Annotated in this window: 200 protein-coding genes, 4 tRNA genes, 3 rRNA genes, 2 pseudogenes and 3 riboswitches (1 of these 212 cut by a window edge); of the genes and pseudogenes, 115 read left to right on the forward strand and 94 right to left on the reverse strand. The window is 45.0% G+C overall.

Going from position 1 to position 230,686, the window contains the following annotated elements:
* Window positions 1-371: 371 nt before the first annotated feature.
* Entirely contained in the window at window positions 372-812 is a 441-nt protein-coding gene (gene mioC / locus OCV29_RS00005) for an FMN-binding protein MioC (RefSeq protein WP_073604384.1), read from the reverse strand.
* Between the two features lie 501 nt (window positions 813-1,313).
* Between mioC and kduI the strand changes: the two genes are divergently transcribed.
* The gene (gene kduI / locus OCV29_RS00010; RefSeq protein WP_073604385.1) at window positions 1,314-2,159 is read left to right on the forward strand and encodes a 5-dehydro-4-deoxy-D-glucuronate isomerase; all 846 of its coding nucleotides are present in this window, start codon (window positions 1,314-1,316) and stop codon (window positions 2,157-2,159) included.
* An 18-nt stretch (window positions 2,160-2,177) separates the two neighbouring features.
* On the forward strand, window positions 2,178-2,951 hold the full coding sequence (locus OCV29_RS00015) for an IclR family transcriptional regulator (protein ID WP_073604386.1): 774 nt from the start codon (window positions 2,178-2,180) through the stop codon (window positions 2,949-2,951).
* Window positions 2,952-2,997: 46 nt separating this feature from the next.
* On the opposite strand, the gene OCV29_RS00020 is transcribed toward OCV29_RS00015, so the two are convergent.
* The 5 genes from OCV29_RS00020 to OCV29_RS00040 all read right to left on the reverse strand — a co-directional run bounded on the left by OCV29_RS00020 (window position 2,998) and on the right by OCV29_RS00040 (window position 8,701).
* Complete coding sequence (locus OCV29_RS00020; protein WP_073604387.1) at window positions 2,998-4,002, reverse strand: YeiH family protein; 1,005 nt, start codon at window positions 4,000-4,002, stop codon at window positions 2,998-3,000.
* Window positions 4,003-4,167: 165 nt separating this feature from the next.
* Window positions 4,168-4,908 (reverse strand): phosphate ABC transporter ATP-binding protein PstB, encoded by a 741-nt coding sequence (gene pstB / locus OCV29_RS00025; protein ID WP_217653303.1) that lies wholly within the window; start codon window positions 4,906-4,908, stop codon window positions 4,168-4,170.
* Window positions 4,909-5,024: 116 nt separating this feature from the next.
* Entirely contained in the window at window positions 5,025-6,281 is a 1,257-nt protein-coding gene (pstA, locus tag OCV29_RS00030) for a phosphate ABC transporter permease PstA (protein ID WP_073604389.1), read from the reverse strand.
* Complete coding sequence (pstC, locus tag OCV29_RS00035; protein ID WP_073604390.1) at window positions 6,274-7,659, reverse strand: phosphate ABC transporter permease subunit PstC; 1,386 nt, start codon at window positions 7,657-7,659, stop codon at window positions 6,274-6,276. The genes pstA and pstC overlap by 8 nt, the downstream gene beginning before the upstream one ends.
* Before the next feature lie 10 nt (window positions 7,660-7,669).
* Complete coding sequence (locus OCV29_RS00040) at window positions 7,670-8,701, reverse strand: PstS family phosphate ABC transporter substrate-binding protein (RefSeq protein WP_084193371.1); 1,032 nt, start codon at window positions 8,699-8,701, stop codon at window positions 7,670-7,672.
* 231 nt (window positions 8,702-8,932) lie between these two features.
* Between OCV29_RS00040 and OCV29_RS00045 the strand changes: the two genes are divergently transcribed.
* Window positions 8,933-10,333 (forward strand): metallophosphoesterase family protein, encoded by a 1,401-nt coding sequence (locus OCV29_RS00045; protein ID WP_073604391.1) that lies wholly within the window; start codon window positions 8,933-8,935, stop codon window positions 10,331-10,333.
* Between the two features lie 70 nt (window positions 10,334-10,403).
* On the opposite strand, the gene OCV29_RS00050 is transcribed toward OCV29_RS00045, so the two are convergent.
* Window positions 10,404-11,195 (reverse strand): NAD(P)H-dependent oxidoreductase, encoded by a 792-nt coding sequence (locus OCV29_RS00050; protein ID WP_073604392.1) that lies wholly within the window; start codon window positions 11,193-11,195, stop codon window positions 10,404-10,406.
* Between the two features lie 90 nt (window positions 11,196-11,285).
* Here OCV29_RS00050 and OCV29_RS00055 point away from each other — a divergent pair, with 90 nt between their 5' ends.
* Window positions 11,286-12,182 carry a LysR family transcriptional regulator gene (locus OCV29_RS00055; protein ID WP_073604393.1) on the forward strand — a complete coding sequence of 299 codons (897 nt, stop codon included), beginning with the start codon at window positions 11,286-11,288 and terminating at the stop codon, window positions 12,180-12,182.
* Between the two features lie 28 nt (window positions 12,183-12,210).
* On the opposite strand, the gene mnmE is transcribed toward OCV29_RS00055, so the two are convergent.
* The 8 genes from mnmE to OCV29_RS00095 form a co-directional block, all read right to left on the reverse strand.
* A complete protein-coding gene (gene mnmE, locus OCV29_RS00060) occupies window positions 12,211-13,572 on the reverse strand; it encodes a tRNA uridine-5-carboxymethylaminomethyl(34) synthesis GTPase MnmE (protein WP_073604451.1) in 1,362 nt (453 codons plus the stop codon).
* A 106-nt stretch (window positions 13,573-13,678) separates the two neighbouring features.
* A complete protein-coding gene (gene yidC, locus OCV29_RS00065) occupies window positions 13,679-15,313 on the reverse strand; it encodes a membrane protein insertase YidC (RefSeq protein WP_073604394.1) in 1,635 nt (544 codons plus the stop codon).
* 2 nt (window positions 15,314-15,315) lie between these two features.
* Window positions 15,316-15,573, reverse strand: a complete 258-nt coding sequence (gene yidD / locus OCV29_RS00070; protein WP_073604395.1) for a membrane protein insertion efficiency factor YidD — start codon at window positions 15,571-15,573, stop codon at window positions 15,316-15,318.
* Window positions 15,540-15,863 (reverse strand): ribonuclease P protein component, encoded by a 324-nt coding sequence (gene rnpA / locus OCV29_RS00075; RefSeq protein WP_245796894.1) that lies wholly within the window; start codon window positions 15,861-15,863, stop codon window positions 15,540-15,542. Before rnpA ends, yidD begins: the two co-directional genes overlap by 34 nt.
* Before the next feature lie 46 nt (window positions 15,864-15,909).
* A complete protein-coding gene (gene rpmH / locus OCV29_RS00080; RefSeq protein WP_005378825.1) occupies window positions 15,910-16,044 on the reverse strand; it encodes a 50S ribosomal protein L34 in 135 nt (44 codons plus the stop codon).
* A 253-nt stretch (window positions 16,045-16,297) separates the two neighbouring features.
* Complete coding sequence (locus OCV29_RS00085) at window positions 16,298-17,035, reverse strand: amino acid ABC transporter ATP-binding protein (protein WP_073604396.1); 738 nt, start codon at window positions 17,033-17,035, stop codon at window positions 16,298-16,300.
* Window positions 17,032-17,703, reverse strand: coding sequence for an amino acid ABC transporter permease (locus OCV29_RS00090; RefSeq protein WP_073604397.1), 672 nt, complete (start codon window positions 17,701-17,703; stop codon window positions 17,032-17,034). The genes OCV29_RS00085 and OCV29_RS00090 overlap by 4 nt, the downstream gene beginning before the upstream one ends.
* A gap of 156 nt (window positions 17,704-17,859) precedes the next feature.
* Window positions 17,860-18,609: an amino acid ABC transporter substrate-binding protein gene (locus OCV29_RS00095; protein WP_073604398.1), complete on the reverse strand. Its 750-nt coding sequence runs from the start codon at window positions 18,607-18,609 to the stop codon at window positions 17,860-17,862.
* Window positions 18,610-18,913: 304 nt separating this feature from the next.
* Between OCV29_RS00095 and dnaA the strand changes: the two genes are divergently transcribed.
* The 5 genes from dnaA (at window position 18,914) to OCV29_RS00120 (ending at window position 25,757) form a co-directional block, all read left to right on the forward strand.
* Complete coding sequence (gene dnaA / locus OCV29_RS00100; RefSeq protein WP_073604453.1) at window positions 18,914-20,317, forward strand: chromosomal replication initiator protein DnaA; 1,404 nt, start codon at window positions 18,914-18,916, stop codon at window positions 20,315-20,317.
* A gap of 66 nt (window positions 20,318-20,383) precedes the next feature.
* Complete coding sequence (gene dnaN, locus OCV29_RS00105; protein ID WP_073604399.1) at window positions 20,384-21,484, forward strand: DNA polymerase III subunit beta; 1,101 nt, start codon at window positions 20,384-20,386, stop codon at window positions 21,482-21,484.
* A gap of 11 nt (window positions 21,485-21,495) precedes the next feature.
* On the forward strand, window positions 21,496-22,575 hold the full coding sequence (gene recF, locus OCV29_RS00110; RefSeq protein WP_073604400.1) for a DNA replication/repair protein RecF: 1,080 nt from the start codon (window positions 21,496-21,498) through the stop codon (window positions 22,573-22,575).
* Window positions 22,576-22,593: 18 nt separating this feature from the next.
* A complete protein-coding gene (gyrB, locus tag OCV29_RS00115) occupies window positions 22,594-25,008 on the forward strand; it encodes a DNA topoisomerase (ATP-hydrolyzing) subunit B (RefSeq protein ID WP_073604401.1) in 2,415 nt (804 codons plus the stop codon).
* A gap of 308 nt (window positions 25,009-25,316) precedes the next feature.
* Window positions 25,317-25,757 (forward strand): Hsp20 family protein, encoded by a 441-nt coding sequence (locus OCV29_RS00120; protein WP_073604402.1) that lies wholly within the window; start codon window positions 25,317-25,319, stop codon window positions 25,755-25,757.
* A 166-nt stretch (window positions 25,758-25,923) separates the two neighbouring features.
* On the opposite strand, the gene OCV29_RS00125 is transcribed toward OCV29_RS00120, so the two are convergent.
* The gene (locus OCV29_RS00125) at window positions 25,924-27,882 is read right to left on the reverse strand and encodes a methyl-accepting chemotaxis protein (RefSeq protein WP_073604403.1); all 1,959 of its coding nucleotides are present in this window, start codon (window positions 27,880-27,882) and stop codon (window positions 25,924-25,926) included.
* 206 nt (window positions 27,883-28,088) lie between these two features.
* On the opposite strand from OCV29_RS00125, the gene msrP reads away from it, so the two are divergent.
* Both msrP and OCV29_RS00135 read left to right on the forward strand, forming a co-directional pair.
* Window positions 28,089-29,090 carry a protein-methionine-sulfoxide reductase catalytic subunit MsrP gene (msrP, locus tag OCV29_RS00130; protein ID WP_073604404.1) on the forward strand — a complete coding sequence of 334 codons (1,002 nt, stop codon included), beginning with the start codon at window positions 28,089-28,091 and terminating at the stop codon, window positions 29,088-29,090.
* Between the two features lie 78 nt (window positions 29,091-29,168).
* Window positions 29,169-29,783, forward strand: coding sequence for a protein-methionine-sulfoxide reductase heme-binding subunit MsrQ (locus OCV29_RS00135; protein ID WP_073604405.1), 615 nt, complete (start codon window positions 29,169-29,171; stop codon window positions 29,781-29,783).
* Window positions 29,784-29,787: 4 nt separating this feature from the next.
* On the opposite strand, the gene nikE is transcribed toward OCV29_RS00135, so the two are convergent.
* The 5 genes from nikE to nikA are packed head-to-tail and all read right to left on the reverse strand — an operon-like array spanning window position 29,788 to window position 34,735.
* Window positions 29,788-30,603: a nickel import ATP-binding protein NikE gene (gene nikE / locus OCV29_RS00140; protein ID WP_073604406.1), complete on the reverse strand. Its 816-nt coding sequence runs from the start codon at window positions 30,601-30,603 to the stop codon at window positions 29,788-29,790.
* On the reverse strand, window positions 30,597-31,388 hold the full coding sequence (locus OCV29_RS00145) for an ATP-binding cassette domain-containing protein (RefSeq protein WP_073604407.1): 792 nt from the start codon (window positions 31,386-31,388) through the stop codon (window positions 30,597-30,599). Before OCV29_RS00145 ends, nikE begins: the two co-directional genes overlap by 7 nt.
* Entirely contained in the window at window positions 31,385-32,212 is an 828-nt protein-coding gene (gene nikC, locus OCV29_RS00150) for a nickel ABC transporter permease subunit NikC (protein ID WP_073604408.1), read from the reverse strand. The genes OCV29_RS00145 and nikC overlap by 4 nt, the downstream gene beginning before the upstream one ends.
* Complete coding sequence (nikB, locus tag OCV29_RS00155) at window positions 32,209-33,156, reverse strand: nickel ABC transporter permease subunit NikB (RefSeq protein ID WP_073604409.1); 948 nt, start codon at window positions 33,154-33,156, stop codon at window positions 32,209-32,211. Before nikB ends, nikC begins: the two co-directional genes overlap by 4 nt.
* 1 nt (window position 33,157) lies before the next feature.
* The gene (nikA, locus tag OCV29_RS00160; RefSeq protein WP_073604410.1) at window positions 33,158-34,735 is read right to left on the reverse strand and encodes a nickel ABC transporter substrate-binding protein; all 1,578 of its coding nucleotides are present in this window, start codon (window positions 34,733-34,735) and stop codon (window positions 33,158-33,160) included.
* A gap of 290 nt (window positions 34,736-35,025) precedes the next feature.
* On the opposite strand from nikA, the gene OCV29_RS00165 reads away from it, so the two are divergent.
* The 3 genes from OCV29_RS00165 (at window position 35,026) to OCV29_RS00175 (ending at window position 38,448) form a co-directional block, all read left to right on the forward strand.
* The gene (locus OCV29_RS00165; protein WP_073604411.1) at window positions 35,026-37,692 is read left to right on the forward strand and encodes a DEAD/DEAH box helicase; all 2,667 of its coding nucleotides are present in this window, start codon (window positions 35,026-35,028) and stop codon (window positions 37,690-37,692) included.
* Between the two features lie 184 nt (window positions 37,693-37,876).
* Window positions 37,877-38,155 carry a type II toxin-antitoxin system RelE/ParE family toxin gene (locus OCV29_RS00170; protein ID WP_073604412.1) on the forward strand — a complete coding sequence of 93 codons (279 nt, stop codon included), beginning with the start codon at window positions 37,877-37,879 and terminating at the stop codon, window positions 38,153-38,155.
* On the forward strand, window positions 38,155-38,448 hold the full coding sequence (locus OCV29_RS00175; protein WP_073604413.1) for a HigA family addiction module antitoxin: 294 nt from the start codon (window positions 38,155-38,157) through the stop codon (window positions 38,446-38,448). The genes OCV29_RS00170 and OCV29_RS00175 overlap by 1 nt, the downstream gene beginning before the upstream one ends.
* A 108-nt stretch (window positions 38,449-38,556) precedes the next feature.
* Here the strand turns inward: OCV29_RS00175 and atzF are convergent, their stop codons facing one another.
* From atzF to OCV29_RS00215, 8 genes are all read right to left on the reverse strand, one after another.
* Window positions 38,557-40,371 carry an allophanate hydrolase gene (gene atzF, locus OCV29_RS00180; RefSeq protein WP_175561554.1) on the reverse strand — a complete coding sequence of 605 codons (1,815 nt, stop codon included), beginning with the start codon at window positions 40,369-40,371 and terminating at the stop codon, window positions 38,557-38,559.
* A gap of 1 nt (window position 40,372) precedes the next feature.
* Window positions 40,373-43,978 carry an urea carboxylase gene (uca, locus tag OCV29_RS00185; protein ID WP_073604455.1) on the reverse strand — a complete coding sequence of 1,202 codons (3,606 nt, stop codon included), beginning with the start codon at window positions 43,976-43,978 and terminating at the stop codon, window positions 40,373-40,375.
* Between the two features lie 122 nt (window positions 43,979-44,100).
* Complete coding sequence (locus tag OCV29_RS00190; RefSeq protein ID WP_073604414.1) at window positions 44,101-44,742, reverse strand: urea amidolyase associated protein UAAP2; 642 nt, start codon at window positions 44,740-44,742, stop codon at window positions 44,101-44,103.
* Window positions 44,739-45,512 carry an urea amidolyase associated protein UAAP1 gene (locus OCV29_RS00195; RefSeq protein WP_073604415.1) on the reverse strand — a complete coding sequence of 258 codons (774 nt, stop codon included), beginning with the start codon at window positions 45,510-45,512 and terminating at the stop codon, window positions 44,739-44,741. The genes OCV29_RS00190 and OCV29_RS00195 overlap by 4 nt, the downstream gene beginning before the upstream one ends.
* A 10-nt stretch (window positions 45,513-45,522) precedes the next feature.
* Complete coding sequence (locus OCV29_RS00200; RefSeq protein ID WP_073604416.1) at window positions 45,523-46,344, reverse strand: ABC transporter ATP-binding protein; 822 nt, start codon at window positions 46,342-46,344, stop codon at window positions 45,523-45,525.
* Window position 46,345: 1 nt separating this feature from the next.
* The gene (locus OCV29_RS00205) at window positions 46,346-47,167 is read right to left on the reverse strand and encodes an ABC transporter permease (RefSeq protein WP_073604417.1); all 822 of its coding nucleotides are present in this window, start codon (window positions 47,165-47,167) and stop codon (window positions 46,346-46,348) included.
* 53 nt (window positions 47,168-47,220) lie between these two features.
* A complete protein-coding gene (locus OCV29_RS00210) occupies window positions 47,221-48,300 on the reverse strand; it encodes a putative urea ABC transporter substrate-binding protein (RefSeq protein ID WP_073604418.1) in 1,080 nt (359 codons plus the stop codon).
* Between the two features lie 68 nt (window positions 48,301-48,368).
* A riboswitch (guanidine-I (ykkC/yxkD leader) is annotated at window positions 48,369-48,490 on the reverse strand.
* Window positions 48,491-48,765: 275 nt separating this feature from the next.
* Window positions 48,766-50,013 (reverse strand): valine--pyruvate transaminase, encoded by a 1,248-nt coding sequence (locus tag OCV29_RS00215; protein WP_073604419.1) that lies wholly within the window; start codon window positions 50,011-50,013, stop codon window positions 48,766-48,768.
* 155 nt (window positions 50,014-50,168) lie between these two features.
* Between OCV29_RS00215 and OCV29_RS00220 the strand changes: the two genes are divergently transcribed.
* Window positions 50,169-50,420, forward strand: coding sequence for a RidA family protein (locus OCV29_RS00220; RefSeq protein WP_073604420.1), 252 nt, complete (start codon window positions 50,169-50,171; stop codon window positions 50,418-50,420).
* Between the two features lie 89 nt (window positions 50,421-50,509).
* On the opposite strand, the gene OCV29_RS00225 is transcribed toward OCV29_RS00220, so the two are convergent.
* From OCV29_RS00225 to glyQ, 3 genes are all read right to left on the reverse strand, one after another.
* Entirely contained in the window at window positions 50,510-51,433 is a 924-nt protein-coding gene (locus tag OCV29_RS00225; RefSeq protein ID WP_073604456.1) for a DMT family transporter, read from the reverse strand.
* 116 nt (window positions 51,434-51,549) lie between these two features.
* Complete coding sequence (glyS, locus tag OCV29_RS00230; RefSeq protein WP_073604421.1) at window positions 51,550-53,616, reverse strand: glycine--tRNA ligase subunit beta; 2,067 nt, start codon at window positions 53,614-53,616, stop codon at window positions 51,550-51,552.
* An 11-nt stretch (window positions 53,617-53,627) separates the two neighbouring features.
* Window positions 53,628-54,548, reverse strand: a complete 921-nt coding sequence (gene glyQ, locus OCV29_RS00235) for a glycine--tRNA ligase subunit alpha (protein ID WP_073604422.1) — start codon at window positions 54,546-54,548, stop codon at window positions 53,628-53,630.
* A gap of 441 nt (window positions 54,549-54,989) precedes the next feature.
* Between glyQ and OCV29_RS00240 the strand changes: the two genes are divergently transcribed.
* From OCV29_RS00240 to thiH, 9 genes are all read left to right on the forward strand, one after another.
* Window positions 54,990-55,547 carry a TMEM165/GDT1 family protein gene (locus OCV29_RS00240; protein WP_073604423.1) on the forward strand — a complete coding sequence of 186 codons (558 nt, stop codon included), beginning with the start codon at window positions 54,990-54,992 and terminating at the stop codon, window positions 55,545-55,547.
* A 148-nt stretch (window positions 55,548-55,695) separates the two neighbouring features.
* Window positions 55,696-55,959, forward strand: coding sequence for a hypothetical protein (locus OCV29_RS00245; RefSeq protein ID WP_073604424.1), 264 nt, complete (start codon window positions 55,696-55,698; stop codon window positions 55,957-55,959).
* Window positions 55,960-56,249: 290 nt separating this feature from the next.
* Window positions 56,250-56,633: a fluoride efflux transporter CrcB gene (gene crcB / locus OCV29_RS00250; protein WP_073604425.1), complete on the forward strand. Its 384-nt coding sequence runs from the start codon at window positions 56,250-56,252 to the stop codon at window positions 56,631-56,633.
* Window positions 56,634-56,671: 38 nt separating this feature from the next.
* Window positions 56,672-56,770, forward strand: a riboswitch (TPP riboswitch).
* Window positions 56,771-56,894: 124 nt separating this feature from the next.
* Window positions 56,895-58,874: a phosphomethylpyrimidine synthase ThiC gene (gene thiC / locus OCV29_RS00255; RefSeq protein WP_073604426.1), complete on the forward strand. Its 1,980-nt coding sequence runs from the start codon at window positions 56,895-56,897 to the stop codon at window positions 58,872-58,874.
* A gap of 321 nt (window positions 58,875-59,195) precedes the next feature.
* Window positions 59,196-60,191, forward strand: a complete 996-nt coding sequence (gene thiE / locus OCV29_RS00260) for a thiamine phosphate synthase (protein WP_139281612.1) — start codon at window positions 59,196-59,198, stop codon at window positions 60,189-60,191.
* Window positions 60,166-60,990 carry a HesA/MoeB/ThiF family protein gene (locus OCV29_RS00265; protein WP_245796898.1) on the forward strand — a complete coding sequence of 275 codons (825 nt, stop codon included), beginning with the start codon at window positions 60,166-60,168 and terminating at the stop codon, window positions 60,988-60,990. Before thiE ends, OCV29_RS00265 begins: the two co-directional genes overlap by 26 nt.
* Window positions 60,974-61,174 (forward strand): sulfur carrier protein ThiS, encoded by a 201-nt coding sequence (thiS, locus tag OCV29_RS00270; protein WP_073604429.1) that lies wholly within the window; start codon window positions 60,974-60,976, stop codon window positions 61,172-61,174. The genes OCV29_RS00265 and thiS overlap by 17 nt, the downstream gene beginning before the upstream one ends.
* Window positions 61,175-61,176: 2 nt before the next feature.
* The gene (locus OCV29_RS00275; protein WP_073604430.1) at window positions 61,177-61,941 is read left to right on the forward strand and encodes a thiazole synthase; all 765 of its coding nucleotides are present in this window, start codon (window positions 61,177-61,179) and stop codon (window positions 61,939-61,941) included.
* Between the two features lie 2 nt (window positions 61,942-61,943).
* Entirely contained in the window at window positions 61,944-63,077 is a 1,134-nt protein-coding gene (thiH, locus tag OCV29_RS00280; RefSeq protein WP_073604457.1) for a 2-iminoacetate synthase ThiH, read from the forward strand.
* 192 nt (window positions 63,078-63,269) lie between these two features.
* On the opposite strand, the gene OCV29_RS00285 is transcribed toward thiH, so the two are convergent.
* Window positions 63,270-65,063 carry an aminopeptidase P family protein gene (locus tag OCV29_RS00285; protein WP_073604431.1) on the reverse strand — a complete coding sequence of 598 codons (1,794 nt, stop codon included), beginning with the start codon at window positions 65,061-65,063 and terminating at the stop codon, window positions 63,270-63,272.
* Between the two features lie 302 nt (window positions 65,064-65,365).
* Between OCV29_RS00285 and tsrA the strand changes: the two genes are divergently transcribed.
* Window positions 65,366-65,650, forward strand: a complete 285-nt coding sequence (gene tsrA, locus OCV29_RS00290) for an H-NS-like global regulator TsrA (RefSeq protein WP_073604432.1) — start codon at window positions 65,366-65,368, stop codon at window positions 65,648-65,650.
* A 56-nt stretch (window positions 65,651-65,706) separates the two neighbouring features.
* Here tsrA and asnC read toward each other — a convergent pair whose 3' ends face one another.
* A complete protein-coding gene (asnC, locus tag OCV29_RS00295; RefSeq protein WP_073604433.1) occupies window positions 65,707-66,171 on the reverse strand; it encodes a transcriptional regulator AsnC in 465 nt (154 codons plus the stop codon).
* Between the two features lie 142 nt (window positions 66,172-66,313).
* On the opposite strand from asnC, the gene OCV29_RS00300 reads away from it, so the two are divergent.
* Together OCV29_RS00300 and OCV29_RS00305 are read left to right on the forward strand one after the other, a co-directional pair.
* Window positions 66,314-67,105 (forward strand): class I SAM-dependent methyltransferase, encoded by a 792-nt coding sequence (locus tag OCV29_RS00300; protein WP_073604434.1) that lies wholly within the window; start codon window positions 66,314-66,316, stop codon window positions 67,103-67,105.
* Window positions 67,106-67,263: 158 nt separating this feature from the next.
* Entirely contained in the window at window positions 67,264-67,623 is a 360-nt protein-coding gene (locus OCV29_RS00305) for a hypothetical protein (RefSeq protein ID WP_139281613.1), read from the forward strand.
* A 55-nt stretch (window positions 67,624-67,678) separates the two neighbouring features.
* Here OCV29_RS00305 and OCV29_RS00310 read toward each other — a convergent pair whose 3' ends face one another.
* Both OCV29_RS00310 and OCV29_RS00315 read right to left on the reverse strand, forming a co-directional pair.
* The gene (locus tag OCV29_RS00310) at window positions 67,679-68,554 is read right to left on the reverse strand and encodes a carboxylate/amino acid/amine transporter (protein WP_073604436.1); all 876 of its coding nucleotides are present in this window, start codon (window positions 68,552-68,554) and stop codon (window positions 67,679-67,681) included.
* Window positions 68,555-68,614: 60 nt separating this feature from the next.
* On the reverse strand, window positions 68,615-69,040 hold the full coding sequence (locus tag OCV29_RS00315; protein WP_073604437.1) for a universal stress protein: 426 nt from the start codon (window positions 69,038-69,040) through the stop codon (window positions 68,615-68,617).
* Window positions 69,041-69,198: 158 nt separating this feature from the next.
* Between OCV29_RS00315 and ftnA the strand changes: the two genes are divergently transcribed.
* From ftnA to OCV29_RS00330, 3 genes are all read left to right on the forward strand, one after another.
* Complete coding sequence (gene ftnA, locus OCV29_RS00320; RefSeq protein ID WP_073604438.1) at window positions 69,199-69,729, forward strand: non-heme ferritin; 531 nt, start codon at window positions 69,199-69,201, stop codon at window positions 69,727-69,729.
* 71 nt (window positions 69,730-69,800) lie between these two features.
* Window positions 69,801-70,124, forward strand: a complete 324-nt coding sequence (gene uspB / locus OCV29_RS00325; RefSeq protein ID WP_073604439.1) for a universal stress protein UspB — start codon at window positions 69,801-69,803, stop codon at window positions 70,122-70,124.
* Window positions 70,125-70,270: 146 nt separating this feature from the next.
* Window positions 70,271-71,458, forward strand: coding sequence for a BaiN/RdsA family NAD(P)/FAD-dependent oxidoreductase (locus OCV29_RS00330; RefSeq protein ID WP_073604440.1), 1,188 nt, complete (start codon window positions 70,271-70,273; stop codon window positions 71,456-71,458).
* A 47-nt stretch (window positions 71,459-71,505) separates the two neighbouring features.
* On the opposite strand, the gene OCV29_RS00335 is transcribed toward OCV29_RS00330, so the two are convergent.
* On the reverse strand, window positions 71,506-72,300 hold the full coding sequence (locus tag OCV29_RS00335) for a HEAT repeat domain-containing protein (protein WP_175561555.1): 795 nt from the start codon (window positions 72,298-72,300) through the stop codon (window positions 71,506-71,508).
* Window positions 72,301-72,741: 441 nt separating this feature from the next.
* Here OCV29_RS00335 and OCV29_RS00340 point away from each other — a divergent pair, with 441 nt between their 5' ends.
* Together OCV29_RS00340 and OCV29_RS00345 are read left to right on the forward strand one after the other, a co-directional pair.
* Window positions 72,742-73,578, forward strand: coding sequence for a right-handed parallel beta-helix repeat-containing protein (locus OCV29_RS00340; protein ID WP_073604442.1), 837 nt, complete (start codon window positions 72,742-72,744; stop codon window positions 73,576-73,578).
* 325 nt (window positions 73,579-73,903) lie between these two features.
* On the forward strand, window positions 73,904-75,886 hold the full coding sequence (locus tag OCV29_RS00345) for a HAMP domain-containing methyl-accepting chemotaxis protein (protein ID WP_073604443.1): 1,983 nt from the start codon (window positions 73,904-73,906) through the stop codon (window positions 75,884-75,886).
* 160 nt (window positions 75,887-76,046) lie between these two features.
* Here OCV29_RS00345 and OCV29_RS00350 read toward each other — a convergent pair whose 3' ends face one another.
* Window positions 76,047-76,304, reverse strand: coding sequence for a hypothetical protein (locus tag OCV29_RS00350; protein ID WP_073604444.1), 258 nt, complete (start codon window positions 76,302-76,304; stop codon window positions 76,047-76,049).
* 119 nt (window positions 76,305-76,423) lie between these two features.
* Between OCV29_RS00350 and OCV29_RS00355 the strand changes: the two genes are divergently transcribed.
* The 3 genes from OCV29_RS00355 to OCV29_RS00365 all read left to right on the forward strand — a co-directional run bounded on the left by OCV29_RS00355 (window position 76,424) and on the right by OCV29_RS00365 (window position 78,782).
* The gene (locus tag OCV29_RS00355) at window positions 76,424-76,975 is read left to right on the forward strand and encodes a helix-turn-helix domain-containing protein (protein ID WP_084193370.1); all 552 of its coding nucleotides are present in this window, start codon (window positions 76,424-76,426) and stop codon (window positions 76,973-76,975) included.
* Window positions 76,965-77,777, forward strand: a complete 813-nt coding sequence (locus OCV29_RS00360) for a VUT family protein (RefSeq protein ID WP_073604446.1) — start codon at window positions 76,965-76,967, stop codon at window positions 77,775-77,777. Before OCV29_RS00355 ends, OCV29_RS00360 begins: the two co-directional genes overlap by 11 nt.
* Window positions 77,778-77,939: 162 nt before the next feature.
* Window positions 77,940-78,782, forward strand: a complete 843-nt coding sequence (locus OCV29_RS00365; RefSeq protein WP_073604447.1) for a class I SAM-dependent methyltransferase — start codon at window positions 77,940-77,942, stop codon at window positions 78,780-78,782.
* Here OCV29_RS00365 and OCV29_RS00370 read toward each other — a convergent pair.
* The 5 genes from OCV29_RS00370 to OCV29_RS00390 form a co-directional block, all read right to left on the reverse strand.
* Window positions 78,779-82,516: a leucine-rich repeat domain-containing protein gene (locus tag OCV29_RS00370; protein WP_261887346.1), complete on the reverse strand. Its 3,738-nt coding sequence runs from the start codon at window positions 82,514-82,516 to the stop codon at window positions 78,779-78,781. The genes OCV29_RS00365 and OCV29_RS00370 overlap by 4 nt on opposite strands.
* Before the next feature lie 352 nt (window positions 82,517-82,868).
* Window positions 82,869-84,599: an ABC-F family ATP-binding cassette domain-containing protein gene (locus OCV29_RS00375; protein WP_073605253.1), complete on the reverse strand. Its 1,731-nt coding sequence runs from the start codon at window positions 84,597-84,599 to the stop codon at window positions 82,869-82,871.
* Window positions 84,600-85,333: 734 nt separating this feature from the next.
* Window positions 85,334-86,218, reverse strand: a complete 885-nt coding sequence (locus tag OCV29_RS00380) for a DUF2076 domain-containing protein (RefSeq protein WP_073605252.1) — start codon at window positions 86,216-86,218, stop codon at window positions 85,334-85,336.
* A 155-nt stretch (window positions 86,219-86,373) separates the two neighbouring features.
* On the reverse strand, window positions 86,374-86,610 hold the full coding sequence (locus tag OCV29_RS00385; protein ID WP_073605251.1) for a non-oxidative hydroxyarylic acid decarboxylases subunit D: 237 nt from the start codon (window positions 86,608-86,610) through the stop codon (window positions 86,374-86,376).
* Window positions 86,610-88,046 carry a non-oxidative hydroxyarylic acid decarboxylases subunit C gene (locus OCV29_RS00390; RefSeq protein WP_073605250.1) on the reverse strand — a complete coding sequence of 479 codons (1,437 nt, stop codon included), beginning with the start codon at window positions 88,044-88,046 and terminating at the stop codon, window positions 86,610-86,612. Before OCV29_RS00390 ends, OCV29_RS00385 begins: the two co-directional genes overlap by 1 nt.
* A gap of 229 nt (window positions 88,047-88,275) precedes the next feature.
* Between OCV29_RS00390 and OCV29_RS00395 the strand changes: the two genes are divergently transcribed.
* Window positions 88,276-88,695, forward strand: a complete 420-nt coding sequence (locus OCV29_RS00395) for a MarR family winged helix-turn-helix transcriptional regulator (RefSeq protein ID WP_073605249.1) — start codon at window positions 88,276-88,278, stop codon at window positions 88,693-88,695.
* Here the strand turns inward: OCV29_RS00395 and lpdD are convergent.
* The 11 genes and pseudogenes from lpdD to OCV29_RS00450 all read right to left on the reverse strand — a co-directional run bounded on the left by lpdD (window position 88,676) and on the right by OCV29_RS00450 (window position 104,008).
* Window positions 88,676-89,050, reverse strand: a complete 375-nt coding sequence (lpdD, locus tag OCV29_RS00400; RefSeq protein WP_073605248.1) for a prenylated flavin chaperone LpdD — start codon at window positions 89,048-89,050, stop codon at window positions 88,676-88,678. The genes OCV29_RS00395 and lpdD overlap by 20 nt on opposite strands.
* 154 nt (window positions 89,051-89,204) lie before the next feature.
* A complete protein-coding gene (locus tag OCV29_RS00405) occupies window positions 89,205-90,482 on the reverse strand; it encodes an O-acetylhomoserine aminocarboxypropyltransferase/cysteine synthase family protein (RefSeq protein WP_073605247.1) in 1,278 nt (425 codons plus the stop codon).
* 163 nt (window positions 90,483-90,645) lie between these two features.
* Window positions 90,646-94,485, reverse strand: coding sequence for a hypothetical protein (locus OCV29_RS00410; protein ID WP_073605246.1), 3,840 nt, complete (start codon window positions 94,483-94,485; stop codon window positions 90,646-90,648).
* Entirely contained in the window at window positions 94,475-95,290 is an 816-nt protein-coding gene (locus OCV29_RS00415; RefSeq protein WP_073605245.1) for a DUF4123 domain-containing protein, read from the reverse strand. The genes OCV29_RS00410 and OCV29_RS00415 overlap by 11 nt, the downstream gene beginning before the upstream one ends.
* A 74-nt stretch (window positions 95,291-95,364) precedes the next feature.
* The gene (locus OCV29_RS00420; RefSeq protein WP_084193452.1) at window positions 95,365-95,784 is read right to left on the reverse strand and encodes a DUF943 family protein; all 420 of its coding nucleotides are present in this window, start codon (window positions 95,782-95,784) and stop codon (window positions 95,365-95,367) included.
* A gap of 18 nt (window positions 95,785-95,802) precedes the next feature.
* Window positions 95,803-96,204 (reverse strand): DUF943 family protein, encoded by a 402-nt coding sequence (locus OCV29_RS00425; protein WP_073605244.1) that lies wholly within the window; start codon window positions 96,202-96,204, stop codon window positions 95,803-95,805.
* A 3-nt stretch (window positions 96,205-96,207) separates the two neighbouring features.
* Entirely contained in the window at window positions 96,208-97,188 is a 981-nt protein-coding gene (locus OCV29_RS00430) for a DUF3289 family protein (protein ID WP_370737227.1), read from the reverse strand.
* Window positions 97,180-99,284: pseudogene (locus tag OCV29_RS00435) on the reverse strand (type VI secretion system Vgr family protein); the annotation flags it as partial. The pseudogene OCV29_RS00435 and the gene OCV29_RS00430, both read right to left, overlap by 9 nt.
* Before the next feature lie 193 nt (window positions 99,285-99,477).
* Window positions 99,478-99,996: an Hcp family type VI secretion system effector gene (locus OCV29_RS00440; protein ID WP_073605242.1), complete on the reverse strand. Its 519-nt coding sequence runs from the start codon at window positions 99,994-99,996 to the stop codon at window positions 99,478-99,480.
* A gap of 377 nt (window positions 99,997-100,373) precedes the next feature.
* Window positions 100,374-102,050, reverse strand: a complete 1,677-nt coding sequence (locus tag OCV29_RS00445) for a pyridoxal phosphate-dependent decarboxylase family protein (RefSeq protein WP_073605241.1) — start codon at window positions 102,048-102,050, stop codon at window positions 100,374-100,376.
* A gap of 62 nt (window positions 102,051-102,112) precedes the next feature.
* The gene (locus tag OCV29_RS00450) at window positions 102,113-104,008 is read right to left on the reverse strand and encodes a methyl-accepting chemotaxis protein (RefSeq protein ID WP_073605240.1); all 1,896 of its coding nucleotides are present in this window, start codon (window positions 104,006-104,008) and stop codon (window positions 102,113-102,115) included.
* A 679-nt stretch (window positions 104,009-104,687) separates the two neighbouring features.
* On the opposite strand from OCV29_RS00450, the gene OCV29_RS00455 reads away from it, so the two are divergent.
* The 14 genes from OCV29_RS00455 (at window position 104,688) to OCV29_RS00520 (ending at window position 118,838) form a co-directional block, all read left to right on the forward strand.
* A complete protein-coding gene (locus OCV29_RS00455) occupies window positions 104,688-105,095 on the forward strand; it encodes a GPW/gp25 family protein (RefSeq protein WP_073605239.1) in 408 nt (135 codons plus the stop codon).
* 266 nt (window positions 105,096-105,361) lie between these two features.
* On the forward strand, window positions 105,362-106,345 hold the full coding sequence (locus tag OCV29_RS00460) for a substrate-binding domain-containing protein (RefSeq protein WP_073605238.1): 984 nt from the start codon (window positions 105,362-105,364) through the stop codon (window positions 106,343-106,345).
* A gap of 349 nt (window positions 106,346-106,694) precedes the next feature.
* Window positions 106,695-106,850: a hypothetical protein gene (locus OCV29_RS00465; RefSeq protein ID WP_175561592.1), complete on the forward strand. Its 156-nt coding sequence runs from the start codon at window positions 106,695-106,697 to the stop codon at window positions 106,848-106,850.
* Between the two features lie 217 nt (window positions 106,851-107,067).
* Complete coding sequence (locus OCV29_RS00470; RefSeq protein WP_073605237.1) at window positions 107,068-108,006, forward strand: hypothetical protein; 939 nt, start codon at window positions 107,068-107,070, stop codon at window positions 108,004-108,006.
* A gap of 9 nt (window positions 108,007-108,015) precedes the next feature.
* Window positions 108,016-108,843, forward strand: coding sequence for a multinuclear nonheme iron-dependent oxidase (locus OCV29_RS00475; RefSeq protein WP_073605236.1), 828 nt, complete (start codon window positions 108,016-108,018; stop codon window positions 108,841-108,843).
* 35 nt (window positions 108,844-108,878) lie between these two features.
* Window positions 108,879-109,685 carry a hypothetical protein gene (locus OCV29_RS00480; protein WP_073605235.1) on the forward strand — a complete coding sequence of 269 codons (807 nt, stop codon included), beginning with the start codon at window positions 108,879-108,881 and terminating at the stop codon, window positions 109,683-109,685.
* Complete coding sequence (locus OCV29_RS00485; RefSeq protein WP_073605234.1) at window positions 109,682-110,905, forward strand: MFS transporter; 1,224 nt, start codon at window positions 109,682-109,684, stop codon at window positions 110,903-110,905. The genes OCV29_RS00480 and OCV29_RS00485 overlap by 4 nt, the downstream gene beginning before the upstream one ends.
* A 1-nt stretch (window position 110,906) precedes the next feature.
* Window positions 110,907-112,028 (forward strand): acyl-CoA dehydrogenase family protein, encoded by a 1,122-nt coding sequence (locus tag OCV29_RS00490; protein WP_073605233.1) that lies wholly within the window; start codon window positions 110,907-110,909, stop codon window positions 112,026-112,028.
* 14 nt (window positions 112,029-112,042) lie between these two features.
* Window positions 112,043-113,755, forward strand: coding sequence for an asparagine synthase (glutamine-hydrolyzing) (gene asnB, locus OCV29_RS00495; protein ID WP_073605232.1), 1,713 nt, complete (start codon window positions 112,043-112,045; stop codon window positions 113,753-113,755).
* A complete protein-coding gene (locus OCV29_RS00500) occupies window positions 113,752-114,594 on the forward strand; it encodes a polysaccharide deacetylase family protein (RefSeq protein ID WP_073605231.1) in 843 nt (280 codons plus the stop codon). The genes asnB and OCV29_RS00500 overlap by 4 nt, the downstream gene beginning before the upstream one ends.
* A 322-nt stretch (window positions 114,595-114,916) precedes the next feature.
* Window positions 114,917-116,080, forward strand: a complete 1,164-nt coding sequence (locus tag OCV29_RS00505) for an RNA ligase RtcB family protein (protein ID WP_245796956.1) — start codon at window positions 114,917-114,919, stop codon at window positions 116,078-116,080.
* The gene (prfH, locus tag OCV29_RS00510) at window positions 116,077-116,697 is read left to right on the forward strand and encodes a peptide chain release factor H (protein WP_073605229.1); all 621 of its coding nucleotides are present in this window, start codon (window positions 116,077-116,079) and stop codon (window positions 116,695-116,697) included. Before OCV29_RS00505 ends, prfH begins: the two co-directional genes overlap by 4 nt.
* A gap of 199 nt (window positions 116,698-116,896) precedes the next feature.
* Window positions 116,897-117,541 (forward strand): RNA ligase family protein, encoded by a 645-nt coding sequence (locus tag OCV29_RS00515; protein WP_245796955.1) that lies wholly within the window; start codon window positions 116,897-116,899, stop codon window positions 117,539-117,541.
* Window positions 117,534-118,838, forward strand: a complete 1,305-nt coding sequence (locus tag OCV29_RS00520) for an AAA family ATPase (RefSeq protein WP_073605227.1) — start codon at window positions 117,534-117,536, stop codon at window positions 118,836-118,838. The genes OCV29_RS00515 and OCV29_RS00520 overlap by 8 nt, the downstream gene beginning before the upstream one ends.
* Window positions 118,839-119,019: 181 nt before the next feature.
* Here the strand turns inward: OCV29_RS00520 and OCV29_RS00525 are convergent, their stop codons facing one another.
* The gene (locus tag OCV29_RS00525) at window positions 119,020-119,628 is read right to left on the reverse strand and encodes a cysteine hydrolase family protein (RefSeq protein WP_073605226.1); all 609 of its coding nucleotides are present in this window, start codon (window positions 119,626-119,628) and stop codon (window positions 119,020-119,022) included.
* A gap of 196 nt (window positions 119,629-119,824) precedes the next feature.
* Between OCV29_RS00525 and OCV29_RS00530 the strand changes: the two genes are divergently transcribed.
* Window positions 119,825-120,697, forward strand: coding sequence for a LysR family transcriptional regulator (locus tag OCV29_RS00530; protein ID WP_073605225.1), 873 nt, complete (start codon window positions 119,825-119,827; stop codon window positions 120,695-120,697).
* A 44-nt stretch (window positions 120,698-120,741) separates the two neighbouring features.
* Here OCV29_RS00530 and rtcR read toward each other — a convergent pair whose 3' ends face one another.
* A complete protein-coding gene (gene rtcR, locus OCV29_RS00535; protein ID WP_073605284.1) occupies window positions 120,742-122,358 on the reverse strand; it encodes an RNA repair transcriptional activator RtcR in 1,617 nt (538 codons plus the stop codon).
* A 256-nt stretch (window positions 122,359-122,614) separates the two neighbouring features.
* Here rtcR and OCV29_RS00540 point away from each other — a divergent pair.
* The 4 genes from OCV29_RS00540 to OCV29_RS00555 all read left to right on the forward strand — a co-directional run bounded on the left by OCV29_RS00540 (window position 122,615) and on the right by OCV29_RS00555 (window position 126,073).
* Window positions 122,615-122,690 (forward strand) — tRNA-Met (locus tag OCV29_RS00540).
* A 263-nt stretch (window positions 122,691-122,953) separates the two neighbouring features.
* Complete coding sequence (locus tag OCV29_RS00545) at window positions 122,954-124,126, forward strand: slipin family protein (RefSeq protein WP_245796954.1); 1,173 nt, start codon at window positions 122,954-122,956, stop codon at window positions 124,124-124,126.
* Window positions 124,127-124,274: 148 nt separating this feature from the next.
* A complete protein-coding gene (locus tag OCV29_RS00550; protein ID WP_073605223.1) occupies window positions 124,275-124,769 on the forward strand; it encodes a hypothetical protein in 495 nt (164 codons plus the stop codon).
* Between the two features lie 77 nt (window positions 124,770-124,846).
* Complete coding sequence (locus OCV29_RS00555) at window positions 124,847-126,073, forward strand: RtcB family protein (RefSeq protein WP_073605222.1); 1,227 nt, start codon at window positions 124,847-124,849, stop codon at window positions 126,071-126,073.
* Window positions 126,074-126,207: 134 nt separating this feature from the next.
* Here OCV29_RS00555 and OCV29_RS00560 read toward each other — a convergent pair whose 3' ends face one another.
* Both OCV29_RS00560 and OCV29_RS00565 read right to left on the reverse strand, forming a co-directional pair.
* A complete protein-coding gene (locus OCV29_RS00560; RefSeq protein ID WP_073605221.1) occupies window positions 126,208-128,190 on the reverse strand; it encodes a HAMP domain-containing methyl-accepting chemotaxis protein in 1,983 nt (660 codons plus the stop codon).
* A gap of 11 nt (window positions 128,191-128,201) precedes the next feature.
* Window positions 128,202-129,152, reverse strand: coding sequence for a substrate-binding domain-containing protein (locus OCV29_RS00565; protein ID WP_261887347.1), 951 nt, complete (start codon window positions 129,150-129,152; stop codon window positions 128,202-128,204).
* Window positions 129,153-129,442: 290 nt separating this feature from the next.
* Here OCV29_RS00565 and OCV29_RS00570 point away from each other — a divergent pair, with 290 nt between their 5' ends.
* The 4 genes from OCV29_RS00570 to OCV29_RS00585 all read left to right on the forward strand — a co-directional run bounded on the left by OCV29_RS00570 (window position 129,443) and on the right by OCV29_RS00585 (window position 132,079).
* Window positions 129,443-130,273, forward strand: coding sequence for a CHAD domain-containing protein (locus OCV29_RS00570; RefSeq protein WP_073605220.1), 831 nt, complete (start codon window positions 129,443-129,445; stop codon window positions 130,271-130,273).
* Window positions 130,274-130,376: 103 nt separating this feature from the next.
* The gene (locus OCV29_RS00575) at window positions 130,377-131,078 is read left to right on the forward strand and encodes a helix-turn-helix transcriptional regulator (RefSeq protein WP_073605282.1); all 702 of its coding nucleotides are present in this window, start codon (window positions 130,377-130,379) and stop codon (window positions 131,076-131,078) included.
* Window positions 131,079-131,144: 66 nt separating this feature from the next.
* Window positions 131,145-131,507, forward strand: a complete 363-nt coding sequence (locus OCV29_RS00580) for a VOC family protein (RefSeq protein ID WP_073605219.1) — start codon at window positions 131,145-131,147, stop codon at window positions 131,505-131,507.
* Window positions 131,508-131,692: 185 nt separating this feature from the next.
* Window positions 131,693-132,079, forward strand: a complete 387-nt coding sequence (locus OCV29_RS00585) for an NUDIX hydrolase (RefSeq protein WP_073605281.1) — start codon at window positions 131,693-131,695, stop codon at window positions 132,077-132,079.
* Between the two features lie 22 nt (window positions 132,080-132,101).
* Here OCV29_RS00585 and OCV29_RS00590 read toward each other — a convergent pair whose 3' ends face one another.
* The 3 genes from OCV29_RS00590 to OCV29_RS00600 all read right to left on the reverse strand — a co-directional run bounded on the left by OCV29_RS00590 (window position 132,102) and on the right by OCV29_RS00600 (window position 133,832).
* Window positions 132,102-132,632, reverse strand: a complete 531-nt coding sequence (locus OCV29_RS00590; RefSeq protein WP_073605218.1) for a chorismate mutase — start codon at window positions 132,630-132,632, stop codon at window positions 132,102-132,104.
* Between the two features lie 102 nt (window positions 132,633-132,734).
* Window positions 132,735-133,484, reverse strand: coding sequence for a hypothetical protein (locus OCV29_RS00595; RefSeq protein ID WP_073605217.1), 750 nt, complete (start codon window positions 133,482-133,484; stop codon window positions 132,735-132,737).
* Between the two features lie 42 nt (window positions 133,485-133,526).
* Window positions 133,527-133,832: a DUF6694 family lipoprotein gene (locus OCV29_RS00600; RefSeq protein WP_139281663.1), complete on the reverse strand. Its 306-nt coding sequence runs from the start codon at window positions 133,830-133,832 to the stop codon at window positions 133,527-133,529.
* Between the two features lie 531 nt (window positions 133,833-134,363).
* On the opposite strand from OCV29_RS00600, the gene OCV29_RS00605 reads away from it, so the two are divergent.
* Window positions 134,364-135,761, forward strand: a complete 1,398-nt coding sequence (locus OCV29_RS00605) for a cellulase family glycosylhydrolase (protein ID WP_175561591.1) — start codon at window positions 134,364-134,366, stop codon at window positions 135,759-135,761.
* A 639-nt stretch (window positions 135,762-136,400) separates the two neighbouring features.
* On the opposite strand, the gene OCV29_RS00610 is transcribed toward OCV29_RS00605, so the two are convergent.
* From OCV29_RS00610 to OCV29_RS00630, 5 genes are all read right to left on the reverse strand, one after another.
* Window positions 136,401-137,141 carry a LysE family translocator gene (locus tag OCV29_RS00610; RefSeq protein ID WP_073605213.1) on the reverse strand — a complete coding sequence of 247 codons (741 nt, stop codon included), beginning with the start codon at window positions 137,139-137,141 and terminating at the stop codon, window positions 136,401-136,403.
* A 167-nt stretch (window positions 137,142-137,308) separates the two neighbouring features.
* Entirely contained in the window at window positions 137,309-138,106 is a 798-nt protein-coding gene (locus OCV29_RS00615) for an AraC family transcriptional regulator (RefSeq protein WP_073605212.1), read from the reverse strand.
* 130 nt (window positions 138,107-138,236) lie between these two features.
* Window positions 138,237-139,136, reverse strand: coding sequence for an EamA family transporter RarD (gene rarD, locus OCV29_RS00620; protein WP_073605211.1), 900 nt, complete (start codon window positions 139,134-139,136; stop codon window positions 138,237-138,239).
* 162 nt (window positions 139,137-139,298) lie between these two features.
* Complete coding sequence (locus OCV29_RS00625; protein ID WP_073605210.1) at window positions 139,299-140,576, reverse strand: HD-GYP domain-containing protein; 1,278 nt, start codon at window positions 140,574-140,576, stop codon at window positions 139,299-139,301.
* Window positions 140,577-140,813: 237 nt separating this feature from the next.
* Complete coding sequence (locus tag OCV29_RS00630) at window positions 140,814-142,079, reverse strand: HD-GYP domain-containing protein (RefSeq protein WP_073605208.1); 1,266 nt, start codon at window positions 142,077-142,079, stop codon at window positions 140,814-140,816.
* 326 nt (window positions 142,080-142,405) lie between these two features.
* Here OCV29_RS00630 and OCV29_RS00635 point away from each other — a divergent pair, with 326 nt between their 5' ends.
* The 3 genes from OCV29_RS00635 to OCV29_RS00645 all read left to right on the forward strand — a co-directional run bounded on the left by OCV29_RS00635 (window position 142,406) and on the right by OCV29_RS00645 (window position 146,564).
* On the forward strand, window positions 142,406-142,897 hold the full coding sequence (locus OCV29_RS00635; RefSeq protein ID WP_073605207.1) for a hypothetical protein: 492 nt from the start codon (window positions 142,406-142,408) through the stop codon (window positions 142,895-142,897).
* A 202-nt stretch (window positions 142,898-143,099) separates the two neighbouring features.
* A complete protein-coding gene (gene recQ, locus OCV29_RS00640) occupies window positions 143,100-144,938 on the forward strand; it encodes an ATP-dependent DNA helicase RecQ (RefSeq protein ID WP_073605206.1) in 1,839 nt (612 codons plus the stop codon).
* 228 nt (window positions 144,939-145,166) lie between these two features.
* Window positions 145,167-146,564 carry a GGDEF domain-containing protein gene (locus OCV29_RS00645; RefSeq protein ID WP_073605205.1) on the forward strand — a complete coding sequence of 466 codons (1,398 nt, stop codon included), beginning with the start codon at window positions 145,167-145,169 and terminating at the stop codon, window positions 146,562-146,564.
* 504 nt (window positions 146,565-147,068) lie between these two features.
* Here the strand turns inward: OCV29_RS00645 and OCV29_RS00650 are convergent.
* Complete coding sequence (locus tag OCV29_RS00650) at window positions 147,069-148,166, reverse strand: hypothetical protein (RefSeq protein ID WP_073605204.1); 1,098 nt, start codon at window positions 148,164-148,166, stop codon at window positions 147,069-147,071.
* 173 nt (window positions 148,167-148,339) lie between these two features.
* Between OCV29_RS00650 and OCV29_RS00655 the strand changes: the two genes are divergently transcribed.
* A complete protein-coding gene (locus OCV29_RS00655) occupies window positions 148,340-148,474 on the forward strand; it encodes a hypothetical protein (protein WP_261887348.1) in 135 nt (44 codons plus the stop codon).
* 92 nt (window positions 148,475-148,566) lie between these two features.
* Here the strand turns inward: OCV29_RS00655 and OCV29_RS00660 are convergent, their stop codons facing one another.
* Window positions 148,567-149,652 (reverse strand): alpha/beta hydrolase family protein, encoded by a 1,086-nt coding sequence (locus tag OCV29_RS00660; RefSeq protein ID WP_073605203.1) that lies wholly within the window; start codon window positions 149,650-149,652, stop codon window positions 148,567-148,569.
* 481 nt (window positions 149,653-150,133) lie between these two features.
* Between OCV29_RS00660 and OCV29_RS00665 the strand changes: the two genes are divergently transcribed.
* Together OCV29_RS00665 and OCV29_RS00670 are read left to right on the forward strand one after the other, a co-directional pair.
* Window positions 150,134-150,652, forward strand: a complete 519-nt coding sequence (locus OCV29_RS00665; RefSeq protein WP_073605202.1) for an Hcp family type VI secretion system effector — start codon at window positions 150,134-150,136, stop codon at window positions 150,650-150,652.
* Between the two features lie 195 nt (window positions 150,653-150,847).
* The gene (locus tag OCV29_RS00670) at window positions 150,848-151,306 is read left to right on the forward strand and encodes an EVE domain-containing protein (RefSeq protein WP_073605201.1); all 459 of its coding nucleotides are present in this window, start codon (window positions 150,848-150,850) and stop codon (window positions 151,304-151,306) included.
* Between the two features lie 48 nt (window positions 151,307-151,354).
* On the opposite strand, the gene OCV29_RS00675 is transcribed toward OCV29_RS00670, so the two are convergent.
* Together OCV29_RS00675 and OCV29_RS00680 are read right to left on the reverse strand one after the other, a co-directional pair.
* On the reverse strand, window positions 151,355-152,959 hold the full coding sequence (locus OCV29_RS00675; protein WP_073605200.1) for an alpha/beta hydrolase-fold protein: 1,605 nt from the start codon (window positions 152,957-152,959) through the stop codon (window positions 151,355-151,357).
* Window positions 152,960-153,017: 58 nt separating this feature from the next.
* Entirely contained in the window at window positions 153,018-153,803 is a 786-nt protein-coding gene (locus OCV29_RS00680; protein WP_073605199.1) for a 2,3-dihydro-2,3-dihydroxybenzoate dehydrogenase, read from the reverse strand.
* A 208-nt stretch (window positions 153,804-154,011) separates the two neighbouring features.
* On the opposite strand from OCV29_RS00680, the gene OCV29_RS00685 reads away from it, so the two are divergent.
* Both OCV29_RS00685 and OCV29_RS00690 read left to right on the forward strand, forming a co-directional pair.
* Entirely contained in the window at window positions 154,012-155,193 is a 1,182-nt protein-coding gene (locus OCV29_RS00685; RefSeq protein WP_073605280.1) for an isochorismate synthase, read from the forward strand.
* A 7-nt stretch (window positions 155,194-155,200) separates the two neighbouring features.
* Complete coding sequence (locus OCV29_RS00690; protein WP_281250464.1) at window positions 155,201-156,826, forward strand: (2,3-dihydroxybenzoyl)adenylate synthase; 1,626 nt, start codon at window positions 155,201-155,203, stop codon at window positions 156,824-156,826.
* A gap of 137 nt (window positions 156,827-156,963) precedes the next feature.
* Here OCV29_RS00690 and OCV29_RS00695 read toward each other — a convergent pair whose 3' ends face one another.
* The gene (locus tag OCV29_RS00695; protein WP_073605197.1) at window positions 156,964-157,809 is read right to left on the reverse strand and encodes a Cof-type HAD-IIB family hydrolase; all 846 of its coding nucleotides are present in this window, start codon (window positions 157,807-157,809) and stop codon (window positions 156,964-156,966) included.
* 126 nt (window positions 157,810-157,935) lie between these two features.
* Window positions 157,936-158,991 (reverse strand): alpha/beta fold hydrolase, encoded by a 1,056-nt coding sequence (locus OCV29_RS00700; protein ID WP_073605196.1) that lies wholly within the window; start codon window positions 158,989-158,991, stop codon window positions 157,936-157,938.
* 74 nt (window positions 158,992-159,065) lie between these two features.
* Here OCV29_RS00700 and rhtB point away from each other — a divergent pair, with 74 nt between their 5' ends.
* The gene (gene rhtB / locus OCV29_RS00705; RefSeq protein WP_073605195.1) at window positions 159,066-159,683 is read left to right on the forward strand and encodes a homoserine/homoserine lactone efflux protein; all 618 of its coding nucleotides are present in this window, start codon (window positions 159,066-159,068) and stop codon (window positions 159,681-159,683) included.
* 10 nt (window positions 159,684-159,693) lie between these two features.
* Entirely contained in the window at window positions 159,694-160,923 is a 1,230-nt protein-coding gene (locus OCV29_RS00710; RefSeq protein ID WP_073605194.1) for an EAL and HDOD domain-containing protein, read from the forward strand.
* Between the two features lie 124 nt (window positions 160,924-161,047).
* Here OCV29_RS00710 and OCV29_RS00715 read toward each other — a convergent pair whose 3' ends face one another.
* Complete coding sequence (locus OCV29_RS00715) at window positions 161,048-161,518, reverse strand: Dps family protein (protein ID WP_073605193.1); 471 nt, start codon at window positions 161,516-161,518, stop codon at window positions 161,048-161,050.
* Between the two features lie 212 nt (window positions 161,519-161,730).
* Here OCV29_RS00715 and OCV29_RS00720 point away from each other — a divergent pair, with 212 nt between their 5' ends.
* The 3 genes from OCV29_RS00720 (at window position 161,731) to OCV29_RS00730 (ending at window position 164,381) form a co-directional block, all read left to right on the forward strand.
* Window positions 161,731-162,102: a DUF4145 domain-containing protein gene (locus OCV29_RS00720; RefSeq protein ID WP_073605192.1), complete on the forward strand. Its 372-nt coding sequence runs from the start codon at window positions 161,731-161,733 to the stop codon at window positions 162,100-162,102.
* Window positions 162,103-162,964: 862 nt separating this feature from the next.
* Window positions 162,965-163,576 carry a hypothetical protein gene (locus OCV29_RS00725; protein WP_073605191.1) on the forward strand — a complete coding sequence of 204 codons (612 nt, stop codon included), beginning with the start codon at window positions 162,965-162,967 and terminating at the stop codon, window positions 163,574-163,576.
* 217 nt (window positions 163,577-163,793) lie between these two features.
* Window positions 163,794-164,381, forward strand: a complete 588-nt coding sequence (locus OCV29_RS00730; RefSeq protein WP_073605190.1) for a YhgN family NAAT transporter — start codon at window positions 163,794-163,796, stop codon at window positions 164,379-164,381.
* A 26-nt stretch (window positions 164,382-164,407) separates the two neighbouring features.
* Here OCV29_RS00730 and rsmD read toward each other — a convergent pair whose 3' ends face one another.
* The gene (rsmD, locus tag OCV29_RS00735; RefSeq protein WP_073605189.1) at window positions 164,408-165,007 is read right to left on the reverse strand and encodes a 16S rRNA (guanine(966)-N(2))-methyltransferase RsmD; all 600 of its coding nucleotides are present in this window, start codon (window positions 165,005-165,007) and stop codon (window positions 164,408-164,410) included.
* 324 nt (window positions 165,008-165,331) lie between these two features.
* Here rsmD and ftsY point away from each other — a divergent pair, with 324 nt between their 5' ends.
* The 7 genes and pseudogenes from ftsY (at window position 165,332) to glpG (ending at window position 171,411) form a co-directional block, all read left to right on the forward strand.
* Window positions 165,332-166,561 carry a signal recognition particle-docking protein FtsY gene (ftsY, locus tag OCV29_RS00740; protein WP_073605188.1) on the forward strand — a complete coding sequence of 410 codons (1,230 nt, stop codon included), beginning with the start codon at window positions 165,332-165,334 and terminating at the stop codon, window positions 166,559-166,561.
* Between the two features lie 68 nt (window positions 166,562-166,629).
* The gene (ftsE, locus tag OCV29_RS00745; RefSeq protein ID WP_073605187.1) at window positions 166,630-167,310 is read left to right on the forward strand and encodes a cell division ATP-binding protein FtsE; all 681 of its coding nucleotides are present in this window, start codon (window positions 166,630-166,632) and stop codon (window positions 167,308-167,310) included.
* Window positions 167,294-168,262 (forward strand): permease-like cell division protein FtsX, encoded by a 969-nt coding sequence (gene ftsX, locus OCV29_RS00750; protein WP_139281662.1) that lies wholly within the window; start codon window positions 167,294-167,296, stop codon window positions 168,260-168,262. The genes ftsE and ftsX overlap by 17 nt, the downstream gene beginning before the upstream one ends.
* 194 nt (window positions 168,263-168,456) lie before the next feature.
* Entirely contained in the window at window positions 168,457-169,311 is an 855-nt protein-coding gene (gene rpoH, locus OCV29_RS00755; protein WP_073605185.1) for an RNA polymerase sigma factor RpoH, read from the forward strand.
* A gap of 197 nt (window positions 169,312-169,508) precedes the next feature.
* A pseudogene (tnpA, locus tag OCV29_RS00760) lies at window positions 169,509-169,820 on the forward strand (IS200/IS605 family transposase); the annotation flags it as partial.
* A 424-nt stretch (window positions 169,821-170,244) separates the two neighbouring features.
* Window positions 170,245-170,559 carry a thiosulfate sulfurtransferase GlpE gene (gene glpE / locus OCV29_RS00765; RefSeq protein WP_073605441.1) on the forward strand — a complete coding sequence of 105 codons (315 nt, stop codon included), beginning with the start codon at window positions 170,245-170,247 and terminating at the stop codon, window positions 170,557-170,559.
* A gap of 18 nt (window positions 170,560-170,577) precedes the next feature.
* Complete coding sequence (glpG, locus tag OCV29_RS00770) at window positions 170,578-171,411, forward strand: rhomboid family intramembrane serine protease GlpG (RefSeq protein ID WP_073605442.1); 834 nt, start codon at window positions 170,578-170,580, stop codon at window positions 171,409-171,411.
* Window positions 171,412-171,437: 26 nt separating this feature from the next.
* On the opposite strand, the gene OCV29_RS00775 is transcribed toward glpG, so the two are convergent.
* Window positions 171,438-171,845 carry a flagellar basal body-associated protein FliL gene (locus OCV29_RS00775; RefSeq protein ID WP_073605443.1) on the reverse strand — a complete coding sequence of 136 codons (408 nt, stop codon included), beginning with the start codon at window positions 171,843-171,845 and terminating at the stop codon, window positions 171,438-171,440.
* Window positions 171,846-172,017: 172 nt separating this feature from the next.
* Between OCV29_RS00775 and OCV29_RS00780 the strand changes: the two genes are divergently transcribed.
* Together OCV29_RS00780 and ubiA are read left to right on the forward strand one after the other, a co-directional pair.
* Window positions 172,018-172,548, forward strand: a complete 531-nt coding sequence (locus OCV29_RS00780; RefSeq protein ID WP_073605444.1) for a chorismate--pyruvate lyase family protein — start codon at window positions 172,018-172,020, stop codon at window positions 172,546-172,548.
* Between the two features lie 10 nt (window positions 172,549-172,558).
* Window positions 172,559-173,413, forward strand: a complete 855-nt coding sequence (gene ubiA, locus OCV29_RS00785; RefSeq protein ID WP_073605445.1) for a 4-hydroxybenzoate octaprenyltransferase — start codon at window positions 172,559-172,561, stop codon at window positions 173,411-173,413.
* Between the two features lie 62 nt (window positions 173,414-173,475).
* Here the strand turns inward: ubiA and plsB are convergent, their stop codons facing one another.
* The gene (plsB, locus tag OCV29_RS00790; protein ID WP_073606137.1) at window positions 173,476-175,884 is read right to left on the reverse strand and encodes a glycerol-3-phosphate 1-O-acyltransferase PlsB; all 2,409 of its coding nucleotides are present in this window, start codon (window positions 175,882-175,884) and stop codon (window positions 173,476-173,478) included.
* Between the two features lie 229 nt (window positions 175,885-176,113).
* On the opposite strand from plsB, the gene lexA reads away from it, so the two are divergent.
* Window positions 176,114-176,731 carry a transcriptional repressor LexA gene (lexA, locus tag OCV29_RS00795; protein WP_073606138.1) on the forward strand — a complete coding sequence of 206 codons (618 nt, stop codon included), beginning with the start codon at window positions 176,114-176,116 and terminating at the stop codon, window positions 176,729-176,731.
* 83 nt (window positions 176,732-176,814) lie between these two features.
* Here lexA and sthA read toward each other — a convergent pair whose 3' ends face one another.
* Window positions 176,815-178,215 carry a Si-specific NAD(P)(+) transhydrogenase gene (gene sthA, locus OCV29_RS00800; protein ID WP_073606139.1) on the reverse strand — a complete coding sequence of 467 codons (1,401 nt, stop codon included), beginning with the start codon at window positions 178,213-178,215 and terminating at the stop codon, window positions 176,815-176,817.
* Between the two features lie 215 nt (window positions 178,216-178,430).
* On the opposite strand from sthA, the gene fabR reads away from it, so the two are divergent.
* Both fabR and OCV29_RS00810 read left to right on the forward strand, forming a co-directional pair.
* Window positions 178,431-179,045 carry an HTH-type transcriptional repressor FabR gene (fabR, locus tag OCV29_RS00805; protein ID WP_370737235.1) on the forward strand — a complete coding sequence of 205 codons (615 nt, stop codon included), beginning with the start codon at window positions 178,431-178,433 and terminating at the stop codon, window positions 179,043-179,045.
* Window positions 179,046-179,059: 14 nt separating this feature from the next.
* Window positions 179,060-179,431, forward strand: coding sequence for a YijD family membrane protein (locus tag OCV29_RS00810; RefSeq protein ID WP_073606141.1), 372 nt, complete (start codon window positions 179,060-179,062; stop codon window positions 179,429-179,431).
* 58 nt (window positions 179,432-179,489) lie between these two features.
* Here the strand turns inward: OCV29_RS00810 and trmA are convergent, their stop codons facing one another.
* Window positions 179,490-180,599 (reverse strand): tRNA (uridine(54)-C5)-methyltransferase TrmA, encoded by a 1,110-nt coding sequence (gene trmA, locus OCV29_RS00815; protein ID WP_073606142.1) that lies wholly within the window; start codon window positions 180,597-180,599, stop codon window positions 179,490-179,492.
* Window positions 180,600-180,751: 152 nt separating this feature from the next.
* Window positions 180,752-180,972: riboswitch (cobalamin riboswitch) on the forward strand.
* A gap of 37 nt (window positions 180,973-181,009) precedes the next feature.
* Between trmA and btuB the strand changes: the two genes are divergently transcribed.
* Both btuB and murI read left to right on the forward strand, forming a co-directional pair.
* Entirely contained in the window at window positions 181,010-182,833 is a 1,824-nt protein-coding gene (btuB, locus tag OCV29_RS00820) for a TonB-dependent vitamin B12 receptor (protein WP_073606143.1), read from the forward strand.
* Window positions 182,834-183,007: 174 nt separating this feature from the next.
* Complete coding sequence (gene murI / locus OCV29_RS00825) at window positions 183,008-183,802, forward strand: glutamate racemase (protein ID WP_139281722.1); 795 nt, start codon at window positions 183,008-183,010, stop codon at window positions 183,800-183,802.
* Here the strand turns inward: murI and OCV29_RS00830 are convergent.
* Complete coding sequence (locus OCV29_RS00830) at window positions 183,771-184,223, reverse strand: RNA recognition motif domain-containing protein (protein WP_073606145.1); 453 nt, start codon at window positions 184,221-184,223, stop codon at window positions 183,771-183,773. The two genes, murI and OCV29_RS00830, sit on opposite strands and share 32 nt — an antisense overlap.
* A 549-nt stretch (window positions 184,224-184,772) precedes the next feature.
* Here OCV29_RS00830 and OCV29_RS00835 point away from each other — a divergent pair.
* From OCV29_RS00835 to OCV29_RS00860, 6 genes are all read left to right on the forward strand, one after another.
* Window positions 184,773-186,314: ribosomal RNA gene (locus tag OCV29_RS00835) — 16S ribosomal RNA — on the forward strand.
* Window positions 186,315-186,373: 59 nt separating this feature from the next.
* Window positions 186,374-186,450, forward strand: a tRNA-Ile gene (locus tag OCV29_RS00840).
* A gap of 9 nt (window positions 186,451-186,459) precedes the next feature.
* A tRNA-Ala gene (locus OCV29_RS00845) sits at window positions 186,460-186,535 on the forward strand.
* A gap of 289 nt (window positions 186,536-186,824) precedes the next feature.
* Window positions 186,825-189,714: ribosomal RNA gene (locus OCV29_RS00850) — 23S ribosomal RNA — on the forward strand.
* A gap of 122 nt (window positions 189,715-189,836) precedes the next feature.
* A 5S ribosomal RNA gene (rrf, locus tag OCV29_RS00855) occupies window positions 189,837-189,952 on the forward strand.
* Together the 16S, 23S and 5S rRNA genes with 3 tRNA genes alongside form the textbook arrangement of a ribosomal RNA operon.
* A 62-nt stretch (window positions 189,953-190,014) precedes the next feature.
* Window positions 190,015-190,091: transfer RNA gene (locus tag OCV29_RS00860), tRNA-Asp, on the forward strand.
* 731 nt (window positions 190,092-190,822) lie between these two features.
* On the opposite strand, the gene glnG is transcribed toward OCV29_RS00860, so the two are convergent.
* The 3 genes from glnG to glnA all read right to left on the reverse strand — a co-directional run bounded on the left by glnG (window position 190,823) and on the right by glnA (window position 195,027).
* Entirely contained in the window at window positions 190,823-192,226 is a 1,404-nt protein-coding gene (glnG, locus tag OCV29_RS00865) for a nitrogen regulation protein NR(I) (protein ID WP_073603688.1), read from the reverse strand.
* A 21-nt stretch (window positions 192,227-192,247) separates the two neighbouring features.
* Window positions 192,248-193,297 carry a nitrogen regulation protein NR(II) gene (gene glnL / locus OCV29_RS00870; RefSeq protein ID WP_073603689.1) on the reverse strand — a complete coding sequence of 350 codons (1,050 nt, stop codon included), beginning with the start codon at window positions 193,295-193,297 and terminating at the stop codon, window positions 192,248-192,250.
* Between the two features lie 320 nt (window positions 193,298-193,617).
* A complete protein-coding gene (gene glnA, locus OCV29_RS00875) occupies window positions 193,618-195,027 on the reverse strand; it encodes a glutamate--ammonia ligase (RefSeq protein ID WP_073603690.1) in 1,410 nt (469 codons plus the stop codon).
* Between the two features lie 578 nt (window positions 195,028-195,605).
* Between glnA and typA the strand changes: the two genes are divergently transcribed.
* The 4 genes from typA (at window position 195,606) to OCV29_RS00895 (ending at window position 199,874) form a co-directional block, all read left to right on the forward strand.
* The gene (gene typA / locus OCV29_RS00880; RefSeq protein ID WP_073603691.1) at window positions 195,606-197,435 is read left to right on the forward strand and encodes a translational GTPase TypA; all 1,830 of its coding nucleotides are present in this window, start codon (window positions 195,606-195,608) and stop codon (window positions 197,433-197,435) included.
* Between the two features lie 154 nt (window positions 197,436-197,589).
* Window positions 197,590-198,513 (forward strand): virulence factor BrkB family protein, encoded by a 924-nt coding sequence (locus tag OCV29_RS00885; protein ID WP_073603692.1) that lies wholly within the window; start codon window positions 197,590-197,592, stop codon window positions 198,511-198,513.
* Window positions 198,485-198,919, forward strand: coding sequence for a D-aminoacyl-tRNA deacylase (dtd, locus tag OCV29_RS00890; RefSeq protein WP_073603693.1), 435 nt, complete (start codon window positions 198,485-198,487; stop codon window positions 198,917-198,919). The genes OCV29_RS00885 and dtd overlap by 29 nt, the downstream gene beginning before the upstream one ends.
* A gap of 34 nt (window positions 198,920-198,953) precedes the next feature.
* Window positions 198,954-199,874, forward strand: a complete 921-nt coding sequence (locus tag OCV29_RS00895) for a bifunctional GNAT family N-acetyltransferase/hotdog fold thioesterase (RefSeq protein WP_073603694.1) — start codon at window positions 198,954-198,956, stop codon at window positions 199,872-199,874.
* 17 nt (window positions 199,875-199,891) lie between these two features.
* On the opposite strand, the gene OCV29_RS00900 is transcribed toward OCV29_RS00895, so the two are convergent.
* The 4 genes from OCV29_RS00900 to hslR form a co-directional block, all read right to left on the reverse strand.
* A complete protein-coding gene (locus OCV29_RS00900; protein ID WP_073603695.1) occupies window positions 199,892-201,787 on the reverse strand; it encodes an AsmA family protein in 1,896 nt (631 codons plus the stop codon).
* A 198-nt stretch (window positions 201,788-201,985) separates the two neighbouring features.
* Complete coding sequence (pckA, locus tag OCV29_RS00905; protein ID WP_073603696.1) at window positions 201,986-203,614, reverse strand: phosphoenolpyruvate carboxykinase (ATP); 1,629 nt, start codon at window positions 203,612-203,614, stop codon at window positions 201,986-201,988.
* 331 nt (window positions 203,615-203,945) lie between these two features.
* The gene (gene hslO / locus OCV29_RS00910) at window positions 203,946-204,809 is read right to left on the reverse strand and encodes an Hsp33 family molecular chaperone HslO (protein ID WP_073603697.1); all 864 of its coding nucleotides are present in this window, start codon (window positions 204,807-204,809) and stop codon (window positions 203,946-203,948) included.
* Between the two features lie 18 nt (window positions 204,810-204,827).
* Complete coding sequence (gene hslR, locus OCV29_RS00915) at window positions 204,828-205,214, reverse strand: ribosome-associated heat shock protein Hsp15 (protein WP_073603698.1); 387 nt, start codon at window positions 205,212-205,214, stop codon at window positions 204,828-204,830.
* A gap of 278 nt (window positions 205,215-205,492) precedes the next feature.
* On the opposite strand from hslR, the gene gspC reads away from it, so the two are divergent.
* Genes gspC through OCV29_RS00975 form a run of 12 tightly spaced genes read left to right on the forward strand, consistent with a single transcriptional unit; the run spans window position 205,493 to window position 216,698 of the window.
* Window positions 205,493-206,353 carry a type II secretion system protein GspC gene (gspC, locus tag OCV29_RS00920; protein ID WP_261887389.1) on the forward strand — a complete coding sequence of 287 codons (861 nt, stop codon included), beginning with the start codon at window positions 205,493-205,495 and terminating at the stop codon, window positions 206,351-206,353.
* A gap of 33 nt (window positions 206,354-206,386) precedes the next feature.
* Window positions 206,387-208,417 (forward strand): type II secretion system secretin GspD, encoded by a 2,031-nt coding sequence (gspD, locus tag OCV29_RS00925; RefSeq protein WP_073603699.1) that lies wholly within the window; start codon window positions 206,387-206,389, stop codon window positions 208,415-208,417.
* Window positions 208,417-209,892, forward strand: a complete 1,476-nt coding sequence (gene gspE, locus OCV29_RS00930) for a type II secretion system ATPase GspE (RefSeq protein ID WP_073603700.1) — start codon at window positions 208,417-208,419, stop codon at window positions 209,890-209,892. The genes gspD and gspE overlap by 1 nt, the downstream gene beginning before the upstream one ends.
* Window positions 209,892-211,115, forward strand: a complete 1,224-nt coding sequence (gene gspF, locus OCV29_RS00935; protein ID WP_073603701.1) for a type II secretion system inner membrane protein GspF — start codon at window positions 209,892-209,894, stop codon at window positions 211,113-211,115. The genes gspE and gspF overlap by 1 nt, the downstream gene beginning before the upstream one ends.
* Before the next feature lie 54 nt (window positions 211,116-211,169).
* Window positions 211,170-211,610: a type II secretion system major pseudopilin GspG gene (gene gspG / locus OCV29_RS00940; RefSeq protein ID WP_073603702.1), complete on the forward strand. Its 441-nt coding sequence runs from the start codon at window positions 211,170-211,172 to the stop codon at window positions 211,608-211,610.
* Window positions 211,611-211,637: 27 nt separating this feature from the next.
* Complete coding sequence (gene gspH / locus OCV29_RS00945; RefSeq protein WP_073603703.1) at window positions 211,638-212,219, forward strand: type II secretion system minor pseudopilin GspH; 582 nt, start codon at window positions 211,638-211,640, stop codon at window positions 212,217-212,219.
* Window positions 212,206-212,571 (forward strand): type II secretion system minor pseudopilin GspI, encoded by a 366-nt coding sequence (gene gspI, locus OCV29_RS00950; protein WP_073603704.1) that lies wholly within the window; start codon window positions 212,206-212,208, stop codon window positions 212,569-212,571. The genes gspH and gspI overlap by 14 nt, the downstream gene beginning before the upstream one ends.
* Window positions 212,555-213,190: a type II secretion system minor pseudopilin GspJ gene (gene gspJ, locus OCV29_RS00955; RefSeq protein ID WP_073603705.1), complete on the forward strand. Its 636-nt coding sequence runs from the start codon at window positions 212,555-212,557 to the stop codon at window positions 213,188-213,190. The genes gspI and gspJ overlap by 17 nt, the downstream gene beginning before the upstream one ends.
* Window positions 213,183-214,226, forward strand: coding sequence for a type II secretion system minor pseudopilin GspK (gspK, locus tag OCV29_RS00960; RefSeq protein WP_073603706.1), 1,044 nt, complete (start codon window positions 213,183-213,185; stop codon window positions 214,224-214,226). Before gspJ ends, gspK begins: the two co-directional genes overlap by 8 nt.
* Entirely contained in the window at window positions 214,180-215,424 is a 1,245-nt protein-coding gene (gene gspL, locus OCV29_RS00965) for a type II secretion system protein GspL (RefSeq protein WP_073603707.1), read from the forward strand. The genes gspK and gspL overlap by 47 nt, the downstream gene beginning before the upstream one ends.
* Before the next feature lie 10 nt (window positions 215,425-215,434).
* Entirely contained in the window at window positions 215,435-215,926 is a 492-nt protein-coding gene (locus tag OCV29_RS00970; RefSeq protein ID WP_073603708.1) for a type II secretion system protein M, read from the forward strand.
* Window positions 215,927-215,930: 4 nt separating this feature from the next.
* Window positions 215,931-216,698 (forward strand): type II secretion system protein N, encoded by a 768-nt coding sequence (locus OCV29_RS00975; RefSeq protein WP_139281576.1) that lies wholly within the window; start codon window positions 215,931-215,933, stop codon window positions 216,696-216,698.
* An 83-nt stretch (window positions 216,699-216,781) separates the two neighbouring features.
* On the opposite strand, the gene cysQ is transcribed toward OCV29_RS00975, so the two are convergent.
* The 4 genes from cysQ to OCV29_RS00995 all read right to left on the reverse strand — a co-directional run bounded on the left by cysQ (window position 216,782) and on the right by OCV29_RS00995 (window position 219,688).
* Window positions 216,782-217,612, reverse strand: coding sequence for a 3'(2'),5'-bisphosphate nucleotidase CysQ (gene cysQ / locus OCV29_RS00980; protein WP_073603710.1), 831 nt, complete (start codon window positions 217,610-217,612; stop codon window positions 216,782-216,784).
* A gap of 2 nt (window positions 217,613-217,614) precedes the next feature.
* Window positions 217,615-218,175, reverse strand: a complete 561-nt coding sequence (gene nudE / locus OCV29_RS00985; protein ID WP_073603711.1) for an ADP compounds hydrolase NudE — start codon at window positions 218,173-218,175, stop codon at window positions 217,615-217,617.
* A gap of 99 nt (window positions 218,176-218,274) precedes the next feature.
* Window positions 218,275-218,859 (reverse strand): Fe-S biogenesis protein NfuA, encoded by a 585-nt coding sequence (gene nfuA / locus OCV29_RS00990; RefSeq protein ID WP_073603712.1) that lies wholly within the window; start codon window positions 218,857-218,859, stop codon window positions 218,275-218,277.
* Window positions 218,860-218,983: 124 nt separating this feature from the next.
* Entirely contained in the window at window positions 218,984-219,688 is a 705-nt protein-coding gene (locus OCV29_RS00995) for a ComF family protein (RefSeq protein ID WP_084193310.1), read from the reverse strand.
* A 92-nt stretch (window positions 219,689-219,780) separates the two neighbouring features.
* Here OCV29_RS00995 and bioH point away from each other — a divergent pair, with 92 nt between their 5' ends.
* Both bioH and OCV29_RS01005 read left to right on the forward strand, forming a co-directional pair.
* Entirely contained in the window at window positions 219,781-220,548 is a 768-nt protein-coding gene (gene bioH / locus OCV29_RS01000; protein WP_073603713.1) for a pimeloyl-ACP methyl ester esterase BioH, read from the forward strand.
* Between the two features lie 147 nt (window positions 220,549-220,695).
* Entirely contained in the window at window positions 220,696-221,172 is a 477-nt protein-coding gene (locus OCV29_RS01005) for an ATP-dependent Lon protease (protein ID WP_073603714.1), read from the forward strand.
* A gap of 72 nt (window positions 221,173-221,244) precedes the next feature.
* Here the strand turns inward: OCV29_RS01005 and OCV29_RS01010 are convergent, their stop codons facing one another.
* Window positions 221,245-223,563 (reverse strand): Tex family protein, encoded by a 2,319-nt coding sequence (locus OCV29_RS01010; RefSeq protein ID WP_073603715.1) that lies wholly within the window; start codon window positions 223,561-223,563, stop codon window positions 221,245-221,247.
* A gap of 240 nt (window positions 223,564-223,803) precedes the next feature.
* On the opposite strand from OCV29_RS01010, the gene greB reads away from it, so the two are divergent.
* Together greB and OCV29_RS01020 are read left to right on the forward strand one after the other, a co-directional pair.
* Window positions 223,804-224,283, forward strand: coding sequence for a transcription elongation factor GreB (gene greB / locus OCV29_RS01015; RefSeq protein WP_073603738.1), 480 nt, complete (start codon window positions 223,804-223,806; stop codon window positions 224,281-224,283).
* Between the two features lie 153 nt (window positions 224,284-224,436).
* Window positions 224,437-224,790, forward strand: coding sequence for a DUF805 domain-containing protein (locus OCV29_RS01020; protein WP_073603716.1), 354 nt, complete (start codon window positions 224,437-224,439; stop codon window positions 224,788-224,790).
* 158 nt (window positions 224,791-224,948) lie between these two features.
* Here the strand turns inward: OCV29_RS01020 and OCV29_RS01025 are convergent, their stop codons facing one another.
* Window positions 224,949-226,301, reverse strand: coding sequence for an aminotransferase-like domain-containing protein (locus tag OCV29_RS01025; RefSeq protein ID WP_073603739.1), 1,353 nt, complete (start codon window positions 226,299-226,301; stop codon window positions 224,949-224,951).
* A 241-nt stretch (window positions 226,302-226,542) separates the two neighbouring features.
* Here OCV29_RS01025 and ompR point away from each other — a divergent pair, with 241 nt between their 5' ends.
* Both ompR and envZ read left to right on the forward strand, forming a co-directional pair.
* Window positions 226,543-227,262, forward strand: coding sequence for an osmolarity response regulator transcription factor OmpR (gene ompR / locus OCV29_RS01030; RefSeq protein WP_073603717.1), 720 nt, complete (start codon window positions 226,543-226,545; stop codon window positions 227,260-227,262).
* Window positions 227,263-227,349: 87 nt separating this feature from the next.
* Window positions 227,350-228,657, forward strand: coding sequence for a two-component system sensor histidine kinase EnvZ (gene envZ / locus OCV29_RS01035; protein ID WP_073603718.1), 1,308 nt, complete (start codon window positions 227,350-227,352; stop codon window positions 228,655-228,657).
* 64 nt (window positions 228,658-228,721) lie between these two features.
* Here the strand turns inward: envZ and OCV29_RS01040 are convergent, their stop codons facing one another.
* Window positions 228,722-230,167 (reverse strand): uracil-xanthine permease family protein, encoded by a 1,446-nt coding sequence (locus tag OCV29_RS01040; protein ID WP_073603719.1) that lies wholly within the window; start codon window positions 230,165-230,167, stop codon window positions 228,722-228,724.
* A gap of 169 nt (window positions 230,168-230,336) precedes the next feature.
* Window positions 230,337-230,686, reverse strand: the 3' portion of a protein-coding gene (gene recG / locus OCV29_RS01045) for an ATP-dependent DNA helicase RecG (RefSeq protein ID WP_073603720.1). Its footprint extends 1,729 nt past the window's final position; 350 of the gene's 2,079 nt are visible here — the last part of the coding sequence; its start codon lies off the right edge, out of view; the stop codon is at window positions 230,337-230,339.

The following is a 230,686-nucleotide window of genomic DNA, read 5'->3' on the forward strand; positions in this document are numbered from 1 at the left end:
GAACCGACCTCAGGTATTCAATCTATAGGAACTCATAAAAGGTGAAGCATTTTACCTTCTTTCTTTGCGTTAGAAAATGCTTTCCTCTGATCATGAAAATAATATAAATATATATGATCTATATAAGGATCTTTTTATTGGATCTATTATTATGGGCGCTGATCTCTGTGGATAAACCATAAATGATCATAAAGATCATAAGGTTTGCGATGATCATTTGTTGTGATCACAGATTGATCTATCGTTGGATTTTCTGGGATCAAAATGTATAGTTATTCACAAAATGATCTTCTTATAGGACTTATCCAGTGAATAAGTCTGAGTTTTTCACTGGATCTTTTGATATTTATACACAAACCTGCCAGAACGACTTAACCATTAAAATGGTGGATATTTTCTTTTAACCATTCAGCAGCAGAGTCCTCCGGAATGGTATGTTCAAGAATATCAATTAAAAAGCATTCTACTAACGGTGTTGCTCCAATATCTTCAAGCAATTGATAAGCATTTTTTCCGGCAGCACAAAATGTGTCATAGCTCGAGTCACCAATTGCAATCACGGCATAGGACAACTTATCCGTTCTTGGCGGGGCCTGTTCAAGGGACAGAAGAAAAGGCTTAATATTTTCCGGATAGTCCCCGGCGCCATGGGTTGAGGTGATGATTAGCCAGATATCTTCCGCTGGTATCTCATCAAAATCGGGCTGGTTATGGATTGTTGTATCAAATCCCTGTTCCTGAAATATATCGCTCAGATGATCCCCGACATATTCTGCACATCCCAGTGTACTACCTGTAATTATGTGGATCATTCCTACCCTTTATCCGGTGACTTTATCGTTCAGACTGATGTTTAGATTAATCAAACATGAATCATAATGAAAGAGCTGGCAAGAATATTCTGTGGACAGCGCTTGATCTTTTGGGTGATAGATGAAGTGCAGAGACTAAAAAGTCATTATGTTTTAACGGCTTATAGTGTGTATATATTTATTCAGTAATGACATGACGTCTCTATGATATACATCAATATAGACCGGTTATCCTGAGCTTATTCAACTTCAAATTCCCGGTATATCCGGATCCTGTATGTAAGTTGTTGATATGTTTCTATCTTGATCTTGTCTCTTTTTTATCTGCCATTTTTATTTTTTTGATCAAGCTGAGAGATAATGTCCAGGATCATATTTTTGTGTTTTATATATAAAATTTATTGATCATATATCAATAATACATAGACTATGGATGAGATAGTGCGGGAAATTTGTCCTGCATGAAAAGAGTGAAAAGCGCTTGAAGTAAAGGAATCATCTATGCGTATCCATCATAATTCTCATCCTGAAGATGCTAAAAACTATGATACTTCCCGGTTAAGAGAAGAATTTTTAACAGAGGCTTTGTTCTTGCCTGGGGAAATAAATATCGTGTACAGCCATATTGACCGAATGGTCGCAATGGGTGTATGTCCTGAGCCTGAACAAACATTAGCTTTAGATCATTTCGTTGATAGCCAGTCGTTTGGAACGACATTTTTTCTTGAGCGGCGGGAATTAGGTATTGTTAATTTGGGCACTACCGCTGAAATTCGTTGCCACAATGGACTGTCATATCGCCTGGAGTATCTGGATGCTTTGTATTTAGGTCAGGGAGAGCAGGCAATTGAGTTTACATCGCTCGATCAGGAGCAAAGTGCGAAATTGTATTGCCTGAGTGCACCAGCACATCATAGTTATCCATCGCGGATCATTCAGCGCGACCAGGCAAATCAGATTGAATTAGGTACAAAAGAAAATGCGAATGAGCGACTGATTACCCAGTATCTGCATCCTGAGATATTACCAACCTGCCAGCTTTGCATGGGAATCACACATCTGAAAACAGGAAGTGTCTGGAATACGATGCCTGCACATACGCATGAAAGACGGATGGAAGCCTACTTTTATTTTAATCTCGATCCTTCTCAGGTAGTTTTCCATCTGATGGGAGAGCCGGATGAAACCCGTCATATTGTGGTCAGAAATCATCAGCTGATTTTGTCACCAAGCTGGTCAATTCATTCTGGTTGTGGCACTCAGAACTATAGTTTTGTGTGGGGAATGGCGGGAGAAAATCAAACGTTTGATGACATGGATTTTGTAAGTATGGATGATATTCGTTAAGAATAAATTAAAGCAATCATGACTAAAAAACCTGAATACAGAGCACCAGCACTTGAGAAAGGCCTTGAAATACTTGAGCTGCTGGCCAAAGCAGAAGTACCGCTGACAAAAAAGCAGATTGCTGAGAAACTGAATCGCAGTGTCAGTGAAATTTTCCGGATGTTGTCGGTTTTGAAAGAAAAACGGTACATCGAATGCCATAAAGAAACTGCGGGTTATGTATTAACCCTGAAAATGTTTGCTTTATCTAATCAGCATCCTCCGGTAATGCTGTTGTTAAGGCGATGCGCATTGCTGACAGAGAAACTGTGTAAAAAAGTAAATCAGTCATGTCATATCAGTCGCTACAGTAATGGTGAATTGTTGGTTATCGCCAGAGAAGAAAACCCTTATAAAATGGGTTTTAGTCTGAAAGTCGGAGCCCGGATCGACGTTTTTGCATCAGGATCTGGTGCTGTGTTACTTGGGTTTTGTGCACCTGAGATCAGAGAAGCGATTTTGACAAATGAATATGCAACAGCTTCGCTCATAGAGACAACATTGCAACAGGCTGAAGAAACGCGTCAGCGAGGTTATTTTTTGGGTAAAAGTCCGCAAATATCAGGGGTAACGAATATCAGTGCGCCGATCTTTGGTCCTCAGGGAGATCTTCTGGCTGTGATTACTATTCCTTATATGACCTTAAACTCTGAAACTGTATGTCATTCTGTTAAAGGGATAGAACAGGCGAAAGATGAATTGATTCGTGTGGCGGGTGAGTTAAGCCAGAATCCGATATCACCTTCCCTGTAACAGGGAAGGTTTAAAATCTTTTTCATCAAATTAAGGCGCTGTTCATCTAATTAAGCAGTTGTTGTGCTGCCATTGTCATTCCGTAGCCGCCAATAAGCAGCCATATCCACAGTACGCCGGCCAGGATGATTGGTTTGAGTCCGACTCCCCGGATTTTTCCGATGTTTGTTTCAATCCCCAGTGCGCCCATTGCCATACTTAAAAACAGTACAGATGCCTGTGATAGTGAATTGACCAAAGCTTGTGGCAGTAGTTGGGCTGAATTAATGCCAGCGGCAGCGACAAACAGAATGGCAAACCATGGAATGACAATTTTTGCCTGGTGGCCCGTACTCTCTTTTGTTGAGCGGTTAAGATAAAAGCTGAGTATGATCAGAAATGGAGCCAGCATCATTACCCGGGTTAATTTGACGATCACTGAGGTTGCACCAATCTCAGATCCCATTGCGTTTCCGGCTGCGACTACCTGAGCAACTTCATGGATCGTGGCACCTGTATAAATTCCCATTGTATCTGCTGTAATGTTAAAAATATGGAAGATAAATGGGTACAGGAACATTCCCAGAGTTCCGAAAATTACCACAGTTGCAACAGCAATCGCTGTCTGATGAGATTTTGATTTTACGACGGGCTCAGTTCCTAATATGGCTGCGGCTCCGCAAATAGAAGATCCGACAGCGGTGAGCATCGCTGTTTCTTTATCCAGCCCGAGCAGCCTGATACCAATAAAAGTCCCGCCAACAAATGTTGTGGAAATGATGAGCACATCAGTGAGCAATCCAGTCATTCCAACTGCTGCTATTTGCTGAAAAGTAATGAAAAAACCGTACAGAATCACACCCAGTCTCAGCAATTTTTGCTGACTGAACCGAATACCATGCATACAACTTTCGGGAATATACTGGTGTAAAAGGTTGCCGATCAACATTCCCAGTACAATACAAATGACCAAAGGACTTAACTGGTAAGTTTTACAGAAGGGTAGGGAAGAAATCTGAAAAGATATCAATGCCATAAAAAGAGTAACCAGAATACCACTTATATACTTCATGAGATTTATCCGTGAAAAACGGGGAATGCTGGTATGTTAGATCTGGCTATTTATTAAATATATCTAATTAAATTTGTTATAGCGTTCAGCTAAACTGAACATGCTGATTTACTTACTCTCAGTTCAACAAGACAGTCCGGTCAACAAGAACAGTCCGGAGATTCATTATCCGAAGCGTCCCCGTAAGTAGCCTTGTGTCAGCGGATGAACCGGTTGCTCGAATATCTGCCGGGTTGGGTTTACCTCAATCAGCTTCCCGAGATGAAAATAAGCAGTCCGGTCGGAGATACGTTTGGCTTGCTGCATGGAGTGCGTCACCATACAAATCGTGTAGTTTTGTTTTAACTCAGACATCAGCTCTTCAATCACGGAAGTTGCTATAGGATCCAAAGCTGAACAGGGCTCGTCCATTAAGATGACTTCCGGACTGATCGAAATGGCCCGGGCAATACATAACCGCTGTTGTTGTCCACCGGATAACCCGGTGGCCGGAACATCCAGTCTTGAAGAAACTTCACGCCATAAGCCAGCTTTACGTAAAGCAGCCTCGACAATATCATCCAGATCCGATTTGTTTTCAGCGAGTCCGTGAATTTTCGGGCCATAGGCAATATTTTCGTAGATCGATTTTGGAAAAGGATTCGGTTTTTGAAATACCATGCCGACCCGTGCCCGGAGTTCCTCAGCTTCGATTTCAGAAATTTTAGTGCCATGTAAACTAATCTCACCACTGACTTTACAGTGAGCTACGGTATCATTCATCCGGTTGAGACAGCGGAGAAAAGTCGATTTTCCGCATCCGGACGGACCAATCAAAGCCAGAACTTCCTGCTCTCCCAAGTCAAGGTTAACATCAAAAATAGCCTGGACGTCACCGTAACTGACATCAATATGCCGGGTCGTCATTCCTGGTTTGTCACTGGTGAACTCACCGATTGTCTGGTGGCTGTCCAGTGGTTGCTCACCGAAATGAGTTTGCTCTGATGATAGCTGAGCATAAAATTGTTGTTGTCCGCCACTATTCATGACCATCTCCTTTCCAGCTTTCTGCGCAGATATAAGGCCATGCCATTCATCAGAAACAGAAAGAACAATAAGACAATGATGGCAGCTGAAGTCAGTTCTGCAAATCCACGTTCAGGATTTTCTGACCACAGAAAAATCTGAACCGGGAGCGCGGTGGCTGCATCAACGAAGCTGCCCGGAATATCAACAATAAAGGCAACCATGCCAATCATCAGTAGCGGGGCTGTTTCTCCCAGTGCCTGAGCCATGCCAATAATAGAGCCAGTGAACATTCCGGGCAGTGCCAGCGGTAAGACATGATGAAAAACAACCTGAGTTCTGGAGGCGCCCAGTGCCAGTGCACCATCTCTGATTGACGGTGGCACAGACTTGAGAGACGCCCGGCTGGAGATAATGATGGTTGGTAATGTCATCAATGTCAGCACCAGGCCACCGACCAGCGGGGTTGAGCGGGGGAGTTCCAGTACATTCAGAAAAATCGCCAGCCCGAGTAGTCCGAATACAATCGAAGGCACTGCGGCCAGATTATTGATATTAATTTCGATGATATCGGTCAACCGGTTTTTGGGCGCAAATTCTTCCAGATAAATTGCGGCGCCGACTCCGATGGGAAAACTCAGTAATAAAGCAGTCAATATTGTGAAAGCTGAGCCCATAAAAGCGCCGCCAATTCCGGCAACTTCTGCATTTCGGCTGTCACCATGGGTAAAGAAACGCCAGTTAAAAACTGAACGGACTTTTCCCTGCTGGTCTAATTGTCGGAACCAGTTTTGCTCCTTGCTGCTCAGGGCCGAACTTTTTCCGGCGATCAGGTTACCTTTATTGTACTGATTGAATTGATCGCCGGCCGGTAGCCACAGGGTAAGGGTTTTGGTTTCTGTTGAGGCTGACTCAAGTGCCTGCTGTAAGATATATTCGGATTCTGCTGACAGCAGTTTGTACAGTTTTCGTTTATCTGCTCTGCTGGTGACCGTACTGAACTCATTCCGGAGCTGAGTTTTAATCATAGTGTAAGGAGAGCTGCCGGCACGGTAATCTGCTGTTGAGAAAGACATGCTGATTTCTGTGGCAGTAAAAGCACTCATACCGGTGACGACTATGGTAATGAGCAAAAAGACCAGAAACATCAGTGCACTCAGAACCGAGGCGATACCATAGCCCCGGAATCGTTTCTCTGCCCGTTTACGGTGATGTAATGACCGGCGGACGATTTCAGTCTTACGCTCTGCAAGCTTTAATAGTGGATCACTCATATTGCTCCCGGTATTTTTTCACGATTCTGAGGGCGAAGATATTCAGTATCAGAGTCACGATAAACAGGGTTAATCCCAGAGCAAAAGCTGCCAGAGTTTTCGGGCTGTCGAATTCCTGATCTCCCACCAGCAGTGTGACAATCTGAACGGTAATTGTGGTCACTGATTCCAGCGGATTTCCGGTCAGGTTAGCGGTCAGGCCCGCGGCCATGACTACAATCATGGTTTCTCCGATTGCTCTGGATATTGCCAACAGCAGCCCGCCGACAATGCCCGGTAAAGCTGCAGGAAGAATCACTTTTTTCACGGTTTCTGAGCGGGTTGCGCCCATAGCAAGTGAGGCATCCCGGAGACTTTGCGGAACCGCTCTGATCACATCATCAGACAGAGAAGAGACGAATGGAATAATCATCACTCCCATGACCAGCCCGGCAGCAAGGGCACTTTCAGACGACACACTCTCGCTCCCCATTGACTCCGCGATGGAACGAATGGCGGGTGCAATCGTCAGGGCGGCAATAAACCCATATACGACGGTTGGAATACCTGCAAGGATTTCCATGGCTGGTTTCACATAAGTCCGTACTTTTTCCGGTGCATATTCAGCCAGCCAGATGGCACTGAAGATGCCGACAGGAGCCGCAACCAGCATGGCAATGATGGTGATGAGCAGCGTGCCGGCAAATAATGGAATCACACCAAAAGCACCACTGGCACCTTGTTGATCTTCCCTGATGGCTATTTGCGGTGACCAGTGCGTACCGAATAAAAAGTCGCTGACAGGAATGTGGGTAAAGAATCGAACGGATTCAAATAAAACGGAAAGTACAATCCCCAGTGTGGTTAAAATTGCGATTGTTGAACTGAGTGCCAACAGAAACCGCACCAGTTTTTCAACCTGATTTCTCGCTTTAAAACCGGGAGCGATCTGATAAAGACCAAAAGAAATACAACCGGTTAACAGCAGCAGCGCGGCCGTATAAAAGATGGTATTTCTGCCGGAAATGAGCTGATGATAATAAAGACTCGATTGTTTCAGGGCATCAGAATAGACTGTTGAGGATACATTCTGAGCCGGAGCGGAAGTGATTTGTGTGTAGATCAGATCTCTTGTGATACCCGTTTGTGCGATTGGTAACAGACGTTCAAAGTGGCTGAGTGTCAGGTACTTGAGTAACCAGGGTTCAGTCATCGTCCAGAAGAGTCCGAAAACAATCACTGGAAGCAGGGTTATCCACACGACATACCAGCCATAGTAGTGCGGCAGTGAATGCAGATAACGGATGCCACCGAGTCCTGAAGCTGCTCTGAGCGATTTCATCCGTCCGGAAAAAAACGCCAGAACAGCAAACGTGAGTATGATAATGACAAGGGTCATAATCGTATCACTACAGATTTGGAGTCATACTTCCGGCATATTTCCTGACCATTTTCCAGTCAGAAGGTGGTAACGGAATCAGCCCCCGATCTGTTAAATAGCCCTCTTCACCAATCGCATCTTCACTGGTAAAAGATGAGACATATTCTTTAATCCCCGGAATAATGCCGACATGTGCTTTTTTCACGTAGAAATACAGTGAACGGGAAACCGGATAAGCGCCATCGCCAATGGCTTCAAACGTTGGTGAGACATTATTGATTTTCGCTCCCTGAACTTTATCCCGGTTTTGATCGAGGAAACTGAAACCAAAGATACCGAAAGCGCCCGGATTGGAAACCAGCTTCTGGACAATCAGGTTATCGTTTTCACCAGCTTCGATAAAGGCACCATCCTCGCGAATACCGTGGCAGACTGCTTTAAATTTGTTTTTATCACTTTTGCTCAGGGCTTTCATTGACGGATGAGTTTTACATCCGGCTTCCATCACCAGTTCAACAAAAGCATCACGGGTACCGGATGTTGGTGGCGGCCCCAGCACTTCAATTTTTGTATCAGGCAGGGCGCGGTTAATTTGATTCCAGCGTCTGTACGGGTTTTTCATCAGCTGACCATTTTTATCCGGTAATACTTTCGCCAGTGCCATATAAAGCTCTTTCACCGAGACATTCATGACGGGGGATTTGACTGAATTCGCCAAAGTGATTCCGTCATAGCCAATTTTGACTTCAATGATTTCGGTGACACCATTTTTTTTGCATTTGGCAACTTCCGAAGCTTTGATTTTCCGGGAAGCATTGGTGATGTCCGGGGTATTTTGACCCACACCAGAACAAAACAGTTTGAGTCCGCCACCTGATCCCGTTGATTCTATTTTCGGTACTTTAAACTGAGTTGATTTTCCGAACCTTTCCGCAACAACCGTTGCAAAAGGATAAACGGTTGAAGAGCCGACAATACTGATTTGTTCCCGGGCCAGTGCCGGTGTGGTCAGTATCATCAGCCCCAAAGTCCATACCAGCTTCTTCGTTGTGAGCCGCATATTTTCTATATGCATCGTGTTCTCCCCCGGATTTACTTTCATCAGTGTTGCCTTGAGTATATGCATTAAAAGCGTAGGCGGTTGTTTCTTTATTAACCACGTCAGTCATGAATATTTCATCAGTTGTTCATATAGGAATTGACATAACTATCTGTAATTAAAAAATAACATGAACGTCATATTAGATGATTAGCATATGAAATCATTCTGTTATGATTCAGGGACGAAAAAATGGTCTGTCAAACCCGGCGCCACTTTCTTAAAACTACCGCGTTATTAGGGGCTTCTGCCTCTGTTGGATTCAGCCTGACCGGATGTCAGGAAAATGATGACAACGAATCAGCAAACCTACGGTTTGCTGTGCTTTCTGACTTGCATGTTTATGATATTTCTCTGGGAGAAGAAGGCGCTGCATTTGAATCTTATGTCGCTTCTGATCGGAAAATGCTGGTGCAGAGTACGGAAATTTTGTCAGCAATGGTTGAGAAGTTGCTTGAGGTGAATGGCCTTCAGGCGGTATTAATTCCCGGTGATTTAACAAAAGATGGGGAACTGGTGTGTCACAATAAAGCGACTTCACTGTTACAACCATTGCGGGATGCTGGTATCGCTGTTTTTGTTGTGCCCGGAAATCATGACATTAACAATCCGGATGCGGTGTCATTTTCCGGAGAAACAACAACCCCGGTTGAAAGTGTGACCGCAGATAAGTTCGCCAACATTTATCAGGATTTTGGCTATGATGCGGCAATTGCCCGTCACGATGCCTCCTTAAGTTATGTTGCCGAGCCGGTAGAAGGCGTATGGTTAATTGGGCTTGATTCCTGTAAATACAGTGAGGAAGATAATGCGGAGTCACCGGAAACCTCCGGACAACTGACACCGGATTTACTGGATTGGGTTAGTGACCAGCTGAGTGCTGCACAGGCGCAGAATAAAACGGTTTTCGGTATGCTGCATCATGGCGTTGTGCCTCATTTTGGCAGTCAGCCCGATTTTTTCAGTGAATATTTAATTGATGACTATGAGACGGTTGGCAAACAACTGGCAGCGGGTGGGCTCAATCTGGTCTTTACCGGTCATTTTCATGCACAGGATATTGCCAGTGCTGATTACAACAAGGATGGTTCGCTGGTTATGTATGATGTGGAAACCGGTTCGGTTGTCACTTCTCCCTGTCCGTTCCGGTTGATTGATTTGGATACGGCGACCGGCTCGATGAATATTGTCAGCACAGATATAGACAGTATTGATTCAATGGATGACTTTGCGACCTATAAAGAGACATTTATTTATACCGGGATGGAGAATCTGTATAAAAGTATGCTGCCGGCCACCCTTGAACAGATGGGCGTGACGCTCAGTGATGATGAACTGGAAACACTTGAGATGCTTGCTGCTGCATTACATGTGGCACATTACAAAGGTGATGAGTCACCAGAGCAAACCACGCTGGCCACTTTGACACAAATGATCAACAGCGGCGATACAACCACGGCGTATATGGGATCAAAACTCTATCAGCTGGCAGTCGATGACGGGTTAGCTGACAATAGCGTCAGTTTGTCGCCGTGGTCTGAAAATACTGCATTGATTCAGCGTTGGCTGAACCATCCCCGTCAGACCGCCTGAATTTTGAGAGAGCCCGTGAAGAACAGCCGGAGATTATATCTGGCTGTGAATTAACTGGTGTATTGGTGGTTTATTTGGATGTTGATGCTTGTAAATGAACCGAAAAACCGCTGTCACCCGGCCGAATATCTTCCCGCAGGGTTAAATCCGGGATCAGGTAGTCACCACCATTTTGTTTGCGGAATGGTATGGGTGTGGTCAGATGTAAAGAATCCAGCCGTTGAGAAAGTGCATCGCAGATAGCCTGCATGCGCTGCGTATCCGTTTTTCCTGCCCGGTAAACCACAAAAGGGGGCAGCACTTCAAAGCCGGGGTAAAACAGCATGCCGTGATGAATCGGGAAGAGCAGATCATCCATCGGGCCGTTGACGCCACGTGCACTATAGTGAGATTCCCATCCTCCCGCAGTGACGAGTAACATGGCTTTTTTACCGGACAAATTCCCTTCACCGTAGCGATCTCCCCAGTGATGATCCGAATGTTCACCGTATCCATAGGCAAATCCGTAGGCATAAACCCGCTCAAACCAGCCTTTCATGATGGCCGGCATGGAAAACCACCAGAGCGGGAACTGAAAGATCACCGTATCAGCCCAACGGAGTTTTTCCTGTTCAGTGGCTATATCCGGGCTCTGTGTGCCGTTCTCATAGGCTGCTTTAGAATCCAGAGATGGATGAAATGGCGTGCTGTTATCCCGCACCAGGTTATCTTGATCATCCAGTGTTGGCTTCCAGCTCATTTGATACAAATCAGAAATACGAACCTGATGACCCGATGATTCGAGGTGGTTGATCATAAAAGATTTGATGGCGCCATTGAGCGATTCTGGTTGTGGGTGTGCATAAACAATCAGGATATTCATTTTTATTCTCCGGTTTATTTTGTTCGGGGATTTATCATAAAAAGATCCTTGATATACTGGAAATTAATTACTGATATATCAGGTATTAGAATGATTAATTTGGCGAATCTGGATCTGAATTTATTGCGCACGCTGGATGTGCTGTTAACTGAACACCATGTCACCCGTGCAGCGGAGCGGCTCCATCTTTCACAACCTTCCGTGAGTGTTCATTTATCGAAGCTGAGAGCGCTGTTTAATGATCCGCTGCTCATTCCGGATTCCAGAGGTATGAAACCAACAGCGCTCGCTGATGAATTACGTCAGCCTTTACGTCAAGCCCTTGAGTCACTGGAAAAAGCGGTGTTAACCAGTGTGCCTTTTGAACCGGCTCTGTCACAGCAGACATGGCGGTTGTCAGCATCTGATTACAGTGAGTTCACCATAATTCAGCCGTTGATGAATGTGCTGTTTCAGGAAGCGCCACAAAGCCGCATTGCTGTGACTCAAATGATACCGGGCAGACTGGCGCGGCAAATGGAGCGGGGGGAGATAGATCTCGCCTTTCATATCCGGGAAAACGCGCCGCAGGAGTTGCGCAGTAAGGCATTATTCAGCGAACGTTATGTGCTGGTGGGCAGAGCGGGTCACCCCGTATTGCGTCAGCCAGTGAGTCTCGGCTCTTTTTGTCAGTTAAAGCAAGTGGTGGTTTCCCCTGATGGCGGCGGTTTTGTCGGCATGACGGATGAAGTACTGAAGGAAAAAGGTTTAGCCCGTGATGTCGTGCTTTCAGTGCCTCATTTCCACTTTGTGGTTTCTGTCCTGAAGACGTCAGATTTGGTTGCTATGCTACCGCAGCGGCTGGTTCAGGATCAAACCGGACTGGTATTGGCCGAACCACCCCTTGAATTACCCCCGTTTGAACTGGTGATGTTATGGCACGAGCGGTCTCACCGGGATCCTGCCCATCAATGGTTGAGGGCAAAGATCGCTGGTGTTTGTGGGTGAATTGTTCCGGATGGTCGAATGGTGATATTTACTTCCCGATACAAAACGAAGAAAAAATCCGTCCCAGTAAATCATCTGAGCTGAATTCACCGGTGATCTCACTTAAATGCTGCTGTGCGATACGTAGCTCTTCTGCCAGTATTTCTCCTGCCATATAACCTTCCAGCTGCTGCTGACCCGTATCGAGATGATGTGCGGCTTTTTCCAGTGAATCTAAGTGGCGGCGACGGGCCATGAAGCTGCCTTCCTGACTGCCGGTAAAGCCCATACATTCTTTCAAATGAGTTCTGAGAGCATCGACACCTTCACCGGTTTTCGCTGACAGGCGAATCAGGGTTGGTGTGTTGACATGACAGATTCCTAAAGTCTCACCGGTTTGATCAACCTTGTTTCGAATCACGGTAATACCAATATCTGATGGGAGACGATCGGCAAAATCCGGCCAGATTTCTTCCGGGGTTGTCGACTCTGTCGTGGTTCCGTCAACCATAAACAACACGCGGTCAGCCTGATTAATTTCATCCCATGCCCGTTCGATACCGATACGTTCCACTTCATCTGAAGCATCTCTCAATCCGGCAGTATCAATAATGTGGAGTGGCATGCCATCGATATGAATGTGCTCTCGCAGCACATCCCGTGTTGTCCCTGCAATATCAGTAACAATCGCGGATTCTTTCCCGGAGAGTGCGTTTAACAAACTGGATTTTCCTGCATTGGGTCGTCCGGCAATCACGACTTTCATTCCTTCGCGCATGATCGCACCTTGATTGGCTTCCCGGCGCACGGCATCCAGATTATCAATGATTCCCTGTAAATCGCCGGCAACTTTGCCATCTGCGAGGAAATCAATCTCTTCTTCGGGAAAATCAATTGCAGCTTCGACGTAGATTCTTAAATGGGTCAATGATTCAACCAGCGTGTTGATCCGGTTTGAGAAGCTACCCTGAAGTGATTTCAGTGCGGATTTTGCCGCTTGTTCTGAGCTGGCATCAATCAGGTCTGCGATCGCTTCAGCCTGGGTCAGATCCATTTTATCGTTGAGGAATGCCCGTTCAGAGAATTCACCGGGTCTGGCTGCCCGGACGCCTGGTATGGACAGAATGCACCGAATCAGCATATCCATCACAACCGGACCGCCATGGCCCTGTAATTCAAGGACATCTTCGCCGGTAAATGAGTGAGGATTAGGAAAAAACAGCGCGATGCCCTGATCAAGCTGTGTGCCATCACTGTCTTTAAAAGGCAGGTATTCAGCATAGCGGGGACGAAGTGTTTTTCCGGTAATATATTGTGCGACTTCGGCTGATTTGGGTCCGGAAACCCGGATAATACCGACGCCACCTCTTCCGGTGGGTGTTGCCTGTGCAACAATCGTGTCTGCTGTCATCATCTGGTTCATCAAAGTGGAGGTTTGCGTATTATAGACGCATTTTCATTATATTCAGTTGTAAAAAAGGCGACCTTCCGGCCGCCTTTTCCTGATTGATTCCGGATTACGATTTCGAATGTAAGCCTTTCTTCTCAAGCGACTTATAAATCAAAGTCTGCTGAATCAGAGTAACGATGTTCGATACGAAATAGTAAAGAACCAACCCTGATGGGAAGAAGAAGAAGAATGCACTGAAGATAACCGGCATAAACATCATGACTTTTTGCTGCATTGGGTCAGTGACGGTTGTCGGGCTCATCTTCTGGATCAGGAACATACTCGCGCCCATCAAGATCGGCAGAATAAAGTATGGGTCCTGTGCGGATAAGTCATGAATCCAGGCAAAGAACGGTTGATGACGCAGCTCAACAGATTCCATCAGAGACCAGTACAGTGCGATGAATATCGGCATCTGGAATACGATGGGCAGACAGCCACCCAGTGGGTTGACTTTCTCTTTCTTGTACAGCTCCATCATTTCCTGACTCATGCGCTGGCGGTCATCACCGATACGTTCACGCATTGCCTGAAGTTTTGGCTGCAGCATCCGCATTTTCGCCATTGAAGTGTACTGAGCTTTTGTCAGTGGATACATTGCACCACGGACAATAAATGTCAGACAGATAATCGCCAGACCCCAGTTTGAAACAACGTGGCTCTGAATGAACGAAAGCAACATATGAAGTGGCTTCGCAAGGAACCATAACCAACCATAATCAACCACCAAATCCAGGTTTGGTGCAACAGCTTCCATTTGGTCCTGTAATTTAGGTCCAACCCAAAGTGTTGCTTTAAATGTTGTGCTTTCACCGTTGGCAATGGTTCGGGTTGGTTCTTTAATACCAATATCACCGACGTTACGGCTGCTGATGACCCGTGAGAATAGTTTGGTGCCCGGCGCATCGCGTGGAATCCAGGCCGTTGCAAAGTAGTGCTGAATCATTGCAGCCCAACCCTGACCATCTTCCAGCGTTTGATTCAGGTTATGTTCTTCCATATCGTCAAAGCTGAACTTTTTATAGCGGGTTTCCTGAGTCGAGTACGCGCCGCCACGGTAAGTCGGCATCGCCAGACTACCACCAGAATCCAGCAGGTTTTGGCGCAGGTGAGCATACATTGCAACAGCTGCATTCTGACCTGAGTTGTTGTCGACATTAAAATCAACATCAACAGCATAGCTGCCACGCTTCAGGATAAATGTTTTGGAATAGGTGATTCCGTTTTCCTGATAAGTCAGCGGAATACGCAGTTCATCCTGTCCTTCAGCAAGCTGATAAGTCTCTTGTGAAGTTTGATAGGTTGCACGGCCGGAACTTTTATCAATCCCTTGCGGACCAATCAGCCCACTTTGAGCGATGAACTGATGATCGTTGGTATCTTTCAGTAACTGGAACGGTGTATCGGAGTCCAGTGTCTGAGCATAATTGTTCAGTTTGGCTGAAACAACATCGCCCCCGACCGTACTAATGGACAGAGTCAATACATCCGTTTTCGCGATAACGGTTTTTCCTGTGGCGTTCTGATCGGCGAGCGGTTCAAACTCATCAGAAACAGATGACGGAGCAGCAGGAATAGCACTACTTGATTGTGTCTGCTCAACCGCTTGTGGTGCCGGGTTCTTTGCTGCCTGCCAGTTTTGGTAAAGCAGGAAAGAAACCAAAGCAAAAGCGATTAACAAGATATTACGTTGAGAATCCATTGTTATTTATCTCTGTCTTGTTTTCGGTTGGGTGGTACGGGATCAAAACCACCCTCGTTTAAAGGGTGGCATTTTAATAGACGTTTGCCTGTTAACCAACATCCTTTTACAAAACCGTGAGCTTTCAATGCTTCTATCGCATACTGAGAGCAGGTTGGTGTAAAACGGCAACGTGGACCTAACAGCGGGCTAATGAACCATCTGTAAAGATAAACGAGTCCGATGATTATCCACGAGAGGGGCGAGACAGGCGCAGCCATAATTTATCAAACAATTTCATTATTTCTTCATTGCTGAGTTCCTGAGCGCTTTTTTTCGCGATGACAACAAAATCTTTATGAGGCAGCTCATGTTGTTTCAGACGAAAGCTCTCACGCGAAAGACGTTTAAAACGATTTCGTGCGACGGCAGTTTTAATTTGCTTTTTAGGAACGGCAAGACCCAGTCTGGGATGAGAAAGGGAATTATTTCTGGCAATGATAGTGAAATGAGGCGAGCGAGCACTTTGTGCTTGCTGGAATACGTGTTGATAATGTTCGGGAGTTAACAATCGTAACTCCCGACGAAAAGCGTACTTTTTCAAAATTAATCTGAGATTATTTTGACAGGCGAGCACGGCCTTTCGCACGACGTGCGTTAATAACTTTACGACCGTTCTTTGTTGCCATACGAGCACGGAAACCGTGAGTACGTTTGCGCTTCAGAACTGTAGGTTGAAAAGTGCGTTTCATTGTATTTACCTTACTGATCAGTAGTTTCTAGGTTTTCGTTAAACCCGGCGTGGGTTTTACAATCCCTCTTAATATAAGAGGAACATTTCCGACGCCTCTCAACAAAGAGGCGGAATTGTAATCACTGGCAACTGAGGTGTCAATGATTAGAAAACGAGTCATATACTCTTTTATACGTTTACAGGCGAATTTTTTACGTCCTGCAAACGTAATTGGCCGATTATACGTGGCAGCCATAAAATCTCAAGGATCCTTATTCGATCCCAACCTGATTTAAGAATTTACGCAGCCGGATATCTTGTGGATGGTTGAATATATCCTGTGGAGATCCTTGTTCAACGATGTGGCCGTCGGCCATAAAGATCACCCGATCAGCCACTTCTTTGGCAAACTGCATTTCATGGGTAACAACCAGCATCGTTTGATGATCTTTTGCCAGTTTTTTCATGAGTGACAATACCTCGCCAACCCACTCCGGATCTAAGGCGGAGGTCGGTTCGTCAAACAGAAGCAGCTCGGGTGACATCGCCATCGCACGGCCAATTCCTACCCGCTGTTGCTGGCCTCCGGATAAGGAAGCCGGGTATTGTTCACACTTATCCCCAAGCCCGATGTCATTGAGAATTTCCTGCGCTTTGGCAAAAGCCTGATCTTTTTTCCATTTCCGGACAGTGATCAACCCCTCTGCAATATTTTCTTGTGCTGTCAGATGGGCAAATAAAGCATAGTTCTGGAAAACAAACCCGGTTTTACGGCGTAGCTGTAATATTTCTGCCGGCGTTGCCCGGCGGCTGTCGACGCTGATGTCATCAATGGTAATTGTGCCCTGATCGGCTTGTTCAAGAAAATTAATACAGCGCAATAGCGTTGATTTACCGGTTCCGCTGGAACCAATAATGACAATGATTTCACCTTGATTGATCTCCAGATCAATGCCTTTCAGTATCTCACTATGGCCGAATTGTTTATGAATGTTTGCCAGTTTGATCATCGTGCATATGCCTTATTCAGTTTAATCTCAGCCCAGCTTTGAAAACGGGTTAATATGATGGTGACCACCCAGTAAATCAACGACACAGCCAGAAACGATTCAAAGAACTTGTATGAAGTGGACGCTTCGTTTTGTGCAGCGCCCATCATTTCCACAACGCCGAATGTAAAGGCCAGTGAGGTTGATTTGATCATATCGATGAAATAGTTCATTAATGAAGGCAGTGCAATCCGGGATGCCTGAGGCAGAATAATCCGGCGCATGGCTTGCTGGTGCGTCATTCCGATGGACAAACTGGCTTCCATCTGGCTTCTGTCAATGCCCAGGATGGCGGCCCTGATTGTTTCTGCCATATAAGCTGCGAAATGGAGTGTTAGTGCTATCACGGCAGCACTAAAAGCATCTAATCCGACCATCCACGGGAAAATTTGCGGAAGTCCGTAGTAGAACAGGAACATCTGAACCAGTAACGGGGTTCCTCTGAAATAGCTGATATAAAGCTGGCAGATCTGGTCAAGCACGATAATTTTAAAAATCCGGATATTCGCGACAATGACAGAGAGAATGAGCGCCAGAATCATCCCCATGACGGCCAGTTCAATCGTTGTACCGAGGTTCTTTAGCAGATACGGTATCAGGTCGAACATATACTGAAAATCAAATTGCATTATTATATCTTCACTGTTGTTTCCGGAAACGATTGACCGAATTAAAAGTCTCCGGGCTAAAAGTCACCGAAATAAAAATAAACCCACTGTGACAAAGCCATGGGCTCATAAATTCAGTGGGTTTCTGTTTTCGTTACCGGACTTAAATTTGGCGGATTAGCGTTGGGTTATATCTGAGCCAAACCACTTCTCTGAAATTTTCTTCAGTGTACCATCTGCCCGTATGGCTTTCAGCGCCTGATTGACTTCATCCCGAAGTTTTTCACCTTTGGGATTTTTCAGAAAAGGCCACGCATTTTCAATGGTTTCAAAAGGCTGGCCGGCAAGTTGTAGCGGTAGTCCGGATTTACGAATCACTTCCAGGATGGATAAACGATCCATCACGAAAGCATCAACACGGCCCAAAGCGACATCCTGCTCAAAACTTGAATCGTATGTCCGGATGTCTATCTGGCCATCCTTATCATGAGCTCTCAATAACTGCTCAAAATTAGATCCCAGATTGACTGCGACAGATTTGCCTTTCAGGTCAGCAAGGCCATGAATCGTGTCATTTCCTTTTTTTACAGCCAGCTGAGCACCGTCAATCACATAAGGATCAGAAAAGAGGTATTTTTCTTTACGTTTCTCTGTGACTGTAATCTGGTTAGAAATTGTATCGATTCTTCCTGTTTCCAGCTGACCGAATAAGCCGGAAAAATTAGCGGTGACAAATTTAACATCGTAATCATTCCGTTGACCAATCGCTTTCCATACATCCACTTCAAATCCCTGAAGCTTGCCTTGTTTTACAAAAGTGAAAGGGAAGTAACGTCCGGACATACCGATCTTTACTTCAGTTGATGCCTGTGCTGTCAATGTTGTGAATGAGATTGCAGCGAGTGCGATGGTTAACCATTTTTTCATGATGTACTCCGAATAATTCTGGAGGTGCTATTCTAGTCTCGTCAGTCACAAAATAAATAGCGATATGTTATGGCTCATAACCAGATCTGTTGATCTGGGGATAACTCATAGTTTTTTCCAATGAATGTGGAATGATATGTGGGTAACCGGGTAAAATCAGCAAAGATCCGATAATAAAATGGTAAAAATATGTGAATAACTTGGATCTTCTTCACCGGAATTGAGATCATTTACTGGCGATCTGCATGATCAAAAGGTAGAATTGCCAATCTTTATCAACTTATCTACTTTGAGTGAGGGAACCGTGTCATCTTCTCTTTGGTTGCAATGTATGCAACAGCTACAGGAAGAACTGCCTGCGACAGAGTTCAGTATGTGGGTTCGGCCTTTACAAGCCGAGTTGGATGACAATACTCTCACTTTATACGCCCCGAACCGTTTCGTGCTTGACTGGGTACGGGATCGTTATTTACACAGTATCAATCGTTTATTAAATGAGCACTGTGGCAATGACATGCCAAGTCTTCGGTTTGAAGTCGGAAGTAAGCCGGTTTCTGAACCGGTAAAACGGGCTGTCCGTACGCCCGCAGATGTGGCTGCTGAGTCTTCTGCGCCTGCTCAGCTTCAGGCCCGAAAGCCTGTTCATAAAACCTGGGATGATGATTCAGCGCCGGTTGAAATGAACTACCGTTCTAATGTAAACCCCAAGCATAAATTTAATAATTTTGTTGAAGGTAAATCGAACCAGCTGGGTCTTGCGGCTGCAAAGCAGGTGGCCGATAACCCCGGTGCGGCTTATAACCCATTGTTCCTTTATGGTGGTACGGGTTTAGGTAAAACGCATTTATTGCATGCTGTAGGTAATGCAATCATTGATCATAACCGCAATGCAAAAGTGGTTTATATGCATTCTGAGCGCTTTGTTCAGGACATGGTAAAAGCATTGCAAAACAATGCGATCGAAGAATTCAAGCGTTATTATCGAAGTGTTGATGCGTTGCTGATCGATGATATTCAGTTTTTCGCCAATAAAGAGCGCTCTCAGGAAGAATTCTTTCACACTTTTAATGCCCTGCTGGAAGGTAATCAGCAAATTATTCTGACATCTGACCGCTATCCTAAAGAGATTAGTGGTGTAGAAGATCGGTTGAAATCACGCTTTGGCTGGGGGTTGACGGTTGCTATTGAGCCTCCGGAACTCGAAACCCGGGTGGCGATTTTGATGAAGAAGGCTGAAGACCACCAAATTCATCTGGCGGACGAAGTGGCATTTTTTATCGCCAAAAGATTACGTTCTAATGTGCGCGAGCTTGAAGGTGCTTTAAACCGGGTAATTGCAAATGCAAACTTTACCGGTCGTCCGATTACGATCGATTTTGTCCGTGAGGCACTGCGTGACTTGCTGGCATTGCAGGAGAAGCTGGTGACCATTGATAATATTCAGAAAACAGTCGCTGAATATTATAAAATCAAAGTGGCAGATCTCTTGTCGAAACGTCGTTCCCGTTCTGTTGCCCGCCCAAGACAGCTGGCTATGGCGCTGGCGAAAGAACTGACGAACCACAGCTTACCTGAGATAGGTGATGCGTTTGGCGGGCGTGATCATACCACGGTACTCCATGCCTGCCGAAAAATTGAACAGCTCAGAGAAGAAAGTCATGACATCAAGGAAGATTATTCAAATCTGATCCGGACTTTATCCTCTTAATGCTGATCGTTCTGGATTTTTGCAATTGACAGAGAACATTCGATTTTCATCACTGAAGAGCAAATTATGAAATTTACTATTGAGCGCAGTCAGTTAATCAAACCCCTTCAGCAAGTCTCCGGTACCGTTGGCGGACGGACGACACTCCCTATTCTCAATAATATTTTGCTGACAGTTGAAGAGAATACGTTAATGCTCACAGCAACCGATCTGGAAGTAGAGCTGATCGGTAAAGTGAACCTTGAAGGCGAGGTTGAAGGCGGCAGCGTGACGGTGCCGGGGCGTAAGTTTCTGGATATTTGCCGTGGATTACCTGACTCAGCTTCTTTATCTGTCACGCTGGATGATACCCGGCTGTTAATCCGCTCCGGGCGCAGCCGTTTCTCTCTGGCAACCTTACCAGCAGCTGAATTTCCCAATATTGAGGACTGGCAGAGTGAGCTTTCTGTGTCTTTGCCTCAGGCAAAGCTACGTGGTCTGATCGAGAAAACCCAGTTTTCTATGGCGAACCAGGATGTTCGCTATTATATGAATGGCATGTTGTTTGATATTGAAGATACAACACTCAGGACGGTTGCGACGGATGGGCACCGGATGGCTGTCGCCCAGATGACTCTGGACGAGCCGTTAAACCCTTTACAGATTATTGTACCGCGTAAAGGGATTCTGGAACTGGTGAAGTTACTGGATGCGCCCGAAGAACCTGTGATGCTGCAAATCGGTAACGCGAATATCCGGATCACAGTGAATGAGTTTATCTTTACATCCAAGTTGATTGATGGCCGTTTTCCTGATTATCGCCGGGTGATGCCACAGCAAACGAATAAGACGCTGACGGCGCCTTGCGATGTACTTCGCCATTCATTTTCCCGTGTTGCGATTCTGTCGAATGAAAAGTTTCGGGGAGTGCGTTTGAGTATCCATAACAATGAAATGCGCATGACAGCGAATAACCCGGAGCAGGAAGAAGCAGAAGAAATGCTGGATGTTGAATATGAAGGTACTGAGATTGAAATCGGTTTTAATGTCAGCTACTTACTTGATGTTCTGAATACCCTGAAAAGTGAGCAGGTTCGTTTCTCAATGTCAGACTCAGTGGCCAGTACCCTGATTGAAAACCCTGACGATGAAAGTGCGATGTACGTTGTGATGCCGATTCGTTTGTAATTGGTTTATCTATGCCACTGACTCGTCTCATGATTCAACAGTTTAGGAATATTAAAGCCTGTGATATTGAATTGTCATCAGGCTTTAACTTTCTTATCGGGCCGAACGGTAGCGGCAAAACCAGCCTTCTGGAAGCTTTGTATATGCTCGGGTACGGGCGTTCATTCCGTAGTTCTTTAACCGGCAGGGTGATTCAGAATGCATGTCAGGAGCTGTTTGTTCATGGCCGGTTGCTCAATTCAGAACAAATTGAGACACCTATCGGAATTAATAAGCAGCGTGATGGTGCGGTTGAGGTTAAAATAGGCGGATTGTCCGGCCAGAAGTTATCTCAGCTGACTCAGGTATTACCGCTACAGCTGATTCATCCTGAAGGTTTTGAGTTATTGACTGATGGTCCGAAACAGCGCCGGGCTTTTATTGACTGGGGTGTTTTTTATTCCGTCCCTGCTTTTTTTGAGTCCTGGGGGCGTTTTCGTCGCTTAAACAAACAGCGAAATGCCTTATTAAAAACGGCAACCTCTTATCGGGAAATGCAATACTGGGATGCTGAGCTCTCAAGTCTTGCGGAACAAATCGATACGTGGCGGGCCGGTTATGTTGAACAGATAAAAACAGGTACGGAAAGTCTGTGTCAGGACTTTTTACCTGAATTTGATATCCGGCTGCAATACTACCGTGGCTGGGACAAAGAAACATCTTATCGGGAGCTGCTCGAAAGAAACTTTGAGCGCGATAAAATGTTAGGATATACGTTTAGTGGTCCGAATAAAGCCGATTTGCGGATTCGGGTCAATGGCACACCGGTTGAAGATATTTTATCCAGAGGGCAGCTGAAACTAATGGTTTGTGCGCTCAGGGTTGCTCAGGGACAGCATCTCACTTCTTTGACCGGAAAACAGTGTATCTATCTTATTGATGATTTTGCTTCGGAGCTGGACAGCGAGCGCCGTAAATTACTGGCGGATTGTTTTAAAGCGACCGGAGCTCAGGTTTTTGTAAGTTCTATTACGCAAAGCCAGGTGGATGACATGGTGATGTCAGACAGTAAAATGTTCCATATGGAACAAGGCCGGATAGAGCAGGGATAAACATAAAGAGAGTAACTCATGTCAGATAATTACGATTCATCAAGTATTAAAGTACTGAAGGGTCTGGATGCGGTCAGAAAGCGTCCGGGGATGTACATCGGTGATACAGATGACGGAACAGGTTTGCACCACATGGTTTTTGAGGTGGTGGATAACTCGATTGATGAAGCGTTAGCAGGTTACTGTCAGGATATCGTCGTCACTATCCATGAAGATAATTCTGTTTCTGTCACCGATGATGGCCGTGGTATTCCGACTGAAATGCATCCTGAAGAGAATGTTTCTGCGGCAGAAGTCATTATGACTGTTCTTCATGCTGGTGGTAAATTTGACGACAATTCCTATAAAGTCTCCGGCGGTTTGCACGGTGTTGGTGTTTCCGTTGTTAATGCTCTGTCTGAAAAAGTCGTTCTGACAATTCACCGCAGTGGTTCTGTTCATACCCAAACTTATCATCACGGTGTGCCACAGGCTCCGTTAGCCGTGATTGGAGAGACGGATAAAACAGGAACTCAGATTCGTTTCTGGCCAAGTGAAGAGACGTTTACCAATATTGAATTCCATTATGAGATTCTGGCTAAGCGTCTGCGGGAGCTGTCATTCCTTAACTCTGGCGTGTCGATTAACCTCGTTGATGAACGGGATGGCAAAGAAGACCACTATATGTATGAAGGTGGTATTCAGGCATTTGTGACACACCTGAACCGTAATAAAACGCCAATCCACCCGAAAGTTTTTCACTTTAATCATGAACGTGAAGACGGTATTTCGGTTGAAGTTGCGATGCAATGGAACGATGGTTTCCAGGAAAGTATTTTCTGCTTTACCAATAACATCCCTCAGCGGGATGGCGGAACTCACCTGGCAGGTTTCCGGGCGGCTTTAACCCGAACGCTCAATACTTACATGGATAAAGAAGGCTATTCGAAGAAGGCGAAAACAGCGACTTCCGGTGATGATGCGCGGGAAGGTTTAACGGCGGTTATCTCTGTCAAAGTTCCAGATCCAAAATTCTCCAGCCAGACCAAAGACAAACTGGTGTCTTCAGAAGTGAAATCGGCTGTGGAATCTGCCATGGGTGAAAAGCTGTCTGAATTTTTGGTTGAACATCCGAATGAAGCGAAAACGGTTTGCTCAAAGATTATTGATGCCGCCCGTGCCCGTGAAGCAGCGCGTAAAGCCCGTGAGATGACCCGTCGTAAAGGGGCGCTTGATTTAGCCGGCTTACCCGGAAAACTGGCAGACTGTCAGGAAAAAGATCCGGCGCTGTCTGAACTCTATATTGTGGAGGGTGATTCTGCTGGTGGTTCTGCAAAACAAGGCCGTAACCGGAAGAATCAGGCGATTCTGCCGCTGAAAGGTAAGATTCTGAACGTCGAGAAAGCACGCTTTGATAAAATGCTGTCTTCTCAGGAAGTGGCGACACTGATTACAGCATTAGGTTGTGGTATTGGCCGTGACGAGTATGACCCGGAAAAACTGCGTTATCACAACATCATTATTATGACTGATGCCGATGTCGATGGTTCTCATATCCGGACACTATTGCTGACCTTCTTCTATCGTCAAATGCCTGAGCTGATTGAACGTGGTTATATCTATATTGCTCAGCCTCCGCTATATAAAGTGAAGAAAGGTAAGCAGGAACAGTACATTAAAGATGAAGATGCGATGAGTCAGTATCAGATTGCTCTGGCGATGGATAATGCATCACTGCATGTGAATCCTGACGCGCCTGCCCTGGCTGGTGCACAACTGGAAGTCCTGGTCCAGCAGTATAATGCTGCGATCAAGCTGGTAGAGCGCATGAGCCGTCGCTATCCAAGGGCGCTGATTCACGAGTTTATCTACGTGTCTCGTCTGACAGAAGCGGATTGCCGGAATGCAGAGCTTGTTGAGCGCTGGTCGAAGACGCTCGTTGAGCAGTTGAATACGAAAGAAGTCGGTGCCAGCCAGTATACTTATGAGATCGAATTCCACGAAGCAATCGGTGTGTATTGTCCTAAGATTTGCGTCCGGACCCACGGTGTCAGCCACGAGTATCCGCTGAGTATCGATCTGTTGAATTCGAAAGAATATGGTTCTCTGGCATCTCTGTCAGAAGCCCTGAATGATTTGATTGAAGATGGTGCTTATATTCAGCGTGGTGAGCGTAAACAGCCCGTAAGCAGTTTTGCCGATGCATTGCAGTGGCTGGTGAAAGAATCCCGCCGTGGTTTGGCGATTCAGCGTTACAAAGGATTAGGTGAAATGAACCCTGATCAGCTTTGGGAAACAACGATGGATCCTGAAACCCGCCGCATGATGCAGGTGACGATCGATGATGCTTTAAATGCTGATGAACTGTTTACCACATTGATGGGGGATCAGGTTGAACCTCGTCGGGCATTTATTGAAGATAATGCGCTGAAGGTGGCTAATCTGGACGTATAACACGTTTGGAACCTGATCTTAAAAAAACAACCGCTCTTGATCAGGGCGGTTGTTTTTTATTGGTGGAAAATTTTTTTTAATTTTTTTCTTACGATCCCTTGAATCCGGAAAAAACGATCTTATATATGAAAGTGAAGAGGATGCCGCAAGGGCCTCGGAAACAGTGACCACAACTTGCTCAGAAGAGAAGATTGCTGGTGACATGATTAAATACGAATAATTGACACCTATGTCGAATGAATAGGTTGTTCAATGTCTGGCTAAACCTGAAAAGCCGGACCTATTGCTTCATTAAAGAGGATAGGACTATGAGAACCATCGATTTCACTCCTTTATACCGTAATGCTATTGGTTTCGACCGTTTGTTCAACATGATGGAAACAGCAAATGCAAAAAATGCTTCTGCTGGTTATCCGCCATACAATATTGAACAAAAATCAGAAAATCAGTACCGAATCACCATGGCAGTCGCCGGATTTGCAGACGCTGAGCTGGAAATTACCCAACAGGAAAATACCTTACTTGTCCGGGGCGAACGTCAGCCTGAAGACGAAAAAACATATGTCTATCAAGGTATTGCTGAACGAAACTTCGAGCGTAAATTCCAGTTAGCGGATTATGTCAAAGTGACCGGTGCGACCATGGAAAATGGTTTGCTTCATGTGGATCTGGAACGTGAAATTCCTGAAGCCATGCAGCCCCGGAAAATTGCCATTAACGGTAAAACACTCATCGAAAATAAAGAATGATGAGACAGCTTTGATAGCCGATTCGTTTAAACAACCATGAATTCGTTTCAAACTATCAAGTGTTTTTAAAATAAAGTAGTGAAAGAGCGCCGTTAGGCGCTCTTTTTGATCGTCTCCCATGAACGAACTCAAAACGAGTATTCAGTCCGTGAGAACTCCGTTTGTTTCAGAACTTAAACTGTTCCACCTGCTGACTGACCGACTGTGCCGCGCCAACAAATTCCTGACTCGACTCTGAAGTTTCCTGCGCGCTGAGCTGGTGAGCATCGCAAAGTTCCGAAACCTGGCTGATGACCACATCGATTTCCTGAATCGCGCTGTTTTGTCGATCAGTTAACCCGGCAATCATTTCCAGTTGTTGAGAAATAGAATGAACTTCCTTAACGGAGTTGTTCAGTTCCCTGCTGGATTCTTCTATTCCGTTCACACAGGTTGCAGTGATATCCAGACACGCCTGCATCGACTGAGTTGCCTGATGACTCTGGGCCTGAAGGCGATCAATTTTTTCGCGTATTTCGCTGGTTGACTCATTAGTTCGCAGTGACAAAGCCCTGACTTCATCAGCAACAACCGCAAATCCCCGGCCGGCATCACCCGCTCTGGCGGCTTCAATTGCTGCATTCAGGGCCAGCAGATTCGTTTGGTCAGAAATGGATGAAATGACATCAACAATCGAGTTAATACTTTCTACATCTCTGGCAACTTCTTCAATAATTTCTGATGATTGACCAATTTCATGACTGAGTTGCGTCATTTCCTGAGTCGAATGGGTGATTGAATGCTGGACGTGATTCATGCTCTCAACGATGTGCTTTGAAAAGTCTGCCGCTTTTTCTGCGGATTGATCAATTGCATCAGATTCTTCGGTAATCGCCTTAAACTCCTGATTGAGCGTTTGCATGGATTGTTGCTGCGCAATAATTTGCTCACTGATGTTCTTTGAAGCTTCGGCATTGTGATAAGCGGAGTGCTCAACTTGTAAAGCGCTGGTACGGACGATGGAAAAAGAGTCACTCAAGGCATTGATAAACTGGTTAAAACATTGCGCCAGCTGCCCGATTTCAGCCTGATCATTGACGTTGATTCTGGCTGATAAATTTTTATTCTGCGCGATTTTTGTAATTTGTGAACTGACCTGACGAATCGGATCCACAATTGAGCCGGAAAACCATATGGTTAGTCCCAGAGAGAGCAGAATAATCAGTCCGCTGATTAACATAGTGTTTCTCCGGTTCGCATCATATGCAGCGAACACTTCCTGAGCTGGCATGCAGGCGAAAATAATCCGGTTAATCTCCGGAATATAGTAAGCGGCTGCAAGCCATTCATCCTCGTGAACCCTGAAATCTGTCCGGGCTGTCTGACCTTTCATCGCCTGAGTTATGACCTGAGTAAAGTCAGTGCCGTTATCTATTTGACTGATCGATTTTCCTATCAGGCTGACATTGCCGTGAATAGATATTTTTCCTTGTGGATCCGTAATAAAAACATAGCCATTATTACCGAAATGGTATTGCCCGATTGTTTTGCTGAGATTGGTAATATCCAGTGATAATCCACTGACACCGACGAGCTGCCCCCGTCGCTCGGAACGAACATTAATATAGAGAAATGTTTTGCCGTTAAACCCGGAAGTATCCAGATTGATGGCATAAGGTTTTCCTGAGTCAATAAACTGATAAAACCATTGATCGTCTGAGTCATTGCGGCTTAAAGTTTTTTTGTTGATCCCATCACCAGCGGCATAAATAACCTGATTATTTTTCGCTGAAGATAAAAAAATACTGGCGCTCCCGGTTCGCTGGCGTAAATCAGACATATATCTGATCATGGTTTGCTCAGAAACATGGGAAGTGTCGCCGGTAAGGTAGTCTGTCACATACGTGGCATTGGCAAATGCAATCCCTTCAGTAATCGGAGCTTTCAGATCGGCTAAAATCTTATTACCGGCTTTCTGTACCTGAGCGGGTAATTCAACATTAAGTACCCTTTCCTGTGCCAGTGACTTATTCAGGTACTGATTGACGAAGATAATGATACCCAGAGAGATGAGCAATAAACCACACATTGAAAAAATAAAGCGCGTTTTAATAGAAATATGATTAAGGTACTGAGAACCTGGCATGACGTTGTGCTCCTTAAAATAGTCTTCTTCCTGAAGAAAGTCGGTCTGGAGAGTGACTTGTTATGCGTATTTATGAGTATGTTTTTTTTGATATTAGCTTATATCCGGTGCTTTTTTTATACAGTGTGTAATTTTTCTGCTACGGGGACGTCTAATTAAGACCAGAGTCAGATTTTTCATGTATTCATCCATCATGGGGAGTAATCATGTTAATTAAGAGAAAGCCACAACTCACAGAAGCAGATGTGACACCCGAAGCGATTTATCAGGCAAGACGCCAGTTTATGAAAGGTGCGTTTATGCTTGGGGCTGGTGCGATGCTTCCTTCCGGAATGGTTACTGCAGCGCCAGACAATCAGGATGGTTCTTTTCATCCGCAAACACCTGCGTGGCTGAAGCAACAAATTCAGAATTCACAGAGTCATGAACAGCTTATCAAGGATAAACTCACACCTTATTCAACAGTGACTGAATACAATAATTTTTATGAATTTGGTTTTAGTAAACGTGAACCCGCCAGATTGTCTGGTGAGTTTGCGCCGTTTCCGTGGCAGGTTGAAATTGCCGGAGAGGTCGCCAAGCCCGGTCATTATCATCTGGAAGATTTACTGAAAGGTATTCAGCTCGAAGAACGAATTTACCGCCTTCGTTGTGTTGAAGCCTGGTCGATGGTGATTCCGTGGATTGGATTTCCGCTGGCTTCATTACTGAAGCGCTTTGAGCCGACCAGCCGGGCAAAGTATGTTGCATTTACCACGGTTGTGCGTCCGGAGCAGATGCCGGCACAGAAGAGTCGTTTCAGTACGATTAAGTGGCCTTATGTTGAAGGTCTGAGAATCGATGAAGCCATGCATCCGCTGACTCTGATGGCTGTCGGGCTGTATGGAAAAACATTACCTAATCAGAATGGTGCGCCTTTCCGGTTGGTGGTGCCATGGAAATATGGGTTTAAAAGTATTAAGTCAATCGTCAAAATTGAGCTGACAGAGAAACAACCGCCAACGACATGGAGCCAGATCGCGCCGCAGGAATATGGTTTTTACGCCAATGTGAATCCAAATGTTGATCATCCCCGCTGGACTCAGAAAGAGGAAAGGCGATTACCCTCCGGTCTTTTCAAGCCCAATATTATCCCGACTCAGCTATTTAATGGTTATGATGAAGTGGCTTCATTGTATGAAGGGATGGATTTATCCCGGAATTACTGATTCAGCGTCCCGGACTGACTTTCGGGTGTCAGGCCGGTCGCGGTCAGCCGATCTTAATATGGAGTACAGGATATCAATATGTCAGTGACGATTCGCCGTTGGGTTATTTTCTTCGCAGCATGTTTGCCGGCTATTGCATTGGTTGTCGGTGCGGTTCATCAGACACTGGGCGCTGATCCCGCCAAGACCATTGTCTGGGAAACCGGTCAGTGGGCATTACGTTTTCTGCTGATTACTCTGGCGGTTTCTCCGCTGGTCCGTTACCTGAAATGGCGTTGGCTGATGATACACCGCAGAATGTTGGGTTTGTTTTCGTTGTTTTATGCGGTGTTGCATCTGTTGGCTTACTACCAGTTTATTCTGGGGGGCAACTTGCTGATGCTGGGGAGTGAAATCGTCCACCGTCCCTATATTCTGGCGGGTGCACCAGCGATTTTGATGTTGATTATTTTGGGGGTGACCTCGACGCAAGGCTGGATGAAGCGGCTGGGTAAGCGATGGCAGCAACTTCACCGTCTGATTTATCCGGCTCTGGTCTTGGCCTGGATTCACCTGTTCTGGCAAGTCCGGGCCAGTTATCAGGATGCCTTTATCTATGGTGTGCTTGGCGGCATTTTGCTGGCCATACGCTTTCCACGCTGGCAGGCACAATGGAAAGGATTCATCCGTAAGCGTCATCATCCGGAAAGATGATGCATCACTCCCGGAGTTGACTGTTTTTGTGTTCTGCCGGGCGCACCGGAAATGGCGGTAAAATTGCGTCCTGTAATGCTTTGGCGGCCGGGTGGTTGAATTGCAGTGGTCCGGATACCGCCTGACACTCAACAATCGATCCCTGATGCATCACCACGACATGTTGACAAAACAGGTGAACCAAGCGCAGGTCATGGGTAATAAACAGATAAGCAACGCCGGTTTGCTGCTGGATTTGCTGTAGATACTTCATCAGTTGTGACTGGAGTAAGCGGTCCAGACCCGAAAGTGATTCATCGAGAATAATCAAAGACGGGGAGGGGGCAAGTGCCCGGGCCAGACAGACCCGCTGCAGCTGTCCGCCGCTCATTTGATGTGGTTTCCTGATGCGATCAGCATGGCTCAATCCGACAAGCGCCAGTAACGCCAGAACCCGCTGTTCTTTTTCCCGGATGTTCATCTGGGTCAGATAATCCAGCGGCTCCTGAATGATTTCCCCGACGGTAAAGTTTGGATCAACGGCACTGAACGAGTCCTGAAAGACCATCTGCACATCGCGCTGAAATGCTTTTTTGTCCGATGGTGTCAAATGAGCGATATCCTGTTTCTGGTACAGTACTTTACCCTGTGACGGTTTTTCAAGACCGCACAGCAAGCGGGCCAGTGTACTTTTTCCACTACCGCTGCCACCCACTAAGGCCAGTGTTTCTCCCGGTCTGATTTGCAGATTAACATCCTGCAGAACACGCCGGGTGATGGGATGCTGAAACAAGGGATGACGCTGATAAGTATGATGAAGATGACATGTCTCAATTAACATACAGCCTCCATCATTATTTCAGGATAGAGAGCCAGATGCGCTTTTATCAGTTCACGCGTTGTTTCATGCTCCGGATGCCAGAAAATTTTCTCAACCCGCCCTGTTTCAATAATTTTTCCCTGCTGAATGACGGCAACTTCATCAGCCAGACGTGCGACAACCCCCATATCATGGGTAACCAGCATTAATCCAAGCTGATGTTCCTGAACCTGACGTTCCAGAATATTTAATACTTTGGCCTGTGTCAGCATATCTAAATCAGTCGTCGGCTCATCAGCAAACAGAAAGGGTGAGCCGCTCAGCAAAGCAAATGCAATCATGACGCGTTGCAGCATACCGCCACTCATTTCAAACGGGTACAAACGCAACAATTGTGTTGCATTCTCAAGCCCGACTTCTGTAAAGGCGGTTTCGATTCTCAGATTCATCTGCTGTTTATTGATGATATGGCCTGCTGCCTGCATCGTTTCTTTTGCATGTTGTCCGATAGTCCGGACCGGATTAAAACCGCTACGGGGATTTTGCAGCACTGAAGTAACCGTTTTTCCCCGCAGTTGATGACCGCTGACTGCCTGCTGGCCCAGCCGGATGGTGCCGCTGGTCTTTGTTACACCTGCAGGCAGTAACTCTAATGCCGCAGCCAGAGTCAGTGATTTCCCGCTGCCGCTACTGCCAATCAGAGCGAGTGTCTGTCCCTGACGGAGTGTCAGGGAAAGTTCATTCACAAGTGTCTGATCCTGAGAGCGGACAGACAGACGATCGATCGTTAAAGTTTGTGATTTCAATGTGAATGTTCCCTCTGGATATGTGGATCGAGATAATCGCGGAACCGATCACCCAACAAATTAAAACTCAGGACACTCAATAATAGTGACAGTCCCGGCCAGAAAATTAACTGAGGCTGAGTCTGCATATACTGACGCGCATCATTGATCATCACGCCCCATTCAGGTGTAGGTGCCTGAACACCCAATCCGAGAAATGACATACCGGCGACATGCAGCATCATATGACCGACATCGAGTGTCGCCAGCACGCACAGTTGTGCACTGACGGGCCGCAGTAAATGCCGGTAGAAAATCGCCGGGCGACTGGCGCCGGATAACCGGGCTGACAGCATATATTCCCGGTGTCGGATGCCCAGCACGATACTCCGGACAATCCGTGCATACCAGGGCCAGTGTGATAAAGCGATAGCGATAATGACATTGGTCAGCCCGGTTCCCAGCACGCCAATCATGAATAATGACAAAATCAGCGTGGGAAAGGTCATGAAAACATCAGTAAAACGCATCAGTAGCTGATCGAATCGTCCGCCGAGCAGTCCGGCGCTGCCGCCCATGAGGAGCCCAAGAAGAATAATCAGCCCGATAGCCGCCATGACAGAGCCTAATGATGTGGAGGCGCCACATATCAGCCGGGATAAGATATCCCGGCCCAGATGATCGGTGCCCAGCCAGTGCTGTGGTGATGGCGGCAGAAAGCGATGCATTAAATCAATCGCTGTCGGATCGTAAGGATGCAGCCACGGTGAGAACAGGGCACAACATATCAGAAGTAATGCGATGGCAGGGGCACCGTACAACATAACCGGGTTCGTCTGTTTCATCCGTTTTCCTCCGCAGCCATCAGGCGAATTCGTGGATCAAGCCAGGCGTAACCGACATCCGTCAGCAAATTAAAGACAACAAAGACGAAAACCATCATTAAGGTGACACACTGAATCACCGGATAATCCCGGTTAAATACAGCAGAAACCGCATATCTGCCCACACCCGGCCAGCTGAAGATGGATTCAATCACCAGTGTACCGCCAAGTAGTTCTCCGAAGTGCATACCAAGTAGTGTAATGACCGGCAGCAATGCATTACGCAGGATATGATTGCGCTGAATCACTGATTCACTCAGCCCGCGCAATCTTGCCCAATAAACATGTCGCTGGCCCGAGACCTCCAGAATACTGGCCCGCAACATCCGGGCATTAATTGAGAAAGACATCAATGCAATACTGATGGCTGGCAGAATCAGATGACGCCAGTTGCCATAACCCATTGAGGGCAACCAACCCAGCTTTACAGAGAACAGCATGACAAATAAAAAGGCCAGCCAGAAATTCGGCACAGAAACACCCAGTAGTGCGATTAGCCGAATCAGATGATCGGGCAGACGGTTACGATAGCGGGCAGCGATTAACCCCAGAAACAGGGAAGGGATCACGATCAAAACCATCGCAACACCTGCCAGTTGCAGCGTTGCCGGAAGATAGTCAGACAATTCTTCCAGCACCGGACGACCCGTCGCATAGGACCGGCCAAAATCCAGATGAATTGCATCTTGTATCCAGCGGCCATACTGAATTATCAGCGGTTGATCTAATCCGAGCTGATGCCGGATTTCTGTCACCAGTTCCGGCGTTGGTGGCAGATTTGACAGACGCAGGTAGTCGATTGCCGGATCGCCCGGCCCAAGCCGGAGTAACAGGAAGATCACAACAGAAGCCGCAAAGAGCATCGGGATCAGCATCCCAAATCGTTTGAGTACAAAGTTCAGCATGTTATTTATTTTCCGGTGTGAACTGATGTAGTGGAATATCTGATGTCATCGGTGCAAAGTGCAGATTGCCAACGGAAGGCGATGCAATGGCCCAGCTGCTGATCCAGACCAGCGGCAGATAAACGGCATCATGGTGTAAACGGGTCATGATTTCGTGGTAGAGCTCCCGCCGTTTGGTTTCATCCGTGGTTAAAAGAACCTGCTTAATTTGCGCGTCGATGATCTGTTTATCCGGTAAGCCTTTTTGTGCCTGATAATCTGCATGGGCGGGCACCCGCATTGAACCAATAAATGCGTGAGGATCATAGGGAGCGCCCCATGTGGTATTAAAAATCATACCAAATCGTCCATCCCGTTGCCGGGCAAAGACACTGCTCTCTTCTTCTGCAACCAGATTAACCTGAATTCCTGCCTGTTGTAAGTCTCCCTGAATGACTTCAGCCATAGATTTTTGTACCGCATTGGTGCCGGTAAAGACCAGATCGATTTGCAGCGTTTGTCCGTTTTTCATCCGGGTTGAACCCTGTTCAGGCTGGTGCCATCCATCTTGCTCAAGCAGTTGTCTGGCCTTATCTAAATCAAAGATATAGGGTTGAATTTTAGTCTCAGCATAAGGAATGTTGGGGGCAAATAATGTTTTGGCGGGTTGTTGGGTGTTATACAGCACTGTTTGGACCAGCATCTTTTTATTCACCGCGTGATTGATGGCTTGACGGACACTCAGATCGTTAGTGGGAAATCTCTGACTGTTGAGCGCCAGCATTGATGTTTCTGCTGGTTCAGAGACCTTTGTGACCCATCGTCTTGAATGACTGAGTTGATCAAACATGTCCGGAGAAATAATCCCGTTAGCGCCATAAAGCAGATCAACTTCTCCGGTTTGAAGTGCCATTGCCCGGCTGGTGGGATCGGCGATCACTTTCACCGTGATTTGCTCGTAAGCCGGTGCTGTTCCCCAATAATCCGGGTTACGTTCAAACCGGTCATACTGGGCATGGCGGGTTTCTTTCAGAACCCACGGCCCGGTTCCTATCGGCTTTTTTATGCCGTTTTTGGTTGTGCCGTTAACAAACTGAGAGGGCGCGATAAACCGGAATGGACGGGGCAGAGCCAGCTCCTGTAACAACGGATAATAAGCATGTTTCAGCGTTAGCACGACTTTGTCCGGGGCTGTCGCCTGAATACTTTGAATTTCATTCACCAGCTCCAGCCAGCTATGCCGGGCTTTATTATCGAGAACGGCATGAAAGTTGGCAATAACAGCCTGAGCGTTGAATGGTTCACCATTGGAAAACTGCACACCATGACGCAGTGTAAAAGTATACACCCGGCCATCTTTGGAAATATCCCAGTGCGTTGCCAGCCATGGCTTCACCTGACCATCCGCCTGATACTGTACTAATGGTTCATAAACCATACTCTGGGCGAACATTTGGTTCGGTGTGTATAAATGGGGATTCAGCTCACCGACATTCACCGGCCATGCCATATTCAGGTTGGCAGGAGATTGCGCGAAGCTGGCGAGAGGGAGTGTGAAGATCACAGTGGCCCACACCATGAAAAGTCGTCTGATAGACATGAAAAAAAGAACCATTGGGTCAAAAAAAGAGTCGGTATTTTACGACAAAAGGTGTGTGAAAACAGAGCGATCCAGATCAAGGGAATGGTGATTTTAATTGCATATTCCATAAATTAGTATTGTCAATAGTGAGTCAGCCTGCAATTGTGATGAAGAAGACCGATCATTTTTGTTCGCTGCGGTGCAATGATATGATGAACCAACTATGCTCAGTAAGTTTCTGTTTGTCATGGTAATACCGGTTGGCATGATTTCAGGAACTGATGTTGTCTGAACGGAAGTAACGACTCATGCCATTTAATTCAATGAAATTTTGTCACCCATGGCATCCATGTCAGCAGCGCGTGCTTTATGCGGTGAAGCAGCATTTATGTGATCGACGGCTTCATCTCGTTGCTGCTCCTGGTGCAGGTAAAACTGTGCTGGGGCTGGAAGTGTTCCGGATGTTGGGAAAACCAGCCATGGTGTTGTCGCCGACCCGGATGATTCGTAACCAGTGGATTGACCGGCTTGAAGATTTTTGTGAAACAGACACTCCCCGTGAGTTACCCTGGGTTAGCCGTTCTTTTCACCAGCCCGGTATTCTGACAGCAACGACCTATCAGGCATTACTGACCCGTTTTCCCGGTGAATGTCGTGATGAAGAACCTGAAATTCAGCAAATTCGTAAAAATCCGGCAGAGGATGATATTCATCACTTCATTGCGGTGCTGGAGCAACATCATATCCGTGTATTAATCCTTGATGGTGTAAACCAGTTGAGGGCGGAATGGTGGCGCGCGCTGAAGACCGTGTGTGATAATTTTCCGGACATGACGTTGGTCACTCTGACGGCAACACCGCTGTATGACGTGCGTGAACCTGACCGGATTGAGTATGAACAGCTGTGTGGGCCGGTTGATGAAGAAATTTCAGTCCCGGAGCTGGTGAAAGCCGGAATACTTTGTCCACATCAGGATTTTATCCGTGCCTGTGATGCGACTGTCACTGAGCAAAAACAGATTGAAGACTATGATCGACAGGTCTTAACCGTTTGTCAGTCATTATTGAACAGCCGGGAATTTGAGCAAATTGTCTGTGCCCATCCCTGGCTACATCAGACAGACATTGAGTCAGATGTCGTCAAATCCCCGGACATAGCCATTGCGTTGATGAGCTTTTTAAAAGCCAGACATTGTCCGGATGGACAGGCTTTGATGCAGGTCTTCGCTCTGACGTCTCAGGATATTCCGCAACTGGACCGTCAGTTGTGGCAGGTGCTCATTGACAGTGTGCTGTTCTCAGACACGTTTCAGCACCCACAGCATCTTCAGCCCTTTGTCTTGCAACTGCAAGCGCTGTTGCAAGACAAAGGATTGCTGGAAAAGCGTGTGTTATCTCTTGAGTCTTCTTCTCCGGCGACACATTTCCTGTCTTCCAGTGTTGCTAAAATCGATGCGTGTATCGACATTCATCAGCTTGAATACCAACAACGGGGACAAGACCTGCGTCAGGCCATTTTAACGGATTATATCCGGGATGAAATGTTGGGCTCAGGGCAAAACAACGGGGAGATAAAACTGGGGGCCTGGCCTGTATTTGAGGCGCTGGCTTCCTGTTCTCCGGTGCCGGATCAACTCGCTTTACTGACGGAGCGTTTAACATTATTGCCATCCGGTTTACTACCATCCTTGTTGATGTTTATCGATCCACAACAGGTCCGGACAGAGTTACTGGCGGATGAACAGGGTTATCAGGGCTCGCGGTACGTTGAATCCTGCTATGTTAAAGTTTCGGCACCGCCGGACCAGCTATCGGAGGCAATGACGGCGTTATTCACTTCAGGAAAAATCAAAGTATTAGTCAGTACCAGCGCTCTTCTGGGCCAGGGCTGGCAGGTGCCGGTACTCAACTCTTTGATTCTTGCCAGTTCCGCCGGTTCTCCGGTGTTGACTAACCTGATGCGGGGACGTGCGATGCGGTTTGATCCCCAAAATCCGCATCAAGTCAGCGCCATTTGGCATCTGGTTGCGCTGAACACCCGTTCTGTCAGTGGTTTTAGTGATTTGCTGAATCTGATCCGCCGCTTTGACTCTTTTACCGGACTTTCGGAAAAAGATAATTCGGTTGAAAGTGGCTTTAGCCGGATGGATCTGAATCACCTGATGCTCCCATCGATTGCCGGTCAAAAAATATCTGTTTCAGCGCACAATCGTCAGACCGAAGCTCGTTTCCGGCAACTGGTACAAATTGAAAGCCGCTGGCATCATGCATTGGCTGCTGATAGCTCTGATGGCCGGGTTATGCCTGCTGTGACAATGGTTCGTAAGCCTGAAATCAGAGCGCATGTTCTGCGTCATGCATTCTCCTGGCTGACTTCTCAGGTGTTTGGGCCAGTGTTGCTGGCGCTGAGTTATGCTTATGTCTTCCCGCCGGTCTGGACTTATACGATGACTTTTGTCGTGCTGATCGTTGCCGGTGTTCTGCTGTATAAGCTTCCTGAAACTGTGAAAACACTTCGGATGTTATGCCGTTATTTACCCGCTGATAGTGCTTTATACCAGATAGGGAATGCTTTGAGAGATTCACTGTGTCAGTCCGGGTTGATCAAGACACCTATGATGCAGCTCAAAGTCAGGCGCGCCAGAATGCCCGACGGGCGGTTTCACCTTTGTCTGACTGGTGGCACCTATTATGACGCTTCTCTGTTTGCTGATTGTCTGGCAGAGATATTTGCACCTGTAGAAACCCCCAAATTTCTGTTGGTATGCTCTGGGGCGCTGAGTAAGTGCCGGGATTATTACGCTGTTCCCCGGAGGTTTGCATCTGGTAAAGAAACCACTCAGATATTCTCCCGGAACTGGAACAAATCTGTGTGGCCGTCTGAACTCATTGACACTGAATCAGTTGAAGGCAGAAAAGTGCTTTTAAAGGCCAGAGGCCAAGATGTTGCTTCTGTTTGCCGGGAAGAGGTCTGAAAGCCCGTTTGCCGGAGATCATTCAGAGTGAAAATCATGTATCGATAGTATGATTTTTTGCCAGGCCATATCCAGAGGTCGTCCAGAGATAAGATTTATATTTTCAGGCCGGTTATTTTTCCTTAACTCTTCAGATAGCACATCTGGGATGTTGCGTCATACGCATCACACGATATAATCAAAGATGATCAAAACATTTAAACATAAAGGACTCAGAAAGTTTTTTGAGACTGGCAGTTCAGCAGGTATTCAGTCCAGACATCAGCATAAGCTGAGAATGTTGTTGGCAGCAATAGATACCGCCGTCACTATTGATGACATTGATTTGCCTGGTTTTAATCTACATTCTCTGCATGGGAACCGGGAGGGGACATGGTCAGTTATGGTGAGTGGTAACTGGCGTATTACTTTCGAATTTACCAATGGTCATGCATATATACTTAACTATGAGGACTATCATTGATGAAAATGCATAATCCACCGCACCCGGGCGAGTTTATTCTCAGTATTTATATGGAGCCTTTCGGTTACAGTTGCCGTTACGTCGCGCAGCAACTGGATGTTGCATCTTCGACACTAAGCCGGATTCTTAAAGGGCAAAGTGCTGTTTCTCCGGAAATGGCATTGCGTTTATCTAAAGCATTAGGACGCAGTCCTGAGAGTTGGCTGGCAATGCAGGATAATTATGATTTGTGGCAGGCAAGGAAAAAAGTGAATCTCTCCCGTGTCCGGACCATTCAGTTTGTTGCGTTGTAAAGATGGAAAACAAGAGAAAAGCCAGCGCTCACCGAAGGTTAACAGACCCGGGTGATCGCTGGCTTTTCTGCGGGGACAGGCAATTTGAGCGTGATATTCCCGGCAGGCTTACTTCAAACTCTCCAGATAACCCCGCCAGCCGCCAAAGTGGCTGATATTTTCTGCTTCTTCCAGCCCGGCGGGCTCGCAGATAAATCCTTTCACCCATTCTCCGGAAGCCAGTTCAACACTGCCCAGTCCAAGCGGGTGGGGGATCTGGCTGAGAAAAGCACCGACGGCGCTGAGCGGGAGTGACCAGACTTCCACATCCAGTGATACACCATCGGCCTTATTACGAACCAGTCCCGGCCGGGCTGGCGGGCTACCTGCCAGTGCGTAAAGCTGATAACAGGCTGCGGTTTGAGTGGCCTGTTTCAGGGCGCCGCCCAACTCTGTCAGTTGGTGGTTCAGTGGCAATCCCTGCATGTGTGCGCCACACACCAGCAGGTCAAGACGGCTTTGCGGGTCCGGATAAAGTCCGGTTGCACCCACCGGCAGATGAGCCGTTTTTTGCCATGCATCAGCCAGTGAAATCAAAGCGCGATCGGCAAATGCGGGTGCAAACAGGGTAAAGCCGAATGGCAGTCCTTCCGGGGTAAAGCCTCCGGGGATTGCGATCGCGCTGTAATCCAGTAAATTCATAAAATTCGTGTAGTAGCCCAGATGACTGTTCAGGGTCACCGGGTTCTGATTGACTTCTTCAATGGTATAAATCGTGCCTGCTGTGGGCGTGATCACCACGTCTACGGTTGCCAGTTGCTGATCACAAATAACTTTATAATCCTGCAACTGATACATGGCTTTGAAAGTCTGAGCTGCTGAGAGGTTCTCTGCCTGACCAATAATGGTTTGAATCACCGGCAAACAGCGGGACGGATCGGCTTTGTAGAATGCTTCAATGGCTGCATAACGTTCTGCGACCCACGGGCCATCGTAAAGCAGCCGGGCGGCTTCCAGATACGGATTCAGATCAAACGGGACCAGCTCTGCGCCCATCTTTTTCAGTTGTGTCAGCACCTGCTCATATTGTGCCTGATATGCGTGATTACCGAAAAAGTTCAGCTGTGACTGGTCCGGAACACCAACTTTCAGTCCCTGCCACTTTGTTGGTATTGGTTTTGTCAGCTCCGGCTTTGTTGTCGTTGATGGCAGGACTGTTTGCTGCTCTGGCGTAAATGGCCGGGAATAGCTGTCTTGCGGATCAGTGACAGCGGCTAATTGATGCAGCAGTGATAAATCATCTGCGTTTCCGGTGAAAAAGGTTACGCAGTCGAGCGTACGGCAGGCGGGAACGACACCCTGACAGCTCAGAACGCCTTTGGTTGGCTTGAGGCCGAACAGATTATTGAATGCCGCCGGAACCCGGCCGGAGCCAGCAGTATCAGTGCCTAAAGCGAACATCACCTGTCCCGTTGCCACGGCAACTGCACTGCCGGCACTGGAACCTCCGGAAATATACGCCGGGTCAAAACTATTCTGTGTCGCTCCCCAGGGGCTGCGGGTACCCACCAGTCCGGTGGCAAACTGATCAAGGCTGGTCTTGCCAATTGGAATAGCTCCGGCAGCAATCAACAGTTCAACGACAAAGGCTGATGATTCCGGATGATAACGGTAAGCATCACATCCGGCAGTGGTCGGCAGACCGGCCAGATCGATATTATCCTTGATGGCGAATGGCACGCCATAGAGCGGCAGATCATCGATATCGTGTGTTGATAAAGCTTCCAGATACTGGTCGAGTTGTGTTTCACTGATACAGCTGAGCCAGACATGCCGTGTATCTGCCTGCGCCTGAACCAGTTTTTCATGCAAGTACTGACGGACTGAAAGCTCCCCGCTACGGTAGGCTTCCAGCAATTGAGTGATTGTCGAGGGTTGTATCATTTTATTCGCCTCCCTGCGCTTCAGACGCTGTACGTATGGTCATGATGGCTTGCCCGGCGTGAACGGATGCTCCCGCAGGCTGACAGATGGTTTCGATAGCACCGCTCACCGGCGCTACGACTTCCAGTTCCATTTTCATTGCTTCGAGGATGGCAACAACTTCTCCGGCCTGAACGAAGTGCCCCGGCTTGACGGCGATCTGCCAGATATTACCTGTGACATGACTTTCAATGGCTTCACAACCGTCTTCCGGGACAAAGTGCTCCGTTTCATGTGTTTCTGCTTCCGGGACAACAAAGTTGGCCTGACCGCTTTCAATCCAGCGCTGGCGTTCTGCTTCAAAAGCCGTTTGCTGGCGGATTTTACATTGTTCAATTTCACCGGCATGGGCCTGAGTGAGTGCCTGATAGTCAGCCAGCGAGAAAGTGGTTTGCTCAATGTTCAGCGGATAGTGCCCCCGCGGGTGTTGCTTACGGATTTCTAACAGCTCTTCGGCAGAGACCGGGTAGAAGCGGATTTGGTCAAAAAAGCGCAGCAGCCATGGTTTTTCAAAGCAGCTGGTCTGCCTGTAGCGGTTCCACATTTGCAGCGTCCGGCCGACAAACTGGTAACCGCCCGGACCTTCCATACCGTAAACACACAGATAAGCACCGCCGATACCGACAGCATTTTCCGGTGTCCATGTACGGGCCGGGTTATATTTGGTGGTCACGAGGCGGTGGCGCGGGTCAAGAGGTGTTGCCACGGGCGCACCGAGATAAACATCGCCCAGCCCCATGACCAGATAACTGGCATCAAAAACGATTTTTTTCACCTCTTCAATGGAATCCAGTCCATTAATCCGTCGAATGAATTCAATATTATCCGGACACCAGGGCGCATCTTTTCTGACGACTTCCTGGTATTTACGGATCGCCAGCCGGGTCGCTTCATCATCCCATGAAAGGGGCAGATGAACGATCCGGGCTGGCACCGTGAGTGCATCGATATCATGCAACGTGGCTTCCAGGTTCCGCAGGATCTGCATCAACTCATCACGCGGCAGAATCAGATTGTTGTAATGGACCTGCAACGAGCGGATGCCCGGTGTCAGCTCTTCAATGCCGGGAAGCCTGAGTGCTTCAAGCTTCAGCATCAGGGCATGAACCCGGAAGCGCAGCCGGATATCCAGCATTTGCGGGCCATACTCGACCAGCAGAAAATCTTCACCGCACTGACGATAAACCACATGTTCCCGGGTTTCTTCTGCCGGAATCACATCGATAATGGGAGAGCCAAGCTGCGGACTTTCACAGCGATAAGCCTGAACCCGTTTTTGCTGAATCTGCGTGTTCTGTGCCTGCTCTGCTGCTTCTGCATCGGCCAGCGACACCGGAATGAAGCGGATTTTATCACCGGCCTTAAGCTGTCCGACTTTCCATAAATCGGCTTTAATGACGGTTGCCGGGCAGACAAAACCACCGAGACTGGGGCCATCGGGCCCGAGAATCACCGGCATATCACCGGTGAAATCGATCGTGCCGATGGCGTAGGCATTGTCATGAATATTTGAGGGGTGCAGTCCGGCCTCCCCGCCGTCCTGTCTGGCCCAGTCTGGTTTCGGGCCGATCAGGCGCACGCCGGTCCGGCTGGAATTAAAGTGAACTTCCCACTCGGCTCCGAAGAACGTTTCAATGTCTTTGTCGGTGAAGAAATCAGGCGCCCCATGGGGGCCGTACATGACATGAATGTCCCACTGCCCGGTAAGTTCAGGTAAACACATACGCGCTTCGCTAAGCTGACGGGGTGGTGCAGAGCTCAGATGTAATACATCACCGGCCCGCAGGGCCCGCCCGGCGTGGCCGCCAAACTGCCCCAGCGTAAAGGTGGATTGACTGCCCAGATAGTCCGGGCATTGCAGGCCGCCTTCTACGGCGAGATAAGTCCGGGCACCGGGACCGGTGATTTTTCCCAGCTTCAGGGTTTGACCCTGCTTTACAGTGATGATGGTTCCCATCGGGACGGGGATATCATCGAGACTGGCCTGAATCGATGCGCCGGTAAGGACAAGCTGTTTTGTCGTATTAAATTTGAGTGTCGGACCACTGACAATGATTTCCAGCCCGGCACAGTTTTTCTCGTTGTCCAGTAACTGGTTTGCCAGCCGGAAACTGAGTGGATCCATCGGGCCGGATGGCGGCACGCCAATATGCCAGTAACCTTTCCGGCCGGGATAATCCTGAATCGTGGTTTGAGTGCCGCCACTGAGAATATCGATCGTGGCAGGCTGATAACTGAACTGATTCAGGCTTTGAGTCAGCACCCGGCCTTCCTGAACCTGTGGGGTTTGAATCAGTTGTTGCAGATATTGGCGGTTGTGTTCAATGCCATAGACAGAAATACCTGCCAGCGCTTGTTCCATCCGGGTTAGCGCCTGTTCGCGGCTATCGGCATGAATGATGATTTTTGCCAGCATCGGGTCAAAAAAAGCGGAAACTTCGGTGCCAGCTTCAATCCAGTGCTCAATCCGCAGCCCGGATATTTGTGGCCATTCCACATGGCTGAGTAATCCGGCACAAGGCTGGAAATTTTTGTTCGGATCTTCGGCATAAAGCCGGACCTGAATCGCATGTCCCTGTGGTTGTCTGTCTTCCCAGCCGGATAAATCCAGTACACCTGCACCTTGCCTGACCATCCATTCAACCAGATCGACACCGAACACTTCTTCGGTTACACCGTGTTCAACCTGTAAGCGGGTATTCACTTCAAGAAAATAGAATGCCTGTGTTTTCTGGTCGAGTACGAATTCGACGGTGCCGGCATTGCGGTAATTCACGGCCTGAGCCAGACGAATGGCCGTATCGCGCAGCGCCTGACGGGTTTCGTCGCTCAAATGTGGCGCTGGTGTTTCTTCGATGACTTTCTGGTTACGCCGCTGGGCAGAACAGTCCCGTTCTCCCAGAGCAATGACGTTGCCCTGACCATCGCCGAAAATCTGAACTTCTATATGGCGCGCCTGTTCGATAAATTTCTCTATAAAGATGCCGCTGTGGTTGAAGTTATTTGCGCTCAGGCGTCTGACGGAGTCTAAAGCACTGTCAAGTGTTGCGGCGTCGTCACAACGTTGCATGCCAATGCCGCCTCCACCGGCGGTGCTTTTGAGCATGACTGGATAGCCGATAATCTCGGCCTGTGTTAATGCGGCGGCATTGTCGGTTAACAATCCGGTGCCCGGCAGCAGGGGCACACCAGCTTTCGCTGCAATTTCCCGGGCTGAGTGCTTCAGCCCGAATGTATTCATTTGTTCGGGTGTCGGACCAAGAAAAGTCAGGCCTGCGTTTTCACATAAAGTAACGAAATCCGGATTCTCACTTAAGAAACCGTAGCCGGGATGAATGGCTTGCGCACCGCTGTTACGGGCAATGGCGATGATTTTTTCCTGATCAAGATAAGTCGCGGCGGCTGCACCTTCACCCAGAGAGAAAGCCTCGTCGGCCTGAATCACATGCAGGCTGTCTGCATCGGCTTCGCTGTAAATAGCAACACTGGCAATATTCATCTGTTTCAGAGTCCGGATGACCCGACAGGCAATGGCGCCGCGGTTGGCAATCAATACCTTGCTAAACATAACATTTTCCATCTTTTCCGGGTCGTCCCGGCTGAATCCTTGAAGCATGTTCGGGGTCGTCCCCGGCTTTCTTTTCAGGTGTTTTCTTTTCTGATGCTTTCTGCGCTGATCTTTTGGCGTGGTTACGCATCCCAGACCAGTACCTCGACCGGTGTCGGGTTGTACGCATTACACGGGTTATTCAGTTGCGGGCAGTTAGAGATCAGAACAATCACATCCATGGCGGCTTTCAGTTCGACGTATTTTCCCGGTGCACTGATGCCATCTTCAAACGTCAGGCCACCGCTTTCGGTAATCGGGACATTCATAAAGAAATTGATATTGTGAGTGATATCCCGTTTGGTCAGGCCGAACTCTTCATGCTCTGTGACGGCCAGCAGCCAGCTGTCACGGCAGGCGTGCATGGTTTTTTTCTCCAGTGCATAGCGAACCGTGTTACTTTCTGTGGCGCAGGCTCCGCCTAATGTGTCATGGCGGCCGCAGGTATCGGCAACGATTTCCAGCATCACATTGCCCTGATCAGAGAGAATTTTGGTGCCGGTCGTCAGATAAACATTACCTTGTTCGCGGATGGTGTCGATGGCGCTGTAGCGCTCAGCCGGATGGTTGGCGTTATAAAACAGGGTATCTGCCGCCTGATTGCCTTCCAGATCCAAAATGCGGAAGGTTTGCCCTTTTTTGACAATCTGCATGTAGTAATCACCGGCCGGAACGGTATCGCGGCGAACAGCGTTTTCGGGTTGCAGTTGACTTTCAGTGATCATGCTTGTGCCTCCGGGTGAGCGTGGTCTGGGTGAGAATGAGCCGGGTGGGAATGTGTACAGTGATAACGACGGTTATTTTCCAGTCCGCGTTGGTTTTCATCCTGCCCGTGCGGTGGCACCGGTAATGTCATCTCTGTGGCTTCCGTCAGCGTGAGTTCGACGGGTCTGAACGGATATTCGGTCGCCGGATTCAGTGGATGCGGGCAGGTTGTCAGAACAACCAGTGTGTCCATTTCAAACCGCAACGCAATTTCATCACCGGGCTGACTGTGATTGTCTGCAAAGATCAGGTTACCTTCGGTATCTGAGCTGACCTTACTGAACAGATTCAGGTTTGCCGCCAGATCCCGTTTGCCGAGTCCGTATTTCGCAACTTCGACCAACAGGGAATCATAGCCATTCTGTTTCCACTGATTCCGGTCAGCCTGATAACTTCTTTCTCCCCATTTTTTTGCGACTTTCTCTTTATTGGCAACGCCACAAACGGTATCAATCCAGTTGGTTTCATCTTTCACGATGGTACAGAATACCCGGCCCATGTCGGAGTAAAGGCAATGGCCAGTGGTCAGTTTGAATGTATGCTGACATTTCAGAGTGTCGGGCGCGTTATAGCGTTCCAGCAGGTTTTCCGGGTTGTAAAACAGCAAACTGAGGTTTGCGCCACCTTCCAGATCTTTGGCGGTCAGCACAAAACCTTTCGGGATTTTCATTGACCAGTGCGCGGCTCCGGGCAGTAATTCTGTAAAAATGGGTTGCGGTGATGTTGGCATAATGAATTCCTCAGACGGAACCAGCAGTGGCTGATTCTGTCGGTTGTAATGTTTGATTCAGTGAGCTGAGCAAATCAGGCTGATTGAGGGTTTGCTTATCCAGCGGAATATCAAAAGTGATTTGCGCGCCGTAGCGCTCAGGTGCCTGAGGATCAACCCTTGGCTGGTCAAAGACCCAGATCCGGCTGCCGAGATGAAAGCCTTCGCTCAGATCGTGGGTAATCATAAATACGGTGAGCTGTTGTTCCTGCCACAAACGACGGATTAAGGTATGCATGTCTTTACGAATCCCCGGATCCAGTGCACCGAAAGGCTCATCCAGCAGCAGTATCCGGGGCTGTTTGACCAGTGACTGTGCAATTGAGAGCCGCTGGCGCATACCGCCGGATAGCTGATGCGGATACTGATCTTCTGCATGACTCAGACCGACCTGTGCCAGCATATCCCGGGCTTTCTGACGGGCTTGTTGTTTCTTTTGCCCGGCGTTTCGGCCAAACAGTTTACTGGTCAGGCTGCCACTTTCGAACTCCAGCCCAATCATGACGTTCTCCAGCGCGGACAAATGAGGAAAGACGGAGTATTTTTGAAAGACGATGCCGCGTTCTGTGCCGGGTTCCCGGCGCAGTGGCTGACCGTCGAGCAGAATGTCTCCGCGGCTGTGTTGCTCAGTGCCCAGTAACAGATTGAGAAACGTGGTTTTTCCGCAGCCGGATGCGCCGACGATGCTGATAAATTCGCCCTGATGGACGGTTTTATTCAGCCGTTCAAGGACGATATTATTGCCGTATTCTTTCCAGACATTGCGGATTTCAATCATGGGTTGTTGTGTCATGTTAAGCTCCCTGTGACTGGTGATACCACGGGCTGACTTTGCGTGAGAGTAGCTTCAGCAGCCAGTCCATCAGGTAAGCCAGCAAAGTGATCCACAGGACATAAGGTAAAATCACATCCATTGATAAATAGCGGCGCACAAGGAAGATGCGATATCCGAGCCCTTCTGTGGCGACAATGGCTTCTGCTGCAATCAGGAACAGCCATGCACTGCCCAGCGTTAACCGGACCGCATCAATCAGATGCGGGAAGACCTGCGGTGTAATCACCCGGACGATAATTTGCCAGCTGTTACCGCCCAGTGTTTGTGCTTTGATCAATTGTTCTTCCGGCAGAGACTGGGTTTTCAGCTGCATATCGCGGATGATCATCGGGCAGATGCCGACAAAAATCAGGGCGACTTTGGAAACTTCGCCCAGCCCCAGAGAAATGAACAGAATCGGCAGAACGGCCATGGGCGGAATCAGGGAGATTGCGGTGACAAACGGAGACAACGAAGCTCGCACCAGCGGCACCATGCCATTGGCAATACCAAGACATAGTCCAAACAGAGCGCTGAGCCCGACACCAATCCCGAGACGTTGCAGGCTGGCGAAGGTATCTGCCCACAGCAAATATTCACCGGTTCGCCTGCTTGGGGTGAATGCCATCCGTTCAATTGCACTGGCAAAACTATGGAATGCCGGCAGCAGTTTATCTGCTGGATTCACTGCCAGACGGGCATCAGATGCAATCAGGTAGATGACCAGCAGGATGGCAAACGGCAGTATGCCCAGCATCAGACGGGTCGGACGTGATGGCTTTCGGTTGATCAGTCGGGTCATGTTTTCTCCGTTTAAGGGTTAGTTCGCTTTCGTTGTTGATTCCCTCTGGGTGCTTACAGTTGCCCTTTCGCTGCCATGTCCATATACGCCGGATCAAAACGCAACTTGATATTTGACGGGTTACCGTAAACACCTGCCGGAGTTTCAATGCCGATAAACGAGGCATCTGGCGCGCCTTCACCTAACAGACCATGGTCAAAGGAGAACTCAGCTACCTTTTGCATCGTGTCTTTCAGGGCGGTACTTTGCGTGAATTTGACGGCTTCTGCCGGGTTGTAGAACATCCGGGTGGCTTTCAATTGTGCGTTGTAACCGGCCAGATCTGTTCCGGAAGCTTTTGCCATAAAGGTTTTGGCTTTATCTGCTTTGGTCTTGTCTGTCATTTCAGACATGACTTCATACCAGGCGCCGGTGAGTGCTTTGGCAAATTTCGGGTTGTCCTTCAGAATCCGGGTATTTACGACCAGAGAGTCAATGATTTCACCGGGAATTTTTGAGGAGTCGAAGACCAGAGAATTATCCGGCTGGGCTGTGATTTCGCTGAGCAGCGGATTCCAGGTCACAACTGAAGTGACATCAGATGTCTGATAAGCGGCGACGATATCTGCATCGGATGTGTTGACGACACGCACATCTTTTTCAGCCAGTCCGACACTTTCCAGGCCCCGTGCCATCAGGTAGTGAGAGACGCTCAGCTCAACCAGATTGACGTTCTGACCTTTGATATCACGAATCGATTTATTTTTACCTTTCAGAACAATACCGTCATTGCCGTCTGAAAAGTCCCCGACAATCAGTGCGGTTGAGTCGACACCGCTGGCCGCCGGAATCGTCAGAGCATCCATATTGGTCATGACCGTGGCATCAAACTGACCGGCGGTATATTGGTTAATCGATTCCACATAATCATTCACCTGAATGACTTTAATGTTGATGCCGTATTTATCGGCCCATTTTTTCAGGATGCCGGCATGATCAGCATAATCCCACGGCATCCATCCGACATAGATTGACCATGCCAGGGTAAAGTCTTTTTTCTCTTTGGCAAATGCGGACGCTGACACCGAAAATACAGCGATTAAACTTGCTGAAAGCATCAGCGTCGTGAGTAATTGTTTCAGAAAAGATTTCATGGGATCACCTCCACTGTGAGTCACGGTTGAATCATTGCACAAGAGACATAACCAATAATGATTGGCTGGCCTCCCGGGCTTTTATCCCGCCGTGTGACCTCAGTTGAGGTTGACAACTCTCGGTCCAGTCACTGTTTTTGAATCGATATAAGTTGAATCAATCACAGCCGGAACCCTAGATGTCCATTTGACAAATTGTTGTTAGCAATACTTTGCCGTTAGCAATACTATCGCGTTATGCTCTTCGCAACTAACAGACTCAAACAGCAAACTGCATGCCAGTTTTATAAAATTCATTTATTTCATGTGGTTATATTGATTGAATTGTTTTTAGTTTGTGAGTGAAAGTTTTATTCTGGTGCAGGAGAAGAACAATGATGGTGCAAAATTCAGCCAGACTGACCGGTGTGGCTGACGATGCACATGCTGCGCTCAGACATCATGTGCACCGGTTTTTTTCAGGGGTTATTCTGCGTAAGCTTTGGCGATTTCTTCAGCAATGATGGTGATGCCTTTCTGCATCTGTTCATCATCCTGAACGTAGTTCATCCGCAGGCATTGATGACCATGTTCCCATGCTTCTTCCTGCCCGATAAAGAAGTACTCTCCGGGTACAATCAGCACGCCCCGGTCTTTCAGGCGCTGATAAAGTTCCATCGTCGTGATTGGCAGTTCATCGAACCAGAGCCAGAGGAAAATCGCACCTTCCGGTTTATGAATCCGGAAACGAGGATCGGGGATGGCCTGTTGAAGCAGTTCAATCGCCCGCTGTGATTTTTGCTGATAAAACGGACGAATGACTTCACTGCTCAGGCGCAGAATGTCGTTGTTTTCTATCATGTGATTGGCCAGTACCGGCCCGACACTACCGGGGGAAAGGCTGATAATACCGTTCAGGTTACTCAGTGCGGTTGTTACCGCTTCATTTGCAATCACGATACCGCAGCGGAGTCCGGGCAGGCCCAGCTTTGACAGGCTCATACACAGAATGGTGTTTTCATTCCAGAACGGTTTTACATCTTCAAAGATGATATTCGGAAAGGGCAATCCATAAGCGTTATCGATAATCAGCGGAATATTGTGCTGCCGGGCCAATTGGTCCAGCTTGTGGATTTCTTCATCGGTCAGCACGTTACCGGTCGGGTTGGTTGGCCGTGAAGCACAGATAGCCGCAATTGACTCATCAATGTTCAGGTTTTCAAAATCGACGTGGTATTTGAACAGCCGGTTGTCCAGATACTCTATTTCCGGGCGGCCGGAAACAAAAATATCATCGTGAATGCCGGCATCACCATAGCCGATATATTCCGGCGCCAGTGGCAGCAAGACCTTTTTATGTGTGCCGTCCGGTTGAGCGCCGGTCAGCAGGTTGAACAGATAAAAGAATCCGCTCTGGCTGCCATTGGTCAGGCTGATATTTTTTTCGCTGATGTCCCAGCCAAATGTTTCGCGTAGTAAACCTGCAAGTGAGCGGATAAATGCATCATTCCCCTGTGGGCCATCGTAATTTGCCATCGCGGCAACAAGCTTGCCGTTGTCCAGTAGTGATTGATTAGCCTGATGAAAATAATCGAGCATGGCTGGAATGGCTGCCGGGTTACCTCCGCCCAGCATGATGGCGCCCGGTGTACGAAGACCATCGTTTAAATCATCCATGAGCTGTGTGATACCTGTGTATCGGTTGAATTTCTCACCAAACGAAGAGAACTGCATGACTGGTTTACCTGATTTATATTGTTTTAAGAAAGATGTGATTTACATAATTATTCACCCTACCGTAATATTTTCTGGCTAAAAAGCAAGAGGGCTGATGGAGGTTTTTTTGCGCATTGGGCTGAGCGTATGAGACGCCAGCTCAGTCATTATCATTGCCGGAGCAGTGTAAAGAGATTCTCAGTCAGATTTCGCAGATTCTTATGAAAGAATCTTGTTCTAAAAGTGATTTGGTAAAACTGACGATTTATGTCAAAGAGATGGGCCAGCTTGGGCAGATTCGTGAGATCTTATTTGAATTTTACGAAGGACATTTGCCAGCATGTTCGCTGGTGGAGGTTTCACAGTTAATTCATCCGGATTTACACATTGAAATTGAAGCTATCGTCGCGTTAAACCTTTACTAAACCGGGGTGTGTTAACTTTTCAAAAGGGGCTCTTTTACACCAGGGGCTCCCGTGCACCGGATTGAACCGGTGCACGGAATCATGCCGGATTATTCAGAAGACCGGACACATTGAGCTGTTTCCTTTCTTTTTTTTCTTCCTGAGCATAACCCAATACCGGCTGCGATCAGAATTGCGCTGATCAGATGAAATGATTCGAGACGGGTACCAAGAAATATCACACTGAACAGCCCGCCGGACAGCGGAATAATATGGGTATAGATCTCCCCACGGGTAGCGCCAATCTCAAGAATGCCACGGTTCCAGAAAACATAAGACAGCCAGGAAGGAAAAATCACCAGATATAACAGCCCGGTCAGGAATCCTGCCTGTGAATAGGAACTGATATCAACAGATGACACCGAAGAGAGATAAAGTGCAATCACCGGGATCAGGATGATGGCACCAATGACGGCACTGACTGCGACGAATACATTGCCCGGAATTTGTTTGTTCTTTTTACGCAAAAAAGAACAGTACAGTGCCCAGCTCAGCGCTGAGCCCATGGCCCAGAGATCACCAACGCTGAGGTTGCTTAATGTACTCAGGTTGTGAGGATTCCCCTGAAAAATTAAATAGCAGACCCCAGCAGTGCTGAGGAAGACGCCCAAATAGTTGTTTGCTGAAATGTGGTCATGAAAGATAATCCGGTTGATTAATAACACCAGACAGGGCGTCGCTGACATGTAGATGGCTGCATTGAGTGAGGTGGTTGTTTGCAGGCCGATATACAGCGTGAGCGGAAACAGTACCTGCCCGAAGATCGACAGAAACACAATAGTTGCCAGAGACTGTATGATTAATTTGTGATGAGTGAAGATATGTTTGTAGTACAGAGAAGTGAGTAGCAGAGCGGTTAATATCCAGCGGGCTGCTGTCATCAGAATTGGATCCGCACCGGTGACGAGAATATGTCCGACAACGTAGTTTCCTCCCCAAAACATTGCTGCCAGTGTTAAAAGCAAATAGGGCATGGTGATTCCTTCAACCGTGATAAAGGTGATTAATGTATAACATTCGGCGTTGGTTTGAAGATGATTATTATCAATAAACAGAAAGCCCGGCATACTGCCGGGCTTTGAAGTGGGTGTTATTTCTGCAAAACAGAAATATCTGCAATCTCAAGGAACAGATTCCGCAGGTTGTTTAACAGCGTTAAACGGTTTTTCTTCAATGCTTCGTCATCAGCCATGACCATAACATTGTCAAAGAAGGCATCGACCGGTTCTTTCAGCGCAGCAAGCTTGCTGAGTGCTTCCTGATAGTTACCGGTCGCAAACGCAGGTTCGAGGGCTTCAGTCAGCACTTCAACATTTTCAGCGAGTGCTTTTTCAGCATCTTCCTGCAACAATGCCAGATCAACTTCTGCATTCAGTTCGCCATCGAATTTCGCCAGAATATTCCCAACACGTTTATTGGCAGCGGCCAGAGATTCCGCTGCTTCCAGAGAACGGAAGTGAGAGACCGCTTTGACGCGTTGGTCGAAGTCCGCTGGTTTGGTTGGATGACGGGCCAGAACGGCCTGAATGACATCGACACTGAAGCCTTCATCCTGATACCAGGCTCTGAAGCGGCCCAGCATAAACTCGATGACATCCGATTCAACACTGGTATTCGTCAGCTTTTCACCAAACAGAGACTTAGCTTTGGCAACCAGCTCAGTCAGATCCAGCTGATAGCCGTACTCGACGATGATTCTCAGGACCCCAAGTGATGCACGACGAAGTGCAAACGGGTCGGAACCTTTCGGTGCCTGACCGATGCCAAAGATACCAACGATGGTATCCAGCTTATCTGCCATTGCGACTGCAGAAGAGATGCCATCAGATGGCAGATCATCACCCGCAAAACGCGGCATATACTGTTCGTTCAGTGCAATGGCAACGGCTTCATCTTCGCCTTCATGACGGGCATAGTGCATGCCCATGATGCCCTGAGTTTCGGTAAACTCAAACACCATGTTCGTCATCAGATCGCATTTAGCCAGTAAACCTGCCCGTTTGGATTTCTCAACGTCTGCACCGATTTTATCTGCAATATAACCGGCCAGTTCTGTAATGCGATCGGTTTTATCTTTGATTGTGCCCAGCTGCTTCTGGAAGACAGCGTTTTCCAGCATTGGCAGGCGATCGATTAAAGGCTGCTTGCGGTCTGTATTGAAGAAGAACTCAGCATCTGCCAGACGAGGGCGGACAACTTTTTCATTTCCTTCAATCACATGACGGGGTTCTTTTGACTCAATGTTTGAGACAAAGATAAAGTTTGGCAGCAGCTTTTTATCGTCACTGTAAACCGGGAAGTATTTTTGGTCACCCTTCATGGTGTAAACCAGAGCTTCAGACGGAACAGCAAGGAATTTTTCTTCAAATTTTGCTGTCAGCACAACCGGCCATTCAACCAGTGAAGTCACTTCTTCAACCAAGTCATCTTCCAGGTCGGCGGTACCACCGACCGCTTTTGCTGCTTTTTGGGCATCAGCGATGATCGTTGCTTTACGTGCATCATAATCGGCGATGACTTTACCACGTTCTTCAAGAATAGCCGGATATTGCTGTGCGCTTTCAATGGTAAATTCCTGCTCGCCCATAAACCGGTGGCCACGTATTGTCCGGCCAGACTGAACACCCAGAATTTCGCCTGCGATGAGTTCATCATCCAGCAGAATCGTCAGCGTTTTAACCGGACGGATGAACTGAGTGTCTTTATCAGCCCAGCGCATTGGTTTGGCAATTGGCAGATGGTGTAAAGCTTTCGCTGCAAGGTCAACAACAATCTCTTTAGTTGCCTGTCCTTTGACTTCTTGTTTGAATAGCAGCCATTCCCCTTTGTCAGTGACCAGACGTTCAGCCTGATCAACGGTGATGCCATTCCCACGGGCCCAGCCTTGTGCAGCTTTCGTTGGGTTGCCATCTGCATCAAAAGCAACGGAGATTGCTGGTCCGCGCTTTTCTGCCACCTTATCCTGTTGGCTTTCAGCCAGTGCGCTGACTTTTAACGCAAGACGACGGGGTGTTGCAAACCATTTAATGCTGTCAAAAGCCAGCTCCGCACCTTTCAGTTCTGCTTCAAAATTGCTGGCGAATGCTTCAGCTAAAGTCCGCAGTTGTGTTGGTGGCAGCTCTTCGGTTCCCAGTTCAATTAAAAATTCTTTGCTCATCTTTTCTCCCCTTATGCTTGTTGGTCTTGCTTATTACACATAGGGAAGCCAAGTGCTTCACGTGACGCATAATATGCTTCTGCCACACCTTTGGTCAGTTCCCGGATTCGCAGGATATAACGCTGACGTTCCGTGACAGAAATGGCTTTACGCGCATCCAGCAGGTTAAATGCATGCCCGGCTTTCAAGATCCGCTCATAGGCGGGGAGAGGAAGAGGTTTTTCCAGCTCAAGTAAGTGCTTACATTCTTTTTCACACTGATCAAAGAAAGTGAACAGGAAGTCGACATCGGCATGTTCAAAGTTATATGTAGATTGTTCAACTTCATTCTGGTGGAAAATATCACCATAAGTCACTTTACCGAGTGGTCCGTCAGTCCAGATCAGGTCGTAAACAGAATCAACGCCCTGAATATACATAGCCAGACGTTCGATACCGTAGGTGATTTCGCCGGTGACCGGCTTACATTCGAGGCCACCAACTTGCTGGAAGTAAGTAAACTGAGTGACCTCCATGCCGTTTAGCCAGACTTCCCAGCCGAGACCCCAGGCACCCAGCGTTGGGTTTTCCCAGTTATCTTCAACGAAGCGAATGTCATGGACCTGCGGGTCAATTCCCAGTGCCTGCAGCGAGCCCAGATAGAGTTCCTGAATATTCTCCGGAGAAGGTTTAATGATCACCTGGAACTGATAATAGTGTTGCAGACGGTTCGGGTTTTCACCGTAACGGCCATCCGTTGGACGACGGGATGGCTGGACATAAGCGGTGGCAATTGGTTCCGGACCAAGTGCTCTCAGGCAGGTCATCGGATGCGATGTGCCAGCACCAACTTCCATATCGAGCGGTTGAACAATTGTACAGCCTTGCCGGGCCCAATAATCCTGCAGCGCGAGGATCATCCCTTGAAAGGTTTTAATGTCATATTTGTGCATAATGGGTTCGCGCGAATTTTGTGAATGAATAAAAATAACGTTGAATTATACCGGGATATTACACGATCGAGTAGTGAGAATCTTGTTTAATTGGTAGACAGTTTGTTCATATTGTCTTATTGATGGATTCGTTGTTTTTAATGTGGATTTTTGCGATTGGTTTGAACAGATCTTGTGTTTATTTCAGATAATTGATTTAATACGCACGTCTTTGGGGAGTAGCTTACCATCGCAGATGTGGCCTGAGATGGTTCGTTCGTCAACATAATCGGTTCTTCATGACCGTGGCGGGCGAGACCAGCGGATATACCATACTTTCAATTATTCTTACGTGTATATCCTTTGTCGTTTAGCAAGACCTTAGATGAATTATCGTGTAACCGGGGTAGGGCGCGATGGTTTGTCTTTGGTTTTGGAAGCACCTGCCCCTTTGAGCATGTCATGAGTATTTTCATTATTTCTGCTGTGACCGTCGCCCTTGCTGAGATTGGCGATAAGACCCAGCTTTTATCTCTTTTACTTGCCTGTCGTTACCGCAGAGCTGCACCCGTTATCTGGGCAATCTTTTTTGCCACAATTGTCAATCATACGCTCGCTGCATGGCTGGGAGTGATTGTTGCTGATTATCTTTCCCCGTCAATATTAAAGTGGGTGATTGTCGTCAGTTTTGTACTGATGGCTGGATGGGTGCTTATTCCGGATAAGCTGGATGAGGATGAGAAGTTTTCTGGTTACGGGCCATTTGTTTCTGGCTTCATTGCGTTCTTTATTGCTGAAATTGGTGATAAAACCCAGATCGCAACATCCGTCTTGTCGGCGCAATATACAGAGGGCATGGTGTTGGTGATTGCCGGGACAACGGCTGGCATGCTGATTGCGAATGTGCCTGTTGTTTTAGCCGGTAAATGTTCGGCTGAGTCGTTGCCATTATCACTGATTCGTAAGGTGACTTGCGTGGTGTTTGTTGCGCTGGCCTGTGGCGCAATTTTCTATCCTTAGCCTATTCTCATGTAGCGTTGTTGTGAATGATGGGGTGTTGTGAATATTGATTAAAGGAATGACCAGACAACGTGATATCCGACATATATCGATTGGCATTCGCATGCTACCTTGAAAGTATACAAACCTTCAGAAAGAGGATATGACTATGTTAGTTCGTTATACCGGAATGACAATCAGGAGTCAGAGTTATCTCTTTACCATTGGATTTATATTGACTCTGTTAGGCATGGCTCTGACAGATATGTGGATTCCTATGGTGATTGGTTCGATAATCATGATGGGATTAATGGTTGAGTCATGGATTCGTCTGGAGCATATCATTCCGATGCATCAGGAAATCAGAGCATTACGGAAACAGGTTGAACAGCTCAGAAAAAATGAGAAACAACATCAGGAAGAAGTGATGTAGTTTTTTAGCCGATAGTTGTTTGATCTTCGAATGAATTTTTAGAGCCTCTGAAAAGAGGCTTTTTTTATGCATTTCTTGCCGGTTCCTGTGTAAAATTGTTTCTGTTTGTTACAGAGGCTTTGTTATCTGTTTAAGCGTAATTTTAATCATCTGGTTTTATATATCTTTTGTTTTGATGGTTATTTATACAACAAAGTGACTCCTGTAACTTTTTATTTCTTTAGATAAATCAACGTCGTTATACGTAGATTTTTTCTCTTTTTTTGCCGTTTCAGGCTAAAGGATTTTATATGGGGCAGTTTGCAATTCTTGTTTATGTTGCTGTGGGTGGCGCATTTGGTGCATGTAGCAGATATTTAATTTCTGAGTTGTGTGTTTTCCTGTTCGGTAAAGGATTTCCTTATGGCACCTTAACCGTGAATGTTCTTGGTTCATTTATGATGGGATTATTAATTGCTGCACTTCAGGGTGAGTTCATTCCGGCAGAGCCATGGCGACAAATTTTTGGTCTTGGTTTTCTTGGTGCACTAACGACTTTCTCCACTTTTTCTATGGATAATGTGTTGTTAATGCAGCAGGGTGAGTTTTTTAAATTTGGTATAAATATCTGTTTGAATGTGGTTTTGAGTATTTCTGCGGCGTGGATTGGCTTTCAGTTGATGGCCCGGACTTGATTTTACTTGGTTAAGTGACATTCATTCTTTATAATGTTTTCTACTTGTCGGAGTGCCTATTGGCTGAGACCGTTTATTCGGGATCCGTTGAACCTGATCAGATTAGTATCTGCGAAGGGAACAAGAGAACATTGACTGAGAATTCATTTCTGTTGATCTCTTTCTTCGTTGTGTCACATGTTGAGTGACCTCCTTTCCTCTTGTATAGCTATTTCCGTCAAGCATTTATCTCTTTTATAACCATAATTTGAGGAAAAATGCATGTCGAGTCGCAAACAGTCCAGACTGGAAGCAAAACAGTTTTTAGAAAATATCCATTCACAACCTTATCCTAATTCATCCAAAGTCTATCTTCAGAGTACACGGACTGATGTCCGGGTCCCTGTACGTGAAATTAAACTGGCGGATTCACTGATTGGTGGCACAAAAGATCAACCTGTATACCAACCAAATGAGCCTGTTTATGTCTACGATACGTCGGGCGCTTATACAGATCCTGAGCATGAGATTGATGTATACCGGGGTTTACCACGTCTCAGAGCACCATGGATTCAGGCGCGTGGCGATACAACATTGCTCCCGGAGATGAGCTCTGATTTTGCCAAAGCGCGTCTGTCTGATCGCACACTGGATGAACTCCGCTATGAACATCTTCCTGAGATTCGTTCGGCACAGGCGGGGCGCTGTGTGACTCAGCTCCACTACGCCCGGCAGGGCATCATCACACCCGAGATGGAGTTTATCGCCCTGCGTGAGAATATGCAGCGCCAGCAAGCTTTGGAGTCTTCTGATGAACATTTGAATCATCAGCATGCCGGACAGGGCTTTGGCGCTCATTTACCAGCGCAGATTACCGCTGAATTTGTCCGCAAGGAAGTGGCAGAAGGCCGGGCGATTATTCCCTCAAATATCAACCATCCTGAATCTGAACCGATGATTATTGGCCGTAATTTTCTGGTTAAAGTGAACGCGAATATCGGTAATTCATCTGTCACCTCATCCATTGAGGAGGAGGTTGAGAAGCTGGTTTGGGCAACCCGATGGGGGGCTGATACTGTGATGGATCTGTCCACGGGCCGTAACATTCATGAAACCCGCGAATGGATTCTCAGAAACAGCCCGGTGCCGATTGGCACAGTTCCAATGTATCAGGCGCTGGAAAAGGTCAATGGCGTCGCTGAAAATCTGACGTGGGAAGTCATGCGCGATACCTTGATTGAACAGGCAGAGCAGGGTGTTGACTACTTTACGATTCATGCTGGCTTGCTACTTCGTTACGTGCCGTTAACGGCTAAACGCGTGACAGGGATTGTTTCCCGCGGTGGTTCCATTATCGCGAAATGGTGTTTGGCACATCATCAGGAAAACTTCTTGTATAGTCATTTCCGGGAGATTTGTGAGATTTGTGCGCGCTATGATGTTGCGTTGTCTTTGGGCGATGGATTACGTCCGGGATCGGTTGCTGATGCCAATGATGAAGCGCAGTTCTCAGAATTAAGAACTCTGGGGGAACTGACAAAAATTGCCTGGGAATATGATGTTCAGGTGATGATTGAAGGGCCAGGACATGTACCTATGCACATGATTCAGGAAAATATGACGGAGCAGTTAAAGCACTGCGATGAGGCACCTTTTTATACGTTGGGCCCACTGACAACGGATATTGCACCCGGATACGATCATATTACTTCTGGTATTGGTGCTGCGATGATTGGCTGGTATGGCTGTGCGATGCTTTGTTATGTCACACCGAAAGAGCATTTAGGCCTGCCAAACAAAGATGATGTGAAAACAGGCTTAATTACATATAAGCTTGCTGCTCATGCCGCGGACCTGGCTAAAGGTCACCCCGGTGCTCAGTACCGTGATAATGCGCTTTCTAAAGCGAGGTTCGAATTCCGGTGGGAAGACCAGTTTAACCTGTCTCTTGACCCGGTGACGGCCCGCGCATTTCATGATGAAACCTTGCCGCAGGAGTCAGGTAAAGTCGCGCATTTTTGCTCCATGTGTGGTCCTAAATTTTGCTCGATGAAAATTTCTCAGGAAGTTCGTGACTATGCCCGTTCTCTTCCTCAGGAACAGGTGATCGCGGTTCAGCAACCAGACAATCCCATCATTGGGATGCAGCAAAAAGCTGAGGAGTTCAGAGCGCAAGGCTCGGAGCTTTATCATGCAGCGACCTCTTTCTCTGTTCATGACCCTCTATCTGTTCACGACCCTCTATCTGTCAACGAAGAGTGAGGAGGCGTTGTGATATATCTTGAATTACCGGTGCAATATAAGCACATCGCAGAGTCTATTCCAAAAGTGTTTCAGGTCGCATTAGGTGAAGGCCTAAATGTTCCTGAATATCAATTCAGGGAAAGTGGGGAAGATTGTATCGCTTTGTTTCTGCCAGATAGACACATTGCTATATTCGTTGACGAGTTATCTGATTGTCACCATCAAGCGGCTGAGCGGTTTTCACAGAGGATTGGTCTTCGCTATCTGGATGTCCCTGTTGATGAGCGAATCTGTTATGCGCATCACAGGCGTACCTGTGAAGATTCAGCTCAATTGAATATGCGTTATTCTGTTCTGGTCGATATTTTTTCTCAGGCATTGCCTGAGAAAATTTCGGAGCAATGGTATCTCTCTGAGCAGGATGAAACCCGCTCTCTGATTTCCAGAGTTCAGATGTCTCAGCCTCATGATGTTTTCAAAGCCAATCATCTGTCTTGGTTTCTCGCGCTTTTGATATTGGATTTCCCTCTGGAAGATGTTTTTATTTTGGCGCGTGCAGCGCTGAATGTTTCACGTGGAACATGGCCAAAAGAGATTCAATTCTTTCCAAAAATGAATTCAACAGATTTACCTACATCTGTTTATATTCCGCAAACACCATTCCCAGCTGTTGATGCATCTCTCTTTGATCTATATCCGGTGGTTAATGAATTCAAATGGGTTAAAAATCTCCTGGCGCAGAGTGTTAAAACGGTCCAGCTCAGAGTCAAAGAGGCGATTGGTGGGGATTTAATCACGCAAATTCGAAAGTCTATTGAGTTGGGGAGAACGTATGACGCACAGGTTTTTATCAATGACTATTGGCAAATCGCAATCGATGAAAATGCTTACGGTATCCATTTGGGGCAAGAAGATTTGTTGGATGCTGACCTTGAATGGATTCATGCTGCAGGTATTCGCCTTGGCATCTCAACCCATAGTTATTTTGAAATCTTAATCGCTGAGATGATCAAGCCTAGTTATATAGCATTGGGTCATATTTTTCCGACATCAACAAAACAGATGCCTTCTAAGCCGCAAGGATTGGTTCGCTTGAATTTGTATCAACAACTCATTCATTCACTGTGTGACCATGAAAAGCGATCAATTCCCACGGTAGCAATTGGTGGGATTGATCTATCGAATTTACCTCTTGTAATGGCGCAGGGGGTAGATTGCGTTGCGGTTGTCCGGGCAATTACGCAAGCGAATGATGTGATTGATGCCGTTAGTCAGTTTAAAACTGGTATTCATCAAGCGAAGGAGACATATGATGCAGTCAATGACCGATGCTGATTTTATCCGTTATCAAAGACAAATTGCATTACCGGAAATTGGCGAGTCTGGTCAGCGAAAAATAAATCACTCAACTGTACTCATTATTGGATGTGGCGGTTTAGGAACGACAGCTTCTCTTTTGTTGGCTGGTGCCGGTGTTGGCAGTTTGGTGATTGTTGATGATGATAAAGTAGAAATCAGTAACCTTCATCGTCAGTTTATTTATACCGAGTCTGATATTGGCCGGCAAAAAGCTGAAGCTTTGAAGGAAAAAATCCGGATGAGGAATCAGCATTGCAGAGTCAGAGCGATTGAGAAAAGATTGGGTGATGAGCAACTAAGCCTTGAAGTCATGATTGCAGATATGGTGATAGATTGCAGCGACAATATGGTCACCCGCCATCAAATCAATCGTATCTGTTATCAGCAAAAGACGGTTTTAATTTCTGGATCAGCCAGCCAGTGGGAAGGTCAGATTTCTACCTATAATTTCGCAGCTAACCAACCCTGTTTTGCTTGTTTGACGCCTGATAAATCAGGTTCAACAGATGAATTATCGGATGAATCACCCGCTTTGTCGTGTCGTGATCTGGGGGTTATCGGACCGGTTGTCAGCATCATTGCTTCATTGCAGGCAATGGCTGCCTTGAAACAGATGGTTGACATTGGCATCGCTGATGAGAGTCAAACGAACACGCTTCATATTTTGAATGGACAAACGATGTCGTTCAGGTCATTCAGCTTTCACAAAAATCCGGAATGTCGCGTTTGTCATCAGTCTCAGGAAAAGGAAACAGTCCATGCAAATCAAGATTAATGATCAAACATATTCCTTTGAAGATGGCCTGACACTATCGGCCGTGATTGACAGACAGACATTACCACAATCAGGTTCAGTCTACGCTCTTAATGAACAGATCATCCCAAAGGTGAACTGGGAAAAAACACCATTGAAAGATGGGGATGAGATTGCATTATTTCAGGTGATTGCAGGAGGGTAATCATGTTAACGATAGCAGATAAACAGTTTCAGTCCCGGTTATTTACGGGGACAGGTAAGTTCTCTGGCCGGCAAAATATGATCGATGCGATAAATGCTTCAGGCTCTGAACTGGTAACGATGGCATTGAAGCGGGTAGACCTCAACAATCAAAATGACGACATTCTCGGGCCTTTGATTCACTCCGGGATCAACTTATTACCTAATACTTCAGGTGCGAAGTCGGCCCGCGATGCGATTTATGCAGCACATTTGACGAGAGAAGCACTGGGGACAAACTGGGTTAAAGTTGAAATTCATCCCGATCCAAAATATTTATTGCCGGATCCGGTTGAAACATTGAAGGCCGCTGAACAGCTAGTTCTGGATGGTTTTGTCGTATTGCCTTATTGCCATGCAGATCCGGTTTTATGTAAACGTCTTGAAGAGGCAGGATGTGCAGCGGTCATGCCTCTTGGTGCTCCGATCGGCTCAAATCAGGGACTGGTTTCAGCAAACTTTCTTAAAATTATTATTGAGCAGGCGCAGGTGCCCGTGGTGATTGATGCAGGAATCGGCTCACCTTCTGATGCAGCCCTGGCAATGGAAATGGGGGCTGATGCCGTACTGGTGAATACAGCAATTGCCTGTGCTGACAACCCGGTGACAATGGCAAAAGCATTTCAGATGGCCGTTCAGGCTGGCAGAATGGCTTACGAATCTGGCCTGGCTTCATCTGGTTTTGTTGCAGATGCTTCAAGTCCTTTAACGCAGTTTCTGGAGGATTAATGATGTCATTTATGGATATTTTTAATCAGTTGAACTGGGATGATATCAGGCTTTCAGTTCATGGAAAAACAGAGCGTGATGTACAGAAAGCACTTCAATCATCGCGAAAAACTCTTGAGGATTTTAAGGCTCTGATTTCCCCGGCTGCGGAACCTTATCTTGAAGTCATGGCACAGCAGTCGAGAAAACTCACCCGGCAGAGATTCGGTAACACGGTTAGTTTTTATATTCCGCTTTATTTATCAAACCTGTGTTCGAATGACTGCACTTATTGTGGTTTTTCTATGTCGAATCATATCAAACGTAAAACATTATCGCCGGATGATATTGATCGGGAAATTGTCGCGATTAAGCAGATGGGATTTGATCATGTACTACTGGTAACGGGTGAACATACAAATAAAGTGGGAATGGATTATTTCCTGCAAGTATTGCCACAAATCAAGAAACACTTCAGCTATTTGAGCATGGAAGTTCAACCCTTAGAAACCGCATCTTATCAATCGCTGAAAAAAGCAGGTTTAGATGCAGTGATGGTGTATCAGGAAACTTATAATCCATCGACTTATGGTATTCATCATTTACGTGGTAATAAAACAGATTTTGAGTACCGGCTGTTAACTCCTGACCGATTAGGCAAAGCAGGGGTTGATAAAATTGGCTTGGGGGCATTGATTGGGCTTGATGATTGGCGAACAGATATTTTTTATGTCGCAGCACATCTTGATTATCTTGAAAAGAAATATTGGCAATCACGTTACTCCGTTTCTTTTCCAAGACTGCGCCCTTGTGCCGGAGGAATTCAGCCAAAATCGATCATGTCAGATAAACAATTAGTTCAAACCATATGTGCATTCAGACTGTTTAAGCCAGAAGTTGATTTATCACTGTCGACGAGAGAATCTGCATCATTCAGAGATAATGTTGTTCCACTCGGTATTACAGCGGTGTCTGCCAATTCAAGTACTCAGCCAGGCGGATATGCTGACCATAATAGAGAGTTAGAACAGTTTAGTGTAGGTGATAACCGCTCTGTGTATGAAGTTGCTGAGGCAATGAAGCGTCGTGGATTAGAAACAGTTTGGCATGATTGGCACGAAGTGTATTCCGAACATGTTTCACGTGAAACAGTTTGAGTTGAGAAATGTTGTGTTGAGAAATACAGAAGAGGGAAGTATTGGTTTCTTTTGATAATCATCATTTGCCAAAAATCAGACAGATAAAATAGAGCGATTTACGCTCTATTTTTATACGCTATCTTTATGCATTATGTGATCAAATTTATTAAATGCAGTGAAATGCATAAATTCAATGGCCCAAGCCGTGAATTATGAATCTCTCCCGATCGGTTGGGTTGCTTTTTCAAGCCAGGTAAAGACTTCACCATCAACCAGCGGAGAAATATCATCCCAGACTTTCTGATGATATTGGTTGAGCCAGGTGATTTCTGCATCAGTCAGTAGCTGTTGATCAATCACACGGAGATCGATTGGACACCGTGTTAGTGGCTCAAACCCAAACATATCTTGATCGCCATCGGTATGTACCCTGACAACGCGTTCAAGATTTTCAATCCGGATACCGAAATGACCCTCACGATAATATCCAGGCTCATTAGAAATAACCATCCCAGGCTGAAGCGCGGTATGATTGACTGCTTTACTGATTCGCTGTGGGCCTTCATGTACATTCAGGCAATGACCCACGCCATGTCCGGTTCCATGGTCAAAATCAAACCCGTACTGCCATAAATATTGTCTGGCCAGTGCATCGAGTTGGTGACCGGTTGTTCCATCAGGAAAACGTGCTGAAGCTAAAGCAATATGGCCTTTTAGTACAAGTGTGAATTGTTGTTTCATGAATGGGGTCACCTGACCAATAGCCACAGTGCGGGTGATATCGGTGGTTCCATCAGTATATTGACCGCCGGAATCTACCAGATAAAGAGAATCAGCAGATAGCTGACCAGGTGCGGGTTGATTATTATGATTATAGTGGCACATTGCGGCGTTACTTCCGGCTGCCGAGATTGTATCGAAACTTAAATCAATCAACGTGGGATCTTCAAAGCGGAAGTCTTGCAATGTATCGGATAAAGTTGCTTCATCATGCAAATGACCAGCATTCACTTCACTATCAAGCCATGAGAGAAACTTTGCCATTGCAATACCATCTCTGATATGACAAGCCTGCATGCCATTAATCTCACTCTGATTTTTCATGGCCTTCGTTAACAGACAAGGATCGGGTTTTTGTATCAGATGAACACCTAATTCGTTGAGTGTTATCTCAAACCATGCATTACTGTTATTATTATCGAGTAAAACCTGTTTACCCTTTAACTGATTTAATCCATCGAGCAGCGAGTCTGGTGAGTGTAGCCGGACACCGTCACCCACATGTTCAGCAAAACCATCAATGACTTGCTGCTGATGAATAAATAAATCAATGCTCGCATCTGCATGTAAAATCGCGTAGCAAAGAACAACCGGCAAACGGGAAATGTCAGAACCTCTGATGTTTAACAGCCAGCAGATAGACTCCGGAGAGGTGAGAATGGCCGAATCGATACCTGACGCGGCAAAGTCGCCTGAAATTTGTTGTCTCTTACTCAGGCTATCAATGCCAGTTGTTTCGGCTGGCATAAGCCATAAAGGTGAATACTCGGGTTGTGGCCGATCATGCCAGAGTTGATCAATTGGGTTATTTTCAAGCGCACAGAACTGAAAATAAACGCTATAGTTAAAGTTAGCGTGGCTCAGCCATGCCGCGCTATGAAGTTTGGGGTCGTATGCCACATTTCCAGACGCTGGTACATTTTCTTTAATCCAGTCCAGATAGGGTTCCTCTGTCAGGTGGTGGTATTCAAACAGGGTATCGGGAACTTGTTTCGTGACCTGAACCGTGTAGCGTCCATCGACAAAAATGGATGCATTCGTCTGGGTAATGATGGCGACACCTGCTGAACCGGTAAATCCGGTAGCCCATTGTAAACGTTCATCATGCGCGGGAAGATATTCACCCAAATATTCGTTTTCATGGGGGATAATTAAGGCATCGAGTTGGTTTTCTTTCAGCCAATGTCTTAAATTTAAAATACGAGCTGATATTTGTTCTTGCATCTGTTGCTATCCTTAAATATTGCAGATGATGACGGAATAGTAGAATAAGCTACGCTTTTTGAACACAACCTGCAATTTATTAGCGGTCACAATATTATTGTGTGGATTGTGCATTACATATATACCCAATCAACTCTCGCATGAATATGCATCTTGGGGTCGTTTGGGTATATATATCTGATAATTAGTAAAATAGTCATTTCAGACTATTTGCGTACTGTTTATTTCTGTGTATATTGGTCGCCCTGATCATGCACTTAGATAAATAAAATTATTGTCGTTTATTTTTGGAAATCATACACATGTCAATGACAACTTATGAGATGGCCCGCGTTCTGGAACAACTCGATGAATCACCAGAGAAAATTATGTTTGGAAAATTACTCAATGAATTGGGTAATCAAAGTAGTGAGCGCATTAAAAGTGCGGCAAAGCAAGTCCCTGTTCACGTCCTTCGGGATTTAGTCTATCAATTTGAACAGGTTATTGAATCCCGGAAGAGTGAACAAGTTGAATCAATGGCAAAAGATTTAGCGGCACAGGGAATATCTGCTGAAGAATTATTAAATTATCTGAATAATAAATAATTTATATATTATCAGGATAGGCCTGATATTTGTTTATCTGTATATAAACTAAATGCCTACGGTATCACGTTTCTATGTATTGGATTTTGCAACGAAATTAAAGTTTCGGTTGATTGAACTTCCTCAATCGATTGTAGTTTATCAATTAAAACATGTTGTAATTCTTCAATAGAATGGCACATGAGCTTTGCAAAAATATTGTATGCACCTGTGGTGTAGTAGGCTTCGACCACTTCATCCAGCGCATCGAGCTTTTCCAGTGCAGAATGATAATCTTTTGCTGCATTCAGATTGATACCAATAAAACAGCAAACGTCATAACCAAGTTTTTTCGTATTGACGACGACCTCTGTTTTTTGAATGATATCAGCGGATTTCATTTTTTCGATCCGAACATGAATTGTGGCCGGACTTACGTTGAACTGCTTTGCCATTTCAGCATAAGGGGTGCGGGCATCATCCATTAAAATCTTAAGTATGGCGCGATCTAAATCGTCCATTTTTGCCGCAGTAGGATGCATAATTATTCTCTTTTCAGGCTATTTTAGCTTTGTTATCGGAGTGACATTCTATCATTGCTGATGAGAAAAATAAGCACATACATTCAACTGAAGATAATTTTTGCTTATTCATAACCATGTTTAACGCTGGAGTCACTTTATTTTGCAATTACAGCTGATCAGTGAAATTGATGACAGACAACCTGAATTAATTGAAATTGCAAAACGCTGGCATCTTACTTTTGCAGAACAAAGCCTGTTTGCCCTGGTCTTAACCGCTGAACGGCTGGAATTAAGGAAACTGGATGAACCAAAACTTGGGCCGGTTTATGTTGATTTTGTCGGTGGGGCTGTGGGTCACCGGAGGAAATTTGGTGGTGGTAAAGGACAGGCGATAGCAAAAGCTGTTGGCCTGAATAAAGGGGCTGTCCCTGTGGTTTTAGACGCAACAGCTGGGTTAGGGCGGGATGCATTCGTGCTTGCTTCACTTGGCTGCAGGGTTCAGATGATCGAGCGGCACCCTGTTGTGGCTGCTTTACTTGAAGATGGCTTGCGTAGGGCCGGTAGTGATGAAGAAATTCAGGCATGGGTGAATGAACGTATGTCTTTGATTCATTGTTCCAGCCATACCGCTTTATATGATCACTATGCTGACGGGAATATCCCACGTCCGGATGTTGTTTATCTTGATCCTATGTATCCACATCCTCCTCAAAAAAAGAAAAGCGCGCTGGTAAAAAAAGAGATGCGTGTCTTCCAGAGCCTGGTTGGCGGCGATCAAGATGCCGACGCATTACTGGAGCCCGCTCTGATGCTTGCGAAAAAGCGTGTTGTTGTTAAAAGACCAGATTATGCGCCATGGCTGGATAACCAGAAGCCGACAATGACGATTGAAACCAAAAAGAATCGCTTTGATGTCTATGTTAATGCTGCAATGAGTGCGGAACACGAATAACAATCTGATGATATGGCGGTAAAATAAGCCGGACGTGTATCTGGCAGGGCGATGATTTTTGTATATAATCAAAAATAAGAATTATTATTATTAGAGTTTACAAAATGACGCAAAGACTCTGTAAGCTGAATCGCCGTGATATCCGGCTCTCTCCTGAAATGGTTTATCAGTATGTAAAAGAGCCAAAGTTCTTCTGTACAAGCTGTGCACGTTCTGCAAATCATCAGTCTAAGCTGTGCAAACCTGCAGCTTTACCTGCCGGAACTGTTAGTAAAGATGCTGGCAAGCAAAAGCCGGATGTTTCTGTTTCTCAATTCAAACCAATGAAAGCATCTGCGATCAAAAAAATTAAAAAAGCTCAGAAACGTTACAAGAAAGCGGTAAAAAAGCTCAAAAAAATCGAGAAGAAGCAGAAGAAATTATTAAAGCGTGCCCGGAAAGTAGATGCTGCGATGAAGGGTTTTGAAATCAAAAGCCAGCTTTGTAGTGAGTACTCACATATAAATCGGTTTCACTAACAGGGAAGTCATTAACTTCCCTGTATTGAGATGCCAAAACGGTATCGTTTTTCGGTTATTTTTTTAACGACTGCAGCCTTTTTTTCTTCACCCAAGTCTCATTAATCCACAATGAGAACATGATAATTGCTCCGCCAGAGACCAGACTGAAGAGATCTGCATCTCTGTTCCAAATGAAGATATTGACGATCAATCCTGCCGGGACTAATGCATTGTTCATAATTGCCAATGCGCCGGCATTGACCATGCATGCTCCCTTATTCCAGACGAAATATCCCAGCCCGGAAGCGATCAATCCCAGATAAACCAATATACCCCACTGTGTATATGTGGCCGGTAATTTATCCATATTGCCAAAGAGCAGAAAGGCAACCGAGGCAACAATCAGTGCGCCGATATAGAAATAACCAAAGATCGTGTGTTGTGGGAGGTCTGTCTGATAGTTTTCCATCAGACGTTTGTAAGCGACTTGTCCGACAGCAAAGCAGAGGTTGGCTCCCTGAACCACAAAGAATCCAAGTACGAAATGTTCATTGACTCCGGTTCGTTTGATCACAACGGCACCGATGACGGCGATTGCCGCAGTGACAAGATACCAGGGAGAAAAACGACCTTTGAGTAAGTCATAAATCAGTGTTACATAAATTGGTGTGAAAACGGTAAACAGCAACACTTCGGGAACGGAAAGTAATAAAAAGGACTTGTAGTAGAAACAGTACATCAGACCAAGCTGTACTCCGCCTGTCATCATCAACTTAATGATTAACGATGCCGGTATACGCTTAAATTTTAAAAACGGAAGAAAGACGATACATGCCAGAGCAACACGTATCAGGACCGAAAACCACGAATCAACCTGACCGGCAAGATATACACCAATCAGGCTGAAAGAAAATGCCCAGAGAATCGTAATCGCTGAGAGATAAACCATAATATTAACTTCAACATCATAAAAAGTGGTTTATCAGTTTAACCAAGAACTTTGCTGTCGTCAGTCTTTGAGTGGAATAACCAGCATGTCAACTGGCGAACAATTAATCAGCATCTTGGTTGAAGAAAGTAATTTGCTCCAGAAATCCTGATGATGACCGCAGACAACAAGGTCAATTTCAAACTCGTTGATTGTTTCACAGATTTCGTGGCCCAAATCACCACTGCCAACAAGTGTATGAGATACTGGATAGTCGGCATACTCTGATAATTCCTGAAGGTGTTTCCGGGAATTCTCCATTGAGAAATGCCGTGTTTCATTCAGGTTTACATCAATTAATCCGGTATATAACTCGGCATAGTTGACGTCAATGTGGATAAAGGAGAGTTTGGTATTTAATGCTTTGGCAAGAGCGGAGGCTTTGTCGATCAAAATACGACTTTCTTCTGATAGATCAACAGTTACCAGAATATGTTTATAGGTCATGGTGCTGTCTCCGTGTTTATCGGTTGAATTCACTGTAGCATTCACTGTTAAAAAAATGTGTCGAAGTGATCTCATATCCACTTCTTTGTTGAGAGATGGTAAGGTATTGAACAGACAATAGTTCAGTTCATTCGAAGAATAGTTCAGGAGAGTAATTTATGTTATCAGATGGAATGGTAAAGCAATTAAATGACCAAATTAACCTCGAATTTTTTTCATCCAATCTATACTTACAGATGAGTGCTTGGTGTGAAGATAAAGGCTTTGAAGGGGCAGCTTCATTTCTGCGGCAACATGCAGATGAGGAAATGGGGCATATGCAGCGATTATTTACTTATGTAAGTGAGACCGGGGCTTTGCCTGTTCTAGGGTCAATTGCTGCGCCCAGACACGATTTTGAAAGCTTAGGTGAAGTCTTTCGTGAAACATATAAACATGAGCAGATGATCACACAAAAAATTAACCAGTTGGCACACGTGGCTTTCACGTCTCAGGATTACTCAACCTTTAACTTTCTTCAGTGGTACGTTGCTGAGCAACACGAAGAAGAAAAGTTATTTAAAGGGATCTTAGATAAGTTAGAGCTGATTGGTGAAGATGGTAAAGGGTTGTTCTTCATCGATAAAGATTTAGCTGAATTGGTAACTAAAGGTTCGTCTTCTATCATGGATACTGAGGCAACAGTTTAAAAGCGCTTCGGCATAACATTGAAAACTGATTGTCTTTTTCGCCGGTATCCTGAAGATGTAGGGAGGAAAAGATGATCAGTGGAGATACCATTCTCATGGGATTAACTGTGGTAACAATATTTAATGTTGCCAGGTGTTTTACAGCGCTTCGTTCTTTAATCTATATCATGCGTGAAGCGCATCCTTTGTTGTATCAACAAGTCGATGGTCCGGGTTTTTTTACAACCCATGGCAATATGAATAAACAGGTTCGTCTCTATTCTTACCTGAAGGGTAAAGAATATCTTCATCATCACGATGAGGTGTTCACAGGCAAGTGTGACCGGGTCAGACAGCTGTTTATTCTTTGCTTCGCACTATTTGGTGTGGATATGTTGGCTGCTTTCATGCTTTAACTTGTTCCGCATTAAGATGAACTTATCTGTTGTATGCTTTGTTTGTGGTTCAATCTGTTTGTCGTTAAAATAGAATTTCTCTGACTGAAGGATGTGCTTTAAGCGCATCCTTTTTTATTACAGGTTAGGCTACAGGTAATGTGTGGATGAATGAGATATATGATGTCGTTATCATTGGTGCTGGTGCTGCGGGGTTGATGTGTGCAGCGCAGGCCGGGAAGCGTGGCAGAAAGGTATTAGTGGTTGATCACGGCAAAAAACCGGGCAGAAAAATACTGATTTCAGGCGGCGGTCGTTGCAACTTCACCAATTACGATGTTTCAGCCAGTCATTACCTGTGTCGTAATCCGCATTTTGTGAAATCTGCATTATCTCAGTATACCAACTGGGATTTTATCTCGTTAGTCAGTGAGTATGGTATTCCGTTTGAAGAGCGGGATCACGGGCAACTGTTTTGTCTGGATTCAGCAAAAGATATTGTGCACATGTTACTGAAAGAGTGCGAGAGCCCTTCAATTTCATTTCTTTATCAGGCTGACATTGAGAAAATTGAACAAAATAAGAGCAATTTCTCCTTACAAATCAATCAAAAAGATGTTTCATGTGAATCATTGGTGGTCGCAACGGGTGGGCTTTCTATGCCTAAATTAGGTGCGACACCGTTTGGCTATAAAATTGCCGAACAATTTGGTCTGGATGTACAGCCAACGAGAGCTGGATTGGTGCCATTTACTTTGCATAAGGCTGATAAAGAGCAGTTAAGTGAATTATCTGGTATTGCGGTGCCGGTGGTGTTAACCACAGCAGACGGCACATCTTTTAAAGAGTCTCTGCTTTTTACTCACCGTGGAGTTTCCGGTCCATCGGTGCTTCAGGTTTCATCATATTGGCATGCCGGAGAAGCCGTGAGCGTCAATCTGGTCCCCGATACTGAGATGGATGTTTATCTTGCTGAGGTGTCAGAGCAGCATCCGAATCAAAGCCTGAAAAATACTTTAGCCCGTTTATTACCTAAACGTTTAGTCGAAGTTCTGATTGAGCGGGGCGGGCTTCCGGATAAGACATTGAGACAACTGAATGACAGAGATAAAGCAAACATAGTTCAGGCTCTCGAAAACTGGCAGCTGCTACCAAATGGAACGGAAGGTTACCGAACTGCGGAGGTCACATTGGGGGGCGTGGATACAGATCATCTTTCATCCAAAACGATGGCATGTAAAAACATTCCCGGATTGTTCTTTATTGGTGAAGTCATGGACGTGACGGGCTGGTTAGGCGGGTATAACTTCCAGTGGGCGTGGTCTTCAGGCTGGGTTGCCGGGCAGTGGGTGTAATGAAAGCCCGAATCACCAGATGATATCCTGTATATAAAAATCAGCAATTACATCGCTTCCAGTACCGCCGCTGCCAGCCGGCGTGTGCTGTCTGTTGTGGTCGGGTCATTTTTCATTTGATTCAGTCCGGCTATTATATCTGAGTCAATTTCATCAGCACTTAGCTTAAACAAAGAGCTAATCGCAGCATTTCTTGTCATTTCGTCTGCGTCAGTCAGATAACTCCGGGCTGTTTCCTGAATTTGATACGGTGCGCTGATCTCAGCGAGCCCATCTATCGCTGCAGCCTTTATTTGCTGGTGTGTATCAGACAGCAGCGCTTGTAATCTTTCCTCTACCAGAGGTTGTATGTTGCTGTCGGCCTGGTGGCCCAGTAGTGTGATGACTTGTCCAAGGAAAGCAGGGTCAGACTGATGATAAGTGGCCTCTACGAGTGCCTGACTGAGTGTTGCAGGCAGATGATGAAGGGCCATCATATCCACGAGCTCAAGCCCGAGCTTTTGTGTCTGGCTATCGTTTTGACTGGTGAGCATGTCTGTCGCAAAGCGTATTGTTTCCTGACTATGATTATTTGCCAGAATATTCAGTAGTTTCCATTTCTCATCATAGGAATGACTGTTGCGGATGGCATTTTCCACTTGCAAGGCAAGAGCGTCATCTTTTTTGATCAGGAAGGATAAAGTTTGAAATGTATCCGAGGAAAAATCGTTGTCCGGACTGTTTTCTAATTGATTCAGTAACTGTCCCACATCAGTCGCTGCAAGCCTGGTGCTGTAATGTTCGCTCGTTGGTTGATAACAATTGTTTCCGGTGCATGTCTCTCCGGCTTCGGTCTTGTTCATGTTACTGTTGTGAATGCTATCAACGGAAGTCGTTATCGTGTTGGTGCTTATCATTGCAGAGTTATCTGTATATCTGGTGCTCAATTCAGTTGGTGAAATATCGGAATTGAACAGAAAAAGAATGTCAGAAATAAAATAACCAGATGCGATGCCAAATAAATATATCAGTATATTTTTCATGCTCAGAAACCCTTTCTTTCCATTTTTCATTTTCGCTCCGCTAACTGCTTATTTAATCAATTATATCAGTCATAAGAAGTGTTAATTCTATTTCTAACAGAAGACATTATTGATAAGCGTTTATTACTTTTATGAATGGTATGCTATCAGATGATTGAAATGTATACAGCAATCAATTAACTTGATTCTGGTGTTTTTATAACACTTGTAAATAGTAGGAATAACATTATTTAAATAATATCAATTAAAATTGGAAATAATATGAAAAATACAAAGTTAAAGTTATCACTGACAACGATGGTACTGACATGTTCGCTGTTTTCAATATCCACGATAGCTGCGGATACCAGTACTATTTCCTCGAAACCTTCAGATACAGTCAAACTACGAACAGGAACCTATGATTTTGGTGGCAGGACGATTGACGGCAGTGGGGTTGGAACAGGAAAGCCACTATTCTCCTGTAATAAACAGGCCAAGGTAACGATTAAAAATCTTACCGTAACTAATAACCCCCGTTATGCCATGTTTATTCGTTCATGTGATAACCTGAAAATCTCTAATTTTACAATGAAGAACATGTCTAAAAGTAAAGGTGGAATCAGGTTTGATAAAGGATATGCCAGTAAAAATGTCACAATCGGAACGATTAAGGCCAGTCATGTTGGTGGCCATGCACTGGAGCTTTGGGATGTCGATGGCTATTCAATCAGCAAGGTCAATGCCGACAATACCACAGGTTGTGGTGTACTTGTGAATCGCAGTAAAAATGGGACAATCGGAACAGTCACCGGTGATAAAAATGCGCAGGGTGGCGGTTATGCGACACTGAGATTTGCCAATAATAACGGTAAAGTCACCGTGAATAAGGTGAAATCACGTAATTCCGGCCGGGGGTTCTTCAGCGTGAGTGGCAGCAGTAATGCGACTGTAAAGAGTGTAGATATTTCTGGTTCTACCAAAGAAGGTATTTATATTCAGGATGCTAAAAATACAAAAGTTCTTGGCGGAAAATCCAGAGGAAATCCAAATTGCCGGATCCGCGGCGGTAGCGGAAATTCCATTAAGGCCGATTGTGGTGGGAAAATAGCAAATTAAAAAGCTTTTACTGTATATTAGTGAATGCGGAGCCGGAGAGCTCCGCTTACCTGACAGAATGATAAATTGAATTTCTCTTCCGGATCTTTATTTATAGACGCATAGTGAAGTACTTTGTTCGTCTGTCCACATTTCCTCTTCCCGGTATATTGATGATGATTCTGTTTTTCTGATGGTGATGTTGTTTATTATGCCTGAAATCCAGGTATGAATCTTTGGATTCACAGTCTCATGAATGACCGGAAATATACCGGTTCACTAATGCCTTAATATAAAGTTATGTGATTTATCAATAATATATTCTGAAGTTATAGGTTATCTTATTATGTTTGGTTTTAAAAAAATGCTCTATTCTGGTTTTGGAGCACTAACCGTCTTGATGATATTTGTCGGGATTGCCTCTTACAATGCTTTGAATCATTCGTCTGATGGTTTTACAACTTATCGTGCTTTAGCCAGAACAACGAATTTGTCAGGAAGAATTCAGGCTAATCTTTTGCTCATGAGACTGAATGTGAAAGACTACATTCTTTCTTCGGATCTCAAAGATAAAGCTGCTTACGCACAACACCTGAAAAAAACACAAGAATTTATTGAGGCAGCCAAGCAAGTGGTGAAAAATCCTCAGCGTAAAGAATCTATTCTGAAAATTTCTCAGCTGCTTGATGAATACAATCAGGGTTTTTCTGAAATTGTGAAACTGAAAGCCTTGAGAAATCATCATGTCAATGAAGTGATGAATGTAAAGGGGCCGGAGATCGAAAAAAATCTCAGCAAGGTTTTATTTACTGCAAAAGAAGACGGAGATGTGGAGGTCTCTTATATTGCTTCTCTCGGATTGCGTCATTTACTTCTGGCCAGACTTTATGCCCTGAAATTTCTTGATACGAATCAGAAGGAAGCCGTTAAACGGGTCGATCAGGAGCTGGATGAGCTCTATAAAAGTTTTGCGGATCTTGACTATCGGTTACAGGCCGGTCAGCGGCGGACATTACTGGAAAAAGTGATGTCTGAAACAAAAGTTTACCGTCAGGCATTTAATCGTGTTGTGGATGCGGTTTTCCGGCGCAATGACATTATCAGGCAGACACTGGACCGGATAGGACCTGTTGCCGCGAATCATATTGAAGATATTAAACTTTCGGTCAAGCAAGAGCAGGATACTCTGGGTCCTGAACTCCAAAAAGAAAACCGGATGGCAAATCGTGTTATTGAACTGATCGTGATGATTTCTGTTGTTGGGGGGCTTTTGATTGGCTTTGGAATTATCCGGATAACCTTCCGGCAGTTGGGAGGCGATCCGAAAGAGGTGTCAGAAATCGTCAGGCAAGTTTCAGCAGGAGATTTATCGGTCACTTTGAATGCAGGTGAAGAAGCCAAAGGAAGCCTTTATGAGTCGATTCAGGTGATGGTGACTGCACTGCAGAAAAAAGCGAAGCTTACTCAGCAAATCGCCTCCGGTGATTTGTCTCAGCAGGCTGATATTGTCTCAGAGAAAGATGCGTTGGGGCATTCACTGCAGGAGATGGTCACAAACCTGACAGCGCTTTTACGGCAGGTACAGGATTCCGGGGAGCAAATCTCAGTCGGTAGTCATCAGATTTCTCAGGCCAGCCAGTCACTGGCGGAAGGCGCAGAAGATCAGAGCCGAAGTGTTGAACGTTTGTCTGCTTCGCTGGCTGAGTTATCATCTCAGACCAGTGTGAATGCTGGTTCTGCCGAAGAGGCCAGTCATCTGGCACTGTTAGCTAAAGACTCGGTCACAAAAGGTCAGGATCAGATGCGAACTCTTGTCACCGCCATGATGGAGATTAAAACCGCCACGCACAGTATCACCGATTTTATTAATACAATTGATGAAATTGCAGAGCAAACCAATCTGTTAGCATTGAACGCAGCCATCGAAGCTGCCCGTGCTGGTGAACAGGGAAAAGGGTTTGCTGTGGTCGCTGATGAAGTGAGATTGCTGGCATCAAGAAGTACTGATGCGGCGCAGGAAACAGCAAAGCTGATTCAAATGGCTGCAGATAAGACATCCATTGGTGCGGAGATTGCAGAAAATACGTCTGAATCTTTGGGGGTTGTTTTTGATCAGATGAACAGTAGTGCCGATTTAATTGCTCAAATTGCTCAGGCAAGCAAGGAACAGTCGCTTGGCGTGGATGAAGCGCATCAGGCGGTTGCTTTAATCGAAGAAGTCACCCGGGGGAATGCTGCTGCCTCTGTTGAAGCGGCGGCCGCAGTGGATGAACTGGCTTCACAAACCAGAATGATGCGCGATATGCTGAAAAGATTCTCTTTCCATTAGAGCGTGTTTATCTTCCACAGGCTCCGGCAGGAACGGTAATGAAAGATAAACAAGCTCTAGCGTCAGGCCTGAGTGTAAAAGCCTGATGCTTCAGTAAATTATTTGGTATTGGGAAATAATACTTTTTTGAATAAAGTATTATTTCCTGATCCGTACCGACTCAACCCTGAGTAGTCAGGAATGAAGCCATATAGCCATTGAGAAACAGGTGGCAGGCCCGTCCTTTCCCCTGAAATAAAACCATTGAATCATCATTTGCTGCAATTTCCGGTGCCGCCTTGGCGATACAATAATGATTCTCGCGGGAAAGCAGGGAAAGCTTTTCCTGCCGTGAATCAGAAGCCAGCTCATTAATACACTGTATTTGTGCTGAAATAACCGGTAAATAGCTATTCTTTGCGATATCTGTACCATGCATAACGTTGTTCTTTATAATTATTTAATAATACTTTGTGTTTCATTTTAATCCCTTCTCTTTTAAATGCAATGCATTTAAGTTAATATCTTTTGGTTGTATATTGATAGATAGGTAACTTTATGAGGCATATCGGTGACAGGCTCAGGGAAACCATGAGAATGCGGGGAATCAGTGCGACACAATTGGCGCGCGAGCTGAATTTAGGGAAGGGCCACATCAGTAATATTATGACCGGCCGTATTCAGTCCCCTAAAAAGCATCTTCCTGCGATTGCTGATTATCTTCAGGTTTCTCAATCATGGTTACTGACTGGTGAAGGAAGCTATGAAGAACTCCCGGTTGCTGTCTTTCCTGTATACGAAATGAAAGCTGGTATGAAGCAGCAGGCCGGGATGTGTAAAGTTCCTGGTATGTTTAGCAGTGATGAGAATTTTGGCGTTATTTCGGATTCTCTGCCGAGACATTGTCTGGTGATCGTTTCGTCGGAAAATACCGGAGATGGCCTTTATTTGGTTGAAGATGATCAGCACCGGCTGGTGATTGCCAGCCGGAATGATTTGGTGACCCGACTTGAATGGTCTTATCTGTCAGCAACAGAACCACATCAACCGTCAGTCATTGGCAAAATCGAAATGATAATCGATAAAGAGACGTATATATATGAAACTTAAAATAGTTAAACACACGTCTGACAGTATTCTTTACGAGTCAGATAAGGGCGTCAGACTGCATGCATCAGCAGATGACTTACTGAAAAAAAACGTATTGCTGATGTTTGACAGCAAAGACAGGGCATTAATTCGTGAATTGTCGACCGGGTATATTTCACAAAAAGACGAGTATGACTTTTTCTGGATCGGTGGTCTGTTTGCATTTTATCTGGTGTTTCTGTTACTGGCGATTCCGATGTCCCCTGATACGGTGCATATCTTTCACACCGCACAGCCTGCCGGGATCCTTATTTTCCCCTTAACTTTTATCATCCTGGACTCGGTCAATGAGATTTTTCAATATCGCTATGCAAGACAACTGACCTGCATGGCCGCTGTCGTCATGGTGATGGCGTCAGCACTGGTTTATATCACGCTGAATATCTTTACCTTATCTGATGCTTACCTGAGTGTATTTGGTAAATTGCCGAAGTTATATCTGGTCAACGCGTTATGTTTGTTACTGGCAGACCAGACGAACAATCTGATTTTCCGCTCTCTGCGCTACCGGTTAGCAAGGTGCCCGCTTTGGTTGCGTTGCATTGTGTCAACCAGTTGTGGCCAGATTACTTATACGATTGTGTGGATTTCTCTATTCTTTGGTACATCGGTCAGTACCGGCCTGATTTCCCGGATTATCGATAACTACGGGTTCAAGATTGTATATGCGGCTTGTTTAATTCCGGTCACTTACGCCATTGTCGCTGTGTACCGGAGTCGTAAACCACAGCATCGGGAAGAAGCGGCATCAGCTTCGTCCTGAGTGAATGAGGTGGATTGATTCAAAACCGGAGCTTTCATGGCTTCGGTTTTTTTATGTACGATTTTTTTATGCACGATATAGAGACGAAGATGAATCTTGATCTGATGTGAGTCATGACTCAATATGTGTCTCATGTCATTGATAAAACGAAAGAAGAGACAGATGCAGGAAGAATATTTGCAATACTATGCATCATTTGATGAAGACCAGCGGCTGACCCGCCAGCATATTACCCGAATCGAGTTTGATACCACACAATATGTTCTGGCGCCTTATGTTCAGCCGGACTCATCTCAGCGGGATTCCGGCCAGCCAAAAAGTCTGACAGAATTTGGTGCAGCAACCGGGCGATATGCTTTGTTTTATGCACAACAAGGGCTGGATGTCACGGCTGTCGAACTGGTGCCTGAGCTGGTCAGTCAGCTCCGCAAGAATGCCGCTGATGCGAAAGCAGAGCTGAACATCCATCAGGCGAATGCGACTGATGTCAGCTTTATCGCCGATGCTTCACAGGATGTCGTGTTGATCTTAGGGCCGCTGTATCACATTCAGCAGGCCAGTGATCGGGAGTCCGTGATGCGGGAAGCGTATCGGATCCTTAAACCCGGAGGCGTGGTTGCGATTGCTTATATCAGCCGTTTCTTTGTCGCAGGTTTACTGGCGAAAATGTCTGCTTCTCTGGTGACGCCTGAGATTTTAAGTGAACTGAGGGAAACCGGCTTAGTCACGACACCAGAGGTCTACAGATTCTTCCGCACCGGTTATTTTGCCACACCGCAGGAAATTGAGGATTTAGCCACGCAGAGCGGGTTTCACATCAAGGACCACCTCGCAACGGATGGTTGTGTGCGTTACATCGGCCAGCAAGTCAACGAACTCTCTGAAACACAGTATCAGGCCTGGCTGAAGTATCATTTATCAACCTGTCGCGAGCCTTCGTTATTCGGGACCAGCAACCACGGGTTGGTGATCGCTGGTAAGTGTGACCAGGGTCAAAGACCCTAGCTTTTAGGTTGTGTCATTTTCCGCAGTTTATTTGCAAGCTGTGTCCAGGCGTCTTCCGGATATTCCCAGCGATTGATGGGTTTTAAGCGCTGGTTTTCATCATCCATCGGGAAGAACTGAAACCGCCCCATCGGCGTTGGCGTGGCAGCCGTCTGATTATTGCGGGCTTCTTCCGGAATTACATTCCAGTGCTGAAAATCACACTGACTGATCAATACCGGGAAAATATCTGCCTGACCTTCGGCCTTGCGGGTCAGGGCCATCGGCATCTCTACACCGTGCACATAGCTGGAGGCAATAAAACTCTGGCTGACCAGCATGATAACAATATCCGCTTCTGCAAGGGCGTCGGTAATCGTTTTATGCCAGTCATCACCGGGGTTGATCAAGCCATCCTGCCAAATCTCGATCAGCCCGTCACGTTCAAGGTTAATCAGATAGGTTTGCAGTGTTTGGCGGTGCTGAATGTCTTCATGAGAATAAGAGATAAATACTTTTTTCACCTGGGATAACCTTCTGTGAGTAAAGGGAGCAAATGGGGTAATGGCTGTGTGTTCCGGCTGGTGTTGTGCCGCAGGTTCGATACGCACCACCGGCAGTCGGGGCTGGTGATGTTCAGCATTCGTCAGCGCTGTGGCAGAAATATAGGCTTCACCATCCAGCGAGAGATATAAATCTTTCGGGGGAGTCAGATAAACCTTCTGAAGGGTGTGTATCTGTTGCTCAAATGATGCTGCCAGGGTTTTTTCTTCTGATCCCAGAAGCGCCCCTAAATCTTCCTCACTCTCTTCGAAAAATTCAAAGCGTTTGGCATACCGTTTGAGCGACTGAATCATCAGCTCGCCTGTATCCGGCTGTTGCCGTTCCGGAGGGAGCGCCTTAAATGCGTTAAAACCTTGTATAAACGTTTTTAAGCCGGTCACTGGTGCATCATGATATAAACCGAGCATGACATAATAGATGTATTGCAGGTGCTCAAGCCGGGTTGCTGGATTGGGCTGGCTGAGATACACCTGAACTTTAAGCTGCTCGCCAAAAATCAGCTGAATCAGTACCTTGCTGGCTACCCGATCCGTGCTGCCATGACCTAACGTAAACAGCAACTGATTACGCCAGAATTTTTTCATATCCGGTAAATCACCAAAGTGACAGATCAACTGGTTAATCAACCCCAGCGGCAGATAACGCCGGAACCACAGACTGAACGCCAGTGAATCGGCCAGCCCCAGTGTCAGCAGCTGATAATCCGCATTCTGCGCTCCGGCCAGAGGCAGATAATTGGGCACAATATATTCCTCACCATCCGGATTATGCCGGTGAAGAAACAGCACTTTTTCTGCTTCCAGCACTTTCAGGATGTTTGGATGAAAATCTTTAAATGTGTTGACCGGCACCCGTCCCTGATGGTGTTTGATTGCGTTTTTATTGAGCACCTTTTCATGGACGTAGCGGGCAAAACCAATAGGGTTCAGCCAAACGGTTTCAGGATCAATGTTGGGGTAATAAAGCACTAACCCTTGCAAATGTAATTGGCTGAATTCAGCTTTGAGATTATCTAAGCTCTTAATGTCCGGGTGATAGTATTTTATCCAGCTTTTGACTTCCACAGGCAGGTGTTGCCTGTGATTTGTTTTACTGTGTTGCTCCAGTACTTTCCCCAGAAATCCCTGATACCACTTGGGGCCGGGAACCGTTTTGGTATGGGCTTTCACTAACGTATCCAATTGCGCCCGGAAGTAACGCAGGCTGTGTTGATTGAGCGTGCTGTTTTTCTGTGGATTTAAGCCGACAAAGTGCTGATTTAGTGCCGGAGTCTCTTGTTGATGTTCGGGGGCAGTACATTCATCTGCATGGGTTTGTACCAGCAACAAGGGGGCTGGTGTTGGTTGTTCTTCTTCCGTGAAGGTTGGTTTCGGCTGGTTGTATTGCCAGTAGCCAAGCCAGTAATCCAGGCAAAAATGGCGGGTGGTAAGCTGGTTACTGTCTTCTGCGAGTTCGTTGCAGTTACAGCCTCGGTGCCATAACAGGCAGGTTACGGCTAACCGGCTGACAAATACCCGGTAAATGCCGTGGTAATAATCCTGTCCGCCAAAGTCATAGAATAGGGCCGATGGCAGTTGCACCTTCGCTTTATTTTTCTCCGGCTCTGCATCAGGTAACTGATAAGGCTGAATATTCAAAATATGGGTGGAATCAGATTCGTTTGGCAGTTCATGATGGGTTAAGTAATGGACTAAGCTGGATTTCCCGGCGGCATGGTTGCCGAGGAACAGGACTTTAGCGGGGAGTTTAAGTGTTATATGCTCGTCATCTAACCGGGCCAGCAGGTTTTTGATGGTGTCTAAGTTGTTTTCAAAGAGGGCTAATTGAATGCCGTAGATTTCTTCCAGTGGATTACCATGCAGGTATAATTCGTCAAGTTGGTGAATGATGGGGCGAAGTGGCTCAAGGTCTTTAATTTGGCCATCGTCTACATCCAATCGTTTTAGTTGAGTCAGGTTCTCAATGCCTTGCAGGCTGGTGAGGTTGTCACAGCGACTTAAATCCAGTTGTTGTAGCTGAGGCAGTTTTTCAAGGCCTTGCAAGCTGGTGAGGTTGTTACAGCCTGTTAAATCCAGTTGTTTTAGCTGAGTCAGCTTTTCAATGCCTTTCAAGCTGGTGAGGTTCTTACTGAATCTCAAACTCAGCTGTTGTAGCTGAGACAGGTTTTCAATACCTTTCAGGCTGGTGAGGTTGTCACAGCGACTTAAATCCAGTTGTTGTAGCTGAGACAGATTTTCAATGCCTTGCAGGCTGGTGAGGTTTTCACAGCCTGTTAAATCCAGTTGTTGTAGCTGAGTCAGCTTTTCAATGCCTTTCAAGCTGGTGAGGTTCTTACTGAATCTCAAACTCAGCTGTTGTAGCTGAGACAGGTTTTCAATACCTTTCAGGCTGGTGAGGTTGTCACAGCGACTTAAATCCAGTTGTTGTAGCTGAGTCAGTTTTTCAATGCCTTGCAGGCTGGTGAGGTTGTCACAGCGACTTAAATCCAGTTGTTGTAGCTGAGTCAGTTTTTCAATGCCTCGCAGGCTGGTGAGTTTTTCACAGCCTGTTAAATCCAGTTGTTGTAGCTGAGTCAGTTTTTCAATGCTTTGCAGGCTGGTGAGTTTTTCACAGCCTGTTAAATCCAGTTGTTGTAGCTGAGTCAGTTTTTCAATGCCTTGCAGGCTGGTGAGGCTATCACATTCACTTAAGCCCAGTTGTTGTAGCTGAGTCAGTTTTTCAATGCCTTGCAGGCTGGCGAGGTTTTCACAGCCATCTAAATCCAGTTGTTGCAACTGAGTCAGTTTTTCAATACCTTGCAGGCTGGTGAGGTTTTCATAGCAACTTAAATGCAGTTGTTGTAGCTGAGTCAGTTTTTCAATGCCTTGCAGGCTGGTAAGTCTTTCACAGACACTTAAATACAGTTGTTGTAGCTGAGACAGATTTTCAATGCCTTGCAGGCTGGTGAGGTTTTCACAGAGACTTAAATCCAGTTGTTGTAGTTGAGTCAGATTTTCAATACCTTGCAGGCTGGCGAGAATATCGCAGTCACTTAAATCCAGTCGTCGTAGCTGATCAGATAAATCCTGAATTGATTCTGGCAGTTGAGTCAAACTTAGCCCATATAAATCCAATGAGACAGAATTTTTCTTTTTTGCTATCTTTATCCGCCTGACGGCTTCCTGATAATCCTTTGAAATATCCGTTTCCATCCCGTATCCCTGACTGATTTTCTTTGGCAATACTTTACGGTTGAATATGCATCCGTGCAATCAGATATCTGATGCGTGAAGTCTATGGGCTGTGGGCCGACAGATGATTGACGAACAAAAAGGCAACCTTGCACTGCCCGACATTCGGTGTGAAGGGTAAACCTAAAAGCTATTTGATAAAAACACCAACGATGATCGATTGATAACGCCTGTTTTAGGGCCCCTTTATCGCATCCTGTGACATACCGTTGTACTCAAAGAGCGCCGCTGCCTGAAATATCCACACCAAACAAAAACAGGCCCGGTACACCACCGGGCCTGTTGCCATCATTGATATACCGGCAAGCCGGTATTATAAACGTGCACTGATTGCTTCAATTTCATCGCGCCACTGCTGCTGCAAAGCGGGTTTCTGACGCTTGGGTTTACGGTTCAGATCCGCTTCCAGCAGGCCTTCTAACTCGATGAGTCGTGTCAGTAAGCACTCTTCATCTGTTATGACCATATCAGATGACACCTCCGGAGCCGGGGCTGATGCGAGAGTTTCGCTGACAGCACCTGTCACACCAGCGTGGCCGATGCGCTCATAGATGACTGCCGGATCATGATGTTCTTCCAGCTGACCATCCTGAATCAGCCAAAAACGATTACAGGCTTGTTCGATTAAGCTGCGATCATGGCTGACTATCAGCGCGCCGCCCTCGTACTGATTGAGGGTTTCTATCAGTTCTTCTTTGCCTTCCAAATCCAGATGGTTGGTGGGCTCATCAAGAAACAGCAGATGGTAACGGGCCAGCGTCAGGCCGATAAACAGCAACCGGGCGCGCTCGCCGCCACTCAAACCGGCAACGGTTTGCTGGTGACGGTCATAACTGAACCCGGCACTGATCAAGGCCCGTTTACGGATATCGTCATCGACCGGTGCAAACGGAATGAGTGCATCCGATAAACTGTCTGCATCATTAAGCTGAGCCTGCGCTTGATCGTAATAACCGAGCCGACACTGCGGATGAAAACGAATCGTGCTGTTGATGTCATCCGTGAGTGCTGCCTGATAACAAGCAAACAGACGGGTCAGTAAGGTTGATTTACCGCTGCCATTCGCGCCGAGAATCGCGACACGTTCACCGCTTTTCACCTGCTGGTGCAAGGTCTCAAACAGGACCCGCTGAGAATCCGGCGGGCTGACACGAAGCTGACCGACTTCCAGTAAACGATTTGCTGGAAGTACATCACCACTGAGCATCAAACGCCATGGTGCGCCCTGGCTCAGCGAAGTTTGCGCTTCTTCCAGCCGGGCTTTACGCGCCTGCATGGTTTTCGCTTTGCGGGCTAAATCTTCGTTATCGTAGACTTTGCCCCATTCTGCCAGCCGTTTAGCACTGCGATCGATGCGATCGATTTCTTTCTGTTCTGCCTGATGGCGCAGCCTGTCGGTTTCATCCCGTTCAGTCAGAGCCGTCCGGGCCGCACTGCAGGGCAGGTCGAAACTATGCAGTGTTTGGTCACGCATGATCCAGGTTTTGCTGGTGACATGATCTAACAAGGTCTGATCGTGTGAGACCAGTACAAACGAGCCGCGCCATTGTCGCAGAAACTGCTCCAGCCACAGCAGTGCCGGGAGATCGAGGTGGTTACTCGGTTCATCAAGCAGCAGTAAATCCGGCTCCGAAATCACGGCCCGGGCAAGCAACAGGCGCATATGCTGGCCGCCGCTTAAAGCGGAAACCGGCAGTTGCCAGTCTTCATCACTGAACCCAAGTTCGCTGAGCATCAGCTCCGCGCGCCAGAATTCATCCGTCTCTACCCGTTCAGCAAGGGCATCCAGCAATGTCAGATGGGCAACCGCTGCGGGCAGGTGTTGCTCGACATAAGCAAGATGACAGTGGTGTGCTTTAGTGACGGTACCTGTAAAATCGTCCAGCCTGCCGCTGAGCACCTTCATTAAGGTACTTTTGCCGCAGCCATTGTGGCCGATTAAACCAATGCGATCGCCTTGATTCAGGGTAAATGTGATGTCTTGAAACAAAGAAACGGAAGCCAGAGAAACCGTCAGGGATTGTGCAGTTAAATAAGTACTCATAATTAAAAACTCAAGAATTTGTGGCGTTAAAACGCCTTGCCTTAGCAGATGCCGGCAATAATCCTGAGCCTGAATGGCTTTACTTTTGGGGTGTTGATGTAAGTCCGCTCAAGCTGAGATTATCGCAGCGCGATGTCACAGATTCCTGAGCGGTTTTCTATACCAAAGTATTGTGCGTTGATTACACGCCACAAAAACATATCCGATCTCCTTCTCTGTCAGTGGTACGGTGGATGTAGAATAATCGTGGTGTTGCTGATAAACAAGTGCTTTATTCTCAAGGGGTGGATATGCATGATCAAAAAGGAGTGTTGTCGGGTGAGTAAGATTGAGAGATGTGGGGCACTGTTATCAGAGCCGGAAGAAAGACAACGACTGATTGACTTTCTAAGGTTGCATTCACCATTTAGTCAGTCTCAAGCCGCGCTGTTTACTATTGAATGCCTGACATCCTGCTCATTTAATGGCCGTAACCTGAATCATAATTTGAATTTGGTACAAATGCTGGCAACACTGGCAGAGTCAGCAGGTTTCATTGTCGGAGGAAGAGTTGTTGGCGCTACGCCAGCATTTTGCACCGGAATACATTGCCGGGGCCCGTTATCCGGCGTCCAGACTCGCCGGGCTGAATGGGTAACCGGGGCGGAACACCGAGAGATAATCAAAGAGAAGTACCAAAGGCACTTCTCTTTGAGAACATTCATTTGCTGTTTGTTGATCAGGACAATGATTGATCAGGAAAAATCATCAAAGCCGCCACCGAAGTCGTCGAAGCCTCCGCTATCAAAACCGCCGAAATCGCTGTTATCAAAACCACTATCACCGAACCCGCTGTTATCAAAGAAACCGGAATTATCAGCGAAGCCACTATCATTTGCGAAAGTGCCGTTATCAACTCCCTGACTGGCAAAATCTGCATCATTCACATCAGAATTATCAAAGGAGGCATCCTGAAAATCATTATTGCCACCATCAGCAAATTGATCACTGGTGTTCTGCCCGAAGTCACTTTGATCGGTAAAACCGTCATTCATCGACTGAGATGGTTCCTCATTAATGATATTGACCACTTCCTGCGGGTGATGGTGGCTGAACATATCCATCATCAGGTTGCCGAGTACCACACCACCAGCGACACCAGCTGCGGTTTGCAGCGCACCACCAAGAAAGCTGTTGCCCCGGCCAAATCCACCGGCCTGACCATATTGCGCTTGTCCACCGTAGCCTTGTCTACCATGAGCTGGTCCACCATAACCTTGTCCGCCATAAGCATGCTGTTGTGCGTTGCCATAGGGCTGGCCGGTCTTTTGGTTTTGAAAACCGGAAGGTTGTGCCTGACTGCGGTTGCCACCAAACAGGCCGGAAAGGAAACCACCGCTCTGGTGCTGCTGTGCCTGCTGAAGCTGCGTTTCCAGCGCTTCAACCCGTGCATGGAGTTGCTTGATGGTGGCTTCCTGCATCACCATGGTCTGTGCCATGTAATACGGCGCTGATGGTTGCTGAATGAGATGTTTATCAATCAGGGATTGTGCTTCCTGATCCCGGCTGCCACCTTGTTTCTCTGCTTGTTGAAGCCGGGTAAAGAGATTATCAATCAGTTGTTGGGTATTTTGATCCATAAACGCACCTCAATGATGAATGAGTCATAAGATCTTGGTCCGCAAAAGCATCAACAGGTTCATTTTTTATTGATTAAGATCTCATTTTTCCGGGAGAGCAATGATGCTGCCTGCGATTCATGATGGCAAGAAACGAATCGCAGGCAAGGTCTGGACTAAACTTCAGCTTCACTCAGCAGTGGCGGAATCCGCGGGACTTCCGGGGCATTATCCATATCGGCCTGAGTGATTTTAAACGCATCCGGGTAATGTTCCCGGCTGGTTCGGCGCAGGGGTTCCGTGGAGCGCCAGGTATACAGGCAAAGCAGGCACTGGTGAACCGTCCAGACATCCGGAACCGGCGATTTTGCCAGTAAGTCTATATGTTCATGGCCACATCGGGGACAAATCATCAGTTTTTCTCCTTCTGTTGTGCAATCAGCGAAGTCAGGCGGTCAATCCATGCTTTGGTTTCCGGTAGATCTTTCACCGGCTGGCTGTAATGCCCCCGGTTATCCGGTGCAACCGGGGTGGTTGCATCAATGACCAGTTTGTCAGTAATTCCGGCAGGGGATGAACCAGGATCCAGTTCCAGCACCGACATATTCGGCAATTGCACCAGATCGCCGGCCGGGTTGACCTTGGATGACATTGCCCACATGACCTGTTGCAGATCAAACGGGTCGACATCTTCATCCACCATTATGGCCATTTTGACGTAACCCAGCCCGTGTGGTGTGGTCATCGCACGTAGACCGACGGCTCTGGCAAAACCGCCATAACGTTTTTTGGTCGAGATAATAGCCAAAAGGCCGTGGGTATACATGGCATTGACCGCCTGAACTTCAGGAAATTCGGCCTTCAGTTGCTGATACAGGGGGACACAGGTTGCCGGACCGATCAGGTAGTCGATTTCAGTCCATGGCATGCCCAGATACAAAGATTCATAGATGGGGTCGGTCCGGTAAGAGACTTTATCAATCCGAACGACAGTCATATTTCTTCCGCCGGAATAATGACCGGTGAATTCACCGAACGGGCCTTCTATCTCCCTTTTTCTGCCTTCGATCACTCCTTCAAGAATGACTTCTGAGCCCCATGGCACATCAAATCCGGTGAGTGGTGCTGTGGCAATCGGGTAGGGAGACTCGCGTAGTGCGCCTGCCATCTCATATTCTGACTGATCATATTTTAATGGCGTTGCGCCCATCAATGTAATCACAGGATCATTACCGAGTGTGATCACAATGGGTAAATCTTCTCCACGCTCCTCTGCTTTATGCAAGTGAATGGCAATGTCATGCATTGGCACGGGCTGTAAGCCAAGTTTACGTTTCCCTTTCACTTCCATCCGGTAAATGCCGACATTCTGTTTGCCGAAGTGGTCCGGATCTGTCGGGTCGCGGGAGACCACACAAGCTTTGTCGAGATAGAACCCGCCATCGCCGTCATTGAGCCGGAACAAAGGCAACAGATCGAACAGGTTGATATCTTCACCGTCGACCTGATTTTCTGCCCAGGGTGGATTGTCACGACGCTCTGGTGCGATGGGGTAGAGATCCCAGCGGCGGATAAACTCATCCACCTGAGCTTTGACCGGCGTGGCGGGTGGCATGCCGATAGAGATCGCATGGTTCTGCCACGAGCCGATGGTATTCATGGCGACTCTGGCATTGGTGAACCCTTCAATATTATCAAACCAGAGTGCGGGGGAGCCTTCACCAATCCGGCCCGCTGCATTGGCTGCCGCGGCAATATCCGGCTCGGCCTGAACCTGTTCAGTTATCCGCAACAGTTGCCCCTGAGCTTCAAGCTCAGCGAGAAAACTGCGTAAATCATCAAATGCCATTTTGTTTCTCCTGTAAACAGCAAAACGAACTGATGGAATCGGAATCTATCCCCAAGCGGTATCACACTGAATTTGGTGTCCGGTGTCGTTTGAGGATTATTGTTCGTATACGAACAATAAGATTAAATGCAAAAGATTGAAGATACAATAGGGGGTATAAAACCAGTCAGCCACAGGTCGATGAACTGTGTTAAGGTATTGGCATTCAGTCAAGTGAGTGGAAGTGAATATGTCAGCGTTAGATCAGGTGCCTTTTCATCTGATGAGAAAAGTATTTCAGGCGCATACCGCGTTATGGCAACAGTCTTTACCTGAATTGACTAAACCCCAGTATGCCGTGATTCGGGCGGTGGCTGAGTGTCCGGGAATTGAACAGGTCAGCCTGACGGAAGCGGCAATCAGCACCAAGGCGACACTGGCGGACCTGCTGAGCAGACTGGAAAAGCGTGGATTGATCGAACGCAGGCAACAGGAACATGATAAGCGGCGGCGGTTTGTCTATCTGACGCCGGACGGCGAGGCGTTACTGGCGTCTGTTGACCCGATCGCCCGGCAGGTTGATCAGCAGTTTTTATCCAGGCTGACAGACAGCGAGCAGCATACATTGTCGGGATTGCTGCATCAGATGGTTAATCCGCCTGAAGCCTGATAATCAGTGCATTGGTCAGTTCCTGAATCAATGTGTCGATCTGTTTTATCTGTTTCAGTGTGGCATCATCGAGGTGAACGCCGCAGCTGACAATGGTCACGCTACCGGTTGCCGCTGTGATTTGTCCGGCACTGCGATGGGCAATCAAATCTTCTTTATGTCCCATGACTGTGATAACAGAGGTTGTGGCGCTACGTTGGTTTTCATCCTGCAAGCTGGCTCTGGGCTGGGCGACAGCCACTGCGCCGATATGAGGCTGATCACCGCCACAGATCACGACATTGACATCGTTGCCAACCTTGGTAGCTTTTAATTCAACCTGAATATTTTCTGCTGCGCGGGTGAGATGAATCATGGGTTCTCCTGAGGTCATTGATTTGGCTTATCATCGGGGATTTCATGGAACAAACATATAAGGCATGGATGCCCTTGTCTCTGCGAACCGGGATGTCTTGAGCCGTTTGTGGCATGAAATCCCCGATGATAATTTTCAAACTCAAACTTCAAACTCAAACAGTGACGCTATCGAGTGCCTGGCTGATGTCTGCAATGATGTCGTCGATATTTTCTATGCCGACTGAAATACGAATCAGATCGCGGCTGACACCGGCTTTGGCCAGTTCTTCGTCATTCAGCTGGCGGTGCGTTGTACTGGCCGGATGGCAGGCGAGTGATTTGGCATCACCGATATTGACCAGTCGCAGCACCATTTGCAGTGCATCGATAAACTGCGCCCCGGCTTCAAGGCTACCTTTGATGCCAAAGCTTAAAATCCCGGATGCTTTGCCGCTGGTAATCCGCTGGCATACGATGTTATACGGGCTGTCGGGCAGGGCAGCATAGTTGACCCAGTTTACTTTCGGGTGGTCTTGCAGGAAGGCGGCGAGCTTTTCTGTATTCTCACAGTGACGTTCCATCCGCAGACAAAGCGTTTCCAGCCCTTGCAATAACAGGAATGAGCTGTTTGGCGACAAGGCAGCCCCGGTATTGCGCAGCGGAACCACGCGGCAACGGCCAATATAAGCCGCTTCTCCCATCGCTTCCGTATACACCACATCATGATAAGACGGATCAGGTTCATTCATCATCGGGAAGCGTTTTTTGTTCGCGACCCAGTCAAATTTACCGGAGTCGACGATCATGCCGCCGATGGTGGTGCCGTGGCCGCCGATATATTTGGTCAGAGAATGCACAACGATATGTGCGCCAAGTTCAATCGGACGACACAAAACCGGTGTCGCAACGGTGTTATCAACGATTAGTGGTACGCCATGTTTATCAGCGATCGCAGCCAGTGACTCTATATCCACGATATTACCCGCCGGGTTACCAATCGATTCACAGAAGATGGCGCGGGTATTTTCATCAATAGCGGCATCAAAGCCAGCAAAGTCATCGGCAGAAACCATGCGGGTTTCAATCCCTTGTCTGGGGAAAGTGTGGGCAAACAGGTTGTAAGTGCCGCCATAAAGCTGGCTGGTGCTGACAATATTAGAACCAACCTCACAAATACATTGAAGTGCGTAGGTAATGGCAGCCATGCCGGAGGAAACCGCCAGCGCCGCAATCCCGCCTTCCATCGCCGCAACCCGCTGTTCCAGCACGTCCGTGGTTGGGTTCATGATACGGGTGTAGATATTACCGGGCACCTTGAGGTCAAATAAGTCGGCACCGTGTTGGGTGTCGTCAAAGGTATAAGAGGTTGTCTGGTAGACAGGCACTGCGGCGGCTTTGGTGGTTTCTTCAGATTTGTAGCCGTGATGGAGTGCAAGCGATTCGAGTTTCATAACCGTTCCTGTGTTGTATGCGTTGTAAGTTTTGATTCCTTTTCAGTCACCTATGGTACAAGGAGGGAATTTTTTTGGGAATGGGGTGATGTTGTGGTTTTGAAAGTGTGAAGGAGAAAGAGCCGCGAAGCGGCTCTCTTTTAGGTTGTGGAAGATTTGGCGCTTATTTATTATCCCGGGAATCGGCCCAGAAGTAATGTAGCCTTTCATCATTGGGATTTATTATATTTATGGTTTTTAAATATTTTCTTATGTCTTGTCCTTTATATACATCATTAAATTTATCTAATGAAGGTTGAGGAAAAACAAAATTGTCATAAGTGATTTGACATTTGACCTGTATATCTACTCGATGGTGTAAATATCGACTTTTTTTAAACTTTTTTTCCTTGTCTAATGTTGATTGAAATAATAATATAATGCCATCATCAACTTTTATCTTAGTAATCGGTGTGATTGTTCTGGTTTTTTGTTTTTTCCATTTTTTATGCTTCCTATCAAATTCCTTCTGTTGGGCAAGATTATTACTTAAATCACTTTCGTCTATATGTCTGCTCTCTAATATCTCATGACATTCAATGTTGAAATTATTTTTATATAACTCATCATTCAAGAAAGATGGCAAATCAGTTTTTATATGTGCAAAATGAGATGATTGTTCAAGTGTTTTTTTGTCTATTTTACTTGCTATTATCTGATTTGATACTGCATTTTTTATGAAAGTAGTCAAATCATGTTTATTATTATTTGTGATTATTTTTTCTTTTTTTGCTTGATTTAATATATCATCAAACTTATCTGTTGACTCAATTGTTTTTATTAACTCTGATATAATAATATTAATTGTTAAGACAGTATTTATAGGTAGAGATGCTACACTGGTAAGTTCACGTATTAAATTATTTATTTTGTTTTGTTTTGTTTTGTTTTTTATGATGGATATCAAATCTTCCATTTTGTTTTTTGTTTTTAATATATCATTTTTTAAAAAATATATGTACTCTGATTCTATTCTTATTTTCATTATATTGTCTAATATTACATTGCAATACAAATCAGGTACGCTTTTAAATAACGAGTATGGTTGTTCTTCCTTTCTGTATTTACCAAATGCACCGTGTTTAATTAATTTTTCTAAATCAGTGTCTTTTTTAAATGAAGCGATTAACTGGCTTCCAATGAATATAGGTGCAAAAATAGAAATCCCAAGTGCGTTGGGCATTTTTAACATACCTAATAGAGCAAAACTTGAGATATAAGTTGTTATTGAAGCGTCATAATCATTATCTAACCATAACTTATGAGCATCGATCAAAAGTAAGGCACTTGTTAGAATACCAGCTTTTATATCTAGCTGTTCTGTAACTTCAGTTGCCACTTCACCTAATATGGAATAGCTAATTTTTGTTGTAACCAACATAATGTCTGTAATTGCACTTCCTACACAGAGGTATGTATATAAACTAGGGCTGTTAACGTAGTTTTTAATATTTTCTGTGGTGTTTTTTATTTCAACTAATAATAAAATTAAATGAAATATAATTATTTTTTTTGATGAATATTCAATTCCATTTTTTATATTATCTAAATTGATATTAGATTTATTTAAATCTTCAATTGTATCTATAGTTTCTTTATTGTTTTCAGATATAAAACCAATCATATTTTTATTGTTACGAATTAATTTATGTAATGTTGGACTATGACTGATATCTTCTATAAGGAAACAACCATTTTTGTCGATACCCTTAAATGTATTTCCGGCCTTTATTAACTTAGCATAGACATTTGATACACCAGGGATATAAATGTATTTTCCTTTGTTTATATTGGAAATAGTAACGGATTCTAATTTTGGTAATGACTTGTTAATTATTTTGTATTGTTTTACTATATTATCTATACATTCGTTACTTTTGTATTCGATTATTTTTAATTTATTAGTGTCAATATTTTTTAATTTTTTAATGATATTGTTCATTGTAATGAATGCCGCATATTGCCCACATAAATAATCACTAGGTGTGTTAATTAAAAATCTATAAATAACAAATAAAGTACTATCGTCAGGTATTTTGTTTTTGCTATCACATATGTAATCTAAATAGTCCAGGTTCATAATTCCTGATCCGTCATTTATTTCTTTAAAACTACTATCTTTTTTATCTTTATTAGTTCTTATATTTGTTGTTTTATATATTAATGAGTCTTTAAATAAATCAAATAGTAAGTTGAAATAATTATCGTTACTATCTCTAATTTTTGAAATGTATGCCCATTCGTAATCATTATATTGTTTGTAATGAAATTCTAAATAATTTGGCTGTAGAGAAATAAGCTTGATTGATTCATTTATTAATTTATAAGCTATTAATACAGATTGATTTCCTGAGCTTGTAAGATCATGTATTACACATGTATTTTTGTCTGAATTTAAAAAATGTAGAAATCTATGTTGAATTTCTCCTATATTTAATGTTATTACGTCCTGCAATGAAACTTTGAAATTTCTATAAATTTCACTATCTAAATCTAAGTCTAATAACGACATCAAATACTGATTTGAACTTAGATTTAATTTGTTTGCCATTAATTCATATATAATATAGTTAGACTGGAAGGTTAATAGCTTTTTTACGTTATTTTGATATAAAACTGCATTACTTAATAAATTATACCAATAGTTTAATTCAAATGATGAATCTTTTATAACTATATATCTATTCTTTCTTTTCTCTTTAATATGTTTGGTTAATGATTTTTTTATTTTTGGTTTTGATTTGTCTATAATTTCTATTCCTTTTTTTAATTGATCTGAAAAATATTTTTTTGTATTGTTGTTATTTTCTTCACGATTTTTAAATTCTTCGGTTGTTTTTGATGCAAAATAAAAGTCATAAATTGTTGGTGTATTATTATCTTTCCATCTATAATCATCACTATAAAATAGTTCTATTAAATTGCGTTTAGCACAAATATACACTTCAGTATATTTGTCTCCGGAAAGATCTCGATTTAAAAACAGAGGCTCTGCCATATTCAGTTCAAAATTAATCTCTCTGGGTCTCATATCTGGAAGATTTGTAACATGTTTGATATGATTGGTATCAATTAAACCAATCCTTTTTTCTTGTTCATTTATATGTTCTTCAAGATAATTTAAACGTTCATTACTCCACTGTACTTCAGAAAAAGCAAATCCAATAGACACTTTATTATCTTTATTATCTTTATTATCTTTATTATCTTTATTATCTTTATTATCTTTATTATCTTTATTATCTTTATTTTTTCTGGCTGGAAACCAAATTTCTTCCAGTTCAACACCGGTAACTTTTCTTTCTTTTTTATCTTCTATATCGGTATAAAACCTGCTATTATTCTTATAATCACGATAATTATATAAATGCACATCCCGGAAGCATGGTGTGCATTTCTCTATATGTTTTTTTTTGGTATTGTCTGTCCGCCTTTCTGAAATATCTTTTACTGAAACCTGAATTTCCCGCCAAAACCGATTGTTATAGGTGATATAAATATATCCCTCGCGAATTGGAGCAATCCTGTCTTCATCTTTCAAACTTTCATCAAGGGAAGGAAGTAACGTCATTGGAACCACTGACTGAATTACATAGTCCTGCTCACCATCAACTATATATTTATTGGAATGAACCTTATTGAATAATAATACTCTGATAGGGACCTTATGGCCGGGCTGTTGGATTTCCAGCCAAACATTTCTTGGTTTTTTCTCTTCAGACCAGTCCCAACTATAGACTGTTGTATCCTGAGTCCTGAGGCTTTGTTCCTTGTCTTCAAGGCGTTTGATTCTTTCTGCCGTTTCATCATAAATGCTTCTTTCAACGGCAAACTGCTCTGTAATATTGGTTGGTTCATAAAAAAGAATTTTCTGTTTATCTTTACTGGCTGTTTTATGATCGATACCAGTAATTTCAAGATAAAATTTATGCCCGCATGTGACGTTGCTATCATTAGACCCCATGATGAACTCTCCTTAAAACAATTTGTTCCAGATGGATTATTTTTTCTTCTGCGGACAGGTGAGAGAAAAAGAGCTGGTCCGCTGCGGCGACTTGTGGCAGTTGTCCGTTTTGTTGTGCCAGTTGGCGTAAACGTACTATGAGTATGTCGTCCTGTATGTTGTGATGTTCTGTAAATTGGTTTACCGCTTGCTGGGCTGGCCAGTTGATGGGGCCAATCTCACTTTCTTTGGCCCATTCCCTGATTTCCCGTTCTTCATTCATCAGGTAAAGTGCCTGTTCCTGATCCGGCAGCAACATCCACATACTTAAGTCTGGTGCGCTGGTGTAATCACCCACTTCACGCCATTGCTGCGCTTCACTGTGTTTTTGAGAATAAAAGCCGACTGAGTAAAATGCGCCCAGCCAGGCACTGGTGCTGCGGGCAGAAGAGTCGGTAAAAAAGTAGCTGGCAACTTCCGGCGTGTAATAATGGAATACACCTTTTCGCTCGCCATGATAGCCAATGAGCATCCGCCAACGCAGTTGTTCAGCAATAGTTTCAAAGGGCAGTGCAGCTGGTGCGGAAAAAAACAGGGTTTGTTGCAGGGGGAGTTGTTCGGTGAGTGGTTCGCTGCCACCATATTTCAGGGCGATCAGTAACGGACTTTCATCCTGTATTTTTTCCAGTGCGGTGTTGAGATAAATGGGTTCAACCTGATGGCTGTCAATGGCCTGATAAACCAGCTGATGACTATCAGGAAAATAGTTCACCAGTGCATACCAGGCAACTGCCGTTCCCTGATGTTCATGTGTCAGTGTTAACACGGTTTGTCTCCGTTATTGTTTTTATCAGTATGAGTTTGTGAGCGATTCACAGTATCCACTCAGGTGATGTTGAATCAGCGGTATTGCAGGCCGCCGTTTCTGCCTCGTAAAACTTCAAACACTTTATTTTTTTCAATACAGTTTGCGTTTGTTTTCATGTCATCGAAGCAGAGTAAGTCTGAGTCCTGATCGGTGCCGGTGTCTGCTTTGTATCCAGACCCGATGTCCCAAAATGTGACATGAAAATATCCATTTTTATCTGGGGCAGGGACTGAGTATTTACTGTGCAAAAATGTTTTATTTTTATTCCACCAGGATATCTTTTCTGACTTGGTTACCGGGAAATTATTCACGATAACATCACTCCAGTTTTCATCCTGATGGATATCAATAATCTCTACTGGCCTGAGCCACAGATAGCTGGTGTAGATTAAGCCACATATAAATACAGCTAGTAGCAGATAGTATTGTTGATTCATGGAGTTAATTTTCATTGACGTTCTCAATCTTTCCTACCGATATTGCAGGCCGCCGTTCCAGCCTCGTAAAACTTCAAACACCTTATTTTTTTCAATGCAATTTGCTTTTGTTTTCATGTCATTGAAGCAGAGTAAGTCTGAGTCCTGATCGGTGCCGGTGTCTTTTCTGTAGCCGGAACCAATATCCCAAAGTGAGATCACATAGTTTCCATAGGCGTCAGGGACAGGGATCTCATATTTTTTCTGTAAAGATGATTTATTTTCTTCCCACCATTTGATCTTGTTCCTGAATCTCAAGGGAAAATTTTTGACAACAATATTTGTCCAGATACCTTGTTGATGCACTCCCATGATTTCAACTGGTCTCAGCCACAAGTAGCTGGAATAGGCTAACCCACAAGAAAGAACGATAATTATTACCCATAATTTTTTTATTCATTAATGCTTACCGCTTATAGTAATTGTGGCATTCATTTCTGTAATAAAAGGCTTGAAATTGAAGCATTCCCAGCGTTGCAAGGTAAACCAGATGCGGAAAAGACGTTGTAGTTTTACCGTTGGGGTTAGATCCCCATCATCCAGACCGAAATGATCTTGTACCCGGTAATGAATCGTTGCTGTAAATTGATTATTATTTATTTCGAGCGACTGCAAGGTAATTTGTGCCGACCAAATATCATGCACACATATGACTAAACCATTCGTGTAATCTTTTAAATCGTCAAATCTGGGTAAAACTGAGCGACTTACTGATTTATGTATTTCTGATTTATTTGATGAGGGATAGTAATGTTTTTTCCAATCAATATAAGTTTCCAAAGTTGTTTGGATTGCTTTCAATGAGCTACTATCCGAATCATCATTCTCAATTTGTTCTTTCAAAGCCTGATCTAAAAGAGATGAACTAAATGGTTCTCCGCTGTTTTGCTGCATATGTGTGATCATCTCATCGATGACACTTTTATAGGCACCATGCCATGAGTAGACCGCGGATAAATCCCTGAATTCGTCAAACATGATGTCTGAGCGTTCTTTCAGACTGAGGAATCCCTCATCGCCGGGCGGTTGATACATTCCATACGGATTGGTTGTGAGGGGCGGGAATTTTTTCCCGGTATAGGCATTCACTTTAGCTGAGACGTCCGTCAATCCGAACTCCTCCTTCAATATCGGCTCAGATAAGTCACCATGATGCATATCTCTGGCATCATAGTCATCCATTTCTCTCCGAGTTTGATAGATCAGTGCAGGAACTTTGAGTGGTTCGGGTTTTGTTTGTTGTGATTGGGCCTGATTGCTGTCGTCTGTTGCTGACTGCGAAGATGCTGCGTTGGTGCTGGCAGATGTACCTCCACTGTTTCCATTCCCTTTATAATGTCCGCACGGGCAGTCACTCAGCGGACAGCTTTGGCTTCCCATGTCATATTGGCAAACCTGAGTAATCGGTGTGCCAACGATTTTATCATGGCGTAGTTGCAGGATGAACATGCCCCCTGTGTTGATACTCTTGGGTGTGTATGACTTGATGAGTGCTTCCATGCTGGTTTCGGTCGCTTCCAGTTGATATGGACTCTGCTCAGCTTTATTTTGATCACCCAGCTTTTTGGAAAGAATTGTCTCTACCATACATCCTCCGCTTAGTTCAGGTTAATTGCCGGTCCGACGACATGCACGCCTGCCGGGTCGAGCTTGACGAAAGTTCCGCCGACCTTGACGGTGATCTCCGTGCCCGCCTGTAAGACGACTGAATTACCGCCTTTGAGGTGGACTTCTGAGCCCGAGTCCAGCACCTGTTTGCCGGCAACTTTCTGGTGAATTGAATCCTGTGATTCGGTCAGTTTGTTTTGACCGACTTTGGTGCGTTGTTCACCTTCAATCACCTGATTTGTTTTATGCAGGACGTGGTCGTAGCGGTCGTTTTCAACCGTTTCATGGCGGTCGTGTTTGATTTCTGTGGTCGCGTCGTTTTCAATCAGCACATTGAGGTCTTTTTGTGCGTGCAGGTTGATTTTCTCTTTGCCGGACTGATCTTCAAAGCTCAGTTCGTTATAGCCTTTTCCCTGATGAGTTTGCGTGCGTAGCACCGTTTTGGTTTTGTTTTCCGGCAGTTTGTAGGGCGGGGTATTGCTGGCGTGGTAGGTCCGGCCGGTGACAATCGGCTGGTCCGGGTCGCCGTGCAGGAATGAGACAATCACTTCATGCCCGACACGCGGTATGGTTTGCATGCCATATTGACCGCCCGCCCAGCTATGAACGACCCGCACCCAACAGGAGCTGTTATCATCCGACCCATCATAACGATGCCATGGAAAATGCAGTTTCACACGGCTGTGTTCATCGGTGTAAATTTCTGAGCCTTCCGGACCGACCACTGTTGCGATACATGGCCCATCGACCAGCGGTTTCGGCTGCGGATGTGCCCGCCAGACTTTATCGCCGGGAACGAGAGTAAAGGTATTGGCGTATTCCGTTGCGCCCGTGCTGCCATCTTCCTCCAGTGCCTGTGGCTGTGTGCCGTGATGATGAACCTGTACTGCCAGCCATAAACGATTCATGCTGTTATCGTGGTGTTCGCTGATTTCAAACCGCTGCCCGGCCTGAATTTTGGTCTCATCACTTTGCCCGGTCACGGTGTGGACGGCGCGTCTTAAATATTCCAGCCGGATTTTGGCAAAGGCTTTGCCGGTGCTGTCATGATTGAAGCGGCCCGGATGGTCGAAATATGGATACATTTCCAGCTGATTATCACAATCATCGGCATCCAGCTTTTGCTGAAAGTTGTAGTCAGGTTTGAGGAAGCTGTAATCTTCCAGCTGAATGCTGCTGAATTCTGAGCGGCTATGTTCAGTCATGGAAGAGATATAACCATCGGGATTTGCCCCACCAGAAAGATTGTTATAAATCGCATGGCCGCTGAGTTTCGGAAAGCCCTGATCATGGTCTGTGATCACCAGAATATGTTTGGTGTCTTCATGGCTGAAGGTGTACATCATCCCTTCTTCTGCGGCCAGCCGGTGAAAGAAAGCCAGATCGCTTTCCCGGTATTGAACACAATATTCCCGAACTTCTGGTGTTCGCTTCAGGGAGAAACAGAAATCAGAAATGCCCATGTCGCTGAGCAAAGCCGTTAAGATTTCCTGTGCATCTTTTTGCTGGAAAATCCGGCAGTTCTGGCGCAGGGAAAGGCGTTCGAGCGAAGGGACTAAAGTGACGGAATAAAACGTATGGTTAAAGCCGGTATCGCCTTTGGTCAGTGCTCTGATAATGCCGTGAACTTTCTGCACGACTTTGCCGTTACGAATAATTTCAAGCAATGCTTTGCTGTCGATAATTTTTTCAGGAGGCAGGCTGGTGGTGCTGCGACTGGCCAGATCGATGTGATAGCGGTAGCCAAAAAATGGATTGCCGTGGCTGTCAACCGAATCTGAAACCGATTCATCGCCATGAAAAGAACGCACCACAAGTGTGTCGTCAACAATGCCATGAATGGTCAGCCGGAAATTCAGAGTTTTCATTATTATACCTGTAGGGGTTTAATTCCGGTTACAGCTGAAATACCAGATTGAAACAGGCAGACAAATTGCAGGAAGGGTGTTGAGGCGCTTTATTGTTATTTTGGGGCTGAAAAGCCGGTTGTTGATTCCCTGTTGCTTGCAGCTGTCTGGAAATTATCGCTCACCAAAGTGAGCGATATGAGTCCGAAGCGAATTAAGCTTCGATAGGCTTACGCCAGTCATCAGCACCTGAAGTACCACAGTTGTTGTGATCCCAGGTGATTTTACGGTAAGTCAGAGAAACCGTCACATTCTGAGTGTAGTCAGAATCTGCTGGATTTTGACAGTGTGGCATTGCACAGTCGATGTCGATGATAGTTGCGTTTTCAAGTACAGTTGTGAAGAAGTTTTCCTGTTTACCTTCAATGGAAGTACGATACCATTTCAGTGTAACACTGGTCATTTTTTCACCTGAAGTCAGTGCGTTATAAAGCAGAGGAACTGCTTTGTTCAGGTTCACTGTGAATTTGAATGGTTTGTGAACACGTTGACCCGCAGGCTGACCAGACTGAGGATCAGTTGGTACAGTCACAACGTGATCGAATTGCTGAACCAGCATTTCATCTTCATGACCTTCAACGTATGCGTCACCGATAGAATCTGCAGTACATGCACCTGAAGTAATTGAACCCTGAGTTTCGCCTTCAATCGCGATATAACATGGAGTTGGCATTTTATTATTCCTTATTAACTTAAATATAAAATCTAAAAGCATTGATTTGCAATTAACATAAGTGCATGGGTTGTGCCAGTTTACTGTTTCTATTGAAAACAAAAGGTTGTGTTTATTGATTTGTAAATACAGGCAAGATCTTGCTCAGCAGCGAGCAAGATCTTGCCCAGCGAGCAAAAAGTTGCCCGGTGAATATGTGACCTGTGTCTGAAAGTGAATTTGGTGCATTCTCTTAATCGGTTGATTTGAGCTGGCTTATTGTGTGTTTTGTTAATGAAATGGCATGCCAGTCTCAGTGGCGGGCAAGAAAAAACGGCACTTGAATAAGAGCCGTATATTTTGTGTTCTTCCGGGGCTGGATTATTGCCGTCTCTGGCTCAAAATTGAGCACAGAACTTATCAATATCAGCCCTGGACGTGTAAGGATTTAAAAACACCGCTTTTTCACCCGGCAGGTATAAACAGTGATCATTTTTGTCGTAAGACGTTCTGGCAATCGATTCTACCCAGTTGGTTTTCAGGTAGCATCCTTTTCTGCGATTAAAATGATTACGGTGATAGAGGGTGGTTTGAATTAAGTCATCCATACTTTGATGACCTTCAGTAATATGTTGCTCTGAACGGAACAGGTGGGTGCTGTCATCATTTTGCAGCGCCTGCTCAGGGTAGAGGCGGAATACTACCGAAGGGCCGTGATTTTCAGCACATACGACTTTGCAACGGGGATGCTCATTGAGTTTGGCCCGCATATAATTTGCGTTTTGCAGCCCATGTGCAATGATCGTCTGATAGCCTTCAATCCCCATGTGTTGCAGGGCTGAATAGGCTGCGAATACGCCGGTCGCGCCACGGGAGCACTCAATGGTTGACTGAAGATGCGTCTTTTTCTGGACCTCGTGTTCAAAGTAAGTGAAGTAACTGGCGTCTTGTTTGAGTGCCTCCATATCCTGCTTATTTTTGATCATCAACAAGCTGGCAGTGTAGGGCACATAACCCCATTTCTGAAAATCAACGGTAAATGAATCAGCATAACGAATTCCTTCTGTTAACGGTTTCAGGGCATTCAGACTGTTTAATGTGGCCTGATTAATCGACAGCGGGTTCTCATTCAAATCATAATGACGAAAAAACAGCAAACTCCAGCCGACAGCCGCATCGACATGAATGTGAGGTTTGCGGGTGATCTGATATTTCCGGCAGACATCGTCCCGGAGCTGGCAGACTTGTTTGATATCGTCAATCGCAAATGTATCTGTGGTGCCAAAGGTCAGCATAATCGTTGGCACCTGAATTCCCTGCTTGTAGCATTCCTCCAGCCTGCGGCGCAGATCATTGATACAAATTTGATTCTGTTCATTGATATGGACCCGGATAACCTGATGATTCATATCCAGCCCAAGTAAGGTCAGATTGGTCATGTTGGAATAATGACCAGACTCTGAGTTCAACATACAGAGCTGTTTATTCTGCAGACCATTGACGATTGAGTCCGGGAAGGTTTTTCTCAAACCAAGCAGATAACCGTATAAATTACAGAACGTGCCGCCCTGAGTGAATAATCCGCCAGCCTGCGATGGGTCGTAACCCGCCAGTTGTGCAATTTGCCGGACAACCAGCTGCTCCAGATCGGTTGCTAATCCCGCGTATTCTTTATAAACAAGGTTTGGGTTCGTGATTGTTGCCAGTGTCGCTCCCTGTATCGCCGGATCGCACGGGGTTGAAATAACATTCTCAACCGCTTTCGGGTCCTGCCAGTCTTTGCAGCCGTGTGCAACAAATAATGCCAGTGGATCAAAGGGACGTTGGTCCGTGCACATATTGTGCGGGATATCGGTCCGGTGTTTGAGCTGGTGATGAAAATAATGCTGCTGCGATCCGGAAAAACTCTCCTTGTGGTGAATCAGGTTGTGAATATCCTGAGACTGGTAAACTGGCCAAATCTCAGGATCCCGGTTAAAAAACCGGGAGATAACGGTCTGATAATGATTCTGAAAATCGGGTCTGAGCTGATTTTCGCTTAAATCATTTGTGGTACATAACATGACTTCATTCATATGAACACCTAACCAATTATCATCAACGAATGTCACTCAAAGAATGAATGTAACTTAAAGAATTAATGCAACTTAAAGTTAGCAACCAGCCTTTCGAGCTCATTGTTGGATTTACTTAATGATTCTGTGGCAGCTACCGTTTGTTTTCCGCTGACAACCAGTGAGTCAACGATATCCTGTATCGACAGCATATTCTGATTCAGTGTTTCAGCCACCTGGCTTTGTTCATTGGTCGCGGAAGAAATTTGTGTACTGACTTCATCAACCTGGGTGACCGACTCACTCATATGCTTCAGACTCACTGATACTTCGGAGGTTTTATCAGCGGTAGACTGACACTGCTCTTTTGTTGTGTTCATTGCTCTTACAACACTGTCTGTTCCTTCTAACAGCTTTGACAGCATGTCTGATATTTCGGTGGTACTTTGCTGGGTTCGTCCTGCCAGTGCCCTGACTTCATCTGCAACGACGGCAAAACCACGGCCTTGTTCTCCGGCTCTTGCTGCTTCTATGGCAGCATTCAGTGCCAGCAAATTCGTTTGCTCCGAAATATCACCAATCACATTCAGCACATCGCTGATCTTATTGGCGTCATGATGCATTCTGGAAATCCGGGATGACATATCTTCAACTTCAGACACCAGAGATGTGACACTGGCAACTGCATCATTAACAATCAGCAGTGAAGACTGTGCTTCCTGATTCGCTTCATCAGTGAGCTCGTTGGATTGCAAAACATTATCCGCGACAGTCCGGGCACTTTGGCTCATTTCTGTTATGGCCGTAACAACCTGCTCGGTTTCACCGGAGTGCATCACCAGCTTTGACTCATTTTCCCGTGCGGTTTCTCCCAGCTGAACCAGGTTTGTCGAGATATTTTGACTGGCATCAGAGATTTGCAGCATCATATTTTGAAGATTCTCAATAAAATTGTTAAATCCCTGGCTGATCATCGCTAAATCGTCTGTTCCGTCGACTTCAAGCCGGTTTGTCAGATCGCCGGTGCCATGAGAAAGTTCGATGACAGCTGATTTGAGTTTAATCAATGGCCTGAATGCATGATTCACGATCAGAAAAATCGCGCCAATGCTGATGAGGATAAGAATAATACTGGTGATAATCGCTTCATTCTGAGCGCTGTAAACCTCTTGCAGCGCTGTGTCTGTATCGATGAAAACCATCAGGGTCCAGTAATCCGAGTCAGTTAAATGTACCCGTTGAAAGTAGCCATCGAACTGACGCCCCAGATAAGGAAAGCTCAGATGTCCGGATTGCTTGACGCTGAATGCTCTTTCCATTTCAGCAAAATCAGGGCTGATTTGAGAAGGGGTTCTGCCGATATCGGATGGATCATCACTGGCAAAAAAAACAGCATTTTGGTCCGTTAAAGTTGCTGCACCACCGGCAAAACGCATCTCACTGACTTTGGTAATGATATCTGAAAGCTGAATCTCACCTAAAAGAACGCCAATCAGCCGTCCATTGTCCCTGACGGGCATGACTGCGCCGACGACTTTTTGATTCAGTGTTGGGTTCAGGTAGATATCAGTTAATTTCAACTGATAATCTTGCGATGCGTTCTGGAACCAGCGTTTGTTTCTGAGATCTGTAGTTTCCTTCTTTAAGGATGAAGTGAATGTCCGGCCATCGGTATAGACCATCGTCACATTGTCAATACCTGCGGTATCGGCAAGTACACTCACCAGTTCCTGACTTTCATTGTCAGGTAGCCGGGCATGAAATTGCTTCGCACCTTTGGATATTGCATTGAGCTGAAACCGGATAAAGTCTTCAAGTGATGTGACATGATAATCCAGTTTATTCTCGGTCATTTCTACCAGTGAATGTGTCATTTTCTGTTTCAATGACATGATATTCAGCGTACCGAGTACCGTAAGGGAGATGGCAACTAACAAGCCGGCGCCCAGATATATTCGAGTTTTAAAGCCCAGGTTCATATGACCTCCAACTGATTCAAAATGTACGAGTAGTCTATGGGTTTAGTTTATTGTGTTACTACTCACTATAAAATTAGGTGATATGCCCTAAATGTCAAAATGGTTTATATATAAAATTTAGGGCGGTGTACAATATTTTATCTAATAAACTCATGCATTTATTTTCATTTTTATATTTAAGGCATTCTTTTTTTTATTATTTGAATTTGGAGCCCAAATGAGAGCAGTGGTGTGTGAATAACCTATCAGTGAAGTAATATGTTATTAAAAAAGACAAGAACTTAATGAGTGATACAAATGGATAACAAACCTTCAGTCCGGATACTTTCAACGTGTCTTTGAAGCCGAATCATAATTTCTATATTCTTTTTTTGTATAAATAATAACCAAAAATAGATATTGTGAATATAAACATTATAAAATGAAAGGTTATTTGGCTTTAAACCAGCATATTATTCTGTTTCGGCTGATTGCATTTCTCTTTATTGCCGATATGAAAAATTCGTTACAAATAACAATTTAAAAAATATAAGCAATTGAAAAATAATATAAAAATAACCATGCTAAAATTAATGTTATATTGGTGTTGAAGTTTTTACTCTAAAATTTGAAAAAGCCATTTGATGTGCTAGGTTTCATAATGGATGCAAGTAAAGATGTTTTGACAGGAGTTATCATTATGGAAGATAGTCAATTTCTTGAGGGAGGATGGAAATTTCCGCCTGTACGTTCCGGAGTTGCTCACCCGTTTCCGGAGGAAGACTGTGATGAACAGGATATTAACCAGTCCGTTGATACTGTATTACATTCATATTTGACTGAACGATGTATTCCGTTTTTAAATTGTGAATCCTACTATGCTTTTGATGATATCCGGGTCCGGAATGCAGTTTTAAAAGACGAAATAGCATTCTTTGTCCGGTGTGCTTTATTAAATTCTGAACCAAGAATCCATGTCAATGAAGTGCAGGTGATTTATTTTTCAGAGGCGGGTGCTATGGCCGATATCATGATTTGTTACACCATCAGGCAGACCAACAGCCAGCACCATCATCGATTCAGTTTTTCTTTTTCAGAACTGGCCTGATATTTTCAGAACGGACCTGTTATTTTCAGCACGGACCTGATAGCTCCTGCCATCTGTGTCTTGCTCAGAAACCCATCAATTCTTGCTGAACATGCATCTTGAGGTCATTCAGGTATAGCGTCATATAAATAACTGTCTGAAGCAGGTTGATATCGCCTGGATTGTGGCGACTCACACCGGGGCACTTCAGCTGTTTGTTTTATTAATAAGAATAATATTAATAGAAGACTATAATTAATGCACAGACTCAGAAAGGAAGCAGATGAATGTCAGGTCTTCATATGCTGAACCGTTATTTGGTGATTGCATTTCTGGTTTTCCCGTTCTTGTGTGGGCGCGCTTATGCTGATACCTATGGTTTGGTTGGAAAAAGTTTGAGTGATGCGGCACTCGTCGAAATCTGGCGGGGTTGCGAAGCGATGGCATCACGGAATGATGACCATTGTACTGCACTGGGTGCAACGGGAGATGGGCATCCGCGTTACCAAAAGCGTGTTTTAAGCGAAGCATTACAAAGTGACCGATTTAAAGGATTAGGCATTTCTGTCTCTCATTCTGACCTGATTGCGGAAGTATTAAAGACCAGTCCTCTGCCACTGATTACGATTGATGTTCCTTTTAGTGACAAGGACAATCATTTAAGTATCGGGCATATTGGTGTAGATAATCTCGCTCTGGGAAAAGATCTGGCAAACGTCGTCAGGGAACTCCATCCCAAAGGCGGGAATATCTGCATTATGGCATCCTTTGGCTTGCACCGGGCACAAATGGAGGAGCGATTACTGGGGCTGAGGCGTGGATTAAGTGGAGAGAAGCTCGACAAAGGTGTTCGCCTCAATGGCCATCAGGGATGGCGTGAGGTTGCACGTTGCCCATGGAATAATGGCGAAAAAAGTGAGCGGGCGCTTACTCAGCTTGACTTCACCCTGAATCATCTGGATGTGGATGTTTTTGTTTCTATCGATAATTGGGTTATCGCTGATCCGAGAGCTTATCAAAAAGTTGTTGCACCTTACAAAGAGCGGATAGAAACGGGAAAAACTATCATGGTCTTATCCATTGGCGGGATGCGCTCAGAATACAGCAAGCTGCTCAGAACAAAGCTTGTTCACGGTTATCTGATGATCAATTACTTTCAGCTTGGGCAGGGAAGCTACACCTTAATGAAAGCCATGGCTTCCGGTGAATCCATCCCCCCCGTAACCTACATCAGAAATCATAAAACATATCTGGTGAAACCCGAAAATTAGTCTGTGATTGCTGAGCTTATCACTCATATTGAGAATTTAAATTATTTATATTTTTGTTTTTAATTTCTTTTCTCATAATGTGTGACACATCTCTTAATTATATAATTATCTCTATATGTAATTGATTATTAATAAATATAACTAATGTGGTGTGTGTTTTTCTAAATACATGATAAAGATATTGTTATCATTATAATTCTGTTAAATTGTTTTAACATTTTATTTTCTTGACATTAACAATTTCTGATTGATAAATTGATTTGTGCCTGTGATGCAATATCATGGCAAGACGGAAATGTTTTTTTATTTCTGTTAAATATAAAAAACAATATTCAAAAGGAAATTTATTATGACTAAGTCTTTATTCTCAGTAAGCCGTAGTGTTCAAAAAAATGCAGCGAATGCAACTTTTTCAGTAAGCCGCAGTGTCCAGAAAAATGCAGCGAATGCAACTTTCTCTGTTGGCCGCAGTGTGCAAAAAAATGCATCAAATGCACATTTCTGATCTTTAAATTAAACAGGTTCATATAAATGAATCTGTCCGGACAGATTGAAATTATATTGATTCTGTCCGGATGTTCTTACCCGCTTGTCGTTATTCAGATTATATAAATAAGAGTATCAACCTCTTAAATATAAGAATTACACAGATAAGGCAGTTGTTAGCCAGTAAAGAATATGCTGTGCAAAGCATCTGTCGGCGAAAAGGATAGATAAAGATCATGCCATCTCAGTCCGCTATCGCGACCAATGATCGCGAGTATGGTGATATTTACCACCAGGAAAGTTCCCGTACTGCCGGTTCGTATCCGGGTCAGCATTTTATCAGCAATCGGCGGCTCCGGATTCGTTCTGGTACTTCAGGTCTGAATGTTACCGATCATGCCGGAGACCTGAAAAAACCGGGGTATTTTCAGCAAGGCCAGCATTATCAGGACAATAAAACCGTTTTTGTCGAAGCCGTTGCACCGGATATCAACAGGATCCGCTACCGCTTCTATCAGGCGGTATCTGGTGTTCAGTGTTGTGATAAAACGAAGGAATGTTCGAATGCTGCCATTGCCGCATATCTTCACACCATTGAGTTCTGTAATGAACTAGATACCCGTTGTTACTGTGAACTCATCAATAGCCAGATAAACTCCCGGTGGTGGTTAAAAAAAGTATCAGATAATCATCAGGGTTGTCAGATTGAAATAGCGAAAAATATGACAGCAGATGTCATATATCATTATCAATACCTGACAGATGGCCTGAATTTATTATCACATAGATATTCTGCGGTAAAAATTGATAGTTTTAATCAATTGTTGATGGTTGATATTCATCTTTATATACAGAAAAAGCAGAGTATCGATTTATTGTGTGATGAAATGAAGCGTTTGTCATTGAAATATCCAGGATTTAAAGTGGTCGCTATTTCATTTAAGCAAAGTGAAATGAAATCTTTACTTTGTTTTAATGGTGAATTTCACCGTTCTTTTCCTGTCAGTAGTTTGTATTTGTTATGTTGCTACTTCAATTTTTACCATCCGGTAACGATGACGGGAGAATATCAGTGTGCGAATTTAATGACCGGAGAAAAATTAATGTTTTCGGTGACAGAAATGGTGAGCGGTGAGCTGTTAATGGCGACCCGGGTTAATACACAAATATTATAAGGTGATCAAATGCAGGGCGTTGGCTATTTTTTACATTTTCATCAGGATTACATTGATTTTGACCAGAAATTTGAAGCTTGTGGGGGACGTTCGGATGCGTATGAAGTCCTGGCACTACATTTTAATACCGAAGTTGAAAATCTGGTTCGCTTTATTGGCCCTAAAAATAAGCCGGTCTGTTTACATACAGCGGTCATGGATCTGGGACAAGACAGTACGTCTGAACGTCCGGGGTTGAAGATGCTGCAGGAACAGGTTGCAGCTGTTCAGCCTTATTCTGTTACGGAGCATCATGCGGTACTTAAATCTCCGGGGGGTGATGAATTCGGTATATTTTTCCCGCCCCCAGAGCTGCCCGCTCAGAAGCAGGTTATATCAGGACATTTAAAGGCGCTGGATCAGAATTTGAATACCAAAGTTTTGGTTGAAAACCCGATTTTTTCTTATGAGCTGAAAGGGAATCAGGCGAAACGACGGGTTGAATTTTTTAATGAAACAGTTCGTGAATCCGGCTGTAAGATGCATTTGAGTTTGTCGAATATTGCTTACAGTAATAGTTACGGTGCCAGAATCGATCCGGATGAGTATTTGGCGCACATTGACCTCAGTTTAGTCGAACAGATCCACCTGTATGTGAATAATCAGGCGCAGATGAAATCCGCCCCTAAATCTTATACAGAAAGTGAAAAGTGGTTGAAAACAAGTCTGGAACAGTTATTGAAACATCATGACGTGAAGCCGCTGATCTTTTTTGAACTGGAAGCCAGAACACCAGCACTGGCAGAGCCTGAATTCTTACGTGATTCGATGGACTGGGCGCGCAGTCTTCTTGCGTGATCAGCAATAAAACAACGATTAAAGGAGAAAGAATCATGTTAGCAGATGTACAAAATGTCATGGCTCGTCTGGTTAGGGATCATCGTTTTTGCCAGCAATTTTGTGAGCAGGGGATCGACTGTCTGGATGGTTATGCTTTAACCGAAGAAGAACTCAACTATCTGGCGGATATTGAACCAGAGAGTATGACCGTATTGGGGGACTTTGTCGGTACAGAAAGAATTCACCGGCGAGAAGGTGAGTTTGGCTTATTTGTGACGGAATTATCCCGTTATATGGATTATGAACCCCTGGCCCGGAAATTTTCTCAGCAGTATTGTCAGGGTTCTTTAGCGAAGCTGTTGGATGCCCGAAATTACTATGAATTCTTTACCGGGATCCTGTTTCAATATGAGGTTCCGTCTTATCTCAGTGACCTTCTGTATTTTTGTTACCAGAACACCCGGATTTGCTGGGTCAACTATAACCCGCCAGCTGAACATTATATTGAACAGTGGCATGTGGAAGATAAAATCAGTTTGACTGATCACTATACGACGATCCTGGTTTCGCGTGAGTTTTGCCGTTTTATGGAAATCGATGGTTTTGCTCACGATGAATCTGAGAGTGAAGTGACTGTGACGCTGCTGTTAGTGAAGCATCCCGATATTCCCAAGAGTTCATCTTATGCTGTGGTTGAGCCGGATTCTCTGCTTGAGTTTTTACTGGAGCAGAAAGAAGCGACCGCACTGACATTGGTTGAACGGTTTGGAATGAAGCGGCTGAAAAGTGGGATCGGCTATATTAATCATAAAATCGAACAAGGGTTTATCCGCTATCTGCCTGCGGAGACTCACTCATGAATATCCGGGATAAAAATCTCAAAGCATTATTACCATCGGTGATGGTTTCATCGATGGGGGACTGGATTTTTCATGTCGCTTTATTGCTGTATCTGTTCCGGGGAACGCAGTCTGGAGTGATTGTCAGCCTGTTTATCCTGTCGTCTACGCTGCCTTCATTATTGCTATCCCCTTTGATTGTTAAAAAAATCAGCCATTTTGCGAATCGTACCACACTGGTTAGTGCAGACTTATTGCGTATGGTTTTAGTCGCATCTCTGGTGTTATTTCAGGATGCAATGACAGCCGTATTTATTGTGAATGCCTTTCTTGGTGTAGTCAGTGTTGCCTTTCGTTCTGCGTATATCCGCAAGATTACCGATCTCTATGAACCAGACCAGCGTCATCAGGTGAATGCGCTGCTCAACAGTGGTTCTTACATTGCGATGGGATTGGGTTCCGTTGCCGGGGCCGCCCTGATCAGCCAGTGGTCATTAAGCGTATGTTTGTGGATTGATGCTGCCAGTTTTCTGCTCTCTGCCCTGTTTCTTTACAATTTACAAGCCGATGCTGAGGGCGGGGAAAAGGAGCAGAAGCAGTCGCCAACGCTCAAACTCATGCTTTCTGCTCTGGTAACAGAAGTGAAAGGCAGCGTTGTGCTTTCTTCTGTATTAGCTTTTGGTTTGAGCTGGGGGATTGTTGGGGGCGCTTTCAGTGTGTTATTCCCGGTGTTGTTTATGACTCAGGCTGAAAGTTCCGGATTACTCAGTACTTTCTATACGGTTCAGGCACTGGCTTTGCTGGCCGGAAGCTTTATTGTTTACAAAACAAAGTTTAAGGAAAACGAGAACTATCTCTTCAGGCTGTTTCTCTTCGCCTATTTCTGTCAGGCTTTCTGCTTTTCCCTGGCATTATTCACTGACAATATTTATCTGAGCTTTATTGCAATTTATTTTATGAGGTTATGTGGCGGCATTATTATCCCGCTTGATACCACGCTGATTCAGAATAACAGCTCTGAGGAATCACTACCGCTGATCTACAACATTCATGGTTTGACTTATAACTCTTGTTATCAGTTTACCGTACTGGCCGTCGGCATCATGATTGATTCGCTACAGCTGAGTACAACCAAAGCGATTGCCGGCTGGACAGCAATTGTGACCATATCGACGATTTGTCTGGTTTCATTGGTTTTAAACAGCCGGCGTGGTGTGGCGAATACGACGGAGTCGGGTTGATATGAATCGTGCAGAAAACATGTTAATTGAACTGGTCCGGCAAAATAGTGATACATCCTCATTGGCCCTGATTGATACTGTTCTTGGATGTACCCGGCTGGCGCATATTGATGCGATGCGTGATTATCCGGTCCAGGCTGTTGAAGATTTAAACCGTAAGGCCAGTGCTTCGCTGTTGTTAGTACCAGAGAGGCTGGGCGGCTCTGCCGCTGAACTGAAAACAGCGGCTGTATTGTTGCCCTGTCTGGCTTATCGTTCAGTGAATGTTGCCGCTTTGTATATGTTTCATTATCAGTGTACCGCCCGGATGAATACCTGTGCGAATGAGGCACTCTACCGGCAACAACTTGATGCTTTAGTTACTGATGCCGGCCTGATGTCCTCGGCATGGAGTGAAGGTGAGGCGAACCCGGCAATGGTCCATCGGGTGAACAACTCAGCCTGCCTGTATTTGTCCGGAGATAAGTATATTTCAACCGGTGTTGCTGAATCCTGTTTGACGCATGTGATCGTCCGGGATCCGGAATATGGGGGACAATCATTTGTCATTGTTCCACAGCCCGCTCAACAGCAGCAGATTCGTTTAAAACCTTTATCTTTGATTAGTTTCAGGGCAGCACAGAACAGTGCGATTCATTTTGACAATCTGGCCATTGATCACCAGATGTTTCTCGGGGAGCGTGGCTGTGCAGACATATTGCAAAAGCAAAACCATGAGAATGGTTTGAATCCTGGCTTGTTGGCTTTAGGGTTGCTGGCCAGATTCATTGACCTGCTGAAAAGTCAGTTCGATTATATTTGTAAACAGTCTGCATACACACGGATAACTGCGAAATATCGACAGTTAGTCACTTCTCTGAGTCAGGCGTTGCAGTCCGGGAACTATTTCAGTCTGGCTTTTGGTCTGACATTCAAATACCGCGCAACGGCTTTGTTACGGGATAGTATTCTGGCTCTGAGTCCTTTCTTTGGTCCATCGGTTCTGATGGAGAATCATCCCGTCAATGTCGTCATGCAACATGGTTTACTACTGCAATACATGGGGCCGGCAAATTACCAGATAGAGAGCCGGCTGGATGAGCAGTTATTTTCTGATTGCAGTTTTGATGTGACGTTTCTGTAAACTGGAGGTTGTTTATGTGCGGAATAGCAGGATACCTGCGACTGAATGCTGCCAGTCCGGCAGTCAGTCAGGCTCAGATTCAGATTTTACGGGAAAGCATTGCTGCCCGTGGTCCGGATGAAACGATGGAATGTATTGATGAACATCAGGGATTATTTTTCAGCAGACTTGCCATTACCGGCAGCCCGGGGAATGCAAGGCAACCCTTTCAGGACGGGAAAAGTTTTTTGTTATTTAACGGGGAAATTTATAACTACCGGGAACTGGCAGTCGCCGAATTGAATATGCCTCTGGCGGCGGATCGCTGCGATGGGGAGGTCATTTTACCCCTGTTTCACCGGTATGGGATGGCGGGAACGCTCTCCCGGCTAAACGGGCCTTTTGCGCTGGCCTGGTTTCGCCCGGATGGGATGATGCTGGCAAGAGATTCTGTCGGGAAAAAGCCGCTCTATTATTTGTGTCAGGACGAGACGTTGTTCTTCTCATCTGATATTACCGGATTAATGAAAATTAAGCATGAAATCGATCTTGATCCCTACGCGGTAGGTGATTATTTCATATTTAAATCAGCTGGTGTAAAAAGCAGCCTGATTAACGGCATTTCTGAAGTCCCTCCCGGATATTTCCTGTGGGTCAATCATGGACGCTACCAGCCGGAACTGTGCCGGTTTTTTGCAGAAACGGATGTGAATCCGGACAGTGAGATTACCCCGGAAGAGCTGATTACATCCCTGAACCAGTCAATTCAGCTCCGCTCTGTGAATGATAAACCCATTGCCTCTTTATTGAGTGGCGGGCTGGATTCTTCGATTATTAATTATCTGCTGCAACAGCAGGAGCAGACTTTCCGGGCGTATACGATCGGCAGTAATGATGTGGACGACCCATTGGATGAAATCCCGCTGGCCACTGAATTTGCGGAAGATAACCGGATCAACCACCAGTCTTTGCTGCTGAAAACTGAAGCGGTTCCGGAGCTGTTGGAAGCTTCAGTGATTGCCATGGAACAACCGGTCCAGGATCCGATTATTGTCAACTCTCTGGCTTTGGCCCGGCATATAGGTCGGGAGCACAGGGTGCTGTTAACAGGAGATGGTGCCGATGAGCTCTGGCTGGGGTACGATCGGTTCAGAACCTTTGCAGAATGTGGTGTTGAAGACTATCTGCAGGCACTGTCTTTATTCCGGCCCGAGTCATTACACCTGCCAGATTATCATCCGGAGCATTACTTCGGTGTCTCTCCTTACGGCCGGGATCTGGCGTCCTTAGCCGAACTGGAGCGTTCGATCCGGTTTAAAAATTACCACCTGACCCGGATGGATCGGATATTTATGAAAAACGGACTGGAAACCCGCAGCCCGTTTTTAGATACCAATCATATCCGGCTATGTGCCCGTTTGAGTGCAACCCGTAAGTTTTTTCAGGGGAAAGGGAAATGGGCACTCCGGTTAGCTTTTTCCGGAACGCTGGGACAGCGTATTTGTTTTCGTAAAAAGCAGCCGTTTACTTTTCCGCTGCATTATTTTCGTCAGCCGGAATTTTTTGATTACTTTACCTCGCCACTCAATGACCGTCAGTCGATTGTCCATGACTATGTGGATTTAAGTGAACTGACCGGCAAAGTATCGAGGGGTGTTGGACTGAATGAATCCGATTACCACAAAATCTGGTCGGTGAAGGTATTTGAACTCTGGCATCGCCGGGTTTACAGAGGATGTTTATCATGAATGGATTCCGGTATCTGGATGAGGTTGCCACAATGGCTGTGCCTCATATCTATTTTGCTCTCAATATTGAGGACAGTACGCCATCTGGCCTGGGGCATGGATTCACAGGCGTGAAGTTTGATCCGGATTATAAAAACCACAGCTGGCGGATGTATGGCTTGCAGGAAGGCATGTTTAACCTGCTTGAGATGTTCAGGCATCATCAGGTGCCTCTGGCGTTACTGATTAATTCTGATTTTGTGGAAAAGTATCCGGCGTTGGTTGTCCGGCTCAGGGAATATCAGAACGTTGAAGTGATTGGTCATGGTCAGACGAATACGGATTATTTTCACCAGCTGGATTTTGCTCAGCAGGTTGAGTACAGCCGACACGTCAAAGATGTTCTGGAATCCGGATTGAAGTTGCCGGTCAAAGGTTGGCTGTCACCCTGGATTAACGGGAATGAACAAACGATTCCGGCACTCTTTGAAGCCGGTTATACGTACACACTGGATCGATCGGTCTCTGACTTTGTTGGTGAATTTCAACAAGGAGGCGCCCGGCTGGCTGCTGTCCCCTATAATATTGAGGTGAATGACACGCCATCTTTATGTGCTAAAAGTTTGTCTAACCAAGATTATTTTCAGTCAATTATCGACTATATCGACGGTCTCAGGTTTCTTGCCCGGACCGATGCGGCGCCTGTCGCCGCATTTCCTTTGCACACGCCGGTCGCCGGTAGACCACATCGTCTGGTGTATCTTGATTCCGTGCTGTCAAAGTTAAAACAGCGGGAATCTGATGGTGAACTGGTTCTTTCGACACCGGGTGCGATTTTATCCGGCTTCCGGCAGCAATAGCCAGTGACAGAAGTCAGCCAGAGATGGGTTGACTTCTTTTTCATCATCCTTTAGCATCCGCGCCAACTTTTCATCAACTTCACTGTGGAGGACACAAATTATGCTGACAATTTCGATTTCCTTTGCAGATCTTACCGACATCAAATAGCAGAACACTGCTTTCTCTGTTCTGCCTGTCCGGCAGATCTGCCAATATCGATCCGATAACTTTTTAAATTCAGATAAGTCTTCAGGGCTGTTTTGGTTCTGATTCCGTTTGTTTATCTGTGATTGTTTGAGTTTTCCGGATCACACATCTGAACTAAATGTTTACAGGAAAAAGATGATGGGCAATATCATCCGGACAATTTCTGAACGGGCCACCCTGATCGCATCAGAAGCGACGTGGATTGAAGGGCTGGCGATTGAACAACTGAACAAAACAGCACAACTGCCGGATATGGTGGCAGTCGCCGGTATGCCGGATTTACATCCGGGCCGGGGCTATCCGGTGGGCGCTGCATTTTTTAGCCGGAAGCGAATTTATCCGGCACTGGTGGGGAACGATATTGGCTGCGGCATGGGGTTATGGCAAACCAGCCTGAAGGTTAACAAATTTAACCCGGAAAAAATTGAAAAGCGGCTGAATGGCGTGACATCTCCTTTACCGGCATCGTGGCACCCCTATATTCAGTCCAGACAGCAGGCGCTGAATATCAACCCCGGCAGCTTTGATGTTTCACTGGGAACGATTGGCGGCGGGAATCACTTTTCGGAATTTCAACAGCTTGACGAAGTGTATTGTGAGGCGACCGTTGCGGCGCTGGGGATGAACCCGAAGCAGCTCCAGTTGCTGGTGCATTCCGGCTCGCGTGGTTTGGGGCAGCAAATACTGATGGCGCATATTCGCCGTTATAACCATGATGGGATAGCCGAGTCCGGTGCAGGATTTGCGGATTATTTACAGCAACATGATGAAGCGGTGCGCTGGGCAGTTCTGAACCGGGAACTCATTGCTTTGCGGTTTCTGGATGCGGTGCGGGGCGAGGCTGAACTGGTATTGGATGTGACACATAATCTGGTGTCTCCGGCACAATTCCAGGGTGTGTCCGGTTGGATTCACCGTAAAGGTGCGACACCGGCTGATCAGGGTGTTGTGGTCATTCCAGGTTCCCGCGGGGATTACACTTATCTGGTTAAACCGACGACCAATGAGGCCGGACTTCTTTCGTTGGCACATGGTGCCGGGAGAAAATGGAAACGGGGAGATTGTCAGAGCAGGCTCAGTCACAAATATCGTCAGAGCGACTTACAGCGAACCTCACTGGGCAGCCGGGTCGTCTGTAAAGACAAAACCCTGCTGTATGATGAAGCGCCACAGGCGTATAAGAAATGTGAATCGGTGATCAGTGATTTGGAAAATGCGGGTCTGATTACCCGGCTGGCACGGCTGAAGCCGGTCCTGACATTTAAAACGGATGGTGGAGACGGAGGAAAACAGCAATGATTTTACTGCAACTCTCCGCTGGCCGGGGGCCGCTGGAATGCTGTCTGGCCGTTGGTCTTGCACTACAACAACTGGAAATACAGTGCCATGAGTCTGGTGTACGCAGCCAGATTATCGAGACGGAACCTGCCGGGAAAAATGGTTGTTTTCACTCCGTGCTGGTTGAACTGGCTGGGGATAACAGCCCGCACATTGCGAAAAACTGGCAGGGCAATATGCTGTGGATTGCTCCCAGCCCCTTCCGGCCAAAACATCCACGTAAAAACTGGTTTTTCAGTGGGCAGGTGTTTAGACCGGATGAACAACAATACCGGGAAAATGAGATACGTTTTCAGACCTGCCGGGCTTCCGGAGCGGGTGGACAACATGTCAACACCACAGAGTCTGCGGTCCGGGCAATACATATTGCATCGGGTATCAGTGTTCGGGTTGAAACCGAACGAAGCCAGCATGCCAATAAACGATTGGCAAAATTATTACTGATGCAGAAATTACAGGTTGCCGAAGCGCAGAAGATAAAACAGCAGTACAAAGCGCGCTGGCAGCAACACCATGCTCTGGAACGGGGTAACCCGGTCCGGACATTTGTAGGAAAAGATTTTCGTTTAAAGAAGTGATATCAGTTACATTCAATCATTGATTGGAAAATAAACTGAATCGGTATCAATTAAGAAACAAAACAAAAGAGGACAGCGTTATGTAATTCCATCATCACACAGCGGTTGAAGGCGTTTGGCACCTGATGAACAGGCTGTCGCGTCATGCTGTGTTGATTCATGACAGCATTTAAAGATGAATCAATGAAAAGAGGAACAGATGATGAGAATGAAATACCCGAGAACACCCCATTTACCATGGTCCCGCGGGGCAACTGATGATGATGTGTTTCAGCGTCGGTTGAGTTGCTTCAGTGGAAAAGAAGTGATCGTCACAGAAAAAATGGACGGTGAAAATACCACAATTTATCCGGATTACATTCATGCCCGCTCGATGGATAGCTTGTTCCATCCTTCCCGGACCTGGGTGAAAGCATTGCAGGGCAGAATTGGCTGGCAAATTCCGGATGGCTGGCGGGTTTGCGGTGAAAATATGTATGCGAAACACTCAATTGCCTATCATGACTTAGCGAGTTATTTTCTGGCTTTTTCCGTCTGGGATCAGAATAACCTGTGTCTGAGCTGGTCTGAGAGTGTTAAATTTTTTGAGCGGTTAGGTCTGAAAACACCACCGGTTTTGTATCAGGGCTTTTGGTGTGAAGCCACGATCCGTGAGATTCAGCAACGTCTGGATACCCAAACTCAGGAAGGTTATGTCGTCCGGCTGGCGGATGCATTTCATTATGATGATTTTAGCCAGAGTGTTGCAAAATGGGTCCGGCGCAATCATGTCTCGACCGGAGAACATTGGATGAAAGCGGAGACAGTGCCGAACCTGCTGGCAGGAGATGAACGGGATGCGTGAACTGAAATTATGGCTTGATGCGCTGGCTGCCGGTGCGACGCCGGATTTTGAAGAATGTTTGTCCCGGCTGGGCGGTTTTTTCCCGTGGCTGGAACGTTTTGCTGATACACCGCAGGAGCCGGAATGGCACGGTGAAGGCAATGTTGCGATTCATACGTCGATGGTAATGGAAGCTTTATATCAGTTACTTGAAGGACCAGCGCAACATATTTGTGGCAGCAAGCGGCAAGCACTGATTCTGGCAGCATTACTGCATGATATCGCTAAACCTGTCACGACACGGATAAAGCTGATTCGTGGTGTGGAACGGCTTGCTGCAACAGGGCATGAGGAACAGGGAGCCAGTTATCTGGCTCCCCGGTTGATGGCTTTGCCGCTGGATTATCCGGTGGTGGCGATGATTCTTGGGCTGGTCGGGTTTCATCAGGTTCCCAAGTTGCTGGTGGTGAGAAATCAGGGCTACAGTTGTTACCTGCATCTGGCCCTGAATGTGGACCTGGAACTGATGTACTGGCTGGAGCGGGCAGATATGCAGGGGCGGGTGTGTGCCGATCAGGCAGAACAACTGGATATGCTGGCGCAGTTTGCCCTGTTTGCGCAAGAATATGGACTGTGGCAGGTTGCGAATCCGCGCACGCAGATTCTGCCGGCCGTTCAGGTGAAAAATACGCCACGCGAGCAAGTCTATCTCGATAACTATGCGGTGGCTGAACTGGCTGGTGCTGACATTGTGATGGCTGAAGAAGCCATCGCCCGGACTTACCGGGCTGCATCTGTTTATGGACATCTGTATGTGATGTGCGGTATCAGCGGCAGTGGAAAATCAAGCTGGATACAAAAATATCTGGCTGATTATCATCTCATTTCACTGGATGAAATCCGGGCGGAAGTTCATGGTGATCGCAGTTGCCAGAAGGATCCGGGACGGATTGTTCATTTAGCTCGGGACCGGCTGAAAGCGGCACTGGCGAAACGGCGAAATATCGTCTGGGATGCCACCAACCTCCGGCTGGATTACCGGAAAGTTTTATGTGATTTGGGACGGGATTACGGTGCGTTGGTGACATTGGTTGTGTTTCATCTTCAGATTCCCAACCTGAAAGCCAACGACAGAAGCCGCCGGTTTACTGTGGGAGGTGATGTGATTGATGAACAGGTAAACAGCCTGCAATGGCCGGCAATCACCGAAGCTCACCGGATGATCATCGTGGGTGATAAAGGCAGAACGCTGGCCCGCTTTGGCAGCTTTCAGACGGGAGAGCCCGGAGAACAAACAGAGGAAAAAAGCAGCGTGTGAAAGCGCTGCTTTTTTATTGAATAGCTTTTTGATTGAACAAATTGCCGGTTCAATAGTTTGTTCATTAAACACCTTGTTCATTAAGCACTTTGTTCATTAAGCACTTTGTTTATTAAGCACTTTGTTCATTAAAAACTTTGCCCAAAAGAAACTGCTGACTGAACTGAATAAGTGACTGGTTTTAACCGGCGGCAATCAGCTGTTTCAGATTGAGGATGGCAGCATAGCGATCACTCAAGGCCGCCATTGAAGCATGATGCAACATATCAGCGTCGACAACCTGTCCGTTTTCATCCTTGAGTGAACGGGTTGCACAGGCATCGGCACAAACGATATTGGTGTATCCCAGCTCTGTTGCCCGGATGGTGGTTGCTGTCACACACATATGGCTCATCAACCCTGCGATGACCAATTCTTTCCGGCCGGTCGATTTCAGCAGGTTTTCCAGCCCGGTATTAAAAAATGAATTGGGCATCGACTTGATGACGATGGTTTCATTGTCTGCCGGACACAGCGGTTCGACAATTCCGGCCATTTCTGTTTGCGGATGAAATACCTTGCTGCCCGGCGCTGCATGGTGAACCACGTGAAACACCGGAACCTGTTGTTCACGGCAATAATTCAGCAGTTTTTGAGCTTGTTGAATGGCCTGCGTTCCGGCTTCACCCAGTGCCAGCATACCGCTGGTATACTCTTTCTGATAATCCACTAAGATTAAAGCGGTCTGATTCCAGTTGGCCGTTGTTTCAGCTATTCCGGCGATAGTGCGTAATGTATTGAATTGACTCATTGTTTATTCACCCTAATGATAATTAACCGATATACTTATATTCAGGTCGTTTGGATATATATAATTTATGCGGTGAATCAGCAGAAGTAATCAGGCGATTTTGCACAAGGGTTGTGCATTTTTGCGTGTGACCCGGCATTGTGTGACCCGACATTGTGTGATGCTGGAGAAGCGGACTGATTTGAATAGGTGACGTATGGATAACATCAATTGGGATGATTTACGTTTTTTTATAGCGCTGGTTGAAACTGAAACCGTCAGTGCCGCGGCGAAACGGCTTGGCGTCAATTACGCCACGGTTTCCAGAAGAGTGGAAAGGCTTGAGTCTGCAATCCGGCAGAAGTTGTTTGACCGGACGCTGAGCGGGTATCAGCCCACGGTTGAAGGTCTGGTGCTTTATCACAAAACCAGTCATCTCCGGGAGCAGATTCAGGGGCTTGAATCTGACTTTTTTCCTGAACATCAGTTCCGTAAACCTGTTGTGGTTTCGATGGTGTCATTTTTGGCCGAATATCTGGTGATTGAGGGGCTTAAACCCTTATGTAAAAAGTCACCTGAGTTACGTTTGGAAGTCGATATCACCAGTCGTAATGTCAGTCTGATGAAGAAAGAGGCCGATATCGCTCTGCGTCTGAATCTTCCCGAAAGCGGGGAGTCACTATGCCGGAAAATTGGCCAGCTGGATTATGTGTTATACAGCAACGCTTACTGGATGGAGCGACTGCTTTCCGGCCGGGAAGTTCATCTGGTGACTTATACCCGTGAGCTGGCCCATCTGCCGGAAGCCCGTTACCTTATTGAACGGTTTGGCCATCAGTCGGTCCGCTTTCAGTCTGATTCTGTGACGACCCAGAAAATTGCGGCTGAGCAGGGGTATGGCATCGCACTCCTGCCGAAAATCTGTATTCCACAGCAAGCTCATGCCTCATCAGTGCAGAAATGCATCCTCAGCCGGGATGTATGGATGCTGAGTGCAAAGCTTTCCTCCCAGTCAGCCCCTGTGCGGTTAGTGATGTCGGAACTGGCTCAGTTATTTGCTGACAGCCGGACGGATGAGGCGACGGAGTAGCTATCATCGTTTTTCATCAGGCTACAACACCATTTTTCACCGGACTATTGCGTTTCTGGTTGTTTTTGCCTGTGAATGTCGCGCCATTTGAGTCCGAACCGGGCCAGATATTTTTGCAGGCGGGTTGAATCATTAGCGGTCGTTTTTTGCTGACGACTGATATGAAATAGTTCCCGCCCGGCGGCAGCCATACTGGGTTGTTGCATACAGGTGCGAAGGACAGCATTGAGTTGATGGCGGTCAAATAAATCCATCTGCGCGATTACTTCTTCACTCAAAAACAGGGGTAAGACTTCACGATGCTGATGCGCATGGCCCGGTTGCCAGTCCGATTGCAAACGGGTAATTTCTTCTTCAACATCACCGACCGCGATCCGCGAAGAGTCTGCCAGCGTGCATAAGCGGGTGACAGATGCGCCCAGATCCCGGAAATTTCCCCGCCACAGCGCTTGTGGCGAGTGCGCAAATTTCAGATAAGTCAGGCGGGCCTCTTTATTGAAACGGATTTGATGACCATGCTGCTGGCTGAATTTATCCAGTTCAAAATCAATATTCGCTTCCAGATCTTCTTTCCGGTCTTTCAGCGCTGGCAATGTGTAGGTCCAGAGGTTAATCCGGGCGAGCAAATCGTCGCGGAACTTCCCCTGCGCTACCTGTGCTCTTAAGTCACGGTTGGTTCCGGCAATTAACTGGAAATTACTCTGGACATCCTTGTCACTACCGACCGGATGAAAGGTGTGGTTTTCAATCGCACGCAATAACATGGCTTGTTCTTCCAGCCCCAGTTCCCCGATTTCATCTAAAAACAGTAGCCCGTTGTTGGCTGCCCGGAGAAAGCCTTCCCGTGCCGATGCTGCACCGGTAAATGCGCCCTTGGTATGGCCGAACAGGGCTGCCATTGCATTTTCGCCTTTCAGGGTCGCGCAGTTGACGACAACCAGCTGGCCGGAGAGCATGCTGCGCATTTTTTTAAGCTGGTAAATCCGGGTCGCCAGCTGGCTTTTTCCGGCACCTGTTGGTCCGGTCAGTAAAATCGGTGCTTTGGAGCGGATTGCAACTTTTTCAATCTGTACGATGAGTTGGTTAAACGCCTTGTTGCGGGTCGCGATGCCGCCTTTCAGAAACTCGGTTCCCTGCTGATGCTCGTGATCAAAACGGGTCGCAAGCTGGTCATATCTGGATAAATCCAGATCTATCATCTGAACTTTCCCAATGCTGCGATCGGCTTTGTCTTGATCGGGAGACGTCTGGATTAACCGGCCGGGGAAATGACGGCTTTCTGTCAGCAGAAAGGTACAGATTTGTGCGACGTGTGTCCCTGTGGTGATGTGAAACAAATAGTCACATTCATCGATGTCGAATGTCTGACTGCGACAGAAGTCATAGAGCTTGGCGTACACTTCTTCGAAATCCCACGGGTCGTCAAAATTCATCGGTGTCAGATGAACTTTTGTTTGCGGGGAAACCAGTGCGATATCGTTTTTAACGTAATCAGCCAGCCGGTAGTTCGGGTCACCGTGTAAAAGATAGAGTTCATCAATGACCAGATCGGGTTGCTTGACCAGAGAGATATTCGGGCGCCATTTTGTCCAGCGAATTGAGCGCTTTATCGAATCCAGTGTGGTGCCAAGGAAGCTGACGGCAATCATTTTCTTTTTCATCAGAATATTCTTTTGGATATTTTTATATCTATATTTCAATATTTTTATGATTTTAGTGCAAGATGTTTTTTCGGTTTTATTGTGTGGTTTTGTTTTATTTGTTTTTAATTTCAATTAATTAGGTTTTATTTCTGATGAAAGTATCCCGTTTGGCACGTTGCTTGAAATAATAATTAGCGTGATGTGTTGATGGGTGTGTTTCTGAATAACACGCCGGTGCGTTTACGCTGTAATCACGTATACCGACATCACGATTGTTTAAGTAGCTCAGTGGGTAGAGCAGTGACCTCATCAGTCATTTGTCGCGGGTTCAACTCCCGCCTTAAAAACCAGGAATCTCAAAGGGAGAAGCGGGTTCAACTCCCGCACTTAAATAAATACGTTATTAAAACATGAGGAAAAGTTGTGATGACCGCTATGTGGTGTCGTTTGGCTGGCACCAGTTTTCAGCAAGCCGGAAGCTCCCTGAAGACTGAACCGGCAGGACTACATCAACAATAAGTTATTCACCCTGATCCAGGCTGGCGCCTGCCGGAGAGCAGTTTGACTCTGGCAGGCGACCACCAAATCAACCTAAACCAGAAGGAACGAAACAATGTCAGTAGTTCGTATGCAATTAAAAAAGAAAATTAAGGTCGCAGAAAATCAGCGGGTATTTGTTCTGAAAAATCAGCAATTGAAACAAGTACTGATACCGGGAAACTATTCGTTTTGGAATCTTGCTAACCAGCCTGAATTTATCAGTTTTGATATCAATCAGCTGTTTTACCGGGAACAGAACAGTAAGCGGTTATATGAACAATCTGAGGTGTTTCGGGCACATATTGATCATTACCAACTGAGTGAAGGTGAAGCAGGCATGCTTTATCTCGATGGCCGGTTAACTGGCATAGTCGCACCCGGAGAGTCGCTGTATGTGTGGAAAGATGCGGGAGATATCCGTCTGGATAGAATTCATATCACAAATACACTGGATGTGACATCTGAATTACAGGCGCTGTTCCGTCAGACGGGAGTGAATGCTGCCAACCGGTTAATTTGCAGCGTCAATACGGTGAAGACACAGCCAGCTGCTGAGCTGCGCGTACCACCGGCACACGTCGGTTTGTTGTATATCAACGGAGAACTGGCACGTCTGTTGTCTCCGGGAGACTACAGTTTCTGGCAATTTAACCGGACGATTGAAATGAAACTGTTCGATTGCCGGACGCAAATGCTGGAAATTTCCGGGCAGGAAATTTTGAGTAAAGATCGGGTGAGTTTGCGGCTGAATTTGAATGCCAGCTTTAAAGTGACCGATCCACAACTGGCTGCGGTGAGTCTGGCAAAGGTTGAAGATTATGCATACAAAATGTTGCAGCTGGCATTGCGTGAAGCCGTGGGTACTAAAACGCTGGATGATTTGCTGCTGGATAAATTGTACATCAATGAAACCGTGAAAGCGTTGGTGGCTGAACAGTTAAAAGCTGTGGGTGTGACGTTGGAGAGTGTGGGTGTGAAAGACATTATCCTGCCCGGAGAGATGAAAGCGATTCTGAATCAGGTTGTCGAAGCGCAAAAAGCAGCAGAAGCAAACGTGATTAAGCGACGTGAAGAAACAGCAGCGACACGAAGTTTGCACAATACGGCAAAAGTGATGGAAAACAACCCGACATTATTGCGGTTGAAAGAACTGGAAGCTTTGGAAAAAGTCGCGGACAAAATTAATAACCTGAACGTTTATGGTGGACTGGAAGGCTTGATGAATGGGGTTGTGAAAATGACCTGAACTCCGGCTGTCTGTCGTCAGGGCTGACAGCCGGTAAATTCATCCTTCTGTTCACCAGCGAAAAATAAAAGAAAACAATAAGTTTCATGTCGTCTTTTCATGCCGTTTTTTCATAGAAAGATAAGACGACAACGCTAGGTAAAACAACATGAAGACAAAAACAATAACAGTAAAGAACAATCAAATTGCGCTGGTGATGCAAGCGCGGAAATTATTCAAGGTATTCACCCCCGGTACTTATGCGCTGCGGGAAATGAATGAAACGTCAGAGATTATCACAATTGAGACTGACAAATTGTATACAGATGGCTGGCAGGCTGGGCTGCTGGCGAAACACCGGCAGGCACTATTGCCTTATATCGCGTCATACTCGCTACAGCACAATGAAATCGGATTGTTGTATGTGGATAACATGATGAGCCGGATTCTCAAACCGGGCCAACCCTGCTTTATCGGGAAAAGCATGGAGAACATTCGTCTGGAACGGGTTCCTGTCCGTGAGGAGATTGACATCGACCCGGATGTTTTATGGCTGGTATATCAGGCCGGGATGAATGGTGCCGGGAAAGAGAAACAGCAGCGGATGCATTGTCCTGATGGTGGCCTTGATCTGCTGGAAGCCCGCGTTAGTTTTTATATCTGATTTCCCTGAGCAGACGATGTGCTGCCAATGAAAATGAAAAACCAATCAGGGGAAACAGGCAGAAAAGGATAAACAATATGTGTGAAAAGAATTTTAATTTAATTGAAAACGACAACAGAACACCAATCAAAGCATGGACGAAAGGTGTCCCTTTCGAAGATAAAGCACAACAACAACTGGAACGCATTGCGTCAATGAATCTGGTGCATTCTCATATCGCGGTGATGCCGGATGTCCATATGGGGAAAGGGGCGACGATTGGTAGTGTCATTCCTTCGGTTGAAGCGGTGATTCCCGCCGCTGTCGGTGTGGATATTGGTTGTGGCATGGTGGCAACCAAAACCTCTCTGACGGCCAGCCAGCTGCCGGATAACCTTGTTGGTATCCGTCATGCTTTTGAAGCGGCGATTCCGCATGGAAGGACGGTTGGTCGCGGACGTCGTGACCGCGGGGCGTGGGGAAATATTCCCGGACTGGTGGCAGGAGAGTGGCAGAAACTGGAAGCCCGGTTTGAGCGCATTTGTGAAAAACATCCGGCCATCCGCAAAAGTAATCATGTGAACCATCTGGGAACGATGGGAACCGGGAATCATTTTCTGGAACTATGTCTGGATGAGCATGATGGTGTCTGGATTATGCTGCACTCCGGAAGCCGGGGCGTAGGGAACCGGATCGGGTCTTATTTTATCGAACTGGCAAAGAAAGAGATGGAACGACATCAGATTCATCTGCCGGATATGGACCTGGCGTATTTATCCGAAGGGAGTGAATATTTTGATGATTATGTTGAAGCCGTTGAATGGGCTCAGGATTTTGCCGCGAAGAACCGTGAAATTATGATGTTTAATGCGATTCATGCGCTGCGAAAAGAGATTCCGGTCGCGTTTGAAACCGCAGATCTGGCCGTGAATTGTCATCATAACTATATCTCCCGCGAGCATCATTTCGGAAAAGACTGTTATGTGACCCGCAAGGGTGCTGTCCGGGCTGAAAAAGGCGAGTTAGGTATTATTCCCGGAAGTATGGGAGCACGTTCTTTCATCGTTCGCGGGTTGGGGAACCCGGAAAGCTTTAACAGTTGCAGTCACGGCGCCGGTCGTGTGATGTCGAGAACGAAAGCTAAAAAAGTTTTCAACATTCAGGATCAGATTGCGGCAACCGAAGGCGTGGAATGCAGAAAGGATGAAGCGGTGATTGATGAGATTCCCCATGCGTATAAAAACATCGATCAAGTCATGGCGGCGCAGCGTGATTTGGTTGAAGTGGTTCATACCTTAAAACAGGTGGTGTGCGTGAAAGGATAAATCAAACCAGCAGCCTTTTGGCTGTTGATATGTACTAGCTCATACTAAATATTGTCAGATCAGGTTTGGTCCTGCAGAGATAAAAATCCGGGCAAAATGTTGCCCGGATTCAATGAACGAAAAATATACCCAGTTCAGACGGTGTACTTATCTATCAGCTCTTGCTGGTGTTTGGACTGTTCACGCAGCGTATGGCTGGATTCGGCATTTTCTCTTGCGCCCTGAGCGGTTTCTTCTGCGGAATCACTGATATGAACGACGCTGGCACTGATTTCTCTGGCGGTTGAACTTTGCTCTTCCGTTGCGGTTGCAATCTGCATGTTCATTTCGACAATCTGCCCCATCACATCACTCATCTGACGCAGACCGGTATCTGCTTTTTCTGCCACCTCAATATTGCTTTCATTGCGCTCAACATTGAGCTTAATGACATGAACCACGGCCTGAATCAGCTTTTGCATTATCTCAATCATATTCTGAATTTCTTCAGTCGACTTTTTAGTCCGGCTGGCCAGAGAGCGGACTTCATCTGCAACCACGGCAAACCCACGCCCTTGTTCACCAGCCCGTGCTGCTTCAATGGCGGCATTCAGAGCCAGCAGGTTCGTTTGTTCGGCAATGTCCTGAATGGTCTCGATGATGGTGTCGATTTTTTGTCCGTAATCATTGAGCTCAATGGATGTTTCTGATGCCTTTTCTATCTGTTCTGCCTGTTCCTTGATGTTATGAATGGCTTGTTTAATGCTTTGGCTGACATCATTCATTTGTTCGTTTGCCTGCTCAGCTGCCATCATCGTGTCTTGTGCCCGTTGTGCCACTTCACCGACAGAACACTCCATTTCTGTCATTGCTGAGGCGGTTGTTTCCAGCAGCTGACGCTGTTGGTTCACTGCTGTTGTTGATTTATCACTGATGTCTGCGTTACGTGCCGCAACTTCAGTGAGTCTGCCGGCGGATTCTGTCAGGGAAGAAAATGTCGTTCTCAGGTTTCCGGTCAGTCCGTTGAGGTAGCCTCCTAATTCACCGAACTCATCTTTGGTTGACTGGTTAAATTCAACCCGTAAATCTCCCCGGGTGATCTTCAGCAGCGCTTCACGGAAATCCGATAAAGCTTTCTTAATCCAGCCTGCAAGCCAGAGTGGGATCAGGATAGCGACAATGACAATGATACTGCTGATCGCCAGTGTCGTTTTTTTGATCAGGCTGATACCTGAGTTGGTCTCTTCCTGTGCCTTCATCACCATGTTTTGGGTTTCGCTGACGAATGAATTCACGGAATTGAGTAGTTGCGTGGTGTTGTTCTCGGTTTTATCCAGTAAAGCCGCTGTTTTTTTCAGAATTTCATCTTCAGCCTGATAAAGTTGATATAAACCATCAGGATGGCTCAGCTGTTTGAGAAGCGGATTAAGCATGATACTGAACAGCTTTCCTTTGTCAGTGTTATAAGTTTTTATTGCTGTAAAGCGCTGATTTATCACATTATTCATTCCCTCAATGCTATTTTTTAGCTTGTTGAGGTCACGCTTTACCAGATGGCTGTTAAACGCAGAGAAGATTCTTTTTGTTTCGCGTTGTAACCCGGTAATGGTTAATCTGAATTCCGGGTTGTTAAAAAGCGGGCTGGAATATTTTGTCAGATAGTATGACAGGCGTCTTTCGATATTACTGACGATTTGTTGCTGCGCATTAATTTTCTTGTCTGTTTCTATGAGTTGCCGCCGCAGGTCAATGATGGTGGAAGCATCTTTCACATAACTATTTCGGTAGGTCTGGACAACGTTCAGCTCTTCGGCCAGTTTTTGATTACGTTCAATCACCTTTTTCGGCAGGGCATCAATTGTTTGTGAAATTTGCTGATCAATTGACCGGAAACTGCTTTCAAGCTGGTTGACCTGCTCCGGGTCCTTGGTACTGAATACCGATAACATTTTCTGATGTTGCTGCAGCATGTTAATTTTAATATCGTTCGCATGTTGTGCGACGGGCAGGGAATCTTCTGTTATCGAGGCCAAATCTTCCTGTATTTGGTTCACTGATGTGTAACTGATAAAAACCAGAATCAACAGAGCAAGTACGAGAATAGAAAAGCCACTAATTACTCTTTGAACTAAAGACATCGTGTTCTCTCCTATTTTTTCAGATATTTTTTGTAGTTGTCTGGCGTGACCAGACGAAACGGAATCCACAGGGTTTTATCAAGCGGTATTTTGTTAATCAGTTGGTAGCCTGCTCCAACTGCTGCTTTTCCCTGCATGACTGCATCCTGAAGCACGGTCACATCAAGGGTGCCTGCCTCCATTTCTTTTAAGGCATCCTGTGTAGCATCGATGCCGCCAATCAGATAATCTTTTGGATTTTTTCCGGCATCTTTCATGGCCATGATTGCACCAATCGCCATTTCGTCATTATTGGCAACCAGAATATTGAAGTCGACATTGTCTTTCAGCCATCCGGTGACAATCTTGTAGGCTTCATTCCGCTGCCAGTTACCAGTCTCGTTTTTAACCAGTTTCATCTCAGGATATTTCGCCAGTACATTCTTCACATCCTGAGTCCGCATGATGGCTGCCTGATGTTTATCAACGCCTCTGAGCATCGCTACTTTGCCTTTATAGCCTGCAAGACGAGCCAGCTCTTCCATCTGCATGGTGCCGGACTGTTCTTCATTGGAGCCGACATAGAGTGTATTTGCCGGTAACTCATTGAGATCTTTCAGTGGTTCAGCGTTGACAAAAATGAGCGGGACCTGTTTGGCAAAGGGCATTAAGGTTTTATTTTGCTCCGGTGTACCCGCTGCAAGGATGATGATTGCATCAACGCCGGTTTCAACATATTGCTTCACTTGCTGGTATTGGGTTTTAAAATCTCCGCCAGCAGAGTCAATATAGGTGTCATCCCCATAGACATCGGCGGTTTTTTCAATGCTGTTTGTGATGAGATTCCGGAAGTTGTCTTCATTGCTGACGGCGACGGCGATCAGCTTTGCCTGACTATAACCCGCAAAAAAAAGCAGCAGAAGTGGAATAAGAGTGAATAATCTGCGGGTGGCCCCGTATATCAGCGATTTCTCTGTCATCATCAATACTCCATGTTATTGAACAAAAATGAAATATCATTAAAAAAACGGTTGTTGAGTTTTTTATCTTTAATTGTTGTTTTTAATAACTATAGCTGACTGACTGATAAATATGATGAGAATCCTTGATGAATTGAGAGCTGGATTTTGTTTGGCCGATACGGCGAATTCACGTTCTTTTCGATCCGGCTTACGCATTATCGGGCTGGTCTGCATATAATTATACTCAAATGACCTGATGATGCAGGATTCAGCGCTGTATCAACACGCTTCGGGATGGACTGTGAAGTTTAATGGCAATCAGAAAATTCAGGCAACATACACTTCAAATTATCAGCGTGATGAATCAGAGCCACCGGGAATTCACCACTTATCAGTGTGGCAAAGAGACCGTGCACGATCTCCGGGTATCGATACGCAGGTTGATGCCGCTGATCAAGGTGTTGATTCGCCTTGAAGATGAGCGCCAGGTCGTGACCCGGCTGAAGTACCATCAACAGCAATGTAAAAACGTTTTGAAAGCACTTTCGGCACCCCGGGATCTGGAAGTGCAGATTCGCCTGACATCTTCATTGCAACAATCCCGTTCATGGCCGAAACACGCCAAACAATCTTACACAGATTCACTTTATGAGGAAAAAGCACGTCTTGATAAAGAGATTGTGCCGACGGTAACAGCCATGAATTTGCCGGAATCGACCCGGTTTTTCTCTCGTAAGATGAAACATTTTTCGTGTGATAAGGCCTTGTTCAGGGAAACACTTCATACATTACATACTCAGCTTGAAGAAAAGCTACGCCAGTCAGTTTCGGAATTAAAAAAACACAATGAACGGTTTCATCAAGCCCGGATCGTGCTGAAAAAATTCCGCTATCACGTTGAACTGGAGACTGCCGCCGGAGGGCATATGACTGTCAGAGAATCAATGGCTGATCAGGCCGGCATACTGAAACAGATTCAGGATCATTTGGGTGATACCCATGATTTATCGGTTGCATTGATGATGATGAAGGCCCGGAAGGTTGATCGCTCTGTTGTGAGACATGTTGAAACGCTGTATCAGCGTCATCTGATACGTTCGGTCGATTACCTGCTCTCCCGTGAAGCGCTTTTATGGAAGTGAACCGGCCTGATGCTGGTGGCTTAGATTCTTCAGATCGTTCGGATTCTTCAGATAGTTCGGATAGAATAAAGGGCGATTTCATTGACTGAAAGTGGTGCTGCCTGTGTCCCGAACACAACGATTATTTGATTTGCTCCAGCTGCTCCGTCGTCATCAGTATCCGGTTGCCGCGGCTTATCTTGCTTCTGAACTGGATGTGAGCGTCCGGACTGTCTACCGGGATATTGCGACTTTACAGTCTCAGGGGGCTGAAATTGAAGGAGAAGCGGGGATCGGTTATATCCTGAAACCCAGCTTTATGCTGCCTCCGCTGATGTTTAGTCAGGATGAGCTGGAAGTACTGTTACTTGGCGCTGAATGGGTGATGCAACGTGCCGATGAGAATATGAGTGAGGCCGCTCAAAATGCCATTGCCAAAATATCTTCTGTTTTGCCGGATAAACTGAAGTATCAGCTCAGCAAGGAAGTGACCCGGGTTGTTCCGGTGTGCGGCTTGTCTGAGTTTCAGGTTGATTTAACCGATATCCGGCAGGCAATCCGCCATGAGTCTGTGGCTGAAATTTGTTACACCGACGAGAAAGGAAAGCAGACGACGCGAAGAATCTGGCCTGTATTAATCGGCTTTTTTGAACGTTGCTATATTCTGACGGCATGGTGTGAAAGCCGGAATGCATTCCGGCATTTCCGGATCGACAGAATGCAGTTTTTCAAAACCACCGGAGAAAAATATCTCAGAAGTCAGCGGGAATTACTGAAAAGCTGGCAGCAACAGGAAGGCGTCACGGAGAGAGAGACCCGCTACTGACAGAAACTGACATCATTGCCATTTATTCTTCCTGCCACTTCCCGACAGAAAAAGACAGGAGAAATTATGAATAATCTGGTTGTGTTATACGTTGAAGATATGATGAAAAGCCGGCAGTTTTATCAGGCACTGCTGAATTGTGAGCCTGAAGAGTGCTCTGCATCTTTTGCTTCATTTAAGGTCAATGCGTCTTTGTCTGTTGGTTTGTGGCTCCGTCGTGATGTAAAGCCGGATGTGGTGGCTGCAGCAGGAGCTTTGCATGAAATCTGTGTGTTTGTGCGTGATCACCCGGCACTGGATCGCCAGTATGAACATTGTACAGAGATTGGGGCAACCATTATTCAGGAACCTGTTGAGATGGATTTTGGCAGAACATTTTCTGTTTGTGACCCGGATGGTTGCCGGATTCGTTATGCCACACCGGTATAAGGCTGAACGGAGACTGAAAAAACCGGCTTTCTGTCTGAAAGCCGGTTTTTTGATAGGCTTCATTGCTTTATTTATGAATTTCTTTATTTAGGATGGCTTTGTTTATAAATTAATTATTTGAAAAAATTGATTTATCGAAGAAATAACTTTATTTAAGCAATGGCTTTGCCAAGGGGAGAAGGATGATGAAAAATTTAGCAATGGCTGTGGTGATCCGCGCCGGAAAAGTGCTGGTCCAGCAGCGTTATCGTTCTTTGCGGGGCATGGTGTATGAATTTCCCGGCGGTTCGGTAGAGTGTGAAGAGTCTGGTGAAGAGGGGGCCTGCCGGGAATTATGGGAGGAGACCGGGCTGAAAGCCTCTCAGGTATTGGGAACCTATCAGGCAGTCAATGAATATGGTGGCATGATTGATTATGTGGTCATCAATATTGCTTCTGATGCGGAACCGGTTTGCATTGACCCGGTGCGTCAGCAAACTTTTTTCTGGATGCGTCCGGATGACATTCCGCTGAATGATTTCTATGCGGCAGACAGAGCATTTATCCGGAGTCATCTGCCGCATTATTTATAAATGAAGGAGCTTTGGGTGTTCTTTAATTGATTTTGATTTGTGAAAGTGCCTGGTAAAGCGCTTTTTTATCAGCCGCTGACAAATATGGATTCGTGACTGTTTTCTGAAATTCAGCCCATTCTTTGTCTGTGAAACTGCCATTTTGATCAAGGTATTGTTTCATTTCAGTGTTGATTGAATTTCCCAGCTGAATCAGCGCTGGGCGGATGACTTTTTTCAAATCACGTGGCTGACGCTGAGCCGGCTGATTCAGCAGATCGGCGCGGTAACGATATTGAATGGCTTTCGCCGCGGCGATTTGTGATTGAAAGAAAGCCGCGACGGTATTGCCGTTTAGTCCGGCTTTCCGGGCAGACTGTACTGCTTTTTTCAGGACAACTTCCTCCCGGCTGATGTCTTCGATCGGTAGATGATGATTCGCTTTATATAAGCCGACATCTTCCATATAGCTAAGACGCTGGCTGATGGTCTGAAACAGGGCGGCAGGATCGGGTGAAGCCATCGCCGACAGTGAAAATAAAGAGCTGAGCAGTAATATCAGATATTTAAACATATAAGCCTCTGTTTTTTGTTGGGGGAATTATCTGTACTAAGACAGCCGGCCGGATATTAGTTTCAAAAAAAATGGCAGTTGAAGCTGCCATTTTCCATTGATTCAGACGCCGTGATTTGCAGGGAGCGGGGATATCTGTTTGAAAGTAAAAGCTTGTTTTTGCCCACCCAGAATTGTCGTGAAGTTTGTGGTGCCGGTTAAGATATAATAGCCACCTGAGAGGGGCGCTCCCTGAATATATTTGGTGTCCTTATTTTCTTTCAGGGCAATCACAAAGTTACTCAGACAAACATACACTGCATGTTCATCAATGACGGTTTCAAACCGGCACTCTGTGTGATCTGGTTTCACTTTAAACAGTGCATCAGAAGTATCTGAGAGTTTCAGGTAACCATTTTGTACCTTATTCAGGGTTGGCAGAAGGTTAACAAACAATTTGTCGTAACCAAACGCATAAGCCTGACTCTTATTTTCAATCGTCTCTTTATGTACGGCTAACTGATATTGCTGTTTATATTTAGCCAGTTGGACCGGAAGTCTGGTATCGCATCCGGATATTTGATCTCCCCACTGCTGCTGAACCAGTGACTGGTCTTTTGCAAGCGCTTTATCCCGCAGCTTTTTATACTGTGCGATTGCTTTCTCGTTGGACTGAATAATCCGTTTACTTTGATCGAGATAGGCGATCGGTCTTTCTGTACTTTTCAGTGACCATTTACACTCATTTAATGCATTGATGACGAGCTGAGTGACGATCCGTTGTTGCGCTGTTTCATCTGAGGAAACTTCTGATGCGGCATTGACGGAACAAGCCATCAGTAGTCCGGTCAGCAAGCATAAGCTTTTAGACATGAAAGGTTTCAATGTGCATTCCTTATATTTTCATTCAGGCTGTTATTGTTTACTCAGGCTGAATACACCTGCAGCGTTGAGACCGTTGAGTTTCTGGTCGGCTTCTTTTTTTGCATCTTCCAGAGATAGGGTGCCATTTTGATTCAAAGACCTGACCATGGCTTGTTTATATACCTGAATGATGATGTGGGTAAATTCCGCTTTTTGTGCCGGATTCAGACCATCCAGAATTTCCTGTACGGATGACTGCATTTTTTCCGGAGACGATGTATTCATTGAAGGGTCGCCACAGGCTGTCAATAAACTCATACTGCCCATTAAAAACAGAGTTCTTAGCTTGTTTATCATGTTATTACCTGAATGGTTTTATTTACTTCTGTGATTAAACCGGAAGCCCGGTCACAACCATAAGAAAAGAAGTGCAAATTAAAGCATAACTATTATTTATATCAATGCCGTAACCAAGAGGAAGCCTGAATAATGTTACCTCTGCCAAATTTATCAGAGCGCGACTCAATGAGAGTGTTTTCTTTAAATCAGGCAGTTAAATAACATGTTTATCAACTACTTGTAAGTTATTGGTCCGTTTTTCATCAATTGGAATCAGGTTAACAGCTTTCATCCTGAACTGCGCTGATTGCTATTCATCCGTGAAAGAGTATTGCTATATTGAATCGGTAAATAGTTGCATATTTATGATTTATGAATCATATCGGTTACCGATTGCACTATTTTCACTTTGTTTTGGACGATTATTGTACAAATTAATCGTCAAAGTTCTGAGTCGCTCTCTGACAGTCTGGATCTTGAGAGGATCTGTTGGACGGGAAGGTTATCTGAGAGAGATTCATATCAATGTATGAATGGAGAATGCTAACAATGCAAATTAAGAACTTTCCAGGGAAATTTCCTCTTAAAACTCTGGGATTAGCAACACTTTTAGCCTGTGCTTCTATGTCTTGTCAGGCTGGTTTTTCTGTGTCTGGTACACAATTACTTGATGGTAATGGAAATCCATTTGTGATTCGTGGTGTGAACCACGCACATACCTGGTATACCAGCTATACCAATCAGGCTATTGAAGATATTGCCAGTGTAAATGCGAATACAGTCCGTATTGTTTTAAGTAGTGGTGATCGCTGGAATAAAACGTCTGCCGGTGAAGTTGAAAGTATCATCGAACAGATGAAAGCACACAAAATGATTACAGTGCTTGAAGTACATGATACGACCGGATATGGCGAGGAGTCTGCTGCTTCATCTTTAGACCAAGCCGTCGATTACTGGGAAAGCATTGCTGATGTTTTAAAAGGTCAGGAAGATTACGTCATCATTAATATTGGTAATGAACCCATCGGAAATAATGTTGATAAAAAAGTCTGGATTGACGGGCATATCGATGCGATCAAACGTCTGCGTGAAGCTGGTTTTACACATACTCTGATGGTTGATGCACCAAGCTGGGGGCAGGACTGGGAAAAAGTCATGCTTGAGAATGCACCTGAAGTTGCAGCGGCTGATACACTGAAAAATACGGTTTTCAGTGTGCATATGTATGGTGTTTATCCAACGGCTGACAGTGTGAAAAACTATGTGAATCAGTTCCTGACTGATGACAAACTGCCTTTGGTGATCGGTGAATTTGCCGCGGATGATCCATCTGATGGTAAAGAACTCCCTGCAAAAACAGTGATGCAAGTCTCTGAAGAAAAAGGCATTGGTTACATGGGGTGGTCATGGGCTGGTAACTCCGGTGCGACTTACTCCAAGCTGATTGATATGACCAACAACTTTGAGCTGAATAACCTGACCGACTGGGGCGACCTGATTATTAATGACACCAATGGTCTGAAAGCCACGGCAAAACCAGCGACTGTGTTTGATTCGTCAAATAGTGGTGGTAATGACAACGGCGGTAATGATGATAATGGTGGAAATGACGACAACGGTGGTAATGATGATAATGGCGGCGGCAGTACGGATAGTTCAGTCACCTGTGATGTGACCACATCTAATCAGTGGAGTGGTGGCTATCAGCTTGCTGTGACGGTAACAAACAATGGTGCGGCGATTGATGGCTGGAAAGTGAGCCTGAACTATGACTCAGAACCAACGCTGGTGAATTTCTGGAATGCTGATTTAACTGTGGATGGACAGTCTGTTCAAGCGGCTAACGCAAGCTGGAATGGTCAGCTTGAGACAGGTAAATCCGCTTCATTTGGTGTTCAGGGTTCTTATGAAGGAACTTATAAAGCACCGACTTGTGAAGTGCTTTAGTTTGCGAAGAGCTTTCGTTTGTGAAGTACTTTCGTTTGTAAAGAACATTCGTTTGTGAAGAACTTTTGTTTGTAAAGAACTTTTGTTTGTAAAGAATTAGCGCCGTGGGGCAAATCTTTGGTCAATGCAGCGCTGAGTAACGAATAAAGAATAAAGAATAAAGAAAAACCCCGGGGGTAAGCCCACCGGGGTTCTGTTCCTACCTGCTGCAATCCTGCAACAATCAATGCTTCCTGCATCAAATCCGTGATCAGTATGCTAAATCCTTTAGCTTTGTCCTTACATCGCCTGCCTGGCTGTGTCCTTGACCATCCTGGTTACCGACGCTTCCTCGTCAGTACATTCATCCCTTTATCATCCTGATAAAGACCTCATCCTGAGGCTGTCCTGATTATCCCTAAACGTTGTTTCCGTACAACGATTCAGATTCCTTTCTTTATCCCTTCATTCAGCTCCCTGCTGATGTGGTTAATATGACGGAATGAGAGGTTTTCTACAATCGGGTAAATTAACACTGATAGGTTTATTACTTAGTCTAAAAAACATTCAATCCCTTTTTTATCAGTATGTTATGTTGGTTCTTTGTTGTGATGTCGGCGAGACAAATCTCTTTTTACGCACCTGTTTGTAAGAGATCTCTTACACGATGACGAGAAAAAAAAGATCATCGATGAGAGTAGATATCACGCCTGATGAGGCTGAATTGAACAAATCTTCTGCAACTTTCAATAAAATGAACAGACCGGCAGCGGATAATATTAATCCACACAAGCTATCAATGTAGCGTGCTGCCTGTGTTATTTTTTGCTGTATACGCCGGGTGGAAAGAATCCATGCCAGTAAAGAAAACCAGAGGAGTGCTAATCCCCACAGCAGAAGGATAGCCATATATTTCCCTGAAACTGAAAAGTCAGCCGGAATCAGCCCTGACATCAGGCTGACAAAGAAAACCAACGCTTTAGGATTCAGAATATTTGTCAGAAACCCCTGCATGAATGCTTGTTTGTTGTTGTGAATTTGTTTTGGTTTTATCTCAGATGTGGCCTTGGGCTCCTGGCTGAATTGTTGCTGATCAGGTTGCGGGCGGCTGAAAAATATTTGCCGGAGAATATTTAAGCCGGTCCAGCTGAGGTAGCTGCCGCCTGCCAGCTGAATCATCGCAAATAATAAGTGATGTTGATGAAGTAACAGACTGATTCCCAACAGACTGAGGGCTGAGTGGGCCAGAATGCCGGCGGAAAGACCCGCTGCAATGTATAGTCCGGTTTTTCTGCCATGTCGGGTGGTATGACGGACGACAAGCGCAAAATCGGGACCGGGACTCATCAACGCAACCCAATGGATGCCTGCCAGTGTGAAGAGAATATGTGTTTCGTTCATTTTGCCTGATATTCGAACTGATTTAAGGTGAGAGAGATTGTGACAAAATCTGCATCTGCTGCCTTGTAAAATAGTGACTTGGTAAAAAAGTGACTTGGTAAAAAAGTGACTTGGTAAAAAAGTGACTTTGTTTGATGGTATTTTTATTGGTTCAGATGAAATATGAATCAGGATTTGACCGCAGAAGGCGGAATACCATAAGCGCGTTTGAAAGCTTTCGTAAAATGGGCCTGATCGTAAAAGCCAACCTGGTGTGCGACTTCCGTTCCCGTCATACCGGACTGAATCAGCTGTAATGCTTTTTCCAGTCTTAACCGGGTAAACCATGCGTAGGGTGTTAAACCTGTTTTGGCTTTAAATTGTCGTTGCAGCTGAATGGGTGTCTGATGGCAAAGGTCTGCCAAAGTCTGCAGCCTGACCGGTTGATCTAAATGAGAGAGCATAAAGTCCCGGATTTTATCGAGAGAGTGATTGCCGAGCGCAACAGGTGCTGTTGAACGCAACTGCCCGTAGCGATTCAACAAGGTAGAGAATCCATCATGTGGCAGACAATCTCTCGCCAGCCGGGATAAATTTTTCTGTCTGAGTTTTTGATGCAGTATGCACAGCTGATTAAACACAACCGGATCATCTATCACAGACTGTTTAAAGCTTAATAACTGTTGTGAAGCAGGGCGCACCGGGAAATATTGACTGAACCAGTCAGGGTGTATTGAAAAGACATTGACGCTGTATTGGTTTGCGGCCGCTTCGCCGTCATGAACTTCATCCGGCAGAATCACACTGATCTGAGACTGGCCCACACGATGTTGTGCTCCCCGGTAAAAATACTTCTGTTCGCCTTGTGTTATCAGGCCTATATGAATATCCAGATGATAATGGCGCTGAAAAGCAAAAGTCTGGTAATCCGCCTCAATGAGCCGTATTTGTTCGATTTCCGTCGAACGATACTGAATATTTTCCATGCTCTGTCCGGGTGTTGAGAAGTTTCAGAATTTATACTTAATTCTGAATTTATACTTAAGCGCTCTGAGGACAGAAGACCTCAGAGCCATATCATGAATGGATCAAACCGGTTTGTCTTGTAAAAAATGATCACTGCTTCCTGCGCTGTTTACGGCGGTTGTTTAAGCCTTCAAAACTGAAGATCAGCAGAGCACACCAGATAAAACTAAAAGTGATGGCTTTGTCTGTCCGAAAATCTTCACCGTAAATAAGGATGGCGAGCAAAAACATCAAACTTGGGCCAATATACTGGAAGAACCCTAAAGTTGAGAGTTTCAGCCGGGTAGCTGCGTTGTTGAAGGCCAGCAGAGGTAGGGTTGTGACAATACCGGCAAGGAAAAGAAGTCCGTTCAGAGACCAGCTGTTATTGCTCAGATGGCTGGTTGAGGTATCGGCAAAGAAGAATAGATAAATGAACGCGATGGGAAGCAGAATCAGGGTTTCAATAAATAATCCTGTCTGTGAATCAACGGCAACTTTTTTACGTAACAGGCCATAAATACCGAATGTTGTAGCCAGTACGAAAGCAATAACAGGTATAGAGCCGAAAATAATGATCTGAATCATAACGCCGGTTGTCGCCAATGCAACAGCAAGCCACTGAAACTTACGAAGTCGTTCGCCCAGAAAAACCATACCAAGTAAGACATTGAATAAAGGGTTTATAAAATAACCGAGGCTGGCATCCAGCATATGATCGTTATTGACGGACCAGATAAACAGCAGCCAGTTGGAACCGACCAGAAACGAAGTGGCTGTTAAGAACAGCAACTGTTTCCTGTTATTAAAAATAAACCGGACATTCAGCCACTGTTTACCGGCATGAATCAGAATGCCAAGGAATACAAACGACCAGATGACACGGTGACAGAGAATTTCTGTGGGAGGTACATGTTGGATTGTTTTGAAATAGATTGGCGCGATTCCCCACATCAGATAAGCACTGATCGCGAAAATGACGCCTTGTCTGGCCTGCTGGTCTTCATTCATGTTTTTGTTCTGTCAAATAGGCAAACTGATAGTGTGACTAAAATAACACCTTCATCTGACTAAAAAAACTCATATCCGGCATGACCTGAACGACAATGTTTCAGGTTATGCCGAAATAGATAAGAGATGAATTGAAATTATATTTCAATGAGTTAGTCTGGATTAATCACCTGAATCAATGTAATAGGACACCCGGGCGCAGGGATTCAGATATTCTAGGACTTTTTCCGGGATTTTTCCGGGAGTGACAACTGACACTACAGTGAGATCTTCTCTGTCTGATAAATCGATAATGGGTGCCTGGTTTCTCGGAACAGAAGCATCGTAAACCAGTACACTGGGATGCAATAGCTGGTTTGAGTTGACTGAAATAACCAAACCAGTCATACCGTTTGATAATTCAACCAAAGAGCCGGGAGGGTAAACCCCCATATATTTGATCAAAATATTCAGGTTTTCATTATTGTAGAGATGCTTTTGCTTATACAAATAGGACAGTGCGGCATACGGAATTTTCTGATCACCGGTGATATTTGAGTGGCACAGGCTGTCAAAAGCATTGGTGAGAGCGACGATCTGTGCCAGTTCATCAATTTGATCACCTTTTATTCCTTCCGGATAGCCGGAACCGTCCATCATTTCATGGTGCTGAGCAATAATAATAATGGCTTCTTCCGGTAATCCTTCGATAGTTTCAGCGATTTCAACACCATAACGCGTGTGTTGTTTCAGATAGTTCTTCTCCGGTTCTGTTAAGGGCGATTGTTTTTTCAAAATGGTGCGGGGTACTTTCACCTTACCAATATCATGGAACAGTGATGCCATAGCCAGTTGCTTGATTTTAGAGACATCATAGCCTTTGGCTTTACCCACAATAATGGACAGAACCGCCACATTCAGAGAATGAAAATAGATATCCTCTGTTTCCTGGCTCTTATTATTAATCAGGTGCAGCGTCACATCTTCTTCATTCAGGAGCGTTGATGTGATGTGATCAACTAGTTTAGTGGCTTCTCCGGCGGCATCTTCCGGGCGATTCCTGATTTTATTCATGATGGCCCTGAGATGAGCTAATGAGCGGTTAAACTCTTTTTCGCACCGGGTCACCCGTCGGCGATATGCGTTCAGCTTCTCTATCCGCTGCTGTTTTTCATCCCATAATTTTTGTGCTTCATCACTGAGCTGATGTTTTTCCGGCTTTTCTTCAGGTTCGTCTTCCGTGGTTGTTTCCTGTGCCACCGGAGGTGGTAGCGGCTGGTTATCACTTTTATCCGGATAAAGATAGACGAACGAAATTCCCAGGTGTTTGATAATTTCTATCTGCTCCTGGGTTTTCAGCTTAAAACTGTTCAGTAAAAAAGGATGATCGTTCCATTTTACCGGCAGCCGGATATATAAACCGGGCTGCAAGCGATTCGAATTTATTTTAATACTATCCACAATATATTGATGACTCTGTATAAAAATGAGTTGGCGAATTTCCGGACGTTTCGATAAATATCAAAGATGTTTCCGGTTTTTAAAGCATAGTCACTGCTGAGCGATCCGGATAATTGATGCGCTGAAAATGAGAGTTTCTTAATAAAAACAGAGTTTCTTAATAATAACAGAGCAGAGACCGGTGGACCTTTCTTTGTTTTGATGGTCAGCACGATTCAGGGAGAACCGTGACTGAAATTACTCTTCCTTATCAAAGAAGTAGGAGATCCGTGAGCGTGGGTTCAGGTATTCGAGCACTTTTTCCGGTACTTTTCCGGGAGAAAGCACCGTGACGATCGATAAAGACTCTTTCTCTGACAGATCAATGATAGGTGCTTGTGATCTTGGTACTGAAGGGTCATACATCAGCACGCTTGGGTAAAGCAGTTGATTTGAGTGGACTGAAACAACCAGTCCAATCAGGTCGTTAGATAACTGAACAATAGAGCCCGGCGGATAAACCCCCATATACTTTATCAACAGATTCAGATTTTCTTCATTGTACAGTTCCCGCTGCTTGTATAAATGAGACAAAGCAGAGTAAGGAATCTTCTTATCTTTAGGCGTATGCGCATGACACATCACATCAAATGCATTGGTTAATGCAACGATCTGGGCCAGTTCATTGATCTCATCACCCTTCAATCCCTCAGGGTAACCAGAACCATCCGCCATTTCATGATGCTGGGCAATGATTTTTTTGGCACTTTCAGGAAAGTTTTCGATGGTGTCGGCAATTTCAGTACCATACCGGGTATGCTGCTTCAGGTAGTTTTTCTCAGGCTCTGTCAGCGCATGCGTTGACCGGACGATTTTTGATGGCACTTTCACTTTGCCAATGTCATGAAACAGAGATCCAAATGCGAGCAATTTGATTTTCTCAGCGCTGTATCCTTTGGCTTTACCAACCATCATGGAGAGAACGGCTACGTTAAGGGAATGAAAGTAAATATCTTCAAGGTCACTACTGCTGTTAATAAAGTGGAGTGTCACTTCTTTTTCACTCAGAAGTTTCTCGACAATATCTTCGACTAACACAGAGGCTTCAGATGCCGCGTTTTGAGGTTGAGAGCGGATTTTATTCATAATTGCCCGCGTGCGGGACAAAGACCGTTCGAAATCTTTTTCACATTGGAGTGCTTTACGCCGGTAAGATTTGACCTTTTCAATTCTCTGTTTTTTTTCTTCCCACATCACTTGTGCCCGCTGGTCCAGTTTGTCCTTATCTGGCTCAGATAGCTGCACTGCGATATCAGCTTTGGGAGGAGAAAAGTGGGGGTCAAAGTCACTTTTATTCGGATTGATAAACACATGAGAAATGCCCAGATGCCTGATCATTTCTATCTGTTCCTGTGATTTCAGCTTGAAGCTGTTCAATAAGAATGGATGTTCGTGCCATTTGGCAGGTAAACGGATATACAAGCCTGTTTGTAATTCATTAATGTCTAATTTTACGTCTTCCACAATGGTACCAAACTCTGATTCTGAACTGCTATTTGAAAAAACAGCGACAGTATATCAGCTAAAAACCGCATCTTTGTATCTTTTTTCATCAAAGATAACCCGCTGAACGGACCAGTTCCTGAAGCATGATTGTTCCGGACTGTCCAGTCTGTGCGATGTCTGGAGGTTGGTCGTTCAGAGACAACGGGCTGGATATTCGCATGCTTATGCTGATTTTCTCAAAGACTTGAGTGACATGGCATATTTTTGCATGATTTTATTCATGTATTTGTCTTTACTGTCGATAAGGGAATAAAGATAAAACAAGATTCAATAAGGGAAAGCTGATGAGAAACCAGTGGTGGTTAATGTTGCTGGGGATGTGCAGTTTGAGCGGTCATGCGATCGCTGAGACAACACCGCCCGGAACTTTTTATTTTGGTGTACTTCAGGAAGAACTGAATCAAAGTGGTGTCATTGAAATTGGGGTGAGAGGCCCGGCTTACCGGTTTGTTGATGCCAATGCTGCATTAATGTGGTTTGGTGATAATGACACGGTTTATAATGGATTCAATATTGGCGCACATCTGACAACCGGGACATGGCCAATCAAAGCTTATGCAGGCGCTGGTATTTTCCTTGGTGAGCATAAAGATTGTGAAGATGAAAGCTCGCCTGATTGTGAAAGTGATTATGTACTCGGCGCATATCCGGAAGTCGGGGTTGAATTGTCGTTACTTCAGGTCAGTGTTGCGGCTTACGGGCGCCATTATAAGACAACCAATGGCGGTAAAAACGAGTACAGGATGTATGGTTTTTACGTGGGTTACAATTTCTGAGTGATTCAGTCGTTTTGTTGCCATTCAGACGGAGATCTGTCTGCTGTTGTTGGGGCTGTGTTAGTCTGTTTGATTGCTGGCTGAATGGTAACGTGAATTGTTTTCTTCGTACGACGTCATATAAATTATGGTTTTCATCCGGCCATAACCTCTCTAGAATAGCCTGCTAAATCTCTTCTATAACCTGTATTCTGAGAATGCCATGACAGCAGCGATGATCCCCGAATCTGATGACCTGAATACCCAGTCACCTCAACTGGTATTACAGACTGTATTTGGCTATCAGTCTTTCCGTGCGGGTCAGGCCGGTGTGATCGAAGCCGTGCAGCAGCAGCGGGATTGTCTGGTGATTATGCCAACGGGTGGCGGAAAGTCGCTCTGTTATCAGATTCCGGCAATTGCTGGAGAAGGCCTGACTCTGGTGATATCGCCGTTGATATCTCTGATGAAAGATCAGGTCGATCAACTGGTTGCCAATGGCGTGGCCGCTGCCTGTGTGAATTCATCAATGACAAAAGACGCGCTGATGCAGGTGTATCAACAAATCGCCCACGGGACACTGAAATTATTGTATGTGTCGCCTGAACGGGTGTTGATGACTGATTTTATGGAACGGCTGCATCACCTCAACCTTGCTCTGGTTGCTGTGGATGAAGCGCACTGTATTTCGCAGTGGGGACACGATTTCAGGCCTGAATATGCGGCTTTGGGGCAACTCAGGCAATCTTTTCCTCAGGTACCATTTATTGCACTAACAGCGACTGCTGATGAGGCAACCCGTCAGGATATTTGTCAGCGTTTGAATCTGAATCAACCCTATACATATCTGGGGAGTTTTGACCGGCCTAATATCCGCTATACGCTGGTTGAAAAGCATAAACCGGTTTCTCAGGTGATTCGTTTTCTCGGCACACAAAAAGGGCAGTGCGGCATTATTTATTGTGGCAGCCGGAAGAAAGTTGAAATGCTGACGGAAAAGCTGTGTCAGAACCATTACCGGGCTGCGGGATACCATGCCGGGATGGATGTGGATGAGCGGACTTATGTTCAGGAAGCCTTTCAGCGGGATGATATTCAAATTGTGGTTGCGACCGTGGCATTTGGGATGGGGATTAATAAATCGAATGTTCGTTTTGTGATGCATTTTGATATTCCCCGTAATATCGAATCCTACTATCAGGAAACCGGACGTGCGGGCAGGGATGGATTACCGGCTGAAGCTCTGATGCTCTATGACCCGTCTGATATCAACTGGTTGCGACGGATGCTGGATGAGAAACCGGAAGGTCAGCAAAAGTTGGTGGAAGCTCATAAGCTCAATGCAATGACGGCATTTGCAGAAGCTCAGACGTGCCGACGTCAGGTCTTGCTGAATTATTTTGGGGAATTCCGGCCGGAACCCTGTGGAAATTGCGATGTTTGCTTAGATCCACCGAAGCATTTTGATGCAACGGAAGCGGCACAGAAAGCTTTGTCCTGTGTTTACCGGGTGAATCAGGGGTTTGGGATTGGTTATGTGGTTGAAGTGTTGCGGGGAATGCAGACCAGCCGTATCCGGGAAAACGGGCACGATAAGCTTTCGACTTATGGGATTGGCCGCGATCACAGTCATGATTACTGGGTCAGTATTTTCAGGCAACTGATTCACAAAGGTCTTCTGCAGCAGAACATTACCCGGAACTCAACCTTGCAACTGACTGAAGAAGCACGCCCACTGCTGCGCGGAGAGGTTGAGCTTGAATTGGCCGTTCCCCGGCTGGATATGGCAAACCGGGCTTCTAAATCAGAGAAGCTGGCCAGTAAACATTATGATCGCCAGCTGTTTGCCAAGCTTCGGAAACTACGAAAATCCATTGCTGATGAAGATGACATTCCACCTTATGTTGTCTTCAGTGATGCGACGTTAATTGATATGGCTGAAATTTTACCAACCTCTTATGGAGAAATGCTGGCTGTCAATGGTGTCGGGCAGCGCAAGCTGGAAAAATATGCCGATCAGTTCCTGGATTTAATTCAGGAGCATCTGACCTATCATGGATAATTCATGATGGACAGTTGTTTTCAAATGGTTGAATCCACCAACACGCCCGTAGTTCAGTGATGGTCTAATCGCCAGCCCTCTGTTTATGACAAAAATTTTCCTTACTGTATTCGTGATCCCGCGTGCATGGTTCAGGATTCTTATTATTAAACATATATATCTTACGCTATGATTTTATTCGCAATTTGAATATATTCTCTTCTCCGTCATTTACAGGGAAGCGCATTCATGAATGTTATCCGCTATTTCAGACCTTCACAGATACCTGCGCTTTATACATTGAGCGTTGCAGGCATTATCTTCATTTCTGCTTTAATTGGTTCACTCAGCCGCCCTGATGAGATGTCGATGACGATCTTCTGGCCTGCCAATGCGATATTAATTGCGCTGATGTTTCGTTATCCACAACGTTCAGCTTTTCCTGTCTGGGTCGCTGCTGTAGGCGGGTATTTGTTGTCCAACTATGTGATGGGAGAACCGCCCCAGGTTAATGTGATGATGACTATGGCGAATCTGTCTGGTGTTATTGCTGCCTGGTGGTTATATACACGGGTGTTCAGCTTTGGTGTCTATCTGAAATCCCGTTATTCTGTTCTGCATTTATTTATTTTATGCATCATCAGCTCAGTGGTGAGTGCTATTTTCGGCGCTATAGTCATGGAGTTCGTTCTGGATAAACCTTTCTTTCTGGCTATGATTTATTGGTTTTCCGGAGATTTGTCCAGCATGGTCGCATTCTTGCCCGTTGCACTGGCATTTCCTGAAAAGCTGGTAAAAATCAACCGCAAGTTGCGTCTCTATGATTTTTTGCCATTGATCATGGTGGTTTTTTCTGTCGCAATGATTTTTGTTTTAGGTGGGCCGGGCGCCATTGCATTTCCGGTTCTGGCTTTGATCTGGTGTGCGCTCACCTACAGTTACTTTGTCAATACAGTCATTGTGATGTTTTTTGTGATTTGTCTGTTTGCCTGTGAAGTTCTTGGGCTGTTACCTCTGTTCTCAGCCGATGAATTTGTGGGTGATACTATTTCGTTTCGTCTGGGGGTGACGATTCTTGTGCTGGCACCTCTGGTTGTTGCCAGTATGAATGATGCCCGTTCCCGGCTCATCCGTAAGCTGGATCATGCGGTTAATTATGACCACCTGACGAATGTTTTATCCCGTAAAGCCTTTGAGCAACGGGGAGAACAGCTTTTGAGTTCTCCTCATCCTGATCAGAATCATCTGGCATTTCTGATGATGGATCTGGATTACTTTAAACGGGTCAATGACCAGTTTGGTCATCAGGGAGGAGATGAATTGCTGGTTCATTTTGCCAAACTGGTGCAGGACATTATTCCACCGGATTGTTTGTGCGGCAGGATGGGAGGAGAAGAGTTTGCGGCCTTCATTCCCGGAAGTTCCTGCGAACGGGCTTCTTCAATTGCTGAGCGGATCAGGCATGAAGTCAGCCACCTGGAGCTGAACCGGGAAGGTGAGAACACAATCTCAACAACGGTGAGTATCGGTGTTGCCTGTGTCAATCATGGTTCTGCCAAATGGGAAGAACTGATGGAAATGGCAGATAAAGCACTTTATCAGGCCAAGCATCAGGGAAGAAATCAGGTTCGCTATTTTAATTGCTGAATTGTTGTTGGTCGCTAGAGCGTGTTTATCTTTCATAGCCTAACCTGTAGTCGCCTGAAAATGGCTCAGTCAAGGCGCGAAAAGTGTAGTTTAGTGATTCTAAATGAGCTTTGAGCAACACAGAGTGAGCCATTTTCAGGCACTACCCGAAGGGCTGGGGCCATTTTTTACTCTGACCGCGTTGGCAAATGTTAAATATAGATTGCTATTATCTAAATTTGCCGCCTTGCCAGAGTAAAAAATAGCCTCCAGCAGGAACGGCGATGAAGGATAAACACGCTCTAGGCCGCTACAGGTTTACAGGTTAGGCGATAATGGATAAACACGCCCTGGAGCGATATCGCTCCGGATATGGCTGACCATCTCAGAAAGCTTTGCCGCACCTTCTATGGTGCGGCAGGTTTATTTATTAATATCGGCTTCATGCCAACAAGCATGGATGCCGGCACATATTCAATTCATGACTGCCAGATTCAAAACAGAGCGGCCTGAATGTTCCCTGATTTACAGAGCCGGTGCTGTTTTATAGACATTGTCCTGTGGTTCTTTGGTTTGTCCCCCTTCAACCTGAATCAAGTGATCCGTGGTTGCCATCCACTGTTTGACTTCATCGTTTGTCGATGCCGCGGATAAACCGGGTAAGGTATTATCTGTTACCGGTGGCGTGGGATAAATGACAGACCAGAGATAAAGCCAGATAGCAGCACTATGTTTTGCTGCAACCTGAGTTTGATTGAAGAACTTGGTTTGTTGCTCTGCAAATGCAACTGAGTTGTGTAGTTTAGTATTTTCGTCACCGGCAAAGATGGTTGAAGCGACAGTTGAAGTCCGGTAAGAATCTATGGCGACACCGCGTTTTTTCAGATCTTTGGCAATGCTTCTTGTGACTTCACCAACCCATTGGTTATTGAGGTAGCTTTTGCCAAAATTCGAATAGAATGCATCGAGTAATGATACCCGTTGAGGGACAAGGTTTTGGGCAATGTTTCCCTTATCAGCAAGTTTTGCAAGTTCATATGTCAAGCGTAATGCCAGCTGGTTACCCAAGCTGTGCCCGGCAATCTGGATATCGCTGCCCTGACCTTGATAGTTTGCCATACCAGACAAATATTCTGACAGTAATAGTTCAGTGATATTTTTGTCCGGCCCATCATGGTAGTCACCATGACCGTCTTTCCAGCGCATGCCATGTTTTCCATTCGTCGTCCAGATTTTTGCTTCTGCAGTGTCTACATTGGCTTCATCGGCGAATTGGTCCCAGTAAAACACGCCAATATTGTAGCCTTGCGTGATCCAAAGGTTGGCAAAGTCGATGTCCGGGTATGTACTTCCTTCCCCTGATTCATGAAATACAAATCGATCATAATTGCTCATTCTGAAGGGCTGCCAGCCATGAATCAGGATGAGTGTTGGCTTTGATGGGTCAAAATAAGCGGAGCCGTCTTTTGTATTGTCACCAGCTTTTTCGTATTGGTTATTGGCACCAAACCAATACAGACCATAGCTCAGTTGATCAAAATCCTCTTTAGGAAATACGCCGGTTTTTGCCATTGCGTTTAAGGCAAAGAGTAACCCGGTTAATAAAATGATAATCTTTCTCATAATTTACCTATATTGTTGTAAGCTTTCAGGAATGATCATCATAGTATGAATATTATGCATCTAATTGCATTTTTTGGTGAATCTTTGAACATGATGCAAAACTGGTGTTGCAATAGGGTTCATCAGTCTTTCATGCTGTGCCGGGGAGATTGTCAAATGCCGGATTTCGTTTTTTGAACAAAAAGACTGGCCCGGATTCAGGGGAAAATCCGGGCCAGATTACGGTTTATACCAATATGGAAAATAAACTGATCATCTTGATGTGTCTGGTGGAGCAAACATACAAGGGCATGGATGCCCTTGTTTAAGCGCCCATGGATGGCTTGAGCGGTTTGCGGAACCAGATATATCCAGATCAGAAAATGACTTAGAATGGTATTATTGTTCAGCAAAGATTCAACTACAGCGCAGGTGCCGTTTCATACACATTGTCCTGTAGTTCTTTGGTAGTGCCGCCTTCGACCTGAATCAGATGGTCACTGGTTTGCATCCATTGCTTCACTTCATCATTTGTTGAAGCTGCAGATAGTCCGGCTAAAGTGTTATCGGTCACTGGTGGTGTTGGGTAAATAATTGACCATAAATACAACCAGATAGATGCACTGTGTTTTTCTGCGATTTGCACTTGTTCAAAGAATTGGGTTTTGAGTTCAGCAAATGCAATGTTATTCATCAGCTTACGGTTTTCATCGCCGACCAAAGGATTTGAAGTGACAAGAGAAGTGCGGTATGAATCGATAGCGACTCCCCGGCTTTTCAGATCTTTGGCAATATCTCTGATAACGGCACCAACCCATCTGAAATTCAGATAGATTTGAGGGAGGTTGGAATAAAAGGCATCCAACAGGGAAACACGTTGTGGAACAAGTGAGGCATCGATTTTTCCCTGATCTGACAATTTAGCCAGCGCCTCAGTCAGGCGCAGTGCGAGCTGATTCCCCAGGCTGTGTCCTGCAATCCGGATATCATTACCAGTATAATGCGCCATGCCTGTCAGATATTCAGCCAACAGCAGCTCGGTGACATTCTTGTCCGGTCCTTCATGATAGGTACCATGACTGTCTCTCCAGCGCATGTCATGCTTTCCGGTAGCCGTCCAGATTTTTGCTTCCGCACTTCGAACATTCCCTTCATCGGCGAACTGATCCCAATATAAAACACCGACATTGTATCCCTGAGTAATCCACAGGTTGGCAAGGTCGATATCAGGATAATCACCATCGGTATTATGAAAGACAAAGCGTTTTTGTTTTGCCATATTAAATGGCTGCCAGCCATGAATAAAAATAAGTGTTGGTTTGGATGGGTCAAAAAAAGCGGAACCGTTTTGTGTTTCTTCCCCTGCTTTTTCATACTGGTTATCCGAGCCAAACCAATATAAGCCATAACTGAGTTCATCAAAGGTTTGCTGTGGGAATACCCCGGACTGAGCCATGACGTTGAGTGCAAAAAGCAACCCTGTGAATAAAATTACTACTTTTTTCATTTTCTACCTGTCTGTTAGTTTATTAGTTGTTAGGTTTGTTGATCTTGGAGCATGTTTATCTTGCATCGTCTCCAGCAGGAACTGCAATGAAAGATAAACACGCCCGGGTACTGCAATGCAGCATATTAATATGAATTTATGCAACTTATTTTACAAGCGTGATTTTTTTATGAACATGATGCCAGATTTACCCACCTGACAGGGAGTCTGTGAGATTTTATGGCCCCCGAATTCATTATGAGTTCTGTTTTATATTTTTAAGATGAATGTGATATTAGTTCCAAATATGCCGGGCAAGATCTTGCTCGCTGGGCAACTTTTTGCTCGCCGCTGAGCAAGATCTTGCCTGTATTAACTTAAATATAAATATAACCTGTTGTTTTTTAATAAATGACAATGTTGGCACAACCATTGCTCTATACAGGGCAAGTCAAGAGCACTTGTTGCTTAAACAAATAGTTAATAATTAAGGAATTTTAGAATGCCAACTCCATGTTATATCGCGATTGAAGGCGAAACTCAGGGTTCAATTACTTCAGGTGCATGTACTGCAGATTCTATCGGTGATGCATACGTTGAAGGTCATGAAGATGAAATGCTGGTTCAGCAATTCGATCACGTTGTGACTGTACCAACTGATCCTCAGTCTGGTCAGCCTGCGGGTCAACGTGTTCACAAACCATTCAAGTTCACAGTGAACCTGAACAAAGCAGTTCCTCTGCTTTATAACGCATTAACTTCTGGTGAAAAACTACCTTCAGTGACTCTGAAATGGTATCGTACTTCTATCGAAGGTAAGCAAGAAAACTTCTTCACGACAACACTGGAAAACGCAACAATCGTTGATATCGATTGTGCGATGCCACACTGTCAAAACCCAGCTGATGCTGATTACACTCAGAACGTGACGGTTTCTCTGACTTACCGTAAAATCACCTGGGATCACAACAACTGTGGTACTTCTGGTGCTGATGACTGGCGTAAGCCTATCGAAGCTTAATCAGCTTTCGGTTTCAGTTTTCAAAGCCCACTCTTTTGAGTGGGTTTTTTTGTATTCTCTTTTTGTTTCATCTTTTTTTGCTGTTATTTATTTTTAGTCTGGTCCTCATTTGTGGATCGTCACTTTTGATGATTGTTTCATTTCTCAGGCAACTCCCGTTACACTTATCTCATCTTAAATTACTGATTCACACCTATGGCTTATTGGTTATTTAAAACAGAACCGGAAACGTTTTCGATTGATACACTGCAAATACAGAAATGCTCCTGTTGGGAAGGGGTAAGAAATTATCAGGCCCGAAACATGATGCGTGATGAAATTCAGTTGGGTGATGAAGTGCTGATTTATCATTCATCGTGTAAAAATATTGGTGTTGCCGGTATTGCGAAAGTCGTCAAAACTGCTTATCCGGATTATTTTGCCTTTGATCCTGAAAGTGATTATTACGACCCGAAGTCAACACCGGATAATCCACGCTGGTACATGGTTGATATTGAATTTGTGCGAAAAACAGAGCGGATTATTCCGCTGGCTGTGATGAAGTCAATCCCAGAGCTGGCTGATATGCCATTGGTAAAAAAGGGTAACCGGCTGTCTGTCATGCCGATCACCGGAGCGCAGTGGCAAACCATTCTTCAGCTGGAAAAACTCTGATAACACCGTCTTTGAGCGGAGACAGTGTTATCTGCTTTGATTCGTAGCTTACTGTGATATTGCAGCATTATCTTTGTTAAACAGTGAGATAAGTCCGTTCGCCAAGGTGACCCGCCAGCTAAAGTAGTCATGTCCGCTGGCTATCTGTTCAAAAACAACCGGATAGCCTTTCTCTTTTAGTACCTGATAAAGCGCCTGGTTTGTTTGCAAAATATTGGCAAACTCCGGTTTTGTTTCAAAAATACCTGCATTCATATAAACCTTAATGGGTCGTTTCGGTTGTTGACGCAGTTGTGCTGTCAGCCATTGAGGATGAGCCTTGTCCGGCCCCCACCAGAAAGATCCTGACTGACTCAGTACTTTACCGAATATATCCGGATAACGTGTGGCGACATACATGGAGGCAAGTCCGCCAAAGCTTGAACCTGTCAGAATCGTATTTTTTCCTGAAGGATGAATGTGGTGGACTTTGTTCAGCCAGGGCATCAGCTCCCGAGCCATAAAGTCTGCAAATACTGGATTCGGCGGCAACTCTTTTGCCCGTAAACTGGGTAACGGTATATGGATAAATACAGCCCGGAGTGGCGGAATTTTGTGCGCTGCAATTAAGTTATCCAATATGATGGGAGCAGGCACTTTAGACAAGTAGTCATCGCCATCGAACAGAATCAGCAGTGGCGCATCTGCCGGGAGAGGCTGAGTGACGGCTGGTTCATATATTGTTATATCGCGATTATTTTTCAGCAGGTGACTGAACAATTGCTCTTTTTTAATGTGCCCCGCAGGCGAATCGCCGGGCCGGGTATATTGATCATCGGGTGCGTTTCCGTATGTGATCGTTGAAGCCTCACCGAAGCGGAGATCATCGCTGGCAAAATGAGGTGATGGATTGAGTGGATCAGCGCCGACGCTTGCCAAGACGGCCTGACGTTGCTCTGTCCAGTGTTTTCCTTCTATCTGCGGGACATCCGGGGCCAGACGGTAAGAAAAGCGGGTGCCATCCGGGATGGTATAAGTTTTATACCAGATATCACTGTTCTCAAGATGCGACATATAGGCATGACCGTCATAAGGTGCGCCGAGAATCCGGACATTATTCGCTTTGCCGTGCCACAGAAAAGTGAGTCGTGCATTCCCGTCTGACTGTGGCTCAATGAGTGGCGTTCCACGCTGATGAATTGCTTCCCAGAATGTTTGTTCGGCATCAGGTTGAGCATCATGGATTTTTTTTACCGTACTTAAAAGCAGAGGACTGAGAACTCTTTCTTTTGGATTAACCATCTGGTTCTGTTTGAGGGGGAGGCCATATAAATGAACCTGAACAGAAATCTGCTCTGGCTCATCAGTCTGCATTTTCAGCCGGTAATCTCCGGTTTCATCAACCTTCCAGAATAGCTCACCCTCCCGTTGGCCGGGTTTGAGAAGTGACTTAATGATACGATCGCGTTGATCAAGAATACTGGCTTGAGAAAGGGGAGCCTCACTTTGTATATTGCCCCGGATATATTGCCCTTTTTGTAAAGACAGCGGGACGATCTGTTGTCGGGAGAACTGATACGTTTTCAGTAGTTCGGGTTGCTGCGATGAATGACTGCATGCGGTCAGGGCCAGCATTGTCGTCATGGTTACAGCGGAGAGAGTTCTTTTATTCATATGATTCAGTGATAATGAACTTCATTATCCAGCTCCGGTAAATGATTCAGACAAGTTTTTATTGGTCTAGTGTTGCGCCGCCATCGACCCGCAAGTCATGGAGGGTAATGTGATTTGCAGCTTCTGAAAGCAGAAATAAGACAGTCCCGGCAATATCATCAGGTTCGGCAATTTTACCAAGCGGTATACCCAGACGGAAATTTTCGGCATCACCGGCAATCACCTGGGATTCTCCATAATTCTCAGTCCAGAGCTGTTGCTGCATATGAGTGCGTGTTGAACCCGGACTGACTATATTACAGCGAATACCGAAAGGAGCGAGTTCCATTCCCATACATTTCACCATCATATGCAGTGCCGATTTGGATGCCGCATAGGCACCAATACCAGCCCGTGGTGTATTGGCGGCATTAGAACCAATGATGACCATATTACCCTGTTGCCTTTCAGCCATTTTTTTCCCGGCAGCCTGCATTAAAGCAAGTGTGCCGAAAACATTGACGTCAAACATGTCCTGAATATCACTGACCGGCATCGTTCTGAGTGGATGAACGTGCAGTAAACCTGCACAGCTGACTAAATGGTGAATGGGACCATATTCAGCTTCCCAGCATGAGATATATTCATCTGTCGCCCTGTGAACGGCTAAGTCCATTTCCCGGCAAATCAGTTGTCCGGGGTAATCATGATGAAGTTTTTTGGTTTTCTCCTGAAGGGCTGAAAGGCTGATATCAGTCGCGATTACCCGTGCTTTACTCCGGAGTAGCTGTTTAAGAACCGCAAACCCAATGCCGCCACCCGCGCCGGTGAGAAGGATTGTACTGTGGCTGAAATCATAACTCATGGTTGTTTTCCATTGGTAATTGAATGGACCACATACTCGTTATCTGCGCAGCGTGGGGAAAAATTTACCTGCAACAGAGAATATGGGACTTGTTTATTGAATGAATATTAATGATAATTGTTCGTATTCTCAAATAAAATGTGTCTGTTGTCTTTTTCATGAGACACAGATTGAAACAACGCAGGCAACTGGCAAAGAGGAATCTGTGATGAAGCGTGAAGTGATTGGCTGTGACAGCATGGATGAAATGATAGCAAACCATTCGTTTAATAAGTGTCCGTTCTTTTTTTCTTCTCCCACCAATACGCTGCTGGGCTCGGGGATTGAGCAGTCACTTGAGCAGGTGATTCCCTTCCGGGAACTTGCTGGCACAGCACAACAGTTATTGAATCAGGCAAAAAAAAGTGAGATGGATAATCCGGTTCTTTTCGGGCTTGTTCCTTTTAGCGAGGGCAATCCAACCCGGTTTATTATCCCACAACATTTATACGCGTCAGGTACTCCACGGGCTTTACCCGGGAATGTCCCCGCCAAGTCAAAGGCGCTTCTGGTTTCATCCCCATCCGGCGAGAAGTATAAACAAGGTGTCATGGATGCTCTGGATCTTTTTTCCAGCACAGAGTTATCGAAAGTTGTGCTATCCAGAGCGATAGAAATTGAAGCGGAAAAAGAGATTGACCGGTCTTGTTTATTGAAAAACTTACTGAAGGTGAATCCACGGGGATATACATTTTCTGCCAGTTTGAATCAAGAGAGCAGCATGATTGGAGCCAGCCCTGAATTACTGGTTGCCAAACGGGGAGCTCATTTAATCTCAAATCCACTGGCTGGTTCCCGGCCGCGCTCTGAAAATGAAGTCGAAAATGCACGGGAACGTCAGTATTTGCTCAACTGTACCAAGGAGTTACACGAGCACCAATTGGTTGTTGAGGAAGTTGAACGGGTGCTCAGTCAGCACTGTCATAATTTGTATACGCCGATGGTGCCATCTGTCATCGAGACAAACTCGATGCTGCATTTGTCGACCTGCCTTGAAGGGCATGCCGTCAATCCTCAGATCAGTGTGTTACAGATCGCATCAGAATTGCACCCAACACCCGCGGTATGTGGCTTTCCGCGTCAGTCTGCCTATCAAGCTATTTGTGATATTGAACAGTATGATCGGGGCTACTTTACCGGCATGGTTGGCTGGTGTGATGCCCGTGGTAATGGAGAGTGGGTCGTCACGATTCGCTGCGCAGAAGTGAATAAGCGCCTGATGAAAGTTTATGCCGGAGCCGGCATTGTTACTCAGTCCCGTCCTGAGAGTGAACTCCATGAAACGGGGGCAAAAATGGGGACGATTCTTTCTGCTGCGGGAATTGAGCTCGAAGATATGCTGGTGGCCTGAGATGACGATAAAACATGATTTTACACCCTGGCCGGATGTGCTTGTAAAAAAGTATTGTGAAGCCGGTTGCTGGCAGTCACAGACGTTGGCGAATTACTTTGCAATGTCTGTGGAAAAGTATGGTGATAATACGGCAATAATCTGTGGAGATTCTTCTTTTTCTTACCGGGAAATGCAGGAGAAAATTACCAACACGGCACAAGGATTATTGTCTTTAGGACTGAAGCCGGGTGATACCGTTATTTTGCAAATGGGTAACATCGCTGAATTCTATTTTTGCTTTTTTGCCTTGCTGCAAAATGGGATTCGTCCTGTGATGGCTTTATCTGCACATCGTTATCAGGAAATTACATATTTTTGCCAGCATACTGAGGCGAAAGCCTACCTGACAGACGGAAGTGAGACAGGATTTGATTATCAGAATTTAGGACTGAGTGTCGCGAAGTCATGCCCTTCACTGCAGTGGGTGATAGTGACAGAAAAAGTCCGTGTGAATGACCCCAGGTTTGTGACGCTGGATGAACTCAATGATGCTCAGACCGTTTCAGAGTCTGTTCAACTGTCTGAACCGGATGACGTGGCATTTTTTCAGTTGTCCGGTGGAACTACCGGTACACCTAAACTGATCCCGAGAACACACCGCGATTATGCATATAGTGTTTTTGGCAGTATTGATATTTGCCGGATAGATGCTGATACCCGGTTTTTATGTATTTTGCCGGCTGCACATAATTATCCGATGAGTTCACCGGGCGCTCTGGGTGTCTTTTTTGCTGGCGGATGTGTGGTGCTGGGTGTGGATCCGTCACCTGCGGCGGCGTTTGAGTTGATAGAGATGCACCGGGTTAATTTTGTGCCGCTTGTCCCGCCTTTAGCTTTACGTTGGATGGAGCATGCCGATATAACTGACCGTGATATTTCCAGTCTGGACGTTGTGCAGGTTGGGGGCGCAAAATTCAGTGCAACAGCGGCAAGCTTGTTACCTGAAAAATTGAATTGCAGGTTGCAACAAGTGTTCGGCATGGCTGAGGGCTTAGTGAATTACACCCGTTTGGATGATGCGCCTGAGCAGATATTTCAAACTCAGGGGCGTCCGATCTCAGATTACGATCAGATCCGGATTGTTGATGAGTCCGGGCAGGATGTCCCGGAGGGAGAGGAAGGGCTGTTGTTGACCCAAGGCCCATATACGATCCGGGGGTATTTTCGTGCGCCGGAACATAATCAAAGATCGTTCACATCCGACGGTTTTTACCGGACTGGTGATATTGTGCGTCAGACGAAAGAGGGCAATCTGATTGTCACCGGGCGGGATAAAGATCAAATTAACCGGGGCGGCGAAAAGATAGCGGCGGAAGAGATTGAGAATTTGTTGCTGCGCCATCAGCAAATCCATGATGTTGCATTAATTGCCGTGCCTGATGATTATTTGGGTGAAAGGAGTTGCGCCGTGGTTGTGAAAAGGGGGGACGATGTGCTGCGACCGGTTGCGCTGAAAAAATTTCTTCATCAGCATGGTCTTGCTGATTATAAAATTCCTGACCAGATTCAGTTTATTGCCGAGTTACCCAAAACACCGGTTGGAAAAATAGACAAAAAATATCTTCGTGAAGTTTATTCAGTTGATAGTTAGGCCAATCCGGAAAATTAACTGATTATCTGGATGGGTCTGGCGGAGCAAACATACAAGGGCAAGAATGCCCTTGTATATTCTGATTTTCATTGGTTTTGGCCGGTGATTTCCGGATCATTGAAAACACCTGCGGGTGGTCATGACGCGATGCAATTTGCCGTCGCCAGCAGATGTTCTTCCAGATAACGCGCAACGGAGTCGTGCTCGTTACTGCCAATACGTTGGATGTGAGGAATAGTTGCCATCACAGTTTCATGGGCTGTTTCCATGACCAGACCTGTTCCTGCCATTGTCAGCATTTCAATGTCGTTCATACCATCACCGAAAGCAACACACTGAGCGAGTGATTTATCCAGAGAACGGGCAACAACATCAAGTGCATGACCTTTGGATATACCCGGCCCCATCACTTCCAGACACCATGGACTGGAAAAAGCGACGGTGACCTGACCGGCAAATTGCTGGTTCAGCTCTGTTTCATATCCTGTCAGAATCTCATGGTCTCTGTGCTTATGGGTAAAGAAGATCTTTGATACACCATCGAGTGGTGGGTTGTTGACATCAAACAACCGGTAAGTAAAACCGGACTCATTGTGAAAATCTTTGAGTCTTTGATCGGCATGGCTGATTAACCACTCATCATGACGGTAAAGATGGATAAAGATATTTTCATCATGGCTGAGCTGCCGGATGATCGCCGGGATCAGGTTTTCCGGTACATTACGGCTAAACATGAGTTTATTTTCAGGATCGTGGATACGTGCACCATTGGATGTGATCATATAAGCCGGAATTCCGGCCATTTCACGAATACCGTCAACATCAACATGATGACGTCCGGTTGCAAATACAAAGGTGAACCCGCTTTGATGCAGGGTTTTCAGTGTATTTTTTGTATACAGACTCAATTTGTGATCAGGGGCCAGAAGCGTGCCGTCAAGATCAGAGGCAACAATGTGAATATCTTTGTTGATTGATGTCATAACATCCTCAATGGTGAGTGATTGGGGGATACACCAGTTTGACCTGAATTAAATCACGGCTTAAGGGACTGAGTATTTTGTAAGATATTTTACGCAAACATAAAGGGGAAAAAGAGGGTAAATGTATTATTGTTCATTTCCTCTTTTGCTCAGGGGCACGCTCTGGGCATCATTTGATTCAGAATCAACTGTCAGTTTTTCCTGGATGCTGGTTTCAAAGAACTGAATAATTTCGTTGAGAGCCTGGTTGCGATACTGATCTGATTCAAAAAGTAATTCGTGTCTGGCTCCGGGAATGACAGTGAATTTACTTTCCGGGTTTGTCCGTAAGAGTTTATGGAAAAACTTATTCTGAGAGAAGTTATTCACCAATGTATCTTTGCCGGCCTGAAGAATCAGGGTTGGTAAATTGATTTTGTGTATTTGCTGGTGGCATTGTTCAAGGGCAATCAATGTTTGCCATATCCATTGACTGCTGGGGCCGCCAATTTGTATTTCCGGGTTTTGTTCATAGAGATTCCGGAACCACTGATAACGAACCCGGCTGTGAGTCAGCGGATTATTTTCGAAGGGTTTATTCTCATAGTCTGCATATCCGGGAGCGTATCCGGAGCGGCGGGCGAGATATCTGACCAGCGGACGAATCACCGGCCTCAGATGTAAAGGAATATTTAATCCAATCATCGGTGCTGACATCGCTATCGCATGAAATTGATGGTGAGGACACGTCTGAATATATCTTGCTGCGATCGCACAACCCATAGAATGGGCTAATAAGAAACGAAATTGATATTCCAGATGTGAAAATTGTTCCAGAACATATGAGATATCAAGGATATAATCCTGATAGGTGCTGACATAACCAATCTGTCTGTTATCAATGAGACGATCGGATAGCCCCTGACCGCGATGATCAAGGGAGTAAACATCGTAACCCTGATGATAAAGATCGAAGAATATTTCCTGATACTTCAGGGCAGATTCTCCGCGGCCATTGAGTACAAAGACCATTTTTTTATGTTTGGGGTGAGTAATGCGACACCAGTAAATCTGTTTATTGTCGAATGCTGTAATTTTTCCTTCTTCCCGTTTTTGCCATAAGGTTAGAATGTCATTATTGATAGCTTGCTCAAAGAGCGACTCTTGAGTATAAGAAGAAGGTGGCATCGCATGTCGGTTCATTTTTATTACAACTCAGTGGCAGTGATAGTTGGCGCCGGACCTGACCAGCGTATTTTAATATAGAGGAATTATCAATGGATCTACACGTTTGGGTGGCTTATATTGCAACCGCAGTGATTTTTAGCCTATCTCCGGGATCCGGAGCTGTAAATTCTATCAGTAATGGTTTGACTCATGGCATGAAGAAATCATTGATTTCTATCCTGGGACTTCAGCTTGGACTGACATTTCATATCATCTTTGTTGGTGCCGGGATTGGCGCTCTTGTCGCCGAGTCAGCTATCGCATTTTCTGTGATTAAGTGGGTTGGTGTTGCCTATCTGATATGGCTTGGAATTCAGAAATGGCGCGATACATCTCATGTTATTGTGACTCATCCGGAAAGTGCGTATCCATCTTCAGTGATGTTGTATAAATCATTACTGGTGAATTTGACAAACCCGAAATCAATCGTTTTTCTTGTGGCATTATTTCCTCAGTTTATTGATCCGCAAGCCCCCCATTTACCCCAACTGATTATCCTTGGGGTGACAACCGTGACGATTGATACCCTGGTCATGATTTTTTATACCGCAATGGCTGCAAGAATGGGGAAATGGGTGAGATCGGATAAAGCAATGCGCCGGTTAAATAAACTATTTGGTTCAGCTTTTTTAGGATGTGGTGCATTGCTGGCAGTCGCGAAAGCGTAGGGTTTGATCGATGCAATATTGTACATATGTCGCCAGGCAGCCAATTCTGAATAAAAAAGGTGTAACACTCGGTTATGAGTTGTTATTCCGTGATGGTGAATCCAATGCGTTTCCTGCTCATGTGAATTCTGAAAGAGCGACTTATCGTCTGGTGGCTGAAAATCTTGCGGCGATTGGCAAATGTTCTGAGCAGGGCGGTGCGCGTTGTTTTATCAATTTTCCATATAAAAGTCTGATTCGTCGTTTACCTTTTGCTTTACCAAAAGATGCCATTGTTATTGAGATTTTAGAAACGTGTCAGCCCAGTGATGAACTATTTGCCGTTATCAAAGAGCTTCACCGACAGGGTTATATGCTGGCACTGGATGATTTTTCCTATGCTCCTGACTGGGAAAGATTTTTGCCCTATATACATATTGTGAAGCTTGATGTGATGGCCTTGGGCATTCAGGTTGCCTGTGAGATTGTGAGGGAACGCTTAAATGATGGCTGTAAATGCCGGTTTCTGGCGGAAAGAGTTGAAACTGAGCAGGAATTCCGTCTGGCGAAAGAGGCTGGTTTTTTACTGTTTCAAGGGTATTTTTTTAAAAAACCTGAGTTAATTAAAAAGCGGTATTTCGGTCCCAGGCAAGTCACTGCAATGAGTCTGTTCCATGAAGTTTGCCGGCCAGAGATCAATTATGATCGGGTTGAGCAGATCATTGCCACCGATGTCACTTTATCCTATAAACTGCTGCACTTTGTGAATTTGCTTTCGGATCGAATCAGTGATGGTATTTCTTCTTTCCGGCAGGCACTGATTTATCTTGGACAAGATAAACTAAAGTCATTCGTGTCTTTAACGGCGGCGTCTTATATTGCAGTGAATAAGCCAAAGGAGCTTTACCGGTTATCCTTACAACGGGCGCAATTCTGCCAGTTGATGTCTGCGCATCCCATGTTTCGGGAATATCGAGAACAGGCTTTTTTAGTCGGTTTGCTTTCCGTTCTTGATGCTATTTTAGATACATCGATTGAAACTCTTTTAGAACAACTTCCGCTTCAGTCTTCGGTGAAGCGTGCTTTGTCCGGCCGTGAAGGAATATTAGGGAATTTGCTGCTTCTGCAGGAATGCTTTGAAACCGGAGACTGGGGTGGCCTCGAGTGTGGTTGTCGTGAGATGGGATTACAACTGGAAGATGTGAATATTTTTTTGCATAAAGCCTTATGCTGGAGTAATCGAATACAGCGGGCAGTATAGAAAGTGATATCCTTTGTCGTTGAAATCCGGCAAACAGGCAGTGATTGTTTGCCGGATCTCTGACTGAACCACAATGTGCGCTGATCAATTGAATGTGGATCATCATTTATAACATGTTTGCCGACTATTGAAGCCATGCATTGAACATCCAAAGCAGTTTTTCCTGCTCCCGGATATAGTCGCTCATTTGTGCGGCAGTACCTTCGTCGTCAGCATCTCCGGCAATCGCCAGTATTTCTCTTTGCTGATGCACCAGGATAGCCAGCCCTTCAACCAGAGCACTGACGGTCTCTTTTGCATTTGATGCCTGTTTATGTTCCTGTATTTCAGAGACATTAAGGTAGTCGCTGAATGTGTGGAGTGGGGTGCTGCCTAATGTGAGAATTCTTTCAGCAACTTCATCAATTTTTGTTTGCAGGTCTGTATATATTTCTTCAAATTTCGCATGAAGTTCGAAAAACTCAGGGCCTTTGATATTCCAGTGATAGCCGCGAACATTCATATAGAAAACCTGGTAATCAGACAGAAGATGATTGAGAGCAGTAGCCAGCTTTTGACTGATAGTATCGTCGAGACCAATGATATTCTTTTTCATGGGACACCTCTTAATTTCAGGAAACTGTGTCTATTTTAACCCGCCATCTTGAAAAGAAAATTTGATTATTCAAATTGAATCAATTGATAATTCCTATTAAAAATACAATCAATCTGGCGGATAAATCTGATAGGGGGAGAACATCAATTATTCTGTGGATGAATTATAATTGAAGTGATCTGATTATAAATGAGCCGAAAGGATGAGTGGTGATGTCAGAGGTTGATAAAGTAGTTCAGGGAACACATCAGTTAGAAGAGTTGTTACGTGTTCAGTACCATGCTCAGGGGGATAGTTTAGAGCAGTTGGTTGAGAGCAGTGTAGAACGCTTACCACATGATGCTGTGGTCAGGTTAAAGCGTATTAATGGTATGCGTAAAAAATTAGCTGATGTTAATCAATATACTCATGAAGACTGTTTACATTTTATGGATGACTATCATGCGTGTATGAAGGAATTGGTCCCCCGCAGTAATCGGTTTATCTGGAGAGCTGCATTCGTATTAATGAGCTTGATTACGTTGTTCGCGATGATTTTTTATTATGTACACTGGGATACGCTTTCCGTTCATTTGTTGAAGTAGCTCCGGTCGTTTTTCCAAATAAAAAGGCAGAGATACAATCTCTGCCTTTTTATTTGGGCAATCTGTGAAAGCAGATCAGTACATCATGGGCAGTGTCATCAAACCGATAAGTACTGCGATCATGATAAGCCCTTGCTTTTGAGATGATGTGATCATAACACTGCTCCTTAGGTAACTGCTACTATGTTATACAGAATAGCATTATTTTTGCTGTTTGATCAAATTAAATTAATGTGAAGGATAAAAAATCAAATATGTACGACGTTTTTTGTCACTTTTTGTGATGCTTTTCTTCTGGTTTTGACTGGTTATCTATTGTTCTGATGTTTATTTATCTGTTGCTTTGTTTTCTTAACTTGTTGTTTTTTATTGACTTATTTATGTTAATTTTTTGTTTTAAATTAATGACACTCATTTATGTGTATTTAAGGTTATTAAAATGAAATTATGGTTTAAATTGGAGCAATAAGGTCAAAATTATTTATCTAAATGATATTAGTTATCAGTTGGGTCAATGTTGATGTTAGTGAACACTGTTTATTGTATAAAATGATGCTGTGACTTCTGTTAAGGGAATGAAAGGTTAAAATTAGTATTTTGTCTGTTATTGGTGTGATTCTTATGCTCTATATAACATGATTAATCAGAGGGTTAATGTCAGTTTTGTTTGTGAGGTGTATTATCAGAATTCATATCGGATATCTGTGTCAGGTGAATATGTCAGCTTAGAAAGCTGATTGATATATAAGTTTATTCTCAAGCGGAAATACTTTGTTCAGATCGAATTTTTAATAAGTTTGAGTAGATTTCTGTCATCGTGCATTTAAACTGGCTGCAATTCTTTATCAGGGAATCAATTGGTATGGGGGAGAAAGGCAGATATCTCTTATTAACGGCATATGGTGTTGATCGTCCAACCCGGTATTTTTTCTATATATCAATTGCCTGCACTCTGTTGCTTCTGCTGAGTGTGACAATCAAATTACCAATCGTTTCCTCTTTCACAGCGTCTGGAATGGTTGGTTTCTCCGGGTATTTGGTATTTATCTGGCTGTTTCTGTCGTGTACGCATCAAAGGTTTTCTTTTTTAGCTTTTGTGTTGACATCGATTAGCCTCAATCTGACATTCTGGCTGAGGATATCTCATCCAGTCCAGATATGGCTGCTGATCTCGATACTTGCCGTGAGTATTGTGATGTTGCTTTTAGTGTTGCCGCGTATCGATCATAAATTGTTTCCTGTCTTTATTGTGGGTTTGCTGATGGTCAGTTTTGTCTGGGCTGCCTGTGAATTCTGGTTACAGGAGCATTCGTTGCGGGCCGGTGCCGGGACGACAGGGACAATTTTATGGGCACTGGTTACCTTCAGAGTGATGTTGTATCCGGCATATACGAAGCAGAATCAATTGAATATGTGGGTGATTGTTGGTTATCAGATTTCTCTCGCAGGCATTGCGGGCTCGTTATTATGGTGATCAGGTTGATCGTTTGAGCCGCAAAAGTGCTGTGATAACCGGAGTGAACCGCTGACCAATGCAGTAGCGCGAAGCGTACCGGGAATAATAAGGGAAGTGGACATACGTTCACAAAATCGTCAGAAAGATAAAAATATCCTGATTAGCCATTATCGAAATATATATTGGAGGTTGCTATACTGCGCCTCTTATTTTTTGTTTGTTTGAGAAGTGTTTTATGGAGATTTTTTCTATAGCGACCATGCTATTTCTGATTATGGATCCGTTGGGTAATTTACCAGTGGTTCTTTCCATTTTAAAACACCTTGATCCAAAGCGTCGACGGATTGTTCTGCTGCGAGAGTTAATTGTCGCTCTGCTCATTCTCATGCTGTTTTTGTTTGCTGGCAGAAATATCCTCGGTTTTTTACATGTTTCACCAGAAACGCTTAGTATTTCTGGTGGTGTGATTTTATTTATCATCGCGATTAAAATGATCTTTCCCAGTGCGGGTTCAATTACCGGCCTGGCGGCTGGTGAGGAGCCTTACATTGTCCCGATGGCTATTCCTATGATTGCCGGACCTTCGCTAATCGCATCACTGTTACTGCTTTCTTCTCAATATCCGGATCAGTTACCAGAGCTGGCACTTGCGGTCTTTTTAGCCTGGGTTGGTACATTTTTTATTTTAATGTTCTATGGTTTCTTTCATAAAATATTGGGTGAGAGAGGGCTAAAAGCGATAGAACGATTGATGGGGTTATTATTGGTGATGGTATCAACTCAGATGTTTCTGGACGGTGTTAAAAGTTATATGGCCAGCTAGATGACTGGCCTGAAATTATTTTCAATTTAGTTCCGGTGATAGAGGCGATAACAGACCTGTCCAGCGGTTTTTTCCCGGTGAAGTTGCCAGTGAGCTGGTACCGGATGTGGTTGCCACTCTTTTTCTGTTTCCAGATAAATAAGAGCGCCATCGGCTACCCACTGATAATCCTCAAGAAGTTTGATGACTTTTTCAGTGATGCCTTGTCTGAAGGGAGGATCAATAAAGATGATGTCGTATGGTGTTTCCGGTTGGTGTCGTGCCAGGTGGTTCAACGTATCTGCCTGAATAATATCAACTGTCTCTGCTGATAGTGTTTCTTTATTGGTCTGAAGTTGTCTGAATGCCTGAGAATCCAGCTCAAGCATTGTTACCAGCTGTGCCTGACGGGACGCGGCTTCAAACCCAAGGCTGCCTGAACCAGAAAACAGATCCAGACAACGGGAAAAGGGAATATCGGGAGATAACCAGTTAAATAAGGTTTCTTTGACTCTGTCCGTGGTGGGGCGCAATCCTTCAGCATTGTGTACCGGTAATTTTCTTCCTCTCCATTCACCACTGATAAGCCGGATAAAGCCTGAAGGTTTATTTGAATGTAGTTTGGTTGAGTGGCGATGTTTTCCCATGATTTTTTGACCAAAAATAAAATGTTAATATGATTCATCTGATGAAAGTATCAGGTAGAGATTAAAGTATAGATAATGTAAAACAAAGGCTTTAATCAGATGGTTGTCTCAGATTGTCCTTTATGTGCTGAATTGATGGCACAGATTGTGGGAAATTTTACAGGTTGAATTGTAAATTTTCACTGCTTTGTTCACTCTTTTGCAAAGCTTCTGCCTGATCTGATAGATGAAAAATTGACGTAATGATTGAACTGTGTAGCTTTTGAGATATAACAGGCAGATAGATTGTAAGTTTTTAAATAAATAGGTCCGGGATATTTCCAGATGACAGAAAAGAAAAAACGTGGTTTGTTGTCATGGCTTGGCTTTGGTGATGAGCCATCAGAACATGAAAAATCAGATGAGTTACAGGCTCAGGAAGCAGCAGAAGCTATCGATACTGAAGCGCAGGATACCGGTTCTGCTCTTGAAACAGAGACAGAGGTTCTCTCAGAAGATGATGACAAAAGCCGGAATGATAAGGTTGCTTTAACAGAAGCTGAACCAGATGCTTTACCCGGAGCTCAACCGGAAAGCCTGAGCTTTGAACAGGTTGACAAAGAAACTGTGGTTCAGGAGCAAATCAAACCCACAGAGAGTTTCTTTGTCCGTTTAAAGCGTGGTTTAAGCCGGACAAAAGCAAATATTGGTGCTGGCTTTTTTGGATTATTCAAAGGTAAAAAAATAGATGAAGATCTGTTTGAAGAGCTGGAAGAACAATTACTGATTGCTGACGTTGGTATGGACACCACTGTTAAAATTATCAAAAATCTGACTGAGAAAGCGACACGCCAGCAACTCAAAGATGGTGAAGCATTATACGCTATGCTAAAAGATGAAATGGCTGAGATTTTGACCCGGGTTGAGCAGCCATTGACGATTGATAAAGCGAAAACACCTTATGTCATTCTTATGGTGGGAGTGAATGGTGTCGGCAAAACAACCACGATTGGTAAACTGGCCAGACAATATCAGGCGGAAGGCAAAAAAGTCATGCTTGCTGCCGGGGATACTTTCCGGGCTGCAGCAGTAGAACAGCTTCAGGTCTGGGGACAGCGCAATAATGTACCTGTTGTGGCGCAGCATACCGGTGCTGACAGTGCTTCCGTGATTTTTGATGCCATTGAAGCTGCGAAAGCCCGGGGGGCTGATGTCGTGATTGCGGATACGGCTGGTCGCCTCCAGAATAAAAGCAATCTGATGGAAGAGTTGCGAAAAATTGTACGCGTTATGAAAAAACTCGATGACAGCGCACCCCATGAGATTATGTTAACACTGGATGCCGGAACCGGACAAAATGCAATGAGTCAGGCAAAACTATTCAGTGAAGTGGCGCCAGTCACCGGAATTACGCTGACCAAACTTGATGGGACAGCAAAAGGTGGAGTCATTTTTGCAATTGCAGATCAGTTTGAAATACCGATTCGCTTTATAGGTGTGGGTGAAGGGATTGAAGATTTGCGCCCATTTCAGACTCAAGAATTTATTGAAGCACTTTTCAGCAGGGATGAGTAGCTTGATTATCAGCTACAGCATTCAATTGTTTGTAACAACCATTATTCTGTTCTGAGGGAGAATATGGTGTGATCAGATTTCAACAAGTGAGTAAAGCTTATCGGGGAGGAAGGCAGGCCTTGCAAAAGGTCGACTTTTATCTTCCCCGGGGTGAAATGGTTTTTGTTGGCGGGCACTCAGGTGCCGGAAAAAGTACATTATTAAAGCTCATTTGTGCGATTGAACGTCCGACTGATGGCAGGATTCATTTTAATGGCCACGACATTACCCGGATTCCAAACCAGGACATCCCGTTTTTACGCAGGAATATCGGTTTTGTATTCCAGGATCACCGTTTGTTAATGGATCGCACGGTTTACGATAATGTTGCGCTGCCAATGAGAATTGAATCTGTATCTGAGAATGAGATCAAGAGGCGAGTATCCGCTGCGCTGGATAAAACAGATTTACTTGATAAAGTTCGCTGCTTGCCAAGTCAGTTATCCGGAGGCGAGCAGCAACGAGTGGGAATAGCAAGAGCGGTCGTTAACCGGCCAACGCTGCTTTTGGCTGATGAACCAACAGGAAATCTTGATCCTGATTTATCTCATCGTATTGTTCGCTTGTTTGAGGAATTTAACCGGGCTGGTGTGACAATACTGTTTGCCACACATGATATTCATTTGGTCAATTCCCGTCCTCAATACCGGCATCTGGAACTGAACCAGGGCTTTTTGAGTGAGGTAGATGATTATGGCACCAAAGAATAAACGAATAACGAAAAAGGTTCGGGAAAGCCAGAAACGTCCGCCGAAAGATGGATTTTTACTCATTCATTTCAAACAGGCGAAGGCTTCATTTTTATCCTTATGGTCACGACCTGTGGGAAATTTACTGACATTAGCTGTGATATCTATGGCTTTAGCCATGCCTGCTTGTCTGTATTTGCTCAGTAAAAATATTGCTTATGTTGCCAGCCATGTTTCCTCGCCCGCCCAGATCAGTGTTTATCTGCAGGAAGGTACATCTGAAGCCAGGGTTATGGTTCTGAAAGATGCTATTGAAGCTCGTGCTGATGTAAAAAAAGTGGACTATATCTCTTCCCAGCAGGGACTGGCAGAGTTGAGCAAGTATGCTGGCTTTGAGCAGGCGATTAGCCTTCTGGACGACTATGCTTTACCCGGAGTTTTAGTCATTACACCATCTGTTGGTGATCAGGGAGAAATTAAACAGTTTGCGGAGCAGCTTCAGAGCGAACAAAATGTGACCGATGTGCGTATGGATGAAGACTGGCTGACCCGTTTTGAGGCGATTAAAAACCTGGCCGTCGTGGTGGTGGTGAGTTTATCCTTATTAATGATGGCTGCGGTTTTTCTTATTGTTGGCAACACATTGCGTTTTAATGTGCTGGAAAATAAAGAAGAAATTCAGACCATGAAACTAATTGGTGCAACTGATACCTATATTTTGCGTCCATATTTATACTCTGGCATGTGGTTTGGCCTTTTGGGCGCTTGTATTGCCTGGCTTTTTACTGCGTTGTTAACTGTGCTTTTAGATAGTGCTGTGAATGATTTAGCGCGTCTGTATGATAGTCATTTTCGTCTTATCGGGCTGGAATGGGATGAGTCTTTATTGCTGCTGATGATCGGTGTGCTGATTGGTAGTATCGCTGCAAAATTGTCTGCCTTACGTCATTTAAAAGAAATTGAACCAGTATAAGCTATATTTGTCTTAGCTAGAGCGTGTTTATCTTTCATGGTCTGGCCTGTAGTCGTCATACAGCTTGAAAACGAATGATGCAGAGAGCACTTGACATTGTGTCAGAAATTGTATATTTGTATCGGTTACATTTGATCCGGGATAAGATCCGGGCAGAGAAAGAACACTTTTAGTCAAACTTGGTGAGGAATTGAATGGCAAACCAAACGTACCCAATGGCTCTGGTAACACAAGATAGTCTGGATAGCTATATTCGAACCGTTAACGGCTATCCGATGTTGACTGCTGAGGAGGAGCGTGAGCTTGCAGAGCGATTACATTACAACGGTGAAATTGATGCGGCGAAAGGCTTAATTTTATCTCACCTTCGCTTTGTTGTGCACATTGCCCGTGGTTACTCTGGTTATGGTTTACCAATGGCGGATTTAGTTCAGGAAGGTAATATCGGCTTGATGAAAGCGGTAAAACGTTTTAATCCTGAAGTCGGAGTCCGGTTGGTTTCTTTTGCTGTTCACTGGATCAAGGCAGAGATTCACGAATATGTCTTACGTAACTGGCGTATTGTTAAAATTGCGACCACGAAAGCACAGCGTAAATTGTTTTTTAATTTGAGAAAGTCTAAAAAACGCTTGGGCTGGTTTAATAACGGTGAAGTTGAGACTGTTGCAAAAGAGCTCGGGGTTGAGCCTTCTGAGGTACGCGAGATGGAATCGCGGCTTGCCGCTCAGGATGCAACGTTTGATTTGACGGTTGATGATGATGAAACAGGTGCATCGTCAGCTCCGGTTCTGTTTCTGGAAGACAAAAGTTCTGATGTTGCAGAAAATGTTGAAGCATCGAATTGGGAGCAACATACGAATCGTCGGTTATCCCTTGCTTTATCTTGTCTTGATGAACGTAGTCAGTATATTGTGCGCTCCAGATGGCTCAATGATACAAAAGAAACGTTGCAGGATTTAGCTGATAAGTATGGCGTGTCTGCTGAACGAATTCGTCAGCTGGAAAAGAATGCAATGAAAAAACTAAGAGATGCTGTTGGGGAAATGTAGTCTTTCCCTGAAGGATTGAACAAAGGAGCCGGGATCTGCATGATCCCGGTTTTTTTGTGCTGAGAAAACCCCCAGCTAGGCTGGGGGTTCCGTAAAGCTTTAAGCTATGAGTCAGTTATAAAACCCCTTTCAATTTGTTAAAACACCTTGCGGTCTGGCAACTGCAAAAGTTAAACAAAAATTGAAAGGGGGTCCCAATGGGGGACGAAAAGAGCTTAGCGCACACAAGATGGAATTGTAAATATCACATCGTATTTGCACCCAAGTATCGAAGACAGGTTTTCTACGGAGAAAAACGAAGAGCGATAGGCGAAATATTGAGAAAACTCTGTGAATGGAAAAAGGTGAATATTCTGGAAGCAGAGTGTTGTGTTGATCATATTCACATGTTGTTAGAAATTCCGCCGAAAATGAGCGTTTCGAGTTTTATGGGGTATTTGAAGGGAAAAAGTAGTCTGATGCTCTACGAGCAATTTGAGGACATCTATGCAAATGTCAGATCGCGTGATGCGCCTGTTAGGGCGCTGCTGGTAGGAGAGCCTTATAGGCGCATATGAAAAACCTCCGGCTATGCCGGAGGATATTTTTTTTTACGGATTTATCCTGATCTTCTTTGGGGCACGCGGGAATGCAATCCTTGTGGATAAGTCTGTGTCTAAATTATCTTACACTAGCAACCATTCACTGTGACACGGGTGTTAAACCGGGTTACTTTATTGGGGATAGAAAGATAATTATACACAGAAAGATAAAGATCATTTCTATATATAGTGGATCCTAAGCTTTTGAAATACCTTATCAACACAATCCACAGACTTATCCACCAGTGGTGTGAATTTGTACTAAACCTGATAACCTTATGATGTATCGGTATTTGAGGTACACTGGATAGGTTACAATAGACGCTCATCAATAGTGCAGGTCTGGTAATTTATGGAGCAATTTCAACATATCGATGTTCAGGGAGCCGTCAGGCTGATTGAGGACAAAGGAGCAACGCTTTTTGATATCCGGGATCCTCAGTCTTTTCGTGTTGCACATGCAAAGAGTGCACTTCATTTGACGAATGATACAGTTGTGAGTTTACTGGAACAACTTGATTATGATACACCGCTTTTGGTGATGTGTTATCACGGTATCAGTAGTCAGGGAGCAGCTCAGTATTTGGTTAATCAGGGATTTGAAGACGTGTATAGTGTTGATGGGGGATTTGAAGCATGGCAGAGAGCTGGCTTACCCACAGAATAAATATGAAGATTAAATAATATGATTCAATTGGTGACGGTCAATAATCCACGTCTGGCTCAGGCATTTGTCGACTACATGGCATCACAAAACATAGAAATGAAGATGACAGGTGATGGCAATGGCAATTTTAGTCTGTGGTTGGTGCGCGATGAAGAGTTTGAGGAAGTTGAGCAAGAATTAAAATATTTTCTTCGTCATCCGGAAGACAAAAAGTATTCTGCGGCTTCATGGGAATTGACCGGTCATCAACGTCCATCATTCAACTATGATTCTGGTTATCCGGGGTTTTTTGCAATCATTCGTCGTAAAGCCGGAGTTTTTACGCTTGCCGTGATGGTGTTGTGTATTTTTGTTTTCTTCCTGCAAAACTTTGGCTTGAGACAAATTATTTTCAGTTCACTCCATTTTCCGGATTCTCATGCCGAAGGGTGGCAGTTATGGCGATGGGTAAGTCATGCATTCCTTCATTTTTCAGCGATGCACATTACATTCAATCTGTTGTGGTGGTGGTTTTTTGGCGGAGATATTGAAAAGCGGTTAGGTGTTGTTAAACTTGGCGGGCTTTTTTTGGTATCTGCAGCAGTTTCAGGGTTAGTTCAATTCTGGTTTGAAGGCGCTAATTTTGGCGGTCTGTCAGGTGTTATTTACGCATTAGTTGGCTATGTATGGATGATGGGCTGGAAGAAGCCGGAAGCCGGACTGACAATTCATCAACCATTACTGGGATTTATGCTGATTTGGCTGGTGATTGGATACGTTCAACCATTTATACCTATCGCAAACAGCGCACACCTTGCCGGTTTAGTCGTTGGGGTACTCATGGGGCTAAATGAAGCCCGTCACCGATCGTGAATACGGGCTATTATTACTATCTGAAGTTAGTAAATATATTTAGTAAACAGCAGATCCGCAATCAAAGGTCTGCCGGTTTCAGGGAGTAACAAATCATTGAGTTTTTTGACCAGCTTTTTACGCAAATCTTCCCTGCCGGATAGTGATTTAATCGTATCTTCTGTTTGTTTTCCCATGATTTCAACAATGGTATCCCGGATTAAAGGCTGATGTTTTTCAACAGTAGGAAGATCTTTACTGTCAGCAACCATAATCTCGATGCGCAGCTGGATGTAACCAAGCTTTTTACCTTTCGTAAAGTAATTTGTAGTCAGGTCTGGTTCCAGAGTGAAATACGCGAGTTTAGGGCCATCTTTACTATCTTCGGCATGGCCCGGGAATGCAGCCACTGTGCTAAAGATGAAAAATAGTAAGGTGAAGTAACGTTTCAGCATAATTTTGTCATTTCTGTTGGTAGTTCATGATACTCGAACAACTAAGGTCTTGTTACAATACTTGACTCATTTATAGTAAGACAAGATATTTTTGCAGCGAAGTTGAAGCTATCGTTGTATCGGCACACAAGCACTAATGACAACAAAAGCATTGACTAAATAATAATATAATATGGATCTAACAATTTCTCCTTATCTGTCTGTACTAAATCAGATAAATTGGCAAGATGTTAACAATTTCAACTTTCCGGATTTATGGGTGCAGCAATGGTTGTCCGAGCAGGGCTCGTTATCTGAGTTGATGAAGAAGTATTGCCAGACTCTCTCCGTGACTCTGTTGAAAAATGAATGGTTTGAGGCGTTGCACATGGCTGGTGATGAACAGTTGCTATTGCAAAATCCAGAGCGTTGTTTACTTCGGCAGGTTGTGTTGTCTGGCGATGATTCTTCATGGGTTATTGGCCATACTTTAATACCGGAAGTCACATTTCAGAATGCATCCTGTGACTTTTCAACCCTCGAAGAGAAGCCGATAGGTGAATTAGTTTTTCGTATGTCGGATGTTTTCAGGGATGAGCTGAAAGTTGCGCAAGTGTCACTGATGAATGAAATATTTTGGGCGCGCCGGTCAAGACTGTGGGTAAATGGGTATCCGCTTTTAGTGACTGAACTGTTTTTACCTGACTCGCCTGTATATCGATAGGAGCCTGATCATGACAGTATCTAAAGCAAGAGCATACTGGCAACTGATGCGTATGGATCGTCCCATTGGATCATTTTTGTTATTGTGGCCAACGCTTTGGGCTCTGATTCTTTCGGCTCAGGGATTACCTGATCCGGGGGTGTTGTGCGTATTTTTTCTTGGTGTCCTGCTGATGCGATCAGCTGGTTGTGTCATTAATGATTTTGCTGACAGGCATGTCGATGGTCATGTAGAAAGAACCAAATCCCGGCCTTTGCCATCAGGTATGGTGACAGAAAAGGAAGCTGTCAGTCTGTTTTTTTTCTTGTCTGTTGCTTCATTTATTCTGGTATTAACCATGAATAAGTTAACTATCCAGCTTTCATTTGCCGGGATTGTTCTGGCGTTTGTTTATCCATTTATGAAACGTTACACCCACTTGCCCCAGTTATTTCTTGGATTAGCATTTAGCTGGTCAATTCCAATGGCGTGGGCGGCACAGGCGAATAGTTTGCCTTCTGTGGTTTGGTTTATTTTTATGACAAATGTCATATGGACTATTGCTTATGACACACAATATGCCATGGCTGACCGGGAAGATGATTTAAAGATCGGCGTGAAATCAACGGCCATCCTGTTTGGACGGCATGACAAACTTGTGATTGGTATTCTTCAGTTGATGACTTTATTAATGCTGACTGGCATTGGAATCATGTATCAGTTAGGCGCTGCATTTTACTGGAGTATTTTGATCGCAAGTGGTTTGTTTGTTTATCAGCAGCATCTTATCCGGCACAGGGAAAGTCGCCAGTGTTTTCAGGCATTTCTGAATAATAACTATGTGGGAATGATTATTGCCGCAGGATTGTTAGTGTCGATGTGGTAAACCGGGCCCGCCATCAATATTAGTTCTGGCGGGCTGATTGTGTTCAAATACTGGTCCAATCGTTACTCAACACGGTAAATACTTTCCTGAATGGTCAATCGTACTTCCGGATACAGCAGCGTTGTCAGTAATTCAGATAACTCCGCACATAGGTCGGCCTGATCAAGATAATGTTTCTGCCTGAGTGTATACATGAGTGAAGCAAAAACACTTTTATCGAAAAATTCCGGTGCATTAATTCCGTGTAGCCTTCCCAGACGACGGGCAATTTCCTGACTATTTTGTTCCAGCTGATTTTTATCCATTTCCGGGCGTCTGACCATCAGGCTGACGGTAATTGCGTAACGTTGCAGCGTTTCAGATATTGTTCTTCCCAGTAGCATCAACACCTGAATTTTTGCCGGGTTAAGCGCTATTTTATTATCCCTGCATTGAATCAAGTCCTGGCGTCTTAGTTCCTGAATATACCGGTTGACCGTTTCATCTAACTTATCTTCCGGGCAGCTGAGGGACAGTTCATGCTGAATCAGAGGATAAATGATACGGACATATTGGCAGAGCTGAGTTGCTGAGACAGACTGATGGCGGATTAAAATCTGAGCAATCAGAGAGGGAAGGGCGAGGATATGAATAATATTGTTACGGTAGTAAGTCATTAAGACTGACTGCTTTCTGTCAAGGGATATAATTTCTCCCATACTATCGGCATCAACCATAAATTTATTCAAAGATTCAGCATGACGAACAAGGGACTCTGCGTTGTCATCCGGCACGGTGAAGGTTGATGAATAAGGGACATTTTTAAAAATATCCAGATAACATTCGATCTGTCTGACCAGATTTTCTCTGGATAAAGAGCGTTGTCGTGAAGCAAGGATTGCGGTTGCGCATAGTGTGAGTGCATTCGTCGCCGCTGCATCATTGATATGTGTCATCATTTTATTGGCAAGCTGATTGACGACCGGGCTGAGCCAGCTTGGCCGTACATTACCGAGTTTATCAATATCTTGTGTCCATTCAGGCACATGATCATGCAAAAACTGATTGAGCGAGACCGGTTCACCAAAATTAACGTACCCTTTACCGAAATTCCGGAGTTTACGGATTGTTTTTATCACCAGTCCGGCATTTTCTTTTTCTTTCTGTTTTCCCCGTAATTCCTTTGCATAGGTAGATACCTCCATGACGTGTTCATATCCGATGTAAACAGGAACAAGCGTCACTGGCCGGTTTAGTCCTCTGAGCAATGCCTGAATTGTCATTGCCAGCATCCCGGTTTTAGCCGGAAGCAGCCGTCCCGTCCGGGAGCGGCCACCTTCACTAAAATATTCTACCGGATAGCCCTTTGCGAACAAATCGGCGAGATATTCTCTGAATATGGCGGAATAGAGTTTATTGCCTTTAAAACTTCGCCGGATGAAGAATGCTCCCGCGCGGCGGAAAAGCGGGCCTGCCGGAAAGAAATTCAGATTAATGCCTGCAGCAATATGTGGTGGAACCATGCCTTCATGATAGAGAACGTAGGATAACAGAAGGTAATCCATATGGCTTCGGTGGCATGGAACGTAGACAATTTCATGTCCATCCTGAGCCAGTTTTCTGACGCTGGCTGCATTGTTAATGATTAACCCCTGATAAATCCTGTTCCACAGCCATCCCAGTATCCGATCGCTTTTTTTGATCAATGAATAGGAGAAATCTGCGGCAATTTCATCCAGAATTTTCAGCGCTTCTCTCTGGACTTTTTCCCGGGGAAGCTGTTTGCTTTTCACTTCTTCATCAATTGCATGACGAATTGATGCCGATTGCATCAGCTGTTGGAACAGCACTTGTCGTTCCGGTAATGATGGTCCTGATGCAGCCAGTTTTTGCCTCGAAAAATGAATTCGTGCGACCCGGGCCAGTTTATGTGCAATCGCACTGTCGGTGCCATGGTGATCGGCCATATACCGTAATGAGACGACCGGACTAAATCTGACTAAACAATCCCGGCCAGAGAAAATTAAAGCTTTCGCTTTTTGCGGACCATTCATCGATTCAAGATACGCTTTGTGCTTTGATTGTTTGCCTGGCTTTCTTCCCCATAGCACAGTGGCAGGTATCAGTTGAATATCGAGTGTGGGATCCTGCTGATGAAGTGAAAGTAATTCGCTGAACAGGTGAATCGACTCCCCCGGTATATGATTGTCATTCTGTAAGACAGTCGGACGGGAGGCAATAAACACATAGCGGGCCAGCGATTTGCCATTCACCGTTAGCGGATGCAAAGGATCCGGTAAACCTAACCTGTCTGTGTGCTTCTTTAATGTCAGTAAATCAATATCTGACTGGAACGGCAAGGCATAAACGACTGGTTTATGCCTGTCGATTTGATTGTCTTTGACAGGATCCGCAGGGACAACAGTTCCTTTTGCAAAAAGACGAACAGGTAATTTAAGAAGTGAATGAACCATAGATTGCCGGGAAGACATAAGATGCAAACTCTCAAGGGTGAATGGTATAAAAATGAATATTAATGGTGCTATCTGTACCGGATCATCCGGATATCAAAAACAGATAAAACCTTTCACAGTCCGGCTGACTTTTATCACTGATATTCGCTTTGTGCAACTTACAATTGAAAATATGGGGACTTTAGCTTTTCATTTAAGTTGATACTGGATATACTCACAGTTAACTGTATAAAAAAACAGGTGGATTATGAAGCCTTTAACTGCAAGACAGCAAGAAGTATTTGATCTGATACGAAGCCGTATTGAAGATACCGGTATGCCCCCAACACGGGCCGAAATAGCACGTGAGCTGGGATTCCGTTCCGCTAATGCTGCAGAAGAGCATCTGAAAGCACTGGCCCGTAAACAAGTGATTGAGATTGTTCCCGGAACATCCAGAGGTATTCGTATTTTAATTGATGCTTCAAATGGCGAGGAGGGACTCCCGCTGATTGGTCGGGTTGCAGCAGGAGAGCCAATCCTTGCTCAGGAACATGTTGAAACCCATTATCAGGTTGATCCTATGATGTTCAAACCACAGGCTGACTTTCTTTTGCGGGTTCACGGAGAGAGTATGAAAAACATCGGGATCATGGATGGTGATCTGTTGGCCGTACATAAGACTCAGGATGTCACCAATGGTCAGGTCGTTGTGGCACGGCTGGAAGATGATGTAACCGTGAAAAGGCTTGAGAAGAACGGATCTGTTGTACGGCTGCATGCAGAGAATGAAGAATTCTCCCCCATTGAAGTTGATTTAACCTGTGAAGCGCTGACAATTGAAGGCATTGCCGTCGGTATCATCAGAAATACGGACTGGATGTAATTCTGGGCAGAAGAGACCGTGTTGAAAGTTTTTCAAACTGAAGAACGTGAATGAAAGGCCGTTTCCGGCCTTTTCGGTTAAAATCAGAATAGTCTGTTCAGGCCATTCAATGCAGCAACCCGATATGCTTCAGCCATCGTTGGATAATTGAATGTTGTGTTTACAAAATACTCAATTGTATTCGCTTCACCTTTTTGTTCCATAATTGCCTGACCAATATGAATGATTTCTGAAGCTCTTTCGCCAAAGCAGTGAATCCCTAAAATCTCTTTTGTTTCCCGGTGAAACAGAATTTTCAGGTTACCCACTTCTGTCCCGGCTATTTGCGCTCTGGCCAGATGTTTAAATGAAGAGCGGCCAACTTCGTAAGGTATTTTGGCCAATGTTAACTCTTGCTCTGTTCTGCCAACTGAACTGATTTCCGGAATGGTATAGATGCCTGTTGGTATATCTTCAATTAAGTGATTTTGTGCCTGTCCGGTTGCAATGATTTCAGCAACAAACCTTCCCTGATCATAAGCAGCACTGGCTAAACTCGGATAACCAATGACATCACCTACAGCATAGATATGATCGCTGTCAGTCTGATAGTTTTGATTTACTTTCAGCTGCCCTCTGGAATCAGGTGTAATCCCTATAGCAGAAAGATTTAACAACTCTGTATTACCGGATCTGCCGTTTGCATAAAGCAGACAATCTGCTTTCATTTTTTTACCAGACTGCAGATGAACAATGACGCCATTATCAGATCCCTCAATCTTTTGATAAGTCTCATCATTGCGGATAATGACGCCATTATTCCAAAAATGGTAAGACAAAGCGTCTGAGACTTCATTATCCAGGAAGGAAAGAAGCCTGTCCCGGGTATTGATTAAATCTGTTTTGACATCCAGCCCTCTGAATATGGAAGCATATTCACAACCAATGACACCTGCGCCATAGATGATGATATGTCTTGGGTCATGGGCGAGATTCAGAATTGAATCACTGTCATAGATACGCTCATGATGAAAATCTATATCCTGAGGGTGGTAAGGGCGGGAACCTGTCGCGATTACAAATTTATCGGCTGTATATCGGTCTTTCTTCCCGTCAGGTTGGGTAATTTCAAGAGTGTGCTCGTCGACAAAGCTCGCTAATCCAAACAACAAAGCGCATTGGTTTCTGTCATAAAAGCCTTGTCTCAGTCGGGTTTGTTTATCAATGACTGATTTTGCATGATTGAGGATATTGGAAAACGTGCTGTGAAGGCTGGTGTTGTTATGACAAAAAAGCGTATTGTTATTAAATTCAATAATACGGCTGACCGCATGTCTGAGAGCTTTTGAAGGGATAGTTCCCCAATGCGTACATCCTCCTCCAACACTGCTTTCTTTCTCAACAATGGCAACATTTAAACCGGCCTTTGTCAGTCCCATGGCCGCGCCTTCTCCGCCAGGACCGCTACCAATTACTATGGCGTCGAAATGATGTGACTGTGACATAATGTTTTCTGCCTTCCATGAATGAACATTAGATATAATCTTATCGTAACGTATTCAATATGCATGAGATTCAGCCTGAATCAGTGATGGTGATCGCTGTTATGGAATTGTAAGTTATCAGATATGGAACAAAATCTGTTGTCTGCCATCTTTAGGTGCAGTAGGTATTCAGGGTATAGTAGGGATTCGTTTAGTTTTTATTTGGAATGATTTTCATGGGAATTCGGGCGCAACAGAAAGAGAAGACGCGGCGTTCATTAATCGATGCCGCATTTCGCCAGCTCAGTGCTGAGCGAAGTTTCTCCAGCCTGAGTTTGCGGGAAGTTACCAGAGAAGCAGGTATTGCACCAACATCATTTTACCGACATTTTGAAAGTATGGATGAGTTGGGATTGACCATGGTGGACGAAGGGGGGTTACTACTTCGCCAGCTGATGCGTCAGGCCAGGCAACGCATTGCTAAAGAAGGAAGTGTCATCCGTACTTCGGTAGAAACGTTCATGGAATTTATCGAATGTAATCCCAATGTATTCAGATTGTTACTCCGGGAACGCTCTGGTATCTCCTATGAGTTTCGTGTTGCTGTCGCAAGAGAGATTCAGCATTTTTCGGCTGAACTAACTGAGTATCTTGTTTTCAAAGGTGTAGAACGTGATATGGCTGCGATTCAGGCTGAAGCTTCAGTCACGCTGGTTTTCAGCTCAGGTGCTGAAGCGATGGATTTAGATAAAAATGAAAGAGATGCGTTAGCTGAGCGGTTGATTATTCAGTTGAGAATCATCGCTCAGGGAGTAAACCATTACCGTATATTAGGTGAACATTATCAGTAAAATGGAGTAAATGAATGTCGAATAATGATTGTAGCTTTCGTTCCGGTATGGAGCGAAAAAATCTGATACTTGCTTTTGTTGCCGGAGTCTGCGGCGATGCTATTTTGTCCTGGCTGACAATGAGCGAAGTTTCTTTCTCAATTTTTCCATTTATTGCATTGGCATTAGCGGTTCAGTCACTGTATCAGTCTTATTTACAACATCCTGTTTCAGAAGATTTTCCATTAGTCGGCGTCGCTTGTTTCTTTGTCGGAATTTTTGGTCATTCAGCATTTATGAAAGCGCAATACCCCGAAGAAGGATCTAATTTTCTGGCAATTATTCTGACGCTGTTATTGATGATGTGGATAGGTAAGAAAATGGGATATTGGGGCAGGAAAGATTAATCTTCAGGTTTTAGTTTGTGGATGAAGGGCGCAGATGATCGCGCCCTTTTTTGATGAATTACGATCTTACTTCCAGCAACACACCTGCTTCCATATGGTGGGTGTATGGAAACTGGTCAAATAAAGCAAACCTTGAAATCTTATGCGTTTGATTCAATACTTCCAGGTTCTGCCTCAGTGTTTCAGGATTGCAGGAGATGTACAAAATTCTGGGATATTTCTGGACCATTTTACAGGTATCAATGTCCATACCTGAGCGGGGTGGGTCGACGAAAATGGTTTCACACTGATAGCCTTGCAGATCAATATTGGCATCTTTTAGCCGCCGGAATTCTCTTTTTCCTTCCATTGCCTCGGTAAATTCTTCGGCAGACATACGAATGATTTGCACATTCTCAATATGATTGGCAGCAATATTATATTGGGCTGACTGAACTGATGGTTTTGCCAGCTCGGTTGCCAGAACACGGTTGAAATTTTGTGCCAGGGCTAAGGAGAAATTACCGTTACCGCAATAGAGTTCCAGCAAATCTCCCTGACTCTCCCGTGTGCAATCCACAGCCCATTCCAACATTTTTTCAGCGACTTTCCCATTCGGCTGGGTGAAGCTGTTTTCGACTTGCTGATAAATGAATGGCTGGCCGTATACTGAGAGTGTTTCGGTGACATAGTCTCTTTCCAGTACCTTTTTGATTTTTCTTGCGCGGCCAATAATATTGATTTGAAATCCATCCTGGATCAGTTGCTGTCTGAGATGGCGGGCTTGTTCATCCCATTCATCATTGATTGGCTTGTGGTATAAGAGTGACACCAAAATTTCACCGCTGAGTGTCGAGAGAAAGTCTACCTGAAATAGTTTGTGGCGGAGTATATCGGTTGCTTTAATCTTTTCAATTAATGCCGGCATCACCTGGTTAATGAGCAGACTGGCAGCCGGAAACTGGTCAACACGATATTTCTGTTTGGTCGTCTGATCAAACATGATGTAGTAAAGGTCTTCACCTTCATGCCATACCCGAAACTCAGCTCTCATCCGATAATGTTTTTCCGGAGAGTCAAACACCTCTAGTTCCGGTGCATTGAAGTCAGCAAACATATTTTTGAGTGTCGAGACTTTTTTTTCCAGTTGCTCCAGGTAAGTTGCAGCATTTGTGTCAGGATTCATCATAATTCAGCCTCGTCATCAAAAGGGAAAGTTCAGAAGAGCGCAGATTTTATTCAATTCAGTATTAATGTCTAGTGAATTCATATGTAATCTTTACGGTTAAGTGCCTTCATGCATAGTGATTCTTCACATCTGGACATCTCTATCAATGCTCAATACTATCTGTCGCGGCTGGTGGTTCTGTCATGTGCAGAACTGAAAAGGGAATCTGGTGCAAATCCAGAACTGACGCGCAGCGGTAAAAGAGAACAAAGGTTGAGTCAACACTGCACTAAATTCATTCATGTGTGGGAAGTTAAACCGGAGGCGATGAGTAAATCAGCGTTTACACATCATGCTCTTGAGTCCGAAGACCTGCCAGTGACCGAAGAATGATTATCTTTCAGACGGACTACGCGATTTAGGGAATAATAATGAATAAAACATGTTTGGCGATAGCGGTTGCATCGCTGTTTTCGTATGTAGGCAGTACTTATGCAGATGAACCAGTGATTGTATCTGCAAACCGATATGAACAATCAGCAGGTACGACTCTGGCTGATGTTGAATTAATCACAAGAGAAGATATCGAAACAACTCAGGCCAAGAGTTTGCCGCAGCTGCTGCGCCGGTTGGTTGGGATCCAGGTCTTTCAGAATGGAGGCCGGGGACAAAATGCATCACTGAGTGTTCGGGGTACATCTTCTTCACAAGTGTTAGTTTTAGTGGATGGTGTCCGTTTTGCCCGAGCTGCTAAAGGTGCAGTAGACTTTAACCAAATTCCGTTGAACTATATCCGGAGAATCGAATATATCCGTGGTGCAAGAGCCTCTCTCTATGGCTCAGAAGCGATCGGTGGTGTGATCAATATTATTACGATTGCCCGATCTGAGCATGAAGTGAAAGAAGTTAATGTGGGCTTGGGAAGTCTGGATTATAAAGAAATCAATGCAATTGCCGGATTACAGACCACAGAAAAGAGCCAGTTGAATTTAGCGGCTGGTCATGAAAGTACCGACGGTTACAATGTGCATCCGCTTACTGGCGTTAATGACAATGATAAACACGGGTTTAAAAGCAGCCATGGCTTGATTGGTTACGTGCATCAGGTTAACGACCATATACAGTTATTCAGCCATGCAAGAATGTATCAAAATACCTATCAATATGATGGCAGTTTTTCTTCTTTTCACAGCCTTAAAGAAAGTGAAAAGAAAGATTATGCGGTCACTCTGGGCGGTAACTTTGAACAGGAACAATTTCATTCATCTCTGATGATGAATACACAGCGTCAGCGGGGGTGGAATTATACTCAATCAACCGGAAAAGACTCCGGTACAAAAGATAAAGTTCATCAGCAAAATATTCAGTGGAATAGTCACTACGAATTGAACCCTGCAACAGTGGTTGGTGGTGGTATTGACTGGAGAAATGAATCTTATAGTGATATCAATAACTCGAATAGATTTGATCGTGAAAACTTCGCTGCATATGGCTTTGGATCTTATCAGAAGGAAAAATTGTTACTCGAAGCGAGTCTTCGGGGGGATCACAATCAGGAATTTGGTGGGCGTGCAACTTATAACCTTGGGGCCGGATATCAATTTATTCCTGAGTTTGGTCTGAAATTAAATTATGGCACGGCATTTAAAGCGCCAAATCTATACCAGCAATATGATCCAACATATGGTGAAACAAACCTTAAATCTGAAAAGTCGAAAAATGCAGAAATATCATTTGAAGGTGATATTCAGGGCATTGGGTGGTCTGTTTCAGCATATAATTATAAGATCGATAATCTGATTGATTATAATCCTTCAACATTTGTATACATGAATGTGGATGGAGAAACGAATATTAAAGGTGTTGAGTTTACTTCAGAATTTAATACCGGAATCATTCAGCATCAGATTAGTGCAGAATATAAGCATGCTGAAGATGAGAATGGTCAACAACTCCAGCGCCGTGCTAAAGAAATGTATAAGTGGAATGCGTTGATTAGTTTCTCTCAACTTGACTGGTCAGTCAGTTACCAATTTGTTGGTGAACGTCCCGATGTTGACTATAGCTCTTATCCATACAATAACATTGTCTTGGGGGGGTACTCACTTGTTGATACAGCGGTTAGCTATTATGCCAGTGAATCAGTAACTATAAATGCCCGTATTGATAATCTCTTTGATAAAGAATATGAAACAGCGAAAGGGTATGTATCTCCTGAACGTGCATACTATCTGAACATTCGATATCAATTTTAGAATTGAATGAATCATATATTATCTCTGGTAGCGCAGTTATGCACTGCACTACCAGCTTTATATAAGCTGTGCCCCCTTTCTTTAACTTTTACCCCGATATGCCCTGAGAGGCGTTGTCATTTTTTTACTTAAGCGTATTATTCGCGGATAAGTTGTTATATAAATCAGTTTAATATCGTGTCCACATTGGCATCTAACATTCTTATTTTTGATTCCGGAGTCGGTGGATTGTCCGTCTACCAGGAAATCTATCAGCTGTTGCCGCAACATAATTATATTTACCTGTTCGATAATGAGGCCTATCCCTATGGGGAATTACCATCCTCGGTTTTATTGCAACGTGTCGGGTTACTCATTGGCAATATGGTTCGAAGCCATGATATCGATATTGTTATTATTGCCTGTAATACGGCAAGTACGATTGTACTGCCGTCTCTGAGAACGATGCTAAGTATTCCCGTAGTGGGGGTTGTGCCAGCTATCAAGCCTGCTTGCCTGCTTGCCAGGCATCGTGTCGGTCTTATCGCAACGCCTGCGACGGTTAACAGGCAGTATACCTCGGACTTAATCAATGATTTTTCATCCGGAAAAGAAGTGATCAGGCTGGGTTCGACCACATTGGTTGATATTGCAGAGAATAAGATGAGAGGAGAGACTATTGATATTGATGAGATACAAAAAGTTCTCCAGCCTGTAATCAACCAAATTGATGTTGCTGTTTTAGGGTGTACCCATTTCCCATTGATCAGAGATGAAATTCAGACTGTATTGGGCAGCGAGACACTCCTGATTGATTCTGGTTATGCGATTGCGAAAAGAGTAGAAGGCTTATTGCAGAGCCGCATCTCGCGTCACAGAAGTCAACATTTCCTGATGTATGCCAGCGCTACCCCAAATAATCCGGGTGCGCTGGAAGAAACCGTCAGACAGTTAGGATTCAATCGGATTCAATTGATTCCGGCGACTTAGGATCATTTGCTACACGAACTTTTAATGTTCTGTCCATGTAATTATGTTCATTCAGATTCTCCAGTGCTCTGGGTGCATCTGATGCAGGCATAACCACAAAACCAAATCCGCGTCGTTTTCCTGTCCGTTTATCTTTCATTAAGCGAACTGCAAAAACATCACCATACTGAGCAAATAAGGTTTTCACATTCGACTCATTTGCTTTGTAGGGTAGATTTCCTACATATAAAGTGGTCGTTTTACTCTGAGATTGTTCTGCTGACGGAGCCTTAGCGACACGTGTGTTCAAAAAAAACAGCACAGTCGCACCTATAGTGCCGGCGAGAAATGCAAAAAATGAGGGAAGCGTTATCTGAGATAATATAGCAACACCTACAATGCTATATACGGCCACCCATAAAACGGTTTTATTTAAATTCATATTGGAATACTACTTATCAATTAATAAGAAAGCTGAATAATTATAAAAAAAAGAACAGATATATGAATCTTACGTTTATGTATGGTGTTTTTCCAATCAATCGCTGTGATTGTCTTCAAAGGTTATAACATTAATTTACCTGGATTGTGTGATTATTGTCCAAACAAATAAAAAACATAAAAAAGTACTTGCCAGATATAATTACTCCCCTATAATGCGCCCCACTGACACGGGATGGCGGCAACAACAGCCTGAACGATGTGAGTCCGGTCAGGGCTTAAAAGGAAAATTTAAAAAAGTGTTTGACACTGATAATTATCCCGCTAGAATGACCGCCTCTTCGAAGCAATGCTGAGAAGAGCAGCTCTTTAACAATATAAACCAATCAATCTGTGTGGGTACTCGTTAACAGATATCTTATAAAAAGATTTATCAGTGAATGAGTGACCAAATCGATATCTCTGATGAGATATTGGCACAGTCAATTCGATATTACGATGTAATATCACAGTATTCATTGAGCAGAAGCTCCGGCTTCAGAAAAAACTTTAATTGAAGAGTTTGATCATGGCTCAGATTGAACGCTGGCGGCAGGCTTAACACATGCAAGTCGGGCGGAAACGAAAGAAAGCTTGCTTTCTTGGCGTCGAGCGGCGGACGGGTGAGTAATGCCTGGGAAATTGCCCTGATGTGGGGGATAACCATTGGAAACGATGGCTAATACCGCATAACGTCTACGGACCAAAGAGGGGGACCTTCGGGCCTCTCGCGTCGGGATATGCCCAGGTGGGATTAGCTTGTTGGTGAGGTAAGGGCTCACCAAGGCGACGATCCCTAGCTGGTCTGAGAGGATGATCAGCCACACTGGAACTGAGACACGGTCCAGACTCCTACGGGAGGCAGCAGTGGGGAATATTGCACAATGGGCGCAAGCCTGATGCAGCCATGCCGCGTGTATGAAGAAGGCCTTCGGGTTGTAAAGTACTTTCAGCAGTGAGGAAGGTGGTGTATTTAATACGTGCATCATTTGACGTTAGCTGCAGAAGAAGCACCGGCTAACTCCGTGCCAGCAGCCGCGGTAATACGGAGGGTGCGAGCGTTAATCGGAATTACTGGGCGTAAAGCGCATGCAGGTGGATGATTAAGTCAGATGTGAAAGCCCGGGGCTTAACCCCGGAACAGCATTTGAAACTGGTCATCTAGAGTACTGTAGAGGGGGGTAGAATTTCAGGTGTAGCGGTGAAATGCGTAGAGATCTGAAGGAATACCGGTGGCGAAGGCGGCCCCCTGGACAGATACTGACACTCAGATGCGAAAGCGTGGGGAGCAAACAGGATTAGATACCCTGGTAGTCCACGCCGTAAACGATGTCTACTTGGAGGTTGTGGCCTTGAGCCGTGGCTTTCGGAGCTAACGCGTTAAGTAGACCGCCTGGGGAGTACGGTCGCAAGATTAAAACTCAAATGAATTGACGGGGGCCCGCACAAGCGGTGGAGCATGTGGTTTAATTCGATGCAACGCGAAGAACCTTACCTACTCTTGACATCCAGAGAATTTTCCAGAGATGGATTAGTGCCTTCGGGAGCTCTGAGACAGGTGCTGCATGGCTGTCGTCAGCTCGTGTTGTGAAATGTTGGGTTAAGTCCCGCAACGAGCGCAACCCTTATCCTTGATTGCCAGCACTTCGGGTGGGAACTTCAGGGAGACTGCCGGTGATAAACCGGAGGAAGGTGGGGACGACGTCAAGTCATCATGGCCCTTACGAGTAGGGCTACACACGTGCTACAATGGCGGATACAGAGGGCAGCTAACTTGCGAAAGTGTGCGAATCCCAAAAAGTCCGTCGTAGTCCGGATTGGAGTCTGCAACTCGACTCCATGAAGTCGGAATCGCTAGTAATCGTAGATCAGAATGCTACGGTGAATACGTTCCCGGGCCTTGTACACACCGCCCGTCACACCATGGGAGTGGGCTGCAAAAGAAGCAGGTAGTTTAACCTTCGGGAGGACGCTTGCCACTTTGTGGTTCATGACTGGGGTGAAGTCGTAACAAGGTAGCGCTAGGGGAACCTGGCGCTGGATCACCTCCTTAACGATAAAGATACGTTGATGAGTGCTCACACAGATTGATTTGGTTTAGAAAGAGTCGTTGGGTCTGTAGCTCAGGTGGTTAGAGCGTTCGCCTGATAAGCGAGAGGTCGGTGGTTCAAGTCCACTCAGACCCACCAATCACATACGGGGCTATAGCTCAGCTGGGAGAGCGCCTGCCTTGCACGCAGGAGGTCTGCGGTTCGATCCCGCATAGCTCCACCATTTTAAAGCATATTTGGTGAAGTGTGTTTTAAAATGGTTTGTATTAACAAATCAAGCTCTTTAACAATTTGGAAAGCTGACAAAGCAGTTCTTGTTTATTTGAAATAAGAATTGTTTGTAAAAGTTCTCAAAGTATTCATATATGAATACACCAAACACATTCAAGTGTTCTTGGCTTCTGCTTTAAGCAGAAGAAAAAATTTGAGTCCGGCAAAATCAAAGTCTGCATCATGTTTAAATAATTGCAGACACCTTGGTTGTTTGACTGTAAGACCCTTTGGGGTTGTATGGTTAAGTGACTAAGCGTATACGGTGGATGCCTTGGCAGTCAGAGGCGATGAAGGACGTACTAACTTGCGATAAGCCCGGATGAGGGAGTAAGACCCACATGAGTCCGGGATTTCCGAATGGGGAAACCCACCTGCAGCAGCAGGTATCTTTACCTGAATCCATAGGGTAAAGAGGCGAACCGGGGGAACTGAAACATCTAAGTACCCCGAGGAAAAGAAATCAACAGAGATTCCGGCAGTAGCGGCGAGCGACCCCGGATTAGCCCTTAAGTTTTATATGTGTCAGGTGAAGGCTCTGGAAAGTGCCGCGATACAGGGTGACAGCCCCGTAACCGAAGATGCATATAAGGTGAAAACGAGTAGGACGGGACACGTGATATCCTGTCTGAACATGGGGGGACCATCCTCCAAGGCTAAATACTCCTGACTGACCGATAGTGAACCAGTACCGTGAGGGAAAGGCGAAAAGAACCCCTGTGAGGGGAGTGAAACAGAACCTGAAACCGTATACGTACAAGCAGTAGGAGCCTCTTTTATGGGGTGACTGCGTACCTTTTGTATAATGGGTCAGCGACTTATATTCAGTGGCAAGGTTAACCGGATAGGGAAGCCGTAGCGAAAGCGAGTCTTAACTGGGCGTTCAGTCTCTGGATATAGACCCGAAACCGGGTGATCTAGCCATGGGCAGGTTGAAGGTTGAGTAACATCAACTGGAGGACCGAACCGACTAATGTTGAAAAATTAGCGGATGACTTGTGGCTAGGGGTGAAAGGCCAATCAAACCCGGAGATAGCTGGTTCTCCCCGAAAGCTATTTAGGTAGCGCCTCGGACGAATACTACTGGGGGTAGAGCACTGTTAAGGCTAGGGGGTCATCCCGACTTACCAACCCTTTGCAAACTCCGAATACCAGTAAGTACTATCCGGGAGACACACGGCGGGTGCTAACGTCCGTCGTGGAGAGGGAAACAACCCAGACCGCCAGCTAAGGTCCCAAATTATTGCTAAGTGGGAAACGATGTGGGAAGGCTCAGACAGCTAGGATGTTGGCTTAGAAGCAGCCATCATTTAAAGAAAGCGTAATAGCTCACTAGTCGAGTCGGCCTGCGCGGAAGATGTAACGGGGCTAAGCAATAAACCGAAGCTGCGGCAATACGATTTATCGTATTGGGTAGGGGAGCGTTCTGTAAGCGGCTGAAGGTGTGCTGTAAGGCATGCTGGACGTATCAGAAGTGCGAATGCTGACATGAGTAACGATAATGGGGGTGAAAAACCCCCACGCCGGAAGACCAAGGGTTCCTGTCCAACGTTAATCGGGGCAGGGTAAGTCGACCCCTAAGGCGAGGCTGAAAAGCGTAGTCGATGGGAAACGGGTTAATATTCCCGTACTTCTTACAATTGCGATGGGGGGACGGAGAAGGCTAGGTGGGCCAGGCGACGGTTGTCCTGGTTCAAGTGCGTAGGCTGTGGGATTAGGCAAATCCGGTTCCACGATAAGGCTGAGACACGATGTCGGGCTACTAAGGTAGTGAAGTCATTGATGCCATGCTTCCGGGAAAAGCCTCTAAGCTTCAGATTGTAAGGAATCGTACCCCAAACCGACACAGGTGGTCGGGTAGAGAATACCAAGGCGCTTGAGAGAACTCGGGTGAAGGAACTAGGCAAAATGGTACCGTAACTTCGGGAGAAGGTACGCTCTTGACGGTGAAGAGACTTGCTCTTGGAGCTGATGAGAGTCGCAGATACCAGGTGGCTGCAACTGTTTATTAAAAACACAGCACTGTGCAAAATCGTAAGATGACGTATACGGTGTGACGCCTGCCCGGTGCCGGAAGGTTAATTGATGGGGTTAGCTTAGGCGAAGCTCTTGATCGAAGCCCCGGTAAACGGCGGCCGTAACTATAACGGTCCTAAGGTAGCGAAATTCCTTGTCGGGTAAGTTCCGACCTGCACGAATGGCGTAATGATGGCCACGCTGTCTCCACCCGAGACTCAGTGAAATTGAAATCGCTGTGAAGATGCAGTGTACCCGCGGCTAGACGGAAAGACCCCGTGAACCTTTACTACAGCTTGGCACTGAACATTGAGCCTACATGTGTAGGATAGGTGGGAGGCTTTGAAGTGTGTACGCCAGTATGCATGGAGCCATCCTTGAAATACCACCCTTGTATGTTTGATGTTCTAACTTAGTCCCGTTATCCGGGACAAGGACAGTGTCTGGTGGGTAGTTTGACTGGGGCGGTCTCCTCCCAAAGAGTAACGGAGGAGCACGAAGGTGGGCTAATCACGGTTGGACATCGTGAGGTTAGTGCAATGGCATAAGCCCGCTTAACTGCGAGAGTGACGGCTCGAGCAGGTGCGAAAGCAGGTCATAGTGATCCGGTGGTTCTGAATGGAAGGGCCATCGCTCAACGGATAAAAGGTACTCCGGGGATAACAGGCTGATACCGCCCAAGAGTTCATATCGACGGCGGTGTTTGGCACCTCGATGTCGGCTCATCACATCCTGGGGCTGAAGTCGGTCCCAAGGGTATGGCTGTTCGCCATTTAAAGTGGTACGCGAGCTGGGTTTAGAACGTCGTGAGACAGTTCGGTCCCTATCTGCCGTGGGCGTTGGAGAATTGAAGGGGGCTGCTCCTAGTACGAGAGGACCGGAGTGGACGAACCTCTGGTGTTCGGGTTGTGTCGCCAGACGCATTGCCCGGTAGCTAAGTTCGGAATCGATAACCGCTGAAAGCATCTAAGCGGGAAGCGAGCCCTGAGATGAGTTCTCCCTGGCACTTTAAGTGCTCTGAAGGGTTGTCCGAGACCAGGACGTTGATAGGCAGGGTGTGTAAGCGTTGTGAGGCGTTGAGCTAACCTGTACTAATTGCCCGTGAGGCTTAACCATACAACACCCAAGGGGTTTTGTGGACTCAAGATTAAAGACAATTGGATGTGTAGAGAGTCAGTCAGTTTTCCAGAATTTTTGTTTTCACTTTTTTAAAAAGTGGAGATAAGAAACAGAATTTGCCTGGCGGCCATAGCGTTGTGGACCCACCTGAATCCATGCCGAACTCAGAAGTGAAACGCAATTGCGCCGATGGTAGTGTGGGGTTTCCCCATGTGAGAGTAGGTCACTGCCAGGCTTTATATACCGGACAGATGAAGCAGATTAAAGTAAGACTTCATGTGTCAGACAATCTGAAGTGGAGCGGTAGTTCAGTTGGTTAGAATACCGGCCTGTCACGCCGGGGGTCGCGGGTTCGAGTCCCGTCCGCTCCGCCATTATTTGGATTGAATTGTAAGCCCTTGCTGAAAAGCAGGGGCTTTTTTGTTTGCTCAGCGAAGCTGGCAAACCCGTCGGGTTGAAAGAAACCTGAATCACCCCGACTGAGGGGAAGATAATCCGAATAGCAAGGGCGTTGCTGGCCAACGGCAGGGTCTGAATGAAGCGATAGGAAGTTAACAGTACACAACGCAAGTGAACCTGCTTCGGCAATGTAGATGGGTAAGCGTCCCAAATCTCGCGAAGCCCAATACTCAGTCAGATCTACGCTGTGTTTGAGGGTGGCATTGTTAACAGGGAGCCAGTGCAGTAACTGGGGAAGCCTGACACCAAATCCGGGTAAATGCCGGAAGCGTTCATCAAGAGGAAGATCAAGATGCACGTTGGCAGATGAATCGGTAGTAGCTGTCAACGATCACCGAAAAGTGAGCCACTTCTCCTTACTTTTCGATCACTGAAAAATGATCCACGATTTTAATCAGGTATCACTCCTGATGTTTTTTCTGATGAAGACGATAACTTTCACCATTCAACTGAAGTACGTGACAATGGTGAAAAGTCGATGTCGTTGAGGCTATCCATAGCGAATTAATGCAAGTAATGAATAGCCTCAATTAGATCATATTTTTACTTAGATTGGTATAACTGCGTGAGAAGTAACGTAGTCTTTCAGCTTAATAACGACGGCATATCGTTCCGGCTCAATGATTGCTGAAATTTTCAGCGAATACTAATATAACTCTTTGAGTTTTCGGGTGAGAGTGTTTCTGCCCCATCCCAGAACTTTTGCTGCATCTTGTTTATGTCCGTTCGTATGATTTAAAGCTGCTTCCAGTAATATTCGTTCAAATTCAGGTAAGGCATAAGAAAGTAATTCTGTTTCGCCGGCTTCAAGAGCTGCCTTTGCCCATACTTCCAATTGCTTTTGCCAGGTAATATCACTGTTGATTTCAATATTCTTTTTCTCAGCAACCAACTCAGAAGGTAAATCCCCGGGAAGTACTTCACTACCACTTGCCATGACAGTTAACCAGCGACACATATTTTCCAGCTGACGAACATTACCGGGCCATTCCAAACGATTCAGTATCTCAAGAGCTTTTGGATGAAGGGTCTTCATTTCGACTCCGAGTTCATTTGCAGCTTCAGCAAGGAAGTGTTTAGTCAAACGTTCAATATCCTGACGTCGTTCCCTTAATGCCGGTATTTGTATCCGGATAACATTTAACCTGTGAAATAAGTCTTCCCGAAATTTACCTTGATGAACCAACATTTCGAGATTTTGGTGGGTTGCTGCAACAATACGGACATCGACTTTAATCGCTGAGTGTCCTCCGACTCTGTAAAATTGACCATCTGCAAGTACCCTCAGCAGACGAGTTTGGATATCCAGGGGCATATCACCGATTTCATCTAAAAATAATGTCCCGCCATTTGCTTGTTCAAACCTCCCCTGTCGGACGTTATTAGCGCCTGTAAAAGCGCCTTTCTCATGGCCAAACAACTCAGATTCGATGAGATCCTTTGGTATTGCTGCCATATTCAAAGCAATAAATGGCTTTTGTGAGCGCGGGCTATGTCTGTGTAATGCATGTGCAACTAACTCTTTCCCTGTCCCTGATTCACCATTAATCAGAACCGAAATAGAAGAACGTGAAAGACGGCCTATTGCTCTGAATACTTCCTGCATTGCGGGTGCTTCTCCAATGATCTCCTGAGTATCATCGGCATTTGTGATTTGATCTGAGTGCTCTCTTTTCTGTTCCTGACTATGTGCGATAGCTCGTTCGACTAAAGTGAGTGTCTCATCGACATCAAATGGTTTGGGGAGATATTCGAAAGCTCCCTTTTGGTAAGCGTTGACTGCTGCATCTAAATCTGAGTGAGCTGTCATAATGATAATTGGTAATTCAGGAGATGATGCATGCACTTGATTAAGTAGCTCGATTCCATCGATACCCGGCATTCTGATATCGGATACAAGCACATCGGGGATTTCTCGCTCTAAAGCCATCAAGACGCTTTCTGCGTCAGAAAACGTTTCACATTTAATATTGGCAGATGACAAAGTTTTCTCCATAACCCAACGGATTGAACTGTCGTCATCAACAACCCAGACATATCCTTTGCTCATATCATCTTTTCCTTTATATCTTTATTTTATTGGTAAATAAATTGTAAATGCGGTTCTTCCGGGCCAGCTCTCTACGTCGATTTTACCGCCATGTTGATCGATGAGGTTTTGAGAGATGGACAGGCCTAATCCACTCCCTCCTTCTCTGCCGCTGACCATAGGATAAAAAAGAGTATCCTGTAGTTTCGAGGGAATACCCGGGCCGTTATCAATGATTTCAATGCGTGCAACCAACTTATGTCGCTGTCCGTGAATATTAGCCTGATGCACCGTTCTGGTGCGAAGAATTATTTTGCCGTGAGCTTGCTTTGTAAGGATCTGAGCGGCATTGTTAACGATGTTGAGTAATGCCTGTTCTATTTGGTCTGTATCCATAATAATATCTGGCAGGCTCGGGTCATAATCCCGCTCTATAACCAGGTTTGCATTTGCATCTAATTCAACAAGTTGCCTTACTTTTTCTAAGATTAGGTGCAGGTTTTCCGAATATTTATTACCTGGTTTTTGTGGGCCTAAGAGACGATCAACCAAAGCTCTTAATCTGTCTGCCTGCTCAATTATTATTTGAGTATATTCTGTCAGACTTTGGTCCGGCAGAGTTCTCTCAAGCAATTGGGCTGCTCCCCTTAATCCACCAAGTGGATTTTTTATTTCGTGGGCTAATCCCCGGATCAGTAACTTGGCTGCCTGTTGCTGAGCATGTTGGTTTAATTCCTGACTTAGTCTTCGTTGTTGTCCTATTTTTCTCATTTCAATCAATAGCATAAGTTTTTTTTGCCATGTAATAGGACTGACGGTGACCTCAAGCATTAATGGTTTACCATCCACGACAAATGTCACATCGCTGTCCGTGATGCTTTGACCACTTTGTAATGGTTGGGAAAGCAAAGCGAGATCCATTGATGCATGTTGAATCAGGTTAGATAGAGGCTGATCAATAATTCTTTTAACACTTTGAGAAAATAGTTGCTCTGCTGCCGGATTAGCATATCGAACACACAAGGACTCATCCAGAATCAGCGTGGATGTTACAATATTATTTAATATTGTTTCACAAAGTTCACTACCCATCGTGCACCTTCTATGCTCAATAATGATGCGCACCAAATTGGTGCGATGATAAAATAAGTATGATGTAATAAAAGATAAAAACAAGGCTTTGTTACTGAAATAGCGGTGAAAATAGAGGGTTATTTCAGATTAACAATCTTAAGAACTAGCGATGTCTATCTATATCAGAAGATGCAATTATCTTGCCTGATGAACCGAAAAGTTGAGAGATTATGAGTTAGGATTTCAAGCTTGTAGATTCAATGATTGTGAATAAAAAAACCTGCCATATGGCAGGTTTTTTTTCAGATAAAATCACATGTAATGATTCATATGGTGCATTAAACAGAATAGTACATTTCAAACTCAACAGGGTGAGTTGTCATGTTAAGTTTCTCGACATCCTGAGCTTTCAAGTCAATATAAGAATTGATGAAGTCATCTGAGAATACACCACCTTCAGTCAGGAATGCGCGGTCAGCATCCAAAGCTGCCAGTGCTTGATCTAATGATTCAGCAACTGTTGGAATCTGAGCTGCTTCTTCTGCTGGCAGATCATATAAGTCTTTGTCTGCTGCATCTCCTGGGTGAATCTTATTCTTAATTCCGTCAAGGCCTGCCATCAGCATTGCTGCAAACGCAAGATAAGGGTTAGCCGTTGGATCAGGGAAACGAACTTCGATACGACGCGCTTTCGGACTTGGGACGACAGGAATACGGATTGATGCTGAACGGTTACGAGCTGAGTAAGCAAGCATTACAGGTGCTTCGAATCCTGGAACCAAACGCTTATATGAGTTTGTTGATGCGTTAGCAAAAGCGTTGATTGCGCGTGCGTGCTTGATGATACCGCCAATGTAGTAAAGTGCTGTTTCAGACAAGCCGCCGTATTTATCACCAGCAAACAGGTTTACACCATCTTTAGCCAGTGATTGGTGGCAGTGCATACCCGAGCCATTATCACCTACAAGTGGTTTAGGCATAAACGTTGCAGTTTTATCGTATGCATGAGCAACATTATGAACAACATACTTATAAATCTGTATTTCGTCTGCTTTTGATGTCAGCGTATTAAACCGGCAAGCGATTTCGTTTTGACCTGCTGTCGCAACTTCATGGTGATGCGCTTCAACAACTAAGCCCATTTCTTCCATAATCAAACACATTGCAGAACGAATGTCTTGAGATGAATCAACAGGTGCCACCGGGAAATACCCGCCTTTTACACCAGGACGGTGGCCTTTGTTTCCACCTTCAAGACTCGCACCCGTGTTCCATACAGCTTCAATATCATCAATTGAATACATTGCGCCAGACATGCCACTATTGAACTTCACGTCATCGAACAGGAAGAATTCTGGTTCAGGGCCGAATAATACTGTATCGGCAATACCAGCAGAACGCATGTAGTCCTCAGCTCTTTTAGCAATAGAGCGAGGGTCACGGTCATATCCCTGCATTGTTGTTGGTTCAAGTACATCACAACGGATATTCAACGTTGAATCTTCAGTGAATGGATCCAACACAGCAGTTGATGCATCTGGCATCAAAACCATGTCAGATTCATTAATCCCTTTCCAGCCAGCAACAGAAGAACCATCGAACATTTTACCTTCTTCGAAGAAGTCTGCATCGATTTGGTGAGCAGGAATAGAAACGTGCTGCTCCTTACCTTTTGTATCTGTAAAGCGTAAGTCAACAAACTTAACTTCGTTCTCTTGGATCAGCGATAAAACATTTTCTACTGACATCTTGGATAACCTCCAGTGTTAAAAAATCGGTAAAAGCGCAATTTGGTTGGCAAATTAAACTTCAATTAATGTTTATGCATTTAGTTAACTGAAGCTAAAATTCGACTAGCCAGAATCATGCCATGACTATAAATCCTTTTAATTCAATATATTAATAGTAAAAAGTGATTTTTACCAAAGTTCATTGCACTAAAATGATTCGTGTGTTGCACCAACTTGGTGTGTTAAATTAGCGGATGCACCAATTTTGAAAAATATACTCATATTCAGCACCATGAATAGGCAACTTGTCAAATCAGATCATCCTGCTTTTCATTTGTTTATGCTTTATATCAAAAATCGGGATGTAATGGTTATCATTATTATTAAGATAATTGTTTTTTCCTGATGGACTATATTATTCAGGTGCCTTCAGGTTCTTTTTCTGTGTTTTATCGTATCTAATCATGTTTCAGGTCACATATTTCTGGGCATTTCGTCAAAATCTGGTACATTATTGAGCGTTTTTTAACTCTGAAAGGGCATTGTTTGATTGATGATGGAAACAGTGCCTGAACTTAATAAGTGATAGTAAATCCATGACAACTCCACAGATTGATAAATTAAGAAATATTGCAATTATTGCACACGTTGACCACGGGAAGACAACCCTTGTCGACAAGCTGTTACAACAATCCGGGACTCTACAGTCTCGTGGTGAAGTTGAAGAACGGGTCATGGACTCGAACGATATCGAAAAGGAACGTGGGATAACGATTCTGGCTAAGAATACCGCGATTCTCTGGAACGACTATCGAATCAACATTGTTGATACTCCCGGACACGCGGACTTTGGTGGTGAAGTTGAGCGGATTATGTCGATGGTCGATTGTGTGTTGCTGATTGTTGACGCTGTTGATGGTCCAATGCCTCAAACTCGTTTCGTCACTCAAAAAGCATTTGCTCATGGTTTAAAACCGATCGTTGTAATTAATAAGATCGACCGTCCGGGCGCACGGCCGGACTGGGTCATGGATCAGGTCTTTGACCTTTTTGATAATCTGGGTGCAACTGATGAACAGCTGGACTTTCAGGTAGTTTATGCATCAGCACTGAATGGTTGGGCTTCGTTAGATGAAGGTGAAACAACCGAAAATATGGAAGCTTTGTTCCAGGCGATTGTTGATAACGTCGAAGCTCCAAAAGTTGACCTGGAAGGTCCTCTGCAGATGCAAATTTCTCAATTGGATTATAGTTCATACGTCGGTGTTATCGGTGTTGCTCGTGTAACCAGAGGTAAGGTTAAACCGAACCAGCAGGTAACCGTTATTGGCGCTGATGGTAAGACCCGTAATGGTAAAGTGGGTACAGTATTGGGTTATCTTGGGCTTGAGCGTCATGAAGTTGAACAAGCGACTGCGGGTGATATTGTGGCGATTACCGGTCTTGGAGAATTAAAGATTTCAGATACCATCTGTGATACAAATGCTGTTGAAGCAATGAAGCCATTATCTGTTGATGAACCGACGGTGACGATGACATTTCAGGTCAATACCTCTCCGTTTGCCGGCAAAGAAGGTAAATTTGTTACTTCAAGAAATATCCTGGAACGCCTGGAAAAAGAGCTGGTTCATAACGTCGCGTTACGTGTAGAGCAGACTGATGATCCTGATAAATTCCGTGTGTCAGGTCGTGGTGAGCTCCATCTTTCTATCTTAATTGAGAATATGCGCCGTGAAGGATTTGAATTAGCTGTTTCGCGTCCTGAGGTCATCATTAAGGAAGAAAATGGTCAACTGATGGAACCGTTTGAAACCGTTACGATTGATGTGCTGGAAGAACACCAGGGTGGGATTATGGAGAATATTGGCTTGCGTAAGGGCGAGCTGAAAGACATGTCTCCTGATGGAAAAGGTCGTGTTCGTATGGATTTTGATATGCCATCCCGTGGTTTGATTGGGTTCCAGACTGAATTTATGACACTGACATCTGGTTCTGGTCTGCTTTATCACACATTCGATCACTATGGACCGCACAAAGGCGGCACAATTGGCCAGCGAAATAATGGTGTTCTGATATCGAATGCAACCGGTAAGGCACTGACTTATGCACTGTTTAACCTTCAGGATCGTGGAAGACTGTTTGCAGAACACGCAGATGAAGTGTATGAAGGTCAGGTCATTGGTATCCATAACCGTTCGAATGACCTGACAGTGAACTGTCTGAAGGGTAAGCAACTTACCAATGTCCGGGCTTCTGGTACAGATGAAGCTCAGGTTTTGTCCCCTGCAATTAAATATACGCTTGAGCAGGCACTTGAGTTCATTGATGATGATGAGCTGGTGGAAGTCACGCCTGAAAATATCCGGATCCGGAAAAAGCATTTGACGGAGAATGACAGAAAACGAGCTGCACGTACTGAAAAATAAATTGCTGGCAGCTTTCATAATGTCAATGTAAAGGGTGAAAATTTTTCACCCTTTTTTTATGGGTGTGACTGGTTCTCACTATATTAAACTGAGTTCGTTTGTCAGGTTTTTGTTGTATATTAAGCGCTGGATAGTTTAGCTGGGGAGAGTCTGTTTGAATTTATCGGCATATCTTATCTCATTGACGTCATATTTTGATTATTTGAGAGCCAGATTAAAGCATGACAGGATACATGTGAATGCGGGGTATCTTGCTTACATTTCTCTGTTGTCATTGGTTCCGATGTTGACAGTTCTTCTTTCTGTTTTATCAGCATTTTCTTTATTTGATGGTGTCGGTGATACGCTTCAGACTTTCATTATTTCACACTTTGTTCCCACTGCCGGAGAAGCGATTAATCAGGCTTTAAGAGAGTTTGTCTCGAATACCAGTAAAATGACAACATTTGGTGGGATATTTCTGTTCGTTGTTTCGCTTTCACTGATATCAAATATTGATAAAACGTTGAACTATATTTGGCGGGTAAAGAAGAAGCGTCGCTGGGCTCTTTCTTTTTCTGTCTACTGGACAATATTAACGCTTGGCCCCTTGTTTATGGGGACCAGTATTGCCGTTACTTCGTATGTCACTTCGCTGAATTTAATTGATAATGAGACATTTAACAGTGTCACTCAAATCTTATTACGCTGGTTACCTTTTCTGCTGACACTCTCTGTTTTTACCGGACTTTATATTTTTGTACCCAATACACCGGTTCAGGTCAGGCATGCTGTTTATGGTGCTTTTGTTGCTGCAATGTTGTTTGAGTTGAGCAAGAAATGTTTTGCACTATATATTACACACTTTCCTTCTTATCAGTTGATCTATGGTGCTATTGCTATTATCCCGATTTTATTTGTCTGGGTTTTTCTTTCCTGGCTAATCGTTTTACTTGGTGCTGAGGTGACGGCCTCACTCGGTGAGTATAATCTCTGGAGACAGGATGCAGACGTGATAGAATCAGAGCCTTTGTCTGGTCAAATGATTGAAACCGAAGAAAGGAAAAATTGTGATAGCATTGATTCAGAGGGTGTCTGAAGCTTCAGTAACGGTTGAGGGTGAAATCATTAGCGAAATTCGCCAGGGACTGTTGGTTTTATTAGGCGTTGAGAAAGACGATGATGAAGCAAAAGCGAAGCGTTTAGTTGACCGTGTGACGACATATCGTGTATTTGAAGATGAATCAGGAAAGATGAATAAAAATGTTCAGCAGGTAGATGGGGAATGTTTGGTCGTATCTCAGTTCACACTGCCGGCAGATACACGTAAAGGGACGAGAGCAGGTTTTTCCAGAGGCGCTAAGCCGGAAGATGCTGAACGTTTGTATGATTATTTTTCTGATTTATGTGAACAAGTTGTACCAACTGCCCGGGGAATCTTTGCAGCGGATATGAAAGTCGCTTTGGTAAATGATGGACCAGTTACTTTCTGGCTACAGGTTTAACTGACCCGTTTCGCTGATTATATGGACCATACTCATGTTTAAAATTATTAGCCCAACCACAGAAAATCAACTCAATAAGTATTATCAGTTTCGCTGGCAAATGCTGCGTGAGCCATGGCAAATGCCATTCGGCTCTGAGCGGGATGAATATGACTCGATGAGCCATCACCGCATGATTGTTGATTCCCGGGGAAGACCAATGGCTGCCGGACGTTTATACATCACGCCTGATTGTGAAGGTCAGATTCGCTATATGGCAGTCAAGTCCAATAGAAGGAATCGTGGTATGGGGGCTCTTTTACTGGTGACTCTGGAGTCTCTTGCCCGTCAGGAAGGTGCAAAAAGGTTGGTTTGTAATGCCAGGGAAGATGCCATTGGATTTTATGAAAAGAATGGTTTTGAACGGCGTGGTGAGCTTAGCGATGAAAAAGGGCCTGTTCGTCATCAGCAGATGGTGAAAGTTTTGGATCCTATGGTCAATGTTCAGCGAAAACCTCAGTGGTGTTCAGAGCTGCAGGAGCGTTGGGAGCACCAGATTCCGATCAGTGAGAAAATGGGGATCAAGGTGAATCAGTATACGGGCTATCAGTTTGAATGCAGCGCGCCTATCAACCCCAATCTGAACCCTCATGATACGATGTTTGCCGGCTCAGTGTTTACGCTTGCTACATTAACGGGTTGGGGCATGGCGTGGCTGTTGATGAAAGAACGTAATTTGTATGGTGATATTGTGCTTGTTGACAGCCGGATACGCTATCGTCATCCCATTATTCAAAGCCCGGTGGCTGTTACTTCGTTAGATGAAATCAGTGGTGATCTTGACCGGTTAGAATCCGGACGAAAAGCCCGGATTATCGTCAATGTCATCGTAAAAAGTGGCGATGAAAGTGCTGTGCAGTTTATCGGAACCTATATGCTGATTCCAAATTACAAAGCACTACTGGGACATCAATAGACCGGACCCATCATCCACTATGGTGTAGCCATATCGTTTGAGTGATTTTTCTCAGTTGCTGTACTCACATCTGATTGAAGTAAATTATATTGGCGATCAGCTTTTTTTAGTGAAAGCTGATCGGTACCAGTTTCAGCGAAATTCCAGTGTCCCCGAATGGTTAAATCTCCTTCTTCTGGTCCCAGAACTGTTTCCGGGAGGGTTATTCTCCCCCTATCCGCTGATATCAGTGTATCAGGCATGCTGAATTCAATATTCTTGTCATTCAATTGCAACATGCCATCACGAATACTCATCTGGAGTTTACCCGATAATGTATGTCCGAGGATCACTGAATCTCCCGATAAACCACTCGCTTTGAGATATAAATCAGAGAAACCTGTTAGTGGGAAAGGAAGCAAGTGGATAGGCTTTAAAGGCAGACTGTTGGCTTCCATATTTATTTCCCATGGCGCACCTTTATCCTGATAGGCCCATTTCCCGGAGGCTTTGATATATCCGTTATTATATGGAATAAACAGACGGTCCAGATACCAGTTATGTCCTGAGCTATGCATTTCCATGATGCCCTGGCTTGCAATTGTGTCGTCGTAGCTGAGACTATCGACCGAAAGACTTACTTTTCCGTTCCATAGTCCCCATTTGTTTTGTGATTTGATATGTGTATCTGAGGCATCAAGATTAATGCCTGAAAGTTGCCAATAGGGCTTTCGAGCCAGCTGAATGATTTGACTGTTTTGGATTTTGATATTGTCGGCTGATAGTTCGTTGAGGTGTTTTGTATAAGTTTTTAACCATGGGAATGTGGTGACAGTATCTTGCTCAATAAACCATTTGAGTCCGGTAACCTCTATTTCCTTTATGCTGATTTTTTCCGGGGTGAATTGACCAGAAAAATGAACATTTCCCTGTAAAATTGAAGCATTAAAATCTTCTATGTCAATTTTACGGGGCGATAAAAGGATACTCAGATCTGGCTCAATCCATTGGTAGTTGTCAATTGAAATACTGTCTGCACTCAAAGATAACCGGGCATCATTCTGTGTCCATACAGTATTTTCCTGCGGGCTGAACGACAAACCAGAAGCGGATAAGTCACAATTTATCAACTTGAGATGAGGGGAAGTGAACTGACTGGTCAGGAGATCTATGCGCTCTATTTTGTTGATTGAAAGTGAAGCCAGTTCCTGAAATTTATATCGTAATTGTTGAATTTGCGATAACGAGAGATCGAGTTTTTCTGCAGAAAGATGACTGACATTCCACTGTTGGTTGTGCTCGTTTGCCGATAAGGATATTTTTCCTTGTCTCCAGTTGAATGATAAGCTTTGTATTGAACTGTGATCTGCTATGTACTTACCGGTTAACAGTACGTTTTTAAATGACTCTCCCCGCCATAATATTGTCTTTATATACAGTTGAATATTTCCGGAAGGAAGGATGTTTAACTGACTATCCCGCCATTCAGGATGTTCGATTTGGATGTCGAGATTCTGCAGCACTGCGCCACTTTCTGTTGTGAAATTCACGTTTTTTGCGGCAAACTGATTCATCTTTATCAGAGAAGGTATAGATAAAACCGGTGGTGATGCCTTGATGTCAGCATCACTCATTAAAAATGAATCCAGAACGATCTGATGAATATTTGTTTGATAAGGATTGAACCAAAGATCAATGCTGCCGAACACAGGAGAGTCGGATGAAAGCATCGTATTTTGTAATTTGAAGTGAAAAGGGAAAATATAGGTCACTTTCTCAGTTTTGAAAGAAGGGAAATAGGTCTCTTTCAGGAGCCACTGAGTCGCGGGTGTCAGGTATTGGGTATTTAAAATAAATCCAATACCTGCGCAGACACTAACTATCAGAAGTGCAATAAAGAAAATACTTAATCGTATAATGCCGGCTTTTGTCATCGAATCAAATTTATCAAACAGTTGGCTAATTTTATGTAGGATGGTCTTGTTTCATTCGAAAATCAAGGATCTTATCTGGATGGTAAAACATTGAGCAAACAGGGAAATAATTATATCAGGAATTTGGTTCTGTTATATGTTTGCTGGTGCCAGGATCCCCCTTTTCATCGTTGATGAAAAGGGGGAAATCCGTTGAGACTAGTCTAACTGAGGACCAGCATTAACAAGTAATTTTCCTTCTTCGTTGTCAGTATATTTCTCAAAGTTTTTAATGAACCGGGAAGCCAAATCTTTTGCTTTGCTTTCCCACTGCAGCGGATCAATGTATGTATTCCGGGGATCTAAAATTTCAGGATCAACGCCAGGTAAAGCGGTTGGAGCTTCCAGATTAAAAACAGGAATTTTTTTCGTGGGTGCATTTTCAATAGAGCCGTCCAGTATTGCATCAATGATACAACGTGTATCCTGAATTGATATACGTTTGCCGGTGCCATTCCAGCCTGTATTGACCAGATAAGCCTCTGCACCAACGGATTCCATCCGTTTCACTAAAACATCCGCATATTTTGTTGGGTGAAGTGTTAAAAATGCAGCGCCGAAGCAGGCTGAGAATGTCGGGGTTGGTTCGGTAATTCCCCGTTCGGTACCTGCTAACTTCGCCGTGAAACCGGAAAGGAAATGGTATTTAGTCTGTTCAGGTGTCAGTTTAGATACAGGAGGAAGTACGCCGAATGCATCGGCAGATAAGAAAATGACTTTTTTAGCGTGCCCGCCTTTTGATATCGGCTTCACGATATTATCAATATGATAGATCGGATATGATACCCGTGTATTTTCAGTTTTTGAGCCATCATCAAAATCAATACTACCGTCATTTCTTACTGTGACATTTTCCAGTAAAGCATCGCGGCGGATGGCATTGTATATATCCGGTTCGGCTTCTTTGCATAGTTTGATTGTTTTGGCATAACATCCGCCTTCGAAGTTGAATACACCATCATCATCCCATCCATGCTCATCATCTCCTATTAGCGCACGTTTAGGATCGGTCGAAAGCGTGGTTTTTCCGGTTCCGGATAAGCCGAAGAAGATTGCAACATCACCCTCTTTTCCCATATTGGCTGAGCAATGCATCGAAGCAACACCTTTCAGTGGCAGAAAATAATTCATGATAGCAAATATGCCTTTTTTCATTTCTCCGCCATACCATGTGCCGCCAATAAGTTGCATTTTTTCTGTCAGATTAAACACAGTAAAGTTTTCGGAATTAAGTGCATGTTTTTCCCAGTCTGGATTAGTACATTTTGCACCATTCATCACCACAAAGTTTGGCTCAAATGTTTCAAGTTCTTCATCTGATGGACGAATAAACATATTTTTGACAAAGTGAGCCTGCCATGCAACTTCAGTAATAAACCGGACATTCAAACGGGTATCCGGATTGGCACCACAGTAGCCGTCAATGACGAACAGACGTTTATCAGATAACTGTTGCGTAACTAATTTTTTGAGATCATCCCATACAGCCTGAGTGATTGGCTTATTATCATTTTTGACATTTTCAGATGTCCACCAGAAGTTTTCTGTTGTGGTATCATCTTTGACAATAAATTTATCTTTCGGTGAACGGCCAGTAAAAACGCCGGTATCAACGGCAACAGCGCCCATTTCTGTCACGATTCCTTTCTCATAACCTTCCAGTTGGGGAGCTGTTTCCTCTTCAAATAATTGTTCGTAACTTGGGTTGTATACAATCTCCGTTACATTGTTGATGCCATAAGAAGTAAGATCGATGTTTGCAGCCTTTAATTTTTCCATTACGGTCATAGGTGCTCCTTTGTAGGGTATGTAGATAAATTTTTGTATAATTGTTGGAATTTTTATCTGTTCTCATGCTAGCAACGGTCTCTTTTTAAAACAGGGATGCGGCTCAAAAAATAACCACGATTCTCATGCATGCATAGCTATTTGAAACATTTGGTCTTGCTTGGTACAAGTCAGATAAACCTACATAATTCCGAAGATGTCGGGCTATGTCTGTATTTCAATAGTCTGGGTGACAACAAATTAATTGTAGTACGAATATTTTTGCTGAGGTGAAGAAATGAAAACCAGTCATGACTGGTTTTCATTTACGTGATTTGGAATGAAAAACGAACTAATGAATGGTTCTGTCTGAGTCCGGTTGTCCCGCAAAAAGTTGATTCACATCATCCTCGGTAAAGTGGTAAGTCGTACCACAATAATCGCAGTGAAGAGTGATGTGTCCGTCCTGCAAAATGAGCTTGTTGACTTCATCTGCCGGAAGTGTCGTAATCGCTCTGCCGGTTCTCTGTCTTGAACAGTTACACTGAAAAGCAACGGGTTGCGGTTGAAATAGTTTTATTTCTTCCTGATGGTATAAGCGATAGAGCAAATCATTTGCCTGAAGAGAGAATAGTTCTTCAGCTGAGATTGTTGCCGTCAGTTGTTCCAGATGTTCAAAGTCATCAGGTGATCCGGTGCCATCAGGTAAGACCTGTAACAACATACCAGCGGCATGTGTCTCACTGGTATGAATCCATAATTTTGTTTTGAGCTGTTCAGAATGCTCAAAATAGCCTTCAAGTACTTCTGCCAGATTATCACCGTCTAAGCCAACTATTCCCTGATATCTTTCACCCTGTTCGGGCTCAATTGTGATGACCAGGTGGCCTTTACCCATGAGCTGGTGCAATGTGGCACTTTCCGGAATTTCACCTTCCCACCGGGCAACGCCTCTGACCTGCTGATTATGATCGCCATTAATCACTGCTAAAGAGACTGCACCATCTCCCTGTAGCTGAATTGTAATGGACCCTTCAAACTTCATCGTTGCTGTCAGCAAGGTTGTCGCAACAAGTAATTCTCCCAGTAACGCTTTTACCGGGGCTGGATATGTCTGACCAGATGTTAACTGTTGATAAGTCTCATCCAGTTGTACCAGTTCACCACGTACCGATAAGTTTTCAAAAAGGTAGCGGTTTAATACATTGCTTGTCATTTAATAAACTCCAGCTCTTTATTGATGTTTAAATTTAATAATATTACGTCGTTGCTTTTTGTCCGGACGCTTATCAGGACTTGGATTATGGGCATTCATTTTTCTTTGCTGGCTATTGAATTCTCTTTTTTCAATACTCTCAGCGGTTTCAGTATATAGTGTTTGCGCTTCCTGCGCGCCTTTCCGTTGCGCTGATATTTTTTCAATCACCACTGTTTTTTCTTCATATCCCTGTCGTAATGTGATGATGGCACCAATCTCAATTATTTTACTGGGTTTGGTACGTTGTCCGTTATAATGGACTTTTCCGCCATCAATCATAGAACGAGAAATGGAACGGGTTTTATAGAATCTTGCTGCCCATAACCATTTATCTAATCTAACTGGTTCATTTAGGGAACTCATAGAAGATATTCTCCTCTAAGTAATTTGGTAGAAACATATTATTAATACTATAAATGGTGATTTTCAGCGCTATTTTCAAGAAAAAGTATAAAATCGCGCATAAAGCACTGGATCACGATCTTGGTATGATATATTAATCATTGTTTCATAAGATGCGAGTATAAGGTATCCCTTGATTTGCAACGGAAAGCTAGGAAAAGGTAACAAAATTGCAGCAATTTGATCTCAAAATTAAACATTCAGCAACAACTGTATTTTCATCCTTGTGCCGTTCTGTTTTGAATCATCAAAATTTATTGAGTACTGGTTTAACAGTCGTTCTGTGGGCTATTTTTGCATGGTTTCTGGGAAAAGCAGTGTGGATGCCTTTTCATAGTGACCCTAGCCATGCTCCAGTCTGGAAACCCACAGCAGCAGAACATGCGGGATCAAAGAAAGTCTTTGATAGCCGTTTTGTCAAACAACAAAATTTATTTGGTACATTCAACCGAAGTACAAAGCCCGGACAAAGTACAGTGATGGTGAATGCGCCCAAAACAAAATTAAACTTAAAGCTTGTTGGTGTGGTCGTCAGTGATGAAACTCATGGTAATCTTGCAATTATTGCGTTGAGAGGCGAGCAGGACACATATGGCCTGGATGAGCAGATTAAGGGAACCCGAGCATCGCTGAAAGCAGTATTAGCGGATCGGGTTATTATCAATAACTCAGGCAGAGATGAAACGCTCATGCTTGAAAATATTGATCCAAAACTCTATGAACAAATGGGACCGATAAAGAAAAAACCTCAGGCGCCAGCCAGATTGACAGAACGTGCCCGTCATACATCTGATAAAAAGCTTGCACAAATCAAACAAGAACTTTCAAATAACCCTCAAAATCTTTTTCAGTATGTACGTTTATCTCAGATTAAAAGAAATAATGCAGTGATTGGTTACCGGTTAAGTCCCGGACGATCACCGGAGCTTTTCAAATCTGTCGGATTAAAACGTGGGGATATCGCTGTAAAACTTAATGATGTTGATCTGACGGACAAGAATGCAATGGTAAAAATTAGCTCTGAGTTATCGGATTTATCAGAAATGAAAATTACAGTTGAGAGAGACGGTCAACCTCATGACATTTATATTCAATTTTAACAGCAACGTCGCTAAGGATTAGGGAGTTTAGACGTGAAGCATTGGCTAAAAAAGAGTACGTGGTTGTTGCTGGGAAGTGTAATTATTTCTCCAATGACCTTAGCGAATGAATATAGTATTAATTTTAAAGGCACTGATATTCAGGAATTCATCAATATCGTTGGTCGGAATCTTCATAAAACAATCATTGTTGATCCTGTCGTTCGTGGGAAAATTGATGTTCGCAGTTACGATACACTCAGTGATGAGCAGTATTATGGTTTCTTCTTAAATGTATTACAGGTCTATGGCTTTGCAGTTGTAGAAATGGATAACGGGGTGCTGAAAGTTATTAAAGCGAAAGACGCTAAAACATCAGCAATCCCCGTTTTGGATGAATCTGAAACAACCAGCGCTGACAGCGTCATTACGCGGGTTGTATCGGTTCACAATGTGTCGGTTAAAGAGCTTTCTCCACTGCTGAGACAGTTGGTAAATAATGCTGGCTCCGGAAATGTGGTGCATTATGATCCAGCTAATATCATCTTATTAACGGGCCGTTCAGCAGTCGTTGACCGATTGGCAAAAATTATTGAACGTGTTGACCGCGCTGGTAATACCGATATAGCGGTCGTGACGCTGGAAAATGCATCTGCTCCGGAAGTTGTCAGAATTGTTGAGGCTTTGAGTAAAGACCAAAACTCAAAAAGAATGCCTGAGTTTTTGAAGCCAAAGCTGGTTGCAGATGAAAGAACCAATTCTATCTTAATTTCAGGTGATCCCAAGATCCGTGCCCGGATCTCACGTCTGATCAGAAATCTTGATGTGGAGATGGCAACAAAGAGCAATCATCGGGTTGTTTATCTGAAGTATGCAAAAGCTGAAGATTTAGTTGATGTTCTGAAAGGTGTCTCCGATAACATTCAGGCCGAAAAGCAGGGTGAAGGAAAATCAACAAAGTCCTCAAAAAGGACGGATGTTGTCATTGCTGCGCACAAAGAGACTAACTCTCTGATTATCAGCGCACCAAAAGATATCATGAACTCTTTGCTCGATGTGGTTTCCCAACTTGATATTCGTCGTGCTCAGGTCCTGATTGAAGCACTGATTGTTGAAATGGCTGAAGGTGACGGGATTAACCTGGGTATCCAGTGGGGCTCTATCGAGAGTGGCTCTGCAATTCAGTTTAGTAATACCGGGGCTTCTATCGGGAATGTCATGGTTGGTCTTGAAGAGGCTAAAGATCAGGAAAGTACGGAATATTACACAGACAATAACGGAAACCGTCGTCCTTATACAACGTCTGAATCGGGAGATTATTCAAGTCTTGCCAGTGCACTGAGTGGTGTTGAAGGTGCCGCGGTTAGTATCGTCATGGGCGACTGGACAGCTTTACTGAGTGCTGTGTCGACTGATTCCAGCTCGAATATTCTATCTTCTCCAAGTATTACGGTGATGGATAATGGGGAAGCATCGTTTGTCGTCGGTGAAGAAGTCCCTGTTTTAACCGGTTCGACTTCAAGCTCCAGTAACTCGAATCCCTTCCAGACCGTTGATCGTAAGGAAGTTGGTATTAAGCTGAAAGTGAAGCCTCAGATTAATGAGGGTGATTCTGTCCTGCTGAATATCGATCAGGAAGTCTCTAACGTTCTTGCCGCTGGTGGTGCTGTTGACGTGCGTTTTGCTAAGCGCCAGCTTAATACTTCAGTCATGGTGAAAGATGGCCAAATGCTGGTGCTGGGTGGTTTGATTGATGAAAGAACTCAGGAAAGTGAATCAAAAGTACCTTTCCTTGGTGACATTCCTCTGCTTGGATACTTGTTCCGCTCGACCAGTACTAAGGTTGAGAAGAAGAACCTGATGGTATTTATCAAGCCAACGATTATCCGTAACGGCGTAACAGCGGATGGTGTGACTCAGAGAAAATATAATTACATCCGGGCTGAACAACTGTTGAAAGCAGAAGAAGGGCTGAAGTTGATGGACAATAAAGATGTACCTGTCTTACCAACTTATGAATCTCAACGTCGTTATCCGGCTGAAATCCAGTCATTCCTTGAACAAGTCAGTTCTAAACAGGAGTAATTGTGCAGCGCTTACCTTTTAGTTTTGCTAATCGTTTTCAGCTGGTGTTTGAAGATTCTCCTGACACGGGGTCATCATTTATGTATTACGTTGACCCAGTATCACTTGAAGCATTAGCTGAAGCGAAGCGGGCTCTAAAAACCCCGTTTACACTGATACCGCTTTCAGTTGATGACTTTGAAACCAAACTCACCGCTGTGTATCAGAGAGATTCTTCTGAAACACGGCAGTTGATGGAGGATCTGGGAGCGGATAGTGATGATTTCTTTGCGCTGGCTGAGGAATTACCGGCAAATCAAGATCTTTTAGATTCTGACGATGATGCCCCAATCATTAAATTGATTAATGCGATGTTGAGTGAAGCGATTAAGGAAGAAGCTTCAGATATACACATCGAAACATTTGAAGCGTCTCTTTCGATCCGTTTTCGTGTGGATGGGATGCTGCGTGAAGTTCTTTCACCCAGCAGAAAACTGGCGCCTTTGTTGGTTTCCCGTGTGAAAGTTATGGCGAAACTCGACATTGCTGAAAAACGGGTACCACAAGATGGGCGTATTTCCCTGCGTATTGGTGGCCGGGCTGTTGATGTCCGGGTTTCGACTATGCCATCTTCTCACGGTGAACGGGTGGTTCTGCGTATTCTTGATAAGAATGCGACCCGGCTGAATTTACAAGACCTGGGGATGACTGAGCAGATTTATATTCAGTTCCGGGAATTGATTCAGCGCCCGCATGGTATTCTCTTAGTCACTGGACCAACGGGCTCCGGTAAATCAACAACACTTTATGCGGGGTTACAGGAACTGGATCGCACAGAGAAAAATATTCTTACCGTTGAAGACCCGATTGAATTTGATATTGATGGGATAGGCCAAACTCAGGTCAATGCAAAAGTTGATATGACGTTTGCCAGAGGGTTACGTGCGATTTTACGTCAGGATCCGGATGTGGTCATGGTCGGTGAGATTCGTGACCTTGAAACCGCTCAGATTGCTGTTCAGGCATCGTTGACAGGGCACCTTGTGATGTCGACATTGCATACCAATACAGCGATTGGTGCGGTGACCCGTATCAGGGATATGGGGATTGAGTCTTTCCTTATTTCTTCATCCTTAGTCGGAGTTTTGGCTCAGCGTCTGGTGCGGACTTTGTGCTCTGACTGTAAAAAACCGTTTGAAGCGACCGCTGATCAGAAAAAGTTATTTGGCCTGGGCGCTGATGACAGCTTGACTCTGTATGCGCCTGATGGTTGTGAAAAATGTCATCACAAAGGATATCGTGGGCGAACCGGGATTCATGAATTGCTGGTTGTTGATGAAAAAGTAAAAGCTTTGATTCATACCGAAGCGGGTGAACAAGCGATTGAAGATTTTATCAGGAAAAATTATCCAAGTATTCGTAGCGATGGTTTGGATAAAGCCAGAGCCGGTGTCACAACACTTGAAGAAGTGATCCGTGTGACAGAGGAGGGCTGATGGCTGTATTTGAATATCAGGCACTGGATCAGAAAGGTAAACGAAAAAAAGGTGTACTGGAAGGAGATAGTGCCCGTCATATCCGGCAGAAAATTAAAGAGCAGGGAATGACGCCTATTGAAGTCACGCAGACGCAATCCCAGCGGAGTGATACTTCTGGATCCCAAAAAATGTCCTGGAAGCGAGGGATCAGCTCCAGCGATCTGGCACTGCTGACCCGGCAATTATCTACTTTGATTCAGTCTGGTATGCCTCTGGAGTCCTGCCTCCAGGCGGTCATTGAGCAAACTGAAAAACCGAATATCCGGACGGTATTGACCAGTGTCAGAGCTAAAGTGACGGAAGGCTTTTCTCTTGCGGATAGTCTGGCTGAATATCCTCATATATTTGATAGTTTATTCCGTTCTATGGTGTCTGCGGGTGAGAAATCAGGACATCTGGATCTGGTTTTATCCCGTCTTGCGACCTATACCGATCACCGTCAAAAAATGCGTTCGAAGCTGTTACAGGCTTTGATATATCCGATTGTGTTGGTTTTTTTTGCAATCGCTATCGTTTCTTTTTTGCTTACTGCTGTTGTTCCGAAAATTGTGGGGCAGTTTGTACAAATGGGGCAGAAACTTCCTGCATCGACTCAGTTTTTGCTGGATTCCAGCGATTTTATCAAGTCATGGGGATGGTTAGTTGTTGTCCTGATTATCTGTAGCTGGTTCGTTTTCCGGGCCGCGCTGAAAAAACCGCATATACGTTTGGCATTTGATCGCAAACTTCTCTCAGTGCCTATGATAGGTAAAATTATCCGTGGATTGAATACTTCCCGGTTTGCCCGAACCTTAGCGATTTGTTCTTCCAGTAGTATTCCTATTCTTGATGCAATGATGGTTGCTCAGGATGTTGTGAGTAACTCTTACATCAGAGAAAAAGTAAAGGAATCAGCTGAATCTGTCAGAGAGGGTGCCAGTATCCGGAGCTCTTTACAGCAAACAAAACTATTCCCGCCAATGATGTTGCATATGATTGCCAGTGGTGAGCAGAGTGGTGAGTTGGAAACGATGTTGATTGGGGCGGCAGACAATCAGGATGAGCAGTTTGAGGCAACAGTCAATATTGCTTTGGGGTTGTTTACACCGATGTTGATAGCTTTGATGGCCGGGCTTGTCCTGTTTATTGTGATGGCGACATTAATGCCGATTCTGGAAATGAATAATTTGATGACGCGTTAAAGCGGGTCAATTGAGCATACTTCTGTACGTGAATATAAAAAAGTTGGAGTGGGAATGAAAACAAGAAAACAGACTGCCGGTTTTACATTACTGGAAGTGATGGTCGTTGTAGTAATTTTGGGGATTCTGGCGACATTTGTTGTGCCTAACCTGTTAGGAAACAAAGAAAAGGCAGACCAGAAAAAAGCGATTGCGGATATCGTATCGATCGAAAATGCACTGGATATGTACAAGCTCGATAACAGTGTCTATCCGACAACTGATCAGGGATTAGAAGCATTGGTGACCAAGCCGTCTAATCCTGATCCAAGAAATTATCGTGATGGCGGGTATATTAAACGTTTGCCAAATGACCCTTGGGGTAATGCTTATCAGTATCTGAGTCCTGGTGATAAAGGAAAGATTGATGTCTTTACTCTGGGTGCTGATGGACAAGAAGGCGGTGAAGGAGCGAATGCCGATATCGGTAACTGGAATGTACTTGACTTCCAGTAATATGTCAGCCTGAAGTGAGCCGGAACCATGAAGCATAAGCAAGGTTTTACATTACTTGAGATTTTACTGGTGTTATTGGTTCTGTCTCTTAGCGCAATGGCTGTGGTGATGACATTACCGGACAATTCTCAGGAAACTGCAAAAAAAAATGCAGAGCGTTTGTACCAGAGAATGCAGTTGTTAAGTGAAGAAGCTATTTTCAGTGGCAGAAATTTCGGCGTCTATGTGGATGAAGCCAAACATGAGATTGACTTTCTTATGTTAACGAACGAGGGGTGGCAGCCTCTGCAATCATCAGATATTAACAAAGTGGTCTCGGTTGAGGATGATGTTGGGTTTCGTTTTGAACTGGGTGGGGAAGTCTGGAATAACGCCGATCGTCTTTTTAAACCCGGTTCACTCTTTGAAGAGATGGACTTTGGTGAAGAAGATGAAGAAAAAAAGGTCTATACGCCTCAGGTGATTATGTTTACCAGTGGTGAGATGACGGCATTTTCTCTTCATTTTTGGGCATCATCAACCCCGGATCAATACTGGACGGTGACATCTTCATCTGATGGCGTTCTGCGGATTAAATCCCCGGAAGAGAGTCGCAATGAAGCAAAATAAAGGGATGACATTGCTGGAAGTATTGGTGGCTTTGGCAATTTTTGCAACGGCATCAATGAGTGTGATCAGAGCGGTCAGCCAGCATGTGAATACTATTCAGACGCTTGAAGAGAAAGCCTTTGCTTCTATGGTCGCTGATAATCAGCTGGCAAAAGTAATGCTTGCTCCCGGAACGCTTTCTAATCGGGAAGGTAAAGATGAAATGGCCGGCCGGACCTGGTTTTGGAAGATTTCAGTGATCAAAACAGAGTCGCCTGAATTAAAGGCCTTTGATGTGAGTGTCGCGCTGAAAAAATCCGGATCATCCATCGTAACAGTCAGAAGTTATATAAAGAATGAGCAGAATTATTAGACAGAAAAATAAAGGTTTTACCCTGCTCGAAGTATTAATTGCTTTGGCTATCCTTGCCAGTTTGTCGGTTGCTGCGTATCAGGTTTTGAATCAGGTACAAACAAGTAGCATTGTCACCCATGAAAAGGAACAGCGTCTGGCTGAAATACAAAGAACACTGGCTATCATGGATAATGATTTCAGGCAAATGGCGCTTCGTAAGTTCAGAACGGATGGCGAAAAGCCAGGTAAATTACTTTTGGTTGCGAAAGATAATTTAATGTCATCGGATTCACAGGGCATCATGTTTACCCGATATGGATGGCTGAATCCTCAAATGCAATTTCCAAGAGGAGAAGTGACAAAGGTTGGATACAGAGTCATCGATGAGCAATTACAGCGTATTTGGTGGCGTTATCCTGATACACCTGTTGGCGATTCAGGAAATGTGATGAAGCTATTAACGCAGGTTGAATCAATGACATTTCGTTATTACTACAAAAAGAAGTGGGTGGATACCTGGGATAATGGTGCGGCTTTGCCTAATGCTGTTGGTGTGAAATTTAAATTAAAAGACTACGGTGAAATTGAGCGAATTTATTTAACGCCCGGTGCTGAGTTAGGTGCGTCAGATGATTAGAAGCAACTCATTCAGGAAAAATAAAGGGGTTGCACTGATTATTGTGCTGTTACTGCTGGCAATGATGGTTTCCATTGCGGCTGTTATGTCTGAACGCTTGTTTACGCAGTATAAAAGGGCAAGTCACCAGATTATGTATCAGCAAGCTTATTGGTATAGCATTGCTGTTGAGGCGTTGGCTGAATCAGCGATTGAAAATAGCTATCAGGATGATGATGACACGGTCAATATGAGTCAGCCCTGGGCTGTCAGAGGAAGAAAGTATCCACTTGATTATGGCACTGTTGAAGGGGATATTTTTGATATGCAGGCTTGTTTCAATCTGAATGTGTTAGAAAAAGCGAATATGCAGCCTGGAAGTTCTGAGCGGCCTTATTTACTGCAAGTGTTTCAGTATTTACTGGAATCGGCCTCAGTTGAAAATTATCAGGCGGAATTAATCGCCGATTCAACATACGAATATATTGATTCCAACCAGACGGTGAATACACAGAGTGGTGTTGAAGACAGCTATTATGAATCGATGTCTCCGGCGTATGTTGCACCTGATAGTTTACTGGCTGATGCTACTGAGTTGAGAGCGATTCAGGGGGTTTCTGGTCAGGCGATGGAGAAACTGCTTCCGCTGATCTGTGCGTTGCCGGAGACCACCTGGAAGCTCAACATCAATACAGTTTCTGAAAAACAGGCGAATTTGTTTGTTGCGCTTTTTCATCCATATTTAAGTAAGGCGTCGGCAGTTCAGTTAATTCAGAATCGTCCTTTCGCCGGCTGGAGCAGCCTTGATGATTTTTTAGCTGAGAGTGAATTATCTGCTGTCAGTGACAATGTACTTTCAAATGCAAAAAAATATCTGGGTATCGATAGTACCTATTTTGAATTAGATGCGCAGGTTTCTGTTGACGATGCCCGCGTGAGAATACGTAGTTTACTACATAGTGATGATAGAGAAAATGTGACGGTTATTCGCCGTCGCTTTGGAGGAGAGCGTGAGCGAATATCTGCTCGTTCGTCTGAGCAACCAGCCACTCAGTAAAGTTTATTGGTGGATTGGTTCAGACATACCAACATCTGTTGGAAAACAAGGAGAACTGAATTCCTGGGAGGAAGTCAGTGAACTTGCTGAAGAGGCTGGTCAGCGTCCGGTGATTGTTCTCCTTTCTGGTGCTGATGTTATTTTAAAAGAAGTTTCATTGCCTTCAGGTAAAACCCGTCAATTTGAAAAAATGTTACCCTATCTGGTAGAGGACGATTTAGCTCAGGATGCCGATGCATTACATTTTTCTGTACTGTCAAAGCAAGGTGAGCGAGTCTTCACTGCGGCTGTTGATTATGACTGGATGGAAAGTGTTCTGGCTCTTTTTTCTGAAGCCGGAATGATCGTCGATCGGGTGTTACCTGATATTCTTGCATTACCGATGCCTGAAAGTGGACAAAATGCAATGACAGCGCTGCAATTGGGTGACGAATGGTTGCTACGTCAGGGCGAATATCAGGGCATGTGCATAGAGCATGGATGGATGCCATTACTTTGTCAAAATCAGACCGTGTCTGATGAAGAAAGTGATGAAAGCGATGAACGGGTACCAGTCACTGTCACAACCTTTTCTCCCAAACCTGAGTCAGCAGACAACCAACAGCAGGTTTGGACTGAGAGTCTTGCGGATTCGGTTTTTTCATTATTGCTCAGGGGCGCATTGAATAGTCCGGTGAGCCTGATGACTGGCGCGTTTAAGAAGTCGTCTTCCTGGCTGAAATCCTGGAAGATTTGGCGTAAGAGTCTTCTGGCTTTGGCGGCATTGGTTGTATTAACCGTTGTTGCTCACTCACTGGAAATTAAACGGCTTGAGTCAGAAGCGCAGAGTTTAAGAGATCAAAGTGAACATGTCTTCCGGACTTTGTTCCCGGATCGCCGTAAGATTCCGACAGTGAGTTATCTGAAGCGTTTAATTAAGAATGAAGTGGCTCTTTTGTCTGGTGGAGATAATAACAGCTCTGCCATTTCTCTGTTTGAGGATTTATCAAAAACACTGAGCAAGGTAAAAGATCTACACCTTCAACGGATCCATTATGATGGTCAACAGGGAACCGTTCGTATTGATGTCACAGGCTCTAACTTCCAGAGTTTTGAAGCAGCACAGAAGGAGCTGTCAAAATACTTTGATGTTGAACAGGGCCCATTGAACAGAGCGAACAAGCAGGTTGCGGGCTTTTATACACTAAAAAGAAAATAGGCAATTAGTTATGAATCTATGGGTGAGCCGTTGTCAGAGTTGGTGGAAATCATTATCACTCAGAGAACAAAAGCTTGTATTAATTATCTCAATTTTTGCGGTCGTTGGTGCTGTTTATGCGGGTCTGATCCAGCCATTGCAGCAACAAAAGGCGATGGCTGTCAGTAAATTAAGTTCTGAGCAGAATCTTTATAACTGGGTGGTATCCGAAGCGAACAAAATTACCGGATTAAGAGGTCATGGTGGTTTTGTTTCTTCTGATAAACCACTGAACCAGTTAATTACGAATTCAACACGCCAGTTTGGAATCCGGTTGATCAGAATTCAGCCGATGTCGCAGACGCTTCAGGTTTGGATTGAACCTTTATCATTTAATCAGTTTATTGACTGGCTTACATTTTTGCAGGAAAAGTATGGTATCCAGGTCAATGTGATGGATATTGAGCGGGGTAAGCAGGAAGGAATGATCGAAGTGAAGCGATTACAATTGAAGCGGGGGTAGTGCGGTGAGCAGGAAGAAAGTCATTGCTTCTGTTATGGGTGTGTTTCTTATTTTTTGTATGAGTTTGGTTGTCCACCTTCCGGCAGCATTTGTCTTGAAATTTGTGCAACTCCCGCGGGGAGTTGAGCTCGCTTCGCCGCAAGGCACGATATGGCATGGGCATTTACAACAAATTCGTTGGCAGAGGCAATCTCTGGGAACATTTGACTGGCAAATACACCCTCTTGACTTATTTACAGGCCGGTTATTTGCCTCTGTCAAATTCGGTCGTCAGAGTGATTTGCACATTCAGGGAAGAGGCGGCGTAGGTGCCTCTTTTCAGGGGCGTCCTTTTTTAGAAGATTTTCATTTTTCTGTGCCCGCCCAAACGATCGCTGATCATGCACCGCTCCCTGTTCCGGCGACAGCTGAAGGGCTTGTGAATGTATCGATCAAAGCGTATGTATTCAGGGAGCCTTTCTGTGAGAAAGCGAATGTTGATTTTATCTGGGAGAATGCTCAGGTGTCACTGATGGCGCAATCTCTGCCTTTAGAGAAAGTATCTGCGGGTATGACATGTGAAAGTAACAAGATTACTGTGAAAGGAAAACAGAGATCACAGGTATTGATGAGTGAGTACTCTGTAACTATGGATGCGAATCGAAAATATCAGTTAAATGGTTGGTTGCAACCAGCTCCGGGATTTCCTGAATCTCTGGAAAAAATGTTGAAAATGGGACTCAGAGCTGATGGACAGGGGCGATATAATTTCAGGTTTGATGGACATTTATAAGATAAACCCCTAAGCCTCACCAAGTATAAAAAAACTGCTCTTTAAGAGCAGTTTTTTTTATACTGATAAACGCTGTATTCGGTTCATCTTTCATTTTTATTCTGCAGAATCTCTTTCCAGGGTAATTCAGGGTCTCCGATGACGATAAAATTCGGATTTTCCAGAGTTTCACGCAAGTTATAAGACAGAGAAGCCAGACTGGTGCTTAAAATCCGTCCTCCGGCCTCTTCCACGATGCATTGAGTTGCTGCCGTATCCCATTCACCAGTTGGACCTAATCTGAGATAGCAATCCACAGAGCCTTCAGCAACCAGACATGCTTTCAAGGCTGCAGAGCCAAGAGGCACTAAATCATAGTTCCAGACAGAACTCAGCCGGCTGGTAATTTTGTTAATATCCTGTCGTCTGCTGATGGCAATCGCAATTGAAGACTGCGGAATTTCGTGATAGTGCGTTTTTATTGGAATACTTTCGGACATGTCCGGGATTTTCCAGGCGCCTTTATTTTTATAAGCATAATAGGTCACGCCAGATACAGGAGCATAAACAACGCCCATAATCGGCTGATTATCTTTGACCAGTGCGATAATCGTTGCAAAATCTCCACTACGGGCGATGAATTCCTGTGTGCCATCTAAAGGATCAACGAGCCAGTAGGTTGACCATTCAGAACGTTGTTCAAGGCTGATGTCTGCGGCTTCTTCGGACAGAACCGGGATAGATGGTGTTAGCGCATTCAATTTTTTTATGATCAGCTTGTGAGCCGCAATATCAGCACTGGTAACCGGGGTCTCATCACTTTTCGTATAGGCTTCATAATTTTTCGTCTGATAATAGTCAAGGATGAGCTGTCCGGAAGCTCTGGCGATTTCAATAACCTGAGGGATTAAATGAGAATAGTCGGGAGTTGTCATATTTATCTCTCCCCTGTCAGATTCAGGTGGTGTAGTGCGAGAAGTAGTGCAGAAACAGAACGTGATTCACAGAAATCGAGGTGAGATAATAATTCCGTCGCCTGGTTCAGAGGCCAGCGAATCACTTCAAGGGGTTCTGGTTCGTCACCTTCCAGTTTTTCAGGGTATAGCCCCCTGGCGATAAACAAACTCATTTTCCCGGAAAAGTAGGAAGGGGCAAGAATCACTTCTTTGAGGAATATCAGCTGGTTTGCACCAAAACCGACTTCTTCTTTCAATTCTCTGTTCGCGGCTTCTTCAGCGGTTTCTCCCTGGTCAATTAAGCCCTTCGGGAAGCCTAATTCATAACGCTGTGTTCCTGCCGCATATTCCCGGACAAGGAGTAAATCTCCCTGCGGTGTCACCGGGACCATCATCACTGCGCTATTTCCCCGGGGTTGCATTCGTTCATATGTCCGGTGCTCTCCGTTTGAAAAGCATAAGTCCAGTGATTCGACCGTGAAAAGACGTGACTCAGCGACGGTTGTAATATTCAGAATCTCAGGACACTGTTTGACGGACATACCTTCATACCTCGGAGGAACTTACAGTTTTAACTATATGAGAAAATTTGCGATTTTGAAAAGCATAGTTTGTTGCTATTTCATCTGTCTATCACAAAATTAATAATAAGAGTGTTCACCGCGATCATGTTCAGTTAAATCTTTTACGGCGCTCAGCTCACCAGAGAAATGTGCCAGTAACTCTTTTTCAACGCCATCTTTCAGTGTGACATCGACCATCGAACAACCATTGCAGCCGCCACCGAACTGAATCACAGCTGTGCCATCATCAGTAATTTCCAGTAACTGAATATGACCACCATGACCGGCAAGCTGGGGATTGATTTGTGTTTGAATCATATATTCAACACGCTCAAGCAGTGGTGCGTCATCCGAAACTTTTTTCATTTTTGCATTCGGAGCCTTCAGTGTGAGCTGAGACCCCATTTTATCCGTCACAAAATCAATTTCAGCATCTTCGAGAAAAGGCTGACTTAACTCATCAATATACGCGGAGAAACCCTGAAACTTCATCTCAGTATCGGTACTCTCTACAGCATCCACCGGACAATATGAAACACCACATTCGGCATTCGGGGTACCAGGATTCACGACAAAAACCCGTATATTAGTACCTTCCGGCTGCTGTTCCAGTAGTTTGACAAAGTGTTCCTGAGCTGATTCTGTAATAATAATATTTGACACGACAATACCCGACTATATTTGTAGACTATTTAGCGCCATTCTACTCTTGTGAAATCGATGAGCCAATCATTTTATATATTCAAATAAACTGAATTATGTTTGTCTGGACTTTTTATGGATAATTTCAATTGGATAAATGATTTTCCGGGGTTTTGCACAGGCAGTAAATATCAATTTTTCTGACTCCGGATTGTTGTAATAAATGGCATAGTTGACTGACTGTTGTACCTGTAGTGACAACATCGTCGACAATTGCTACATGTGCTTTATCTGTGTGGCATTTCAGTTCAAATGCAGAGTTCAGATTCCGTAATCTGGCTTGTCTGCTTAGTTTCTGCTGTGGCCGGGTAGCATGATTTTTCTTCACTATGCCAGAACTATAAGAGGTGTTGAGTAAGCGGCTGAGCCGTGAAGCGATCAGGTCACTCTGATTAAATCCCCTGATAAGATAACGTTGCCAGTGCATGGGGACTGAAATTAACTGTTCTGCTGGTTCCGTAATCTGGCGTGCCAACAGCTGGCACAGGGGAAATACATGCCAGAACTGACGTTGATATTTGATTTTGCTGATATAAATATTAAGCGGAAAACTGTAATCCCCAAGGCAGTAGAGTTTGTTCCAGAGAGGCGGATGACTCAGGCACTGCCCGCAGATACTGACAGGCTCCAGTGTTGGTTCTCCACACCGCTGGCACCGGGGGCTGGATTCAAACCAACGCATGCAGTGAGTGCACCAGTGGCCTTCGGCCGCATAAAGTTCCAGCTCGCATAATGGACACTGGCGTGGAATCATCTTGCAAATGGTATTTTTGAATCTTTGATAGCGCATCGTGCACATCCGGATGTAAATGAATAATCCATGCAATTTTCTCAGGACCTATGGTAACTTGTGTATGAATTAAGAAGGAGAGAGTGCGAGTCATGTCTGAGGTTTTGCATTGGCAGACAGAAGGGGAAGGTCCGGATCTGGTGTTAATCCATGGATGGGGGATGAATGGCGCTGTCTGGGATCAGACGGTTGAGATTCTGAAACATGAGTACCGGGTTCATGTGGTTGATTTACCCGGATACGGCCACAGTGGGCATTGCTGTGCATCTTCGATTGAAGAGACAGCGTTACTTGTGCTTCAGGGCGCGCCTGAACAGGCTGTATGGCTGGGCTGGTCATTAGGAGGACTGATTGCAACGCATATCGCACTCAATCATCCTGCACGGGTTAAAAAACTCATCACAGTGGCCAGTTCTCCCAAATTTGCTGCCCAGGATGAGTGGCGCGGGATTCAACCGAAAGTCTTGAAAGCATTTACTTCACAGTTAGTTGACGATTTTCAACTGACGATAGAACGTTTCATGGCACTTCAGGCGATGGGAAGCCCGACGGCCAGACAAGATGTAAAAGCGTTGAAAGAAAAAGTGCTTTCGAGACCTGCTCCGCGGCCTGAAGCGCTTTTTTCTGGTCTCAAAATGTTGTCAGATATTGATATGAGAACGCAATTGTCTGATATTTCTGTTCCCCTGTTACGTCTTTATGGAAGGTTGGATGGTCTGGTGCCGGTTCAGGTAGCCAATGATCTGAACACTCTGGTTCCGGAAAGTCAGTCTTGTATTTTTTCCCGTTCTTCACATGCGCCTTTTATTACAGAGACCGATGATTTTTGTCATCAGGTTCTTGAATTTGCAGCATCCTGATGATCAGAGCAATATCCGGATGGAAAAATTGCTTAAACGGCAGCAGCGACTAAATTTTTGAAAGACCTGGCCGATAAGTAATCGGATCATGAAAAATTTCATCTGAGAGATTTGAGTGAGCCGGGCGATGCTGAGGAGATTTCGGCTATGATTGTGTCACCGAATAATATAAGTGTGCCACTTATTGCCCCATCGGTAAATATGCAGACGGAGCAGGCTGCGCGTGAAAACCGGGTCAGAGAGCCGGTGACACCGACAGTCCAGCTGGAGAAATCGAATGCTGAACGTCAGATTAAATCTGATGATAAGCGTCGGAGAAGTTCATCCTGGGATCCGAGCGAGCACCCTGAGTATGAAATAGATGCTGATGAAGAGCATCATGGCAGCTCAGCGTACCGGGAGGAATCGAAAGGGGAACTGGAGCGCCTCTTTGAATTGCTCGCATTATCGACTTATAGTGAGCATCAGGGAAAGGGCTATATTGTCCGGTTCAGGTTTCCGAAGCATATTATTGATGCAGCGGTAAATGAAGGAAAAATGGCGAGACGGCGGGTCGTGATTAAATATCATTATGGCTATGCCATTGCACCGAATATTCCTTCAGAAGTTTTGGCAGTTTTATAGACTGTAATTTAAAAAACCTGCGGTGTACCGCAGGTTTTTTTTCGCCATTCTCACCCGTATGCTCCGGTGATTTTATTTTTTTGCTTTTGCAAAAGCTGCAGCGAAGGCACCGCCCATCGCACTGTTGGTTTGGGGCTTTTGCCGTTGACTCTTCTTCGGTTCCGTTGTACTGGCGGATGGACGACGGTTTGAACGGACAGTTTTGTTCTCTTGCCCCGGTTCGTCATTGAGCCGCATTGAAAGGGCGATACGTTTTCTTTGAATATCGACTTCCATCACTTTCACTTTGACAATATCACCGGCTTTCACCACTTCTCTCGGATCAGACACAAATCGATCGGTCAGTGCTGAGATATGGACAAGCCCGTCCTGATGCACACCTATATCAACAAACGCACCGAAGTTGGCAACGTTGGATACAACGCCCTCAAGAATCATTCCCGGCTCCAGATCGCTGACCTGATGAATGTCATCGGCAAAATTTGCGGTTTTGAACTCAGGCCGGGGGTCACGTCCGGGTTTATCCAGTTCTTTAATGATGTCTGTGACAGTCGGTATACCAAAGTTATCATCAGTGTAGTCACTGGCATGCAATCCATTCAAAAATGTTGTGTTGCCAATCAGGGAAGGAATCTCCTGCTGGTTTGCCTGAGCAATTTTCTGTACAACCGGATAAGCTTCAGGGTGAACAGATGAGCTGTCTAACGGATTTTTTCCATTCATGATCCGTAAAAAACCAGCGCACTGTTCATAGGCCTTCGGGCCTAAACGAGGCACTTTTTTCAACGTTGTTCTTGACTCAAACCGGCCATTTTCATCGCGGTATTCCACAATATTTTTGGCCAGTGTTGTTGAAAGACCGGCAACTCTGGTCAACAGCGCAGGTGAAGCTGTATTGACATCAACACCGACAGCGTTCACACAGTCTTCAACGACCGCATCAAGGCGCTTAGCCAGCAGGTTCTGGTTCACATCATGCTGGTATTGTCCGACCCCAATGGATTTCGGATCAATCTTAACCAGTTCAGCCAGCGGATCCTGAAGGCGCCGGGCGATAGACACAGCACCACGCAACGATACATCCATTTCGGGAAACTCTTGTGCTGCCAGTTCTGAGGCTGAATAGACCGAAGCCCCGGCTTCACTGACCACAATTTTCTGGACTTTGAGATTTCCCCGTTTAATTAAATCAGCAGCAAATGCATCTGTTTCTCTGGAGGCCGTCCCGTTACCGATGGCAATGAGATCGACATGAAACTGGCGGACCAGAGCATCTATTGTCTTGATGGCCTGTTCATACTGTTTCTGCGGCTGATGCGGGTAAATTGCGCAGGTGGAGAGCACTTTACCTGTTGCATCCACGACAGCAACTTTACAACCTGTTCTTAATCCCGGATCCAACCCAAGTGTTGCCCTGGGGCCTGCGGGGGTTGCCATCAGCAAATCCTTGAGGTTGGTTGCGAAGACATCGATCGCTTCAATTTCAGACCGTTCTTTCAGTGCGGACATCAGTTCAGTTTCCATGTGGACGGAAACTTTCACCCGCCATGCCCAGCCGATAACTTGCTTGCGCCATGTATCTGCTGGTGCATCACTCAGATGGATATTGTAATGCTTCGCTATCAGTGTTTCGCAATAAGACTCTCTGACACCTTCCGGTTGTTCCGGATCGGCGTTCAGGGTTAAGGTCAGGAAGCCTTCATTTCGGCCCCGCAGCATCGCAAGCGCCCGGTGTGAGGGCACGGCGCTGATTGGTTCCTGATGCTCAAAATAGTCTTTGAACTTCTCGCCTTTTTGTTCTTGCCCCGTGACAACTCTGGATGTCAGCAGTGCATGACGATTCATGTAGGCCCGGATTTTTTCCAGCAGGTTGGCATCTTCGGCAATGCGTTCCATCATAATCGCCCGCGCACCATCCAGGGCGGCTTTTGAATCATCAATTCCTTTATCCGGGTTGATATATTGTTGTGCTTCTTGTTCGGGGATATGCTGTGGATGTTGCCATAACTGATCAGCCAGAGGCTCCAGACCCGCCTCAATTGCAATTTGTCCCTTTGTCCGGCGTTTGGGTTTGTAAGGCAGGTACAGATCTTCGAGCCGTGTTTTACTGTCGGCATGACGGATTTCCTGCCCGAGCTCAGGTGTCATTTTGCCTTGGTCCTGAATTGATTTCAGAATGGTCTGACGTCGCTCTTCCAGCTCCCGCAAATAAGATAAACGGCTATCCAGACTTCTCAGTTGTGAATCGTCCAGCCCGCCTGTGACCTCTTTTCTGTATCGTGCAATAAATGGAACAGTATTACCGTCATCAATTAACTGAACGGCTGCAATAACCTGCTCAGAGCGAACATTCAGCTCTGAAGCAATTGTTTGGCAGATAGCTTGACTCATCCGTTATCTTCTCTTTAGTTCATGAAATATACCCGGTGAAGGGCAAATTAATCTTAATAATATGGGGATTTATACGATATATTTCCAGTCGATATATCTCTGCTGCCTCGTTATCAGAGCAACGGACTCAGAGTCTGTGAACCTTGCTCAGAAATCATCTTGCTGAATATGCATCCTGAGGTCACTTGGATATATTTGAATATAATTGTTGCGATTATCCAGAAAATTCCGGGAGCATATGTGAAAACAAAGTTAATCACCAGAGCTGGCTATGACAAACTTAAGCAGGAGCATGATTATCTGTGGCGGGAGAAACGTCCTGAAATTACAAAAATTGTTACCTGGGCTGCCAGTCTGGGAGATCGGAGTGAAAACGCTGATTACCAGTATAATAAGCGCTTACTCAGACAGATAGATCGACGGGTTCGGTATCTGCGAAAATTACTGCCTGAGCTCAAGGTTGTTGACTATTCTCCGCAGCAAGAGGGCAAAGTGTTTTTCGGTGCCTGGGTCGAAATAGAAAATGAAGAAGGTGATAAGAAAAGATTCAGGATTGTCGGACCGGAAGAAATCTATGGTGATGTCAAAGATTATATCTCGGTTGATTCTCCTATGGCACGTGCGCTGATTAAAAAAGAAGTGGATGATGAATTTACGGTAAAAACGCCGGAAGGAGAGAAAGAATGGTTTGTCAATGCCATCGAGTATGAAAAAAATTAACATTCTCCCCAAAAATGCAGAATGATTGTTGATATAAAAATTACTTTTATGAATACTTAGGCGCCTTTTGGAATGGCCATGTGTGGCAATGGCCAGTGTTGACTATACGCATTTATCTTTGTCTTTAACAAATATTAATCGGGAAATAATAAAATGAATTGGTTCACAGCAGCGTTTAAGAAATATACAGTTTTTAGTGGCCGGGCCAGACGAAAAGAGTACTGGATGTTTTATCTGTTCATGATGATTTTTATGCTGATCACCTGCATTTTGGATGTACTGGTCGGGAGTTATGGCTTAATCACCGGATTATTTGGTCTGGCCGTTCTCCTGCCCAGCTTATCTTTGACCATTCGTCGGTTGCATGATACGGGCCGCAGTGGCTGGTGGTGCTTTATCACCCTGGTGCCAGTCGTCGGTGCGATTGCTTTTTTCGTGTTCACGGTTCTTCCCGGCAATTTTGGTGACAACCAATACGGACCTGATCCGAAGAAAATCGAGCTTTAATCTGAAATCAGGATAGCTGGCAAAACCTTTAAAACGCCGCTATTCATCGATACAAAAGATACTCATCGATACAAAAGATATTCATTGATACAGATTATCCATTGATACAAATGAAGCCAGCGTTATTGATACGCTGGCTTTTTTGGTTCCGGTATCCGTTAAAACGGATTGGTCTGATATGACAATACCGTTGCAGGATCGGCATGCAGCAATTGATTTAACTTCTCCATCCCTTCTCTGAATTTTTTACCGGAATGAATAGCCGTCAGTGAAAGCCGGATATGATTACAGCTCTGCTGTGTATCAAAATAACTGCCACTGCTGACAAGGATTCGATGATTTTGTGCTTCCATCGCAAAACGTTCCTGCTGCCACCCAGAGGGCAATGGAAGCCACAAATGATAACCCTGTCCGGGAGTGGTGGTTTCAGGTAAGTATTGTTTTGCTATGGCTTGTCTTTCGGCTGCCAGCAAGCGTTGCCGTTCGGCGAGTTCAAATGCCTGTCCGGAGTGGATTAATTCTTCTGCGATGATGAAGTTTAAAGGGGATGAAAGCCAGATATCGGTCCGGATATGAGCACTGACGGTGGCAACCTGTGATGAAGGTGCTTTGATAAAGCCGCAGCGGAGCGCCGGACAGATTGCTTTGGATAAGCTGGTGACATGGAATCCCTGCTCCGGAAGCCAGTTACAGATTGCAGGAATGGGTTTCTCATTAAGAAAACCATAAATATCATCTTCAACCAGCCAGATATGATGTTGGCGAATGATATCGGCAATTTGAATTCTGCGCTCTTCCGGCATTGTAATTCCCGTTGGGTTCTGATGCGAAGGAACTGTAATCACCAGTTTGGGATGATGTTGTTCAATGGACTGTTGTAAGTGCTCCGGTATCATTCCGTGCTCATCCATCTGAACGCCAACCACATGACGTCTTTTCAGGCTGGCGATGGCCAGAATTCCCGGATATGTAAGTGTTTCGACTGCAATTGTGTCACCTGGTTTTGTCAGTGATTCAACCAGAACCGCTAAAGCATTCTGAGCACCGCTGGTCAGCAGCGTATTATGGGTGGTTCCCGGTTCCAGACCATATTCTGAGGCCCAGCGTATGCCAGTCTGCCGGTGTCGCTCATGCCCGGAATTTTCTGCATACCCAATCAACTGGCTCGTGAGTTGGCTGGCACTTTGCCTGATGGCATTTTGAAGCGCCGGAAGATGATGACTGAGACATGGTTGCAGAATTGAAAAATTATACACATCTTCATCATCGGAGCTTTGAATCACACTCGAAAGCCGGGACTCACCACAGACAAAAGTCCCGCGTCCGACAAAAGATTCAACCTGATTTTGCTCTGAGAGTAACTTGTAAGCTTTAGCAACGGTGACCGGTGTGGTCTGTAATTCTTCGGCCAATACCCGGTGTGGTGGTAATTTTGTATTTGGGGGATAGACGCCGTCTCTGATTCTTGATTCGATGGTCCGGGCTATTTGCTTAAACTTAATTTCACTCACGGCGGGCATTCTTTATCAGTTAAAGGTTTTGTCCAGTTTACTGGAAGGTGAATAGTAAGAAAACTGATGAGAAATGATCTTTACCGGATTGACCTCAAAATTCAGGATTCAGTGTCTTGCTCAAAGGGGCGTTGCAGGTAAAACAAAGACATAAACCTTAACAATTCTGTGCCGCTGTTTTTATGAAATAGTGTTAGAGTTAAAGTCTGACGATAGAATAAAAAATAACAGAGGTTGCCGCGTGCAGGAAAATGTAAAGATTTTAGTGGTTGATGATGATGCCAGGCTCAGATCTTTGCTGGAACGTTATTTATCTGAACAAGGATTTCAGGTGCGTAGCGTGGCCAATAGTCAGCAAATGGATCGGTTACTGATGCGTGAACAGTTTCATCTGATGGTGCTGGATTTGATGCTGCCGGGAGAAGATGGGTTATCAATCTGTAAACGTCTTCGTGAATCAAATAATCAGATTCCGGTTTTAATGCTGACCGCAAAAGGGGATGAAGAAGAACGTATTCTCGGGTTTGAAGTTGGCGCAGATGATTATTTGCCGAAACCATTTAATCCGCGTGAGTTGCTGGTCCGGATTAAAGCGATTTTACGCCGTCAGGCGAGTGAGTTACCAGGAGCTCCCAGTGCTGAAGAATCAGTCATTGAGTTTGGTGATTTTAGTCTGAATCTCGGTACCAGAGAAATGTTTCGCGGAGAAGAAGCGATGCCTCTGACCTCGGGAGAGTTTGCGGTGTTAAAAGTTCTGGTCAGTAATCCCAGAGAGCCTATGTCGAGAGATAAGCTGATGAATATGGCGCGGGGACGTGAGTATTCGGCCATGGAGCGTTCTATTGACGTTCAGATTTCCCGGCTAAGACGCATGCTGGAAGATGATCCGGCAAAGCCACGTTATATTCAGACGGTATGGGGTCTGGGTTATGTGTTTGTTCCTGACGGAAAAAGCTCGTAATCATATTTTGGTTCAGAGAACACTTTTTCGGTTCAGAGAAATGGCTCTGAACCTTGCCTGTCTTATTGATATCCGGAGTTTTCCCAAATGCGGGTTCGCAGCGCTTTTACGCAAACGCTTATTATTTTTCTGACCTTATTTGTTACCAGCCAGCTGTACACTTTCTATGCATTGTTCCACTATGCGCTGGTTCCGAGTCTGCAGCAGCTGAACACGATTCTCGGCCATGAAATCAGCATCATGCTGGAGGATTCGAATGGTAACGGCAATGAAATTTCAGAAGAGATCCTGGCCCGGCAGAAGGTGTTAGATAAGCTGGGTGTGTCAATCCATTCGCTGAACGAAAACCTGTCACAGGAATTCGCACATGCCATGCGGATTGATTTGATGAGTGAAGAAATGACCCGGGAGCTCAGTTCTCCAACGGATGTAAGAATGATCCTTGGTCAGCGAAGTTATATTTTGTGGATGAAAATTGAGAAGCTACCCGGCGTATTGATTCAGATACCATTATCTGAGCTTCAGGAAGAAGATTTTATTCCGTTATTCAGAAACTGCCTTTTAATGACCATCCTGATCATGTTGGGTGGCTGGTTGTTTGTCCGGATCCAGAACCGGCCTTTAAAAGACTTAGAGAAAGCCGCTGTTTCTGTCGGGAAAGGTGAAATTCCACCGGCATTACCGGAAAAAGGGGGCACTGAAATTCGCTCTGTCACTCAGGCTTTTAATCAGATGGCGAAAGGTATTCAGGACTTAGAAGCTGATCGGGCTTTATTGATGGCCGGGATCAGCCATGATTTAAGGACGCCACTGACCCGGATACGTTTGGCAACGGAAATGATGTCTCCTGAGGATAGTTATCTTGCGGAAGGTATTATCAGTGATACCGAAGAATGCAATGAAATTATCAGCCAGTTTATGGATTATCTGAAGCCGGTGCAGACTCAGTCGTTTAAGGAAGTTGATCTGGAAGAGGTTCTCAGAGATATCGTCAAGGCTGCGGAAGTGAATCATACCAAGCCGGAAATGAATGTTGCCGGTTCTCTGAAATATGCCTGGGGAAACCCGATTGCAATTAAACGGGCAGTCAGCAATTTAGTTGTAAATGCGATTCGTTATGGAAACGGGTGGGTGAAAGTCAGTGCCGGAATGACGGCCGATCAAGCGCTGGTCTGGCTGTGTGTTGAAGATAATGGTCCGGGCATCAGCGAAGAGCAGATGACTAAAGTCTTTGAACCATTTACTCAGGGCGATACTGCCAGAGGTTCTGAAGGAAGCGGATTGGGGCTGGCAATTGTAAAACGAATTGTCAGCCAGCATCATGGTTCGGTATCAATGAACAATCGCTCTGAAGGGGGCCTGAAAGTTCAGATCAGTTTTCCTGCTATAAAGTGAAAGCCGCGGAATTGAATGGCCGAATGTCTCCGGGGTTCCGGTACCTCCGGCCAAATCATCTCTGTTATTCAGCGGCAGAGTGGTCTGCAGACGTTTCTGTAAAGGTATCATGGCTTATGACATCTTCACTGCTGTCAGCCTGTAGCACTGTGCTGTTGTTTGCTTTCTGGTCTTTTTCAGGTAAAACCAGATTCAGGAGAATTGCTGTGATTCCTCCGGCAGCAATGCCTGATGAAAAAATATTTTTGATGAACTCAGGCATGAATTGCAGAATTTCAGGTTTTTGCGCGATACCCAGACCCATTGAAAACGACAGAGCCATAATCAGAATGGCACGACGATCCAGCTCGACACGCGAGATAATCCGGACTCCGGCAGCCGCAATCGTGCCAAACATGACAATGGTTGCACCACCAAGGACTGGTTCCGGAATTTGCTGCACAAAGGCAGCAACACCCGGGAATAAACCTAACAATACCAGCATACCTGAAATAAAATATCCGACGTAACGGCTGGCAACACCCGTCAACATGATTACACCATTGTTTTGACTGAATGTTGAATTCGGGAAGCTGTTAAATACCGCAGCTAAGGCAGAATTCAGGCCATCCGCGAGTACACCGCCTTTTAATCTTTTGATATAAACAGGGCCTTTCACAGGTTCTCCGGAAACTTCTGATGTGGCGGTAATATCTCCAATTGCTTCCAGTGCGGTAATCAGAAATATCAGCACCAGAGGGATAAACAGCGACCAGTCAAAACTCAGTCCGAATTGCATGGGGACAGGCAGGGCAATCAGTTTGCTTTCACTGTGACCTGAAAAATCGATCATTCCCATGCAAAAGGCCATCACGTATCCCACCAACATCGCAATGACGATAGAAGCGACACGAATATATGGATTCGCGGAGCGGTTGAGAATCACAATCAGGCCGAGTACAGCCCCCGCCAGTGCCAGTTTATCCAGACTGCCAAAACTACCATCACTCAATGCGGCATATCCACCTCCCATTGAAATCAGGCCAACCTGAATGAGCGTCAAACCAATCAGGGTAACAACAATGCCGGAGACTAATGGCGTAATAATCCGCTGTGCGTAGGTCAGAATTCTGGACAGAATAATTTCGGCAAATGATGCGACGAGTATGGTGCCAAAAATGGCGGCCATCATGGTATTGATATCCGCGCCGCCTGCTTTGAGTGACATGCCTGCGCCGATAATCGGGCTGAGAAAGTTAAAGCTGGTGCCCTGAATAGAAAGTAAGCCTGAACCGACCGGACCGAAAGTCCGGATTTGAATAAAAGAAGAAATCCCGGAGGCAAACAGTGACATACTGATGATTGTATTGGTTTGGTCGGCGGGTACGCCCAACGTCTGGCAGATGATTAAGGAAGGCGTAATGACGGCCACAAACATCGCCAGCAAATGCTGCAGCGCTGCAAAAGTGGTTTGTGGCAAAGGTGGCTTATCATTGAGTTGATAGACTAATTCAGATTTTTTAGTCGTCATATTCTGTGTACCGGTATTCAAATTAAATTAAAAAATCCCTGAACAGATTGTGAGGTAATTTATTATTGTGGGGAATTTGCTCAGAATGAAAATTGAGCGGAATTATAGTGAATTTTGTCATAATAGCAAACGTTTGCTTTTTGTCGCCGGCAACACAGAGGAAAAATATTCAGGCTTTTGAGTAAATATCTTTATCTGTTAACCAGCGATCAATGATCGCCTGAGCATTTTGTGGGTAATGGTCGTGAATATAGCGGGCGATTTTCTGAACTTCCGGGATCAGGTATTGGTCCCGGAGTAAGTCGGCAATTTTGAAATCAGCTAAACCGGTTTGTTTTGTTCCTAACAGCTCGCCCGGGCCCCGAATTTCGAGATCTTTTTGCGCGATGACAAAACCATCACTGCTGTCACGCATGACGGCAAGGCGTTTTTGAGCTGTTTTAGAAAGCGGCGGATGATAAAGGAGGACACAGTGACTGGCGACCGAGCCACGACCAACCCTGCCTCTTAACTGGTGAA

It is taken from the genome of Vibrio aerogenes (assembly GCF_024346755.1).
Taxonomy (GTDB): domain Bacteria; phylum Pseudomonadota; class Gammaproteobacteria; order Enterobacterales; family Vibrionaceae; genus Vibrio; species Vibrio aerogenes.

Excerpts from the sequence above, each read along its gene's own strand:
- OCV29_RS00125 (WP_073604403.1), bottom strand. The coding sequence starts at position 27,882 with ATGCCAGGTTCTCAGTACCTTAATCATATTTCTATTAAAACGCGCTTT.
- plsB (WP_073606137.1), bottom strand. The coding sequence starts at position 175,884 with ATGTCTTCCCGGCAATCTATGGTTCATTCACTTCTTAAATTACCTGTT.
- OCV29_RS00380 (WP_073605252.1), bottom strand. The coding sequence starts at position 86,218 with ATGGATCAAAATACCCAACAACTGATTGATAATCTCTTTACCCGGCTT.
- OCV29_RS00120 (WP_073604402.1), top strand. The coding sequence starts at position 25,317 with ATGAGAACCATCGATTTCACTCCTTTATACCGTAATGCTATTGGTTTC.
- OCV29_RS00305 (WP_139281613.1), top strand. The coding sequence starts at position 67,264 with ATGGTTTATCAGTATGTAAAAGAGCCAAAGTTCTTCTGTACAAGCTGT.
- OCV29_RS00225 (WP_073604456.1), bottom strand. The coding sequence starts at position 51,433 with ATGCCCTATTTGCTTTTAACACTGGCAGCAATGTTTTGGGGAGGAAAC.
- OCV29_RS00395 (WP_073605249.1), top strand. The coding sequence starts at position 88,276 with ATGTCAGCGTTAGATCAGGTGCCTTTTCATCTGATGAGAAAAGTATTT.
- OCV29_RS00485 (WP_073605234.1), top strand. The coding sequence starts at position 109,682 with ATGAATATCCGGGATAAAAATCTCAAAGCATTATTACCATCGGTGATG.
- thiS (WP_073604429.1), top strand. The coding sequence starts at position 60,974 with ATGCAAATCAAGATTAATGATCAAACATATTCCTTTGAAGATGGCCTG.
- envZ (WP_073603718.1), top strand. The coding sequence starts at position 227,350 with ATGCGGGTTCGCAGCGCTTTTACGCAAACGCTTATTATTTTTCTGACC.
- trmA (WP_073606142.1), bottom strand. The coding sequence starts at position 180,599 with ATGATGAATCCTGACACAAATGCTGCAACTTACCTGGAGCAACTGGAA.
- OCV29_RS00135 (WP_073604405.1), top strand. The coding sequence starts at position 29,169 with ATGTCAGTGACGATTCGCCGTTGGGTTATTTTCTTCGCAGCATGTTTG.
- OCV29_RS00195 (WP_073604415.1), bottom strand. The coding sequence starts at position 45,512 with ATGCCAACATCACCGCAACCCATTTTTACAGAATTACTGCCCGGAGCC.
- pstC (WP_073604390.1), bottom strand. The coding sequence starts at position 7,659 with ATGACCCTTGTCATTATCATACTCACGTTTGCTGTTCTGGCGTTTTTT.
- OCV29_RS00715 (WP_073605193.1), bottom strand. The coding sequence starts at position 161,518 with ATGAAAAAGAATATCATTGGTCTCGACGATACTATCAGTCAAAAGCTG.
- OCV29_RS00515 (WP_245796955.1), top strand. The coding sequence starts at position 116,897 with ATGATGAGAATGAAATACCCGAGAACACCCCATTTACCATGGTCCCGC.
- tsrA (WP_073604432.1), top strand. The coding sequence starts at position 65,366 with ATGTCAATGACAACTTATGAGATGGCCCGCGTTCTGGAACAACTCGAT.
- OCV29_RS00700 (WP_073605196.1), bottom strand. The coding sequence starts at position 158,991 with ATGAACCGACATGCGATGCCACCTTCTTCTTATACTCAAGAGTCGCTC.
- OCV29_RS01040 (WP_073603719.1), bottom strand. The coding sequence starts at position 230,167 with ATGACGACTAAAAAATCTGAATTAGTCTATCAACTCAATGATAAGCCA.
- OCV29_RS00335 (WP_175561555.1), bottom strand. The coding sequence starts at position 72,300 with ATGAACAAGACCGAAGCCGGAGAGACATGCACCGGAAACAATTGTTAT.
- OCV29_RS00900 (WP_073603695.1), bottom strand. The coding sequence starts at position 201,787 with ATGACAAAAGCCGGCATTATACGATTAAGTATTTTCTTTATTGCACTT.
- OCV29_RS00330 (WP_073604440.1), top strand. The coding sequence starts at position 70,271 with ATGAATGAGATATATGATGTCGTTATCATTGGTGCTGGTGCTGCGGGG.
- OCV29_RS00050 (WP_073604392.1), bottom strand. The coding sequence starts at position 11,195 with ATGAATATCCTGATTGTTTATGCACACCCACAACCAGAATCGCTCAAT.
- OCV29_RS00500 (WP_073605231.1), top strand. The coding sequence starts at position 113,752 with ATGAATGGATTCCGGTATCTGGATGAGGTTGCCACAATGGCTGTGCCT.
- pstB (WP_217653303.1), bottom strand. The coding sequence starts at position 4,908 with ATGACGACCCGGCATATTGATGTCAGTTACGGTGACGTCCAGGCTATT.
- ubiA (WP_073605445.1), top strand. The coding sequence starts at position 172,559 with ATGACAGTATCTAAAGCAAGAGCATACTGGCAACTGATGCGTATGGAT.
- crcB (WP_073604425.1), top strand. The coding sequence starts at position 56,250 with ATGGGGCAGTTTGCAATTCTTGTTTATGTTGCTGTGGGTGGCGCATTT.
- OCV29_RS00455 (WP_073605239.1), top strand. The coding sequence starts at position 104,688 with ATGGAAGATAGTCAATTTCTTGAGGGAGGATGGAAATTTCCGCCTGTA.
- glnA (WP_073603690.1), bottom strand. The coding sequence starts at position 195,027 with ATGTCAGTAGAAAATGTTTTATCGCTGATCCAAGAGAACGAAGTTAAG.
- OCV29_RS00590 (WP_073605218.1), bottom strand. The coding sequence starts at position 132,632 with ATGTTTAAATATCTGATATTACTGCTCAGCTCTTTATTTTCACTGTCG.
- OCV29_RS00205 (WP_073604417.1), bottom strand. The coding sequence starts at position 47,167 with ATGACCCGACTGATCAACCGAAAGCCATCACGTCCGACCCGTCTGATG.
- OCV29_RS00710 (WP_073605194.1), top strand. The coding sequence starts at position 159,694 with ATGCAATATTGTACATATGTCGCCAGGCAGCCAATTCTGAATAAAAAA.
- OCV29_RS00775 (WP_073605443.1), bottom strand. The coding sequence starts at position 171,845 with ATGCTGAAACGTTACTTCACCTTACTATTTTTCATCTTTAGCACAGTG.
- OCV29_RS00660 (WP_073605203.1), bottom strand. The coding sequence starts at position 149,652 with ATGAAAAAAGTAGTAATTTTATTCACAGGGTTGCTTTTTGCACTCAAC.
- OCV29_RS00470 (WP_073605237.1), top strand. The coding sequence starts at position 107,068 with ATGCCATCTCAGTCCGCTATCGCGACCAATGATCGCGAGTATGGTGAT.
- OCV29_RS00610 (WP_073605213.1), bottom strand. The coding sequence starts at position 137,141 with ATGAACGAAACACATATTCTCTTCACACTGGCAGGCATCCATTGGGTT.
- OCV29_RS00665 (WP_073605202.1), top strand. The coding sequence starts at position 150,134 with ATGCCAACTCCATGTTATATCGCGATTGAAGGCGAAACTCAGGGTTCA.
- OCV29_RS00830 (WP_073606145.1), bottom strand. The coding sequence starts at position 184,223 with ATGAATTTAAATAAAACCGTTTTATGGGTGGCCGTATATAGCATTGTA.
- OCV29_RS00245 (WP_073604424.1), top strand. The coding sequence starts at position 55,696 with ATGTTAGTTCGTTATACCGGAATGACAATCAGGAGTCAGAGTTATCTC.
- OCV29_RS00685 (WP_073605280.1), top strand. The coding sequence starts at position 154,012 with ATGAAGCGTGAAGTGATTGGCTGTGACAGCATGGATGAAATGATAGCA.
- asnC (WP_073604433.1), bottom strand. The coding sequence starts at position 66,171 with ATGCATCCTACTGCGGCAAAAATGGACGATTTAGATCGCGCCATACTT.
- OCV29_RS00340 (WP_073604442.1), top strand. The coding sequence starts at position 72,742 with ATGAAAAATACAAAGTTAAAGTTATCACTGACAACGATGGTACTGACA.
- cysQ (WP_073603710.1), bottom strand. The coding sequence starts at position 217,612 with ATGACAACTCCCGACTATTCTCATTTAATCCCTCAGGTTATTGAAATC.
- OCV29_RS00725 (WP_073605191.1), top strand. The coding sequence starts at position 162,965 with ATGGGGGAGAAAGGCAGATATCTCTTATTAACGGCATATGGTGTTGAT.
- OCV29_RS01010 (WP_073603715.1), bottom strand. The coding sequence starts at position 223,563 with ATGAGTCAAGCTATCTGCCAAACAATTGCTTCAGAGCTGAATGTTCGC.
- OCV29_RS00550 (WP_073605223.1), top strand. The coding sequence starts at position 124,275 with ATGAAGACAAAAACAATAACAGTAAAGAACAATCAAATTGCGCTGGTG.
- glpE (WP_073605441.1), top strand. The coding sequence starts at position 170,245 with ATGGAGCAATTTCAACATATCGATGTTCAGGGAGCCGTCAGGCTGATT.
- atzF (WP_175561554.1), bottom strand. The coding sequence starts at position 40,371 with ATGATACAACCCTCGACAATCACTCAATTGCTGGAAGCCTACCGTAGC.
- OCV29_RS00390 (WP_073605250.1), bottom strand. The coding sequence starts at position 88,046 with ATGGCATTTGATGATTTACGCAGTTTTCTCGCTGAGCTTGAAGCTCAG.
- yidD (WP_073604395.1), bottom strand. The coding sequence starts at position 15,573 with ATGGCTGCGCCTGTCTCGCCCCTCTCGTGGATAATCATCGGACTCGTT.
- yidC (WP_073604394.1), bottom strand. The coding sequence starts at position 15,313 with ATGGATTCTCAACGTAATATCTTGTTAATCGCTTTTGCTTTGGTTTCT.
- OCV29_RS00465 (WP_175561592.1), top strand. The coding sequence starts at position 106,695 with ATGACTAAGTCTTTATTCTCAGTAAGCCGTAGTGTTCAAAAAAATGCA.
- gspH (WP_073603703.1), top strand. The coding sequence starts at position 211,638 with ATGAAGCATAAGCAAGGTTTTACATTACTTGAGATTTTACTGGTGTTA.
- OCV29_RS00810 (WP_073606141.1), top strand. The coding sequence starts at position 179,060 with ATGTCGAATAATGATTGTAGCTTTCGTTCCGGTATGGAGCGAAAAAAT.
- asnB (WP_073605232.1), top strand. The coding sequence starts at position 112,043 with ATGTGCGGAATAGCAGGATACCTGCGACTGAATGCTGCCAGTCCGGCA.
- prfH (WP_073605229.1), top strand. The coding sequence starts at position 116,077 with ATGATTTTACTGCAACTCTCCGCTGGCCGGGGGCCGCTGGAATGCTGT.
- thiH (WP_073604457.1), top strand. The coding sequence starts at position 61,944 with ATGTCATTTATGGATATTTTTAATCAGTTGAACTGGGATGATATCAGG.
- OCV29_RS00360 (WP_073604446.1), top strand. The coding sequence starts at position 76,965 with ATGAAACTTAAAATAGTTAAACACACGTCTGACAGTATTCTTTACGAG.
- OCV29_RS00365 (WP_073604447.1), top strand. The coding sequence starts at position 77,940 with ATGCAGGAAGAATATTTGCAATACTATGCATCATTTGATGAAGACCAG.
- OCV29_RS00520 (WP_073605227.1), top strand. The coding sequence starts at position 117,534 with ATGCGTGAACTGAAATTATGGCTTGATGCGCTGGCTGCCGGTGCGACG.
- OCV29_RS00440 (WP_073605242.1), bottom strand. The coding sequence starts at position 99,996 with ATGCCAACTCCATGTTATATCGCGATTGAAGGCGAAACTCAGGGTTCA.
- OCV29_RS00720 (WP_073605192.1), top strand. The coding sequence starts at position 161,731 with ATGTCAGAGGTTGATAAAGTAGTTCAGGGAACACATCAGTTAGAAGAG.
- hslO (WP_073603697.1), bottom strand. The coding sequence starts at position 204,809 with ATGACAAGCAATGTATTAAACCGCTACCTTTTTGAAAACTTATCGGTA.
- gspF (WP_073603701.1), top strand. The coding sequence starts at position 209,892 with ATGGCTGTATTTGAATATCAGGCACTGGATCAGAAAGGTAAACGAAAA.
- glyS (WP_073604421.1), bottom strand. The coding sequence starts at position 53,616 with ATGAGCAAAGAATTTTTAATTGAACTGGGAACCGAAGAGCTGCCACCA.
- OCV29_RS00275 (WP_073604430.1), top strand. The coding sequence starts at position 61,177 with ATGTTAACGATAGCAGATAAACAGTTTCAGTCCCGGTTATTTACGGGG.
- OCV29_RS00175 (WP_073604413.1), top strand. The coding sequence starts at position 38,155 with ATGAAAATGCATAATCCACCGCACCCGGGCGAGTTTATTCTCAGTATT.
- OCV29_RS00560 (WP_073605221.1), bottom strand. The coding sequence starts at position 128,190 with ATGTCTTTAGTTCAAAGAGTAATTAGTGGCTTTTCTATTCTCGTACTT.
- pstA (WP_073604389.1), bottom strand. The coding sequence starts at position 6,281 with ATGAGTGATCCACTATTAAAGCTTGCAGAGCGTAAGACTGAAATCGTC.
- lexA (WP_073606138.1), top strand. The coding sequence starts at position 176,114 with ATGAAGCCTTTAACTGCAAGACAGCAAGAAGTATTTGATCTGATACGA.
- OCV29_RS00310 (WP_073604436.1), bottom strand. The coding sequence starts at position 68,554 with ATGGTTTATCTCTCAGCGATTACGATTCTCTGGGCATTTTCTTTCAGC.
- OCV29_RS00450 (WP_073605240.1), bottom strand. The coding sequence starts at position 104,008 with ATGAACCTGGGCTTTAAAACTCGAATATATCTGGGCGCCGGCTTGTTA.
- OCV29_RS00895 (WP_073603694.1), top strand. The coding sequence starts at position 198,954 with ATGTTTAAAATTATTAGCCCAACCACAGAAAATCAACTCAATAAGTAT.
- msrP (WP_073604404.1), top strand. The coding sequence starts at position 28,089 with ATGTTAATTAAGAGAAAGCCACAACTCACAGAAGCAGATGTGACACCC.
- OCV29_RS00015 (WP_073604386.1), top strand. The coding sequence starts at position 2,178 with ATGACTAAAAAACCTGAATACAGAGCACCAGCACTTGAGAAAGGCCTT.
- OCV29_RS00055 (WP_073604393.1), top strand. The coding sequence starts at position 11,286 with ATGATTAATTTGGCGAATCTGGATCTGAATTTATTGCGCACGCTGGAT.
- btuB (WP_073606143.1), top strand. The coding sequence starts at position 181,010 with ATGAATAAAACATGTTTGGCGATAGCGGTTGCATCGCTGTTTTCGTAT.
- gspG (WP_073603702.1), top strand. The coding sequence starts at position 211,170 with ATGAAAACAAGAAAACAGACTGCCGGTTTTACATTACTGGAAGTGATG.
- OCV29_RS00410 (WP_073605246.1), bottom strand. The coding sequence starts at position 94,485 with ATGGGGTCTAATGATAGCAACGTCACATGCGGGCATAAATTTTATCTT.
- OCV29_RS00265 (WP_245796898.1), top strand. The coding sequence starts at position 60,166 with ATGATGCAGTCAATGACCGATGCTGATTTTATCCGTTATCAAAGACAA.
- OCV29_RS00570 (WP_073605220.1), top strand. The coding sequence starts at position 129,443 with ATGGCAATCAGAAAATTCAGGCAACATACACTTCAAATTATCAGCGTG.
- recF (WP_073604400.1), top strand. The coding sequence starts at position 21,496 with ATGCCACTGACTCGTCTCATGATTCAACAGTTTAGGAATATTAAAGCC.
- OCV29_RS00210 (WP_073604418.1), bottom strand. The coding sequence starts at position 48,300 with ATGAAATCTTTTCTGAAACAATTACTCACGACGCTGATGCTTTCAGCA.
- recQ (WP_073605206.1), top strand. The coding sequence starts at position 143,100 with ATGACAGCAGCGATGATCCCCGAATCTGATGACCTGAATACCCAGTCA.
- gspK (WP_073603706.1), top strand. The coding sequence starts at position 213,183 with ATGATTAGAAGCAACTCATTCAGGAAAAATAAAGGGGTTGCACTGATT.
- rtcR (WP_073605284.1), bottom strand. The coding sequence starts at position 122,358 with ATGAAAAAGAAAATGATTGCCGTCAGCTTCCTTGGCACCACACTGGAT.
- OCV29_RS00190 (WP_073604414.1), bottom strand. The coding sequence starts at position 44,742 with ATGATCACTGAAAGTCAACTGCAACCCGAAAACGCTGTTCGCCGCGAT.
- OCV29_RS01020 (WP_073603716.1), top strand. The coding sequence starts at position 224,437 with ATGAATTGGTTCACAGCAGCGTTTAAGAAATATACAGTTTTTAGTGGC.
- OCV29_RS00995 (WP_084193310.1), bottom strand. The coding sequence starts at position 219,688 with ATGCGCTATCAAAGATTCAAAAATACCATTTGCAAGATGATTCCACGC.
- nikC (WP_073604408.1), bottom strand. The coding sequence starts at position 32,212 with ATGAAACAGACGAACCCGGTTATGTTGTACGGTGCCCCTGCCATCGCA.
- glyQ (WP_073604422.1), bottom strand. The coding sequence starts at position 54,548 with ATGCACAAATATGACATTAAAACCTTTCAAGGGATGATCCTCGCGCTG.
- sthA (WP_073606139.1), bottom strand. The coding sequence starts at position 178,215 with ATGTCACAGTCACATCATTTCGACGCCATAGTAATTGGTAGCGGTCCT.
- OCV29_RS00565 (WP_261887347.1), bottom strand. The coding sequence starts at position 129,152 with ATGATGACAGAGAAATCGCTGATATACGGGGCCACCCGCAGATTATTC.
- OCV29_RS00635 (WP_073605207.1), top strand. The coding sequence starts at position 142,406 with ATGAGAAACCAGTGGTGGTTAATGTTGCTGGGGATGTGCAGTTTGAGC.
- OCV29_RS00085 (WP_073604396.1), bottom strand. The coding sequence starts at position 17,035 with ATGATCAAACTGGCAAACATTCATAAACAATTCGGCCATAGTGAGATA.
- OCV29_RS00430 (WP_370737227.1), bottom strand. The coding sequence starts at position 97,188 with ATGGGAAGCCAAAGCTGTCCGCTGAGTGACTGCCCGTGCGGACATTAT.
- gspJ (WP_073603705.1), top strand. The coding sequence starts at position 212,555 with ATGAGCAGAATTATTAGACAGAAAAATAAAGGTTTTACCCTGCTCGAA.
- OCV29_RS00525 (WP_073605226.1), bottom strand. The coding sequence starts at position 119,628 with ATGAGTCAATTCAATACATTACGCACTATCGCCGGAATAGCTGAAACA.
- thiC (WP_073604426.1), top strand. The coding sequence starts at position 56,895 with ATGTCGAGTCGCAAACAGTCCAGACTGGAAGCAAAACAGTTTTTAGAA.
- rpoH (WP_073605185.1), top strand. The coding sequence starts at position 168,457 with ATGGCAAACCAAACGTACCCAATGGCTCTGGTAACACAAGATAGTCTG.
- OCV29_RS00580 (WP_073605219.1), top strand. The coding sequence starts at position 131,145 with ATGAATAATCTGGTTGTGTTATACGTTGAAGATATGATGAAAAGCCGG.
- OCV29_RS00045 (WP_073604391.1), top strand. The coding sequence starts at position 8,933 with ATGGTCTGTCAAACCCGGCGCCACTTTCTTAAAACTACCGCGTTATTA.
- OCV29_RS00285 (WP_073604431.1), bottom strand. The coding sequence starts at position 65,063 with ATGCAAGAACAAATATCAGCTCGTATTTTAAATTTAAGACATTGGCTG.
- nikA (WP_073604410.1), bottom strand. The coding sequence starts at position 34,735 with ATGTCTATCAGACGACTTTTCATGGTGTGGGCCACTGTGATCTTCACA.
- hslR (WP_073603698.1), bottom strand. The coding sequence starts at position 205,214 with ATGAGTTCCCTAAATGAACCAGTTAGATTAGATAAATGGTTATGGGCA.
- OCV29_RS00675 (WP_073605200.1), bottom strand. The coding sequence starts at position 152,959 with ATGAATAAAAGAACTCTCTCCGCTGTAACCATGACGACAATGCTGGCC.
- OCV29_RS00530 (WP_073605225.1), top strand. The coding sequence starts at position 119,825 with ATGGATAACATCAATTGGGATGATTTACGTTTTTTTATAGCGCTGGTT.
- ftsX (WP_139281662.1), top strand. The coding sequence starts at position 167,294 with ATGGCACCAAAGAATAAACGAATAACGAAAAAGGTTCGGGAAAGCCAG.
- OCV29_RS00405 (WP_073605247.1), bottom strand. The coding sequence starts at position 90,482 with ATGAAACTCGAATCGCTTGCACTCCATCACGGCTACAAATCTGAAGAA.
- ftsY (WP_073605188.1), top strand. The coding sequence starts at position 165,332 with ATGACAGAAAAGAAAAAACGTGGTTTGTTGTCATGGCTTGGCTTTGGT.
- OCV29_RS00240 (WP_073604423.1), top strand. The coding sequence starts at position 54,990 with ATGAGTATTTTCATTATTTCTGCTGTGACCGTCGCCCTTGCTGAGATT.
- OCV29_RS00095 (WP_073604398.1), bottom strand. The coding sequence starts at position 18,609 with ATGAAAAAATGGTTAACCATCGCACTCGCTGCAATCTCATTCACAACA.
- OCV29_RS00315 (WP_073604437.1), bottom strand. The coding sequence starts at position 69,040 with ATGACCTATAAACATATTCTGGTAACTGTTGATCTATCAGAAGAAAGT.
- dnaN (WP_073604399.1), top strand. The coding sequence starts at position 20,384 with ATGAAATTTACTATTGAGCGCAGTCAGTTAATCAAACCCCTTCAGCAA.
- nikB (WP_073604409.1), bottom strand. The coding sequence starts at position 33,156 with ATGCTGAACTTTGTACTCAAACGATTTGGGATGCTGATCCCGATGCTC.
- OCV29_RS00420 (WP_084193452.1), bottom strand. The coding sequence starts at position 95,784 with ATGAAAATTAACTCCATGAATCAACAATACTATCTGCTACTAGCTGTA.
- OCV29_RS00090 (WP_073604397.1), bottom strand. The coding sequence starts at position 17,703 with ATGCAATTTGATTTTCAGTATATGTTCGACCTGATACCGTATCTGCTA.
- OCV29_RS00215 (WP_073604419.1), bottom strand. The coding sequence starts at position 50,013 with ATGCAGTTCTCTTCGTTTGGTGAGAAATTCAACCGATACACAGGTATC.
- OCV29_RS00165 (WP_073604411.1), top strand. The coding sequence starts at position 35,026 with ATGCCATTTAATTCAATGAAATTTTGTCACCCATGGCATCCATGTCAG.
- OCV29_RS00680 (WP_073605199.1), bottom strand. The coding sequence starts at position 153,803 with ATGAGTTATGATTTCAGCCACAGTACAATCCTTCTCACCGGCGCGGGT.
- OCV29_RS00615 (WP_073605212.1), bottom strand. The coding sequence starts at position 138,106 with ATGGAAAATATTCAGTATCGTTCGACGGAAATCGAACAAATACGGCTC.
- OCV29_RS00545 (WP_245796954.1), top strand. The coding sequence starts at position 122,954 with ATGTCAGTAGTTCGTATGCAATTAAAAAAGAAAATTAAGGTCGCAGAA.
- mioC (WP_073604384.1), bottom strand. The coding sequence starts at position 812 with ATGATCCACATAATTACAGGTAGTACACTGGGATGTGCAGAATATGTC.
- OCV29_RS00345 (WP_073604443.1), top strand. The coding sequence starts at position 73,904 with ATGTTTGGTTTTAAAAAAATGCTCTATTCTGGTTTTGGAGCACTAACC.
- mnmE (WP_073604451.1), bottom strand. The coding sequence starts at position 13,572 with ATGACAGCAGACACGATTGTTGCACAGGCAACACCCACCGGAAGAGGT.
- OCV29_RS00645 (WP_073605205.1), top strand. The coding sequence starts at position 145,167 with ATGAATGTTATCCGCTATTTCAGACCTTCACAGATACCTGCGCTTTAT.
- OCV29_RS00040 (WP_084193371.1), bottom strand. The coding sequence starts at position 8,701 with ATGCGGCTCACAACGAAGAAGCTGGTATGGACTTTGGGGCTGATGATA.
- ftnA (WP_073604438.1), top strand. The coding sequence starts at position 69,199 with ATGTTATCAGATGGAATGGTAAAGCAATTAAATGACCAAATTAACCTC.
- rpmH (WP_005378825.1), bottom strand. The coding sequence starts at position 16,044 with ATGAAACGCACTTTTCAACCTACAGTTCTGAAGCGCAAACGTACTCAC.
- OCV29_RS00020 (WP_073604387.1), bottom strand. The coding sequence starts at position 4,002 with ATGAAGTATATAAGTGGTATTCTGGTTACTCTTTTTATGGCATTGATA.
- OCV29_RS00370 (WP_261887346.1), bottom strand. The coding sequence starts at position 82,516 with ATGGAAACGGATATTTCAAAGGATTATCAGGAAGCCGTCAGGCGGATA.
- OCV29_RS00355 (WP_084193370.1), top strand. The coding sequence starts at position 76,424 with ATGAGGCATATCGGTGACAGGCTCAGGGAAACCATGAGAATGCGGGGA.
- glnL (WP_073603689.1), bottom strand. The coding sequence starts at position 193,297 with ATGGGTAGTGAACTTTGTGAAACAATATTAAATAATATTGTAACATCC.
- nudE (WP_073603711.1), bottom strand. The coding sequence starts at position 218,175 with ATGTCCGTCAAACAGTGTCCTGAGATTCTGAATATTACAACCGTCGCT.
- rsmD (WP_073605189.1), bottom strand. The coding sequence starts at position 165,007 with ATGGGAAAACATCGCCACTCAACCAAACTACATTCAAATAAACCTTCA.
- nikE (WP_073604406.1), bottom strand. The coding sequence starts at position 30,603 with ATGTTAATTGAGACATGTCATCTTCATCATACTTATCAGCGTCATCCC.
- kduI (WP_073604385.1), top strand. The coding sequence starts at position 1,314 with ATGCGTATCCATCATAATTCTCATCCTGAAGATGCTAAAAACTATGAT.
- OCV29_RS00600 (WP_139281663.1), bottom strand. The coding sequence starts at position 133,832 with ATGATAAACAAGCTAAGAACTCTGTTTTTAATGGGCAGTATGAGTTTA.
- OCV29_RS00375 (WP_073605253.1), bottom strand. The coding sequence starts at position 84,599 with ATGAGTACTTATTTAACTGCACAATCCCTGACGGTTTCTCTGGCTTCC.
- OCV29_RS00670 (WP_073605201.1), top strand. The coding sequence starts at position 150,848 with ATGGCTTATTGGTTATTTAAAACAGAACCGGAAACGTTTTCGATTGAT.
- fabR (WP_370737235.1), top strand. The coding sequence starts at position 178,431 with ATGGGAATTCGGGCGCAACAGAAAGAGAAGACGCGGCGTTCATTAATC.
- OCV29_RS00445 (WP_073605241.1), bottom strand. The coding sequence starts at position 102,050 with ATGAATGAAGTCATGTTATGTACCACAAATGATTTAAGCGAAAATCAG.
- OCV29_RS00460 (WP_073605238.1), top strand. The coding sequence starts at position 105,362 with ATGTCAGGTCTTCATATGCTGAACCGTTATTTGGTGATTGCATTTCTG.
- OCV29_RS00730 (WP_073605190.1), top strand. The coding sequence starts at position 163,794 with ATGGAGATTTTTTCTATAGCGACCATGCTATTTCTGATTATGGATCCG.
- bioH (WP_073603713.1), top strand. The coding sequence starts at position 219,781 with ATGTCTGAGGTTTTGCATTGGCAGACAGAAGGGGAAGGTCCGGATCTG.
- OCV29_RS00505 (WP_245796956.1), top strand. The coding sequence starts at position 114,917 with ATGATGGGCAATATCATCCGGACAATTTCTGAACGGGCCACCCTGATC.
- gspI (WP_073603704.1), top strand. The coding sequence starts at position 212,206 with ATGAAGCAAAATAAAGGGATGACATTGCTGGAAGTATTGGTGGCTTTG.
- glpG (WP_073605442.1), top strand. The coding sequence starts at position 170,578 with ATGATTCAATTGGTGACGGTCAATAATCCACGTCTGGCTCAGGCATTT.
- lpdD (WP_073605248.1), bottom strand. The coding sequence starts at position 89,050 with ATGATTCATCTCACCCGCGCAGCAGAAAATATTCAGGTTGAATTAAAA.
- rhtB (WP_073605195.1), top strand. The coding sequence starts at position 159,066 with ATGGATCTACACGTTTGGGTGGCTTATATTGCAACCGCAGTGATTTTT.
- gyrB (WP_073604401.1), top strand. The coding sequence starts at position 22,594 with ATGTCAGATAATTACGATTCATCAAGTATTAAAGTACTGAAGGGTCTG.
- OCV29_RS00385 (WP_073605251.1), bottom strand. The coding sequence starts at position 86,610 with ATGATTTGTCCCCGATGTGGCCATGAACATATAGACTTACTGGCAAAA.
- OCV29_RS00350 (WP_073604444.1), bottom strand. The coding sequence starts at position 76,304 with ATGCATGGTACAGATATCGCAAAGAATAGCTATTTACCGGTTATTTCA.
- OCV29_RS00650 (WP_073605204.1), bottom strand. The coding sequence starts at position 148,166 with ATGAGAAAGATTATCATTTTATTAACCGGGTTACTCTTTGCCTTAAAC.
- OCV29_RS00780 (WP_073605444.1), top strand. The coding sequence starts at position 172,018 with ATGGATCTAACAATTTCTCCTTATCTGTCTGTACTAAATCAGATAAAT.
- OCV29_RS00490 (WP_073605233.1), top strand. The coding sequence starts at position 110,907 with ATGAATCGTGCAGAAAACATGTTAATTGAACTGGTCCGGCAAAATAGT.
- OCV29_RS01005 (WP_073603714.1), top strand. The coding sequence starts at position 220,696 with ATGATTGTGTCACCGAATAATATAAGTGTGCCACTTATTGCCCCATCG.
- OCV29_RS00605 (WP_175561591.1), top strand. The coding sequence starts at position 134,364 with ATGCAAATTAAGAACTTTCCAGGGAAATTTCCTCTTAAAACTCTGGGA.
- pckA (WP_073603696.1), bottom strand. The coding sequence starts at position 203,614 with ATGACCGTAATGGAAAAATTAAAGGCTGCAAACATCGATCTTACTTCT.
- OCV29_RS00170 (WP_073604412.1), top strand. The coding sequence starts at position 37,877 with ATGATCAAAACATTTAAACATAAAGGACTCAGAAAGTTTTTTGAGACT.
- uca (WP_073604455.1), bottom strand. The coding sequence starts at position 43,978 with ATGTTTAGCAAGGTATTGATTGCCAACCGCGGCGCCATTGCCTGTCGG.
- OCV29_RS00200 (WP_073604416.1), bottom strand. The coding sequence starts at position 46,344 with ATGACACAACAACCCATGATTGAAATCCGCAATGTCTGGAAAGAATAC.
- OCV29_RS00480 (WP_073605235.1), top strand. The coding sequence starts at position 108,879 with ATGTTAGCAGATGTACAAAATGTCATGGCTCGTCTGGTTAGGGATCAT.
- OCV29_RS00695 (WP_073605197.1), bottom strand. The coding sequence starts at position 157,809 with ATGACATCAATCAACAAAGATATTCACATTGTTGCCTCTGATCTTGAC.
- thiE (WP_139281612.1), top strand. The coding sequence starts at position 59,196 with ATGCGTTATTCTGTTCTGGTCGATATTTTTTCTCAGGCATTGCCTGAG.
- OCV29_RS00555 (WP_073605222.1), top strand. The coding sequence starts at position 124,847 with ATGTGTGAAAAGAATTTTAATTTAATTGAAAACGACAACAGAACACCA.
- OCV29_RS00585 (WP_073605281.1), top strand. The coding sequence starts at position 131,693 with ATGAAAAATTTAGCAATGGCTGTGGTGATCCGCGCCGGAAAAGTGCTG.
- uspB (WP_073604439.1), top strand. The coding sequence starts at position 69,801 with ATGATCAGTGGAGATACCATTCTCATGGGATTAACTGTGGTAACAATA.
- OCV29_RS00475 (WP_073605236.1), top strand. The coding sequence starts at position 108,016 with ATGCAGGGCGTTGGCTATTTTTTACATTTTCATCAGGATTACATTGAT.
- typA (WP_073603691.1), top strand. The coding sequence starts at position 195,606 with ATGACAACTCCACAGATTGATAAATTAAGAAATATTGCAATTATTGCA.
- rarD (WP_073605211.1), bottom strand. The coding sequence starts at position 139,136 with ATGAATGAAGACCAGCAGGCCAGACAAGGCGTCATTTTCGCGATCAGT.
- OCV29_RS00595 (WP_073605217.1), bottom strand. The coding sequence starts at position 133,484 with ATGTCTAAAAGCTTATGCTTGCTGACCGGACTACTGATGGCTTGTTCC.
- OCV29_RS00970 (WP_073603708.1), top strand. The coding sequence starts at position 215,435 with ATGAATCTATGGGTGAGCCGTTGTCAGAGTTGGTGGAAATCATTATCA.
- glnG (WP_073603688.1), bottom strand. The coding sequence starts at position 192,226 with ATGAGCAAAGGATATGTCTGGGTTGTTGATGACGACAGTTCAATCCGT.